At 36.0% G+C, this 230686-nt stretch carries 228 protein-coding genes, 17 tRNA genes, 1 pseudogene, 1 riboswitch and 1 other annotated feature (2 of these 248 only partly in view); of the genes and pseudogenes, 201 read left to right on the top strand and 45 right to left on the bottom strand.

The genetic code is table 11. From position 1 onward, the window contains the following. The 5 genes from guaB to B096_RS09585 all read left to right on the top strand — a co-directional run. On the top strand, positions 1-1028 hold the 3' portion of the coding sequence (gene guaB / locus B096_RS0104970) for an IMP dehydrogenase (protein WP_208853740.1). 109 nt of this gene lie to the left of the window's left edge; the window shows 1028 of its 1137 coding nt (coding positions 110-1137); its start codon lies off the left edge, out of view; the stop codon is at positions 1026-1028. Next, on the top strand, positions 1018-2550 hold the full coding sequence (guaA, locus tag B096_RS0104965) for a glutamine-hydrolyzing GMP synthase (RefSeq protein ID WP_018579656.1): 1533 nt from the start codon (positions 1018-1020) through the stop codon (positions 2548-2550). The genes guaB and guaA overlap by 11 nt, the downstream gene beginning before the upstream one ends. 220 nt (positions 2551-2770) lie before the next feature. Continuing rightward, positions 2771-3571: a class I SAM-dependent methyltransferase gene (locus B096_RS0104960; RefSeq protein ID WP_018579655.1), complete on the top strand. Its 801-nt coding sequence runs from the start codon at positions 2771-2773 to the stop codon at positions 3569-3571. A 221-nt stretch (positions 3572-3792) separates the two neighbouring features. Then, a complete protein-coding gene (locus B096_RS10065) occupies positions 3793-3987 on the top strand; it encodes an IMP dehydrogenase (RefSeq protein WP_018579654.1) in 195 nt (64 codons plus the stop codon). A 53-nt stretch (positions 3988-4040) separates the two neighbouring features. Further along, a complete protein-coding gene (locus B096_RS09585) occupies positions 4041-4610 on the top strand; it encodes a DDE-type integrase/transposase/recombinase (RefSeq protein ID WP_018579653.1) in 570 nt (189 codons plus the stop codon). 108 nt (positions 4611-4718) lie between these two features. Here B096_RS09585 and groL read toward each other — a convergent pair whose 3' ends face one another. Together groL and B096_RS0104940 are read right to left on the bottom strand one after the other, a co-directional pair. After that, positions 4719-6332, bottom strand: a complete 1614-nt coding sequence (gene groL / locus B096_RS0104945; protein WP_018579652.1) for a chaperonin GroEL — start codon at positions 6330-6332, stop codon at positions 4719-4721. Further along, positions 6332-6622, bottom strand: a complete 291-nt coding sequence (locus B096_RS0104940; RefSeq protein ID WP_018579651.1) for a co-chaperone GroES — start codon at positions 6620-6622, stop codon at positions 6332-6334. The genes groL and B096_RS0104940 overlap by 1 nt, the downstream gene beginning before the upstream one ends. Positions 6623-6846: 224 nt before the next feature. On the opposite strand from B096_RS0104940, the gene B096_RS0104935 reads away from it, so the two are divergent. The 3 genes from B096_RS0104935 to B096_RS0104925 are packed head-to-tail and all read left to right on the top strand — an operon-like array spanning position 6847 to position 9471. Next, the gene (locus B096_RS0104935) at positions 6847-7152 is read left to right on the top strand and encodes a hypothetical protein (protein WP_018579650.1); all 306 of its coding nucleotides are present in this window, start codon (positions 6847-6849) and stop codon (positions 7150-7152) included. Positions 7153-7202: 50 nt separating this feature from the next. After that, positions 7203-8801, top strand: a complete 1599-nt coding sequence (locus tag B096_RS0104930; RefSeq protein WP_018579649.1) for an FtsX-like permease family protein — start codon at positions 7203-7205, stop codon at positions 8799-8801. Next, the gene (locus tag B096_RS0104925; protein WP_018579648.1) at positions 8794-9471 is read left to right on the top strand and encodes an ABC transporter ATP-binding protein; all 678 of its coding nucleotides are present in this window, start codon (positions 8794-8796) and stop codon (positions 9469-9471) included. Before B096_RS0104930 ends, B096_RS0104925 begins: the two co-directional genes overlap by 8 nt. A 54-nt stretch (positions 9472-9525) precedes the next feature. On the opposite strand, the gene B096_RS0104920 is transcribed toward B096_RS0104925, so the two are convergent. After that, positions 9526-9951: a hypothetical protein gene (locus tag B096_RS0104920; protein WP_018579647.1), complete on the bottom strand. Its 426-nt coding sequence runs from the start codon at positions 9949-9951 to the stop codon at positions 9526-9528. A gap of 653 nt (positions 9952-10604) precedes the next feature. Here B096_RS0104920 and B096_RS0104910 point away from each other — a divergent pair. Then, on the top strand, positions 10605-11318 hold the full coding sequence (locus tag B096_RS0104910; protein ID WP_018579645.1) for a LytR/AlgR family response regulator transcription factor: 714 nt from the start codon (positions 10605-10607) through the stop codon (positions 11316-11318). A gap of 681 nt (positions 11319-11999) precedes the next feature. On the opposite strand, the gene B096_RS09945 is transcribed toward B096_RS0104910, so the two are convergent. The 5 genes from B096_RS09945 to B096_RS0104890 all read right to left on the bottom strand — a co-directional run bounded on the left by B096_RS09945 (position 12000) and on the right by B096_RS0104890 (position 15045). Then, positions 12000-12248: an ATP-binding cassette domain-containing protein gene (locus B096_RS09945; protein WP_156813110.1), complete on the bottom strand. Its 249-nt coding sequence runs from the start codon at positions 12246-12248 to the stop codon at positions 12000-12002. Continuing rightward, complete coding sequence (locus tag B096_RS09940; RefSeq protein WP_156813109.1) at positions 12245-12595, bottom strand: ATP-binding cassette domain-containing protein; 351 nt, start codon at positions 12593-12595, stop codon at positions 12245-12247. Before B096_RS09940 ends, B096_RS09945 begins: the two co-directional genes overlap by 4 nt. 743 nt (positions 12596-13338) lie before the next feature. Continuing rightward, positions 13339-13920 (bottom strand): hypothetical protein, encoded by a 582-nt coding sequence (locus tag B096_RS0104900; protein WP_018579644.1) that lies wholly within the window; start codon positions 13918-13920, stop codon positions 13339-13341. Between the two features lie 50 nt (positions 13921-13970). Further along, positions 13971-14417, bottom strand: coding sequence for a hypothetical protein (locus B096_RS0104895; protein WP_018579643.1), 447 nt, complete (start codon positions 14415-14417; stop codon positions 13971-13973). Between the two features lie 127 nt (positions 14418-14544). After that, complete coding sequence (locus B096_RS0104890; RefSeq protein WP_018579642.1) at positions 14545-15045, bottom strand: YbaK/EbsC family protein; 501 nt, start codon at positions 15043-15045, stop codon at positions 14545-14547. Positions 15046-15194: 149 nt separating this feature from the next. Between B096_RS0104890 and B096_RS0104885 the strand changes: the two genes are divergently transcribed. Continuing rightward, positions 15195-16508 (top strand): MATE family efflux transporter, encoded by a 1314-nt coding sequence (locus B096_RS0104885; protein ID WP_018579641.1) that lies wholly within the window; start codon positions 15195-15197, stop codon positions 16506-16508. A 47-nt stretch (positions 16509-16555) separates the two neighbouring features. Next, positions 16556-17047 (top strand): GNAT family N-acetyltransferase, encoded by a 492-nt coding sequence (locus tag B096_RS0104880; protein WP_018579640.1) that lies wholly within the window; start codon positions 16556-16558, stop codon positions 17045-17047. Positions 17048-17069: 22 nt separating this feature from the next. Here the strand turns inward: B096_RS0104880 and B096_RS0104875 are convergent, their stop codons facing one another. Then, on the bottom strand, positions 17070-17567 hold the full coding sequence (locus tag B096_RS0104875; RefSeq protein ID WP_018579639.1) for a YbaK/EbsC family protein: 498 nt from the start codon (positions 17565-17567) through the stop codon (positions 17070-17072). A gap of 98 nt (positions 17568-17665) precedes the next feature. Between B096_RS0104875 and B096_RS0104870 the strand changes: the two genes are divergently transcribed. Beyond that, the gene (locus B096_RS0104870; RefSeq protein ID WP_018579638.1) at positions 17666-18133 is read left to right on the top strand and encodes a hypothetical protein; all 468 of its coding nucleotides are present in this window, start codon (positions 17666-17668) and stop codon (positions 18131-18133) included. A gap of 11 nt (positions 18134-18144) precedes the next feature. On the opposite strand, the gene B096_RS09575 is transcribed toward B096_RS0104870, so the two are convergent. After that, positions 18145-20541, bottom strand: coding sequence for a glycoside hydrolase family 10-like protein (locus B096_RS09575; RefSeq protein WP_018579637.1), 2397 nt, complete (start codon positions 20539-20541; stop codon positions 18145-18147). Between the two features lie 162 nt (positions 20542-20703). Here B096_RS09575 and B096_RS0104860 point away from each other — a divergent pair, with 162 nt between their 5' ends. The 5 genes from B096_RS0104860 to B096_RS0104840 all read left to right on the top strand — a co-directional run bounded on the left by B096_RS0104860 (position 20704) and on the right by B096_RS0104840 (position 24492). Beyond that, positions 20704-21486, top strand: coding sequence for an alpha/beta hydrolase (locus B096_RS0104860; RefSeq protein ID WP_018579636.1), 783 nt, complete (start codon positions 20704-20706; stop codon positions 21484-21486). A gap of 180 nt (positions 21487-21666) precedes the next feature. Then, the gene (locus B096_RS0104855) at positions 21667-21975 is read left to right on the top strand and encodes a PTS lactose/cellobiose transporter subunit IIA (protein WP_018579635.1); all 309 of its coding nucleotides are present in this window, start codon (positions 21667-21669) and stop codon (positions 21973-21975) included. A gap of 18 nt (positions 21976-21993) precedes the next feature. After that, the gene (locus B096_RS0104850; RefSeq protein ID WP_018579634.1) at positions 21994-23286 is read left to right on the top strand and encodes a PTS sugar transporter subunit IIC; all 1293 of its coding nucleotides are present in this window, start codon (positions 21994-21996) and stop codon (positions 23284-23286) included. Between the two features lie 9 nt (positions 23287-23295). Next, entirely contained in the window at positions 23296-23610 is a 315-nt protein-coding gene (locus B096_RS0104845; RefSeq protein WP_018579633.1) for a PTS sugar transporter subunit IIB, read from the top strand. Positions 23611-23673: 63 nt separating this feature from the next. After that, positions 23674-24492, top strand: a complete 819-nt coding sequence (locus B096_RS0104840; protein WP_018579632.1) for a MurR/RpiR family transcriptional regulator — start codon at positions 23674-23676, stop codon at positions 24490-24492. Positions 24493-24524: 32 nt separating this feature from the next. Here B096_RS0104840 and B096_RS0104835 read toward each other — a convergent pair whose 3' ends face one another. Next, on the bottom strand, positions 24525-25868 hold the full coding sequence (locus B096_RS0104835; RefSeq protein WP_018579631.1) for an MATE family efflux transporter: 1344 nt from the start codon (positions 25866-25868) through the stop codon (positions 24525-24527). A 124-nt stretch (positions 25869-25992) separates the two neighbouring features. Here B096_RS0104835 and B096_RS0104830 point away from each other — a divergent pair, with 124 nt between their 5' ends. The 12 genes from B096_RS0104830 (at position 25993) to B096_RS0104770 (ending at position 35735) form a co-directional block, all read left to right on the top strand. Continuing rightward, on the top strand, positions 25993-26676 hold the full coding sequence (locus tag B096_RS0104830; protein ID WP_018579630.1) for a YjjG family noncanonical pyrimidine nucleotidase: 684 nt from the start codon (positions 25993-25995) through the stop codon (positions 26674-26676). 289 nt (positions 26677-26965) lie between these two features. After that, positions 26966-27838, top strand: coding sequence for an N-acetylneuraminate lyase (locus tag B096_RS0104825; protein ID WP_018579629.1), 873 nt, complete (start codon positions 26966-26968; stop codon positions 27836-27838). 12 nt (positions 27839-27850) lie between these two features. Further along, the gene (locus B096_RS0104820) at positions 27851-28726 is read left to right on the top strand and encodes an ROK family protein (RefSeq protein ID WP_018579628.1); all 876 of its coding nucleotides are present in this window, start codon (positions 27851-27853) and stop codon (positions 28724-28726) included. Position 28727: 1 nt separating this feature from the next. Then, complete coding sequence (locus B096_RS0104815; RefSeq protein ID WP_018579627.1) at positions 28728-29549, top strand: MurR/RpiR family transcriptional regulator; 822 nt, start codon at positions 28728-28730, stop codon at positions 29547-29549. Between the two features lie 201 nt (positions 29550-29750). Then, positions 29751-31046: an ABC transporter substrate-binding protein gene (locus tag B096_RS0104805; RefSeq protein WP_018579625.1), complete on the top strand. Its 1296-nt coding sequence runs from the start codon at positions 29751-29753 to the stop codon at positions 31044-31046. Between the two features lie 68 nt (positions 31047-31114). Then, entirely contained in the window at positions 31115-32011 is an 897-nt protein-coding gene (locus B096_RS0104800) for a carbohydrate ABC transporter permease (RefSeq protein ID WP_018579624.1), read from the top strand. Between the two features lie 13 nt (positions 32012-32024). After that, positions 32025-32858: a carbohydrate ABC transporter permease gene (locus B096_RS0104795; protein WP_018579623.1), complete on the top strand. Its 834-nt coding sequence runs from the start codon at positions 32025-32027 to the stop codon at positions 32856-32858. 4 nt (positions 32859-32862) lie between these two features. Continuing rightward, entirely contained in the window at positions 32863-33561 is a 699-nt protein-coding gene (locus B096_RS0104790; protein WP_018579622.1) for an N-acetylmannosamine-6-phosphate 2-epimerase, read from the top strand. Positions 33562-33573: 12 nt separating this feature from the next. Then, entirely contained in the window at positions 33574-33870 is a 297-nt protein-coding gene (locus tag B096_RS0104785) for a hypothetical protein (protein WP_244264571.1), read from the top strand. 183 nt (positions 33871-34053) lie between these two features. After that, on the top strand, positions 34054-34551 hold the full coding sequence (locus B096_RS0104780) for a DUF3307 domain-containing protein (RefSeq protein WP_018579620.1): 498 nt from the start codon (positions 34054-34056) through the stop codon (positions 34549-34551). 69 nt (positions 34552-34620) lie between these two features. Continuing rightward, positions 34621-35043 (top strand): GNAT family N-acetyltransferase, encoded by a 423-nt coding sequence (locus tag B096_RS0104775; protein ID WP_018579619.1) that lies wholly within the window; start codon positions 34621-34623, stop codon positions 35041-35043. Between the two features lie 74 nt (positions 35044-35117). Further along, on the top strand, positions 35118-35735 hold the full coding sequence (locus B096_RS0104770) for a VanZ family protein (protein ID WP_018579618.1): 618 nt from the start codon (positions 35118-35120) through the stop codon (positions 35733-35735). Between the two features lie 18 nt (positions 35736-35753). On the opposite strand, the gene B096_RS0104765 is transcribed toward B096_RS0104770, so the two are convergent. Together B096_RS0104765 and B096_RS0104760 are read right to left on the bottom strand one after the other, a co-directional pair. After that, positions 35754-36170: a hypothetical protein gene (locus B096_RS0104765; RefSeq protein ID WP_018579617.1), complete on the bottom strand. Its 417-nt coding sequence runs from the start codon at positions 36168-36170 to the stop codon at positions 35754-35756. Between the two features lie 86 nt (positions 36171-36256). Then, on the bottom strand, positions 36257-36781 hold the full coding sequence (locus B096_RS0104760) for a signal peptidase II (protein WP_018579616.1): 525 nt from the start codon (positions 36779-36781) through the stop codon (positions 36257-36259). 334 nt (positions 36782-37115) lie between these two features. On the opposite strand from B096_RS0104760, the gene B096_RS09935 reads away from it, so the two are divergent. Continuing rightward, positions 37116-38951: a restriction endonuclease gene (locus tag B096_RS09935; RefSeq protein WP_018579615.1), complete on the top strand. Its 1836-nt coding sequence runs from the start codon at positions 37116-37118 to the stop codon at positions 38949-38951. Positions 38952-39021: 70 nt separating this feature from the next. After that, on the top strand, positions 39022-39924 hold the full coding sequence (locus B096_RS0104745) for a hypothetical protein (RefSeq protein WP_018579614.1): 903 nt from the start codon (positions 39022-39024) through the stop codon (positions 39922-39924). 25 nt (positions 39925-39949) lie between these two features. On the opposite strand, the gene B096_RS0104740 is transcribed toward B096_RS0104745, so the two are convergent. Both B096_RS0104740 and B096_RS0104735 read right to left on the bottom strand, forming a co-directional pair. Then, entirely contained in the window at positions 39950-40159 is a 210-nt protein-coding gene (locus tag B096_RS0104740) for a hypothetical protein (RefSeq protein WP_018579613.1), read from the bottom strand. Positions 40160-40169: 10 nt separating this feature from the next. After that, positions 40170-40583 (bottom strand): hypothetical protein, encoded by a 414-nt coding sequence (locus tag B096_RS0104735; RefSeq protein WP_018579612.1) that lies wholly within the window; start codon positions 40581-40583, stop codon positions 40170-40172. A 98-nt stretch (positions 40584-40681) separates the two neighbouring features. Between B096_RS0104735 and B096_RS0104730 the strand changes: the two genes are divergently transcribed. The 4 genes from B096_RS0104730 to B096_RS0104715 all read left to right on the top strand — a co-directional run bounded on the left by B096_RS0104730 (position 40682) and on the right by B096_RS0104715 (position 46564). After that, entirely contained in the window at positions 40682-41857 is a 1176-nt protein-coding gene (locus B096_RS0104730; RefSeq protein WP_018579611.1) for a MalY/PatB family protein, read from the top strand. A 50-nt stretch (positions 41858-41907) separates the two neighbouring features. Beyond that, positions 41908-43080 carry a BaiN/RdsA family NAD(P)/FAD-dependent oxidoreductase gene (locus B096_RS0104725; RefSeq protein WP_018579610.1) on the top strand — a complete coding sequence of 391 codons (1173 nt, stop codon included), beginning with the start codon at positions 41908-41910 and terminating at the stop codon, positions 43078-43080. A 129-nt stretch (positions 43081-43209) separates the two neighbouring features. Next, positions 43210-44337: a hypothetical protein gene (locus B096_RS0104720; protein WP_018579609.1), complete on the top strand. Its 1128-nt coding sequence runs from the start codon at positions 43210-43212 to the stop codon at positions 44335-44337. A 91-nt stretch (positions 44338-44428) separates the two neighbouring features. Continuing rightward, positions 44429-46564 carry a hypothetical protein gene (locus B096_RS0104715; RefSeq protein ID WP_018579608.1) on the top strand — a complete coding sequence of 712 codons (2136 nt, stop codon included), beginning with the start codon at positions 44429-44431 and terminating at the stop codon, positions 46562-46564. A 331-nt stretch (positions 46565-46895) separates the two neighbouring features. On the opposite strand, the gene B096_RS0104710 is transcribed toward B096_RS0104715, so the two are convergent. The 4 genes from B096_RS0104710 to B096_RS0104695 form a co-directional block, all read right to left on the bottom strand. Continuing rightward, the gene (locus tag B096_RS0104710) at positions 46896-47537 is read right to left on the bottom strand and encodes an RpiB/LacA/LacB family sugar-phosphate isomerase (protein WP_018579607.1); all 642 of its coding nucleotides are present in this window, start codon (positions 47535-47537) and stop codon (positions 46896-46898) included. A gap of 77 nt (positions 47538-47614) precedes the next feature. Next, positions 47615-48409, bottom strand: a complete 795-nt coding sequence (locus B096_RS0104705) for a gluconate 5-dehydrogenase (protein ID WP_018579606.1) — start codon at positions 48407-48409, stop codon at positions 47615-47617. Between the two features lie 13 nt (positions 48410-48422). Beyond that, positions 48423-49445 (bottom strand): sugar kinase, encoded by a 1023-nt coding sequence (locus tag B096_RS0104700; protein ID WP_018579605.1) that lies wholly within the window; start codon positions 49443-49445, stop codon positions 48423-48425. A gap of 13 nt (positions 49446-49458) precedes the next feature. Continuing rightward, on the bottom strand, positions 49459-50436 hold the full coding sequence (locus B096_RS0104695) for a bifunctional 4-hydroxy-2-oxoglutarate aldolase/2-dehydro-3-deoxy-phosphogluconate aldolase (protein ID WP_018579604.1): 978 nt from the start codon (positions 50434-50436) through the stop codon (positions 49459-49461). A 272-nt stretch (positions 50437-50708) separates the two neighbouring features. Here B096_RS0104695 and B096_RS0104690 point away from each other — a divergent pair, with 272 nt between their 5' ends. The 8 genes from B096_RS0104690 to B096_RS0104655 all read left to right on the top strand — a co-directional run bounded on the left by B096_RS0104690 (position 50709) and on the right by B096_RS0104655 (position 58851). Continuing rightward, the gene (locus tag B096_RS0104690) at positions 50709-51905 is read left to right on the top strand and encodes a glycoside hydrolase family 88 protein (protein ID WP_018579603.1); all 1197 of its coding nucleotides are present in this window, start codon (positions 50709-50711) and stop codon (positions 51903-51905) included. A 14-nt stretch (positions 51906-51919) separates the two neighbouring features. Further along, positions 51920-52408, top strand: coding sequence for a PTS sugar transporter subunit IIB (locus B096_RS0104685; protein ID WP_018579602.1), 489 nt, complete (start codon positions 51920-51922; stop codon positions 52406-52408). 53 nt (positions 52409-52461) lie between these two features. Beyond that, the gene (locus B096_RS0104680; protein ID WP_018579601.1) at positions 52462-53259 is read left to right on the top strand and encodes a PTS mannose/fructose/sorbose/N-acetylgalactosamine transporter subunit IIC; all 798 of its coding nucleotides are present in this window, start codon (positions 52462-52464) and stop codon (positions 53257-53259) included. Continuing rightward, on the top strand, positions 53246-54061 hold the full coding sequence (locus tag B096_RS0104675; protein WP_018579600.1) for a PTS system mannose/fructose/sorbose family transporter subunit IID: 816 nt from the start codon (positions 53246-53248) through the stop codon (positions 54059-54061). Before B096_RS0104680 ends, B096_RS0104675 begins: the two co-directional genes overlap by 14 nt. A gap of 62 nt (positions 54062-54123) precedes the next feature. Beyond that, on the top strand, positions 54124-56040 hold the full coding sequence (locus tag B096_RS0104670; protein WP_018579599.1) for a heparinase II/III domain-containing protein: 1917 nt from the start codon (positions 54124-54126) through the stop codon (positions 56038-56040). A 95-nt stretch (positions 56041-56135) separates the two neighbouring features. Next, complete coding sequence (locus B096_RS0104665; RefSeq protein WP_018579598.1) at positions 56136-57158, top strand: LacI family DNA-binding transcriptional regulator; 1023 nt, start codon at positions 56136-56138, stop codon at positions 57156-57158. Between the two features lie 70 nt (positions 57159-57228). Next, on the top strand, positions 57229-58305 hold the full coding sequence (locus tag B096_RS0104660) for an FAD-dependent oxidoreductase (protein ID WP_018579597.1): 1077 nt from the start codon (positions 57229-57231) through the stop codon (positions 58303-58305). Between the two features lie 45 nt (positions 58306-58350). Further along, on the top strand, positions 58351-58851 hold the full coding sequence (locus B096_RS0104655) for an ECF transporter S component (protein WP_018579596.1): 501 nt from the start codon (positions 58351-58353) through the stop codon (positions 58849-58851). A 31-nt stretch (positions 58852-58882) separates the two neighbouring features. Here B096_RS0104655 and B096_RS0104650 read toward each other — a convergent pair whose 3' ends face one another. Next, positions 58883-59644 (bottom strand): putative ABC transporter permease, encoded by a 762-nt coding sequence (locus B096_RS0104650; protein ID WP_018579595.1) that lies wholly within the window; start codon positions 59642-59644, stop codon positions 58883-58885. 179 nt (positions 59645-59823) lie between these two features. Between B096_RS0104650 and B096_RS0104645 the strand changes: the two genes are divergently transcribed. Both B096_RS0104645 and B096_RS0104640 read left to right on the top strand, forming a co-directional pair. Further along, complete coding sequence (locus tag B096_RS0104645; RefSeq protein WP_018579594.1) at positions 59824-60630, top strand: alpha/beta hydrolase; 807 nt, start codon at positions 59824-59826, stop codon at positions 60628-60630. Positions 60631-60633: 3 nt separating this feature from the next. Further along, positions 60634-62358, top strand: coding sequence for a DUF885 domain-containing protein (locus B096_RS0104640; protein ID WP_018579593.1), 1725 nt, complete (start codon positions 60634-60636; stop codon positions 62356-62358). 58 nt (positions 62359-62416) lie between these two features. On the opposite strand, the gene B096_RS0104635 is transcribed toward B096_RS0104640, so the two are convergent. Together B096_RS0104635 and B096_RS0104630 are read right to left on the bottom strand one after the other, a co-directional pair. Beyond that, positions 62417-62827, bottom strand: a complete 411-nt coding sequence (locus B096_RS0104635) for a DUF2871 domain-containing protein (protein ID WP_018579592.1) — start codon at positions 62825-62827, stop codon at positions 62417-62419. Between the two features lie 12 nt (positions 62828-62839). Then, positions 62840-63403, bottom strand: a complete 564-nt coding sequence (locus tag B096_RS0104630; RefSeq protein WP_018579591.1) for a TetR/AcrR family transcriptional regulator — start codon at positions 63401-63403, stop codon at positions 62840-62842. Positions 63404-63672: 269 nt separating this feature from the next. Here B096_RS0104630 and B096_RS0104625 point away from each other — a divergent pair, with 269 nt between their 5' ends. Next, entirely contained in the window at positions 63673-66753 is a 3081-nt protein-coding gene (locus B096_RS0104625) for a polysaccharide lyase family 8 super-sandwich domain-containing protein (protein ID WP_018579590.1), read from the top strand. A 49-nt stretch (positions 66754-66802) separates the two neighbouring features. Then, positions 66803-67996, top strand: a complete 1194-nt coding sequence (locus B096_RS0104620) for a helix-turn-helix domain-containing protein (protein WP_018579589.1) — start codon at positions 66803-66805, stop codon at positions 67994-67996. 20 nt (positions 67997-68016) lie between these two features. Here B096_RS0104620 and agaF read toward each other — a convergent pair whose 3' ends face one another. Beyond that, complete coding sequence (gene agaF, locus B096_RS0104615) at positions 68017-68451, bottom strand: PTS galactosamine/N-acetylgalactosamine transporter subunit IIA (protein ID WP_018579588.1); 435 nt, start codon at positions 68449-68451, stop codon at positions 68017-68019. 199 nt (positions 68452-68650) lie between these two features. Here agaF and B096_RS0104610 point away from each other — a divergent pair, with 199 nt between their 5' ends. Beyond that, positions 68651-68980, top strand: coding sequence for a zinc ribbon domain-containing protein YjdM (locus tag B096_RS0104610; RefSeq protein WP_018579587.1), 330 nt, complete (start codon positions 68651-68653; stop codon positions 68978-68980). 48 nt (positions 68981-69028) lie between these two features. Here the strand turns inward: B096_RS0104610 and B096_RS0104605 are convergent, their stop codons facing one another. Beyond that, the gene (locus B096_RS0104605; RefSeq protein ID WP_018579586.1) at positions 69029-69751 is read right to left on the bottom strand and encodes a glucosamine-6-phosphate deaminase; all 723 of its coding nucleotides are present in this window, start codon (positions 69749-69751) and stop codon (positions 69029-69031) included. A 155-nt stretch (positions 69752-69906) separates the two neighbouring features. Between B096_RS0104605 and nagA the strand changes: the two genes are divergently transcribed. From nagA to B096_RS0104590, 3 genes are all read left to right on the top strand, one after another. Further along, on the top strand, positions 69907-71061 hold the full coding sequence (nagA, locus tag B096_RS0104600) for an N-acetylglucosamine-6-phosphate deacetylase (protein ID WP_018579585.1): 1155 nt from the start codon (positions 69907-69909) through the stop codon (positions 71059-71061). A gap of 59 nt (positions 71062-71120) precedes the next feature. Further along, complete coding sequence (locus tag B096_RS0104595) at positions 71121-71957, top strand: M15 family metallopeptidase (RefSeq protein ID WP_018579584.1); 837 nt, start codon at positions 71121-71123, stop codon at positions 71955-71957. Between the two features lie 91 nt (positions 71958-72048). Further along, entirely contained in the window at positions 72049-72468 is a 420-nt protein-coding gene (locus tag B096_RS0104590; protein ID WP_018579583.1) for a hypothetical protein, read from the top strand. A 31-nt stretch (positions 72469-72499) separates the two neighbouring features. On the opposite strand, the gene pepF is transcribed toward B096_RS0104590, so the two are convergent. The 3 genes from pepF to B096_RS0104575 form a co-directional block, all read right to left on the bottom strand. Beyond that, positions 72500-74302 (bottom strand): oligoendopeptidase F, encoded by a 1803-nt coding sequence (gene pepF / locus B096_RS0104585; RefSeq protein WP_018579582.1) that lies wholly within the window; start codon positions 74300-74302, stop codon positions 72500-72502. Between the two features lie 69 nt (positions 74303-74371). After that, positions 74372-74989: an ankyrin repeat domain-containing protein gene (locus B096_RS0104580; protein WP_018579581.1), complete on the bottom strand. Its 618-nt coding sequence runs from the start codon at positions 74987-74989 to the stop codon at positions 74372-74374. Positions 74990-75057: 68 nt separating this feature from the next. Continuing rightward, positions 75058-77376 carry an HAD-IC family P-type ATPase gene (locus B096_RS0104575; protein WP_018579580.1) on the bottom strand — a complete coding sequence of 773 codons (2319 nt, stop codon included), beginning with the start codon at positions 77374-77376 and terminating at the stop codon, positions 75058-75060. A gap of 179 nt (positions 77377-77555) precedes the next feature. On the opposite strand from B096_RS0104575, the gene B096_RS0104570 reads away from it, so the two are divergent. The 36 genes and pseudogenes from B096_RS0104570 to B096_RS0104385 all read left to right on the top strand — a co-directional run bounded on the left by B096_RS0104570 (position 77556) and on the right by B096_RS0104385 (position 123755). After that, positions 77556-78587 carry an FAD-dependent oxidoreductase gene (locus B096_RS0104570; protein ID WP_018579579.1) on the top strand — a complete coding sequence of 344 codons (1032 nt, stop codon included), beginning with the start codon at positions 77556-77558 and terminating at the stop codon, positions 78585-78587. Between the two features lie 20 nt (positions 78588-78607). Further along, positions 78608-79498 (top strand): phospholipase D-like domain-containing protein, encoded by an 891-nt coding sequence (locus B096_RS0104565; protein ID WP_018579578.1) that lies wholly within the window; start codon positions 78608-78610, stop codon positions 79496-79498. Positions 79499-79765: 267 nt separating this feature from the next. Then, the gene (gene abc-f, locus B096_RS0104560) at positions 79766-81415 is read left to right on the top strand and encodes a ribosomal protection-like ABC-F family protein (protein ID WP_018579577.1); all 1650 of its coding nucleotides are present in this window, start codon (positions 79766-79768) and stop codon (positions 81413-81415) included. A 104-nt stretch (positions 81416-81519) separates the two neighbouring features. Further along, positions 81520-82014: a PcfB family protein gene (locus B096_RS0104555; RefSeq protein WP_018579576.1), complete on the top strand. Its 495-nt coding sequence runs from the start codon at positions 81520-81522 to the stop codon at positions 82012-82014. 60 nt (positions 82015-82074) lie between these two features. Further along, positions 82075-82866 (top strand): replication initiator protein A, encoded by a 792-nt coding sequence (locus B096_RS0104550; protein WP_018579575.1) that lies wholly within the window; start codon positions 82075-82077, stop codon positions 82864-82866. Between the two features lie 14 nt (positions 82867-82880). Next, a complete protein-coding gene (locus B096_RS0104545) occupies positions 82881-83729 on the top strand; it encodes an ATP-binding protein (RefSeq protein WP_018579574.1) in 849 nt (282 codons plus the stop codon). A 10-nt stretch (positions 83730-83739) separates the two neighbouring features. After that, the gene (locus B096_RS0104540; RefSeq protein ID WP_018579573.1) at positions 83740-84462 is read left to right on the top strand and encodes a phage antirepressor KilAC domain-containing protein; all 723 of its coding nucleotides are present in this window, start codon (positions 83740-83742) and stop codon (positions 84460-84462) included. A gap of 23 nt (positions 84463-84485) precedes the next feature. Then, the gene (locus B096_RS0104535) at positions 84486-85016 is read left to right on the top strand and encodes a hypothetical protein (RefSeq protein WP_208853739.1); all 531 of its coding nucleotides are present in this window, start codon (positions 84486-84488) and stop codon (positions 85014-85016) included. Between the two features lie 57 nt (positions 85017-85073). Then, entirely contained in the window at positions 85074-86831 is a 1758-nt protein-coding gene (locus B096_RS0104530) for a VirD4-like conjugal transfer protein, CD1115 family (RefSeq protein WP_425268395.1), read from the top strand. Positions 86832-86967: 136 nt separating this feature from the next. Beyond that, a complete protein-coding gene (locus B096_RS0104525; protein ID WP_018579570.1) occupies positions 86968-87279 on the top strand; it encodes a DUF6442 family protein in 312 nt (103 codons plus the stop codon). Between the two features lie 5 nt (positions 87280-87284). Continuing rightward, complete coding sequence (locus tag B096_RS0104520) at positions 87285-87494, top strand: helix-turn-helix transcriptional regulator (RefSeq protein WP_018579569.1); 210 nt, start codon at positions 87285-87287, stop codon at positions 87492-87494. Positions 87495-87702: 208 nt separating this feature from the next. Next, positions 87703-88023 carry a hypothetical protein gene (locus B096_RS0104515; protein ID WP_018579568.1) on the top strand — a complete coding sequence of 107 codons (321 nt, stop codon included), beginning with the start codon at positions 87703-87705 and terminating at the stop codon, positions 88021-88023. A gap of 1 nt (position 88024) precedes the next feature. Then, positions 88025-88240 carry a Maff2 family mobile element protein gene (locus B096_RS0104510; RefSeq protein ID WP_018579567.1) on the top strand — a complete coding sequence of 72 codons (216 nt, stop codon included), beginning with the start codon at positions 88025-88027 and terminating at the stop codon, positions 88238-88240. 18 nt (positions 88241-88258) lie between these two features. Further along, on the top strand, positions 88259-89128 hold the full coding sequence (locus B096_RS0104505) for a VirB6/TrbL-like conjugal transfer protein, CD1112 family (protein WP_018579566.1): 870 nt from the start codon (positions 88259-88261) through the stop codon (positions 89126-89128). A 21-nt stretch (positions 89129-89149) separates the two neighbouring features. Continuing rightward, positions 89150-89554 carry a hypothetical protein gene (locus tag B096_RS0104500; RefSeq protein ID WP_018579565.1) on the top strand — a complete coding sequence of 135 codons (405 nt, stop codon included), beginning with the start codon at positions 89150-89152 and terminating at the stop codon, positions 89552-89554. Between the two features lie 31 nt (positions 89555-89585). Further along, a complete protein-coding gene (locus tag B096_RS0104495; protein ID WP_018579564.1) occupies positions 89586-90014 on the top strand; it encodes a PrgI family protein in 429 nt (142 codons plus the stop codon). Continuing rightward, on the top strand, positions 89917-92367 hold the full coding sequence (locus B096_RS0104490; protein WP_018579563.1) for a VirB4-like conjugal transfer ATPase, CD1110 family: 2451 nt from the start codon (positions 89917-89919) through the stop codon (positions 92365-92367). Before B096_RS0104495 ends, B096_RS0104490 begins: the two co-directional genes overlap by 98 nt. Position 92368: 1 nt before the next feature. Then, the gene (locus B096_RS0104485) at positions 92369-94807 is read left to right on the top strand and encodes a CD1108 family mobile element protein (RefSeq protein WP_018579562.1); all 2439 of its coding nucleotides are present in this window, start codon (positions 92369-92371) and stop codon (positions 94805-94807) included. A 19-nt stretch (positions 94808-94826) separates the two neighbouring features. Beyond that, complete coding sequence (locus B096_RS0104480; RefSeq protein WP_018579561.1) at positions 94827-95099, top strand: hypothetical protein; 273 nt, start codon at positions 94827-94829, stop codon at positions 95097-95099. Further along, positions 95086-95964 (top strand): CD1107 family mobile element protein, encoded by an 879-nt coding sequence (locus tag B096_RS09560; protein WP_018579560.1) that lies wholly within the window; start codon positions 95086-95088, stop codon positions 95962-95964. Before B096_RS0104480 ends, B096_RS09560 begins: the two co-directional genes overlap by 14 nt. After that, a complete protein-coding gene (locus B096_RS09755) occupies positions 95964-98282 on the top strand; it encodes a VWA domain-containing protein (RefSeq protein ID WP_018579559.1) in 2319 nt (772 codons plus the stop codon). The genes B096_RS09560 and B096_RS09755 overlap by 1 nt, the downstream gene beginning before the upstream one ends. A gap of 90 nt (positions 98283-98372) precedes the next feature. Beyond that, a complete protein-coding gene (locus B096_RS0104455; RefSeq protein ID WP_018579558.1) occupies positions 98373-100064 on the top strand; it encodes a DNA topoisomerase 3 in 1692 nt (563 codons plus the stop codon). A 2-nt stretch (positions 100065-100066) separates the two neighbouring features. Then, the gene (locus B096_RS0104450) at positions 100067-101062 is read left to right on the top strand and encodes a DNA cytosine methyltransferase (protein WP_018579557.1); all 996 of its coding nucleotides are present in this window, start codon (positions 100067-100069) and stop codon (positions 101060-101062) included. After that, the gene (locus B096_RS09550; RefSeq protein WP_018579556.1) at positions 101049-106274 is read left to right on the top strand and encodes an Eco57I restriction-modification methylase domain-containing protein; all 5226 of its coding nucleotides are present in this window, start codon (positions 101049-101051) and stop codon (positions 106272-106274) included. The genes B096_RS0104450 and B096_RS09550 overlap by 14 nt, the downstream gene beginning before the upstream one ends. Positions 106275-106853: 579 nt before the next feature. Next, positions 106854-108662 (top strand): reverse transcriptase/maturase family protein, encoded by a 1809-nt coding sequence (locus B096_RS0104440; protein ID WP_018579555.1) that lies wholly within the window; start codon positions 106854-106856, stop codon positions 108660-108662. Between the two features lie 111 nt (positions 108663-108773). Further along, positions 108774-111059, top strand: a pseudogene (locus tag B096_RS0104435) (helicase-related protein); the annotation flags it as partial. A 186-nt stretch (positions 111060-111245) separates the two neighbouring features. Then, positions 111246-111416 carry a hypothetical protein gene (locus B096_RS09930; RefSeq protein ID WP_018579553.1) on the top strand — a complete coding sequence of 57 codons (171 nt, stop codon included), beginning with the start codon at positions 111246-111248 and terminating at the stop codon, positions 111414-111416. Next, entirely contained in the window at positions 111406-113250 is a 1845-nt protein-coding gene (locus tag B096_RS0104425) for a JAB domain-containing protein (RefSeq protein WP_018579552.1), read from the top strand. The genes B096_RS09930 and B096_RS0104425 overlap by 11 nt, the downstream gene beginning before the upstream one ends. A 137-nt stretch (positions 113251-113387) precedes the next feature. Then, on the top strand, positions 113388-113609 hold the full coding sequence (locus tag B096_RS0104420) for a helix-turn-helix domain-containing protein (protein WP_018579551.1): 222 nt from the start codon (positions 113388-113390) through the stop codon (positions 113607-113609). 26 nt (positions 113610-113635) lie between these two features. Then, the gene (locus B096_RS0104415; RefSeq protein WP_018579550.1) at positions 113636-115228 is read left to right on the top strand and encodes a type I restriction-modification system subunit M; all 1593 of its coding nucleotides are present in this window, start codon (positions 113636-113638) and stop codon (positions 115226-115228) included. After that, complete coding sequence (locus B096_RS0104410) at positions 115218-116354, top strand: restriction endonuclease subunit S (RefSeq protein ID WP_018579549.1); 1137 nt, start codon at positions 115218-115220, stop codon at positions 116352-116354. The genes B096_RS0104415 and B096_RS0104410 overlap by 11 nt, the downstream gene beginning before the upstream one ends. Continuing rightward, on the top strand, positions 116341-119607 hold the full coding sequence (locus B096_RS0104405; protein ID WP_018579548.1) for a type I restriction endonuclease subunit R: 3267 nt from the start codon (positions 116341-116343) through the stop codon (positions 119605-119607). The genes B096_RS0104410 and B096_RS0104405 overlap by 14 nt, the downstream gene beginning before the upstream one ends. Positions 119608-119655: 48 nt before the next feature. Continuing rightward, positions 119656-120681, top strand: coding sequence for a nucleotidyltransferase domain-containing protein (locus tag B096_RS0104400; protein ID WP_018579547.1), 1026 nt, complete (start codon positions 119656-119658; stop codon positions 120679-120681). A gap of 5 nt (positions 120682-120686) precedes the next feature. Beyond that, entirely contained in the window at positions 120687-122429 is a 1743-nt protein-coding gene (locus tag B096_RS09545; RefSeq protein ID WP_018579546.1) for a ThiF family adenylyltransferase, read from the top strand. Then, positions 122429-122935: a Mov34/MPN/PAD-1 family protein gene (locus B096_RS0104390; protein ID WP_018579545.1), complete on the top strand. Its 507-nt coding sequence runs from the start codon at positions 122429-122431 to the stop codon at positions 122933-122935. Before B096_RS09545 ends, B096_RS0104390 begins: the two co-directional genes overlap by 1 nt. After that, positions 122913-123755: a hypothetical protein gene (locus B096_RS0104385; protein WP_018579544.1), complete on the top strand. Its 843-nt coding sequence runs from the start codon at positions 122913-122915 to the stop codon at positions 123753-123755. Before B096_RS0104390 ends, B096_RS0104385 begins: the two co-directional genes overlap by 23 nt. Positions 123756-123772: 17 nt before the next feature. Here B096_RS0104385 and B096_RS0104380 read toward each other — a convergent pair whose 3' ends face one another. Beyond that, positions 123773-125116: a relaxase/mobilization nuclease domain-containing protein gene (locus tag B096_RS0104380; protein ID WP_018579543.1), complete on the bottom strand. Its 1344-nt coding sequence runs from the start codon at positions 125114-125116 to the stop codon at positions 123773-123775. A gap of 1 nt (position 125117) precedes the next feature. Then, positions 125118-125471 (bottom strand): plasmid mobilization protein, encoded by a 354-nt coding sequence (locus B096_RS0104375; protein WP_018579542.1) that lies wholly within the window; start codon positions 125469-125471, stop codon positions 125118-125120. A 328-nt stretch (positions 125472-125799) separates the two neighbouring features. Between B096_RS0104375 and B096_RS0104370 the strand changes: the two genes are divergently transcribed. The 10 genes from B096_RS0104370 (at position 125800) to B096_RS09540 (ending at position 138452) form a co-directional block, all read left to right on the top strand. Further along, on the top strand, positions 125800-126105 hold the full coding sequence (locus tag B096_RS0104370; RefSeq protein ID WP_018579541.1) for a single-stranded DNA-binding protein: 306 nt from the start codon (positions 125800-125802) through the stop codon (positions 126103-126105). Between the two features lie 5 nt (positions 126106-126110). After that, positions 126111-129734 (top strand): YobI family P-loop NTPase, encoded by a 3624-nt coding sequence (locus B096_RS0104365; RefSeq protein WP_018579540.1) that lies wholly within the window; start codon positions 126111-126113, stop codon positions 129732-129734. Between the two features lie 544 nt (positions 129735-130278). Continuing rightward, positions 130279-130983 (top strand): lantibiotic protection ABC transporter ATP-binding protein, encoded by a 705-nt coding sequence (locus B096_RS0104360; protein ID WP_018579539.1) that lies wholly within the window; start codon positions 130279-130281, stop codon positions 130981-130983. Then, the gene (locus B096_RS0104355; RefSeq protein ID WP_018579538.1) at positions 130983-131708 is read left to right on the top strand and encodes a lantibiotic immunity ABC transporter MutE/EpiE family permease subunit; all 726 of its coding nucleotides are present in this window, start codon (positions 130983-130985) and stop codon (positions 131706-131708) included. Before B096_RS0104360 ends, B096_RS0104355 begins: the two co-directional genes overlap by 1 nt. Continuing rightward, positions 131709-132464: a lantibiotic immunity ABC transporter MutG family permease subunit gene (locus tag B096_RS0104350; protein WP_018579537.1), complete on the top strand. Its 756-nt coding sequence runs from the start codon at positions 131709-131711 to the stop codon at positions 132462-132464. It begins immediately after the preceding gene. A gap of 10 nt (positions 132465-132474) precedes the next feature. Further along, positions 132475-133134 carry a response regulator transcription factor gene (locus B096_RS0104345; RefSeq protein ID WP_018579536.1) on the top strand — a complete coding sequence of 220 codons (660 nt, stop codon included), beginning with the start codon at positions 132475-132477 and terminating at the stop codon, positions 133132-133134. After that, on the top strand, positions 133125-134498 hold the full coding sequence (locus B096_RS0104340; RefSeq protein WP_018579535.1) for a sensor histidine kinase: 1374 nt from the start codon (positions 133125-133127) through the stop codon (positions 134496-134498). Before B096_RS0104345 ends, B096_RS0104340 begins: the two co-directional genes overlap by 10 nt. A gap of 1103 nt (positions 134499-135601) precedes the next feature. Further along, positions 135602-137557: a tetracycline resistance ribosomal protection protein gene (gene tet, locus B096_RS0104330; RefSeq protein WP_018579533.1), complete on the top strand. Its 1956-nt coding sequence runs from the start codon at positions 135602-135604 to the stop codon at positions 137555-137557. Positions 137558-137692: 135 nt separating this feature from the next. Further along, entirely contained in the window at positions 137693-137863 is a 171-nt protein-coding gene (locus B096_RS10055; protein ID WP_341853110.1) for a DUF1697 domain-containing protein, read from the top strand. After that, positions 137835-138452 carry an MBL fold metallo-hydrolase gene (locus tag B096_RS09540; protein WP_051076755.1) on the top strand — a complete coding sequence of 206 codons (618 nt, stop codon included), beginning with the start codon at positions 137835-137837 and terminating at the stop codon, positions 138450-138452. Before B096_RS10055 ends, B096_RS09540 begins: the two co-directional genes overlap by 29 nt. Before the next feature lie 460 nt (positions 138453-138912). Here B096_RS09540 and B096_RS0104315 read toward each other — a convergent pair whose 3' ends face one another. Next, a complete protein-coding gene (locus B096_RS0104315; RefSeq protein WP_018579531.1) occupies positions 138913-139419 on the bottom strand; it encodes a hypothetical protein in 507 nt (168 codons plus the stop codon). 225 nt (positions 139420-139644) lie between these two features. Here B096_RS0104315 and lexA point away from each other — a divergent pair, with 225 nt between their 5' ends. The 9 genes from lexA (at position 139645) to B096_RS09530 (ending at position 150027) form a co-directional block, all read left to right on the top strand. Beyond that, positions 139645-140226, top strand: coding sequence for a transcriptional repressor LexA (gene lexA, locus B096_RS0104310; protein WP_244264570.1), 582 nt, complete (start codon positions 139645-139647; stop codon positions 140224-140226). A 195-nt stretch (positions 140227-140421) separates the two neighbouring features. Then, positions 140422-140643 (top strand): hypothetical protein, encoded by a 222-nt coding sequence (locus tag B096_RS0104305; protein WP_018579529.1) that lies wholly within the window; start codon positions 140422-140424, stop codon positions 140641-140643. 525 nt (positions 140644-141168) lie between these two features. Then, positions 141169-141606: a sigma-70 family RNA polymerase sigma factor gene (locus B096_RS0104300; RefSeq protein WP_018579528.1), complete on the top strand. Its 438-nt coding sequence runs from the start codon at positions 141169-141171 to the stop codon at positions 141604-141606. 438 nt (positions 141607-142044) lie between these two features. Next, positions 142045-142275 (top strand): hypothetical protein, encoded by a 231-nt coding sequence (locus tag B096_RS0104290; RefSeq protein WP_018579526.1) that lies wholly within the window; start codon positions 142045-142047, stop codon positions 142273-142275. 100 nt (positions 142276-142375) lie between these two features. Continuing rightward, on the top strand, positions 142376-144052 hold the full coding sequence (locus B096_RS0104285) for a recombinase family protein (protein ID WP_018579525.1): 1677 nt from the start codon (positions 142376-142378) through the stop codon (positions 144050-144052). After that, positions 144045-145712: a recombinase family protein gene (locus B096_RS09535; protein WP_018579524.1), complete on the top strand. Its 1668-nt coding sequence runs from the start codon at positions 144045-144047 to the stop codon at positions 145710-145712. The genes B096_RS0104285 and B096_RS09535 overlap by 8 nt, the downstream gene beginning before the upstream one ends. Next, positions 145705-147192: a recombinase family protein gene (locus B096_RS0104275; RefSeq protein ID WP_018579523.1), complete on the top strand. Its 1488-nt coding sequence runs from the start codon at positions 145705-145707 to the stop codon at positions 147190-147192. The genes B096_RS09535 and B096_RS0104275 overlap by 8 nt, the downstream gene beginning before the upstream one ends. Before the next feature lie 155 nt (positions 147193-147347). Further along, positions 147348-147869 carry a hypothetical protein gene (locus B096_RS0104270; RefSeq protein WP_018579522.1) on the top strand — a complete coding sequence of 174 codons (522 nt, stop codon included), beginning with the start codon at positions 147348-147350 and terminating at the stop codon, positions 147867-147869. A gap of 25 nt (positions 147870-147894) precedes the next feature. Then, positions 147895-150027, top strand: coding sequence for a DUF3427 domain-containing protein (locus B096_RS09530; RefSeq protein WP_244264569.1), 2133 nt, complete (start codon positions 147895-147897; stop codon positions 150025-150027). A 311-nt stretch (positions 150028-150338) separates the two neighbouring features. Here the strand turns inward: B096_RS09530 and B096_RS0104260 are convergent, their stop codons facing one another. Next, on the bottom strand, positions 150339-150677 hold the full coding sequence (locus B096_RS0104260) for a hypothetical protein (RefSeq protein ID WP_018579520.1): 339 nt from the start codon (positions 150675-150677) through the stop codon (positions 150339-150341). 219 nt (positions 150678-150896) lie between these two features. Between B096_RS0104260 and B096_RS0104255 the strand changes: the two genes are divergently transcribed. Beyond that, positions 150897-151625: a LytR/AlgR family response regulator transcription factor gene (locus tag B096_RS0104255; protein ID WP_018579519.1), complete on the top strand. Its 729-nt coding sequence runs from the start codon at positions 150897-150899 to the stop codon at positions 151623-151625. Between the two features lies 1 nt (position 151626). Continuing rightward, positions 151627-152991: a sensor histidine kinase gene (locus B096_RS0104250; RefSeq protein WP_244264568.1), complete on the top strand. Its 1365-nt coding sequence runs from the start codon at positions 151627-151629 to the stop codon at positions 152989-152991. A gap of 36 nt (positions 152992-153027) precedes the next feature. On the opposite strand, the gene dinB is transcribed toward B096_RS0104250, so the two are convergent. Then, positions 153028-154251 (bottom strand): DNA polymerase IV, encoded by a 1224-nt coding sequence (dinB, locus tag B096_RS0104245; RefSeq protein WP_018579517.1) that lies wholly within the window; start codon positions 154249-154251, stop codon positions 153028-153030. 125 nt (positions 154252-154376) lie between these two features. Here dinB and B096_RS0104240 point away from each other — a divergent pair, with 125 nt between their 5' ends. Continuing rightward, positions 154377-154964 (top strand): LexA family protein, encoded by a 588-nt coding sequence (locus B096_RS0104240; RefSeq protein WP_018579516.1) that lies wholly within the window; start codon positions 154377-154379, stop codon positions 154962-154964. Here the strand turns inward: B096_RS0104240 and B096_RS0104235 are convergent. Further along, positions 154961-155752: a CorA family divalent cation transporter gene (locus tag B096_RS0104235; RefSeq protein ID WP_018579515.1), complete on the bottom strand. Its 792-nt coding sequence runs from the start codon at positions 155750-155752 to the stop codon at positions 154961-154963. The two genes, B096_RS0104240 and B096_RS0104235, sit on opposite strands and share 4 nt — an antisense overlap. A 120-nt stretch (positions 155753-155872) precedes the next feature. Between B096_RS0104235 and B096_RS0104230 the strand changes: the two genes are divergently transcribed. The 7 genes from B096_RS0104230 to B096_RS0104195 all read left to right on the top strand — a co-directional run bounded on the left by B096_RS0104230 (position 155873) and on the right by B096_RS0104195 (position 165323). Continuing rightward, on the top strand, positions 155873-156547 hold the full coding sequence (locus B096_RS0104230; protein WP_018579514.1) for a response regulator transcription factor: 675 nt from the start codon (positions 155873-155875) through the stop codon (positions 156545-156547). Next, positions 156537-157541 (top strand): sensor histidine kinase, encoded by a 1005-nt coding sequence (locus B096_RS0104225; protein WP_018579513.1) that lies wholly within the window; start codon positions 156537-156539, stop codon positions 157539-157541. Before B096_RS0104230 ends, B096_RS0104225 begins: the two co-directional genes overlap by 11 nt. Before the next feature lie 144 nt (positions 157542-157685). Continuing rightward, entirely contained in the window at positions 157686-158453 is a 768-nt protein-coding gene (locus B096_RS0104220; protein WP_018579512.1) for an ABC transporter ATP-binding protein, read from the top strand. Next, positions 158443-160404 carry an ABC transporter permease gene (locus B096_RS0104215; RefSeq protein WP_018579511.1) on the top strand — a complete coding sequence of 654 codons (1962 nt, stop codon included), beginning with the start codon at positions 158443-158445 and terminating at the stop codon, positions 160402-160404. Before B096_RS0104220 ends, B096_RS0104215 begins: the two co-directional genes overlap by 11 nt. Before the next feature lie 381 nt (positions 160405-160785). Next, entirely contained in the window at positions 160786-162765 is a 1980-nt protein-coding gene (locus B096_RS0104205; protein ID WP_018579509.1) for an ABC transporter permease, read from the top strand. A gap of 63 nt (positions 162766-162828) precedes the next feature. Further along, the gene (locus B096_RS0104200) at positions 162829-163227 is read left to right on the top strand and encodes a GyrI-like domain-containing protein (protein ID WP_018579508.1); all 399 of its coding nucleotides are present in this window, start codon (positions 162829-162831) and stop codon (positions 163225-163227) included. An 86-nt stretch (positions 163228-163313) separates the two neighbouring features. After that, on the top strand, positions 163314-165323 hold the full coding sequence (locus tag B096_RS0104195) for an ABC transporter permease (RefSeq protein ID WP_018579507.1): 2010 nt from the start codon (positions 163314-163316) through the stop codon (positions 165321-165323). A gap of 30 nt (positions 165324-165353) precedes the next feature. On the opposite strand, the gene B096_RS0104190 is transcribed toward B096_RS0104195, so the two are convergent. From B096_RS0104190 to B096_RS0104155, 8 genes are all read right to left on the bottom strand, one after another. Then, positions 165354-166052, bottom strand: a complete 699-nt coding sequence (locus B096_RS0104190; RefSeq protein ID WP_018579506.1) for a hypothetical protein — start codon at positions 166050-166052, stop codon at positions 165354-165356. 124 nt (positions 166053-166176) lie between these two features. Beyond that, a tRNA-Gly gene (locus B096_RS0104185) sits at positions 166177-166250 on the bottom strand. Between the two features lie 3 nt (positions 166251-166253). Next, positions 166254-166329, bottom strand: a tRNA-Asp gene (locus B096_RS0104180). Positions 166330-166350: 21 nt separating this feature from the next. Then, positions 166351-166424 (bottom strand) — tRNA-Gly (locus tag B096_RS0104175). 4 nt (positions 166425-166428) lie between these two features. Then, positions 166429-166504: transfer RNA gene (locus tag B096_RS0104170), tRNA-Asp, on the bottom strand. Between the two features lie 300 nt (positions 166505-166804). Beyond that, positions 166805-166878 (bottom strand) — tRNA-Gly (locus B096_RS0104165). 7 nt (positions 166879-166885) lie between these two features. After that, positions 166886-166961, bottom strand: a tRNA-Asp gene (locus tag B096_RS0104160). A gap of 21 nt (positions 166962-166982) precedes the next feature. Continuing rightward, positions 166983-167073, bottom strand: a tRNA-Ser gene (locus tag B096_RS0104155). Positions 167074-167193: 120 nt separating this feature from the next. On the opposite strand from B096_RS0104155, the gene B096_RS0104150 reads away from it, so the two are divergent. The 40 genes from B096_RS0104150 (at position 167194) to B096_RS0103955 (ending at position 192678) form a co-directional block, all read left to right on the top strand. Further along, complete coding sequence (locus B096_RS0104150) at positions 167194-167730, top strand: thermonuclease family protein (protein WP_018579505.1); 537 nt, start codon at positions 167194-167196, stop codon at positions 167728-167730. A 40-nt stretch (positions 167731-167770) separates the two neighbouring features. After that, on the top strand, positions 167771-168871 hold the full coding sequence (ytvI, locus tag B096_RS0104145; RefSeq protein WP_018579504.1) for a sporulation integral membrane protein YtvI: 1101 nt from the start codon (positions 167771-167773) through the stop codon (positions 168869-168871). Positions 168872-169084: 213 nt separating this feature from the next. After that, positions 169085-169504, top strand: coding sequence for a 30S ribosomal protein S12 (gene rpsL, locus B096_RS0104140; protein WP_003775175.1), 420 nt, complete (start codon positions 169085-169087; stop codon positions 169502-169504). Positions 169505-169534: 30 nt separating this feature from the next. Beyond that, positions 169535-170005: a 30S ribosomal protein S7 gene (gene rpsG / locus B096_RS0104135; RefSeq protein WP_018579503.1), complete on the top strand. Its 471-nt coding sequence runs from the start codon at positions 169535-169537 to the stop codon at positions 170003-170005. A gap of 30 nt (positions 170006-170035) precedes the next feature. After that, on the top strand, positions 170036-172102 hold the full coding sequence (gene fusA, locus B096_RS0104130) for an elongation factor G (protein WP_018579502.1): 2067 nt from the start codon (positions 170036-170038) through the stop codon (positions 172100-172102). A 90-nt stretch (positions 172103-172192) separates the two neighbouring features. Beyond that, positions 172193-173377, top strand: coding sequence for an elongation factor Tu (tuf, locus tag B096_RS0104125; RefSeq protein ID WP_018579501.1), 1185 nt, complete (start codon positions 172193-172195; stop codon positions 173375-173377). A 157-nt stretch (positions 173378-173534) separates the two neighbouring features. Further along, the gene (locus B096_RS0104120; protein WP_018579500.1) at positions 173535-174065 is read left to right on the top strand and encodes an HdeD family acid-resistance protein; all 531 of its coding nucleotides are present in this window, start codon (positions 173535-173537) and stop codon (positions 174063-174065) included. A 250-nt stretch (positions 174066-174315) separates the two neighbouring features. Beyond that, a complete protein-coding gene (rpsJ, locus tag B096_RS0104115; protein ID WP_003775184.1) occupies positions 174316-174627 on the top strand; it encodes a 30S ribosomal protein S10 in 312 nt (103 codons plus the stop codon). 15 nt (positions 174628-174642) lie between these two features. Next, positions 174643-175335: a 50S ribosomal protein L3 gene (gene rplC, locus B096_RS0104110; RefSeq protein ID WP_018579499.1), complete on the top strand. Its 693-nt coding sequence runs from the start codon at positions 174643-174645 to the stop codon at positions 175333-175335. Further along, positions 175328-175957 carry a 50S ribosomal protein L4 gene (gene rplD, locus B096_RS0104105; RefSeq protein ID WP_018579498.1) on the top strand — a complete coding sequence of 210 codons (630 nt, stop codon included), beginning with the start codon at positions 175328-175330 and terminating at the stop codon, positions 175955-175957. The genes rplC and rplD overlap by 8 nt, the downstream gene beginning before the upstream one ends. Further along, positions 175957-176241 (top strand): 50S ribosomal protein L23, encoded by a 285-nt coding sequence (rplW, locus tag B096_RS0104100; protein WP_018579497.1) that lies wholly within the window; start codon positions 175957-175959, stop codon positions 176239-176241. Before rplD ends, rplW begins: the two co-directional genes overlap by 1 nt. Before the next feature lie 70 nt (positions 176242-176311). Next, positions 176312-177148 (top strand): 50S ribosomal protein L2, encoded by an 837-nt coding sequence (rplB, locus tag B096_RS0104095; RefSeq protein ID WP_018579496.1) that lies wholly within the window; start codon positions 176312-176314, stop codon positions 177146-177148. Between the two features lie 21 nt (positions 177149-177169). After that, the gene (gene rpsS, locus B096_RS0104090) at positions 177170-177445 is read left to right on the top strand and encodes a 30S ribosomal protein S19 (RefSeq protein WP_003775192.1); all 276 of its coding nucleotides are present in this window, start codon (positions 177170-177172) and stop codon (positions 177443-177445) included. A gap of 1 nt (position 177446) precedes the next feature. Then, on the top strand, positions 177447-177782 hold the full coding sequence (rplV, locus tag B096_RS0104085) for a 50S ribosomal protein L22 (protein ID WP_003775195.1): 336 nt from the start codon (positions 177447-177449) through the stop codon (positions 177780-177782). Positions 177783-177796: 14 nt separating this feature from the next. Continuing rightward, positions 177797-178573, top strand: a complete 777-nt coding sequence (gene rpsC, locus B096_RS0104080; RefSeq protein WP_018579495.1) for a 30S ribosomal protein S3 — start codon at positions 177797-177799, stop codon at positions 178571-178573. Positions 178574-178575: 2 nt separating this feature from the next. Next, on the top strand, positions 178576-178998 hold the full coding sequence (gene rplP / locus B096_RS0104075) for a 50S ribosomal protein L16 (protein ID WP_003775199.1): 423 nt from the start codon (positions 178576-178578) through the stop codon (positions 178996-178998). Continuing rightward, positions 178995-179198 (top strand): 50S ribosomal protein L29, encoded by a 204-nt coding sequence (gene rpmC, locus B096_RS0104070; protein WP_003775201.1) that lies wholly within the window; start codon positions 178995-178997, stop codon positions 179196-179198. The genes rplP and rpmC overlap by 4 nt, the downstream gene beginning before the upstream one ends. Positions 179199-179212: 14 nt before the next feature. Then, the gene (gene rpsQ / locus B096_RS0104065; RefSeq protein ID WP_003775202.1) at positions 179213-179473 is read left to right on the top strand and encodes a 30S ribosomal protein S17; all 261 of its coding nucleotides are present in this window, start codon (positions 179213-179215) and stop codon (positions 179471-179473) included. Between the two features lie 12 nt (positions 179474-179485). Further along, the gene (gene rplN, locus B096_RS0104060) at positions 179486-179854 is read left to right on the top strand and encodes a 50S ribosomal protein L14 (protein ID WP_018579494.1); all 369 of its coding nucleotides are present in this window, start codon (positions 179486-179488) and stop codon (positions 179852-179854) included. A gap of 9 nt (positions 179855-179863) precedes the next feature. Then, a complete protein-coding gene (gene rplX / locus B096_RS0104055; protein WP_018579493.1) occupies positions 179864-180172 on the top strand; it encodes a 50S ribosomal protein L24 in 309 nt (102 codons plus the stop codon). Positions 180173-180186: 14 nt separating this feature from the next. Beyond that, a complete protein-coding gene (rplE, locus tag B096_RS0104050) occupies positions 180187-180732 on the top strand; it encodes a 50S ribosomal protein L5 (protein ID WP_018579492.1) in 546 nt (181 codons plus the stop codon). Then, a complete protein-coding gene (gene rpsN / locus B096_RS0104045; protein ID WP_003775210.1) occupies positions 180732-181001 on the top strand; it encodes a 30S ribosomal protein S14 in 270 nt (89 codons plus the stop codon). The genes rplE and rpsN overlap by 1 nt, the downstream gene beginning before the upstream one ends. A gap of 21 nt (positions 181002-181022) precedes the next feature. Further along, positions 181023-181421, top strand: a complete 399-nt coding sequence (gene rpsH / locus B096_RS0104040) for a 30S ribosomal protein S8 (RefSeq protein ID WP_003775212.1) — start codon at positions 181023-181025, stop codon at positions 181419-181421. Between the two features lie 15 nt (positions 181422-181436). Further along, positions 181437-181982, top strand: coding sequence for a 50S ribosomal protein L6 (rplF, locus tag B096_RS0104035; protein WP_018579491.1), 546 nt, complete (start codon positions 181437-181439; stop codon positions 181980-181982). Between the two features lie 21 nt (positions 181983-182003). After that, a complete protein-coding gene (gene rplR / locus B096_RS0104030; protein WP_013853152.1) occupies positions 182004-182360 on the top strand; it encodes a 50S ribosomal protein L18 in 357 nt (118 codons plus the stop codon). Between the two features lie 14 nt (positions 182361-182374). After that, the gene (rpsE, locus tag B096_RS0104025) at positions 182375-182881 is read left to right on the top strand and encodes a 30S ribosomal protein S5 (protein WP_018579490.1); all 507 of its coding nucleotides are present in this window, start codon (positions 182375-182377) and stop codon (positions 182879-182881) included. Positions 182882-182893: 12 nt separating this feature from the next. Further along, positions 182894-183334 (top strand): 50S ribosomal protein L15, encoded by a 441-nt coding sequence (gene rplO / locus B096_RS0104020; RefSeq protein ID WP_018579489.1) that lies wholly within the window; start codon positions 182894-182896, stop codon positions 183332-183334. Further along, positions 183334-184632, top strand: coding sequence for a preprotein translocase subunit SecY (gene secY / locus B096_RS0104015; RefSeq protein ID WP_018579488.1), 1299 nt, complete (start codon positions 183334-183336; stop codon positions 184630-184632). Before rplO ends, secY begins: the two co-directional genes overlap by 1 nt. Positions 184633-184650: 18 nt before the next feature. Further along, positions 184651-185301, top strand: coding sequence for an adenylate kinase (locus tag B096_RS0104010; protein WP_018579487.1), 651 nt, complete (start codon positions 184651-184653; stop codon positions 185299-185301). Further along, a complete protein-coding gene (gene map, locus B096_RS0104005) occupies positions 185298-186068 on the top strand; it encodes a type I methionyl aminopeptidase (RefSeq protein WP_018579486.1) in 771 nt (256 codons plus the stop codon). The genes B096_RS0104010 and map overlap by 4 nt, the downstream gene beginning before the upstream one ends. Further along, entirely contained in the window at positions 186065-186283 is a 219-nt protein-coding gene (infA, locus tag B096_RS0104000; protein WP_003775226.1) for a translation initiation factor IF-1, read from the top strand. The genes map and infA overlap by 4 nt, the downstream gene beginning before the upstream one ends. 23 nt (positions 186284-186306) lie before the next feature. Further along, positions 186307-186420, top strand: coding sequence for a 50S ribosomal protein L36 (rpmJ, locus tag B096_RS0103995; RefSeq protein ID WP_018579485.1), 114 nt, complete (start codon positions 186307-186309; stop codon positions 186418-186420). Between the two features lie 15 nt (positions 186421-186435). After that, complete coding sequence (gene rpsM / locus B096_RS0103990) at positions 186436-186801, top strand: 30S ribosomal protein S13 (protein ID WP_003775228.1); 366 nt, start codon at positions 186436-186438, stop codon at positions 186799-186801. A gap of 28 nt (positions 186802-186829) precedes the next feature. Continuing rightward, on the top strand, positions 186830-187219 hold the full coding sequence (gene rpsK / locus B096_RS0103985; protein ID WP_003775229.1) for a 30S ribosomal protein S11: 390 nt from the start codon (positions 186830-186832) through the stop codon (positions 187217-187219). A 32-nt stretch (positions 187220-187251) separates the two neighbouring features. Beyond that, a complete protein-coding gene (locus B096_RS0103980; protein WP_003775232.1) occupies positions 187252-188211 on the top strand; it encodes a DNA-directed RNA polymerase subunit alpha in 960 nt (319 codons plus the stop codon). Positions 188212-188222: 11 nt separating this feature from the next. Further along, positions 188223-188585: a 50S ribosomal protein L17 gene (gene rplQ, locus B096_RS0103975; protein WP_018579484.1), complete on the top strand. Its 363-nt coding sequence runs from the start codon at positions 188223-188225 to the stop codon at positions 188583-188585. 471 nt (positions 188586-189056) lie between these two features. Next, a complete protein-coding gene (locus B096_RS0103970) occupies positions 189057-190337 on the top strand; it encodes a PTS sugar transporter subunit IIC (protein ID WP_018579483.1) in 1281 nt (426 codons plus the stop codon). A 71-nt stretch (positions 190338-190408) separates the two neighbouring features. Continuing rightward, positions 190409-190714 (top strand): hypothetical protein, encoded by a 306-nt coding sequence (locus tag B096_RS0103965; RefSeq protein ID WP_018579482.1) that lies wholly within the window; start codon positions 190409-190411, stop codon positions 190712-190714. A gap of 9 nt (positions 190715-190723) precedes the next feature. Then, positions 190724-191812: a DUF871 domain-containing protein gene (locus tag B096_RS0103960; RefSeq protein WP_018579481.1), complete on the top strand. Its 1089-nt coding sequence runs from the start codon at positions 190724-190726 to the stop codon at positions 191810-191812. Continuing rightward, positions 191809-192678: an N-acetylglucosamine kinase gene (locus B096_RS0103955; RefSeq protein WP_026254111.1), complete on the top strand. Its 870-nt coding sequence runs from the start codon at positions 191809-191811 to the stop codon at positions 192676-192678. The genes B096_RS0103960 and B096_RS0103955 overlap by 4 nt, the downstream gene beginning before the upstream one ends. Before the next feature lie 33 nt (positions 192679-192711). On the opposite strand, the gene B096_RS0103950 is transcribed toward B096_RS0103955, so the two are convergent. Further along, the gene (locus B096_RS0103950; RefSeq protein WP_018579479.1) at positions 192712-192918 is read right to left on the bottom strand and encodes a helix-turn-helix transcriptional regulator; all 207 of its coding nucleotides are present in this window, start codon (positions 192916-192918) and stop codon (positions 192712-192714) included. 12 nt (positions 192919-192930) lie between these two features. Next, positions 192931-193395, bottom strand: coding sequence for a hypothetical protein (locus B096_RS0103945; protein WP_018579478.1), 465 nt, complete (start codon positions 193393-193395; stop codon positions 192931-192933). 203 nt (positions 193396-193598) lie between these two features. On the opposite strand from B096_RS0103945, the gene B096_RS0103940 reads away from it, so the two are divergent. The 23 genes from B096_RS0103940 to B096_RS0103820 all read left to right on the top strand — a co-directional run bounded on the left by B096_RS0103940 (position 193599) and on the right by B096_RS0103820 (position 210861). Continuing rightward, positions 193599-195707, top strand: a complete 2109-nt coding sequence (locus B096_RS0103940) for a 5'-nucleotidase C-terminal domain-containing protein (RefSeq protein WP_018579477.1) — start codon at positions 193599-193601, stop codon at positions 195705-195707. Between the two features lie 227 nt (positions 195708-195934). Further along, the gene (locus B096_RS0103935) at positions 195935-196117 is read left to right on the top strand and encodes a hypothetical protein (RefSeq protein WP_018579476.1); all 183 of its coding nucleotides are present in this window, start codon (positions 195935-195937) and stop codon (positions 196115-196117) included. Between the two features lie 81 nt (positions 196118-196198). Next, the gene (gene pepT / locus B096_RS0103930) at positions 196199-197425 is read left to right on the top strand and encodes a peptidase T (protein ID WP_018579475.1); all 1227 of its coding nucleotides are present in this window, start codon (positions 196199-196201) and stop codon (positions 197423-197425) included. A gap of 16 nt (positions 197426-197441) precedes the next feature. Next, positions 197442-198269, top strand: coding sequence for an energy-coupling factor transporter ATPase (locus B096_RS0103925; RefSeq protein ID WP_018579474.1), 828 nt, complete (start codon positions 197442-197444; stop codon positions 198267-198269). After that, positions 198245-199090, top strand: coding sequence for an energy-coupling factor transporter ATPase (locus B096_RS0103920; RefSeq protein ID WP_018579473.1), 846 nt, complete (start codon positions 198245-198247; stop codon positions 199088-199090). The genes B096_RS0103925 and B096_RS0103920 overlap by 25 nt, the downstream gene beginning before the upstream one ends. Further along, positions 199090-199890 (top strand): energy-coupling factor transporter transmembrane component T family protein, encoded by an 801-nt coding sequence (locus B096_RS0103915; protein WP_018579472.1) that lies wholly within the window; start codon positions 199090-199092, stop codon positions 199888-199890. Before B096_RS0103920 ends, B096_RS0103915 begins: the two co-directional genes overlap by 1 nt. After that, entirely contained in the window at positions 199887-200621 is a 735-nt protein-coding gene (truA, locus tag B096_RS0103910) for a tRNA pseudouridine(38-40) synthase TruA (RefSeq protein WP_018579471.1), read from the top strand. Before B096_RS0103915 ends, truA begins: the two co-directional genes overlap by 4 nt. 104 nt (positions 200622-200725) lie before the next feature. Further along, positions 200726-201163: a 50S ribosomal protein L13 gene (rplM, locus tag B096_RS0103905; RefSeq protein ID WP_018579470.1), complete on the top strand. Its 438-nt coding sequence runs from the start codon at positions 200726-200728 to the stop codon at positions 201161-201163. 8 nt (positions 201164-201171) lie between these two features. Then, positions 201172-201579, top strand: coding sequence for a 30S ribosomal protein S9 (rpsI, locus tag B096_RS0103900; protein ID WP_018579469.1), 408 nt, complete (start codon positions 201172-201174; stop codon positions 201577-201579). Between the two features lie 189 nt (positions 201580-201768). After that, positions 201769-201845 (top strand) — tRNA-Ile (locus B096_RS0103890). A 16-nt stretch (positions 201846-201861) separates the two neighbouring features. After that, positions 201862-201937 (top strand) — tRNA-Ala (locus tag B096_RS0103885). Positions 201938-202321: 384 nt separating this feature from the next. After that, positions 202322-202397 (top strand) — tRNA-Ala (locus tag B096_RS0103880). Between the two features lie 381 nt (positions 202398-202778). Next, positions 202779-203219, top strand: coding sequence for a Dps family protein (locus B096_RS0103870; protein ID WP_018579467.1), 441 nt, complete (start codon positions 202779-202781; stop codon positions 203217-203219). A 167-nt stretch (positions 203220-203386) separates the two neighbouring features. Continuing rightward, positions 203387-203463, top strand: a tRNA-Ile gene (locus tag B096_RS0103865). A gap of 18 nt (positions 203464-203481) precedes the next feature. Next, positions 203482-203557 (top strand) — tRNA-Ala (locus B096_RS0103860). Between the two features lie 304 nt (positions 203558-203861). Continuing rightward, positions 203862-203938 (top strand) — tRNA-Ile (locus B096_RS0103855). A 22-nt stretch (positions 203939-203960) separates the two neighbouring features. Next, positions 203961-204036, top strand: a tRNA-Ala gene (locus B096_RS0103850). 135 nt (positions 204037-204171) lie between these two features. Continuing rightward, complete coding sequence (locus B096_RS0103845) at positions 204172-204606, top strand: GNAT family N-acetyltransferase (RefSeq protein WP_018579466.1); 435 nt, start codon at positions 204172-204174, stop codon at positions 204604-204606. Between the two features lie 128 nt (positions 204607-204734). Next, complete coding sequence (locus B096_RS0103840) at positions 204735-206438, top strand: Na/Pi cotransporter family protein (RefSeq protein ID WP_018579465.1); 1704 nt, start codon at positions 204735-204737, stop codon at positions 206436-206438. Between the two features lie 115 nt (positions 206439-206553). Then, the gene (locus B096_RS0103835) at positions 206554-208242 is read left to right on the top strand and encodes a Na/Pi cotransporter family protein (protein ID WP_018579464.1); all 1689 of its coding nucleotides are present in this window, start codon (positions 206554-206556) and stop codon (positions 208240-208242) included. Positions 208243-208253: 11 nt separating this feature from the next. Next, positions 208254-208736, top strand: coding sequence for a nucleoside 2-deoxyribosyltransferase (locus B096_RS0103830; RefSeq protein ID WP_026254109.1), 483 nt, complete (start codon positions 208254-208256; stop codon positions 208734-208736). Positions 208737-208853: 117 nt separating this feature from the next. Continuing rightward, on the top strand, positions 208854-210347 hold the full coding sequence (locus B096_RS0103825) for an ATP-binding cassette domain-containing protein (RefSeq protein WP_018579462.1): 1494 nt from the start codon (positions 208854-208856) through the stop codon (positions 210345-210347). Positions 210348-210444: 97 nt separating this feature from the next. Then, the gene (locus tag B096_RS0103820; RefSeq protein WP_018579461.1) at positions 210445-210861 is read left to right on the top strand and encodes a PPC domain-containing DNA-binding protein; all 417 of its coding nucleotides are present in this window, start codon (positions 210445-210447) and stop codon (positions 210859-210861) included. Between the two features lie 28 nt (positions 210862-210889). On the opposite strand, the gene B096_RS0103815 is transcribed toward B096_RS0103820, so the two are convergent. Then, positions 210890-211396, bottom strand: coding sequence for an LURP-one-related/scramblase family protein (locus B096_RS0103815; RefSeq protein ID WP_018579460.1), 507 nt, complete (start codon positions 211394-211396; stop codon positions 210890-210892). 56 nt (positions 211397-211452) lie between these two features. Between B096_RS0103815 and B096_RS0103810 the strand changes: the two genes are divergently transcribed. From B096_RS0103810 to B096_RS09525, 17 genes are all read left to right on the top strand, one after another. Further along, positions 211453-211528 (top strand) — tRNA-Thr (locus B096_RS0103810). Positions 211529-211764: 236 nt separating this feature from the next. After that, on the top strand, positions 211765-212073 hold the full coding sequence (locus tag B096_RS0103805) for a PTS lactose/cellobiose transporter subunit IIA (RefSeq protein ID WP_013853133.1): 309 nt from the start codon (positions 211765-211767) through the stop codon (positions 212071-212073). Between the two features lie 81 nt (positions 212074-212154). Then, on the top strand, positions 212155-213684 hold the full coding sequence (locus B096_RS0103800; RefSeq protein WP_018579459.1) for a helicase HerA-like domain-containing protein: 1530 nt from the start codon (positions 212155-212157) through the stop codon (positions 213682-213684). A gap of 75 nt (positions 213685-213759) precedes the next feature. Next, a complete protein-coding gene (locus B096_RS0103795) occupies positions 213760-214065 on the top strand; it encodes a PTS sugar transporter subunit IIB (RefSeq protein ID WP_018579458.1) in 306 nt (101 codons plus the stop codon). A gap of 72 nt (positions 214066-214137) precedes the next feature. Next, complete coding sequence (locus tag B096_RS0103790) at positions 214138-214560, top strand: flavodoxin domain-containing protein (RefSeq protein WP_018579457.1); 423 nt, start codon at positions 214138-214140, stop codon at positions 214558-214560. A gap of 412 nt (positions 214561-214972) precedes the next feature. After that, positions 214973-215455 carry a pantetheine-phosphate adenylyltransferase gene (gene coaD, locus B096_RS0103785; RefSeq protein ID WP_018579456.1) on the top strand — a complete coding sequence of 161 codons (483 nt, stop codon included), beginning with the start codon at positions 214973-214975 and terminating at the stop codon, positions 215453-215455. A gap of 9 nt (positions 215456-215464) precedes the next feature. Then, positions 215465-215540 (top strand) — tRNA-Arg (locus tag B096_RS0103780). A gap of 171 nt (positions 215541-215711) precedes the next feature. Next, positions 215712-217238, top strand: a complete 1527-nt coding sequence (murJ, locus tag B096_RS0103775; protein ID WP_018579455.1) for a murein biosynthesis integral membrane protein MurJ — start codon at positions 215712-215714, stop codon at positions 217236-217238. A 268-nt stretch (positions 217239-217506) separates the two neighbouring features. Beyond that, positions 217507-217741 (top strand) — a binding site (T-box leader). Between the two features lie 87 nt (positions 217742-217828). Then, positions 217829-218353, top strand: coding sequence for a tryptophan transporter (locus B096_RS0103770; protein WP_018579454.1), 525 nt, complete (start codon positions 217829-217831; stop codon positions 218351-218353). A gap of 244 nt (positions 218354-218597) precedes the next feature. Further along, a complete protein-coding gene (locus tag B096_RS0103765) occupies positions 218598-219215 on the top strand; it encodes a cyclase family protein (RefSeq protein WP_018579453.1) in 618 nt (205 codons plus the stop codon). Further along, positions 219215-219679 carry a hypothetical protein gene (locus B096_RS0103760; protein ID WP_018579452.1) on the top strand — a complete coding sequence of 155 codons (465 nt, stop codon included), beginning with the start codon at positions 219215-219217 and terminating at the stop codon, positions 219677-219679. The genes B096_RS0103765 and B096_RS0103760 overlap by 1 nt, the downstream gene beginning before the upstream one ends. A 72-nt stretch (positions 219680-219751) precedes the next feature. Then, entirely contained in the window at positions 219752-220450 is a 699-nt protein-coding gene (locus B096_RS0103755; protein WP_018579451.1) for an ABC transporter ATP-binding protein, read from the top strand. After that, positions 220440-222023, top strand: a complete 1584-nt coding sequence (locus tag B096_RS0103750) for a hypothetical protein (protein ID WP_018579450.1) — start codon at positions 220440-220442, stop codon at positions 222021-222023. The genes B096_RS0103755 and B096_RS0103750 overlap by 11 nt, the downstream gene beginning before the upstream one ends. 7 nt (positions 222024-222030) lie before the next feature. Continuing rightward, entirely contained in the window at positions 222031-222801 is a 771-nt protein-coding gene (locus B096_RS0103745) for an MBL fold metallo-hydrolase (RefSeq protein ID WP_018579449.1), read from the top strand. 137 nt (positions 222802-222938) lie between these two features. Further along, positions 222939-223097: riboswitch (M-box (ykoK) riboswitch) on the top strand. A gap of 205 nt (positions 223098-223302) precedes the next feature. Further along, complete coding sequence (mgtA, locus tag B096_RS0103740) at positions 223303-225996, top strand: magnesium-translocating P-type ATPase (RefSeq protein ID WP_018579448.1); 2694 nt, start codon at positions 223303-223305, stop codon at positions 225994-225996. Next, on the top strand, positions 225993-226148 hold the full coding sequence (locus B096_RS09920) for a hypothetical protein (RefSeq protein WP_018579447.1): 156 nt from the start codon (positions 225993-225995) through the stop codon (positions 226146-226148). The genes mgtA and B096_RS09920 overlap by 4 nt, the downstream gene beginning before the upstream one ends. A 90-nt stretch (positions 226149-226238) precedes the next feature. Further along, a complete protein-coding gene (locus B096_RS09525) occupies positions 226239-226589 on the top strand; it encodes a hypothetical protein (protein ID WP_018579446.1) in 351 nt (116 codons plus the stop codon). 191 nt (positions 226590-226780) lie between these two features. Here the strand turns inward: B096_RS09525 and B096_RS0103725 are convergent. Continuing rightward, positions 226781-226865: transfer RNA gene (locus B096_RS0103725), tRNA-Leu, on the bottom strand. 124 nt (positions 226866-226989) lie between these two features. Here B096_RS0103725 and B096_RS0103720 point away from each other — a divergent pair. The 5 genes from B096_RS0103720 to B096_RS0103700 form a co-directional block, all read left to right on the top strand. Next, entirely contained in the window at positions 226990-228330 is a 1341-nt protein-coding gene (locus tag B096_RS0103720) for an MATE family efflux transporter (RefSeq protein WP_018579445.1), read from the top strand. A 50-nt stretch (positions 228331-228380) separates the two neighbouring features. Beyond that, a complete protein-coding gene (locus B096_RS0103715) occupies positions 228381-228899 on the top strand; it encodes a cysteine hydrolase family protein (protein ID WP_018579444.1) in 519 nt (172 codons plus the stop codon). Then, complete coding sequence (locus tag B096_RS0103710) at positions 228896-229900, top strand: alpha/beta hydrolase (RefSeq protein WP_018579443.1); 1005 nt, start codon at positions 228896-228898, stop codon at positions 229898-229900. The genes B096_RS0103715 and B096_RS0103710 overlap by 4 nt, the downstream gene beginning before the upstream one ends. 93 nt (positions 229901-229993) lie before the next feature. After that, positions 229994-230455 (top strand): signal peptidase II, encoded by a 462-nt coding sequence (gene lspA, locus B096_RS0103705; protein ID WP_018579442.1) that lies wholly within the window; start codon positions 229994-229996, stop codon positions 230453-230455. Continuing rightward, positions 230448-230686, top strand: the start of a protein-coding gene (locus B096_RS0103700) for an RluA family pseudouridine synthase (protein ID WP_018579441.1). 670 nt of this gene lie beyond the right edge of the window; 239 of the gene's 909 nt are visible here — the first part of the coding sequence; the start codon lies at positions 230448-230450; its stop codon lies beyond the right edge, outside the window. Before lspA ends, B096_RS0103700 begins: the two co-directional genes overlap by 8 nt.

The following is a 230686-nucleotide window of genomic DNA, read 5'->3' as shown; positions in this document are numbered from 1 at the left end:
CAGATAAAATTACACTGAACATCCCTATTGTTTCAGCGGCAATGGATACTGTTACTGAAGATGCCATGGCAATCATGCTTGCGAAACTGGGTGGAATGGGTTTTGTTCATAAAAACATGCCAATTGAAGCACAAGCAAACATGATTAAAGCAGTTAAAGAAACTGAAGTAGAACCATCATTCGAAGATGCGAACATCGACCCACAGGGACACCTACGTGTAGGTGCTGCCGTTGGCGTTGGCGAATCATCATTGGAACGTGTACGCGCTTTAGTTGAAGCGGGTGTGGATATTGTCGCTGTTGACAGTGCTCACGGACACTCACAAGGTGTTATTGAAACCGTTCGTATGATTCGTGCTGAATTTCCCGAGTTAGATATTGTTGGTGGTAACATTGTTACTGCACAGGGAGCAACAGATCTAATCTATGCGGGTGCTAACGTAATTAAAGTCGGTGTTGGTCCAGGATCAATCTGTACAACACGCGTTGTAGCGGGCGTTGGGGTTCCTCAATTGACTGCTGTAAACGATGTTTACTCTGTAGCACGCCAATATGGTGTCGGTGTTATTGCAGACGGTGGTATTAAACTATCCGGAGATATTGCAAAGGCACTTGCAGCAGGTGGTAGTTGTGTTATGCTAGGTGGGTTACTTGCAGGTACTGAAGAAACACCTGGTGAAGTAATGGAAGTATTTGGTAAAAAAGTGAAAGGCTATGTCGGAATGGGATCTTTAAGCGCAATGCAACGCGGTTCAAGTGATCGATATTTCCAAGGTGGCGTTTCAGAATTGAAGAAGCTGGTACCAGAAGGTATTGAAGCAACGGTTCCTTATAAAGGATCAATTCGTGATGTTATTTATCAAATGCTCGGTGGATTACGTTCCGGAATGGGTTACTGTGGTTGCGGAACGATTGAAGAAATGCACCAAAAAGCGCAATTTGTGAAAATCACAGGCGCAGGACTTCGTGAAAGTCACCCTCACGATGTTGACAACGTGAAGGAGGCACCAAATTATCATGGCAAATAAGATTATCGTTTTAGACTTTGGGTCACAGTATAATCAATTAATTGTTCGTCGTATTCGTGATTTAGGCGTGTACAGTGAATTATTAGATAATGAAATTACTGCGGATGCAATTCGTGCTGATAAAGATATCGCAGGTATCGTTTTATCAGGTGGACCAAACTCAGTATATGCAGATAATGCATATCACATCGATCAAGAAATTTTCGAACTTGGTTTACCAATTCTTGGTGTATGCTACGGAATGCAACTTATGGCATATCAAAATGGCGGTAAAGTTGAATCACATTCAAAACGTGAATACGGACTTGCACCAATTGAAGTAAAACAAGACAACCCAATTACAAAAGGATTACCAGCATCATACAATGTATGGATGAGTCACGGCGATCAAGTGAAAGCAGTTCCTGCTGGATTTGACGTATATGCTTCATCAGAAAATACAGATATTGTGATGATGGGTAATGATGAAAAGAAACAATATGGAATTCAATTCCATACTGAAGTGCGCAATACTGAAAACGGTATTCAAATGTTAGAAAACTTTGTGTTTGGCGTATGTAAAGCTGAAGCAGGTTGGGATATGGAGCATTTTGTTGAAGAACAAACTGCAATCATTCGTGAAAAAGTGGGTGACGAACACGTTATCTGTGCACTATCGGGTGGCGTTGACTCAGCAGTCGTTGCAGCACTTTTACACCATGCAATTGGTGATCAACTAACATGTATCTTCGTAGACCACGGTTTGCTCCGTAAAGGTGAAGCAGACAGCGTTGTGGAAGTATTCCAAGATCACTTTAAAATGAACTTAATTAAAGTTGATGCACAACGTCGTTTCCTTGATAAACTTGCAGGCGTGGATGACCCTGAGAAAAAACGTAAGATTATCGGTAACGAATTTATCTACGTATTCGAAGATGAAACAAAAAAACTACGAGATGCGAAATGGTTAGCACAAGGTACTTTATACACTGATGTTATTGAATCAGGTACAAAGACAGCTCAAACAATTAAATCACACCATAACGTAGGTGGATTACCTGAAGATATGGACTTCAAATTGATTGAACCGCTTGATACTTTATTTAAAGATGAAGTACGTAAACTTGGACTTGTTCTTGGTTTACCAGAACATATCGTAAACCGTCAACCGTTCCCAGGACCTGGAATTGCAATCCGTATTCTTGGCGCTGTTGATGAAGAAAAAATTAAAATTGTACAAGAGAGTGATTACATTCTCCGTGAAGAAATTGCGAAAGCCGGTCTTGACCGCGAAATCTGGCAATACTTTACCGTACTTACAAACTTAAGAAGTGTTGGTGTCATGGGCGATCAACGTACCTATGATTACACACTTGCAATCCGTGCCGTAACATCAATCGATGGTATGAGTGCTGACTTTGCACGTATCCCTTGGGATATTCTCCAAAAAATCTCAGTTCGTATTGTAAATGAGGTTCAAGGAATTAACCGCATCGTCTATGATTGTACTTCAAAACCACCAGCAACAATTGAGTGGGAATAACAGTAATAAAAATGTTTCTGAAAATACACTAACTCAGCGATTTACAAAACAAAATACTTTTTGAGTGATACTATTTTGATACTAAAAAGCTGAAAAGTATGTTCAAAAGAAAGTTGTTGAATTTAGGTAAAAAGTTTAGAAAGCCTTCCATCATTTTTACGGAAGGCTTTTGTAGAAGTAGAGAGTGATAAATCAAAATTTAAGTAGGAGAAACGATGCGATGAAAAATCAGGATAGAACGGAAATTATTAAAGATTTTTACGAAAAAACAGATGAACATATGCGTTTAGAAAAAATCCGTCAAGGACAGCTTGAGTATTTTATTACAATGAATTACATTCACAAGTTTGCACAAGAAGGAGATAAAATTTTAGAAATAGGTGCTGGAACCGGTAGATATTCTATTGCATTAGCAAGAGAGGGATTTCAAGTATCAGCAATAGAGTTGGTCGAAAAGAACCTTAAGGAGTTAAGAACTAATGGGAAAGACCTACCAAACCTGGAAGCCTATCAAGGTGATGCATTGGATTTGAGTAGATTTGGTGATGATTCTTTTGATGTTACTCTTTCCTTCGGACCGATGTATCATCTTTATGATGAAAAAGATCAACACACAGCTTTGGATGAAGCAATTCGAGTCACAAAGTCGGGCGGTCTGATTTTTGTTGCATTCTTATCTGCTCATGCAATTATTTGTACGAACTATTTGTATGACTCTCTATCGACAGCAGTTGGAATACAAAATAACTTTGATAGTGATTATAAAGTTAAGCATTTTAAAGAGCAGCTTTTTACCGGATTTGATATTTGTGAGTTTGAAGAGCTTTTTTCAAAAAAAGATGTTGATTATGTAACAACTGTGGCGGTTGATAATGTCCTTGAGATTGCGGAGAGCCGACCGGATTTTGCGATGACGGATGAAGACTTTCGAGCTTTTGCTGATTATCAGTTGCATATCTGTGAAAAACGTGAAATGCTCGGTAATTCGAGCCACTTGCTGTATATCTGCAGAAAGAAATAATTAATTCGAATTCGAAATTGAAGAATTAGAGTATGTCATTGTGGAATTAACAGGAAGTTTTCCAGAATGTATTCATAACGTCTAAAAAAATATGTTGTGAAGTGTTTTTTAGAAGCATGGTTATGCTCAGTCAAAGAAACCTGACCTTGATTATTATGAAGGTGATATGGATAGCAAAGAATACAAAACGGGAATAACAAGATGTTATTGAAACCGTTCGTATGATTCGTGCTGAATTTCCCGAGTTAGATATTGTTGGTGGTAATATTGTTACCACACAGGGAGCAACAGATCTAATCTATGCGGGTGCTAACGTAATTAAAGTCGGTGTTGGTCCAGGATCAATCTGTACAACAGGCGTTGTAGCGGGCGTTGGGGTTTCTCAATTGACTGCTATAAACTATTTTACTCTGTAGCACGCCAATATGGTGTTGGTGTTATCTTGTCTAGGCGAAGAATCGGTCGAATTATGCGATTAGAAGGGCTCGTCTCAGTCTACACACTCGCACAATACAAAGTACATAGAACAAATGTTAATGAAGATGACATCTCGAATATCATAAATCGAAAACTCAATCATCACGAACGCTATGAAGTTATCGTTAGTGATCTGACTTATGTTAGAGTAGCAGTCAAATGGAATTACATTTGCACAATCTTAGATCTTCATAACAGAGAGATTATTGGCTATAGTTGTGGTATAAACAAGACTGCCGCTTTAGTGCAAAAGGAATTTTCAAAAATAGATACTGATTTATCCAACCTACGCTACTTCCATACAGATAGAGGAAATGAGTTCAAAAATAAACTAATCGATGAAATTCTTGATGTTTTTCAAATACAGCGATCACTGAGTCAAAAAAGAACACCGTATGATAATGCAGTAGCAACAGCAACATTCAAATCAATTAAGACAGAATTTGTATATCCGAATACTTTTGAATCATTGAATCAGTTGGAAGTGAAATTATCGGCATATGTTTGGTGGTTCAATAATAAGCGATTGCATTCAACACTAGGGTATGTTCCCACCGATTGAATATGGAATAAATCGTTTCTTATAAATATTGTCCACTAAAGTATTGACAGTCCAAAGATTTATGGATAAATAAAGGAAGCCTTTAATTGGCTTCCTTTATTTAATTTGTTAATACATTGGAGGCATTTCAGGTGTGATTTGTTTCTCTTCAACTGACGATGCAACTGCAGCTTCTGTTGTGAGGAAGAGTGATGCTATCGATGCAGCATTGAGTAATGCATTACGTGTAACGCGGGTTGGATCAAGAATTCCCACTTCTTGAAGGTTTTCCCATAGTCCGGATTTCGCATTAAATCCAATATTTAATTCTGATTCAAGTTGTTTTGAAACAATCTCATCACCATCAAATCCTGCATTTTCTGCAATTTGCCATAATGGTTTTAAAATTGAATCAAAGACTGTTTTGATACCTCGGTTTTCATCTTGTGATTCTGAACTGATAGAATCTTTTAAGTCAACGTAAGCTCTAGCGAGTGCATAACCACCACCGAGTACCACACCTTCTGCAACGGCAGCTTTGGTTGCATTAAGGGCATCTTCAATACGTAGTTTTTTCTCTTTCATTTCGGATTCTGTAGCTGCTCCAACTTTGATTACAGCTACTCCGTTTGTCAATTTCGCAAGACGTTCTTCAAGTTTTTTCTTATCGAAGTCACTGCTTACATTACTTATTTGTGAACGGATTTCTGCAGCACGATCATTAATTGAATCTTTTGATCCACTACCACCAATTAAGGTTGTTTCATCTTTTCGAATGACTACTTTTGAAGCAGATCCAAGTTGTTCTACGGTAGTCTCTTTGATATTCATACCAAGGTCTTTGCTGATAAATGTAGCACCTGTAGCAATTGCAATATCTTCAAGCATCATTTTTTGATTATCACCAAAACCTGGGGCTTTAGTTGCCGCTACATTGAAGGTTCCTCGAAGTTTGTTCACAACGAGTGTTGAAACAACATCGTTGTCAATATCTTCTGCGACAATGAAGAATGGTTTATTTTGTTGAACAATTTGTTCTAAGAGGGGAAGAATTTCTTGGATTGTTGAAATTTTATGATCGGTTACCAAGATGTATGGATTTTCCATCTCAATTTCCATCGTCTCACGATCTGATACCATGTAAGGTGAAATATAACCTTTGTCATATTGGAGACCTTCAACCACTTCTAATTCGGTTTCAAAGGTATTGGATTCATCAACAGTGATGACACCATCATTACCAACTTTCTTCATTGCTTCCGCGATAATAGTTCCAATTTCTTCACTACCAGCACTAATGGATGCAACATTTGCAATATCACTGCTTGTTTCAATTTTGTTACTCTTTTCTAACAGATAATCGGCAATCGCACGCGAGGCTTTTTCAATTCCCATACGCATGAGTACTGGATTAGCACCGCGGTCAACGTGGACTAAGCCCTTATGAATAATTTCTTGAGCGAGTAATGTTGCAGTAGTTGTACCATCACCCGATACATCATTTGTTTTATTGGATACTTCATAAAGTAATTTTGCACCCATGTTCTCAAATGGGTTTTTTAGTTCGATTTCTTTTGCGATGGTCACACCATCATTTGTAATGAGCGGTGAACCAAAACTGCGTTCAAGAACAACATTACGACCTTTTGGGCCCAGTGTCACACTTACAGCATTCGCAAGAGTATCCATACCTTTTAAAAGTAAATCTCTCGAATTTTGTCCGTATCGTACATCTTTAGCCATTATTTATCATCCTCCACAATTGCAAGTACATCTTTCATGTCGATAATTAAATAATCCTTATCTTGATAGGTTACATCCGTTGTTGCATATTTTTTATAGATGACACAATCCCCGACAGCTACATCCATCGGAATCACGTTTCCATCCTTATCTTTTTTTCCATTTCCTACAGCAACTACACGTGCCGTAGAAGGTTTTTCTTTGGATTCCGGCAATAAGATTCCGCTTGCAGTAGCGGAATCTGCAAGAATCTCTTCTAACAAAATGCGGTCGTACAATGGTTTAATCATGATGCGTTTCCTCCTTTTAATTTGACCTTTTGGCACTTAAAGAATGAGAGTGCCAACACCTATATTCTAGAATTGAGTTTAAATTTTGTCAATCCCTTTTCACGAATTATTCCACGTAATAACAAAGTAATCAATAAAATGAACAATGTAAACAACTTGTATGGCATTTTACGTAAATCTTAATAAAATAAAAAGGGGAAGGGGGGATATATTTGAAGCGAATAATGAAAAAAACAGGTTCGATTATTCTGCTATTTGGACTGATGATTCTTGGAACCCATGCAACCGCGTTTGCGAAAGTAGGATGGGAAAATGTTGGATGGTCGGGCGCTAATTTCTTTTCAAAAGCATGTAACTCTAGAACTACTGTATTTGACTCACCAAGTTATTCATATATTTCGGCCACAGCTGAGATCGGATCGAAAAGCAATCGTAAGCACGCTTATCATCCAAGTCCAAATACATCGGTACATGCAGTTGCTTTTTCAGGTTATAACGAAACGTGTTATACCTGGGGTTACGCAAACTAATCGAGTGAACTCCCTATAATTATAGGGAGTTGTTATATGGAGGATCATCGATGAATAAAAAAATCTTATTACCAATCTATCACGTTCTCTTATCACTGTACATGATTATTTGCACTTCATTTTTCTATAAGCAGTATTGTGAAGTTGTGAATGGAAACATTTCAAATGTTTCGAATTTAGTTTATTTCATTAGAGATAATTTGTTACTCGTGGTTTTGTTTACTCTTGTATTAATTTCAGTTTTATTTAACTTGTTTTATGTTTCGGAGTACTGGATTTTTACTTCTAAAGAAACACTAAAGATAAAACGTATTCTTGGGTATACCTATGCAGAAATTCTAAAATCATTTACATTGGAGTATATGGTACATCTCATTTCAGCATATTTATTATCAGCGATTTTATCGATACCCTTTCTAAAGTATTTTAGATTACCCATTGGTACACCGATTATCATAGCAGGTGTTAGCATGACAGGTGTCATTGGGATTATCATCATTTTACTATTTTGGAGAAACCTTAATGCATATCGAAAAAATCGTCATGTGGGTATCAACATAGCAAAAAAAATGGCTCTTACATTCCAATTTTCGCTATCGCTCATGTTACTTTTCGTATCATTAACATTATTTCAAGATTTGAACCGCCAAATATCTCCCTATAAAAACTATATGAACTTGAATTCTGCGTGGGTAATTCAAGCAGACTACCCTGGTGAAATCGAAAAGCGTATTGAGATAGAACGTAATCCTGACCAATTTCGAGGTGGTGTATTAAAAAAAATAGAATCCATCTTTACTCAATATAAACAAAACATACTTGTGTTCTTTCAAAGCCCCCACTATTCAAATACTTTGGGAAACATAGTATTCCTAGACGATAATGCTTTAAAACTTAATAATATTGATATTGAGGTTTTTAAATCGTATAAAGATATGGATGCGATACCGTTTATTACAAGTAACACACAACATTTTGAAGGTGATCGAATCGCTACAGAAGAATGTGAATATATTGTCGCTAAAGTAGTGGATAAACCATTCACCGTTCTTGGACCCAGTGACTTTACAGAACTTTCATCCAAAGAATATTATTTCGCCTATTTTGATCATTCCAACTTAAATCGATTCCTTGAATTAACCAATACGAACTTTATTGATAATCTGTATCTCATAAACATTTCCCATCACGAAATTGAAACAATAAATGATTTTATAAATGAACCAATGTTTAAATATACCACGAACTCAATTAAAGGCATTCAAACTGAATACTATAATCAAAAAATGATCACGTTAGCGAGTTACTTTGGTGTAGGAATCATTAATTTATTGTTTAGTATATTTGGTTTGATATGTGCTCTATTTGTAGACATAAACTGTCGAGCTTTGGATTTTGCACTGCACCAAGTAGTGGGATATTCCAAGCGAGAATTGATTAATGATTACCTACAGTCCTTATTGTGGATGATGTTTGTTTCGATTGGATTGACTGTCGCAATCACACACATTACTTTAGATTTAAAAATCTCTGTATTAGGAATAGGGATAATTTTGGTAGGACTTGTAGTTTTATTGTTGAAACGAATCATAACGAAAACCATAGAAGTAATTAATATTTTAAATATCATAGGAGGCGAAAATGTCTGAAATAATCTATAAGATAAATGCATTATCAAAATCATATGGAACGGGAGATGGGCTTATCCATGCATTAAAGGATGTGAATGTTGATATAAAAAGAGGTGACTTTGTAGCGGTAACGGGCTTATCGGGATCTGGGAAAACAACTTTTCTTAACATCCTTGCTGGTTTAATCGAAGATGTTAGTGGAGAAGTGTTTTTTGAAAATAATAATCTTCTTGTTTGGAAAGATACCAAACGAGCACGCTATCGTAATGAAGCAATTGGTTATATCATGCAAAATTTCGGATTAATACCTACCATGTCGGTGATTGAAAATGTTTTATTACCTGTAAAAAAGATTCGTAAAGAACACCGTAAAAAAGCATACGAACTCCTCGAACGTTTAAAGATTGAAGATAAAGCAAAAGTTTACCCGCATCAACTCTCTGGTGGTCAAAAACAACGCGCAGCAATTGCCCGTGCGCTCATCCAAAATCCAAAGGTTATTCTAGCGGATGAACCAACTGGGGCTTTAGATAGAGAAAATTCGCAAATGATACTGGATATCCTTAGGAATATTCACGAACAAGGCGTTACGGTAATACTTGTAACACACGAGCAATCTCTTGCCTTAGCGTGTCCAACCCGTCTTAAATTTCAGAATGGGTATTTAATCGATGTTAAGGAGTATTAAAAAAGCCAATTTATATTGGCTTTTTTAAAATCAAAACATACTTTTGATGGAATCCTAGGTAGCTTCTTTAACCGCGACACCCAAGAGCATTTCAAGATAACGCATTGGGTTTTTTGATGCAATAAACGCATCACACTCTAAATTAGCATAATAGTATGGAATGTCTTGATGGTAAACAACTGTGATTAAATTTGCTTTTATAAGTTGTTGGATGTACACGTCGAATTCTTGCTGACTTAGATTATAGAGTTTTGGGAGCACATGATAGCGATTGATGCATCCCTTCACGATGCTAACATAAATTGCGGATGAATTTTTAGCACGTGCTTTCGTGTAAGGTGGTCGTGCTGCGTCGGGAACCTTCCACTCTTGTGATGAAGCATCATAATAAGCACCCGGAATTAAGTTTTCCTCAATCCAATTTAATGCAGTTTGTTCTTGCTTAATATTAAAGTTTTTTCTAAATGTTGTGAGATCCATATCGTTCCCCCTATCTCTTTTCTCAAGCATATCATAATCAGGATACGAGACGAAGTATCACGAATCAATTTTCATTGAAATCACACGCTCATTGTGAAGCAGAAGATTAAGATGTGTAAACAAAGAAGAAAAGGAGATGTGCATTTGTTGCATTCTTTTTCGTTATTAACGAAGGCGGCAAGTGTAAAATTTCCGTTTGGACTTCCACTTGCGATTTTGACCGTGAAAGATTTAGAACAAATACAAGTAAGTAATCATGTAGCCTATTGATGCGCAACGCTTTCTCTATTACGCTACCCTGAAAATGATGCTGCCTATATGTACCACTAATATATTGATGAAGCTTTTGGAGATAGAACAGCTTCTGAATCTGAATGTTAAAGAACCTAATGGCATAACTATTTATAAAATAATTTGTTATATATAATTTACGCGAAAAGATCACAATTTATTGTGGTCTTTTTATTACGTTAGAGTTTTAAAAATGATGGTTATGAAGCAAAATATATTTTAATTTACCACTTGTGCATACGGACTACTCATTATTAATGATATTTCTTAATATATGAAGCGTGATGGTCAAAGAATATATCTTGTAGTTAGGGTATCTGAAATATCCTGCGTAATTAGTATTGTCATAAGGAGGTAATAGAATGTATCGCATTGCGATTGTGGATGATGACATCATATTTAGAGAACGACTTAGAACACGGATAAATTGCCTAAAGCATTCGTTAAGTTTACAGGGCGTGTACCTTTATGATGATTTAACGGTTTTTCAATTGGATGAAGCATTTATACATACAGATATTCTATTTATGAATGTTAAGATACCAAATGAGAATGATCTTCGGCATATTCGTGCAATACAAAAAATGAATCCAAAGATTCAGGTAATTGTTGTTTCAAGTTTGGATGAATTTATGAAAGGCGCTTCTGGAATAAATGTCTATGGTTATCTTTTAAAAGAGAAAATGGATAGGATGCTTGAAACAACTATACGCAGCGCCATTCAAGTAATTGAAGATTATGATAATGTGATTATAATTAAGACTCGAAACGGCAAGGTGGTTTTAAAACAAAGTAAAATCCGTTTGATTGTATATGAGGATCGACATCCTGTGGTTTATGCCGGTAAAGCACGTTATACAGTGATGAACCAAACGTTAAAGAATTTAGAAAGTAAACTCAGTAGTGCGATGTTTATCCGTGCAAATCATGGGACAATTGTGAATCTAAAATATCTTCATCAACTCAAAAATAGAGAACTGCATTTGAAAGGCTATGATGAGCCAATTGTCATTGCGCGGGGACGTTATTCACAAATTGTAGCTAAACTTATGACATATCGAGAACACATTAAATAAATTTATGATCGAACCAATATTCATATATTTCATGTAAATAATTCATAAGGTCTAATATATAGAACTAAGCATCTAGTTAGCAGAAAGAACCCCGGTTACAAGGGTTCTTTCTGCTAACTTTTCAAATAGGATCTTGTAGTAAAAACACTGACTATTTAATTTAAATATCCTCAAAAGTATAAAGTATCCATGTTGATAACACCCTACGAATCAATCGTCTATTAGAATCCGAAAAATATGGTTATGATAATTAAAAAAAACATTGTCGCAATAAATGTCGATATGACCTGAAGTTCATGCGTCATTAAATACGTAGTTATCATAACGATCATAATAAATATATGGTATCCAATTAGGATTAGAATATTTATATCAAAACTAACTTTAATAATTAGACATTGTAATAAAAACAGGAGGGAAATTATTTTAAGAAATTCCATTATCAAAATAAAAATGTATCGCTTCCCAATACGAATACGAATTACATGTGCCATTTCAATATACTGATCAACATAACAAGCTAGTGCAAGAATGTAGAGTATGGTGAATAGCGGTGATGCTAAGAGTTTAATATAAGTCGCTTTGGAGTCAGGGAAAAGACATAATATCCTAAAATATTCTAAGGGAGTCAAACTGATTGAAGTCATGAACCAAGAATAAATAATTGAAACAGTCAAGTATCTATATCGATTGAAGGGTTCCATTTATAAGTGCAAATTTCCGATCGAATTGTATCCTATCAACACCTTCATGGGCACTAATAATAACCGTTCGCTCTTTTAAATCATTGTGAATGAGTTCAATAAACTTCTGGGCAGATTCTTGATCTAAACCTCGTGTTGGTTCATCAAAAAGGATTAAATCTTGGTTTTCCATAATCGCTTGAATAATTCCAGCTTTTTGACGCATCCCAATACTGTAACTGCTCATCTTTTTTTTGAATTCAAGTCAAGTTCAAAATAATCACAATATTTTTTTATCGCATCATGGTTGAATTTATTTTTTAGGGTATATAAAAATTTTAAATTATCGAGCAATGGACGATCCTCGATAAAGGAAGGGTTCTCAATTAAAGCACCAATGTTTAAATCAGCAGTACCTTCAATCATGCCTGTATCGGGTGCCAATAACCCGGCTATGATTTTAAGCAAGGTTGATTTGCCGGATCCATTAGCACCTTTGATATAAATTGTTTCGCCAGTTTGAATGGAAAGATTCACAGAGTTAAGAATACATTGTTGTTTAAAAGATTTTGAAACATGGGTAATATTTATCATGGCGCCTCCTTCTAACGTAGAAAATAGATCATCAACAGATGACAAAAAATGGGAGAAAATAATATGCTTGATGTAAGGCAAATTATTGCGAAGCGATGGTTAAGAAAGGGGAGATATGTAGCTTGAAATGCAGTAAAGAAAAATACACATAGAGTAAAAACACAGTAAACAATTAATTTGGTATAGGAAGAAATTGCGTTCAAGAAACAGAGTATTGGTCCAATATGAACTAAAAATGTAAACATTGACCAACTTAAAAAGACCGTCAGTAAATTTATAGCCAATGATTCGAATGAAACACGAAGGGTAATTAGGGGTGAAACGTTTTTAAAATTACCACTTAATTTAAGAGTGGAAATACTGAAGAGCATCGATACACTCATCCAAAATAAATTATGACAGATTAAAATTTCTAAGGAATCGTTATTTTGGCAATAAAGCGTTATCGATACGTAAAGATAATAAATTCCCGCAAACAAATACGACCAACGATACCATCGAGGAAGCAAAATACCTAGATGCAAGTGGAAATAATTTTTAAACAATTTAAAGAACTCCTTTTTTCTTTAATCGAGTACTGATGATAAAGCTAAAGATTGTAGCGCAGCCATAAAATAAAATGGATCCAATAGCGGCAACTAATCTTGGCGTTCTCATTTGAAAGAAACCCGCTGAGAATACATTACCGATTAAAAGCGTCGAAAGAATCTCGGGAAGCAATCCCACATTTTCTAAAGTTTGCGCTACCGCGGACCAAGGACCCCGAGAACACAAATTGAACCGATAATGATGGCTGGAACACATCCCATATACAGATAACGGTGTTTTATATAACGACTAAGGCTTAGGAAGAAGATTGCAATTACAATCGACCCAAATAACCTTAATAAAGCATAGGTGATGTGGTTGGTGAGCGGATCACTTGAAAATGCTAATAGCTGTTGGAATTCGAGGGCAATGGAACGATTAAGAGGAAATAGTGATTGTTTAAAGTGATGTATTAGAAGCAATTCCGTCATCATCATAAAAATTGCAAAGATTGTGGCCTTAGAAACCACTCTGCGAATTTGACACCATAAATATCCATACCCTTTTCGTATCATTGCTAAATCCTCAAAATGGTTGTTAATCAGTGTGTAATCAAATTCAGTAGCATACAAAACAAGTACTAAAGCATAAATTGTAATATAGGTTGCATTTGGTCCATCAAAAACAAAAAAGAAACTGAGTAAGCCGTTAGGCAAGTCAAACGTTTCAGTGACGCAAATATATATAAGTTGAACAATTAAAGTAACAATAAATAACATAAAATTACGTTTTGTCATAGATTACTCCTAGTATTAATTACAAGCACAAATAAATTATGCTCGAAATATTAAGGTGAAAATTCAATGGTAGTAACATTCCAGTTTGGCTCTAAACTTTGTGTAGACATACGAGCAGATACGTAGTAACCATTCCATGAAGAATTACGAGGACTATATGAAAAATTAACAACATTTTTTGTTTTTTCTCCATACTTGTCATAATAAGGGACCGGGTGATATGTTTTGGAAGCACGATAGCCATAATGTGTTCCCCATAAATCACCGTAAGTAGTAAACCACGTTGTTTTGCTTATGAAATTAATTTGCCCGTATAAGTTATCTTTTTTTAATAGTCCATGTGTTGGGCTTGACCATCTTCCCCAAGGCGGCGTATGAACATCGAGTTTAGAACTCCAATTCGAGGCATATGTAATATATGTAACTGAAAACGAAAAAACGATAACTATAAAAACAGTAAATATGCGATTAATGGTTCTGATTGCCAGAAACTTCACCTCCTCTCATCCTTATTTAACCTTTATCAAATATCAATTTCAATCGATTTAATATTAGTTAAGAAATATTATCCGCATGTAATTATAAGCATACAAAAAGCACATGATTTTTCATGTGCTTTGGGAATTATTCTTTATCAAGGAGCGGTATATATCGAGGTGTGTACCCAAGATGATCAAGGTAGCGCTCAAGATCTTTAAACGCCATGGTATAGGTTATGGAATTATCATTAGGATGAATACCAATCGTATCGTTTCGATCAATGGCATCATCCACAATAATTGTAATTTCATGATTAGTATCTGCGATAACCGATGCGGCCGTAAGGCTACCAAACTCAACGCCAATTAAGTCACTCATCTCATCATTTGTAGGGAAGGTGAGGCGTTTAGTACCAAGCTGTGCTTGAAGGTCTTTGAGGTCGGGATGTTTTTCATCGTGTGCAAGAATTAAATAATATTCATGTTCTGTTTTCTTCGGTTTTACGAGGAGATATTTAATTTGAGGTCCTGGAAGAATTGGAATATCGCCTTCCACTGAGAAAATGGGCTCATGGTGGTCTTCACGATATTCAATATTCAGTTCATGCAATAAGTCCGTAATTTTTTGTCCGTATTGATTTTTCATTCTATTGCTCCTTTTTCTTCTATACTATTATGTTAACGTAACAATCGCGTGATTACAAGGAACGTTCTTGCGGAATATTCTGGATTGCGATGTAAAAAATATCTGCTATACTTATGCTTATGCTTAGAAAATAATAGAGGTTTAATTTTATGCGTAAAGAGTTTTATCGCAATGTACTTCCAGCGATGCTTGCATTTGCTTTTTCGGGATTATATGCCATTGTAGATGGTTGGTTTATTGGTCAAAATGTTGGGGATTTAGGGATTGCGGGAATTAATCTTGCATATCCGATTACATCGCTAATCCAAGCATTGGGAACAGGAATTGGGCTTGCAGGTGCCATCCAGATCGGTATTGCTATGGGATCGGAAAATAAACAAGAACAATCCGTCTATCTTAAAACGACCATTGGATTATTGGTGGTTGTTTCTCTTTTTTCCCTTATTGTGTTATTTGGAACATACCCTTCAATTCTAAAATTTTTTGGAGCCGAAGGACGCTTATTTGATTATGCTGCAGATTACATTCGAATTATTATTATCTTTTCAGTATTTCAAATTCTATCAACAGGACTTGTGCCCATTATTAGAAATTATGGTGGCACTGTCTTTGCCATGGTGGCAATGATTTTAGGATTTATCACCAATGTTGTCTTAGATGGCTATTTTGTTTCAATTTTAAAACTTGGAACCGCCGGGGCTGGCTATGCGACCATAATAGGTCAGGCTCTCACGATGCTTATGTGTGTTGGCTATATGTTCAAACATGTTCCGTTCGTAAAGACTTCCAAGTCCAAGCGGTTATCGCTGACTCAAGCGATCGGTCAGATTCTTAAAGTATCCATCTCTCCTTTTGGATTAATTCTATCACCAAACTTGATGATTATTGTGCTCAATAAAACAGCGATTCAATACGGCGGTGATGTTGCCGCGGCAAGTTATGGTGTTATTTGTTATGTTATCTTCAGTGTTCAATTAATCCTTCAAGGGATTGGTGATGGATGTCAACCGCTGCTCAGTCGTTACTACGGTAAAAACGATACGGGGAAGTTGAAAACGCTCATCTCCATTGCGGTACGTTTTTCATTGGGGGTTGCATCGTTTAGCATGGTTCTTTTATATCTGCTTCGGTTTAAAATCCCAGGCTTCTTTGGCGCTTCCGATGAGGTTGCCTTGATGATTGGGGAAGTCTTGCCCCTATTTTTAATAGGGCTCATACCAATTGCCTTTCTACGTGTAACTACGTCTTACGCTTATGCGACGCGCGATAACCGTCAAGCTTATTGTCTTATTTACAGTGAACCGATTATCACCACGCTTCTGTTATTATTTGTGCTGCCCCAACGCTTTGGCTTAAACGGTGTGTGGTTATCCGTACCATTAGCACAAAGTTGTGTGTTTCTTTATGCCTTGTTTGTGTATTGGAAAAAGATGCGGTGCCTGGATATAGATTTTCATGCGTAATACATGTAAATCGCAAAGTATTTGATATGATATGTACGAGGTGAATTATGAAACTCATAACAAAGCAATGTATTATTAGGCCCTTTGAAGATGATGATTTTAATTATGCGAAATCGTGGCTGCAAGATTCTGCGGTGATGAAGTATATTGAGCCAGTAATGGACGATGAAACCATCAAATCATTTCTTAATGCTTATTGTTTGATTGAAAACCCACCGCTTTTTGCGATTGAAGACCGCACTTGTGAGGAAGCAATTGGTCACGTCATTTTTCATCAATTAGAACCTGAAGATGTAGGGGATGCTCTCAAAACCTATGAAATGGGTTGGATTTTACGTCAGACCTACCAACAAAAAGGGATTGGCAAGGAAGTCAGTGAGGCTTTAATTGAATATGCATTTCGTCAATTAGAGGTGAAACGCATTGTAGCGTACACAATTCCTCATAATGCACCGTCCATTCATTTATTGACAGACTTAGGGTTTACGTTAAAAACACAAGATACGGAATTACTGGAATTTGAAATGGTATATCACTAAAAAAGGCCTTTGAAAAGGCCTTTTATTTTTGAATCAATTCAATATAGCGGGGTGTATACCCTAAATGATTGAGGTACTTCTCAACATCTTTTACCTGTAAGGTCAAGGTGATGGTATTATTATTGGCTAATAAGCCAATCGTGTCGTCCCGATCAATTGCAGTATCGAAAACCGGCGTCACTTTATGATTGGTATCTGCAATCAATGATAACATTGTGAGCGAACCAAATTCTATGCCAAGCAAGTTTTTCATTGCCTCATTTGAAGGAAAAGAAAGCCGCTTCGTACCGAGATCGTAGGCGAGCTGTTTCAAGTCGGGGTGGACTTCATCGTGAGCCACTACTAAAAAATATTCATCTGATTTTTTAGGCTGTAAAAGCAAGTACTTAACTTGAGGGCCTGGAATATCCAAGTCATCAGATTCTACCGAAAAAATGGGTTTATGGTGATCTTCACGATAGGGAATATTGAGTTCGTTCAATAAATCAAAAATTTCCTCTTGATAAGGTTGTGGTTTCATCTTTTTACCTCTCTGTTTCTTTACAATCATCATAGGCTATTTTAAAAGATGTTTCAAGAAGACTTAAAATTATGAGATAATAATACAAGAGGTGACCTATGAATTTCCCAAAAACTATTTTAAATAAACCCTTAAAAGATCAATTTAAACGGATTTCAACCCTATGCTGTTCTTGTTCGTTTATTCTTATTATCGCAATGCTTTATATTATTTTTGGTATGGTAACTGATTTTACGGAAATCAAGCCGGTACTTTATGTCAGTGGTTTAATTATGATGGGGCTCATGGCATATTTACTAATTATGCTGGCCCAGTATCACTATCGTAAATTGCGGAAGCATGATCTGCGTTTTGATGATGAACGGATAACGTTAAAACAAGGGAAACAGATAACCCACATTGAACCCAACACCATCACTTCCGTTTTTAAGGATGAACAATCCCTGACTCTTCAATGGGTTGGAAACGCGAAGGTTGAGTCACTTGTGATTACGGAGCATGAATACCCAAATGTTCTCCAAACCTTTGAGGCGTGGTATAGCCAAGCAAAAGCGGTCTTTAAGTAGACCGCTTTTTTTTAATCTTTTTTCCGTTTTAATAAGACAAGACCTGCAAATGCAAGGGGAAGACCTATCGTGGTGAGGGTTCGAGGGGATTGACCGGTTGCCGGTAGTTTTTCGGTAGTCGGTGTTTCTGGTTTATGATCCTCAGGTTTTGGTTCTGGTTTTGTTTCGGGTTTGACGGGTTCCTCAGGACGTTCAAGGATCTCCACCAAAGCAAAGTGACTGAAGTGATCGGTCTTAAATTCAATGGTGTCGTCTTTAAATTGCGTATCCATTGCTTCAACGCTGCCATCCTGTGCAAAATGATAAACCTTTATATTTTGTGCTCCTTCAAGGGATTGAGGCAGTGGCAAGGTAATTGTGAAACGTGCTTCATCGTTAGCACTTAAAGGTGTTTCATCGTCACTTAGGGGATTAATATCGATGATGGTAGCGCGTCCCATTTCAAGATGCTCAGCACGCAACATATCTTTTAGTGTATCCATGAGTTGCGTTATTAGGCTTTCGGAAAGTGAAACTTGTTTAAATTTAAAATGATAGGGCTCATTAAATGCGTTATCGCTACTATCAATATGGATATCACCAAGGAAGTCCTTGGCAATGGCGTCATCTTTTTCAATCCTTACAGGTGTTGAAGCGACGACTGGATCTGATTCCACAAACGCCTTATCCAAGACGGTGATGATGGTTTTGAGTCCTTTAGATTGTGATAGTTCAATTTCATAATCTGTTTGTTCTGGACGTACCATAGTTCGTTTTATAATATTCTCAGGGTTTGCAAGGATGGCATCGACTGAAGCATCTTGGGAACCTTGATAGATGACATAAAAACGGCCGTGTTGATTTTGACTATCGCGCCATGAAAGGGTATTACCATTGAGTGTTGCTTGATCAACGGGGTTAACGGCGGATTGAGCCAACCACGGTTTGGCGGGGGTAAGTGATCCGACTTTGAAAGAATCATTTTTAAGGATGTCGATTGCATCATTCACAGCTTGTTGGCCAGCCGGGTTTTTGGCACTTGCTACATCGCCTTTGACCATATGGGTATAACTATATAATGAGCTTCCGTGAATGTTGTCTAAGGTTTGGTTGAAGTGCATTTGGTTATTGATTTCTTCAGGATTCAACCATGTTTTATCCCAACTGGATGCATCCAAATTCTTATAGTTTGCATGCCCAACATAGACGTGTACGTTTTTACCTTCCGCAATACTGCTCCACCAACGTGCGAGTTCGCCATAAGGTGCTGCCGCGGTTGAGAAGTTCCAATAAATTTGGGGTGCGATGTAATCAATAATTTCATCTTGAACCCATTGATAGGTATCCGCAAAGACTGATTTTGAATAGGTTGCGGAAGATGAAACAGGGGTATGCGATCCGCGCGGATCATTGTCGTAATGCTCCCAAATCCCAAAAGGACTGATGCCAAGTTGGACCGAATTTCCAGTCGCTTGATTATGTTCACCAATCGTATCATGCAAGGTTTTTATTAAAGTCGTTGTATTTGCACGACGCCATGCTTCAAAGCCTTTCTCAGACTGTTCAAAGTCTTGTCCGTAGCGTTTAAATGTTTCTAAATCGGGTGCTTGTTCAAATCCACCGGCATTACCATAAGGATAAAAATAGTCGTCAAAGTGAATGGCATCCACATCATAGTTTTCAATCACTTCTTTAATGGTTTCATTCACATGGTCTACCACTTCTGGAAGTCCTGGATTCAAAATGAGTTTACCGTCAAACCGTATCACGGTTTCAGGATGTAAAACGGCAAAGTTGTTATCCGCTAAGATACCGCGTTCATGTAGAAGTTGAATGTGTTCTTTAACGCTAAAGTCTTCAACCGTTTTATCGCCGATGTCTGTAAGACGTTCAAGGCTTAAATTTGTTACTCGATAAGGATTAAACCATGCGTGGTACTCCATACCTGCTTGGTGTGTTTCTTCGATCATCCAAGCTAGCGGATCAAAACCAAAGTCCACATCAACCCCTTGTTGTCCACTTAAATATTGAGAAGTAGGATTGATTTTGGAAGGGTAGAAGGCATCCAATAAGGGACGTACTTGGAAAATCATGGCATTCATGTTCCAGTCCTTATAGTCATCCAAGCGTTTGAGATAGGCCTCTTTAAAAGCCTGACCATCCTCAACCAAAGGCATGTTTAAACTGAAGATGGTTGCAATCCAACCGGACTTGAATTGTTCTTTCTGTTGTACATATTGCGTTGGAATATGAATCGGTTCGTCGGAACCATCATAATACATCACTGGGTGATCCTCCTTATAACCATAGGAACCATCGGAAAGCTCACCGTATTCATACAGTGGCTTAGACTGTGATTCTGCGGCCACGGGTGTGACCATCGAAACACATAGAGTTGAAATACAAACGAAACGTAACATTTTTTTCATAGTGTCCTCCATGTAATCGTTTACAATTTGAGTATACTGAAACTAAAATATAATTTCAAGTTATTTTATAATAACTGTAATTATATTACAAATATAGAAGCTTTCGTTGACACATATGCAGTAGCCATGATATAAAGATTTCAAGATGAAAAGAGGGTTCTTATGAAAAAGCAAGGGGTAATGATTGATGGTACAATCTATTCACCATCATTGAAGTTTGATTGGAATTACAGTGCTTATTGTCCATATTTAGAAGCGCATGAAGCCATGGCTTCATTACCGGTGGTTTATTTATTACATGGCGCAACTGGAAATCATCGCAATTTATCGGAACGTTTTCCGCTTCCAACTTACTTGGATGAAATGATTGAGGCGGGCGAGGTTTCAAAGTGTGTTGTTATTTTTGTGGATGGATTGAATTCGTTTTATGTAGACAGTCCCAATTTTAAAATGGAGACGGCGATTATCGAAGATTTGATCCCAACGGTTGAAAAACGGATGGGATTGTCACCAAATAGAGATCGTCGTTATATAGGGGGGCTCTCGATGGGGGGATACGGTGCTAGCAATTTAGGACTTCGTTATCCAGAATTATTTTCAAAAGTAATGGCTCTGTCTCCTGCCGTTTGGCATACGATGACGCCTGAAACCGTTACGTATGATTGGCATGTATTCCGTGATGAGCATGGAAATTTCGATCATAATCGGTGGGATGCGGAACATCCAAAATCCCAGCTCACTGCCTATCAATCGAAAGACCTACCTGTATCATTTTTTGTAATGAGTGGTGAGTCGGATGAGGCAGTGCCGGTAGCGGAAGTGAAACAATTTGTTGCTGATTTGAGTGATGTTGTCGAAGTTACCGTCCATTATACTAAAGCGGGCGATCATTCATGGCCGTTTTGGGAATTGGGTACTCTGCGTGCGTTCAAAGAATTTTTCTAAATGCGTCTTTAAACAGCTGAAAAGCTGTTTTTTTATGTTATTACGGTACTAAATGTCATAAATGATAACGTTTACATCACAAAAAGACCAAATTATGAAATAAAGTACCAAGAGTATATTTAGAACTTGAAATATATTTACATATCGTGGTAGAGTATCGGAAAGAAAGGGGTTACAACTATGGATGAAATCATATTTCAAATTATCAGTCTGGGTGGAACTGCAAAAAGTCTTGCCTACGAAGCGTTGGAAGCCGCAGAATCTGGTGATTTTGACCAAGCAAAAGTGTACCTTGCGGAAGCGGATCAATATTTAAAAGCTTCGCATCAAGTTCAAGCAGAGTTGATTCAAGCCGAAACTGAAGGCAAAGGGGCTTCGGTTTCGCTCTTGATGGTACATGCGCAAGATCATTTAATGACAGCCATGGAAGCAAAGTCATTAATTGAAGCGATGATTCGAATGTTAGAACGTTTTGAAAACTGTGTTTAAAAAGGAGAACGAATAAAAATGGAAAAATTATTTACATGGATTGAAGAAAAACTTCTTCCGCCGATGTCTGCACTCGCTGAGCAACGTTATCTACGGGCAATCCGTGATGGTATTATCTCTACGATGCCTTTAATTATGATTGGTAGTTTCTTTGTTTTAATTGTAATGTTCCCAATTCCTGCATGGCGGTCATTTATTGAACCTTGGATTGGTAATATGATGTTGCCATTCCGAATTACTACCGGGTTAATGGCGCTTTATGCAGCATATGGCATGGGTTCATCTTTGGCCAAGTCTTATAAACTGGACCAAACTTCGGGTGGAGCATTATCGTTAGCGGCATTTTTAATGACCATTGTACCAACGGTTGCTCAAACGATGGATGGTGATGCACTGGGCTTTGTTTTACCGATGAACTATTTGGGTGGAAGTGGTATGTTTACAGCCATTCTATCAATGATTGTAGCTGTAGAAATTTTACGTTTCTGTCAGGAAAAGAATATTACCATTCGCATGCCAGAACAAGTTCCAGAGTCGGTTGCTCGTTCTTTTGAAGCGATTATTCCCGGCATGATTACCATTACACTTGTTTGGTTGGTAACAGTTGTTCTTGGATTTAATGTTAATGAGATGATTATGAAAGTCTTTGAACCACTGGTTAATGTTGCCGGAAATAGTTATCTTGGGGTTGTACTCCCAACATTCTTTATTTGTTTGTTGTGGGCATCAGGTGTTCATGGGGTATCTGTAATTGGATCTCTATTACGTCCTTTCTGGTTGCTGCTTTTAGATCAAAATATCGCAGCCGTTGCGGCAGGTGGCGTTGCCCAAAATATTGGGACGGAAGGATTCTTTGATCTCTTTGTTTGGATTGGCGGATCGGGAGGTACCTTGGCTTTATGTGTTTTATTTATGATGTCAAAATCCACTTATTTAAAACAAATTGGGAAACTCTCCATTATCCCAGGTATTTTTAATATCAATGAGCCGATAATCTTTGGTGCTCCAATTGTTTTAAATCCCCTCTTAGCAATTCCTTTTGTCATTGGACCAGTGATTACCTCTTCGGTGACCTACTTTGCCATGAAACTGGAATTGGTATCCAAAGTAAGTGTTGTGACACCGTTTGCGATTCCGGCACCCATTAAGGCCTTTCTTTCAACGAATGGGGATTGGCGTGCAATTATTTTGGTCTTGGTGAATATCGCAATTTCCTTTATTATTTATTATCCATTCGTTAAAGCATATGACAAAAAGATGCTTGCTGAAGAGGCAGCTACCTTAGCACAAAAAACAGCAGAAGCTGTATAGGAGGATTGTATGAGAGTACTATTTGTATGTTCGCAAGGCATGTCCAGTGCCATTGCAGTAAAAGCTTTAAAAGAAGAAGCACACCAACAGGGGATTGAGATGGAAGTTTTAGCTGTCAGCACCCAAGAATTCGAAGATGAGATAAAAAATCAATGGGATTGTGCGATGATAGCACCTCAGATCAAGCATCGCTATAAAGTACTCGCCCCTTTTGCAGAGGAAGCCGGTGTACCTGTGGGATTAATTGAACCCATGGCTTATTCTCCATTGGGTGGTCCCAAACTGCTGGCACAAGTCAAACAACTGATAAACGCAACGATTTAATTATAGTTCTTACAATTGTAAGCGATATCGAGTATAATTTGATATATGTAAGGATGGGATACTATGATCGAAGAATTTGGCGTGATTGAGACGTTAAAAAATCTAAGGGAAACCTTCACACAGACGGAAACACGTATTGTTTCATATATATTAAAACAGCCAGAAATTATACCGGGTATGACGATTCACGATTTGGCCTCGAATACGGATACCAGTTCGGCTGCGGTAAGTCGGTTGTGTAAGAAGATTGGTTGTGAGAGTTTTCAACTCTTTAAAATTAAACTGTCCAATGAATTGGGATCAGGACAACATCAAAATCCTGAGACTTTGTTGGAAGCTTCAGAACCTTTAGAAATACAACGTATCTTACTTGCATCATCACAGCACGCGATTGAAGAAACCCTAAATCATCTTGATTATAAAAATGTTGAATCAGTCGTAGCCTTGCTTAAAGATGCCAGTGTCATCTTTGTCTTTGGTCTTGGTCTTTCAGGCCTTGCCGCCGATAATATTTTTCAGAAATGGACGCGGGTGGGTAAAACGGTCCTACTCATCCAAGAGGAGAGCATGGGGAAAATGATGTTATCACAACTCCACACAAATGCCGTCTTCTGGGGGATTTCAAACTCCGGAAATTCAGAGCAAGTCATTGATATCACTAAGACCGCTCAGTCTTATGGGGTGCCAACGATTGTGATGACCCGACGTGCACCGAGTAAACTTGCGGAAATCGCGGATGTAACGTTATACACTGCTAAGGTAAGTAAAAAACCTTCCGCAATTTCAAACTCCTTGTATGCTCAATTCAGTCTCACGGATTATGTCTTTGCCGTCTATATTAAAGACCTTGAAGAGCGCGATAAACTGATTTACAGTTACTAATAAAAAAAAACGGAAACCTTAAGTTTCCGTTTTTATATAGTAGGGGCAAAATCGCCCAATCCTTTTTGATATTGTTGGTGTTCATACACGGAGACACCTAATGTTAAGAGTTCATAGGTGAGCGGTGCAAACCAAATTGCACGTGTTCCAAAGAGTTCGGGAAGCACCAAAACACATAGAGCGACCAGAATGTAACCCCGTAATAAAGAAATAAGTGTTGCCGGTTTAATTTTTTCCAAGGCGGTGAAAAATCCCGCTAACACGATATTGAGACCACAGACCAGAAATCCAAGACTAAATAACGGCAAGGCTTCCATGGCAATGGTGAATGGTGCGGTGTTGCTTGGGTTGATAAAGAGACCAATCAAGGTATGAGGGATGAGTTGACATACACTGAAGAATGCAAGGCCACAGACCACGCTGATCATCAAGGCGTCATGTAAGATAAATTTAATGATTTCTTGCTTGCCTTGGCCATTATAGTAGCTGACTAACGGTTGGATACCTTGATTGATACCAATCATCGTGACCGTCACAAGATTGTTGATGTACATCAAGATGCCAAAAGCGGCAAGTCCACTTGAACCTAAGCGCTTCGCAATCACAAGATTGAAGATGAATGTGATAAAACCAGATGATAGTTCCGTTAAAGAATCAGGAATTCCAATTTTGATTATTTTTTTCAATTGGGGTAAGTTCCATTTGATTTTTCCAAGGCGTAAAGTTGCTTTAGACGTATAGAAATAAGCTAAAAAGAAAATAAAACCAAAGACTTGGGCAATACCGGTCGCAACGGCAGCCCCTTGAATACCCCAGTGGAACTTCATCACAAAGAGATAGTCTAATACGATATTAACACCAGCACTCAAGATTATACCTAAAAGTGATAAACCAGGCGCACCATCAGATTTAACTAATACTTCGAGATAATAGGTTAACATAAAGAAAGGGCTGAAAAGAACGATAATCCCAAGATAATCTTTTACATAGTGAACCGTATCGTGTGTTGCACCTAAGCCCCAAATCAATGGATCCAATGCAAACCAAACTACCAGTGTTAATCCAAGGGATAAGAGCACCAAAAACCAAAAGCCCAACGAAAAAATATTGTTACTTGTGTCATACGCTTTATGACCAAAGTGGAAGGTAATGAGCGTAGAAGCTCCAACCGCAATAATAAGCGCTAAGGCAAAGATAATATTAATATAGGGCATAGAAAGATTGACCGCGGCGAGTGCCTCCGGCCCAACTCCTTGTCCAACGAACATCCCATCGACCATGGTATATAATGAGAAAAAGACCATTGCACCAATAGAAGGAAGAATGTATCGTGCCAATTCTGACCGTAATTCACGGCGATTTGTAATTGTTTTCATATGTCACCTCGATATGCATAATATACCTATAATAGACTATTTATATTTTTTTCTCTAGGCAAAGTGGGTGAAAATCCCATGGCATTTGAAAATATGATAAAATATAAAAGATTCGGAGGACATTATGACATATACAACGTTACTATTTGATATTGATAATACACTTTTAAATTTTAAAGCAGCAGAAACAATTGCATTGGAAAAACTCTTTGAAACGCTCAACGTTCCTTATACCAAGGAAGTGCTCGATACTTATTTTGAAGTGAATCATGCGTTATGGCAAGCACATGAACGTGGTGAAATTGATCAACAGACGATTCTTGACAATCGTTTTGGAACTGCATTAGCACCTTTCAACCTTCCTTATACGGGACGTGAAATGGATCAAATGTTCCGCACATTAATTGAAGAAAATAATATCTTTATGCCGGGAGCAATGGAACTTCTTAAAGCGGTTAAAGATGATTATCGTTTAGGTATTGTGACCAATGGAATTACCGATACACAATATAAGCGATTGGACCATGCGAATATTCGTGAGTGGTTTGATTATATTTTTATTTCACAAGAAATTGGCTTTGCGAAGCCCATGATCGAATTTTTCGATGTCGTGGCGCAAACAATACCTAATTTTGATCCTGCACAAACGATTGTCTTGGGTGACAATATAAAGGCCGATGTATACGGTGCGATGAATGCTGGACTTACAGGATGTTGGTATAATCCCGAAGGACTTCAAAACACGTCCGATATCAAGCCGGATTATGAAATTCATCATCTCATTGATTTTCTTAAAATCATCGCTTAAAGCGACACTTCGGTGTCGTTTTTTTTATTGATCCAAAAATGGTATTGCGAAAATATTTTTAATGAAAATAAATTTCGTCTGATTAAAATGACCCTAAAGATGACTTAGGGTCACTCAACAGTAGGTTTGCTTTCTATGGTAATGATTTACAAAGTAATCTATATTTTACATCGTATTGTAAGGGGTTTCTATATTGGTATTTGTTTTCAATATTTGCGCTTGATTAAAACAATTTTCGATGATATACTCCGAATGTAAGCGATACCAATAGCGATCGCAGAGGTGGAAAATGAAAAAACTATATTCAGCATTGCTTGTTGCATTTGATGAACACGGCAATCTTTCCGAACAAGGGCTTCGGGAAATTGTTCGTTATAACATCGATCATAATAAGGTCGACGGACTTTATGTCGGAGGAAGTACCGGCGAGAACTTTTTGATTTCAACGGAAGAAAAAAAACGAATCTTTGAAATTGCTTATGAAGAAACAAATGGTGCGTGTGACCTAATCGCCCAAGTCGGTTCTACCAACTTAAAAGAAGCGAAAGAACTTGCACATTTTGTAACCGAACTCGGGTATCAAACAATTTCAGCGGTAACACCGTTTTATTACAAATTTGATTTTGAGGAAGTTAAAAACTACTACAATCGCATTCTTGAAGATGTTGATACCGAGATGATTATTTATTCAATCCTTTATCTTACAGGGGTCTCTCTCTCACTGGAACAATTTGCGGAGTTATTTGAAAATAAAAAAATTAAAGGGGTTAAGTTTACCGCAGCAGATTTCTACTTGCTTGAACGCATGCGTACAACCTTCCCTGAAAAATTAATTTATGCTGGTTTTGATGAAATGCTTTTACCGGCTTGTGCTTTGGGTGTTGATGGTGCAATTGGGTCAACGTTCAATGTGAATGCTTCTAAAGCGCGTCAAACTATGGATGCGGTGGATGCAGGGGATTTACAGACAGCATTACAACTCCAAAAAGAAACGAATGATTTAATTAGTGCTGTACTCGAAAATGGACTGTACAATACATTGAAGTTAATTTTGATGGAAGAAGGGGTTCATGCCGGAATTTGTCGTGAACCGATGAAAGCGCCTAGCCCTCAACAACGTCAACGTGCCGTTGAAATCCATCAAACCTTTGTGAAAGCATAGAGGAGGGAAGGCATGAACTGTTATCGTTGCATTGATATTGGGGGAACCTCAATCAAGCACGCTTGCTTTAACGAGAATGGTGAACGGTTATCGGAGACCCAAGAAATTACAGTTCAACAGACACCGGGGAATCACGAAATTGTGGATACCCTCCACCAAATCATTCAAGCGGATCAATCCATTGATGGGATAGCGATTTCAACCGCAGGTGTGGTTGATCGAGCAAGTGGTTCAATTCAATATGCGGGATATACAATTCCCGACTATACCGGAACACCCTTAAAACAAATTGTTGAGTCAACCTACAACATTCCTTGTTTTGTTGAAAATGACGTAAACAGCGCCTGTCTGGGCGAGTATTGGAAAGGTGCTGCCAAAAATGCCTCATCAGTTGTCTGTCTTACGATTGGAACGGGTGTTGGTGGGGCCGTGATGTTTGATGGTAAATTGTGGTATGGAGCAACCGGTACTGCGGGTGAACTGGGTTATATCCCTATTCAGGGATCGTATTTTCAAGATTTAGCTTCCACAACGGCATTGGTCCAGGATGTGATGAAACATCACCCCAGTGACCAGATCTTTGATGGGAGAAAGGTATTTGCCAATGCAAAAAGAGGGGATCTTATTTGTCAACAAGCACTTACACGTTTTGTGGATCATTTAGTTCAGGGGCTGGCGAGTGTGCAGTACATGATAAACCCAGAAGTTATTGTTTTGGGTGGTGGAATCATGGCACAACGTGAACTTTTGGAACCAATGATTCGTGCTTCGCTCGAAGCAAACATGATCGCATCCTTTAACACTGCAGACATACGGTTTGCGGAACTGAAAAATGATGCGGGAATGGTAGGGGCTCTGTATCACTTTTTAGAAAGAAAGGAAGGATGACATGGATATCCTCGATGAAATACAAAAACAATATGTAAACTTTTCCCAAAAGGAAAAACAAATTGCCATGTATATCTTGCAGAAAAACAATGAGATACGAAATATCAATATTGGTAAATTGGCGGAACAAACGGGAACCTCCAGTGCAACCATCACACGCTTTTGTCGTAAGATTGGTTGCGAGAGCTTTGTTGATATGAAAATTCAAATCTCTGCGGCAGAACAGGATGGCATACCACTCGAGTCTTCAGATATTTTTGATAGTGTGTATTCGTACTATAATCGTGTGATCGACCGTACGAAGAAAAACATCGACAAAGAGGAGTTAGAACGGGTCATTACCGCATTAAAAGATGCACAGCGTATCTTCATATATGGCGTTGGGAGTTCAGGGCTCACAGCGATGGAGATGACTCAAAGACTCTTACGTATGGGATTCAATGTCTCCGGTATTACGGATTCCCATATGATGTTGATTAATTCAACCATAACCAAAGAAAAAGACCTCGTGATTGGTATCTCAACATCGGGGAAAACCAATGAAGTCCTTAATGCGGTAAAGACCGCTAAAAATAATGGTTCCAAAATTTTATCGATAACAAGTTTTTCGGAGAGTGAATTAGCACATATTAGCGATTACCAACTCTTCGTTTACAATACTTTATTTATTGATAATAAGCGATTTGTAAATTCGCAATTTGCCATAATGTATCTTGTAGATATTATCTCAATGAAATTGCTTGAAAATGATCAGTACAGCTATGTTATGAGCCAGACCGTTGATGCAATTATCAAAAAAGCGAACGAAAAATCTGAGGAATAATATCATTTTAAGCCACTTATTAGACGAAAACAATTTTAATGAGTGGCTCTAATTGTCAATGATTTCGAAAACTATTTTCACGAATTATGAAATTGTAAATAATTTTATGAAAACGCTTGCAAAGCATAAAATTGATGCTATTATGAAATTAGATACAGCATATCTCAAATGCTTAGGTATGCATGTTAGAGGAGGAAAAGCATGAAACGATTTACGAGAGGTGTTATCACAACAGCTGCGCTAGCGTTGTTGTTGACAGGATGTGGTAAAAAACAGGAAACCGAAGAAGTAACAATTAAATATTGGAACTTCCCTAACTTTACCAATGATCAAGAATTTCCGGATTCAGCTGATTATGATGCAGCATTAATTAAAGCATTCGAAGAAAAAAATCCAACCATCAAAGTTGATTATCAAAAAATCGACTTTACGGATGGACCTGCTAAGATTGAAACCGCAATTCAATCTAAAACAAATCCTGATGTTATTTATGATGCACCCGGTCGTGTCATTGACTGGGCTTCAAAAGGATACCTTAAAGATTTTGCCAATGTGGATACTAAAAAGCTTGATGAATCCGCAGTGAAGGCAAGCAGCTTTGAAGATAAACTTTATTTATATCCGCAAGGGATTGCACCATTCTTAATGGCCGTAAATACAAATGTAACGGATAAATTAGGTATTACAGATTTACTTCCATTGGATCAAGCCGACAATCCAGGTCGTAATTGGACGGTCGATGAATTTGAAACATTCTTAAGAGCTGTTAAAGAAAAAGATCCAGACATGATTCCTACATTGTTGTATGCGAAATCGGCAGCAGGCGATCAAGGTCCACGTGCCTTTGTTTCAAACCTCTATGGATCATGGATTACCGATGAAGCAATCAGTGAATACACCATCAATAATGAACAAGGGGTCAAAGGACTTGAGTGGGTTGCGAAAGCGGCACAAGAAGGACTCTTGGGAAGTGGACAAGGTCTTGAATCCAAAGATGGTCAAGAATACTTTAAATCAAATAAAACAGCCATTTCAATTCTTTCATCACCTGGGCTACGTACACAACACATGCAAGGGTCTGATATGAATGCGCGTTTCTTACCGTATCCAAATGATGCGAAAGCACCTAAGTATGAATTCTTAGTTGCGGGACCTGCAGTCTTTGATAACGGCGATGATGCGAAAGCAGCAGCAGCTCAAAAATTCGCTGACTTTATGATTAATGATGAAGTTTGGGGCAAACGAACACTTCTTGCAACCGGAAACTTCTCAGCTCAACAAGGACAAACAGGGCTTTATGATGATGCGGAATTAAAATTCGCAGAATCCTTAACACCGCACTTTGGACCTTACTACAATACCATTGAAGGTTATGCGAAAATGCGTCCTTACTGGTTCCCAATGCTTCAATCGGTTATGAGTGGTGAAGCAGAACCGAAAGCTGCCGCAGATGCATTTGTAGAAAAAGCAAATAATACAATTAAAGAAGCACAATAGGTTATCAATCATAGTTATGGGAGATGGATGTTTGTTTCATCTCCCATTTTTATTAGAAGGGGATATGTATGAAGGCATTAAAACAGAAAATTAGAAAGAAGCATATTGACACGAGTGGGTATTTATTTTTACTGCCCGCGTTATTATTCTTCGTAACATTCGTTTTATATCCCATGATCAAAGGGATTTACTTATCGTTTTTCAGATTTAGAGGACGCAATCAAGTCTTCTACGGTTTCAATCATTATACCAACTTAGTGCATGACGATATTTTCTTAAAATCCATGCGTAATACTGCAGTCATTACGTTAGTTGCGGTACCGATTGTTGTGATGTTGGCACTCTTCATTGCAATACATATCTATAATAAACACGCAGCTGTTCGTTCGTTTTTTAGAGGTGTATTCTATATTCCGGCTATTTCATCCGTTGTATCCATAACGGTAGTGTGGTTATGGATCTATAACCCGGATTTTGGAATCTTGAACTATATCTTAAAAAATGCAGGGCTTATTAATGAAAATGTACAGTGGCTCGGAAATTCTAAAACAGCGATTTACGCCATCATTGCCGTCTTAATTACGACAAGCTTGGGACAACCTATCATTCTGTATGTTGCGGCGTTAGGAAATGTTCCGGAAGAATTGCTGGAATCGGCACGTATTGATGGTGCAGGGAACTGGGTGGTATTCCGTAAAATTATTTGGCCGTTAATTAAACCTACGACGTTATACATTGTGGTTACTACAACCATTAATAGTTTCCAAATCTTTTCATTAATTCAATTAATGACGGCGGGTGGCCCAAACTATTCGACATCAACGGTAATGTATTTGGTTTATGAAACAGCGATTATTCTACAAGAATATGGAAAGGCGTCTGCGATGGGAGTGATTCTTGCAATCATTATTGCAATTATCTCTACATTACAATTTAAATTCTTATCGGATGACGTAAATTATTAGGGGGAGAATACACATGAAGTTTAAAAAATTTGGACTCTTTAATATCATTTCAATGATCTTCTTAGTAGCACTTACGATTTTCTTTATCTTTCCATTTTATTGGATTGCTTCGGGATCCTTTAAGTTGCAGGATGTGGCGATTGCCTTACCACCGGAGTGGTTTCCACTCAATCCAACATTGGATAACTATAAGTTGCTTCTGCAACCTTTAACGGCACGTTGGTTTTTCAACTCAGTTTTTGTATCCCTAACAACGACCTTACTTGTTTGTACCACGGCGTCGTTAGCTGGCTATGCATTGGCTAAGAAAAAGTTTCCAGGTGTTAAAGTTATCTTCGCAATCTTTATTGCGGCGATGGCTCTACCAAAACAAGTTATTTTGATTCCATTACTTCGTTTTATTACGGAGTTGGGATTGATGGATACCTATGCAGCATTGATCTTACCTGCAGTTGGATGGCCATTTGGGGTCTTCCTGATGAAGCAATTCTCTCATGCAGTTCCCGATTCCTTACTTGAATCTGCGGATATCGATGGTTGCAGCGAACTTAAAAAGTTTTGGCACATCGTGCTTCCAATCGTGAAACCTGGAATTGGTGCACTGGCAATCTTTACATTTATTTCTAGTTGGAATGATTACTTCTCTCAACTCGTCTTTACCAACTCCGAAGTTATGAAGACACTTCCACTAGGCCTTGCTTCCATGGCGCAGTCTGCAGAATTCTCATTAAACTACGGACTTCTAATGGCAGGGGCATTGCTTGCATCATTACCGATGATTGTTGTGTTCCTCTGTTTCCAAAGCTTCTTTACCCAAGGTGTTACAGTAGGTGCTGTGAAAGGATAGACATATGAAAAAGCATAGTATTTTTAAACAACTCGAGAAAGGTCTCGTCGTATCGTGTCAAGCACTTCCCGATGAACCACTCTATTGCGAAACTGGTGGTGTCATGATTTTGATGGCACAAGCCGCAGCGCGTGCTGGAGCGGTTGGGATTCGGGCCCAAGGGGTGACTGATATTAAACAAATCAAAGATGCCATCGATTTACCAGTGATTGGGCTCATCAAGAAACCTTATCCCAATTACGAACAATACATTACGGTTACCATGACCGAAATAGATGCCCTTATCGAAACAGGGTGTGATATCATCGCTTTGGATGCAACGCTTCGACCACGAGGCGATGGTAAGAGTATTGCGGAATTTATAGCTGAAATTAAACATAAATATCCTGATTGTATTCTCATGGGCGATATTTCGACTTTGGAAGAAGGGCTCCACTGTGAAGCAATTGGTATGGACTGTGTGGGAACAACACTGAGTGGTTATACGTGTTATTCACCACAACAAGAAGGTCCTGATTACCAGTTGATGATTGATCTCGTCGAGCAATTAACCATACCAGTTATTGCGGAAGGTAAAATTCATTCACCGGAAGCGGCACGTAAAGCAATTGAATGCGGCGTTCACTGTGTTACCGTTGGTGGAGCGATTACACGTCCGCAAGAAATAACCGATCGCTTTGTGAAAGCGATGCAAAACGCATAGAAAGGGGATTGGATGATGACACTAAGTCAACTTATTATTGGATGGTTCTACTATGGTCTAATTTATATGGGATTGTCCGTACTTGCAACATACCTTCTCAATAAAGTCATTACCAAACGATGGTTACCACCGTTAATCATTAATGCTGTAGCAATTCTACTATTACTAGGACTTGTTTCCAAAGGGCTGGTGCCTTCAAACCAACAAGCTTATGCGCTCTATTTTATTTACATGCCAGTTGTTGCTGCAAGTGCACTGTATAATGGTGCACTCAGCATCTTTGACCGGATACACATTTTCATGAAGTAATTCTCTAAAAAAGGCAACGTCACCATTTGCCTTTTTTTCTGTAAGTGCATCGATAGTCTTTTATACCATTTTTAAAATATTGCCAATACGGCCCCATTAAGACCGCTAAAATGTAATAAATACTTGATATTATTGCTCTATTTCATGTATACTCTAATGAAGTGGGAGAGATAGGAGCGTATTATGGTTAATTTATTTTTATGTTTTACCATTCTTCACATCCTTGCGGATTTTCATTTGCAACCCAATAAAATGTTTGAGAACAAGAGCTCATCATTTTCTTGGTTAGCAGGCCATATTGGAATTCACGCAATTGTGTTTGGGATTTTCGCAGTCATGTTTGATGGCGACGCTTTGATTTATGTAGAAGCAATGGTGTTTGTTCATTTTATCTTAGAGTTGATGAAGGCAATTCTAATTCAATGTGAATTAAACATCGTGCGTACACATTTGGGTCTTGTTGAAGGAATCAGTCAATTGATTCACTTAGCGATTCTCTACGGCTTTGCACAGTCCTTATTTACAAGCCAATATTTTACCGGGATTACGCAAATGCAAACTGTATTTGGCTTTGATGCAACGTTATTCTTAAGTATTGTTGTGGGAATCTTATTGCTGACACGACCAATTCAAGTATGGCTTAGAATCAAAAAAGGTTCACTTACATTTGTGAACGCATAACAGGCTTAGCCTGTTTTTTATTTATCTTTGTAGGATATTTTGATATAATCACCAAAAAGGAGTATAACCATGATACGAGCTACAACGGAACATGATTTACCAGCAATATGGAACTTAATGAATGTTTTAGAAGATGAGATTTTTCCATTTGAACCCTTTGCGTCTGCCTTTCAAGCAGTCTTGGAAAATCCTTATATGTTTGCCTTTGTTTATGAAGAACAGGGTAAGGTTGTGGGGTGTCTCAATATGCGTATTGATGTGCAATTGCATCATAGTGGTTTAATTGCGGAAATTAATGATTTGGTGGTGGACCCAGAGTGTCGATCAAAAGGGTATGGGGCTGCGCTTATTGATTTTGCAGAGGCGTTCGCAATTGATAAAGGTGCATTGCAATTTGAGCTCACAACCAATCAAAAACGTGCCCGTGCTCATGCGTTTTATCGTAGTCATGGTTTTGAAGCAACCCACTATAAATTTGTGAAACAGTTGTAATGGCACTACGGTCTTGGGCATTTGGAATGGATATGGTACAATAGCATTCAACGCAACCCGTTAAGGAGTTTTATGTGACACAACTTACGACATTTTTAAAAACATGGCTTGTTGCATTTCGCACACGCCCCGTCCAGTTAAATACCGGTATTGTTCTTTATTTTGCATTGTTTATCTTGCTTTATGTTACTTTTTTTCGTAAACAGGAACGTGCAAAGCGTGTTTTAAATATGTTGTTTTTTATCTACTTCTGTGGCGTGTTTGAGGTTGCTTTATTGCCCATTCCAATGAATGATAAACAAGTACTTGCCAATCAAGCAATGGAATTGGGATTACAATATAATACGCAACCCTTCTTTATGGATTTATTCCATTATCATTATTCAAGTTATATGGACTATTTAATTCCCAATATCATCATGTTGATTCCCTTTGGTTTTTTAATGAATTATAAATTGAAGGAACCCAGTTTTTTTAAAATAATAATGTTGAGTATGGCCTTTTCACTTTGTATAGAAATGACGCAACTCACCATGCAATTAACGCTGTTTACCCGACGGGTAGCGGATATTAATGATCTGCTTGCCAATACTTTTGGTGGCATGATCGGGTGGTCATTATACATTATATGTGCACCGCTCATTGAAAAAATCTTCGCCCTGATTCCAGAGCGAAGATCTCATAATATATAGACGCTCAGCGTCTTTTTTTTATTTCATTTGGTAAAGTTGGGACAGAATATTACGAACGCTTGTAATGAGACCATCGAGTTTACTGAGCGCTTTATTAATTTTTGTTTGAACCATGAAATCTGCAAGAAAACCATCCATAAAGTAATCTGCAAAGGTCCAAAAGCCATCAATGTCACCCAAGTCATCAAAGGTTGTGTGGATATCGCGTAATTCAGAACTAAAACGTTGCAGTAACATACGGGAATCATCCATATAGCGTTTCGCATCCTTAATACGATTATGTTTGATCATGGTTGCGAAAAAACCTCCACCCAACATATCATAGAGGCCCCAATGCGATGCCTTCTTAAGATATAAACGGGATTGTTCAAGCTGATAGAGGAGTTGTTCTCCTGCATTAATTGCTTCTTGAATTTCTTTATGTTGTTGATCCATATTGGTACCTCCATGTTTTGTAATTTGAGTATAGCTCATTTTTGCACCAATAATAAAAAAACGGTCTTAATGACCGTTTAAGCGTCCTAATTGACTGATTTCCGTAAGAATATGATTTCAGACAGACGTCCTTCATGATTAATAAGCATAGCACCAATCAGAGAAATGAGCCCAAGATCAAGAAATAAATCTTTTAAATCAAAGGCATAAATCTTTAAGGATTGGGTTGTATAGGCAATCCAATCTAAAGAACCACCCCAAAGGGTTTGGTCCAGAATTGATGCGAGGGTAGCACTTAAAATCAAGGCAAGACTGATCCGGTAGTGACTATCGAGACGACGGTTATCGATGCCGATATGATAGATTAAGTACATCACAATCATTACGAAGAGTGCACTTCGTATAAAGAGTGTCACATCATCAGAAATTGTGATGTGAAGTGTTTCTTTAAGCACGCCATTAATCCAACTCATATTTTGATTTAGATGTGGTTTAATTAATAACGAATCACCCCAAATATAAAGGGTTGCTTGATTAAAGGTTGATGCAACATAATACTTCGTTCCTTGATCAATACCCAAAAAAAGTATCACTAAAAGTATCGTTTTCATAATATCCCCCCATATAGGTTTAGTATAGAGTGTCGATGTGATAATTACGTGCAAAAAAACACTAAAGCGTAGTACTTTAGTGCCGTTTATGCGCCTTTAGTTAAATCAATATTATGTCGAAGTTTTTTTTGTTTGCCTCATCAAAAATGTTTTTATCTATATCGTTGTTTTGCACCTTGAGGTGGTTTGGTAAAGCTTTTAAAATTATGTGAACATTAAGTGAAACGACGCATAATATATTTAAATAATGCCCAATATATGACAGGTTGTTTGCGAGCTCTGACGGTATGTTTAAAAATTGATATAATAAGGAAAATATTTGTAGGGGAAGCATATGAAAAAGTTATCAAAAGTTTGGATTGGTTTCGCAATATTATGGGGTATTGGAGCATTCCAAGCCAGTGGGGAAAAGCGGCTTGAAAGTCTAGTGATGGTGTTATTGTTTAGTTCACTTTGGGTTGTGCATGAAGGGACATTTCGGCTTAAATTAGAATATGAAACACAAGATCCTTGGTATCATGAGTTACTAATGTCAGGCATCATGGTTATTATGATTTTACCGAATCGCACCATTACCACTTATTCAGAATTGGTGGGATTGATTGTATGGCTTGGGTTTCTGTGGTTTGTGTATCGCAAACTCTTTGGATACCGCATTCGTTATCGTCGAAAGCGACGGGCTGAAACGCAATCATCTCGAGAATTAAAACTGCCACGTTCACAGCATCATAAACGGTTCAAAAAAAAGAGGATTAAAACCGTAGAAACAAAACCGCAAACAGCAGTGGCAGATTTAGATCGGCTCATGCATCAGTTTGAGATGGAATACCAAGGAATGTCGGTATTTGGCCTTGCGCAAGTGGGGCACTTGTATGCCTATCATGAGAAGTTTGGCCTTGCAGAATATCCGATACACCAACTTGTTTTATCAATCTACTTTAATCAAAAGAAAACGAAGCACTTTCAGGCTTTTTATGAATCCATACGGTGGGAAGATGTTTCACGGTTTTTAAATAAAAATCTACAGCCGACGTTGAAAAAACAATTTGTCAAGGAGTACCAAGATAACCAAGAAAATTACAAATATAAACAAGCTTTTTTGACCTGTGATGAAGCCAGTATGATTTTGCTTGAGCGGACATTATATTTTAATGAAGCGAAAGGTAATCTAAAGTCTTTTTTAACGGGTCAGACACTCTCTGATAAAGTATTGATCTCAACCTTTGTTGCGTATGCGATTAATGCCGTCATTGTTTTAGATCGAATGGGAAAACGGGTATATCGATCGCATGAATTGGGAACCCTTCTTTATAATATGTGTGAACAGTTCGAAGATATCGATGACGTTTTTGAGAAGAGTAAGGAATTATTTATTGAGTTTTATCAAGAGCAATTACCAGGTGTTCGTGAGCGCCATTTTAAACTTGTGATTGCAAGTTTTTATGAGAACCAAGGCTTTTCTTTTATTGATTGGACCTATCAATCAACTGCAGACTTATCCCTCGGTTTAAATATGGAAAAAGTATTGCGTGAAAAAGCTCAGCAGGATGATTTTAAGAGTGCTTCTATCTGTTATGAATGCGGTATGATGGTTAAACAATCCCGTGATTTAAGTAAGGTGTCACCGTTAGATTTATTACGTTTTTCGGCGAGACTTACGGAGTTTGAATTATTCTATATTCAACAGTTTGACCGCAAAGAAAAAATCAAATTAAAAAACCGTTATTTGAACAATACCTTCGATGCGATTCAAAAAGAACGTGAGCAATTGCTTGATTTATCAGCATTGCAAACGGGGACAGATTTTGAACACTATCTTGAGCACTTATTTTCAATGTTTGCTTATAATGTGAAACATAGCGGAAGGTCTGGAGATCAAGGAGCAGACCTTGTTTTAACGCGGCCAGATGGTTTTAAATATACGGTACAAGCAAAATTTTATTCAAGTAAAGTTGGTAATAAAGCCATCCAAGAAGTCGTGGGATCGATTAAATACTATGGTGCTCAACAGGGTGTTGTCGTCACAAATAATATGTATACTCGCAGTGCATATAATCTTGCACGCGCGAATGGTGTCATTATCATTACAGGAAAAAAACTAAATCAATTACGTGAGCGTGCTTTGACCCATCCTGAACATGAATTTGTGGATGTCTTGGCGTCAATTTAAATTCGTGATGATTATCAAGGACGGAGGAAATGAAACTTGTTATAATGATATAAGTTAAAGGAGGACTTATATGCGACGTTTTAAATTTAAGTGGATGATTTTATTGTGTGCCATCATTCAAGCATGCTATTCATTTCTCTATAAGTCACCTGAATCCGGCCTCCCGATTGCAATCTTTACGATCTTAATTGCTTGGTTTCTTTTAGAATGCTATTTTGATATCTTAGATGTGAAACGCAAGGTGACCTTTCGATTGAGCGAACGTATTATTATCGCGAGTTCAGCGGTATTGATGCTCTTGGGGATTACAGGTGGTGATATACGCTATCTTTCACAATATCATTTGTTGATTTTTTCCACGCTGTGGGTAGGGCTACTTATTTTAAGTGCTCTATATCTTGTACATCAAGTTCCGGTAGACCCTAAAGTGCGTGTTTTAAAGCAATTTGTTGAACACATGAATCAAACCTCTGAATTTGGTCTTCAACGCATGCATACGGTTTACCAAGCGATGGTCTTAACGGCTCCATCTTTTCCTATTGATAATCTTCTACTGACGATTTATGCTGATCTGATATCAATTTCAACACTTGCGGATGCTCGTGATGAGGTGACATCGCCAAAACTGGAGCATTTTATGCGACACCATGTCGATTCGGAACTCTGTGAATCGCTCCTTCACCATCATGATCTTGAGGGGCATTTTGAAGGAATTGAAGAAATAATTTCGCAAACACTCTCCGATGTGGTTCATGACGGTACGTTTGAAGTAACCGGTTATTCTTCAATCTATATGCTGGCGGTGTTTGCATATGTCTTTAACGAAATACTCATTTTGGAACGGAATCAATTAAAAGATGTAAATTACCAAGTTGTCCGTGAAACGTATGATGAAGGTAAAAAAACGTATCACCGTTTAATCCATGGGAAAGACGCATTTGAAATCTTGCAGGCATTTCGTCAATCGCAATAAAAAACACTGTATTTTACAGTGTTTTTTATTGGCATTCGCGATAGACTAAAATAATTTCACGATCATAGTGTTTTGCTGTCCAACCCGCTAAACGCTCGCGCGAGGTCCGATTGGCATGTGAGTGGCCCAAATATTCAATCCCCTCTTGGTTCATAAATGATTCCATCTGTTTTAAAGCATCGGATGATTCATCATCAGAATTAACCTGGTCTTGAAAAACTTTAGTTTTAATCATAAAGCCTCCTTTAAGAATGATGATTAAGCGTTCTTAAAATCTTTTCAATACAACGTATCATTTCTTTGAGTGCTTCTTTTCCTTCGGCGATGTTCCCTTGCACCAGTAAGTCAAAATAAAGATTTTCAAAGAAATAACGTGAAACCAAAATAAAGGGTGTTGCATCAATGAATTGAGGTACCAAGCGCTCAAACTCATTGAGTTCACATTCAAATTGTTGCGAAAGATATTTTACATGAGCAAGATTCTCTTCGGCGGACTCAATTTTGTAGTGTTTGATATAGGTCATATAATAATTTCCACTTAATAAATCGAGCAAACCCCAGTTGTTAGCGCCATCCATGGTCGATAGTGCATTTTCAAGGGCAATCAGTAATTCATTTCCAACATCAATAATTTCATCTTTATTATGATTTTGTTGCATGATAATCACCTCTTATACTTGTATTATACCATAAGATTTTTGCTGTTATTCACACAACAATGTGAAGATGTTGTTAAAGTAGAGTGAAGGAGGGTTATATGGAACAATTTAAAACAATTCGCGATCGTTTAAACGATCGATCATACAAATGGATGGAGATGGATGCTAAGGCTCCCAATCACGGTGCAGCAGCATTTCCCTTTACAGTCGCTGATGTTGATATGCCACATCCTAAGGCGTTAACAGACGGTTTAAAGGATTATATTGACGATATGGTGTTTGGTTACACAGCACCAAGTCATGCGTACTACGAAGCTGTAATTGGGTGGTATGCACGTCGCCATCAATGGCATTTAGAAGCGGATTGGATTGTGAATGCACCCGGTGTTGTTGTTGCAATCAATAACGCTATCAAGACGTTTACGCAAGAGGGGGAAGGGATCATGATTATGACCCCGGTGTATTACCCCTTTAAGCGCAGCATTCAAAATTTAAAACGCGTTGTAGTGGAAACTTCTTTAGTCGAAGTGGATGACGCTATGGTAATTGATTTTAACGATTTTGAAACGAAAGCTGCAGATCCAAATACAAAAGTACTCTTGTTATGCAGTCCTCATAATCCTGTCGGTCGTGTTTGGAGCCGTCATGAACTTGAGCGTATTGCAGCGATTTGTAAAGCGCATGATGTGCTGGTCTTTTCAGATGAAATCCATGGTGACTTAATCATGCCAGGTTTTACCTTTATTCCGTTTGCATCACTCAGTGATCAAACCAAAGCGAATTCAATTACTTTTGCGTCAGCAAGTAAGTCATTTAATTTAGCGGGCCTACAAAATGCACACGTCATTATTCCAAACGAAGACCTTAGAATGCAATACACCGAACATGTAAGTCAAGACGGTATGTCGAATGATACAAATGTTTTGGGACTTGCGGCAACCCAAATTGCTTATACTGATTGTGAACCTTGGTTTGATGCCTTTGTTGCGCTGATTGCCGATAATCATCAATGTGTTAAAAATTTTGTTGAAGAACAAAAGTTACCCATTCGTGTTTTTCCTCTCGAAGGCACCTATTTACAATGGTTAGACTTTAATGCAATGGGTGTATCAGAAGAAACATTGATTGAATTGCTGACACATCATGATGTTTTTCTTAGTGAGGGGTCGAAATTTGGTGAAAATGGCCGTGGCTTTATGCGTATGAATTTAGCGTGTCCCCGTTCGATTCTGATCGATGGGTTGAAACGAATCCAATCTGCTATTCAAGAGTGATGATTTCATCACTCTTTTTATGTATAATAAGAGAAAGATTGGAGTAATGTATGAAAAATGTTGTTGTAATTGGAGGCGGACCATCGGGGATGATGGCTGCAATCTCTGCGAAAAAAAACCATCCCCATGCTCATGTTATTTTATTGGAACGAAATGAACGCTTGGGTAAGAAATTACGCATGACGGGCGGAGGGCGTTGTAATGTAACGGCCAATGTAAGTAATGAAGAAGTCATCAAGCATGTCCCTAAAAACGGGAAGTTTCTTTTCTCAAGTTTAACGAATTTCAATCCGCAAAACATTCAAGCATTTTTCCCGGAAAATGGTTGTCCTTTAAAAATCGAAGACCACCATCGTGTTTTTCCTGAAAGCAATAAATCACAAGATATTGTTGCAGCGTTAGACCGCAAGCTTGAAGCGTCCGGTGTGGAGGTTCACTTACATGCTTTTGTTACAGAAATTGATCCTAAAGCACAAGTTGTGGTGACGGAGACAGATCGCTTTAATTACGATCATTTGATTCTTGCTACTGGTAGTAGAACGCTACCTGGAACGGGTTCAGATGGGAATGGTTATGAATTATCTAAAACTTTGGGTCATTCCATTACAGACCTCGTACCGGCTGAGGTTCCTTTGGTTTCAAATGATGTCTTTGTTCAAGAGAAAACACTTCAGGGCTTATCATTTCACGACGTTACCATCCATGTGTATAAAGGAAAGAAAATCAAGCATAGTATTACTCATGATTTATTGTTTACGCATTTCGGTATTTCCGGACCTGCGGCATTGCGTGCTAGTTTTTATGTGATGCGTATTTTGGAAAAAGAAAGTCCTGTTCATCTAGCGATTGATTTTTTACCTAAGGTTACCTTGGAACAATTGCAAGCTTATGAAGATCTTGAGACGTCGGTCCAAGAACAAGGGATTCCCAAGCGTCTTATTGCTTATTTCAAAACGTTTTGTAAGAACGACCATGAAATGATTCAAACTTTAAAAGCATTTCCGATGACAGTTTATGCGACCCGAGGATTTGCACATGCCTTTGTTACAAATGGCGGTGTAAATCTCAAAGAAATTGATCCTAAAACAATGCGATCTAAAATTAATCCTACCATTTCATTCTGTGGTGAGTTGATGGATTATAATGCTTATACTGGAGGCTTTAACATTACTTCCGCATTTTCGACGGGTTATACTGCAGGACTTTATGCTTTAGAAGATTAGCACACTCATGTGTGCTTTTTCTTTGTCATAAGGTGTACTTATCACTGACATCAAAAGTGTTCATTTAGGACAGTATATGGGTACAATCTCAATTCATTCCATGCTATTATTAAACAAAGAGGAGGTTCTATGTCAGAAAATAAACAAAATATCCGAAAAGCTGAACACAAACCATCTAAAGTTGAGGAAACGGAGAACTATGTTCCTGATGAATCGGCTAAGAATCGGACCCGTCTAATTATTACGCTCCTAGTGATTGGTTTTATTGGGGTTGGTGGTTATTTTTTGTGGGACCATATTTATCGTGAAACGGAAATTGATCCGTTTGCGAATGTGAATGTTCGTTTTCAAGGCGAAGGGGATGGTGCCTTTGGAATGATTGAAATCAATAAAAAACTGATTGAATCGGATCCGCAATTAAACCGTGTTCATAAGGCGATTAAGTACACGTTAGAACCAAACTATAATTTAAAAAAGGGCGATCGTGTTGTTTTATCTGCAAAGGTTCCGGAATCAACGCAACGTTTTATGGAATCTAATAAATTGGTGTTTACTGAGACGAAAAAGGTTTATATTGTCCAAGAAATCCATAATGAAATTGTTTTCGATCCTTTTGATGGGATTAAGTTAATTTATAGCGGTTCTAATGGGGAAGGTGTAGCGGAAGTCGACATCACGAATGTATCAGTTCCAGATGATATCACGGCCCAACTGCTTCCAATGTTGGATTACTCCATAATAAATTCAAACGAGCTCTCCATTGGTGACTCTGTGACTGTGTCTGTTAAACCGACGTCATCTGGGAAAGCCTTTATGAATGAACATCAGATTATTTTAGCGCAAACAAGTATGGCATTTGATGTAGACGCACTTGCGAAGGTGCCTAAAGATTATGACCAGATTAATATTCTCGATAGCCTTAAAATGTCCGCTCAAAAACGTGTGGAAGATTCCTTGGCGACAGCTGTTAAGGAGATGTATGTATGTTATGGGGTTCTACCTAAAAATATAGCCAATGCCCAAGATAAAGATACGAAGCATCCATATGTTAATGGGACGTTGATGATGGTTTATCAATATCAAGTGAATCAGCGTGAATTTGCGATTGCATCAGGTTATACCAATTTAATGTTAAAGGGAAATGAAATTGATGAGGAACTCTATGTTCCGATGCAACCCGTGTCGGTGCAACAAACATTAGAACACGTCTTGCTTGAGATGCAAGATAATAATTTAACGTGTTCGCCAACACCTTAATGCCTTCGGGCATTTTTTTTTGTATAAATGGTTTTTATTTAAGATAGTTTAAAATTTTACGATGATATAATTGCCGGGAAAGGAGCAAGTAATGAAATTTAAAACGATCATATTATCGATTACGGTCATATGTGTGACTGTATTTTTACCTGTTACAGCGTCAGCCTCTTATGATGAAGAAGTGAAGGATTATCTCTTAAAGAAGTATGATATTAGTGCTTCAAGTTATCGTCCGGTGATTCAAGTGTTTGAGGATGGATCGAGATCATTTGTCTGCGATAAAATTGAGTTAGATTATTACTATACGCTGTTACAAGATGATTTGGATGAAGGCATCGACAATTATCAAAACTATGCCTACCTTATTGATACAAGTCGCGAAGAACCGGTCGTGCGAACAAACCGCTATGACATGAAAGGGGTATTGAGACCCAATAAAATTACAATGCCAATTTTGGATGTGTCTAGACCGAAACGATTCCCTTTTAAAGTTCGTAGTTTAAAGAAAAATGTGGGACTTACGCAGTGGTACATTGATGTAAATGATGATTTTAAGGGGCTTCATCCTCACGGAAAAGGAATGGTAGGTTATGATATTTATTTAAGTCCATTCCAAATGGAAAATGATGATCATAATAATTTGATTTTTAAAGAAATTGTTGATGTTGAAGTGTCCGTAATACGTCCAATAGAAGGAAAAGAACCCGAGATTAGGCGTTATTCACTTTCAAAAACAAAGCCGAAAATTCAATTTGAAGGTGGTACACTTGAAGTTACTTCGGAAGGTGATATGAAACGTATACGTCTTAAAGACGAAGGACGTTTTGGCTACGGACAATTAAAGTTTGAAGTGGAAGGTAGCAGCGCTACAATTGCGAAAGATCCAAGTAAACCTCTTAACAACCTCACCATGGGTGTGCGAGGCCGTTTTGAAATCTTTGACCAAAGGCAACCCGCGCGCTCTTTTGAGCAATTAGAAGATGTGATAATCCCTGAGATCCCAAATACAGCGATGAATACCATGATGCATCACGTGTATAGTGATGATCGTTTACCTCATTGTAGTTTGGAAAATCTTAAGAAAAAATATGATGATCGAATGATGCAGCGCATCGATACAATTATTGCGCGATTTAATCAGTTACCCAACGAAGAACGAGAAGCCTTAAGAGCGCAATATAACGTCAAAAACAAACAAGAACTGGAGGAATTGATTGATCACTATGATTTGAATATATATCCTTTTAAACAACGTGACACCATTAGTATGAATTCAACAGTTTCCAAAAGTCACAACGAACCAAAACCATCCGATAAACAAAATTTAAGTCCAGTGGTTGCAAAACAAGATAACCCAGATACCGATTCAAAAGCCAAACATACTGAACCGGTAGTGGAAGTTACCGGTGAATTGGACTCTGCGAAGGCTCGTGAGGAACAATTACAGCCCGCGATAAATGGAGTTGAAACTAAAACTGAAGTGGAAGAAAAGGTGGAAAATGCGTTGAATACACAGAAGGAGAGCGATAAGGAACAGGCTGTAAAGCAATCCCTTGATGAAACTCAACCGGATGCCTCCAAGCAATCGGTTAAAGAGGTCCTATCAAATCGTGAACAATCAAACACAAATACTACCAAGCCAGTATCAGACGAGATTGAACCGAAGGTTGTCGTTGATAAGAAAGCAGAAATACTAACTCAAAGACTACATCCAGAAAAACGTACGCCATCTGTAAAGGAAGTGTTCCAGTCCCAAGCTGCTAAACAGACGGTGCAAGAGAAACCAAACTTCAATACAAAAATAACGTCGAAGGATTTATCCTACAATACGGAATCTGTAAGATCGGTGGTGGAACGTGCTGCAGTAACACCAATATCAACTGCAAACAAGGATGGTCTTGAACAGCCAACAAACTTCGAAAATCGAGTCTATGAGACGAATGATGTTTCTGAAATACGTGCGGAGGTCTTACAAGAAGACTTGCCACGTAATCAAGGAGCGAGCCTTGATCGTCATGTGATGGCTGAAAATAAAATTACAAATCCAGTAACTGAAATGACTTTAGAGCCGATAAAACCTGAATATAGGGAGTCAGAAGGCGTAGTTACAACTCAAATAGAAACGCCAATACAGCAGGAATTACCGCATACAGGTGTAACAGAAACATCCACATGGCTCTTAGGAAGTATTCTCTGTATTTTAGGAATGGTATTACGCCGAAAATAAGAAAAAGACCCAGGAAGCAGGGTCTTTTTCTTATTTATTATATTATAGTAGTTTCAATCTAAGACGGGATATAGATGAAACCATTGCGCTTACCGATAGCAGCATAAATTAAGGAAGAGAGACGATAAACGTCGTGCTGCTATCAAATGAAGAGGACCTAATTATATCGGAGAACTAGGCCTCTTTAACCTTCTACGATTGGAAGCCAGTAGAAGGGCACTGAAATGTGATAAAGGAGAAATTACAAGTTGTAAGACACAGTTTCAGTGTGTGATTTGGAGAAAATTTGAATACGAATCGTTTGTGGAGTCTTCGTATTGTCATTATTTTATTAAGCAGCTAAAACTGATTTAAGGTATTCAGCGATTTCTGCATCTTGACAGCTTTCAAAGAATAATTCTTTGAATTCAGGGTAGTCAATTGTTTCTTTTAAGAAGTCTTGATCGATTTCTTTAAGGATTTTAATTAATGGTTGGTGTGTAACTTTTTTAACACCGTCTAAGATTTTTTTGTTGCGTTGTTCAGGGATAACGCGATCTTTAGGGTATCCACCACCGAATGGTTCTGAGAATAATTTTTCAAATGTGTAGTTAAGGTTTAATTCGCCACCCCAACCGAAGCCTTGTGCAAATGGCATTGCAATACAGTTACCATCATTTACTTGACCGAATAGGTAAGCATCTAAAGGATCTGTAACGTGTCCACAAAGTACATTTGGGAATGAGTTACATGCTAACATAGCACCTTGACCTGTTCCACAACCTGTAACAACAAAGTCTACAGCTTTTGTTGTTAATAAGATTGAAGCAAGAAGTCCATTTTTAACATATGTTAATTGGTGTTCTTGTTCTCCGTTGTACATACCGTAGTTTACAACTGTGTGTCCAGCTTTTTCAGCTTCTTGTGTTAGTGATGCTAAGATAATTCCGTTTTTAGCAGCTTGTGAGTTTTCGTTAATTAATGCAATTTTCATTGATAGTCCTCTTTCTAATAATCCACGTGGTGTGTCCACCACGTGGCGTTCGATTCATGTTGTAATAGGTTGCTTAATTATGCTGGTTGTTTACCAATATAAGCTAAGATACCACCGTCAACGTAAAGGATGTGTCCGTTTACGAAGTCTGATGCTTCAGAAGCTAAGAATACAGCAGGTCCCATTAAATCTTCAGGTTTACCCCAACGTGCAGCGGGTGTTTTTGAAATAATAAAGCTGTTGAATGGATGTCCATCAACGCGTAATGGAGCTGTTTGAGGTGTTTCAATATAACCAGGTCCAATTCCATTACATTGAATATTGTGTTCACCGTATTCTGATGCAATATTCTTAGTAAGCATTTTTAGTCCACCTTTAGCGGCAGCATAAGCACTTACAGTTTCACGTCCAAGTTCACTCATCATTGAACAAATGTTAATGATTTTACCGTGACCTTTTTCGATCATTGAAGGAAGAACAGCTTTTGACATAATGAATGGTCCGTTAAGATCGATGTCAATAACTTGACGCCAGTCTTCAACTGACATTTCGATCATTGGAACACGTTTGATGATACCAGCGTTATTTACGAGGATATCAATTGTTCCGACTTCTTCTTCAATTGTTTTAATTAATGCTGTAACTTGTTCTTCATTTGTTACATCACATACGTAACCATGAGCTTTAATACCTTCTGCTTCGTATGCTGCAAGTCCTTTGTCTACAAGTTCTTGATTAATATCGTTAAATACGATTGTTGCACCTGCTTCAGCATATCCTTGAGCTAAAGCAAATCCAATACCGTATGATGCTCCTGTTACAAGAGCGATTTTTCCGTCTAAACGGAAGTTTTCCATTTTAAAGTTACTCATATTAATTCCTTTCCTATCGTTGTACACGACCTGAACCGTCACCTTTAGCAAGTGTTTCCACTTCCTGAACTGTGACACGGTTATAGTCACCCTCAATGGAGTGTTTTAAGCAGCTAGCTGCTGTTGCGAATTCAATTGTATCTTGAGGTGCGTAGTCATTAAGCATTGAATAGATTAATCCAGCACCGAATGAGTCACCACCACCAACGCGGTCTACAATGCGAACATTATATTTTTTTGAGAAATATGCTTGATCGCCAGTATAAAGCATGGTTGACCAATTGTTATCACTTGCAGAGATGCTTTCACGTAATGTGATAGCAACCGCTTTAAAATTAAAGCGCTCGTGTAGTTGTTTTGCAACATCAATATAACCATCGTGATTGATTTCACCAGTAGTGATATCAGTATTTGAAGCTGAGATACCAAATACATCGTGTGAATCTTCTTCATTTGCGATGACAACATCAACAAATTCCATTAATTCACCCATTGTTTTGTTTGCTTGCTCATTACTCCATAATTTCTTACGGAAGTTTAAGTCGCAACTCACAGTTAAACCATGTTTTTTCGCTGCTTTTGCGGCTTCAATTGTGATTGCAGCTACGTTTTCACCTAATGCTGGTGTGATTCCTGTTGTATGGAACCAGTCATAGCCTTCAAATATTGCATCCCAGTCAAAATCTTCGGGTTTTGCTTCAGCGATTGCTGAGTGTGCGCGGTCATAGACAACTTGACTTGCACGTTGTGAAGCACCTTTTTCAAGGAAATAGATTCCGACACGATCACCACCACGTGTGATTTTGCTTGTATCAACACCGTAACGACGGAGGTCGTTTACAGCGTTTTGCCCAATCGCATGGGTAGGTAATTTTGTAACAAATGCTGCGTCCACACCAAAGTTTGCAAGTGAGACGGCAACGTTTGCTTCACCACCACCGTAAGTCGCTTGATATTTATCAGCTTGCGAGAAACGGAGGTAACCTTCTGGAGCGAGGCGAAGCATAATTTCTCCAAATGTAATTACTTTTTTCATTTATAATACCTCTCTACATCTTCACGTCAGGATTAATCAAATGAATGGCAAATCCTGCGATTTCTTTATCTAAGTATGCAAAGTTGATTTTGTTTGTTTTTTTATTACGTGTAATCGTATCTTCAATAACATGGATTCCTTTTTTCTCTAATTGATAGAGCGCACGTTCTGGGTAAGGTGTGTAAATTCCAAAGTGTCCGTGTTCGCCACGTCCTACTGTGTTGAGGAATTCAAAACCACGGCCTGCGAAATGACTCTTAGGTTTTCCATAATATTTAAATCCAAACAAATTACATATTACTTCAGCATTTTCTTTGGCTTCTTCACTAGTGTTGTTATTGAAACCAATATGAATTAATTCATATGATAACAATGCGTCTACTGCTTCACGGCTTAGGCGCTCAATAGTTTCCCAATCTTTAGCTGCAATTGCATCTGCAGGTAACATAAAGCTACCGCCGATTGCGTTAATGCAAGGTAAAGCTAAGTAATCATGCATGTTCTTAGCGTTAATACCGCCTGTTGGCATAAATGTAATGCCAGCATATGGAGCACTGAGATCTTTAATTTTCTTAGCACCACCACTTGATTCTGCAGGGAAGAACTTAACATTTGTCAATCCGTAAGAGATTGCTGTTTCAAGTTCTGATGCTGTAGAAATTCCAGGTAAGATAAGAACATCATTTTCAACACACCATTTCACAACGTCATGATTAAATCCAGGTGTCACAATGAACTGAGCCCCAGCCTTGATTGCAGTTTCGGCTTGGGAAACAGATGAGACAGTACCAGCTCCAATTAACATATCTGGTAATTCTTTAGCGATGATTTCGATACCTGGTAATGCAAATTCACTACGGAATGTGATTTCCATGCAATCGATGCCACCGTTATAAAGTGCAGTTGCCATTGGCAATGCATCTTCGATTTCAGTTATTTTAACTACGGGAACGATACCGATTTTTTCAATTCTATTTAATACTTCACTCATATAGTAGTCTCCCTTTTTTTTTGACCAATGTCCAGTCGGTCTCTAGCAAACCAGCTAACACCATAATAGGTCAGTAAACCGGTTTTGTCAACTGGTTTACTAAAAAATTCAGGTTTTGCCTATATATAAGGACTGATTTGTGAAAAAAATGGTAATTTCACATGAAAGCGGTTAGATTTATTCAAAAAAACCGTTGACACGAGAAAAATCAAGGGCTATAATGCGTATGTCCAGTAAACCAGTTTATAAACGTTTTTCAAGGAGGTACTTACATGGAAAAGCATATTAAGCAAGTGACCATTGAGCCAATCCGCGATATGGATACATTCAAGACAGCAACACTGCTTACAAAAGAAGAAGTGAAGCAAGCGATTGAAGATACCATTAAGAAGATTGATCTTAATATGGAGCACATTGGTGAGCGCTTCCCATGGTCAGCAACAAAAGATCTAAAGTATCCGATCATCGATAATATCGAGTGGACGGACGGCTTTTGGACCGGTCTATTGTGGTTGGCATATGAATACACAGGTGATGAAAAGTATCGTGAGCTCGCAGATAAAAATGTTGATTCTTTCCACCATCGTGTTGTAAATGATATCGAAATCGATCACCATGATCTTGGATTCTTATATTCATTGTCATGTGTGGCAGGTTACAAGTTAACAGGTTCTGAAAAAGCGAAAGAAGCGGCTATTCTAGCGGCTGATAAGCTCATTACCCGTTGGCAAGAAAAGGGAGAATTTATACAAGCCTGGGGCGAGTATAACAATCCTGAGCATTACCGTTTCATTATTGATTGCTTATTAAACATCCCATTATTATATTGGGCAACAGAAGTAACGGGCGATAAGAAATATGCTGATATAGCAGAACGTCATTTCTACACAAGTTGTAAATACGTAATTCGTGATGATGCAAGTGCATTCCACACATTCTACATGGATCCTGAAACAGGTGGTCCAGTACGTGGTGCAACTCGTCAAGGTTATAACGATGATTCATCCTGGGCAAGAGGCCAAGCTTGGGGAATCTATGGAATTCCATTAAACTATCGTTATACACATGAAGATGAAGTGTTCCCACTGCATGAAGGAATGACTAATTATTTCTTAAACCGTTTACCTAAAGATTACGTATGTTATTGGGATCTTATCTTCACAGATGGTGATGACCAATCACGTGATTCAAGTGCAGCAGCAATTGCTGTATGCGGTATGTTAGAAATGATTAAATATATGAAGAATGATGAACTTAAAACCGTGTATGAGGGAGCATCACACACTATCTTAAGATCATTAATCAACAACTACACAAAAACAACACATGAACCAGGAAATCCAGTGCTTTATCACGGTGTCTATTCATGGCACAGTGGCAAAGGTGTGGATGAAGGAAACATTTGGGGAGACTACTATTATTTAGAAGCCCTCATGCGCCTTTATAAAGACTGGGAATTGTATTGGTAAGAAAGAGGTAAATTATGAGTACTCCAAATATTGTAATGACACGTATCGATGAACGTCTCGTTCACGGTCAAGGTCAGCTTTGGATTAAATCACTAGGCGTTAACACCGTTATTGTGGCTAATGATGAAGCGGCACAAGATGTCATGGCTCAAACACTTATGAAAACTGTAATTCCAAAATCAGTTGCAATGCGTTTCTTCCCCGTTGACAAAGTTATCGAAGTTATTCATAAAGCGTCCCCACAACAATCAATTTTCTTAATTGTTAAGGATACAAAAGATGCTTTACGTTTAGTTGAAGGTGGTGTTCCAATCTCAGAGATCAATATTGGAAACATTCACAATTGCGAAGGCAAAGAAAAAGTTACACGTTCAATCTTCTTAGGTGAAGAGGACAAAGACTGCCTCAGAAAAATGGTAGCGAAAGACATTACTTTCAATACTCAAACAACACCTAACGGTGGAGACGGTGCAGCACCAGTTGACATCCGTAAATATATTTAAGCACTAAGGCAATAACTATTTATTTATAAAAGGAAAAGAGAGGAATTTTAATAATGAATATTACATTATTTCAAGCCATACTAATCGGTCTATGGACTGCATTCTGCTACGCAGGTATGTTATGGGGTATTTACTCAAACCGTTGCTTATTCTTAGCATTCGGTGTTGGTTTAATCTTAAACGGAAGTCACCCAGGTGCACTTCAAATTGCTTTACAAGTAGGTGCTATTTCTGAATTAGCATTTATGGGATTCGGTGTTGGAGCCGGAGGAACTGTTCCACCTAACCCAATCGGTCCTGGTATCATCGGTACATTAATGGCGATTACAAACCCATCAATTACACCTGAAAGTGCATTAGCATTATCAATTCCATTTGCTGTTGCAATTCAATTCTTACAAACATTTATCTATACAATTCGTGCTGGAGCACCTGAAAGTGCAGCGAAAGCTTTAGAAAATAAAGACTTCAAAAAATTCCGCATGTCTACAAACTTAACAGTTGTATTATTCGCAATCGTAGGATTCCTATTAGGATTCTTAGGTGCTTACAGTATGGAACTTCTAACACAACTTGTTGGATTAATTCCAGAATGGTTATTAAAAGGTCTAAACGTAGCCGGTGGAATGTTACCAGCCATTGGATTTGCAATGATCTTATCTGTAATGGTTAAGAAAGAACTTATCCCATTCGTAATCTTAGGTTACGTATGTGCAGCTTACTTCCAATTACCAGTTATCGGTATTGCATTAGTAGGTGCTATCTTTGCAGTAAAACAATACAATGATTCACAAAACACAGTAAATGTATCAGGAACAGAAGTGGAGGCAGGTAACGATGACTGGATCTAATAAATTAACGAAAAAAGATTATTTCAAAACAACAGCTCGTTCATACTTTTTACAAAATGGATTTAACTATAGTAACTACCAAGGTCTTGGTTATGCTTTAGTTCTATACCCAGCTTTACGAAAAGTACATACAAACGACGATGATTTCGCAGCAGCACTGAGTGCAAACTGTGAATTCTATAACACAAACCCTCAATTACTTCCTTTCATTACATCATTACACTTAGTAATGGCTGATGAAGGACGTCCTGAGTCAGAAATTCGTCCAATTAAGATGGCTTTAATGGGTCCTCTTGCTGGAATCGGTGATTCATTATCACAATTCGCAATCGCACCATTATTCTCAACAATCTTTGCATCACTTGCAATGGATGGTGTTACAATTGCTCCTGTATTATTCTTAATCACAATTAACGCTGTATTATTCGGTATTCGTTACGGAATGGGTGTTTATGGTTATAAAGTTGGTACAAGTATTATTGATAAATTAAGCGAAAAGATGGAACAAATTTCAACAGCAGCAAACATTGTTGGTGTTACCGTTATTTCAGGTCTTGCAGCTACATTTGTTAAGATGAAAGTTGATATTTCATTCGCAGCTGGAGAAATCCAAGAAGGTGTTAAACAATCAACAGTTAACATCCAAGGTCTTTTAGACAAAGTTGCTCCTGCGCTTCTACCAATGCTTTATACAGGTTTAATGTACTACCTAATTAAGAAAAAAGGTTGGAACACATACAAACTTGTTATTCTTACAGTAGTACTTGGTGTTGCCTTAAGCTTCTTCGGAATCTTAGCTTAGTATTTAACTTTAGAGAGCTACTTCGTTAAGTAGTTCTCTTTTTTTCATAAGGAGAACGTAAAATGGTAAAGAGTCATTTATATCAAACAATTGAACGTAAATCAAGCACACTTGATCTAAAACGCTTAAAGTCACAATATGACTTTGAAACAGGGGATGTTGTTGCATATGCAGATCAACTAATGATGAATATCTTTACATTCACTCGTGATTGGGATATGGAACCATGTAAGACTCCATACACCTTAAATCCATTTGGATGGACCACTTCACCAAATGGCGATGATGAGTGGATTTTTATGTTAAACCGGATGGATTACATACCATCCCTAGTCGAAGCAACAATTTTAACGGATGATCTCAAATATCTTAATCATGCGCAAGCATTGGTTCTAGATTGGATCCAAAAACATACACCGGTAGAAAGTGGCCCATCAACACGGACACTTGATACAGCAATGCGCATGAACAATTGGTTGGATTTACTTCCTTATCTGCATGTCTATGGACGGCTCGATGCAGATACCTTTTTGGCCATTGAAAAGAGCCTCGCAGATCAAGCTGCGTATCTACAAAATCATTACTTAACGAAATATACCCTCAGTAACTGGGGAAGCATTCAAACTTGTGTCCTTGCGAAGTATTTTGGCTGGCTTGGCGCGGATGCTGATTCAGACTTTAAACAGTGGGTTCAGGATGAAATTCAAACACAGTTTGAAATCCAAGTTTATCCCGACGGAATGCATTGGGAACAATCCACTATGTACCATGTTGAAGTGTTGAATTATGGACTAAAGGCCTTGCCCTATGTACAAAATCAAGCATGGTTTAGAAATGTCTTAGATACTATGGCTTATGCGCTGTATTATCAAGCCACGCCACAAAATGATATTATCGCTTACGGTGATACCGATCGCACCCCGCTTGCCGGCGTTATGGGATTTTGTGCTTATGCGCTCGCTAATCCGCTTTATAAATCCAAAGCAGAAACCATCCTTGAATTTGAAATTACTTATGCCTATGGGATGGAAGCTCAAGACTTTTTTGATGGATTAGAGACGGAAGTTCCATTGTCGTTAAACTATGATGGAATAGATAGCGGTATCTTTACAACACGCAGTGATTGGGGTCCTGATGCGCATTTTACGATGTATACAAATGGATCACTCGGAAGTGGACACGGTCATGCCGATAATCTACATCTTTCAACGTACTTCAAAGGTCAACCCGTTTTAGTTGACCCAGGCCGTTTAACCTATCGTGAAGATAATCCAAAGCGTATGTACTTAAAAGGCATGGAAAGTCATAATACTGTGATTTTAGATCAAAACCCTACTGCAGTACCGGATACATCATGGACGTATTCATCCTTTTATAAACCTTTAAAGAATTACGTACGTCATGTTGATGGGTGTCATTACTATGAAGGCGCCGTTGTGGCTGAAAACTACGTGCATCAGCGTAAAGTGATTGTTCTGGATGCGGGAATTTGGATGGTGGTGGATGCCATTCAAGCCAAAGGAACGCATGTTGCTACAACGAAGTTTCATCTCGATGAAACATTGATGTATCATGATGGTATAATAGAGTTCGAAGATCAAACGCACTTAAAGGTTATCAGTACACTACCGATTCAAGTAACTTCGGATGTAATTTCATATGCTTATAATTCAGAGAGCACCCATCCGGTGTTAGTTCAAACACAAACCTTTGAGGATCGCTGCGTCAATGTGACCTTATTTGTGGATCCAAAATGGGATGTACAACGAGAAACCATTTTACAAAACAATGATACGGTCTTAAGTGATGACATCGGCTGCGCGTATTCCTTTAAACAAGGTGATGATGTCGTTGAAATCTGTGTACTTCATGAAGAAATATGGCATGGTAAAAAAATCCTCTATTGTAATGGAAAACCCTTCCATGCGAAATGTGTTGTGCGCTCGAAAGATCTTGGGCAAAAGGTTCTACGCGCATAATTCACAAAGGTTACAACTTGTTAATCGGTTTACTTAGTAATATAATAAGTACGTTATGATGTAAAAAGTGAATAAGTTGATGAAAGGAATTAAAGATGACTCAAGAAAAGAAGTTAACGATTAAAGAAATCGCTTCACTCGCTGGTACTTCCAAGACCACAATTTCATTCTTCTTGAACGGAAAATTTGATAAGATGAGTTCCGAAACACGTGAACGCATCGAAAAGGTAATTCAAGAAACCAATTACAGTCCCAGTGTTGTTGCGCGTTCTTTAAACGCTAAAAGCATGAAACTCATAGGGGTAATTATTGGGGATATTACCAATGCCTTCGCGAATCAAATTGTTAAGGGAATTGATGAAGCTGCGAAAGAGGGCAAATATCAACTTATCGTAGGAAATACAAACTACGATTTTGAGAATGAGGAAAACTATGTTAATCGCATGCTTGCGATGGGAGTCGACGGGTTTATTGTTCAACCGACAACCAGTTTCCATAAACTGATTAAAAAAATACGATCACAAAATAAAGAGATTGTCTTCATTGATTCGCAAACGAATGTACAAAATAATCCCTGGGTTAAAACGAATAATTATGAAGCAGTTTTAGAGGCAACGGAAGAAATGATGAAGCTTGGCTATGAAGAATTTATTTTACTGACAGCCGATCCCAGCATTCTCTCGACACGTCAAGAACGTTCGCAAGGATTTATTGATGCCTTAGCTCTAAATGGTAAAGAATGTAACATGCAAATTGTGTCCGATAACGTGACACCAGCAGAGATTACAGAGATTATCAGTAATAATATTAAGTTAAATCGAAAGACATTGATTTTTGCGGCCAACTGTTGGTTGCTCCCAATTGTTTACATGGGTTTAAAAGAATTGCGCAATTTAATCCCAACAACAATTGGTTTATTAGGTTTTGATAATACGGAATGGACAAATGTCGCATCACCTTCAGTGACCACGATTGTTCAACCTGCTTATGACGAAGGGCGTCAAGCAGCGCGAATTCTTATTGATCGCATCGAAGGAGATTACATGGAAGCTCCGAATCAAATTCTAAAATGTAATATTAACTGGCAAGAATCAACCTGCCAAGGAGAACTCGGATAGAGTTCTTTTTTTTATAATTTTTAAGATTTGTAAGCTTTTAAAAGGTGTAAAGTATGCATGAGGTGATGCAATGACAGTACATGTTATCGGTGGTGGTATTGCCGGTTGCGAAGCTGCATATCAGCTTGCAGAACGTGGTATCTCTGTCGTTCTTTATGAAATGCGACCCAAAATGCAATACGGTGCCCATCAGAGCGGGTTGTTAGCGGAAATTGTAGCCCTTCAGGGTGGCGTGTCGTATTTTGATGATCCGTTTAATCCCTATTTACAGACACCCCTACAACGCCAACTGTCGCATGAATTGATAATGCACCAATCGAAAATGATGACATTGATTCAAACCTATCGTTTAAATGAGAATAAAGGGTTTTGTTATGATGTAAAACGTGTAACACATGCGATGCATCAAGCGATTATAACGCATCCCTGCATTACGATAAAACGTGTGCGTTTAACACAGTTACCGCCAGGACCAACAATTCTTGCGACCGGACCCAATACAGATGTATCACTTTTAGACCATGTGGGAGTTTGTTATGAAAAACAGAGTCAACCGGAAATTGTAGTAGATGTTCAGTGCGACTTCGTAGCTCTAGATGACAAACAACTTCAAAGACTGATAACTTTTTTGAGATGTGCACAATGTGTACCGAGGTTACCCCATGAAAAAGATATTGATACAACTCACACCTTAGAACACTATGCCCATCAGGGTGCTGAGTCCTTTATCGAGCACGTATTAATCAAACATAAAACTGGGTATGTGTGGCCAATTCGAAGCAATGGTGCGCTTCAAAACAGTTGCACGCGGCTTGTGTGGTCGAAACAACGTGCAATGATGAAGATCATCTTTCCAATGAAACCGGTAGTTATTCGACGTTATGGCGTGGTTCATCGCAATACATACCTATTGGAAGTAGGACCGCATTTAAACCTTCTAAATCGTGAAGACTGCTTTGCGGTAGGACAAATTGCGGGGATAGATGGTTATCTTGAAGCCATTGCTAGTGGGTTTTATGTTGGGGCAACAATGCCCGTAGCGGGTAAGGACAACCGCACAGGGCTTTATACAAATACTTTGATTGAAACATGCATCAAAAATCGTGTTGAAGCGAAGCTGGCATCGTTGCCGTATAATTGGCGCTAGCCTCGGATTACATCATGATATAATAACGTCAATGAGGAGGAAATTATGGAAAAATCGAAACCACTAAAATGGATGGTTCTTTCAGCCATGATGACGGCATTGATTACCGTCGTTACAATGATGATTAAAATTCCTTCCGCAACGGGAGGTTATCTCAATCTGGGAGATTTTGTAATTATGATTTCAGTTGCGATATTACCATTTCCATATGCACTGTTTGCAGCTGGGGTGGGAAGTGCCCTTGCAGATCTTGCGGCAGGTTATGCATTCTATGCACCGTTTACACTTTTAATAAAAGCTGGCGAAGTTGTAATTTTATATTTGCTTCGAAATACATTGGAAACCTCAAAACGATGGATTGCTTTCGGTTTGGCAGGATTATGGATGATGGTGATGTATGGATTTCTAGCTGCATGGATTGCCCAAAGTTGGGGTGCAATGCTGATTGCTTTTAAAGGCGATGTTTTTCAGGGGTTATTGGCAGCGGTTCTTGCCACAATCTATTATCCACGCATGGTTACCTTGGTTTCAAAAATTAAATCGTAAAAAAAACACCTTGGATTTCAAGGTGCTTTTTTTAATCTTTTTTATGCTTACGACGTTTTAAACGAGCCGATGCTTTCACATCATCCAAAAATTCACTGAATTGTTCAGCTTTCATTGTTGGAAAAGATCGGAGTAAGCGACGTTCTGTAAATTTATATTCTTCTTTAAGTTCCGCAATGCGAACCTTAATTTCATCTTTACGTTGATTGTTCTTCTCATTAAAGTTTTGAATGAGTTCTGCCATTTCGGTATGAAGAGATTCAAGTGATTTGAGACGTTTCTTCAAGTTCAATACAGAAGCAACGGATACAATAAAGTCAACAAGGATAATAACACCGAGAATTGCCGCAACAATCATCTGTGTTGTTGGTGTAAAACGACTGACTGTTTTGACGACAATCGGATGGATCCACTCTACAAGGACAACACATAACACACCAAACATAGTACTGTTAAGTAAGCAAACACGCCCTTTGATATTAAATTTATAATGTGAGTAATCCCACCAACGCATGCCAAAGGCTTTTTCCATAATATAACTCGTAATATACTCAAGAATGCTCGTAAGGAAGAACCCAAGAATAAATACCAGTAAGGGACTATAAAAGAAAGGCTTTAAAACGCTTAACACAAAGAGGGCACCAAAACCATAGATGGGAACGATAGGGCCATTTAAAAATCCGCGTTCCACAAATTTACCAGCGGGAACAGAGCAGTAAATGGTTTCCATAATCCATCCAATAACGCCATAGATAACCCAATATAAAAAGAAGGTTGGAATTATTTCATTCATACAATTACCTCATATTTCTAAACGATATTGAAAGTATACCATATATTCAATAAGGGTTCGTCATATCTAATCTGTTATCCACTTATATTTCATAAATCGCTTAATTTGTTCTGTTTTTCCTATACTTTTGTCATGATTTCCCATATGATTAAGATAACATAGTGAATTTGAGGTGGCTTATGCAATTATTTATTAAATCCTATGATGATGTAGCCTTAAAGGTTTCCGTTAATGATATTGGAAACCCTAAAGGAATCATTATTATCAGTCATGGATTTTTAGAACAAATTGTCTATTATAACTCGATTGCGCAGGGGTTGAACCAACGTGGTTATACGGTTGTACGGTATGATCTCCGCAGTCACGGTGGAACCCGTGCACCCCTTGGAGATCTCAAGGATTATCGTGATTTAATCTTGGACTTGGATGCAGTTGTGTCTTATTCAAAAACATTGGGTCATGATTGTCCAATAATTACGATGGGATTTAGTTTAGGTGGCTTGGTTACCGCACTTTATGGGCTTGACTATGGCCACAATATTGACGGACAAGTATTGCTAGCACCGGGATTATGCATTCAAGAAGCATGGCAGGATTTAACCCAACCCTCACTTTCAGTGATGGCGTTGTTTTCGACGTTAATTCAAGATGATATTTGGCAGCTAAGCATGATTGAACACGCTCTTTCTAAAGCGCCTTTTAAGCGTGTTACGCGCTCTTTTGTGACAGAGACACTCGTACATGCTCCGACCGTATTTCAAGCGAGAGCAGCGGCCTATGCATGTCCGTGTTTGATTTTTCACGGCGATTGCGATTCAATTGTGCCTTTAGAATCGTCAAAAACATTCTTCCAATCTACTCAAAACAGTGCAAATGCATTGAAAATTATTGAAGGGGTAGGTCATAATATATTACAAAGTCAAAAAAAGGATATGGTGATGGATGCAATCGATGTGTGGATCGACGCGTTAAATAGGGTAGGATAGTTTATGAAGAAAACACTAACAATACTAATCATACTTATCAGTTTGTTTGGATGCCAATTTTCAAAATCACCCAGTGATGATGGCTCGAACAAAGGTTTTGAGAGTGCATTAGATACCGCTTTAGTGTCATTGATTGGATCTACAGATCCATCAAGTAACTATCTGTTGGAACACCCTGAAGATTATGACGTGGATGTTGAGCACTACCAATTCCGTTTGGGTAGCGAAGAAGATTTTGAGATGTCTAAAGATTTAATTAAAGATATTGAGAAAAACATTCGCAAATTCAAAGATAGAACCTTATCAGATCAACAAATCATTGATAAGAAGGTATTATTATATGAATTAGAACGAATGACTTCCGGTTATCAACCGTTCCAGTTCCAAGTAGATCCTGAATTGGATGCCATTCCGCAATTTCTAGAAGGATATACATTTCGAACCGAGAAAGACGTTTTGGGTTATCGTTCGTTATTACAATCCATTCCGCCGTATTTTAAAGAATCCATTGCTTTTTATAATAAAACGGAAATGTTAACAGAGTATGAACATGAAAACCTCAGTGCATTTGCTGCAGTGATGATTGAACAATCTCAGTTGGAATCGTTCTTTTTAATTAAAGGTTTTGAGGATAAAATTAATGCCGCTGATTTTATTAAAGATTCAAAAAAACAATTTTATATCGAAGAGAATAAACGCTTTATACAAGAAGATTATCACGATGCCTTCATTCAGTTGGCTAAGGATTTAAAAACAGTCAAAACACGTGAAAATCGGGGACTGGCTCATGTAGACCAGGGTAAGGCGTATTATGAAACACTCATTCCATCCTTAAGTGGACGTAATTTAACCATTCCAGAATTTCAAATGTGGATCAGTAACCGTAGAATTGAAGTATATAAACGCCTTCAAGATGTGGAAAACAGCGACCAATTACAGATTTATCAAGATTATGAACGCACGCGTCAAAGCCCACAGTATGCAGATGCCTACGCTTTGATTGATGACTTATACTTGAAAAGTCAACGTGATTTCCCAGAACTGGGCACCATTCCCTATGAAGTGAATAAAATTGATGCATCGCTTACAGCCGTTTCTAATCCTGCCTTTTATTACGTGCCACCTATTGATAGTGCAGTCGATTATACGCAACGGATCTACATTAATGATGATTTTGATCCCGCAAACTTTACCACCTTTGCACATGAGTCCATTCCAGGACATATGTACCAAGCTCAATATATGCGAACCATAAAGGGAATGCATCCAATCCGACTATATATTCGTAATAATGCCATGACCGAAGGGTGGGCACAGTATGTTGAACAGCTTTCCATCCGTTATTTAGATGGACCGGATGGCTACGATGACTATATTCGAGATCTGTATGAATCGATGTATCTCATTTTTCTTGAAGTGGATATTGGGGTCCATTATAACGATTGGGACCGTGAAGCAATGGGTGCGTATTTCGACAGTGTTTATGTTCAAAACAGTGAGGAAGAACGTGATCAAATATACCGACAAATTGTCTTAGAACCCGGTAACATTTGGAGCTATTACTTTGGTGCCATGTCCATTCAAAGCATGAAAGAACGCGCTCAAACGGCCTTGGGTGATGCGTTTGATGAGAAAGCCTTCCATAAATTAATCTTGGATTTAGGCAGTGCAAGTTTAGATATTGTTGAAACGGTTTTTGCTGGATATCTCGAAGAACAAAAACAATAAAAAACCTACATTCTGTGGAACATGGCACAGGATGTAGGTTTTTTTTTGGTTGGGTTAATTATTCAGCTTCCTGACGTAAAATCGTGAAGAGGAACATGAGTCCAATCGTTAAAATAATATGACTTACTCCGGATAATCCAGAGATGGCTGCAGACATACCTGAAGATAAGGAAAGATTTAAAACTTCAGTAAGGCCGCGAACAAGCAACATAACCGTTGTAAGAATCACACCAAGATTATAAGTAAGGTAGAAACGATTCCATTTAGGATGTTTTGCTAAATCAAACTTAATAAAGAATAAAGCAATAATCAGCGATCCAAACATCCCTAATACCAATAAGTGTGGGTGAATCAAACTAAGACGGGTAAAATCAGTAAAACCTTGGAATTTGGTGAATTCACGGTAGAATACACCACCAATAAGTCCAGCAATCAAATAAGCGAATGATGTATTGATCATTTTTTTCATAGTAACCTCTTTCTACTCATATAAGAGTCGTTTCAATACTTCGGCAAGGAAGTCAATATTAGGACTTCCTTTACGTAATGAGATGAAAACATGAAGAAAGACAAAATCCATTAATCCATCACGAGTAAATGACTCTGTAAATGCATCGGGTTTAACGGTTGTATCTTGTTCAAGCACAAGCGCAAGGCCGTTGCGGATATGATCAACATATTGCATCCCAACATGATGACCTTTCATTTTATCTTCTTGATTCATAATCTCAATATGACTCATAAATAATGAATTGAAATCATCGATATGATGCCGTAATCGATCATAAATCTGTTCGATAAACGCTACAAAATGAATATTTGTGTCAACTTTACAAATATCTTCATAAAAAACTTGTTTCCAAAAATCTTCAATGACGCCAAAGACGAGATCGTTTTTGGAAGGGAAATAATTATAGACAGAGCCAATTGAAACCTGAGCTTTTTGGGCTAAATTCCGCATATTTAATTTATCCAAGCCCTCATTAAATACAATTTCCTTTGCGACTTCAAGGAGCGCATCCTTTGTAATAACTGCTTTTTTCATCGAATCACCTCATTACTGAACACTGTTCATTATACGCTTGTCCCTAAATCGTGTCAATGCAATTGATTTCTAGGATTGTATGACATGTTCTATATTACTAAGTTTATCATAATCTTCTTTACGATAAGCGTACTCGTATGAAATAAACAGATTTTCACAAAACCGGTTCACCTAATTTTACAAAAGGTGTTGACACAATGTAACCGTTAACATATAATTCCAATGTAAACCGGTTTAGAACTATTATATAAATTTGAATGGAGACGAAAATGAAGAAGAATATGAGAACAGTATTCACATTTTTAATGACGTTAATTTTATCAATCTCAATGGTTGGGGTTCGCAACGTTATGGCGGATCATGACGATATTGAAAAGGTGAAAAGTAATTATCGTGAGTACTTATTAGGTAATGAAGCTATTAATAACGATGCAATTAATCAGAAAAAAGTTAAAGCGGTCCATACGAATGGTCAAAAAGCCATGGACGCAATTCGCGCTAAAGATAATGAATATTTTGAAGGACTTATTTTAGATAATCGTAATGGTGAAGGTAAAACGGATCACGATTTATCATCAAACCTTCACAAATCCTACCAACAACTCAATGCCATTGCACTTGCATACGCAATGCCAGGTAATGAGAACACGCTTTATGAATCCCCCGAAGCGTTGAAGGCTGTATTAGAAGGTGTTAAATGGTTAGGTGATAACTATTTCAATAAGATGGATACCGGCTACTACGGTAACTGGTATAGTTGGGAAATTGGTGTTCCCCAAAGTTTATCAAATATTATGTTCCTACTCAGCAATGAAATTGAAAAAGAGTACCCAGGTTTTATTCAAGAATCAGTAACAGTTATGGATTCCTATATTCGTGGTGATGCGAAACCTGGCGATCCAACAATTGGTGATGTAAACCTTGATGCTCGCCAACATACAGGAGCAAACCTCACTGACATTACATTTAATCGCATTCTTCAAGGTGCTGTGCTTGAAGATGAAGCACGAATCAGTAAAGCAGTTGAAAACTCAATGACTGTATTCAGCACAATTGACCCAAGTAACTTGCAACACGGTGTTACCGATGGATTCTATGAAGATGGATCGTTTGTTCAACACTCAACGGTTGCTTATACAGGGTCATATGGAAAAGTATTGTTAGGACGTATTGCCCAACTTGTTACAGTATTAGATGGAACACAATGGCAAAATGATACCTTATTAGATACAGTTCAAGAATGGATTTATCGTGGTTTTGCCCCTGTAATGTTTGAAGGGTATATGATGGAAATTGTGAAGGGTCGTGCTGTGTCACGAACTGGATCGGGTTATGGTGATGCTTCAAGTGTTATCGAAGCCTTTGTACAATTATCCCAAAGTTTACCACAAGCAGAACAGCTTAAACTTCAAAGTTATATCAAATATTTGAAACAAAATATTCGTTCAACCATTAATCCTGCAAGTTTTGTATCAATTCAAAACATTGCAGCATATGAAGCAATCATCAATAACAGTGCAATTGAAGCAGTAAATCCTTTAGAAACATCAGATCACTATGCGTTCAATTTAATGGACAAAGCCATTCATACACGTGATGGTTATGCCTTTGCACTCTCAAGAAGTTCAAACCGTATTTCAAAATATGAATACATGAGTGGTGAGAACTTACGTTCTTGGTATCAAGGTGATGGCGCTTACTACTTATATCAAAGTGGTAATGATCAAACCGCAATGCACGGAATTAACTTCTTTGCGACTGTTGACCACAATAAATTACCAGGTATCACAACGGTAAATGAACAACGTCAAACCATTCCAGAACTCTATGGAAAAGACTTCTATGACCTTGCAGAAGGCTTTGAAGCAGGATCAATTACTCAAAATAAATATGTTTACTTCCCATTGGGTACAAATGATTACTCAGGTGATGTGAAGATGGGTATCTATGGCGCATCCGCAATGCAATTAGGTGATGATGAGGCATACGCTGATGCTCAAAAGGGTGAATTGCCTGAAAGCTTCGTTGTCTACAAAAATGCAGAAGCAAACAAATCATGGTTTATGTTTGATGATGAAATTATCGCATTGGGTTCAAACATTCATGATATAAAACAACGTGACCTCACAACAACTGTGGAAAATCGTATGTTTAACGAAGACGATGTAATCAACCTTAAAGGCGAAACTTCAGAAGGTGTGAAAACGCTGGAAAATGGAGTTCAAAAAGGACTTAAATGGTTAGCTATGGGTACAGATGGTGTCAATAAAGATACAGGTTATGTATTCTTAGGGGATCAAGATGTAACCGTTAATACCTCAAGTAATACCCAAAAATACTCATATGTACGCAATAAAACAACCGGTAATGCCGACAAAGAAGTTACACGCCAATTCGCAACCGTAACGTATGAGCACGATGGTAATGAAACAAGTCAATATGCTTATGCAATCTTACCAAATGCATCCGCTGCAGAAACGGAAGCATATGCGAAAGCAAATCCTGTAGAAATTCTTGCACAGGAAGATGGCGTTCATGCAGTACGTCAAAACGCTTTAGACATGGTTGGATATGCATTCTTTGATGAAACAAAACACAGCGTTGAAGATTTAAGCACAAGCAATAAGATGATTGTGATGCGTAAAGGTCTCGACTTTGCAGTTCAAGATCCAACGCATAAACAAGCTTCTGTAAGCTTTGTTTTAGACGGAACTTATAAACTTGTTGCTGGTAATGGTGAAGCCGTGATTGATAACGGAAAGACAACTATTACTGTAAATACAGCAAATACAAATGGTGTGTCACAAAATATTAGCCTTGAAACGGTGACAGTTACAGCACCGGAAGAAAAACCGACAACACCAGAAGAAAAACCTACTACACCACAAACACAAACACTTGTGGATGAAGCATCAAAAGTGGCGATTACCTATACGGAAGGTGATCTCCCAGAAAATACAACATTAAATGTAGATGTTAAGGATAACCTTAAAGTTGAAGGGTTAAAAAATACGGTAGGATATGACATTACGCTCATGCATGATGGCAAACCTGTCCAACCCAAAAATCCAGTTACGGTTTCGATTGAACCTCAGAAACCAATGGATCGCAGCATCCTTAATGTATTCCATGAAACGCAAGAAGGCTTCGAGTCACTAGCGTGGATGGCATCGGAAAATGATGTTATCTTTGAAACAGCATCCTTCTCACTGTTTGCTCTTGGGGAAAAGGATTCCAAATCACTTCCTTCAACAGGAGTCACGCCACAAAATCTCCTACCTATTGTTGGCGCCTTGCTTGTTGCAGGAGCATGCTTTGTTGCTTATGGAAAACGCAAAGAAAATAAATAATATATAGAAAAAGCACAATTGTGCTTTTTCGTCTTATCGGAGGACATTTATGTATCAGAAAACAACAGGACCGCAATTTTTAAAATACGGGCACTCTACCGATATGCGCAGTGCATATCCGGCATATACCACGATATTAAGTAATAAGAAACCGAACGCATTGGTATCAGTTTCGGAGTCTACAAATATTCGCGTACTTGAGGGGATTGCGGTTGTGCTTGTTGAAGATCAAAATGGCAATCATGAGCGATTTGTAATTCATCGAACCGTTGTTATTCACCCGCATATTCGGTATGCATTAATGCCCATTACTCAAAGTGCCATGATTGAGATTTCGTATCAAAGTCATCAAGAACCAACTATTGTGGAGACACGTTTGGATACTGACATTGAATATGTGTCGATTAAACCCCAATTTGGGGTTAGTGAAATTTATTCTTACTATTACAATGTAAAAGGTAAAAATTATCATTTTGAGGGTGAAGCCCATAAGTATTGGGAATTGACCTATGTGGATGCCGGAGTGCTTACAACTGAGATTGAAGGGACTTCCTTCACTTTAGAAAATCAAGAAATGATCCTCTATTTCCCGGGACAATTTCATACTCAATCTGTTATCGGTACGAATGCATGTTCCTACTTAACGATTATGTTTGATATGAACATGTTACCGACCTCAATTGAGCATATTCAAAACCGTGTGATGAGCTGTGGGAATGAATTATATACCTTAATGAATCATTTTATTCGTCAATCAACCATTCTTGAGCAGGATCAAAGTCCTTTTGCGAAAGATCTAATGGTATCGTACTTACAAGAAATCATGATTCTTCTTTTTCAATACGATGAACCGACAAGCAGCCACAATACATCAAATCCGATTCAGGTCAATTTTGAAAATGAATTAATGGATGAAATTTATACGTACATTCAAGCAAATATTCATCGTCCGCTTTCTGTTGAGGATATCTGTAATCAATTTGCGATTTCGCGATCGGCATTACAATTGTTGTTTAATAAATATTTTGATATGCCGCCGAAGCAATACATTAATGAACAAAAACTAGAACGTGCGAAACATATGATTCTTGAAGGTAAGTATCCAATTACGGATGTGGCTTTAAAACTTGGCTTCAGTTCCATTCACTATTTCTCAAGGAAATTTAAACAGCATTTTGGTTTTGCACCCAGCGAATATGCTCAAAAGATTTATACGCAAGAAAAAGGCCCTAGCAAACGCTAGGACCTTTTTTTCAAGATTAATTAAATTCCGTCTGAGAAATCATCACAAGCTTCTTCAGCTTCTGGCATTTCAAAGAGTTCAACTTGGGATGCACCTGTTTCAGCAAGTGATTTCGCGAAATCATAAATGAGGGGTTCGCTTAAACGCATAAGACTTGCTTCAAGTAACATAGGTAAGTTGGTACCTGCAAGAACATGAACATCAGTGTGTTGCATGGCAATCATCACAGATTCTTTAAACGGTGTACCACCTTTTAAGTCTGTGAAAACAAGAACACCATCGCCAGAATTTACTTCAGCGATTGCTTCTTTTAGGTCACTTGATAATTTTTCAGGACCTGATTCTTCTAAAAATAAAACGCTTTTATATTGAGGTTGTGCACCTGCAATAAGTTCTACGGATGAAGTTAAACCTTCAGCAAACTTTCCGTGACCTGTAACGATAATTCCGATCATAATCTAAATCTCCTTTTAAAATATACTATTCTTGAAAAGAATTCTATGTGAGGCCAATCTCATAAAATGGAGCAACTTTCCAAGGTAACAATACAGTAAAATTATAGATTATAAACCGGTTAACTTCAAGCCTAATTTGCAAGTCTTCATTTAACACGGTATACTCAGTGATAGATTAGAGGATAAAAGGAGCGAAACAATGACATTACCGAATTGCCCAAAGTGTACGTCTGAGTACACCTACGAAGATCGAGATTTATTTGTATGTCCCGAATGTGGTCATGAATGGAATGCCTTGAGCACGCAAGCAGAAGCCTTGGTTGTGAAAGATGCACACGGTACCACCCTTACGGATGGTGATGACATCATTATTACCAAAGACCTAAAAGTGAAAGGTGCCGCAGGCGCCCTCAAACAAGGTACAAAAGTTAAAAATATTAAACTTGTGGAAGGGGATCATAATATTGATTGCCGCATCGAAGGGTTTGGTGCTATGAGTTTAAAATCTGAATTTGTTAAGAAAGCCTAGGCTTTCTTTTTTTTTGAACTAATAAATAAAAAAAGACCGTTTCCGGTCTTATTGATGTTTTGAAAGATCCAATAAAGCAGCAGCTGCTTTATCTACAATCACGATAACATCATCATGATTTTGAAGTGCACTTGCAGGACATGCTTCAGTTGGTGCAACTTCCATCATATTGTATACAGCATCTTTTTTAGCGTCACCGTATGCAAATAATACAATTTTCTTTGCAGACATAATGGATTTAATACCCATTGAGTAAGCATAACGCGGAACATCTTCCTTTGTTTCGAAGAAACGTGCGTTTGCTTCAATTGTGGATTCAGTAAGCGAAACTTTTTGTGTTAATCCTTCAAAAGATGCACCCGGTTCGTTAAAACCAATGTGTCCATTGATTCCAAGTCCTAAGATTTGAACATCAATTGGGTTTGTTGCGATAATGTCATCGTAACGTTTGCATTCTTTTTCAGCATCTTCTTCTAAACCATTTGGTAAGTAGTTTTTCTTGAATGGTTTTTTACTGAAGAAATGTTTGTTCATAAAGTAGTGGTAGCTTTGATCGTGATCTGCTCCAATACCAATATATTCATCCAAGTTAATGGAAATAACATCTGAAAAGTCTAAATCACTTGCGGTAATTTTGTCATAAAATGAAATGGGTGTACTACCTGTCGCTAAACCAAATACATTTAATTTTCCCTCGTTTAATTCATTGCTAATGAGCTCGAAACCGAGCGCTGCTCCAGCATCGCTGTTTTCTACAACATATAATTTCATATTGAATACCCTCTCTTCTTTCTCTCATATATTATACGGCTTCGGTATCAGAAAGCAAATCAAAACAACAACAAAACTAATGTTTATTATAATTGTGTTAATGGACAAGAGTGCTATAATTGTAGAGTAAACAAAGGTTACAAGGAGGAATTACGATGTTAATTACAAACGGACGTATATATTTAGAAGACCGCGTAATCGATAACGGTTATGTGCTTACAGAAAATCAAACCATTAAGGCAATTGGACTTATGGAAAATGTACCAACTTATTCTGGTGAAATTGTTGATGCTAAGGGCATGAATGTTCTACCTGGATTTATCGATCAACACATTCATGGTGCCAATGGTGCTGATAATATGGATGGTACTGAAGATGCAGTTGCAACAATTGCACGTTTCTTACCAAAAGAAGGAACAACTTCATATTGTGCGACAACAATGACTCAATCTGTTGAAGCTGTTGATAAAGCACTCGGAGAAATTGTGAAGTATGCGAAGAACAATAATAAACCGGGTGAAGCAGAAATTGTAGGGATTCATTTAGAAGGACCCTTTATTTCCGCAAAACACATTGGTGCACAGAACCCAAAATTTGTGCTAAAACCTACCATCGCATCATTTGATCATTTCTGGGATGTTTCAGAAGGAATGATTAAGGTGATTACATATGCACCTGAAGAAGCGGAAATGGGCTTTACAGATCATTTACGTTCTTTAAATGTGGTACCCTCAGCAGGTCATACAGATGCTTCATGTCAACAAATTGAAGCTGAAATTGCGAATGGACTTTCAAACCTAACACACTTCCATAATGCAATGAAACCACACCATCATCGTGAACCGGGTGCAGTTACAGCTGGATTTATGAATCCAACGCTTAAAGCAGAAATGATTTGTGATGGGATTCATTTAAATCCTGATGTTGTGAAAGCAACATATCAAATTAAAGGTGCTGACAATTTTATTGCTATCACCGATTCAATGCGTGCTAAAGGTCTTCCTGACGGAAACTATGACCTTGGTGGACAAGAAGTTATTAAAAAAGGCAAAGAATGCCGCATTGCAACAGGATCGCTTGCAGGGTCTGTAGCAGAAATGGACTTTGTAGTTCGTAATATTAAGCACTTTACAGGCGCACCAATGCGTGATCTAGTGAAGATGTCATCAGAAAATGCTGCGAAACACTTAGAAATCTTTGGACGTAAAGGAAGCATTGCTATTAATAAAGATGCCGACCTCGTTATCTGTGATGATGACATTAATGTTCAAACAACTATTTGTCGTGGTGTTATTGGTTACCAAAAATAATGCTTATAGGATTCTTCGGAATCCTTTTTTTTATGGCATGAATACGATAGAATAAGAGCATGAAGAAAAACTATCGCTTACTAGTCTGTATCAGTTTTATTTTAATAACTGGTTGCAGTACTGCAGAACCTGAAATTACGCAACCTGTCCATGTTAATGACTTGAGCATTGAAGGCATTAATCTTTTGGACGATTATGCACGTGTCTTAAAGTTTTATGAACAACGGGATGTATTATCAACTCATCGGCATGCATATCTTGACTTAAAAGATACACTTGCTAGTATTCAAACAATGGAAGCACTTGAAGCATTTGAAACTGAAATCAATGCTTTTGCGGCAACGTTGGATGATGCATATCAAATGGAAGAAGGAACGCGTACGTACCGGAAAGGGTTGTTAGTTGTCGATCGCGGACATTGTTTACCAAATTCTTATTTACCAGGCGAACGTTTTGAAGCCGAAAATCAGTTTTTATATATGCAAGCAGCAGCGCGCCAAGAAGGTATTGTTCTAAATAAAATTAGTTCATATCATACTCCCACCTTACAAACGCAGTTATACGAAGGCAATCAAGACCGCTATGGTCTTGAGATGGCTCATCGTTATGGTGGCAATGATGGGTGTTCCGAACACCGCAGTGGTTATGGTTTTGATTTTGGTGGGGATGATATTAACACGTGGAACGAACTAGAGTTCAAAGATACAGAAACATACCAATGGCTTCAAGAAAACGCTTATAAATTTGGTTTTATTTTACGTTATCCTGAGGGGAAGGAAACGGAGACAGGGTATGCATTTCAACCTTGGCATTATCGCTATGTGGGTGCAATTTCCGAAAAAATCGTCGCATCAAAAATGACTTTGGATGCATACTTAAGTCAATCACCATTTTAAAATTGTACCTATGAATTCGTGAGTACCATAAAATAAACGTGAATTTACGGAAACAAACGTGATATATTTTATTAAAGGAGGTTTATTATTTATGGAACCTTGTAATAAAAAATTAGCGCACCTCATCCCTGATGAAGGGCCGGCAGATAACGTTTACGGTGAGGTATTACGACAAATACAATGCTTGCGTACCGAAGCGCAAGTTTATGCAAACAAACATTGGGACGATGAATTTGAATATTACTGCGAGCATATTAGTGAATTTTATAAAAAACAAAGTGCACTTTCAGGCACCACAGTTCATGAATGCTTGGATATTATTAAACAAATTCGTAATAGTGGGCGAACTGCCCGAAGTTTTGAGTCGGGTCAGATTTCTGAACAAGCGCTCCTTGCGGATTATGACATGGATTTAGCTTATCGTCATGATGAAGGTTATGATCGATTGTGTAATGCCTTATTGATGATTTATGAGGATAATCCCAACAGTCCTCCCTATATAAAAAGATAAAAGTAAAGCACCTCGTAAGGTGCTTTTTTATTTATTTCATTTGATGTGTAAGGTCAATGATTTCATCAATCATTGCACCAATATGTTCAATGGTATGGCTAAGTGGTTTTTCTGTTGAGAGATCCACATCAACCATTTGTGCGAGTTCCAGCGGTGTTTTGGTACCACCTGCTTTGAGTACGTCTTTCCAACGTTCGATATCTAACTCGCCGTTTAGAACTTTTTGACTGACTTCTGTTGCGATGGTTAAACCAGCACTATAAGTATAAGGGTAAAGTCCCATATAATAGTGAGGTTGACGCATCCATGTCAGTTCAACATTTGGGTTGATGGTTACGGTATCACCCCAGAATGATTCAAGGACATTGCGCTTCATGGCGTTAAGTCCTGCTGTTGATAATGGTTTACCTGCATCGACCGCACGATATACTTCACGTTGATATGCAGCTTCAAGAAGGTGTGTCACAAAGTTGTGATAATAGGTACGACTGATCATGGTTGAAAGAACCCAACGTTTAAAGCGAGGATCTTCAGATTGTGTTGTAAGATGGTTTGCCATAATCAATTCGTTCATGGTTGATGGTGCTTCAATAAAATAAAGTGAAGGACGAGTATCAAAAATATTTTGATTTTGTCCAGCAAGATAGAAATGACCTGCGTGACCAAGTTCGTGCGCTAAGACAAAGACTTCACGCATGCGTTCTGTCCAACTAATCAGTACATATGGGTGAGCGCCATAAGGACTTGAACAGAAGGCCCCGGTAGATTTTCCGATGTTTTGAGGGAAATCAATCCAACGTTCATCAAAAGCACGATTGACCATGGTAAGGTAATCATCACCTAGGATGCTAAGACCTTCCAGTAACTTCTCACGAGATGCTTCGATGGTGATGTCAGGCTCGAAACCTGGGTCTAAAGGCATTAACAGGTCAAAGAATGACATGTTCTCAAGACCATGTTCTTCTTGTAGTAACTTAGCATATTTACGCATATGAGGGGCGAGGTGTTCCGTGATTAAATCGATTTGACGATCATACATGTCACGGGATACTTCTTGCTCAAAGAGAAGATAATCAATTACAGAGTCAAAGCCTTTAAGTGTTGCGAGGGCTTTTTCTTTTAGAACTTGTGTTTGATATACTTCTGCGAAAGTATGTTGATATTCCGCAAGTTTTCCGTAAAATTCTTCAAAGGCTTTATGACGAACATCATGGTCAACTTCATATTCCCATTCGCCCTCAAAAAGCACAAAACTGTTAGGATATGTTTCGCCATTTACTTCAAAATCATCAAAACTCATATCCTGAAGTTTACCACGATTATAAATGGAGTAGGGTGCATCCAGTGCAGCATTTAGCGCAGTAACTGCTGCTTCTACTTCTGGGGAAAGCGCATGAGGCTTTTCACGAAGGACTTGCTTGAGGTAGCCTTTATTAGCATCGCTCATTTCAGATGCAGCTTCTAGGGTAGCGATATCATTACCTGAAATTTCTGAAGTAAAGAATGAGAGTTTATTGGAAATTTCGGTGGTACGAATTGCATAAAGACCATATCGTTGAATTGTTTCTTCATTTGTTTGATCAGCAGAAGCTGAAAGGCTATTAAAGGTACCTAGGTGGACCATTTTCTCATACATTGGAGCATAAACATCCAACGCCTTATTAATCATTGCAGGTGTCGTTAATTGGCCTTTAAAAGTAGATACGAATTGATCAACTTCTTTTTCAAGTGCATCAAAGGTTTCGTTGTAATCCGCTTCCGTTTTAAAAAGACTGGTTAGATCCCATGTATGTTCGGGATTCACTTCATTGCGGTGTACTAATTTTTTTGCCATAAAAAACCTCCTAATTTTTACTATTATACCAAAATAACCGGCAATAAATAAAAAAGATGAGTGAAAAACTCATCCTTTTGGTATATATTTCATCACTTTATGATTTCGATACAATTCAAGAATCGACTTACGAGTGTCGGTTGCCTCTCGAATATCAGAGCCCTTATCAATGAGTAATCCAAACACACGACGTATATCTTCTTCAAATTCAATATCTACAATTCCCAGGTCGATGTTAATCACATCTAAAACGGCGCGCATTAAAGGCGTGTTCCCAAATGTGTCTTGACCATGGACATCAGCGCCTTTATCGAGCAAGAGTTTTAGTAACTCAACATGCTTATCAAAAAGAACCCCATCATTTTTAGGGCCATCGCGCTGTGGTCGAGGATAACGAGAATGATTCAAGGCTTCACTGATGGCAATATGCAAGATGGGTTGCTGCCAATTTTTGAGTTCGCCTTGAACCATAAAGTTTACATTATCCTTTGTTTCAATAATTAACTGAGCAATTTCAAGACGACTGTTTTGAATTGCTTCTTGAAGTGGGGATTTCAAAGTGTCACCCGTTGAGTGACGTACGACGTGTGGGTCGTTGATAAGGATTGACTGAACTGAATCAATGTCATTGTGATGAATCGCGTTAAACAATTCATTCAAAATATCAATCCTTTCTATGTTAATCATAGCACACTTCTAGGTTTAAACCTAAAATACCCACTAAAAACCCTCACAATTTTGTTGTGAGGGTAGGTTTAAGCCGTTTTATTGTTGGTGTAATCAATATACATCAGTGCAAGTTTATGGATGATCACAACCATAGGAATGGCAATAATCAGAAGCACAGCGGTAAATTGTGCATGTTCAGGACTCAATGGTTGAAGTTCAAGAAGCGGCCAGAATATTTTTGTTGCTAATCCAAAGCCGATTACATTGATAATGAGTACAGCGGTACGATAAAGATTAAGAGGTTTGTAAATGCGGTAAATCATACCAATTGAAACATAACCATTGATAAAGTACATCATTGTTTGAACGACATCAGTTGTTAAACCAAAGTGTGTACCCCAAATGTTGAGGAACAACCACAGTAAGATAATCGTCATTGCATTTGGGAATGCATGACGTAATACGTGATTAAGGATTCGTTCTTTAGGTCGTTCATAACTAGGTTGGAACAGTAACATAAAAGAAGGGAAACCATCAATAAACATATTGGTTAGTGTGATTTGGAAGGGGATAAAAGGGAAGGGCACATTCATGACAACTGCTGTAATTGCGATAAAGATGGTTAGAATGGTGCGAAGGTAGTACATGGATGCAGAACGGGTAATATTATTTATTACCATGCGCCCCTCTTTAACTACATCCACAAGGGTTGATAGTTGACCATCCATAACGACAATTTGTGAGATATGAAGGGCAGCATCGCTACCTTCTCCCATAGCAATTGAGCAGTCGGAATTTTTAAGTGCAAGAACATCATTAATGCCATCTCCGGTCATCGCTACTTTTTCACCATGTTCTTGAAGAATACGTACGAAATCGAGTTTTTGATTGGGCGTTGCACGACCAATAACATTGCTGTTTAAGATTGCATCAGTAAGTTCTTCTTCAGTCTTTAATGATTGTGCATCGACAACCATTTCATAATTTTCAATACCTGCTTTACGTGCAATTGCAGCTACCGTCTCAACATTATCTCCAGAGATAACTTTTGCGGTAACGTCATTTTCACGAAAGAACTGAATTGCATCATAGGCGTCATCTCGGATGGGGTCCTCTAAGGCGATATAAGCGAGCGGAAGAATACCTTTTAGATTGCTATCTTTATGTACGGGTGATAGCGATTCACAAATTAAAAGGATGCGCGCACCATCTCGACGCAAGGATTCAATGTGCTGCGGGATGCGTGTGCCAGGCAGTAAAATATCGGGAGCACCAACGAGCACGGCATGATTGTTTGAGAAATTCATACCTGCCCACTTTCTCGCTGAAGAGAAAGAAATTTGTTCAACCGCCTGTAGCTCAGTAGGAATAACATCAAAATGTTCTTTGATTGCAAGCGAGGTTGCATTATTGTCTTGAGAGTTTTCAATATAAGAACTCATGTATTCATACAAAATATCATCGTGTACATCAACATCAATGACTTTCATCACCCCATGAGTCAAGGTTCCGGTTTTGTCTAAACAAAGCACACTTGATTGTGAGAGTGTTTCAATGGCGTATAAATCTTGAACAAGGGTTTTCTTTGATCCCAGTTTTAGGACAGCACCAATCAGCACGAGTGTAGTTAAGAGCACCAACCCTTGCGGTAACATACCAAGTAAGGCAGTCGAAGTGTTAACGATAACCGTATCTAAAGGTTGTCCTCGAGATACAAGACCTTGATAGAGCAAAATTGCCCCAATCGGAACGATAAAAAAACTCGTAATTTTAGTAACAGTTTTAAATGTTTTAAGAAGCTCAGAGGAGATAACACGATTGGTTTTAACAGCTGAGGTAATCTTGATGGCATAATTATCTTTACCAACATGAATAATCTCCGCATAACATGCACCACTCACAATAAAACTACCGGATAGAATTTCTGCATTGACCGTTTTATCGACAGGATCTACTTCACCTGTGAGCAACGATTCATTGACTTCAACCGAACCGTCAATAATTTTGGCATCAGCGCTAATTTGGTTTCCCGCTTCGTAATAAAGTAAATCACCTAATACAATTTCTTCATTATCCAACTCAAGCCGTTCGCCATTTCGAATCACAGTCGTTTTGGGGGAGATAATAATATTAAGCTTACTGATTAAATTGCGGGAGCGTATTTCCTGGAAAATAAACATAAAGGTATTGGAAATAATAACTCCCATAAAGAATAAACTCGTCCATGCTTTTACATAGACTAGCGCTGCGGCGATGATAATGTTATATAAGTTAAAAAGCGTAAATACATTACTGAAAATGATTTGCGCATTGGTTTTAATTTCAGGTTTTGGGAGTCGATTGACTTTACCTTCCTGTGTTAATTGTTTGACTTGTTGTGTCGTTAGACCTTTTTTATTTTGCATAGCGATACTCCGTAATCTATTTATAACTATAAATTTAATCGACAGAAAAATCAACACTATACTAGTGTTATAGTACAAAGTATACATTATTATTTTGAACTTGTGACGAAAGTTACAATTTTGTTACATTAGAACGATAATTTGTTACACTAGTACTAAAAGAACTAAGAGGTGTGTTGATGAAAAAAATAGCAATTATTGGTGGTGGTGTTGTAGGATCTACAGCTGCCTATTATTTAAGTAAACACGGAGAACAAGTTACCCTATATGATGATGGCAATGGGCAGGCGACTAAGGCTGCCGTAGGTATTATTTGTCCATGGGTGAGTCAACGCCGCAATAAGGAATGGTATGCGCTTGCGCGTGAAGGTGCAGCATTCTACCAAACTTTAAATAACGATCTTGAAGATACATCGTATTACCGTCAAAGTGGTGCTTTAATAGCTCATGATAAATTATTAGATAAACTCTATCATATTGCGCTCGAACGCCGTGAAGAAGCTCCTGAGATGGGTGATGTTATCATTTTAGAGGGAGATGAACTTAAAGAAAAAATACCACCGTTTATACAGTGCAATCGAGCACTTTATGTTTCAGGAGGTGCGCAAGTGGATGGTGCGAAATTAGTTCAAACCCTCCAAACAGAAGCACAAAACCTTAACGTCGTGCATAAACGCGTTCATTGGTCACGGCAAGAAGGCCAACTCATGGTTGATGGCAAAAGATATGATGCCGTGATTCTTGCGTGTGGTGCATGGTTGCAGGAGCAATTTCCCGATAAAACCGTTGATGTGAAACCACAAAAAGGTCAATTGATTGAATTTTACGATGCTTTGGATTATGCGCATACTTACCCTGTTTTTATGCCACAGGGAGAAATAGATTTTTTATATGGTAATCAAGGACAATTAGTTGTTGGAGCAACACATGAAAATGAACAAGGTTTCAATCTTGATATCGATCCGAATTCCAGTGAATATCTCATTGAAGAAGCAATAAAATATTATCCGGAACTAAAAGACATAGAAATTAACAATGTACGTGTGGGTACCCGCGCGGTTAGTTCAAACTTCAGTCCTTTTTATGGAGAAGTAGAGGGAGAACCAAATCTGTACCAAGCGAGCGGATTGGGGTCTTCGGGACTGACAACTGGGGTTATAATTGGGAAAAAGCTTTCGCAAAAACTTATTGAGAATGATAAGATAAATTAAATAACAGGGGGACAACGAATATGGAACTTACAGAATTACTAAAAGGCAGCCTCGAGACATCTTATGTAGATAATAAGCTACTGTCTAATGAAAAACTTTTGACTGATTTATTAATCAATGATTATCGCAGAGGTGAGAAGGTTCTGACGACAATTCAAAATGAGTTGCTCACCTGCGATGAATTTATGATGACAGTTGCTTTTGTCACCGAAGGTGGATTAAGTATTTTAGCAAATCAGCTATTACATTGCATTGAAAATAATATTAGAGGAAGAATAATCACATCATCTTATTTATTTTTTAATAATCCTCGGGTATTTAGAAAATTACTGACTTTTCCGAATCTCGAAGTTCGAATTCATGAGAACAAACCGCTTCATTCAAAGGGATACATTTTTCAACATCAAGGTTATAGTAATCTCATAATTGGTAGCTCTAACTTAACGCAAGGTGCACTCACTACTAATAATGAATGGAATATTAAACTAAGCTCTTTAGAAGATGGGAAAATATTAAAAGATTCTCATGATGAATTCGATTACCTTTGGAAAAATTCACAGCCTTTGACCGAAACATGGATTATTGACTACGAAAAAAAATATATTATTCAACAAGCGATTCAAGAACAAGTAGAATCATTGAATAAAACTAACGACGAAATTCGGCCGAATAAAATGCAAACCGAAGCCCTAGAAAATATCCGAAATTTGAGAGCGGAAGGCGCAAATAAAGCATTGCTTATTTCAGCTACGGGGGAGCGTGTCATAATAGTGACAGGGTGCATAAATGCTTTAAGATCAAGGGTTTCAGGAACTTTAGTTAATATGATTCATGCATTGCTTAGAGTAATTAAGTATAATTATTGTAAGCAGTGCATGAGAAGTAAAGATGTCTTAGCGTTGCAATATTAAAAATAAAATGCTATACTTGCATTAATAAGAAGTCATTAAAGTATTATATATGGAAGGAGAAATTATAGAAATAATGAACAAATAATCCATTAGCAAATAAAGAAAACGAAATATATTAGAAGTTGTTAGACTGTACCTAATATATTTATGTCTATTTTTATTCTGAGTGGATAGTTTGTTTAGATAATGCTTTATTATAAATTTTTATAGTTTATCTATGTATCTATTGTCATGCTATCCTCTCTATTTTCAAAGGAGGATTTTTTTATGTTAAAAATTAGTATGAAAAAGATAAAAAAATATTACGGAACTAGATTACTATTAGATATTGAGGACTTAAAAGTATATGAAAATGATAAAATTGGAATTGTGGGTGTAAATGGTGTAGGTAAAACAACTTTATTAGAGATTATTAATAAAAATATTGATTATGATAGTGGTGAGTTGTTTTATGATAAAAATACCGTTATTAAATATATTCCACAATTAGGCGAACCAAGAAGAAAAACAATAAGTGGGAAATATGCATCTATATTTCAAGTTGAAAATAACTGGAATAATAATATGAGTGGAGGAGAGAAAACCAGGTTTAAATTGGCAGAAGGGTTTGAGAATAGTAATAGTCTACTATTAGTAGATGAACCAACAAATAATTTAGATATTGATGGAATAGGGTTAGTTATAAAAAATTTTAAAGCATACAAAGGTCCTTTTTTAGTAGTATCCCATGATAGGAATTTCTTGGATTCAGTATGCAATAAAATATTGGAAATAGATAATGCTAGATGTAAAATTTATAATGGTAATTATAGTAAATATCTTGAATTAAAAGAAATGGAAGATACGAGGAAGGATTTTGAATACAAGGAATTCATTAAGGAGAAAAATAGACTTACTAATCTTAAAAGAGATGTAGAAAATAAATCTGCTAAGGTAAAAACCACACCTAAAAGAATGGGAAATTCAGAAGCACGACTTCATAAAATGGGGGGGCAAGCAAATAAAGCGAACTTAGATAGGTTTGCAAAATCTGTAGAAAAAAGAATAGAACACCTAGAAAATAAAGAAAAGCCTGTAGAACAAGACATAATTAAAATTAAGATATTGGAATCAAGTAAACCTTATAGCAAAATATTGATATCTGGAAAGAATCTAAATAAGAGTTATGGAGAAAATATAATATTTCATAATGCAGACTTCAATATTAATAATGGCAAAAAAACCGCTCTTTTAGGACCTAATGGTAGTGGGAAGACTACTTTAATTAACATGATATTAGATAAAGAAAAAATTAATATAAGTAAAAATGTCAGGGTAGGTTATTTTAGCCAATCTTTGAATATTTTAGATGAAGAAAAAACTATATTAGAAAATGTTATAGACAAAAGCATACATGATGAAAGAATGGCAAGATTAATTTTAGCAAGATTATTAATAAAAGGTGATAAGGTTTTTGAAAAATTAAAAGTTCTGAGTGGAGGAGAGAGAGTAAAAGTTTCCTTTGCTAAAATAATTTTAGAGGATATTAATTTTTTGATCTTAGATGAGCCAACTAACTATCTAGACATAAATAGTTTAGGGGTAATAGAGGAACTTCTAAAGAATTATGATGGTTCAATTTTATTAGTATCTCATGATATAAGATTTATTGAAAATATATGTGATGAATTATTAATAATTGAAGGCAAAAAAATAGAATCTTTTAGTGGTAATTACAAAGAATATATGAAGAACAAAAGCAAAAAAGAAATTAATACAAAAGAAAAAAACATTAAGGGAGAAATAATGATACTAGAAAACCAAATATCTTCTTTATTAGGTAAGATTTCTATTGAACAGAACGAAGATAAAAAAGCAGAATATGATAAGGAGTATACTTTAAAGTTGAAGGAGTTAGAAAAATTATATAAGAGATAAATACAATATTAAAGAGTAAAAGCATAACTTAACAAATCTTAGCGGTTCAGACCTAAAAATCTGGGCCGCTTTTTTTATTTCCCCTCAGAAAGGAGGTTGCCTAAATGGTAAATGATGAAGTTAATAATAAGGCAATAAATATTGAAATTAAGGTTGCACAGTATTCCGCAAAAGCTATCTTAAAAGCAATGAAAAAAATTATGGAAGATGCTGCTGAAAAAAGCCAGCCACTTGCAGACTATCTTAATGAAAAAAGAAAAACTAATTCAAGAAAGCTTAAGGATATGGTAAAGAAGGGTCAACTAGAAAATATTAATTTACAGAAAGGGGAGATCAAAGAACTAAAGAAGCAGCTTAATAGGTATGGTGTCAATTTTTCCGTTATGAAGAACAAGGAATCAGGACTATACTCTGTATTCTTTCAAGCCAAGGATACTAAGGTCATGGACTTAGCTTTTAAAAAAGCTATAGAGAGGTCAGAAAGGAAAGAAAATAAAAGGGATTCTACAAAAGAAATCCTGAATAAATTTAAGGAAAGGGTGAAAAATGTGGCAGTTAAAGACAAAGTTAAGGAAAAACATCATGAACATGAGAGATAGATGGACCAGGCATTTAAGAGAAATCTTAGGTGTCTTTTTTATTGAGATGAGGTGATGTGAATGGATTTTGATTACTTTTACGGAAGAGATTCTGAAAGTTTTAGATTTATCCGTTTACCTATAGTTCTTATAGAAGATGAGAAATTTAAGGGATTATCAATAGACGCAAAGGTGCTTTATTCCATGTATTTATCAAGAAGCACTTTGTCCTATAAAAACAATTGGATAGATGAAAATGGAAGAGTTTATATCTATTTTACTGTTGAAGAAACTGCCCAACAACTAGGTTGTGGTATTAAGAAGGCAGTTAAACTTATAAAGGATCTTGAAGTAATAGGTCTTATTAAAAAGAAAAGAACAGGACAGGGAAATCCTACTAAAATTTATGTTAAAGATTTTATGAGTATTTTTAGAAATGAAAACTTTAGACCTGTCAAAAGAGAAAATCAAGACTTGTCAAAAGGACAAGTCAAGAATGGCGATTTTGATAATTCAAGAATGGCTAAAAAGGAAAGTCTAGACTTATCAAAAAGACAACCTAACTATATAGAGAATAATAAGATTGATAAAAGCTATATTGATTTTAATCTAGAAGACAAAAAAGGAATCTTCCAAAATGTAATTTTATCAGATGAGGAAGAAAGTATTTTAGAAGAAAAGATACCTAACTTAAATGATTATATAGAAAGATTATCAGCCTATATGCAAAGTACAGGCAAGGAGTATAAAGACCATGCCTCAACTATTATGAGCTGGTACTTAAAGGATAAAAGAGAAGGAAAGCTTAGGAGTGAAAAAGCCTATACAGGAGATCCTTCAGATTATGAAAGTGAGTGGAACTTAAATAATTAAGAGAGGTAGAGAAAATGGAAGATAAAATAAAAACTATTGTAATTGATGGAGTAGATTTTTCTTTTAATCTAGAAATGGCATATGAAAAAGATGGCCATGTTTATTGTAGGAGATGCAAAGAAAAGATAGATTCAGATCCACTTAATTGCTTGGGGAATAAAAAAATATTATTTCGTAGGAAATGTAAATGTGATAGGGAAGAAGAAAGCCTAAGAAAGGCAAAGGAAGAAGCAGACCATATTAGAAGACTTAGGGAAGAGTGCTTTATAACAAGTAAAAATCTTATTAGTTGCACTTTTGACAAGGTCATAGCCCCTGATAGACAGGAAGTTATTATAGCCAAGAATTTTGTTAAAAATTTTAAAGAACTATCAAAGGACAATAATGGTCTTATATTTCATGGAAATGTTGGAACAGGAAAGACCTACCTAGCAGCTTGTATAGCAAACAAAATTATAGAGGATTATCAGATAAGAGTTAAGATGAGAAATATTCCACAGATAATAAATGATATTGAAAAGGGTGGCTTTGATATTGATAAAAATGATTATTACAGAAAATTATCCAGTGTATCCCTTCTTATTCTTGATGATTTTGGAATTGAAAGGAATACAGAATATGTGAATGAAATGGTCTACCAGATAATAAATACCAGATATGAATCAAAGAAACCAACTATTATCTCAACTAATATTCCCCTTGGTGTGATTATGAATGGAAGTAATGATATTGACAAGGAAAGGATATATTCAAGGCTTAGGGAGATGTGTATTCCAGTTAAGATTGCAGGAAAAGACATTAGAACAGAACTAGGAAGAAAAAAATTAAGAGAAACTAGAGACCTACTTTTAGGAGATAGATGAGGTGAAATATATGTATAAAATAAAGGTGTTTGAAAATAGAGAGTTTGGACAGATAAGGACAATGGTAATAGATGATGAGCCTTGGTTTGTTGGAAAAGATATAGCAGAAGCTCTAGGATATAAAAGACCAAGTGATGCCATAGCAAGCCATGTTTATGAAGGAGATAAGCTGAAACGGTGTTTTACAGTATCAGGTCAGGGAAGAAATATGGTAGTTATAAATGAGTCTGGTATGTATGCTCTTATATTTGGAAGTAAGCTAGACAGTGCCATAAGATTTAAGAACTGGGTAACAAGTGAGGTTTTACCTTCAATTAGGAAATATGGAGGCTATTTTACTGGCCAAGAAAAAATGAATGACCAAGAACTTCTGGCAAAAGGGTATCTAGTAGCTTTAAAGCAAATAGAAGCAAGGACAGAAGAATTAGAAGATCTTATTCCTAAGGGAGAATTCTTTGATAAGTTTATAGATCTAGGTGACTGTATCTGCCTAAGAGATACTGCAAAGGAATTAGGAGTTTCTCAAAATAGATTTATAAATATATTAATAGACAGGGGATACCTTTATAGAAACCAAAAAGGGAAACTAAGATTTTATTCAACTGCAGCTGATTACTTTAAATTAAAAGATTATATCAATAAATATAATGGGGAACCTGGAGTTTATACAGTAGTAAGACCTGAGGGAAGAGCATATTTTTTCTCCTTACTTAAGGAGATGGGAGAAATTTAAGGAAGTGGGTGATTTTGATGTTAATGTTAAATGAAAAAAGCTGTATTGATTGTGATGAGTTTGAATTTGAGAAACATAGTGAAGAGATAGAAGAACTAATGGAAAAGCTAATAAAGCTAGAAGATTATGATTGTGTAGTCCTTCATAAGTATATAGATTTGGGCCATAAGGACAAAGAAATGAAGGTTATAGATTCAAACTTATGGGACATATATGAGTTGGTCGAATATGCAGATTTTAAAAATGGTGTGGATATTCTTATTGATGATGAAAGATTTTTAAACCTATCAGTTTATGGCCAGACCTACAAAATGGATGGAAATGATTATTTTATCAATTCTATTTTTAAGATTATCCCAAGAGATAAAGACTGGAACTTTCTTGATATATCTGGTTTTTTACTGGAGGGAAAAGAAGTAAAACTTTCAGAAACTCAATTAGGTAGAAAAAAGAAATCAACAATTGAACTCCTAAATGAATATAAAGGAAAGGTAGATAAAATTAATCCTATAAATAAGGAAAAAAAGAAAAGAGATATGGGTGAGGAAAGATAAGAAACTCCCAGCTAAGGAGGTGGTAGATTGAGTGTAATAGAAGGAATAAAAAAGGATATAAAAGAATTATTTCATGTGCAAGATAAGAAGGCTTTTCTTAAGAAGAACATACCTTATCTTGCATTTTTCTATTTAGGGGATATTTTTTCTCACCATATAAATTCATATGTAGGAGGTGATTTAATAGACCGTTTATTCCAAGCGGTCTTGGAAATAGAAACAATTAGACTATATCCTAGCCTAGACCCCAAGGACTTACTTGCAGGATTTATCCTAGCTATATTGATTAAGTTTATTATCTATAACAAGGGTAAAAATGCTAAAAAATTTAGAAAAGGTGAGGAATATGGTTCAGCAAGATGGGGAAATTCAAAGGATATTGCTCCTTATATGGATGAAGATTATAGAAATAATCTCCTTCTTACAGAAACAGAAAGAATTACTATGAATAGTAGACCTAAAAATCCCAAGTATGCAAGGAATAAAAATGTTCTTGTAATTGGTGGTTCTGGTTCAGGGAAGACAAGATTCTTTGTAAAGCCTAATCTTATGCAACTCCATTCTAGCTATGTAGTAACTGATCCTAAAGGAAGTCTACTTCATGAGTGTGGCAAGATGTTAGAAATGAATGGTTACGAGATAAAAACTCTAAATACCATTAACTTTAAAAAGAGTATGAAATATAATCCCTTTGCCTATCTTAGAAGTGAAAAAGATATTTTGAAACTGGTCCAGACTATCATAGCCAATACCAAAGGAGAAGGAGAAAAGTCAGGAGAGGATTTTTGGGTGAAAGCTGAAAGGCTTTACTATACAGCCTTAATTGGCTATATCTTTTATGAAACACCAAAAGAAGAACAAAATTTTACAACCCTACTAGCCATGATAGATGCTAGTGAGGTTAGGGAGGAGGATGAGAATTTTAAAAATGCGGTAGATTATATGTTTGAAGCCTTAGAAGAAAAGAATCCAGATCATTTTGCAGTTAAGCAATATCGTAAATATAAGTTAGCAGCTGGAAAGACAGCAAAATCCATTTTAATATCCTGTGGTGCAAGGCTAGCTCCCTTTGATATTAAGGAACTTAGGGATTTAATGAGTGAGGATGAGATGGAACTAGATATTCTAGGAGACAGAAAAACTGCTCTTTTTGTAATTATTTCAGATACAGATGATACATTTAACTTTGTTGTATCACTCATGTATTCTCAGATGTTTAACCTACTCTGTGATAAGGCTGATGATGTATATGGTGGAAGGCTACCCATCCATGTTAGGTGTCTTCTAGATGAGTTTGCAAATATAGGCTTGATTCCAAAATTTGAAAAACTAATAGCTACAATAAGATCAAGGGAGATAAGTGCCTGTATCGTATTGCAGGCTCAATCCCAACTAAAGGCAATATACAAGGATAATGCAGATACCATAATAGGAAACTGTGATACAACCCTATTCTTAGGAGGCAAGGAGAATGGAACTTTAAAAGAGATTTCAGAAACATTAGGTAAGGAAACTATTGACCTATTTAATACATCGGAAACAAGGAGTAATCAAAAGTCCTTTGGTCTTAATTATCAAAAGACTGGTAAGGAGCTTATGACCAAGGATGAGCTTTTTGTAATGGATGGAAGCAAGTGTATTATGCAACTTAGAGGTGTGAGACCATTTCTATCAGAGAAGTTTGATATTACAAAACATAAGAATTATAAATTCCTAGAAGATTATGATGATAGGAACTTTTTTGATGTTGAAGAATATATGAAAAGGCAGGGTAAGGCAAGGCTAGGTAAGGAGTCTATAATAACAAGATTGTAGGTAATAATTATGAAGGTAAAAACCCAATATAGTTAATATATAAAATATATTATATAATTTATAAAAACCCTTGACAAGTTTACTTGGAAAATATACAATAAAGATGCAAAGTAAACTTGGCGAGGGAGGAAGCGAAATGGATAAAGATAGAATTTTAGAACAGGTAAGAACTGAAAATATTGATGAAGGAGTTGAACATATTAAAAATAAGGGACTAGGCATAGGTTACAAGATTTTTTTAGCACTAAGTATTATAATTATTATTTTTAATTTATTTACTGGTCAAAAAACCTATTCAGTTCAATCACTATTTTGGGGATTTATTGCTGCAGAAAACCATTCCTTATATAAATTTTCAGGAGATAAATCAAATAAATTTGGGGCTATATGTGCTGGTATTGCCTGTGTGGTATTCCTTATTAATCATATTCTTTATAGTTTGGGTTAGTAATTATGAAAAAAGAATATGAATTTAAAAATAATTTAAAAGAAATTAGGAATAAAAAAGGGCTAACCCAAACTGAATTAGCAGAAATGGTTGGAGTTTCAAGAAATACAATAAGTTCTATTGAAACAGGACAATTTAGTCCTACAGCGAGATTAGCATTAGTACTTTGTATAGCATTAGATAAAAAATTTGAAGAATTATTTTATTTTGAATAGTAATAAAGAAATCTAGTAGAAGATGATAGTCAGTAGAATCTATCATCTTTTTTCATGTCTAGAACAAGGAGATCAATATGAAAAGGATAAGAAGTCCAACTAAATAGTTTATAATAAAAATATAGAATAGATAATAGCGATTGGATAAGAAACAAGTCCAGTCGCTTTTTTTATTTCAAAAAAGAAAATAGGAGGCTAGGAATAGGATATGGCAGATTTAAAAGAAAGAGATATGAAAAATGTAACAGCTAATCTAGTGGGGGAGGTAAAAACAGCTTCCTTTGACTGGGATGGTGAAACAATAAATGTAACAAACTTTTCTCTTGTAGAAAAAAGGAATGGTAAAAGGCACTATACAAATTGTGCAGCCTATGGGGAATGGTCAGAAGTAGCAAAGAAACTAAAGCCAGGAGATCTTATCCATGTCTTTGGTTATATCAAAGAAAGAAGAAACAATGACAAGCTATATAAGAATTTTATAGTAAAGCATATGAATAAAATTGAAAAAGAAAATAAGGAGGAAAAATAATATGGCATTTTTTACAGAGGGAATAGCAGTTTTAAAGACTTTAGTTACAGCAATTGGTGCAGGTTTAGGGGCATGGGGAGTAATTAACCTTATGGAGGGTTATGGGAACGATAATCCTGGGGCAAAGTCACAAGGAATCAAGCAACTAATGGCAGGTGGAGGTATTGTTCTTATTGGAATGAAGCTTATACCATTACTTGCGAATACACTTAATTAAGAAAGAGGTAGATAAAAAATGTTTGGACTTTTCGACAAGATAACTGAATTTTTTCAGGAGATTTTTATCGGAATTATCCAAGCAAACCTTGAAGCAATGTTCTTAGATATAAATGAGAATGTAAGTCTTGTAGCTACAGAAGTCGGTAAAATACCAAGTGGTTGGAATGCAGAAGTATTTAGCTTTGTAAAGAATATTAACGACACTGTAGTTATTCCCATAGCGGGAATTATCATAACCGCCGTCTTGTGCATAGAACTCATAAACATGGTCATGGAGAAAAACAATATGCACTCTGATACAGATACATTTGATTTCTTTAAATACATTATCAAGATGTGGATAGCAGTATGGTTTGTAAGTAATGCTTTCACCTTCTCGATGGCAGTATTTGATGTATCACAGAATTTGGTAACTAAGGCGGCGGGAGTGATAAATACAAGTGCATCCCTTGATGCTCTGGATGTGGCCACAATGGTAGAACATCTAAAGGATGAGAGTTTATGGAATTTGATACTGATAGCCATGGATACTTCACTTGTGAAGCTTTCAATCCAGGTTGTATCAATCATAGTTACTGTAATAACTTACGGAAGAATGATTGAAATTTGTTTGTATAGCTCAGTATCAGCAATTCCATTTGCAACTATGGGAAATAAAGAATGGGGTCAGATTGGAACAAATTATATCAAGGGATTATTTGCACTTGGGCTTCAGGGATTGCTCTTAATGATATGCCTTGGAATATATGCGGTGCTTGTAAAGACAATTCATATAACCACAGATATTCATGCCAGCATATTCGGAGTTCTTGGATATACGGTACTTCTTGGGATTATGATGCTAAAGAGTGGAACAATTGCAAAGAGCATAATGAATGCTCATTAAAAATATAGAGGAGGAAAAGATTTGGAAATAAAAAAGGAAAAATTAATAATAGGTTTGGCACTTACAGGAATAGGTCTTCTAGTTTCTGAAATAAAAAACAGGAAGAAGTTAGGTATGCTTACTGAAAGACTTAACAATACAGAAGATTTTTTAGAAGACCTTGAGGAAAAAACATGGAGTTTAAATAGGTCTATGAAGGAAATTGCTAAGTCTCATAATAGCTTAATAAAAATGAGAATAGGGGATTATGAAGACTTTGATGAAAGATTTTACGAAATTGAAGATGAAATTGCTACTATCTACAGCCACCTTGAAGAGCTTAATAAGCTTAAGAAAAATAGAAAGGATGTGAGTAAAGATTTAGCAATACTAAATAATGACCCCAATGAATTTGGAGATAACACAGGTGAAAGTGAAGAAGAATAGAAAAGCTAAGGAAGTAGTGAGGTGATAAAGATTGGCTTATGTTCAGATACCCAAAGATTTAACCAATGTTAAAACGAAAGTAGCTTTTAATCTTACTAGAAGGCAGCTCATAGGCTTTGGAGTAGCAGGTATTATTGGTATTCCAACATATCTAAAAACAAGAAATATTCTTGGTAATGACCTAGCTGTATTTTTAATGATTATACTAACTATCCCTATTTTCTTTGTAGTTTTTTATGAGAAGGATGGGCTTACATGTGAGAAATATCTGAAATATATTTATCTCCATGAAAGGCACCAACCTAAGGTTAGGGTTAGTAAGGAGAGGTTTATAGAAATGAGGAAGGAGGAGCAAAGCATTAATGGGAAAAAATCAAATTCAGCAAAGAAATTTAGAAAAAAGAAAAAAACAGGAAGAAAAGCTTCAAAAAAAGGAAAAAGAGCTAAAAAGAGTAGCTAGGGAAACAAGAAATCTTAAGTCCAGTCATAAGAAAAGCTCTTCATTCCTTGATTTCTTAAAGAAGGACAAGAAAAGATATACCATAGAAGATACCATTCCTTATAAAAAGATGTATAGGAATGGTATTTGTTATATCGGTGAGGGAAAGTACAATAAGGTTATAAAATATGAGGATATAAATTATCAGCTTGCACTTGAGGAAGATAGGGATCTTATCTTCAATCAATTTGCAGGCTTTTTAAATTCCTTTGATTCAACAACAGAGCTTCAACTAAGCTTTGTTAACCAGGTAGGAAGAATTAAGGAAATGGAAAATGCAATTACAATACCAGATAAGGGAGATGATTTTGATGAGATAAGAAAAGAATTTAGGGGAATGCTTAAGGACCAGCTTTCAAAGGGTAATAATGGTCTTAGAAAATCAAAGTATATCGTTGTTAATACAAAATCAGAAAGCTATGACCAAGCCAAACCTGTTCTTGAGAGGATAGAGATAGATGTCCTATCAAATTTAAAAAGTATGGGTGTAAGGGCTGAAACCTTAGTAGGTCATGAAAGGCTTAAGCTACTCCATGATATGTTAAATCCTGATAATAGCTTTGATTATGATGGACAAGGACTTGAAAATAGGGACACAAGAAAGCTTATAATGCCTAGTGCATTCAAGTTCATAAGTCCTAAATATATGCAGATGGGAAATTACATCTGTGCCTTAAGTCATTTTCAGATTTTAGCAAGTGAGCTTTCAGATAGGTTTTTATCTGAAATTCTTTCTATTGAAGATAATATGTATGTAAGTCTTCATATCCATGCCATAGATCAGGTAGATGCTATTAAGATGGTAAAGAGAAAGAATACAGACCTTCAAAAGATGATGATAGAAGAACAAAAAAAGGCTGTAAGAGCTGGTTATGATATGGATATTATCCCATCAGACCTTAATGTATATGGAAGCGATATAAAAAATCTTTTGACCGACCTTCAATCTAGGGATGAGAGAATGTTTTATGTAACCTTTACTATTATGAATTTAAGCAAAAGTAAGGAAAAGCTAGATAACACTATAGCCCAAATATCTTCTATATGTAACCGTAATAACTGTGCCTTAAAAAGACTAGACCACCAACAGGAGCAAGGTTTTATGTCTGTCCTTCCTCTAGGGGTAAATGAGGTTGAAATAAAAAGGCAATTAACATCTTCGTCAACTGCTGTATTTATGCCTTTTACAACAGAAGAACTTTTTATGAGTTCAAATACAAGCTTGTATTATGGGCTTAATTCCCTTTCACATAACCTCATAATGGCAGACAGGAAGAAATTAAAAAATCCAAATGGGCTTATTCTAGGAACACCAGGGTCTGGTAAATCCTTTGCAGCCAAAAGGGAAATGGCAAATGCTATTTTAGTAACAGATGATGATGTAATAATCACAGATCCAGAGGGAGAGTATGGAAGTCTTGTAAAACAATTTAAGGGTGAGATTATTAAAATTTCAGCTAAGTCTAAGGATTATCTAAATCCCCTTGATATTAATATGAATTATGGGGATGGAGATGCACCTCTTAAAGATAAGGCGAACTTTATAATGAGTATGCTCGAACTTGTAGTAGGGGGTAGTGGTTTAACTGCTGCTGAAAAGTCTGTAATAGATAGGTGTTTGCCTAAGATATACAAGGATTATTTTGCAGACCCTAAACCTGAAAATATGCCTATACTAAGTGACCTTTATAACCTTCTCCAAGAACAGGAAGAAAGTGTAGGAAGGAAACTGGCTACAGAAATGGAAATCTATGTTACAGGTTCTTTAAATGTATTTAATAATAGAAGCAGTGTAGACCTTAATAAAAAGCTTATATGCTTTGATATAAAGGAACTGGGAAATCAACTGAAGAAAATAGGAATGTTAGTTATACAGGACCAGGTATGGAATAAGGTATCCTCAAATAGGGGGGCTAATAGGGCAACAAGATACTATATTGATGAGTTTCACTTGCTTTTAAAAGACCAACAAACTGCCCAATATTCAGTTGAAATATGGAAAAGATTTAGAAAGTGGGGTGGAGTTCCAACAGGTATAACACAAAACGTAAAAGACCTTTTAGGAAGTGCAGAAATTGAAAATATCTTTGATAATACAGACTTTGTCCTTATGCTTAACCAGGCTTCTGGAGATAGGGAAATCCTAGCTAAAAAACTTAAAATTTCTCCTTTTCAATTAAACTATGTAACAAATTCTAATGCAGGAGAGGGGCTTTTATTCTTTGGGAATACTATTGTTCCCTTTGTTGACAAGTTCCCTAAAGATACAATCTTGTATCAAAAAATGACAACAAAACCTGAGGAAGTAGATTAAAATGAAAGATAAGAAGAAGGTAAAAAGGAGAACAAATCTAGATATAGGTAAACGTGAAAAAGCAAAGGATTACAAGGATAAAAGAACCAAGGATGGTGAAAGATTTCAAGAAAGTATTGTAGAAAAGAAGTCTAAGTTAAATAATTTTGAGAAAGAAATTAAGTCCACTTATAAAAAAGGTGGGCTTTCTTTATCTCAAAAGCAAATAGAAAAACATAGGACTAAGGAAGAAAGGACTGGTGATCTAAATAATTTAGAAAAGCTTACTACTGAAAGTAGCCAAGTAAAGGAAGTCATAATAGAAGAAAAAAATCTAGATATAGGTGAAAGGGTAAAGACCAGTAATTATCTTGATAAAAGAGTTCATGAGAAGGATAGATTTGATGATTCTGTTATAAAAAAGAAAGCAAAATTAAAGCATAAGAAAATTAAGGTTACCAACAAGAAGGTCAATGAATCCGAGGACAGAAAAGGATATGATAAGGGTTCTTTAGATAATTTACAAGATAATTCAATAAATGTAGAAAAAGCAAAAAAACAGAAACAGATAAACAATTTAAAGCAGAAGATAGAAGACCCAAAATATGAAGCCTTAGATAAGGAAACAAAAAGTAATACCTTATTTAAAGATGATGCCAAGAATCTCATTATTTCTAATAAGGAAGACGATGAGGTCAAGGTAGAAGATTTTGAGGAAAGAGCCAGTGGTGTAGATAATTTCAAAGATAAGAGTAAGAAGAAAGATTATTATAAGAGAAAACTTCTATATGATAATCAGAAGAAAATAAAGAAGAAAGATGGAAAATTAACTACAGATGACGTTAAAGACCTTAAAGATGGCATGGCTCATAAGACGAGTGCAAAAGCTCCAAGTCAAGCTATAGCCCTTGATGGGAAGGTAGAAAAACAATATAGAAAAAGCGAAAGCAAACTGATTCAAAAAAGGAAAAAGGCAAGTAAGCTTTATCATAAGCCTAAGTATGACAAGACAGGCAAATTTGTAGGGGGAATTTCAGGGGCAAGCTATCTGGTTGCTGAATATATTAGGACTGGAAGTGATGAAAATGTAGCTATTGATGCAAGTGAAAAAGGTTTATACTTAAATGCAAGTATGACAAGACATGCCCAAAATAAGCTTCAAAGACAAAGAAGGAATCCTATAAAGCTTGAAAGAAAGCTAGATTTAAAGCATCAGAAGAATTTGGCAAGAGCTGAATATAAAACTGAAATTAAGGGCTTGAAGGGTGAAAAAGAATTTCAAAAAAAGACTGCCTATAAGAAATTGATTAAAAGAAGGAAGATGAAAAAGAAAATCTATGAAGAGCATAATATTGCGATTGGCTTCAAGGATAGGCTTAAAAAAGGAATGGAAAATATCTTAAAAGGAAGTTCCCAACTAATAAGAAGAAATATAAGAAAGTTCCTTATTCTTCTTGCTATAGCCATTATAGGTTTTATGACCCTGAGCCAAGTAGCAACATTTTTTCTAGCTGGAATATCATCAGTAACTAGCCAAGTTATGAGTACAACTTATTTGTCAGGCGAAGATACTCTTGCAGATATGAATAGTGAGTTTACCAAGCTAGAGTATGAACTAGCAGATGAACTTGCCAATATAGAAAGTTATTATCCAGGCTATGATGAGTATCATGTAGGAGGAAATACTGATATAGGTCATGATATTCATGAACTTTTAAGCTTTATAACTGCCAAACATGGAGAAGTAACTAATGTATCGAGCCTAAGTGGTGAATTAAAAAGCCTATTTAATAAGATGTATAAAGTTGATTATGAAACCATAGTTGAAACCAGATATAGGCAGGTGTGCTATGGAAGTGGTGAAGATAGATACTGTGAAATGGAGCCTTATGATTGGTATATCCTAAAGGTTACAGTCACTAAAAAGGAACTGGATACTGTTGCAAGAGAGGAATTTGCTGGATATGAGGAAAATCTTGCCCACTATGAAGCACTCCTTGAAACAGGTGGGAACATGGAAGAGTACTTTGGTGGGAGTGGTATAACTCCTGTTATTCCAGATAGCACAATAATAGGGGAACTGGTAAACAACCCTAACTTATCGGATAAGGAAAAGGCTCTTGTATTAGCAGCTTATAGGACACCTACAGCTGGAGGTGGCTACTGTGCAGCCTGGATAAGCAATGTTTATGTAAATGCAGGTTATCCAAGACCTGGAGGCAACGCAAATGACCAGTATTATTGGTATTGTGACAGTAGTGACCTTTCAGAGCTGAGGCCTGGAATGATGGTAGCAGTACCTACTCATAATCATACTCAGGCAGGTAAGAAATATGGCCATGTGGGTATTTATGTCGGCAATGGAATCATAAGAGAAAATATTGGTATTGTAAAGGATACCAAGCTTTCAGATTGGATTGCCTACTATGGAAGTAGTGCAAAATGGGGATTCCCCTATTAAAAGAAGGAGGTTTTAATGGATGGATAAAAAAACAGAGAACAGATATAAGAAAATAAAAAGAGATCAAAAGAAGTTGAAAGAGCAAATTAAAAAAAGTGAAGATGAACTGGAACTACTAAGATTAGAAGAAGAGGAAATAGCGGGTCAAGAAATAATGGCCATATGCTACGAACAGAAAATAAATCTTTTAGATGCAGTGAAAATTTTTACTGAAAATGAAAAGACTAGAAAAAATGAAAACAAAGTATTTAAAGAATTTGAAAAGGAGAATGTAAGCTATGGAAAAGAATAATAAGAAGAGAAAAGTTATAAAAATATTGTTGGCAATAGTTATAGTGGGAGCAATTGGAACAAGTTATATGCCTAGAGTCTTTGCAGCTGACTCTAATGGCGAACTTGAAAGGGAATTTGTAATAGATGTTACTAGTCCTGATATTACCAAGGATAGGGAGGATAATATAACTGTTGATGTTAATAGTCCTTCACTAAATCCAGCAGAAACAGGCAATGGTTTTCTAATAGATGTAAATAAGCCCAAGGAAGGATCAACTATACCAAAGGAAAATCCTTATGAGCCTACAGATCCTAGCCAGGCAAGAGGAACTATTACAGAGTCTGTTGGAGCTGATAATAGGGAATATCCAAGGAGAAGTGAGATTACAGATATTATAGAAGAAACTAGTAGTGGTCAAATGAAGGAAAGACCACAGGCTGATGCAAGAGAATTTCTTACCTTCCAAACAAAGAGTGGCAAGGTATTTCACCTTATTATTAATCATGATGAGCCAGATTCAAATGTTCAGCTTCTAACAGAAGTTTCTGAACAGGATTTACTAAATATGATTGAGCAAGATGAGGAAAGAAATGGAACAACTAAAGTTAAGGAAGAACCTAAAAAAGAAGTAGTGAAAAAAGAAGAAGCTGAACCAGAAGAACCTAAGAAGAAAGATTCTAAGGGTTCTTTTTTAATTGTCCTACTTATAGTAGCAGGAGTAGGAGGAGCTGGTTACTACTTTAAGGTTGTAAAATCCAATGATAATGGATTTGAGGATTTTGAAGATGATGAAATTCCAGATGATGATTTCTTTAGTTCAGATGATGAAGAAAGTTTCGAAGAAGATGAGGAAACAGAATACACAAAGGAGGATTTGATATAATGGGTAAAAAAACAGGGTTATTTAATAAAATCTTAGCGGGGACACTAAGCCTTATTATAATGTGTGGGCTAGTAACCCCTGTATTAGCAAATGATAAGAATGATAGATTTTCTTATGAGGTTGATATGGTGCTTGTAGTTGATATTTCAGGATCAATGAGTGGGACTAAAATGACAAAGGCTAAGAAGTCAGCTAAGGATATGGCTGAGGCTATATGGAAGGAGCAAGAGGCTCATAATATAAACACCAATATAGCACTTATTAGCTTTGCATCTGATGTGATCCATTATAAAAATGATGGAACAGATTTTTTCCAGAAAAAAGATAAGAGCAAATTATTTAATGTTATTGATGGGCTTGTTGCAAAGGATATGACCTTTACACAAGGGGGAATTCATGAAGCAAGGATGATATTTAAAAAGTCTACAGGAGATAAAAAGATTATAGTCCTTCTTTCAGATGGAGAAGCTAATCGTATTTATGAACCAAAGATTGACCTTGATGACTACATGAACAATAATAAAAAGGTTCTTGAAGGAAGTTTTTATTATGATAAGGCTGGGCAAGATACAACAGTTGCCAAGGGTAAGTTTTGTGCCTTAGCAGAAGCAAATCTTGCAAAAAGCGATAATATAGATGTCCTTGATATTTATACGGTAGCAGTCGATTGTAACGAACAGGCAAAAGAATTCCTTAAGGATGTGGCCAGTGATAAGGATAAATTTAAAGATTCAGATACAGATGATTTAGAAGATGTTTTTGATGATCTAACTAATGAAATCAAGGATAAGATAGAAAAGGAAAAATTAGAGAAGGAACTAGAAGATCTAAATAATAGGATTGATGAACTAGATAAGGAAAAGGCAGAACTTGAAAAGGAGTTTGAAAAAGAGAAGGAGCAGGCAGCCAAGGATAAGGAAGAGCTTAATAAGGAAATAAATGATTTGAAGGATAAAACTGATGAACTTGAAAAAGCCAAGGACAGGTTAGAACAAGAATTAGCAGATGAGAAGGAAAAATCAGAGGAAGATAAAAAAGCTCTTGAAAAAGAGATAGACGATTTAAAACAAAAAACTGATGACCTAAATGCAGCTAAGGAAAACCTAGAAAAAGAACTAGAGGATACAATAAATAAGATGGAGGTGGATAGAAAAGAAATTGAAAATGATATTGCAGAATTAGATAAGAATCTTGAAGATCTAAGAAAGGAAAAAGATTTAGTAGAAGAAGAACTTAATAATAAAATTAAAGAGCTTGAAGACAGGCTTGAGCAAGAAAAAGCTGAGTATGAGAAAGACAAAGAGGAGCTTGATAACAAGATTTCTGACCTTAATGATAAGCTAGACCAATTGGATAAGGAAAAGGTAGAAATTAAAGAACAACTTGAAAAGGAAATAGAAGAGTCTAGGTTAGAAAGAGATGAATTAAGAGATAGTATTGATAACCTAGATAAGAAAATTGAAGAAATGAATGAAGAAAAGGCAGAACTTGAAAAAGAACTGGCTGATGAAAAAAACAAGACCAAGGAGGAAAGAGAGAAACTTAAGGAGGAAATTGAAGAGTTAAATAAGGACTTAGATTTAATAAATAAGGAAAAAGAAAGGCTTGAGGATAATCTAAATCAAGCTATAGAGGATTTTGATAAAAAGGTGGAAGAACTAGAAGATAAAATTGAACAATTAGCTAAGGATAAGGACTTACTTGAAGTAGATTTAAGAAAAGAACTAGATGAGATGAATAAAGAAATAGAAGCCTTGAAAAAGGCAAAGGAAGAGATGGAAAAAGAGCTAGAAAATCAAAAAAACCAGTCAGGTAAGGACAAGGAAAAGCTAAATAATGAGATAAATAAACTAGATGATAAAATCTCAAACCTTAGTAAAGAGAAGGACAAACTTAAAAAGGACAATGAGAAATACAAGGGAAAATTTGAGAATCTTGAGGATGATGTAAAGGATTTGAGGGAAAGCCTTGAAAAAGAAAAGGATAAAAACAATTTAAAGGATATGAATCTTCCTGAGGGTGTCAAAGTTAATCAATGGTATCCTGAAAAACTAGTAAGCCTACCTGATAAAAATACCTATGATGATGGTGAAAGCATAGATATGACTGGAATGAAAATGAGATTTACTCGTGTAATAAAAAGCAATGGAAAATATATAAGGGAAACAGAAGATGTTGATTATAAAGACTTTAAGAGTAGTTATAGGGGATGGGAGTTTAATCTAAAGACAAAAACTGCTAAATATGATGAGAGTACCCAAGGCAAGATGAAAATTATATATACATTTACCCTTAAATACCCTAATCAGTCCTGGTAGAAAGATAAATAGATAGATGATAGCGGCTCAGATAAGTAAATATATCTGGGTCGCTATTTTTTTGTCCAAAAATAAAAGGGAGGAGATATTTTGAAATTAGTAATAGCAGAAAAGCCCAGTGTAGCAATGACTATAGCCAAAGTATTAGGTGCTAAAAGAAGAAAAGATGGATATATTGAGGGAAATAATTATATTGTAAGCTGGTGTGTAGGACATCTTATTAGAATGAGTAATCCTGAAATTTATGATGAAAAATATAGAAAATGGAATATAGAAGATCTTCCTATCTTTCCTAAAGAATATAAATATGAAGTTTCAAAGTACACTAAGAAACAATATGGTATTTTAAAAAAACTACTAACAGATAAGAATGTCAGAGAAGTAATAAATGCTTGTGATGCTGCAAGGGAAGGAGAACTTATTTTTAGATTGGTCTATAATCAGGCAGGGTGCAAAAAAACTGTTAAAAGACTTTGGATTTCATCCATGGAAGATAGGGCAATAAAAGAAGGTTTTAATAATCTTAAAGATGGAAGAGAGTATGAAACCTTATATCGGTCAGCACTAGCAAGGAGTCAAGCAGATTGGCTAGTTGGAATGAACCTTTCCAGATATTATTCTTGCCTTCATAGTAATAACTACTCAGTAGGTAGGGTACAAACGCCAACACTTGCAATGGTTGTAGATAGGGATAAGTCTATAAGAAATTTTGTGAAAGAAAAGTATTTTACAGTTCAGATAAAGGCACAAGATATTGACTTGGAGACATCAAGGATTAATGAAAAAGAAAAGGCAGAAAAACTTTTACTATCTATACCTGAATACCTTGAAATAAAGAAAATAGAGAAGAAAAGGAAAATTACTAAACCTGATAGACTTTTTGATTTAACAACACTTCAAAGAGAGTGTAATAAGTATTTTGGCTATAGTGCAAAGCAGACTTTAGACTATGCACAAAGCCTATATGAAAAGAAACTTATAACTTATCCAAGGACAGACAGTAGGTTTCTTACTGACGATATGGTCTCTAGTGTTAAAGCTTATATAGATTCTTTTGGTAATGATTTTGATGAAAAGAATTTTAAGAGTATTTTTGACTCTAAGAAGGTAGAAGATCATCATGGCATAATACCAACAAGTGGTTCTCTTAACTTTGACACTAGAAGTTTACAAGCTTCAGAGGAAAAGGTATTTGAGCTTATTAAAGCAAAGCTTCTAGCAGCAAGAGCAGGAAATTTAATTACTGAAAACACCAAGGTTATATGTGATGTAGAAGGCTATGAATTTACAAGTAGAGGAACGGTAGTAATAGATGAAGGATTTACTAAATACCTTACTTCATATACTAAGAAAAAAGAAGACAAGGTTCTTCCAAGGTTAAATAAAGGTGATAGTCTTAAGATTGAGGATAAGAAAGCAAATGAAAAATATACAAATCCACCTAAAGCTTATACAGAGGATACTCTGCTTAAGGATATGGAGCTGGCAGGTAAAGATGCAAAACAAGATACAGGTATAGAAACTAAAGGCTTAGGAACACCAGCAACTAGGGCAGGAATAATTGAAAATCTTATCCAAAAAGAGCTTATAAATAGAGAAGGCAGGAAACTTATTTCAACAGATAAGGGAGAGCAGTTAGTATCTCTTGTAGCAGACTTCCTTAAAAATCCAAATACTACAGTAGATTGGGAAGTAAAACTATATGAAATCTCAGAGGGAAAAGCTGATTTAAAGGATTTTATAGGAGATGTAGAAAAAAGAATAAGGGAAGTTATTTCATAAGGATGAAGGTTGTAGAGCTTTTTGGTGGTATAGGTGCAATAAGGAAGGCTTACATCAATAGTAAAATTCCCTTTGAGATTGTAGATTATGTTGAAATAGATAAGAATTGTGTTAAAAGCTATAATGCACTTTTTAATGAAAATTATGAGCCAAGAAGTGTATGTAATTATAGCCTTCCAGATAAAAAAATTGATTTGTTAATGCATGGTAGTCCCTGTCAGGATTTTTCCAGGATAGGGGAAAAACTTGGAGGAAAGAAAGGAAGTGGGACAAGGAGCAGTCTTCTATTTGAAACTATAAGGATAATAGAAGAAAAACAGGATAAGCCCAGATTGGTAATATGGGAAAATGTTAAGGGAGTTCTCGATAAAAATATGAGAACTTCCTTTTTTTATTACCTTAAAGAAATGAAAAGACTGGGTTATGAAACCAAGTATGAGATTCTTAATTCGATGAATTTTGGAATACCACAAAAGAGGGAAAGGATTTTTGCCATTAGTTATTTAGGTAAAAATCCTTTTAAATTTAATAATTTAAAACACAAAAGAGCCAAGCATTTATCAGATTTTCTTGAAAATGATGTAATGGAAAGGTATGGAGATATATTTTTAGTTAAACAGCCTTCAATGTTAAAAATACTCCATGATCCATCCTATAAGCCACAATTTCAAGGAAGGCTTCAAGTAATAGAAGACTTTTGTTATACCATATCCACTAAACAAGTAAGAGTACCTAATTCAGGAATACTTGCCATAGGTGGTAACAGATATAGGTATCTTACTGAAAGAGAATGTTTTAGGTTAATGGGATTTGATGATAGTGACTTTGATAAGCTTATAAAGATATTTCCAAGAAGGAAAAACTGTATGTCGAGTATTCTGTATAAACAAGCTGGTAATAGCATAGTGGTTGATGTTTTAGAAGAAATAATAAAGGAGATTCATAATTGTAGCTTATATTTTATTATGGAAGAAGGAGGAAAATATGAGGATAAATGATTTTGAGCATTTAATACAAGAAATCAAGTCAAGGGTTCTCTCTAGTAGCGATGAGTATATTTCACTTATGAGAACTATTGGAAATAATTATAAATATGATTTTACTAGCCAACTTAGTATCTATGATAAGAATGCTAGTGCAAGAGCCTGTGGGGAATTTGATTTTTGGAGAAAGAAATTTAATAGAACTGTAAAACGTGGAGAAAAAGGAATTCCTATATATAAGAATTATGGAGAATATGGTAAAGTAACCTACATCTTTGACCTTAGCCAAACAGTATCAATGTCAAGAGCAACAAATCAAGTTGAGTTATGGAAACTAAATAATGGAGAAGAAAGCCTAAAAGAAGCTTTAGGGTTTGATGGTGCTTTTAATGAAGATGAAATAGCTGATATGACAATAGATGAAATCCTTGAAAATATTGCATATACAGAAGTAATAAATAGGGGTAATTATGTCTTAAATGAACTTAAGGTAGCTCCTAGTAGTAGGAAGATATTTAATGATTTTCTTACAGAGTCTATAAAAACAGGCTATGCTAGTAGACTTGATATAAATTATGAGGTAGATAGAGGTAAAATTAATAATATTCTAAGAAGTCTTGATGAAATTTCCTTATCAATAGTAGGAAATGAGCTAAATTCAATGGTTGCAAGTATCCTCGAGAGAACAGTTACTATAGATAAAGAAATTGATAAAAATAAGGTGCTGACAAAAAGGCCAGTAGAGCGGTACAATGAAAATATAGAAGATAGAGGTAATGAAGAAAATATAGGAGGGATGGATGATGAATTTCGAGGAAATGCTGGAAACATACCAGAAGGAAGAGAAGATAGAGAACGAATATCAGATGATGTTTGGACAATGCGAAACACAGGAAGAGATAATCTTGAAGATGAAGGAAGTATCGGAAGAAGTTCTGATGAAAGATCAGACCTACCAGACCCACAGGTTCGCCAAGGCCAGACTGAACTTCATAGCAGAGGAGAAGGAGGAATTATTTCAGGAGATGTTCCTAGACAAGAGCCTAATGAATCACTTGCTAGAGGTAGAAGAGACAGCCAGGAAATTTATAGAGATGGAGAAACCGAGGATGATGGAGAGCTTTGGACTGACAGAGAAACTAAAGGCAGAGGACCAGATGAAGTGGGTAGGGTTGATGGAGAATCTAAATCATCAGCTGAGAGAACTAGCAATGAAGGAGTACGTTTACAATTAGATGAAGAAATAAGTAAAGATGGGGACCAGGAGGTAGACAATGAATCTACTTCCTTTTTTGTTTCCCAATATTATTCAAAGGTTAATCCTAAGGAACTTATGAGTGATGAAATTTTAGAACAAGTTCCTAGATTAGGAGAAACAGAAAAGGTTTCTGCAGGGGATAAAACAGTCCATGCAGCCTATATCATTCCCTTTAGAAGTAACTGGACCTGGTATTTAACAGAGTATGACCCTGAAACAGAAGATGCCTTTGGTCTTGTAATAGGTATAGAGCCAGAATGGGGTTACTTTAATATTAAGGAGCTTAGGGAAGTCGGAGCAGAAAGACTTATACTTGAAGATTTTCCTAAGACATTTAAGGAATTAAAAGATAGTGAACTTAAAAAACAGTTAAGTGAAGAAGAAATTCACAGGGTGTTTTTTGGGCAGCTTGATAGTCCCATAGAGGTTGAAATTGAAGATGAAATAGATCCAGAAATTCTTTTCATGCAAGGAGAAGAATTAAATGAAAGGCCTATTACAAGAGATAGTGTTATAAAAGTGTGGGATAATCCCTTTATTGTTAAAAGTATAAAAGAGGAACTCCTATCTATTGAAATCCTTCCCTATGAACTTAAAGATGAGTATATTCTTGATGCAAGACAGGTTAGAAGACTACAATTTGAAGATATAGATGAATTGAATGAATTTCTTTATAATGCAGAGCTTTATGATTTTGATGAAGAAAAATCCAGAGAAGTGGAACAAATGACCTTTTCTCTTGATAACTTTGAAGATGGTGAGGATAGGCAAGAAGAAATCATAGAAAGACCAAGGGCTGAAAATTTTATAATCACTGATGAAATACTAGCTGAAAGCCTTCCAACACAAGAAAGGTTAGAAAACAATATCAATGCTATAAGAATTCTTAAAATGCTAGAAGAAGAGGATAGGGGGGCTAGTAGGGAGGAACAAGAAATCTTAGCTAGGTATGTAGGCTGGGGAGGCTTATCAGAAGTATTTGATGAAAATAAAACTGGTCAATGGGAAAGAGCAAGGAACTTTCTTAAAGAAAACCTAAGCCCAAGTGAATATGAAGCTTGTGAGGAATCAACTCTTACAGCCTTCTATACTCCTAAAGTAGTAATAGATGGGATTTATCAAGGACTTGAAAACATGGGGTTTGAAAAGGGGAACATACTTGAGCCTTCATGTGGAGTTGGTAGCTTTATGGGTAGCCTTCCTAAAAGTATGAAAGAATCAAAGGTATATGGTGTAGAGCTTGATAGTATATCAGGAAATATATCAAAGAAATTATATCCAGAAAACAAGGTCCAGGTAAAAGGCTTTGAGGAAACTTCATTTTCTAATAACTTTTTTGATGTGGCAGTTGGAAATGTTCCTTTCGGAGAATTTAAGGTAAACGATAGACTATATGATAAAAATAATTTTTTAATACATGATTACTTCTTTGCAAAATCCATAGACAAGGTTAGAAGTGGTGGTGTTATTGCCTTTATTACTTCAAGTGGAACAATGGATAAAAAAGATGATTCTATTCGTAGATATATAGGTGCTAGATGTGATTTTCTGGGAGCAATAAGGCTACCCAATAATACCTTTAAAGGTATGGCAGGAACAGAAGTAACCAGTGATATTATCTTCCTTCAAAAGAAGGATTCAGTAATAGAAAAAGAAGAACCTTGGTATGAGCTAAAAACTGATAAAAGTGGTCTTAGCTACAATAGTTACTTTGTAGAAAATCCTGAAATGATACTAGGTGAAATGGTAGAGGTATCAGGAAGATTTGGTAATACCATAACTTGTAAGGCAAAAGACAATCATGACTTAAAGGTTGAACTCTTTGAATCCATTAAGAATATTAAAGGAAAAATAGAGCCTATAAAGATAGAAAGAGAAGATGGGGATAGAGAACCTGAAATTATTCCAGCTGATGATAATGTGAAGAATTTCTCCTTTACTGAAAAAGATGGAAAGATTTATATGAGAGAAGATTCCATAATGAGGGAGGTTAATAGAAACGATAATGACCTTGATAAAATCAGAGACTATATTGCTCTTGGAAATGTCCTTAGAGATGTAATTGATTCACAATTGGAAGATAGAAGTGAAGGAGAAATTAAGGAAACTCAGGAACATCTAAATAAGATTTACGATGCCTTTAGTAAAGACCATGGTTATATTAATGGAAGGATGAATACTAGGCTTTTATCTGAAGACAGTAACTTTGCCCTTATTTCAAGTATTGAAAAGTTAGAAGAAGGAAAGTTTAAGGAAAAGGGCGACATATTTACAAAACGTACAATTAAAAAGGCTATTCCTGTAAGCCATGTTGATACACCAGATGAAGCACTTATTCTTTCTATAGCAGAAAAAGGAAGAGTAGACCTTGACTATATGGAAGAGCTTACAGATATTGATGAAAAAACCTTGGTAGATAGCCTAAAGGGAAAAATCTTTCTTGATATTAAGGAGTTTGATAGAGAAAATAATGCCCTACCCTTTACAGAAAAAGAAAAGCATAATCCTATGGCATTTAACTATGTGAGTGTTGATGAATATTTAAGTGGAAACATTAGGGAAAAGATAGGTGTTTTAGATGAATATATTGAAACAATTGAAAGATCACTACGTTTTATAGATGAAAATGATGGCACAAATCTTAGAGAAGTAGAAAGCAATTTACTAAATTTAAAAGTGCAAAGAGAAAGCCTTAAAGAGGTAATGCCAAAGGAACTTACAGCGTCAGAAATTACAGTAAGACTTGGGGCTACCTGGGTACCGGCTAAGGATGTTGAAGAATTTATTTTTGCAACCCTTAAGACACCAAGATTTGCAAGATGGGATATTAATGTTAGGTATTCACCCTTTACTGCTGAATGGAGGATTGAAGGAAAAAGTAAAGATGGAGGAAATGACCTAGCAAATATGACCTATGGTACTAGTAGAGTGAATGCCTATAAAATCATAGAGGATGCTTTAAATCTTAAGGAAACTAAGGTGTGGGATAGGGTTACTAATCCAGATGGTAGTACATCCTCTATACTTAATAAAAAAGAAACAATGTTAGCAAGTCAGAAACAGGAACTTTTAAAAGAAGAGTTTAAAAACTGGATATTTAATGAGCCAGACAGAAGACACCGTTTAGAAAAAATATACAATGAAAAATTTAATTCTGTACGCAATAGGGAATATGATGGTTCTAATCTTCATTTTGAAGGAATGAATACAGGTATTATCCTTAAAGACCATCAAAAAAATGCAGTTGCCAGGACGCTTTATGGTGGCAACTCCCTTCTTGCCCATTCAGTAGGGGCAGGTAAGACCTTTGAGATGATTGCCTCAGCAATGGAATCAAAAAGACTTGGAATGAGTAGTAAAGCCTTGTTTGTAGTTCCCAATCACTTAACTGAGCAAATAGGTAGAGATTTCATGGAACTTTATCCTGGAGCTAATATTATGGTTGCTACAAAGAAAGATTTTCAACCTAATAATAGAAAGAGGTTCATAGGTAAAATAGCTACAGGGGAATATGATGCGATTATTATTGGCCATTCACAATTTGAAAAAATACCAATGAGTAAAGAATATCAAGAGAATCATATAAGAAGTGAAATAGATGGAATCCTAAATTATATTGAAGAGTATAAGTACGATAGAAGTCAGAACTTCACAGTAAAGCAGTTACAAAATACTAAAAAGAAACTTGAGGGAAGACTTAAGAAATTAAATGATGACTTCAAAAAAGATGATGTGGTAACCTTTGAAGAACTTGGTGTTGATAAGCTTTATGTAGATGAAGCCCATAATTATAAGAACCTATTTCTTTATACAAAGATGAGAAATGTAGCAGGAATAGGACAGAGTGAAGCACTTAAATCCTCTGATATGTTTATGAAATGCAGATATTTAGATGAAATGACTGGAGGTAGAGGAGTTGTATTTGCTACAGGAACCCCAATATCCAATAGTATGACGGTGCGCCCATAAGGGGCTGTAATAATTTTACCTTGAGCAAGTAATAGGTAAAGATATCAAAGTAGATGTAAAGTCTACAACCTATCATCACCCGACTTATCCGAAATGGGAAACCTGACGGGGAGTGCAGCATGTCGGAGGACACGAAATACCGAAACTTCCAAGGCGTTTGCGTGGTAGTGATGAAAAGTTATGAATAAGGATGAAAGCTAAACTGCCTAAATGATAGTCGGAGGTTGGGCAAAATGTTGCTCCATGGGTATGGAAGTTAAACTCCCATGTATTTTGGTGAATATGAGTCAGTCATGCGTATTCACAAGATATCCAAATTAAACTAGCCACAAGAAGTGGAAAACGACGAAAGTCACATCCGAAATCATAACAAGCTTATGTTATTACAGTTCTAAAAGGGGATTACCTAAGACAAAATGCCAATAAATTGGCTATAAGTGCTATGAAAAAAAGCGACTTTGAATATTTGTTAGGGTAACAGAGTCTTCGTAGTAGTCCGAGGACGGGAAAGCCGTCCACATGGCGAAGGGAGACAGTTTTTCTTCAATACAATAAAAAAGGAAAGGTGCGTGAGGCATTATGAGAAGTCCCGAAAATGTATTGAAAAGTTTAAGTGAACAAGCAACAAAAGAAAACTATAGGTTTGAAAGGTTATATCGCAACCTATATAATCCAGAATTCTATCTACTTGCATATCAAAATATTGCTATCTCACAGGGTAGTATGACAGCAGGGTCAGATGGACTTACTCTTGATGGTATGAGCATGGAGCGTATTGAAAATATTATTGCAAGATTAAAAGACCACTCATACCAACCAAACCCAGCAAGGCGTGTCTACATTGCAAAGAAAAATAGCAAGAAAAAACGACCTTTGGGTATTCCGTCAACTGATGACAAGCTAATACAAGAAGTCATCAGAATGATATTAGAAGCAATCTATGAACCAACGTTTTCTAATAACTCACATGGTTTTAGACCTAACCGAAGTTGTCATACGGCATTAAGAGAGGTTGTTACAATTTTTACTGGTGCTAAATGGATAATTGAGGGTGATATTAAGGCTTGTTTCGATAGTTTTGACCACCATGTAACCGTAAATCTTCTAAGAAGACGCATTGATGATGAGGCATTTATATCTCTAATGTGGAAATTTCTAAGAGCAGGATATATGGAGCAATGGATATACCATACGACATACTCTGGCTCTCCACAAGGGTCGGGCATGAGTCCGATAATATCAAATATATATTTACATGAGCTTGATATATTTATGGAAGAGCTGAAAAATGAATTCGATATGGGAGAAACAAGAAAGCGCAAGGTACACGAAGACCATGAGAAAGTCCGTTGGGCTTATAGAAAATCAAAGAAAAACTTAGAAAATAATCGTAATGAGGAAAATATAAAGACATTTAAAGAAGCTCGAAAAACTATGTTGTCTACTCCACATTTAGATGAAATGGATAATAGTTTTAAGCGTATACAATACAACCGTTATGCTGATGATTTTTTAATTTCCATAACAGGTTCAAAAGAAGACGCACAAAAAATAAAAGAGTTAGTAAGAGTGTTTTTACAAGATACCCTCAAGCTTACGATGTCAGAAGAAAAGACTCATATTACCCACTCCTCTAAAATGGTGCGATATCTAGGTTACGATATTAGAGTATCTAGGAGTCAAGATTTTAAACGCACCAAGAAAGGATTACAACGTGTATGGTATGGGAAGGTACAACTATATGTACCTAAAGAAAAATGGATTTCTAAGTTGCACGAATACAAGGCTTTGAAAATCAAAAAAGACGGAAATGGTAAAGAAATCTGGAAACCAATTCATAGGGGTGCATTAATGCCCTTGGATGAAGTTGCAATCATCAGTAAATATAATTCAGAAATCAGAGGACTATACAATTATTATCGCATGGCAATCAATGCTTGCAACTTAGGTAAATTTCATTCTATTATGCGTGGAAGTTGTCTAAAAACATTGGCTGCTAAATACAACTCATCTGTTATGAAAATGTATACAAAATATCGCAGTAAAAATGCAGACTTTGGTGCTAATTATAAGACAAAAAGTGGAATAAAACGCTGTGAGTTTTATAATGATGGATTTAAAAGGGATAAAAGTGATGCCCCACAATTTGCCGATATAATGCCACAATACAGAGTCCAAATAAGACCTAACAGTCTTGCTGGTAGGCTTAAAAGTGGTGTTTGTGAAGCTTGTGGAGCAAACTCTATCAAAGTATATATGCACCATGTAAAACGTATGAAAGACTTAAATGCTGATAATAAATTTGAATTGTTGATGATTGAAAAAAGACGGAAATCTTTGGCTTTATGCCCAAAATGTTATGAAGAAGTAAAGAAAAAAATCACTTAAACTATGAAAAATGGCGAGCCGTGTACGCTGAGAGGCGTAAGCACGGTTCTGAAGGGGGTTACACCAAGACCGCTGATGAAAATTAGTATGGCGTGGTGTTGCCTACCTTATGAACTTTACACCATGCAAAGATATTTGCAATTTAATGAACTTGAAAAGAATAACTTACAACACTTTGATTCATGGGCTAGTACATTTGGTGAAACTGTAACAGCAGTAGAACTTTCCCCTGAAGGAGATAAGTATAGAACTAAGACAAGATTTAGCAAGTTTTATAATCTTCCTGAACTTATGGCTATGTTTAAGGAAGTTGCAGATATTAAAACAGCAGATATGCTCGATTTAAAGGTTCCTGAAGCTGAATACGAAACAATAGTAACAATGCCTACCCAGGAGCAGAAAGAGGTCTTAAAAGGCATTTCTGAACGTGCAGATAGGGTTAGAGATAGAAGGGTTGAGCCAGAAGAGGATAATATGCTAAAAATCACAAATGATGGTAAGAAACTAGCATTAGATCAAAGGCTTATCAATCCCTTATTACCAGATGATCCAGATAGCAAGGTTAATGTATGTGTTAAAAATATTTATTCCATATGGGATAAAACAAAGGGAGAACGTTCAGCACAACTTATCTTTTCTGATATGTCTACCCCAAAAAATGATGGAACTTTTAATGTTTATGATGATATAAAGGAAAAACTTTTAGATATGGCAGTTCCTGAAAAAGAGATAGCCTTTATCCATGATGCCAATACAGAAAAACAGAAAGATGAATTATTTTCAAAAGTACGAAAAGGTAATGTTAGAATTCTTTTAGGTTCTACTCAAAAGATGGGGACAGGTACTAATGTGCAAGAAAGACTTATAGCAACTCATGATCTTGATGTACCTTGGAGGCCTGCTGACTTGGAGCAAAGGGCGGGTCGAATAGTAAGACGTGGTAATAGAAATGATAAGGTAAAAATTTTTAGGTATGTTACGGAAAACACATTTGATAGCTACCTCTGGCAGACCATAGAAAATAAGCAAAAATTTATATCTCAGATTATGACATCAAAAACTCCTGCTAGAGTGGCAGAAGATGTTGACGAGAATACCCTATCATATGCCGAAATAAAGGCTTTAGCAACAGGTAATCCCCTTATAAAAGAAAAGATGGACCTGGATATTGAAGTTACAAAATTAAAGATGATGGAAGGGAATTACAAGAGTAACCTCTATAGTCTTGAAGATAAGATTATAAAGACCTATCCTAGAGAAATTGAGAAATATGAAAAATTAATTGAGGGAGCAAAGAAGGATATTGAAAGAACTGAGCCACAGGGTACAGGAGATAATAAATTTACTTCAATTAAAATTACTGATGAAGAAATAAAGGATAGAAAAGTTGCAGGAGATAAAATCCTAGAAGCTATTAAGGGAATAAAGCTTAGAGATAAGAAGGTTATTGGAGAATATAGGGGATTTCCTATAGAAGTAACCTATAGCATTATTACCAATGAACATAACTTTAACCTAAAGGGTTCTAATAATCATTACGGGGACTTGGGGCAAAACAGAGATGGAAACATTACAAGAATGGACAATGTAATAGATAAAATTCCAGATAGTCTAAAAAGGTTTGAGGAAAGGCTTGTAGCTACTAAAGAACAATTTGAAATTGCCAAAGAAGAAGTAAAGAAACCTTTTGATAAGGCAGAAGAACTAAAAAACAAGGTAGCAAGACTAGCTGAAATCAATAAACTCCTAGATATGGGTGAAGTAGAGGAATTGGAAAACTTAAGTCCACTGATTGAAGATGTTAAAAGAGCTATAGTTGATTATTTAAATAAAGAATTTGGAGAGGATCATGCTTATGAAGACTTTAATACACTTTTCCCAGATGAAGGACATATTGGGCTTGCCTATACAACCACTGAAGATGGCAACCATGAAATACAGTATGAAATAAGCCTTAAAGATTATTCCTGGACACAATATGTAGATAATAAGGAAGTATCCAATAGGTCTTATCTTGAAGATGAAGATGGCGAGGCAGTAAATAAGGAGCAAGCCCTTGAAGGCTTTCTTTTAGACCTTAAATATGGGGAATTTGATGACTATGTAAGGGTTGATGAAAATGATTTAAGAGAAAAATTAGGACTTGAAATAGATGATGATGGAAATTATTATGATCCCCTTGAAAAGGATATGGATAATGATGGTATTCCAGATAGGTATGACAGTGATTTTAGGAGTAGTAACTATTTTGAATCTACCTATGATGTAGATGGTCTTAAAAAAGATGATAAGGAGTCTACACTTGGAAAACTTGAAAAGTATAAGACGAAGATTAGGGAGGAACTTAGTCTATCTCAGGAAGATATAGACAAGGAAAAGGATAAGGGTGCAAGATAATATAATACTTTATTTTTGGTAAATTCTACGAATTTATTAGAAATAAAGTCCACAGGGGTTATTAGGGGGTGTAGCCCCCTGATGCCCTGAAATAAACTCTGAGGAAACTCGGAGTTTTTCCTATTTTTAAAAACCATAAATGCATTGTAAAAAGAATTATAAATGAAAACCGTAAGGAGGAATATTATGTTTAATGAAAGAAATAGGCTATTGGGGTATTTTGGCCTTAATAGCTATGATGAAATAATGACCTATATTAAGGAAAATCCAGGGGATGAAAAGGTTAAGGAGATAAAGGAATTATTTAAAACCTATTCTACAGACCTTGATAGGGAGGTGGATAGGAATGAAAAATAACTTATATAGGGAATTTAATTGTAATAGCAAGGAAGAACTTTATGAAAAAATAAAAAGACAAGATAATGAGATAAAACCTCTTTTAGAATTCTTAGACTATGCCAAGTCTAATATTAAAAACAATAAAAAAGCAATAGATAGTCCTGATGTCCTAGTAGATTATGTAAAATCAACAACCTTACCTACTAAAGATACTGGGACTATTATTTTTGTAAATACAAAGAATCATCCTGTTCACTTAAAAAGAACTAGGCTAAGTTGGAAAAATAGTGTGAAGGAGGCTTTAAAGGAAGGTTTAATGGCAGGGGCTAATAGGGTATTCATGGCTTTTTCCAGTGAGACTCCCCATGAAAGAATGGAAGAAACCAAAGATTACTTTGAAAAAATAGGTATGAAAGTTATAGACACCATAAATTATGGGAAGGAAAATAATAGTTTTTTATCTAAAAAGGCAGGCAAAACCTACTATCCATCTATGTCCTATGGATTGGCTAATGATTCAGAAGTGGTTTATGGTGAAAAGGATTATAGTTTGAAAAATAAATATGAGGATTTTACAAGTTATCTAGCTAGTAATGAGTTAGTAGATTTAAATGTAGTAGAAGATATAGATGAAATAAAGGAGTTGCTAAAGATAGGCTTTCAACATCATCAACAAGAAGTCTTTGGTATGCTAATCTATGATAGTAATGAGAAAATAATTGGAGCTGAAGAGCTTTTTAAAGGGTCTACAGATGCTTCAATTGTAGACCTAAAGATTATGGCTAGAACATTGTTTAACTATCAAGATGTAAAAGGATTTGCAGTATTTCATAATCACCCTAGTGGAAATCCTACTCCTAGCAGTGAAGATGTATCCATGACTAGGAGATTAGAAAGCATGACAGAAATATTTGACTTGGAGCTTTTAGACCATTTTATAGTAGGTAAGGAGAAGACCCTATCTTTTTCACAAGAAGTAAGTGGCTTTCTAAGCAATAATTCAAGCTATCAGGATAAGATGGAAAGGTTGTCAACTGTGAAGGAGGATAGGCCTATCTATGATGGGGAAAAGGCTATTGTAGAAGTGGGAGATAAGATTAAAACTGCACTATCAGATGAAACCATTGTCTTAGATGTAGATAAGGATAATGCTATCTTATTTGATGGAAGACAATTTGTTGAAGTTTCTGGCCTACAATGTGATAATGATAAATTCTTTTGGAATCAGGGCAACTACTCTGATAGTTATCCCCAGAAGAAAGACGGTACAATAATCGATAAAATAAATAAAATGGTAGATGAAGACTATAAAGGTTTCGTTAAAGCTATGATTACTATAGAGAATGGGATAGAAGATCCAGAGCTGCTAGACGAACTTTATGACAGGTTTATGAATAACGATGGAGTAAATCTAATCAATGACTACTTTGATGAGCTTATATATGACCTAGAGTATGATATTGCAAGTGGTAGAGAAAAGGATATAAAATCAATTGACATACCAAGTAAGGAGAAAGAATTTTTTAACAAAATAGATGGCTTTGTAGATGCTTATACAGATTTATCTAATGCAATGTATGATATAGATTATGATTTTGCAGAAAATTACCCACTAGAGAAATCTTTCCACGATATTGATTTCATAAGCTGGGCTGAAGCAAGTAAGCTAAATATATCTGAAGAGAGTAAAGATAAAAACCTAGAAAAAACAAATGCTATAAAAGAAAAAAAGGATAATAAAAAAGAATCTACTATTGAAAAACTTAACAAGCTTAAAGATAAAGTTGCAAAGGATAGTGGAGATAAGCTACAGGACAAGCTAGGGGATAAGAAGAAGGATAGGGAGATATAAGTACAGTAGCATTAGCAAGACTGGATATGGGCAGGCTTCGGTCTGCCCTATTTTTTTATTTTTTCATAACCTTTGTTTATTGAATATATAAACTAAATCGTTTATAATATAAAATAAGATGATTATGGAGGTGTACTATGGATACATCAGAGCAAATAAAAGTTTTGTGTGTAAGAATGGGAATAAGTGTTTCAGAACTTGCAAGGCGGATAGGTTATTCACCTCAGAACTTTAATGCTAAATTAAAAAGAGGAACAGTTGGAGAAAAAGATCTTAAAAAAATAGCTGATATATTAGGTATAACTTATGAGCAATCATTTACTTTACCAAATGGTGATAGAATTGAATTAACTAATTAGAAAATATAAAATAAGGGAGATAGTTTATGTCTAAAAATAATAAGCAAGAGAATGGACAAACTTTAGAATCAATATTATTTAATTGTAGAAATGCACTAAGAGGTGCTGGAGGAACAGAAAAAAACAGAGATGCTGTTATAGGTCTTGTATTCATAAAATTTGCTGGAGATAAATTTGAAAAAAGACGTAAAGAACTTAAGGAAGAATATGGTGATATACCTGCTTTTCTAGAAAAGAAATCTTTTTATTTAGCTAAGAATGTTTTTTATTTACAAGAACATTGTAGGTGGTCATATATTGTAAAAGAGGCTAATAGTAACGATATTGCTGTAAAGTTAGATACAGCAATGGCTGATATTGAAAAGGACAATCCTCCATTACAGGGAGCATTGCTCTCTAATTTTTATAGTAGTTTAGGGGCGGATATTAGAACACTTAAAAACTTAATAGATGAGATTAATAAAATAAATGAAGAGAGATTTCAAGAGGAAGATTTAATTGGAAGAGTATATGAATATTTCCTACAAAGCTATGCTGTAGCAAGCACTAAAGAAGAGGGTGAGTTCTACACACCAGCTTGTCTTGTTGAATTGATTGCGGAGTTAATAGAACCATATAGTGGATCAGTTTACGACCCCTGTTGTGGCTCTGGAGGTATGTTTGTTCAATCTATGAAGTTTGTGGAAAGACATCATGGTAATAAATTAAAGGTTTCTATAGTGGGGCAGGAGAAAAATCCAGATACCAGGCGATTAGCAAAAATGAATCTAGCTATACGTGGAATTGCTTATGACTTAGGAGAAAAGGCAGTTGGTGAAAGCTCAACTTTTACAGACGATCAACATTTAAATAGAAAAGTTGACTATATAATGGCTAATCCACCATTTAATTTAAAGGATTGGCGAGGGGATAATGAACTATTAACCGATCCACGCTGGCATGGCTATGAAACACCACCAAAATCAAATGCTAACTATGCTTGGATACTTCATATGTTATCAAAATTAGATGTAACAAATGGTGTAGCTGGATTTTTGCTTGCTAACGGAGCTTTAAATTCTGATGGAGTAGAATATGAAATCAGAAAAAAACTTATAGAAAATGATAAAATAGAAGCAATTATTGTTTTGCCGAGAGATATGTTTTATACAACAGATATATCAGTGACCCTATGGATTATAAATAATAATAAAAAAGCAAGAACATTGAATAATAGGCAAGTCAAAGACAGGACAAATGAAATATTATTTGTAGATTTACGTACCTGGGATGAAAATATTGCAGAATATGATATTTCCAAAAGAAGCAAGAAAAGAAAAACGGTTTTAACAGATGAACAAATAGATAGAATAAAGAACCTTTATTTTTCATGGCAAACAAGTCAAGGATATGATGATATTCCTGAACTTTGCAAATCTGCAAGTTTAAAGGAAATCAGGGAGGCTAACTATTCTCTTGCCCCAAGTAAGTATGTAGAGTTTATAGATAGGGATTTGGATATTGATTATGAAAAAGAAATGGTGCGTATTCAAACCGAAATGAAATATATAATGAAACTTGAAAAAGAATCACAAAAAAGCCTAGAAGATGCTTTTAGGGGGATTGGATATGAAATATAGTCGGTTAAAAATAGGAGAATTTATAAAATTATGTAATTATACCAATACTGAAGATTACAATTTACCTATTTATGGCATCAATAAAAATAAGGAATTTATGCCAACAGTAGCAAATACCTCTAATGTTGACAAAAAAAAATATAAGATAATGACAAATGGTAGATTCATCTTCAGTGGTATGCAAACAGGAAGAGATCAATGCATAAGAATTGGGCTATATGAGAGAGAATCTGATGTTTTGGTTTCGCCAGCCTATACTACCTTTGAAGTAGATAAGAAAAAAATCCTACCAGAATATTTATTTATGATTTTTAAATCTTCAGAGAAAGATAGATATGGTGCATTTTTAAGTGATGGAAGCATAAGAGCAAACTTAGATTGGGAAGTGTTTTGTGGAATAGAAATAATAGTACCTTCAATTGAAATTCAAAAAAAATATGTTGCTGTATATAAATCAATGTTGAAAAATCAAGAAGTTTATGAGAAAGGCTTAGAAGATTTAAAACTGGTATGCGATACAACGATAGAAAAACTTAGAGGAGAAATGCCTAGTAAAAAAATAAAAGATTATATACAGCCTTTAGATGGTAGGAATAACAAAGAATTGTATGATATTAGTAATGTTAAAGGCCTTTCAATACAAAAGGAATTTATTGAAACCAAAGCAAATTTAAGTGGGGTATCACTAACTTCCTATAAAGTTGTAAAGCCAGAATCTTTTGCTTATGTAACTGTAACTTCTAGAAATAGTGATAGAATTACAATGGCTTATAACAGGACTGAGGACACTTATATTGTTTCTTCTTCATATATAGTTTTTAATATAGCAAAACCTGAATTATTAAATCCTGAATATCTATTTATGTTTTTTGAAAGGTCAGAGTTTGACCGCTATACGAGGTTCCATTCTTGGGGGTCAGCTCGTGAAACATTTATGTGGGATGATTTAGTAGAAGTCGAAATTCCAATACCAGATATTAAAGTTCAAAATTCCATTGTGGACATATATAATGCCTATATTACAAGGATGGAAATTAATGAACAGTTAAAAGGACAAATTAATGATATTTGCCCAGTTTTAATAAAAGGTTCACTTGAGGAGGTGGTTAAAGGTGAAACAGTTTAATGAAGAGCAACTTGAATTTGCAATAATCGATTTATTCACTAAGCAGGACTATATTCATCAAGAAGGCGAGGAGTTACATCGGAAATACGATGAAATCATACTTGAAGAGGATTTATCTAGCTTTTTATACTCAAAATATCCTGGGTTGACAGAGACAGAGTTGGAAAAGGCAATTAATAAGATTAAGCACATTTCCACATATCCTCTTTATTCTTCTAACAGGCAGGCATTCTTTTTAATAAATGAAGGTTTTGATTTAAGCCGGGACAATAACAATGAAATGCCCTTACACATTGACTTTATTGATTTTGAAGCTCCAACTAACAATATCTTTAAGGTTATAAACCAAATTACTATTTCTGGAACGAGAGACCGTAGACCAGATATGATAATCTTCATTAATGGAATTCCCGTGGTAATTTTTGAATTTAAGACAGCTATCAAAGAAGATACTACTATTTATGATGCATGGGAACAAATTCATATGCGTTATAATAGGGATATTCCTAACTTAACCAAATATTGTTTCCTATCTGTTTTATCAGATGGTGCTAATACAAAAATGGGTAGTATTTTCACTCCATATGAATACTATTACTCATGGAATAAAGCAAATGAAGATGAGAAGGTTTCAAATGGTATTTCTGCCCTGCTTACCATGATAAAGGGAGCTTTTAGTAAAGGGAGCTTAATAAGTATATTACGAGATTTTATTTATTATCCTGACGATGAAAGTAAGGAGTTGGCTATTGTTACCAGATACCCACAATATTTTGCTGCTAATAAAATGCTAGAAAACATAAAAGCACATCTAAAACCAAAGGGTGATGGTAAGGGTGGTACATACTTCGGAGCAACAGGAAGTGGGAAAACTTATGCAATGCTTTTTTTATCGAGAATGCTGGCTACTCATTATAGGGATGTTTTTGATGCTCCCACTATTATTGTTATTGTAGATAGAGATGACTTAAATAAGCAGACTAGTAAGTTATTTGAGGACTCAAAACAATTTCTAAAGGATAAAAAAGTAATGTCCATTCCAGATAGACAAGCTTTGAATGATGAACTTGCTAACAATCAAAGTGGTGGAATTTATATAACCACTATCCAAAAATTTTGTGAGACTACAGGCTTACTTTCTGAAAGAAATAATATTATTTGTATTTCAGATGAAGCTCATAGGTCACAGACCAATATTGGCTCAAAACTAAAATACACTGAAAAAGGTGTGGAAACTACCTATGGTTTTGCTAAATATTTAAGGGATAGTTTTCCTAATGCAACTTATGTTGGATTTACTGGAACACCAATAGATGAAACTATTCATGTTTTTGGTGAAATAGTTGATAGTTATACTATGAAAGAAAGTAGTGACGATGGAATTACAGTAAGAATCCAGTATGAGCCTAGATTGGCTAGAGTTATAGTATCTGAAGAGCAGGTAAGGGAAATAGATAAATACTATGAAGAGGTTATTAAGGAAGGCTCCAATCCAGAACAAGTAGAAACAAGTAAACGTGCTATGAGTAAGTTGAGCAAAATACTTGGACATCCTGATAGAATAAGTAAATTAGCCTATGATATTGTAGAACATTACACAAGACTCTGTAGTGAAAAACCAAACATTGTGCAGAAGGCAATGATTGTATGTGCTAATAGAACTCTAGCTTTTTTAGTTTATAAAAAGTTAGAAGATATTAAACCAGAATGGTTTGATGCAAAAAAGACTGAAAGAGAGGACTTAGATGATACCCAACTTGAAAAACTAAAAGAGCTTAGCAAAGTAAATTTAGTTGCAACTCAAGGGAATAATGATCCACAAGAATTATTTGATTTATGTGGCAATAAAAGTCACCGTCAAATGTTAGATGAACAATTTAAAAACAATGATTCCAATTTTAAAATTGCCATAGTAGTGGATATGTGGATTACTGGCTTTGATGTAGCTTCTCTTGCCGTTATGTATATAGACAAGCCTTTACAGAAACATACTTTAATTCAAACAATATCAAGGGTCAACAGAGTATTTGAGGGCAAGGAAACAGGTCTTGTTGTGGATTATATTGGAATAAAGGAAGAAATGCTGAAGGCGGCAAAACAATATGGAAGTCCACAAGAAAGTCCTATCGATGAATTAAGTATTTCTTTAAGTATCTTTAGAAATCATTTATCTTTAATAGAGGATATGTTTATTCAATTTGATTCATCAAAGTTTTTCAATGGTAATCCCACGGAACGACTATTATGCTTAAACTTGGGTTCTGAGTTCATACAAACTTCAAAAGAGACAGAGATGAAGTTTATGGATTTATCTAGGAAGATGAAAGCTGCCTACGAAATATCGTATCCTTCGGGACAGCTTACAGATAAGGAAACAAATCAAGCACAATTTTATTTGGCAATTCGTTCAATAATTTATAAGCAAACAAAGGGAAATGCTCCTGATGCTGAAGTTATGAATAGGGTTGTTGAAAAGATGGTATATGATGCTATAACATCTACAGGTGTTGAAGATATAGTTAATAAAGGTACTGATGAGCTATTTGGTGAAGAGTTTCAAAAACAAGTTGATGAGATAGATATGCCTATATCAAAATTTAATGCTTTATTAAAACTACTACGAAGGGCAATAAGTAAATATGGAGAAAATAATAAGGTTAAAGCTATAGAATTTTCCGAAAGGCTAAAAAGAGTGGTTGAATCCTATAACAATCGTGATTCCCAAGTTTTTGTTAGTGAAGTTGTTTATGATTTTATTAATAGTTTATCAGATGAATTGTTAGAGATATTAAAAGCTCTTCAAGAAGATAAAATATCTTTTGAAAAGATGGGTATTAGCTATGAGGAAAAAGCATTCTACGACATCTTGATAAAGGTCAGAGATGATAATGATTTTGTTTATGAAGATAGTAAGTGTCTAATCCTAGCTAAAGCTATTAAAGAATTGGTAGATGATAAATCTCAATATGCAGACTGGGCTAGTCGAGATGATATAAAAAATCAACTCAATATGGATTTGACTGTTTTATTATATAAACATGGTTACCCTCCAGAATGGGATGAAGAGATATTTGAAAAGGTGATGGAACAAGCAGAGAATTTCAAGAAAAATGTAATCGACGATAGCAATATATTATCTCTTGATAAAGAGAGTAAATTAAATAAACTAATTAAATATCCCACAAAAGATAATATACAAAGTATTAATTTAAGAGTAGCAGAAACAAATATTAATGCGAGAGAAGATGAGTAAAGGGTCAACAGTAAAGATAAAGTGACCTAAAAATTAAGGAGGAAGATTATGAGTATTCAATCAGAGTTCAAAAAATTTAATGAAAAGATAAGACTTGATTATGGAACCAATTCGGAACTTGCGGAGAAAAGGGATACTTTATTGAGGATTTTGGAAAATGATAAGGACTTACCATCGTTTAAGAAATTAGACCAAGGAAGTTATGCTATGTATACAGGAATAAAGCCAGGAGATGGTAGGGAATATGATATTGACGTAGGTTTGAGATTTAATGTTAATAAATCTGAGTATGATCCTATGGATTTAAAGGAAGATATAGAAAAACTTTTGAAAAATCATACAGAATATGGTGCAGAAATAAAGAAGCCCTGTGTGACAGTAACTTATAAAAAAGATGGAGAACCTTCCTATCATGTAGATCTAGTAGTTTATGTTTATGAAGATAAAGATAATACTGATAGTCAGATTTATATTGCAAAGGGAATTAAAGGCAATAAAGATTCTCAGAAATGGGACAAGGCTGATCCCAAGGGGTTGGTAGAGCATATAAATAATGGAGTGGAAATGGGGAAACAAAGAGATCAATTTAGGAGGATGTTAAGGTATCTTAAAAGATGGAAACATAGAAGATTTGATGCAAAAGGACACTCTGAACCATCAAGTATTGGACTTAATTTAATTGCTTTGGATAATTTTATATACTATGAAGAAGATGATTTAAGTGCTTTAATTCATATAGTAGATTCTATTGTTAATAGCTTTAGATTTGAAGGAATTGACAAAGATGGAGACTTTTTATATAGAATAAAATCACCACTACCAATAGAACTTGACTTTGAATTAAATTCAGATGTTTTTGAAAAGATGAGTGATAGACAAATGACTGATTTTAAAGAAAAGGCAGAAAAGCTACAATCTGATTTAAATGGTGTAGAGAATGAAACTGATGAACATGAAAAGTACAAAAAACTCCAAAAGATATTTGGAGACGATTTTGAGGTTCCAGAAGAAGAAAAGACAGCAAAGAAACAATATAATTATATACCAAGTTCTAGTTCTTCTGGAATGGAGTAATTTGTATGGATTTGAATTTAATAAAAAATGATTTATTGGATAAACCTTATTTATCAGGCATTAAGATAAAGAATAATGAGAGTTATAAAAATCAAAGCTATGATGTGAAGATTAAATGTGAGTTAAAGGTAGGCAGTTCGTGGTTTCCAATAATAATAGGAATTCCTAATGATTGGGGACAGAATCTTGTTGATATTTATATTGCATTGGCAGAAATACCATATATTCCTCATATTGATAATAAAGGTAAGCTTTGCTTATATGATTTAGAGGGTTCTATCATAGAGAAGGATTTGCTGGGGATCCTAAATCAATGTATTTTGCGGGCAAAATTGATAATTGAAGAAGGGATAAGTAAGGAAAATTGGAATGACTTTTTAGAAGAATTTGATTCTTATATATTATGCTTACCAGGATGGAAAATAGCTAAAGTAATTATACCAAATTTAGAATCAAGTAAAAAAATATCTTATTGTTCGATAAAGGAAATAAAAAAACAAAGAAGAAAGAATGAATCCTATTCACAATATCTAAAAAGAACTGAAGTAAATGATTATTTTGCAAGTATAGATACAAATGATTTTAAGGAATGGGGGTACAACAATTCAATTAAAAATGGATTGTATTTATATAGTGAAGCTAAGGATATTATTTATCCACCTGAAATAGACAAACCAATATCTGTAGAATATTTGAATGTAATTTTTGAAGGTGTAAAAGTTACATCAGATGTAAGAAAAATTATAAGAAAAGCTAAAGAAGAATTGTTTATTATATTTGAAGTCAAACAACCAAATGGTATTTCTAATACTTTTGGCGTTGTTATAAAAACTCCATGTTTTAATATGGATTCTACTCTTGAACTAATAGAAAAGACGGAAATAATTCCGTTATATGTAGAAAGGCTGGATGAACGTAGTCTTTTAAATAGAACTTCTTTTGACGAAAATATTTTATCTAATAAAGAGTATCTTGTAATAGGATGTGGCTCAATAGGTGGATATGTGTTTAATAACTTGATAAAATCAGGATGTAAAAATATTACATTGATAGATCATGATAAATTAGGGTCAGAAAACATTTATAGACATTTACTCGGAAGAGATTATATTGGGGTTTATAAAGTAGAAGCACTTAGAAAATTTGGAGAGAAAAGTTTACCTGGTTTACAAATTAAAACTGTTGCTGAAAAAATACAGGATGCAATTGATGATAGTGGTATAGATTTTAATGATTATGATTATGTAATTGCAGCAACAGGAAATGCGATTTTAAATATGTGGATAAATGACTATATAAATACTAATAAAATTAATACTCCTGTATTTTATATTTGGAATGAGACACTAGATATAGGTTCTCATGTAGCAGTAATCCAATTTGATAAAGCAGGTTGCTATGAATGTATTTTTAAACGAGATGAGGTATTAGGGTTATATGATTCTACTTCATACTGTAGGCCAGGACAAAATGTTACTAAAAATGTATCTGGTTGTAGTGGCACATTTATACCTTATGGCTCTCTAATATCTATTCAAAGTAGCATATTATTTATTGATCTACTTAAAACCTTTACTGAAGGAAGGATAGAAGAAAATATAATAGTTTCAGAAAAAGGTGATGATTATTATTTTAAAAAAGCAGGATTTGTTTTATCAGATAACTATAATAATCAAAAAGATAAAATTTCTATAATAAAAGGTAATGATTTTAAAAATACTTCTTGTAATGTATGTGGTGGCAAATAATGAAAATTAATTCAAATAATATAGAGATAAAGATTTGTTCTTCTGTTTTTCAAGTGATGAAAAAATATATTCAGCTAGGAGCTGGATCCTTAGAAGCAGGTGGTATTTTAATAGGTAAAGAAAATATATCAGATGATAATATTATTATTAGATATATTACTGAGCCTTATGCAAGTGATAAACGTAGATATAATAAATTTATTAGAAAAGATAAAAGACATATTGATATATTTAACGAGGTTTTTAATTCAAGCAATGAAATATATTGCTATATTGGGGAATGGCATACCCATGATGAAGATTTGCCTGATTACTCCAGATTAGACTTGAAAAACTGGAAGAAAATAATGAAAGAATCGCCAGGAAATATAGAGCATTTTCATATTATAGTTGGCAGTAAAGCAATAAGAATTTGGAAGTTTGGAAAATTATTAAAGAATCCTGATTTGATAAAAACAATATATTGGAAGGATGTGGTAGACTTTGATAAAAAGACTGACTGGTAAAGTAATAGATAATGGAAGAGCAATTCTTCAAATGTTATTGCTTGTAATTTGCTTTTGTTTCCCTAAGCTTGTAAATTTGTCGGAGATAATAAGAACATTACTTGGAGGTCAAAGTCCTGATTTTTCTACTGCTAAATATTATTACCTTATGCAATCAGGAAACTGGACAATGGGAATATTATTAGTAATAATTGTCTTGTTTAAATATATTCGTAAAAGTAATGAGGATAAAATTTTATTTAGTGGAAATATTTATCACGATTACTCATATATATGGTTTTGGTTTTGCTCTAAAATTCTTGGATATAATAGTTGCAACTTAATATTAGTTCCAATTGCAATGCAGTATAAACTTGTAATACGAGGAACATTTGAAAAATATTCAATTCCTGAGGAAAGTTTCCCAGAAAAAGATATAAATGTCGTAGTTCAGTATCACAATAAGGATGCAGAAAATGTCAACGAGGTTAATTTAATTTTAGAAGATACTTACCCTATAACCAAAAATCAAATTCCCGAATCTAAAAAGCCCTTGCGAACCATAATAATAGAGCATGATAGAAAAGATGATGTTTCTAGAGTTTATAATACTAAATTTGTGAAAGAAATATGTAAAGAAGTAAGAGCTTTACCTGAAAAAGCTATTGTTAATATTTACTCTACAACTAACCCAAGACATAATTATGAAATAGCCAAACAGGCTTTTTCTCTTGCCAATAGAGGCAATATAAAAGAGTTATATATATATCAACAAGAAAAAGAAAATACACGTAAGTTTTCTAAAAGGAAGAAAATATATAGATTTTTTGAAGAAGAATAACTAGGTTGAGATCGAGATTATCTCTCGACCCCTTTCCCCAAATAATTATCATAGTTTTTCTTATACTTATATAGCCTATCCTGCTCCTGGCGTGATTGACTGAGTTTCTCAATGAGAGACTCTTTTTTTGTATGAAGTTTTTCAAGGTCTTCATAAATTTGCTTGGTAGTGGGTAGAATATTAGAGTCTTGGAAACTTTCAGCAACTGCCTTTTTATAAAGCATAAGTTGAGGGTTATATTCATTAATGAAAGCTTTATCTTCAGGGTGTGCCTTAGCATATTTATGGATTTCTTTATATTGTTCTATAGTATAGCGGTTCTCCATAATCTTCTTTTTTACTTCTATAAGTTTTTCTATTTCTTTATTTTCTGTAAGAAGATTTTGAACTTCAGTAGCTTTTTCATGGATAGCTTTTTCTAGCTGTTCTCGTGTTTTAAAACCTTCATTTCTAACCTGGTTTATAGTATCTGCCATGGTAGACAGATTGTGCTTTGTTGCCCAATATTTATATCCAGGAGAGCTTTTAGCTTTATCATTGGCACTTATATCAATGACATTATCTAAAGGCTTAAAAGGAGCTTTAGGACGCTTGTTCTTCATATCAACTTCTTCTAGGATACGTTTTTTTAATCTTTTCTCAGTATAATCTTCCCCTATCCTCATTGCCCTTGTAAAACGCTGTTGCCCATCTATTTTTTTGAAAGCAATATGTTTTCCATGTTTAATTTCATAGCCATATTGCTCCATAAGATGGAGAAAGTCCTCCCAATCCTTAGCTTTTTTAATAGCTCTGTCTATATCGAATTGGAGTTTGCTTTTCCATGAAGCTCCCTTTTTATCTTCTTGATATTCCCTATAGGATTTACCCCTGGTCTTATATTTCTTCTTATATTTTTCGTAATATTCATCTATAACAATTAGGTTGTTTTCCTTGCATAACTTGTCGCTTTGGTATCTTATTTTATGGTAACTTCGCTTGTTAGATTGATAGCATTTTCCTGTCTTCCAATTAACATTATTAAAAATAATATGGTTGTGAATGTGGTTACGATCTACATGGGTGGCTAGTACATATTCATATTCACCATTTAAAACTTCTTTGGCTAAGGCAATCCCTATCTCATGTGCTTTATCAGGACTTACTTCTCCAGGAACAAAACTTTGTATTAAATGCCGAGCTAAAACTGTCCCTCTAGTATCATTGGTTTCCCTAGTATTCATGAACTGTAAATGGGCAGTTGCAGGAGAGCAACCATCTGAACTTATTAATATTTGTTTATCAGTTTTATCATCACTTGTAATATAATCAATAGCAAGATTAAGGGTGGATTTGATAGGGTGGATCTTTGTAATAGCCATATCAATCAGACCTATTCATATATTTCCTTGTTAGGATATTTTGAATTTTTATTATTTCTCTTGATATATCATCATTTTCTTTTTTTAGATCCTCAATATCTTCTCTATAGATTATTCCTGTACTATTTACCCTCTTTGCAATTTGATTAAGATTATTAGAGTTTTTTCCTATAAGAGTTTGTAGCCTTCTAAAAACATTCATATCAATTACAAATATAGGGGCTTCAAGAACACTTTTCCTTATAAAATGTCCCATAGATTTTGACTTGCTCATCTCAAGTTTCTTGTTAAAAAGGTCTTTCTCCTCATCAGTAACCATTACATGAATATCATTTTTTCTAAGTCTATTTGCCATACGAATTCTCCTTTTCTTTTTCATTTACAACAGGGTATTAGGGGTGACCCCTAAATCATTCCGATAGGAACAAGTAGAAAATTGGATAAAAAAGAAGCGAGCCTAGAGGGGTCCGCTTCATCAATTTTCTCGTAAGTGTGTCTACACTTACTGTGCTTGCTATTAAAGTTTTTTAAAAGCAGGCATTAAGCCAAGTATTTGATTTATATATCTATATTACCGCACTATGTGGCTAATGTCAGCGTAAAATATAAAATTATATATAAGATTCCTTAATATATACTTCTAGTTGCTACTACTTAATTACATTGTAAAAGGGAAAAAGAAAATGTATAATGATATTAACAATGTTGTCGGCAAGGTTATTATAAGAGGGGTGAGCAATATGAATGATGTTAATGAATTATTAAATGAAGCTATTAAGGAAACGGCAAATTTAAAAGAAGAAGAAATATTTTTAGTAAAAGAGTTGTTTAAAGGCTATGAGTGGAACAGAATACCACGAAGTGAAAGAATATTACTTGGAACATTATTTCTACACCATATTAATAAGGGAACTACAAGCATTAAGGCTATTCAAAAAACAACTTCTGGACAACAAAAATATCAGATAACAAAATCAAAAGGGGTTTAAATCCTATGGATAAATATAATTTTCAAAAACTTACTCCAATAAATGATGTAGAATTAAATATTTATGATCATGCCTTAGACTTTATTTTTAAAAATGATGATGTTAAAAACATTGCTATTTCGGGTGCATATAGTGCTGGAAAGAGTAGTGTTCTTGAAACATATAAAAAGAAACATAGTAATATTAAGTTTTTACATATTTCCCTTGCACATTTTAAGTCACCAATGGAAAAAGAAGATGAAGAAGCAGAAATAAAAGAATCTGTTTTAGAGGGTAAGATCCTTAATCAACTGATTCATCAAATTAATTCTGATAAAATTCCTCAAACGAATTTTAAGATTAAAAGACAACTCGACAATAAAAAAATTATTCAAAATGTAGTTCTAATAATGATTACTATTGTTATGATATTGCATCTGACAATGTTTAATTCTTGGCAAGCTTTTGTAAATAGCATTTCTATTAATTGGTTTATCTGGCTTAAAAATATACTGTTACTAACAGCCTATAGTGAAACACGAATTTTTAGCGGAACTATCCTTTTTATACTGTTTGGTGTTATTTGGGGTAAAATTATAAAAATCCAAAAAAATAAAAATATCTTAAAGAAAATCAGTCTACAAGGTAACGAAATAGAAATTTTTGAAGAAAATGAGGACTCCTATTTTGATAAATATTTAAATGAAGTCTTATATCTTTTTGAAAATTCGGATGCAGATGTCATAGTTTTTGAAGATATGGATAGATATAATGTAAACCAAATATTTCAAAGGTTGAGGGAGGTCAATACTCTTGTAAATAATCAATTAAAAAAGGAAAATAAAAATCCTCTAAGATTTTTTTATCTTTTGCGTGATGATATATTCATTTCTAAGGATAGAACGAAATTTTTTGATTATATAATGCCAGTTGTCCCTGTTATTGATAGTTCTAACTCATACGATCAGTTCATTGCACATTTTAAGGCAGGGGGGATTTTTGAATTATTTAAACAGAATTTTTTGCAAGATGTTTCTTTGTATGTTGATGATATGCGTATACTCAAAAATATTTATAACGAGTTTGTGGTCTATAATAACAGAATCAATACTACGGAACAAGATTATAATAAACTTCTGGCTCTCATAATTTATAAAAATATCTTCCCAAGAGATTTTAGTGACTTGCAATTAAATAAAGGATTTATATATACCCTTTTCGCAAAAAAAGAAGGGTTTATTAGCGATGAAAAAAATAATATAAATAAAAAGATAGATACCTTAAATGAAAAAATTGATAAAGCTCAAAAAGAAATTTTGTGTTCTGATGAAGAGCTTTCTATGGTATACAGTAAAAAGATTGAAGAACTTGGATATTATCGGCATAAAGAAAAAGAAATATTAAACGAGGAATGGGATGAACGTAAGGAAGCTGTTAAAAATAAGGAAGTAGAAAATATCGAAAGAATCAAGCAGGATATTTTTAATCTTCAGGAAGAGCTAGAGATGCTTAAAAATAAAAAGTTATGCAATATTATCTCACGAAACAACATTGATAATATTTTTAAAACTACATATATAAATGAAATAGGGGTGGAAAGAGATTTTAATGAGATAAAGGAAACCCCTTATTTTGATTTAATTAAATATCTTATCCGCAACGGTTATATTGATGAGAGTTATGCAGATTACATGACCTATTTCTATGAAAATAGCTTAAGTCGTATTGATAAAACATTTTTAAGAAGTGTTAGCGATAAAAAGGCGAAAGAATATACATATGAACTAAAAAGTCCTCGAATGGTAATTGATAGATTGAGTGATGTGAGTTTTGATGAGGAAGAAATTCTTAATTTTGATTTATTTTGTTTTCTGCTGACAACTCCTGAATATGATATGCAACTTCATAGGTTTTTGCTGCAGTTAAAGAATACGAAGAATTTCAAATTTATTCAAGGCTTTTTTATTTCCGAAAGAGAAATCCAGCAATTAGTATTTAAACTCAATAATCAATGGCAAAATTTCTTTTCTGAAATTTTAAGCAATGGTGTTTTTACTGAATCTCAAGTTAAGTTATATTCCATATATACACTTTATTACTCTCAAGATATTATAAATATGGTAAACAATGAAAAATCCCTAACCGACTATATCTCTGATAATTCTAATTACTTGGATATTGAAAATCCTAATATTGATAAACTTATAAAAGGATTTAAGCTAATTAATATATGTTTCAAATCAATTAATTATGACATAGCAAATAAAGACTTATTTATAGCAGTTTATGAAAACAGATTATACCAAATCACTTTCGGGCATATTACTTTGATGCTCAAAACCTTCTATGGTATAGAAGAAAGTGAAGATTTCAATCATAAAAACTATACATTGATTTTATCATTGCCAGAATCGCCATTGGCACAATATATTAATGGAAATATTAATTACTATATAGAAATAATAATTAATCATTGTGAAGGAAGTATTGTAGACGATGAATCGGTTGTGTTATCTATGTTAAATAATGATGAGATTACTCTTGAAAATAAACTTGAATATATTAAAGTTCTAAAAACACCAATAACTTTACTCGAAAAAGTTTCAGATAAGGATACTTGGTCATTATTACTTCAAAATAACCTAGTCGTATATTCGGAGAATAATATTCTCGAATATTTCTTTAATAGTGAAAAAAACTTAGACGACATTTTAGTTGAATTTGTAAATAGCCAAGATAATCATTTGGATTTTTCTGATTCAATCAATGATTTTGGTAAAGATGCTTCATCTAGTTTTTTCAAGGTTGCAATTGTATGTAACGATTTAAACAATGAAAAATATAGAGAAATAATGAGGTCGCTTAGGCGATATTATGATTCATTCAAAACCGAGGGGATTTCAAATGAGAAAATAGATATTCTAATTGATTTAGAAACCATAAGAATGTCACAAGACTCTTTGTTATTTATTAGGGATGAATATCCAACCAATACACTTCACTTTATAAAAAAGAATATTGATTCATATGTGAATGATGTTATCTCTGGGGAGACCTTTGATTTTAATGAAATGGTAGATGTGCTTTCTTTAGATACTAGCGATGAAAATAAAATTAATCTTCTTAAATTTACAGATGAAGCTATATCAATTATAGATACTGATTACTCTAATACGGTAAAGATTTATATACTTAACAATAATTTGGAAGAAAATGATATACCTAAACTGCTTACTGCGTATTTACATGAGAATAGTCCTATGAAAATAGAAATTGAAAATCTAACAGTTCGACAAAAACAAGTGATTTTCTCTGAATCATATCCATTTTCTATGCAGTTATTTGAAAAACTACTCGCAGATACAAGGCTTACTTATGAAGATAAAGTGGAATTTTTCATTATTATTCTTCCGACTTTTGACAAAAGACAAGCAATCATTTATCTAGATAAATTGAATTTGAAGGATTATGTAAGATTGTTTGATTTGGGTCGACCCAAATTTGTAGTTAACAATGTCAATGAACGGATATTAGAAATTTTCAAGGATAAAAATTGGATAACGAAATACGAAGTTGATAAAGATGACTCAGGGTATTATCGTGCTTTTGGTAGAAGGTTACAAGATGAACTTCCTAATGAACTTCTATAACATATATTGATTAGGTTAGAACCACATATCTACTTTAACTGCGTCCCTATTGGGACGCAGTTTTTTGATTGTATGCCCAGTATGGGCAACAACTTGGTTGTGAAAGTCCACTACGGGCTTGGTAGTAGGAACCGTTAGCTAAGAGCAAGGGTGTCCACGGCGACGTGGAATCTGAAGGAAACTGGAAGCAAAATCCCGAACCGACGAACAGAAATCACATCAGGCTGATTTAGAGTGGACGAGTTTACGATACAAAACAAAGTCCAATACTACCCGAACTATACACAGTAAATGTGACGGTTACATGGGATGAAGGTTGTTGTTCTTACCTGGGGTGTGGGAGGTCGGTAAATAAATTAATTATTTATCTCTTACCCGATTACCTAGACTTAGATCCATAAGGCTATTTATCCATCGGATTAGGATTTCCATAGCCAGACAAACTTCTAAAAAACTATTTTTATAAATCCTTATAAATTCCTTATAATTACCTTGTATACTTTAATTATAGATTAAATATAAGATTAATTTAGGAGGTAAGGGAATGTCAGATTATATTTTAGAAGTAAAGGGATTAACTAAAAAATTTAGGAGTCAAGTAGCTGTTAATAATGTTTCTATATCAATTAGGAAGAATTCTGTATATGGACTACTTGGACCAAATGGTGCTGGAAAGTCAACCATATTAAAAATGATTACAGGGATAATGAAACCATCCTCTGGAGAAATATTATTTGAAGACCATCTGTGGACAAGAAAGGACTTAAAAGATATAGGAGCATTAATTGAAGAACCAGCAATTTATCCAAATTTAACTGCAAGAGAAAACTTGAAGGCTGCCTCTACTCTTTATGGACTGCCAAAGGAGAGAGTAGAAGAAGTACTTGACATTATAGGTCTTAGGCAGGCTGAAAAAAAGAAAGTAAGGAATTTTTCCATGGGGATGAAACAAAGATTAGGACTTGGAATGGCTATTATAAATAATCCCAAACTGCTTATTCTGGATGAGCCTACTAATGGACTTGATCCAATAGGAATAGAAGAATTAAGGGAATTAATTCGTTCATTTCCTGCCATGGGAATTACAGTGATTTTATCTAGCCATATTTTATCAGAAGTAGCACAAGTGGCTGATAAGGTGGGAATCATATCCAATGGTATTATTGGCTATGACGGAGAGTTAAGCAAGGAAGATGATCTTGAATATTTGTTTAAAGAAATTATAAAAAGAAACAGGGGTGAAAATTAATGATTGATATAGTAAAATCAGAATTCTTAAAAAACAAAAGAACATCAACAAATAAATTTATCCTAATAACACCATTTTTTTCTCTTATATTATCTGCCTTATGGGGAGGAGGTCAAAATGGTGCATATAACTGGTGGTATGCTATGTTCCTTCCAGGAATGTTAGCTCTTATATCTGCCCAAACAATTACAAAGGAGAAAAACCTTTCCTATAAGGGGATGCTTTTGTATCCTCAAAGTAAAGAGAGGATATGGATAGGAAAGATACTATACATTAGTATTTTGTTAGTATTTACCAACTTGATATTTATGTTAGGAGCAGAGGTATTTGCTTTAATATGTGGCTCTACTATTCCTTTAAGAGCAAATATATTAGGAACTATTGTATTAATTTTTACATTTTTATTTAATATTCCTATCATTATGTTTTTAACTGCTAAGTTCAACATTTTCCTTGCTGTTATTTTTAATCTAGGAATGACAATTTTCGGAATTATAAGCTATGGATCTGGAATAAATTTAATTTTAAAGATCTTACCTTATGGGACATCATCCGCTCTAATGGTTCCAATTTTAGGTATTCTACCAAATGGCCTTCCAGCTCCAGAAATCAACTCAATGCCAAATAGAACTGGGGTATTAGGCAGTACTTTAATCAGTATTATTATCTTTCTGATATTGGCTATTCTTACTACAATATGGTTCGGAAAAAAAGAGGTGAATTAAATGATAGAATTTAAAAAGCTTATAAAAGCTGATATAATAAAATTTAAATCTACCCAAATTCCATGGATGCACCTGTATATCCCTATATTAGGGTTAATCATATTTTTAAGCTATTATTCTTATACACCTTGGACTAGTTTTAGCAAGATATCAGCTTATTTACAAGTTTTAAGCATAACATTTCCAATGTTAATAGGAATAATCACTTCAATAGTAGCAGAGCAAGAATATATAGCAGGGGGCTTTAAAAATATTTTAATTGCTTCAGAGACAAAGAATTTAAGTATAATGAGTAAATTTACCTTATGTTTATTATTTGGAAGTTTAAGTACTATATTGGCAGTTGTTGGTTTTTATATAGGTTATTCTTTTATAGATAGTAATATCTATCCTATTTATATAAACCTGGCTATTGTGGCAATTCTAATAGGGTCCAATATATTCTTATATATACTACATTTATTTTTAAGTTTTAGATTTTCTAAGGCAGTTTCTATTGGAGTGGGTATTGCTGAATCTCTTGTAGCAGCCTTATTTTTAACAGGAATGGGGGATGGCAGATGGCCTTTTCTTCCAAGTTCATGGAGTATTAGGTTTACTTCATCATTGCTTATGAAGTATCAAAGTGCTGAAGACATATTGCTAGACCAAGATTTAAAACTAGGAATTATTATATCTATAGTTTTAACTTTTATATCATTTGTAATTATGTTAGTATGGTTTAAAAACTGGGAAGGAAATAGAACCGAAGAGTAGGGGGTATTAAATGGCCAATATTTTAGTAGTGGATGATGATAAAGCTATTCTAGATTTGATTGAAAACATATTAAGTAAAAGCAATCATTTTATTAAAAAAATAGATAAACCCGAAAAGGTTCTTTCTGAAGATTTAAGTTTCTATCATTTAATAATTCTAGATGTAATGATGCCTGAAATTGATGGATTTAGCTTATGTTCTAAGATAAGGATACAGGTAGATTCACCTATTTTATTTCTTACAGCAAAATCAGACGAAGCAGATATAATTAGGGGGCTAGGATTAGGTGCAGATGATTACTTAACTAAACCCTTTGGAGTTCAGGAACTTCGTGCAAGGGTAGATGCCCATATTAGAAGAGAAGAAAGGGAAAAGATAAACTATATAAATATAGGTGATGTTAAATTCTTGCTATCAAGTAAAGAATGTTTCGTATTAGATAATAGGGTATCTCTAACTAAAAGTGAATATGAAATAAGTGAGTATTTAGCCCTTAATAGAGGTCAAGTTTTTTCAAGGGAACAAATTTTTGAATCCGTTTTTGGCTTTGAAAAGGAAAGCAATTTAAATGTAATAGCTGAGCATATAAAAAACATTAGAGCCAAGTTTATACAATTTAGCATAGAACCAATCAAGACAGTTTGGGGAGTAGGTTACAAATGGGATTAAGAAGAAGTAAAAGCAAAAGTCTTCGTACAATATTTATAAAATATATTTTATATCTTGGAGTATTTATTACAACCCTAATGTTAGTGAATTATTTAGTATTTGGGATAGCTTCAATTGGAGTATACCCAGCAAATTATTCTGAAAGAATAATTCAAAAAAACTATGATGAACTAAAAAATTCACCTAAGGTAAATATGGATTTATTGACACCAATGTGTAATTTTGGGGTCTATTCAGAAGCAGGAGATTTTTTATATGGTAATTTTTCTGTTAAATATATAGATGATAGTTGGGATAACTATAGGAAGGGGAAAAATACAATTGGACTATCAGACTATATTATTAGTATTGAGAGGGAAGAAGAAGTATTGATTATTAGCTATCCTTTAAGTATGCAGTTTACAAATGATGGATTGAGAAAAACTTTGCCTAATGCAGAATTAACAATTATATTTTCATTTTTGTTTCAATTATTTATATTGATTATTCTATGGTCGAATAGATTAGCTAAAAGGATAAATAGCGAGTTAAGAAATCTCTTGAATACTGTAGAGAAAATAGAAGAACATAATTTAGACTTTGATGTAGGTGTAAGTAATATAGGGGAGATAAATCTGGTTCTTCAAGGTATTGATATGATGAAGAATTCTTTAAAGACTGCTTTAGAAGAACAGTGGAATTTTGAACAGAAAAAGAAAGAACAAATATCTGCTCTCGCCCATGATGTAAGGGCGCCCCTTACTATAGTAAAGGGAAATGTAGGTTTACTAAAGGAAACTGATGTCACAGATGAACAGAAAAATTACTGTAACTATATTGAAAAAAGCAGTAATCAGATGGAAGAATATTTACAAAGATTATTATCAATAACTAAAGAAGAAATAGGCAATAGTGAGTTAGACAATATCATTAATATTAGAAAGTTTATACTTTCACTAAAAGACCAAGGGGAAGCTTTAGGAAAGATAAAAGATATTAGTATTATATGTAATATAGAGATTGATAAAGGTTTACATTTAAAGGGAAATGAAATTGAATTGGAACGTTCATTTATGAACATTATAACAAATGCAGTTAACTTTTCCCCAAACAACTCAACTATTACCATTAATGCTAATATAAAAAATCGCAATTTAATTATTGAGGTAAAGGATCAGGGAAAAGGATTTTCTGAAAAGATACTAAAGCACGGAAAAGAACAATTTTTTATGGAAGATGAAAGCAGAACAGAATCTGGGCATCATGGATTAGGTTTATATATTACAAATAATATTATTAAAAACTATAATGGGGAGCTTATATTATCCAATGACAAAAATGGAGGTGGGGTGGTTCAGGTTATAATACCACTAGTGAGAGGATAGAGTAAATAAACTAACCAGAGATTATTTTTATTCTTTACACAAATTAAACGACTACTATTAGGAAAAATTATTTCTACAGTAGTCGCTTTTTTCTGCCTAATTTTATTAAATTTCCTCAAGCTTACTTATTCGGTATCTCCATACAGGGAGTGTAATTAGTCCAAAAATCATATACTTTAAGAAAAGATTTAACATATGATTCTGTGATAGAACAACATCCCCATTAAAGGTAAAGTCAGTAATAAATATCTGAATTACAGGACTTAGTAGCCCAATGGCAAAGGGAACTGCAATAGACACACCTATAAATGCTATGAATAGATTAAGTGCATTGCTAATTATAGGGAAGGTATCGTTGATAAAAAAATTAAAAGTCCATATATAAGTATTGCAAGGATTCCAACACCTGTATTAAGAAGATATTGCAATTTACCACCAACAAGTTTTACTGATATATTGGGATGAAAAAAATATATTGAATAAAAAATACAATAAAAAAATCAACTCCAAAAGCCAAGGTCTTAAAAGAAAACAAGGTAATATTTTTATAAAGCTTTACAAAAAGAATGGATATGATTAAACATATTCCTATAAATAATCCTATAGGCATATTGACTTCCTAAAATTAATATTTATATTTTCTGTGCCATCTTACAAATAAATTATACCACTTAGCTAGGGCAGGCTGCCAGACCTAGATTTAAAATATTATTAAGTTTATTTTTCTAAAAAAGATTCTGAGTCTTACTTGACAAATAAAATAAAATTAAGTATTATAAAATGTAGTATTAATCAAAGGAGTTTTATCATATGAGGCATAATATTTTTAAATAACTATTAATAAAATAGAACAAGTACGTTTTCCATGCAAAAGGATATTTGTATGGCTTATTAATTGTACTTTTATTTAGAAATATTCTCATAACAATAAATTTATATTTTTATGTATTATATAGCATTGATTAGACTGTAGATGTAACACCTTGATGTTATATCTAATTGTGTATGTTATATTTACTTTAAGTAATTATATAAAAATAAGTTCCCCTGTGAAGAGAGTATTTTATCACAGGGGATTTTTTATATAATTATGGAGGTATAAAATGAAAATTATTAATATAGGAATATTGGCACATGTTGATGCAGGTAAAACAACTGTTACAGAAGGTTTATTATATAAAAGTGGGGCAATTAATAAAATTGGAAGGGTCGATAATGCTACAACGATAACGGATTCGATGGAACTTGAAAGAGATAGGGGGATAACTATACGGGCGTCTACAGTTTCATTTAATTATAATGATACAAAGGTGAATATCATAGATACACCTGGGCACATGGATTTCATAGCTGAAGTTGAACGAACTCTGAAAGTGTTAGATGGAGCTATTTTAGTAATTTCAGCAAAAGAAGGAATTCAAGTTCAAACTAAAGTGATTTTTAATACTTTAGTGAAATTAAATATACCAACACTTATATTTGTGAATAAAATAGATCGAAAGGGAGTATGTTTGGATGAGATATATGCCCAAATACAGGAGAAATTAACTTCTAATCTTGCAATAATGCAATCAGTTAGAATAAAAGATAAAGATGATTTTGAATTGACAAATATAAAGGATGATAAAGTAATTCAAAATCAAATATCCGAAAAATTGTTAGATATAAATAATGAGTTGGCAGAAAAATATATAAATGGAGATGTCATTACAGGAAAAGAATATAATGATGTATTTTTGGATGAGGTTAATAATTGCAATCTTTATCCTGTATTTCATGGTTCGGCTTTAAAAAATATTGGAATTGACGAGCTATTATTTGCTATTACAAACTATCTTCCTACTAATAGTTATAATACTGAAGACCTTTTATCAGCATATGTTTATAAGATTGATAGGGATGAAAAATCCCGAAAGATGACTTTTTTAAGAATATTTAGAGGTAGTATAAAAATACGTCAGGAAACTTTTATAAATGGTGGAGAAGAAGTTTTCAAGGTAAGAAACTTAGGATCAATTATAAATGGTGAAATTGTTAAGATGGATCAGGTTGGTAGTGGAGATATTGCCATCATTTTCAATGCTAATTCCTTGAAGATAGGAGATTATATTGGACATAAATATGATGAGGCGTTGGATACGGGGATAGCTCAACCATTATTAAGAGCCTCTATTAAGCCTTGTGATTTAAGTGAAAGAAGTAAACTGATAGAAGCGTTGTTTGAATTAACTGAAGAAGATCCATTTCTAGATTGTGAAATTAATGGAGATACTGGAGAAATCATATTGAAGCTATTTGGAAATATTCAAATGGAAGTAATAGAATCACTACTTAAAAGCAGATACAAAATAGATGCTAGATTTGGTGAACTGAAAACAATATATAAAGAACGACCTAAAAGAAACTCCAAAGCAGTAATCCATATAGAAGTTCCACCAAATCCTTATTGGGCATCTGTTGGATTGTCTATAGAACCACTACCAATAGGATTAGGATTATCGTATGAGACCACTGTGTCATATGGATATCTGAATAATTCATTTCAATATGCAGTAAGAGAAGCTGTAGAAAATGCTTGTAAAGAAGGACTTTATGGCTGGGAGATTACAGACTTAAAGGTAACTTTTGACTACGGATTATACTATAGTCCAGTAAGTACCCCCTCTGACTTTAGAAATTTAACACCATATGTATTTTGGGAAGCTCTTCGAAAAGCAGGAACTGAAATATTAGAACCTTATTTAAAATATACAGTTCAAGTTCCAAATGATTTCTGCGGAAGAGTTATGAGTGATCTCAGGAAGATGAGGGCTTCTATTGAAGATATAATAGGCAAGGGAGAAGAGACAACTTTAAGTGGAAGGATACCTGTTGATACATCGAAATCCTATCAGGCAGAATTACTTTCTTATTCAAATGGAAAGGGTATATTTATTACTGAGCCTTATGGGTATGATATATATAATGCTGAGCCGATAATTAATGATATTGTGAACGACAATAACGATAGTAACAAGGAAGGGTTAAGATATTTATTTCAGAAACAGGATAAAAATTGAGGCCTAGATATAAAATTTGAAATAGAATCGAGAAATCCTAGCTTAAAAATAGTTGGTGAGGATGCATACCTGTATCAATTAGAAAACTTGAATGGTAGTACATTACTAAAAAAATGAAATTGGTGATTTTCACTTCTGTATGATGGGAAAAATATAATTAAGATGACAGATTTAAAACGAGTATTTGAATCAATTGAATTTTATGAAGTAAAGACATATATTCAAAGTGGAAATGTTCTATTCAAATCAAATGAAGCGGGGGAATCCCTAAACGAAAATCATAAATCCTGTTTTATTAGTAAGTAAAAACGATGTTGTTTTAGTTGACTGTGGTTACCCTAATTTCTTATCCTTATTAGAAGATGAAATGAGATCAAAAGGAATAGACGCAGATTCATTGACAAAAGTACTGATTACACATCATGATGATGACCATATGGGGGCCATATATGAAATTAAAGAAAGACATCCACATATTAAGGTAGTTTCAAGTGAAATAGAGAGTAAGTATATTTCTGGGAAAGATAAATCTCTTAGATTGCTGCAAGCAGAGGAATTATTAAAAATAATGCCAAAAGAACAGCAACAATTTGGAATTGATTTCTGTGAAACATTAAGAAAAGTTAAACCTGTCAATGTAGATATAATAGTTAAAGATGGAGATAGTTTGGATTGGGCAGGAGGATGTCAGGTTATCTCCACTCCAGGTCATATTTCATTATTTTTAACAGAGACTAATTCCATTGTAACAGGTGATGCGGCAGTTGTAGAAAATGGTGAATTAGTAATTGCAAATCCGCAATTTGCACTTGACCTGAATATGGCTCAAGATTCGTTGAAAAAAATTATTTCAATGAATGCAGATAATTATTATTGCTTCACGGAGGAAGATTAGTTAGGTTCACAAAAGCAAGTAAATACAAATAATTTAAAGAGCATAGATGGCACAATGTCAAAGAATGCAATTACTGTAGTAACTGGAGTTACAGAATCGAGAAAGTTATCATATATGGGTATTGATTTTAGGCAAAAGTACGCAGATGGTATTTTTATTGACCTAAAAAAGATATATACAAGTGTTAGATAAACAGTTTTTAGTTATATAGGGATATTATATTAATAGTGAATTAGAAAGTCTTGATTTATAAAAGGGATTTATTAGATTTCTATAAAATGAGAATTAACCTTTTAAATAACTTTGAGTTTATTGGGGAAAGTATATAATATTATTATTAATTAAGCAATAATGAGTACCTTACAAATGTTATATAAATTGAGATAATTATAAATACTAAAATGACGAAGTTTAGGTCAAGAAAGAAGACCTTAAACTTCGTCATTTTATGTCTAATTTATTAAAGCTCTTCAAGCTTACTTATTCGGTATCTCCATACAGGGAGTGCAATTAGCCCAAAGACCATATACTTCAAGAAAAGACTTAACATATGATTCTGTGATAGAACAATATCTCCATTAAAAGTAAAACCATGAATAAATATTTGGATTACAGGACTCAGTAGTCCAATTGCAAAAGGGACGGCAACAGACACCCCTACAAATGCTATGAATAGGTTAAGAGCATTGCTAATCGTAGGGAAGGTATCGTTGATAAATAAAATTAAAAGTCCATACATAAGTATTGCAAGGATTCCAACACCTGCATTAAGAAGATATTGCAATTTACCATCAACAAGTTTTACTGATACATTGGGATGGAAGAAGTATATTGAGTAAAAAAATATAACAAAGAAATCAACTCCAAAAGCCAAGGTCTTAAAAGAAAATAAAGTAATATTTTTATAAAGTTTTACAAAGAGAATGGTTATGGTTAAACATATTCCTATAAATAATCCTATAAGCATATTGACCTCCTAAAATTGATATTTGTATTTCCTGTATCATCTTATAAATAAATTATACCACTTACTTGGGGCTGGCTGCCAGACCTAAATTTCAAATATTATAAAGTTTAATTTTTCCAAAAGAACTATTGCAATAATTTGGATTTAATATTATAATAGTAATCACCAACAAAGTGTTGGCGATTAGAAAGGGGGTAGAAAATGAGAACCAAAAGTCCCAAAAGAATGGAAGAAATAATTGACTATGTAAATCAATATACAAATCACTATAGGACTTCTCCTTCTACCAGAGAAATTGCAAAAGCTGTAAAAACTGATAATGGTACTGTATATCGTTATCTTGTGGAAATGAATGAAAAAGGTATGCTTGAATACAATGGCAAAGAAATTATTACACCAACAATTAAAAAGATGGAAACCGACATGATACAAGCGGCTGTCTTAGGATCTGTATCTTGTGGACTTCCCCTTTTGGAAGAAGAGCATATAGAAAGCTATGTATCTTTACCTGCAAAGTTTTTTGATAAGGGCGATTATTTTATCCTTAGAGCCAATGGAGATTCCATGATAGAGGCTGGGATAGAAGATGGTGACCTAGTAGTTATAAGAAAACAAGAAGAAGCTAATGAGGGTCAAATAGTTGTTGCTTTACTGGAAGATGGAACTACTACATTAAAAAGATTATATCTTGACCAAGGCAAAAAGTGTGTAAGACTTAAGCCAGAAAATAAGAATATGAAAGATATAGTGACAGCAAATTGTTCTATCCAAGGAATAGCTGTAAAAATTATGAAAGACCTAGTATAATTTCTAGGGTCAAAAATTGTTTAAAGGTTAGGGGTTGGTATTGGCCAGCCTCTAATAACAAACTTAGAAAAGAAGGATTAATGATGAGGAAAAAAATGATAGCCTTCTGTGGTACTTGGGTGTTAGATTAGTAAGTCATCTGTAGTTTTCTTTCCCCAATCCACTTAGAAGGCAATAAGAAAAGAAGGATTGCAGATGAAGAAAAAAAAGAAAAAATTTATTATAGTATGCCCATACTGTGGCAAGGAATTATGTAAAAGTGGTTTTACAAGTAGTTTTAGTGACATGGAAATCAAATGCTCTAGGTGTGGAGCAAATTTAGAAGTAGAAATTACAAATGGAATAATTACTTATCATCCAGATAAGAGATTATCCATGGTAGCTGAATGTTCAGCTGATTATGAAGATATAAAATAAGATACTTAAGTGAGTTTCTGTGCAATTTATATTTTGGCTATTGGACTAGGCTAGAACCTTTAGGAATAGGAATATAAATTAAAAATCTATAGGAGACTGAATTCGGCTAAAACCGTCAAGAGTTACATAGATAAAATATTTAATCTAGAATCAGAATCTAGATTGTAAAAAAGTTCTCCCTTAAATATTTTAGGCAAAATTGAATAGCTGAGATTTATACAGAGGTGTTGGACTGGGCTAGAACCCTTAGAAACAACAGTTATAAATCAAGAGTTTGTTGACTGGTCTGAACTGGACAAGAATCCTTAAGAGCCACGCAAAACGGAAGTTTTTATCTGAAAAGATAAATCTGTTTTGTGTGGCTCTTTTTTTGTACCCAAAATACTTTCGTTAATGCGCCGGCTCTGAAATTAAAAGAAAGAGCAGGTGCATATGAAAAGACGTTGGGAAACCTATATTGCTAGGTATCCATGATCTCCAATTTTAAAAATTCATTTTGATTTTAAAATTGGGGGGTTATGGAAAATGAAAGAAAATAAAAAAAATTATTATATATTCCTTGGAGATAGCAAGGTGGATGTATCTGAAAAAGTATATAAGGGATATTGGCAAGAAACCAATAGGGAGAATTATCTTAATAGGCTAGACAAGGAGAATAAATTAGGTTATTTCTCTGAGTTTATATCAGATAGAGCAGATAGGAGCATGGAAGAGAGGCTAATAGATAAAGCCGTTGACCTAGAGAAATTAGTAGCAGTGAAAATGCAAATAGAAGCACTTAATAAAGCCTTGGATAAATTAAGCCCAGAAGAAAGGGAAATTATTCAGGCTCTTTTTTTTGATGAGATACCCCAAAGGGAACTGGCGAAAACACTTAATATTAGCCAAGGGGCAGTCTTTAGGAGGAAAGAAAAAACCCTAGAGAAGTTAAAGGTCTTTTTAGAAGATTGGGGTGAAAAATAAAATCTTTTTTAAAAAAGCGAATCAAGAGGGTGGTTTTTTCACTGTTATATATAAGGGGCAAATACAGCCCCTTATATAAGAATAAAAAATTATATATTTTTGAACTTTGACAACTTAATAGACCAGGACAGGACATTATCCGTTTAAGGAGCCAGTATGAAACTACGTCATGACCATTCTGCTAAAGGTGACTTTGGTTTAAATGAATACCTACATAACGCTAAATGTATGGGATATAAGGATGAGAGCGAGAAATAGTTTGCTACAAAAAAGTATTGGCAAAACTTTTTGCAAAAATCTAGATGGTGATAATGATACTTCTATACGTTGTTGCTTCCCACCGAGAAAAGGGGAGAGGTGAAATTCCTATGAGCTGCCAAAGCACCTGTCAATGTCATAAAACTTAAAATAAAATATTAAGAAAGAAGAGGTAATTAAATGGAAAATATTAATAAGAAAAACCAAAACTCTTCTTCTGTTAATTATGGATATAAAGATGAACAATCAATGGGAGCGTATTTGGATCAAAAATTACAAGAGATTCCAGAAGATAAAAAGAATGTTTTTATAGAAGTAGGAAATGTTGTTGTTAATTGTTGTATAGGAAATACAAGGGTTAGCATGGATGATTTTGTATCAGATTTATGTAAGTTAGAATTAAGGATTTAAGGGCTGACAGATATATATAAGTGCGGTAAGATAAAAATATAAAGTTTCTGAAATCCTTAATAAATTGCACCCAAAATAATTTATTAAGGAGAGTGTAGAGATGAAAAAGATCGAGGCTTATATGTATCTTCGCTTATCAAGAGATGATGGAGATGAAGGAGAAAGTAATTCCATTGGTAATCAAAGGGAACTTATAAAAGGCTATGCTGATAAGGCTGGTTTTAAAATTGTCAAAGAATATATTGATGATGGATTTACAGGTTCAAACTTTGAAAGACCAAATTTTAAAAAGATGCTTAGTGACCTTGAAAAGAAAGCTAGCAAAACGATTATTGTAAAAGACCTTTCTAGATTTGGAAGAGATTATATTGAATCGGGAAAAATTCTTCAGAAGATTTTTCCACAAATGGGGGTTAGATTTATATCAGTTAATGATAACTATGATAGTGAAAATGCTGATGTAAATGACACACATCTTATTCTTCCTATAAAAAACTTTATCAATGATAGTTATTGCAGGGATATATCCATGAAAGTTAAAAGCTCTCAAAAGACTAAAAGACAGAGGGGAGAATTTATAGGGGCATTTGCTCCATATGGATATAGGAAAAGCACAAAAAAGAAAAATCATCTTATAGTTGATAGGAATGTAGCCTATGTTATTAGAAGAATTTTTGAGATGAAAGTAGAAGGATATTCTTCAAAGGCTATAGCAGATGAACTTAATAGGCTAGGTATTCAAACTCCACAAGCTTATAAGGAAAGTAATGGATCAAATTATGCTACAGGCTTTGCTAGTAATCAAAGTAAGTGGCAGGCTAAGATGATAAATAGGATTATTGAGAATAGGGTTTACCTTGGAGACTTAGAACAGGGGAAGAGAACCAAGCTTAATTATAAGTCTAATAGGGAAATAAAAGTTACCCAAGAAGAATGGGTTAGGGTTGAAGGAACTCATGAAGCTATAGTTACAGAAACAATGTTTAATGTAGCTAATAAGATGATGGGAAGAGATATTCTTAATAGGAAAACCAAACCTGATTTTTTAGCAGGGCTTCTTTATTGTGCAGATTGTGGAAATCAGCTAGTAAGAAGAAACCAAAAGACAAAAAATGGACAAACAATTTATTATATATGTGGCTTATACAATCGTGGTAAGGGTTGCTCAAGGCATAGTATTAAGGAAGAGGATATTTTATCTTCTTTGAATTACATCCTAAAACAACATATTAAATATCAAGAAGAACTATTTTTAAGAATTAGGCAAACTGATTTTAGTAAATCAGAATATGACCTTGATTTAGATGATCTACTTGCTGAAAAAAAGAAGTATGAAACCCTTAGACGTTCTCTTTATATGGACTTAGAAGATGAGCTTATAGATGAAGAGGAATTTCAATCCTTTAGGAAGAGCTACCAGTTTAAAATAAAAGAGATTGAACAGCAAATTATAAATAGAAGGAAAGCCTATAATGATTTAGAAGAGATACTTAATTCCAAAGAAAATTGGCTTACAGGCTTGGAAAAGTATAAAAATATAGAAAGTATTGATAGGCAGACACTAGCATTTTTTGTTGACCGTATATTGGTAGGGGAAAAGGATGAAGAAGGAAGACCAAGAATAACAGTATTCTTTAATGATATGGAAAAGTTAGATATATTAAAGAGAATATTAAAGAGAGCTAAGAAAACCAAGACTTCTAATCTTGCATCCTTCAATAGCATGGCTATAAAAGGACTATCCACTGAAAGGGAGGGGGTAGCTCTCTATGGCTAGAATATCAAGAAGAGATTTAATAAAAACAGAAGAAAAAGCGACTATTAATTCATCAAGAGTTGGAATCTATACAAGACTTTCGCAGGAAAGAACAGAAGAGTGGAGAAATAAATCATATTCTATAGAATCACAAGTGGAGATTTGCCAGGAGTATATTAATAAAGAAAATATGACCCTAGTTAAGGTTTATACAGATTATGAATATTCTGGAACTAATTTTGATAGGCCAGGTTATATTGAAATGATGAATGATGTTAGAAATGGCTTTATAAACTGCATTATAATTAGGGATTTATCAAGACTTGGTAGAGAACATCTTGAAATGGGAAGACTTGTAGATAAGGTATTTCCTTTCCTAGGAGTAAGATTTGTATCAGTAATAGACAAGATTGATACAGAAAAGGGAATTGATGCAAAACTATCTTTTGAAATCTTAATAAAAAACCTTATTAATGATATGTATGCCAAGGATATATCACATAAGATTAAAACCAGTAGGCAGGTTCATGCCAAACAGGGATTCTTTATAGGTTCAAATCCACCTTTTGGATATAAGGTAGTAAAAAAAGATGGAGGAAGAAAATTAGAGCCTGATGAAGTAAGCATGAAAATAGTCCAAAGAATCTTTAATATGTATGTAGATGGGGTTAATACACTTAAAATTGCTAAAGAACTTAATGAGGAAAACATCGCAACATCAAGTGCCTATAATAAAACAAGGTCTATTATACGAGAACCTGGACAACCACAATGGAGAAAAGGGACTATAGCTAATATGCTAAGACAGAGAGTCTATACAGGTTGCCTTGTTCAAGGAACTAAAGAAAATGTCCAAGGGAAAAAGTCCGGTCATTATAGGCAAAAACCTAAGGGTGAATGGATTGTTGTAGAAAATGCCCATGAAGCTATTATTTCAGAAGAAATGTTTAATATAGCCCAGGAGATACTTGATAATAATAAAGATAAATCGGAATTTAAAATAACAAGACATGATATGAAAAGAGATCCAATTAATAAATACAAAGGTGTAATTTTTGATGCAAATACGAACCTACTTTTAATTAGAAATGGAGTAAGAAGTAATAAGAAGAATGCCAACTTTTATTATTATAAGTTCACAAATGAAGAAAACAATGGTATTTTACTTGAAACTCCCTATATTTCTATAATGGAAAGTGACTTAGATAATCTAGTAATAAATAAGTTGAGAAATATACTCAGCATTGATGTAAGTGGAAAAGATTGCAGGGATAGAATTACTGATATATGCAAGATGAGAATTGAGATGGTAGAAAGAAATCGCCAGTCTATTTCTCTTAAGATTTCAAAACATAATTCAGACTTAAAAAGACTATATGAAAATTATAGTTTGGGAAAGATTGAGAAAGAAGACTATCTTGAAAAAAGAATATTAAATAGAAAAGACCTAGCCATCTATGAAAAGAGCCTAAGTGATCTTGACCTTGAAATACTTTCAATAGAAAGTCAAGCTGAGGAGGAGATAGGATTATTTGATAGCTTGTTTTCTAATAAAGATATTAAGCTAGATGAAAATATTGTTCAGAAATATATTGAACGTATTGATGTATATGATAATGAAAGTATAGAAATTAGTTTAAAAGGCTTTTTAGGTGGAAAGGAGATGAGGTCAAGTGAATAATATTGCTATTTATCTTAGAATATCCGTACTTGAAAAAGGAAATCTAGGGCATACAGAAGATACAATAAATTCTCAAAGGAATATTATTAAGAACTTTATCTTTAATGACCAAGAGCTTAAAAAGGCAAATATAGAAGAGTATATTGATGAGGGCTATAGTGGTAGCACTACTTCAAGACCTGGCTTGGATAAGCTTCTTTTAAAGGTAAAACAAGGAAAGATAAACTGTATCATTGTAAAGGATATGTCACGATTTATGAGAAATTATATAGAGATGGGAGATTATCTTGAAAATATCTTTCCTTTTATGGGGATCAGATTTATAGCAATTAATGATGGCTATGATAGTAGTAATGAAGTTCAAAATGGAACTGAATTAGATATCCAATTTAAAAATCTTCTTAATGACTATTATAGTAGGGATATTTCAGAAAAAATGACAACAGCTCTACTTGTAGCGAAAAAGCAAGGGAAGTACACATCTGGAGCTCCGCCATATGGTTATTTAAAAGATCCTGAGGATAATTATAAGCTTATAGTTGATGAAAAGGTTGCTGAGAATGTTAGATATATATTCCAACTTCTTCTTGAAGGACATAGCCTAAATGAAACAGCAAAAACTCTTAATAGTGAAGGTGTTATGACTGCAAGAGCAAGAAGGAAAGAGATTAAAGGCTATGATGCCTATGCAAATAGGTGGGAATCTACTGTGGAAGATACAATATGGTCTCACAGTATGGTTAGAAGAATAGCAAATAATGAAGCATATACGGGGACTTTTGTTTTTAATAAATCAAGAAAAAGTAAGCTTGATGGAGGTAAGGTTACTTATCATCCTAAAGAAGAATGGATAAGAGTTTATGATAATCACGAAGCCCTTATAAGCAAAGAAACCTTTGATGAAGCTAATAATATTATAAAGTCAAGAAAAAGGAATAAAATGTTTAAGTGGGGTGAACGCAAATATAAGAATAGTCCCTTAGCAACTTATGTAAGATGTAATAAATGTGGCTATAAAATCAGATTTGGCATTAGTTCTAATGGAAAAGAAATAGTAAGTATAAATCTTTATTGCTATCACTGTAGAATGCTTGAGCAGGAAGAAAAGCTACCTCATAATAAGGAATTAGAAAAAGAGGTATTTAAAATCCTTAAGGATAAGTTTCATACAGATAAGACGGAAAAGAAAAAGCTCCTTGATGAACAAAAAGAGCTTTATGACAGGAATGACCAACTATTAAAAAAGAAAAGGATAGAGTTTGAGAATTATAAGTTTGGTAAAATCTCAAGAGAAGATTTTATGGAAACAAAAAATCAGATACAAGAATCTGAGGAAGAAAATAAGGAACGTATAGGAGCAATAGACGAGGAACTTAAACAAGCAGGTAGCATAGACAGTCTAACTAAAGAAATTGTCGAGAAATATATTGATAAAATTTATATTTCAGGAAAAGGTATAGAAAGAATAGAATATCAATAGTACAATAGAAGGAGATCCATTATAGGGTCTCCTTAGTTATTGGTTTAAATAAAAAATTAGCTTAAGTGAATTTTATTAGATTAGCTAAAAGATGATTATAAAAAAGAACAGAAGTAGTGATTATAAAATCAAAATAAACAGGAGATGTAATAATCATGAGAAAAGGTTTAAAGGAAACATACGACTGGTATGAAAGTCGTGGAAAGCAGCTCATTGATAAATATACTAATGTAGGTGAGTATGTAAAAAAATATAATAAAGTAAATGGTACAAATGAAGTTTCAGGGGTTTATATGATATGTTTTAATAATCTTCCAATTGCTATAGGAGAAAGTAGCCAAATGGGTGTAAGGTTTATGGAGCATGTGAGGGCTTTAGAAGAAGATGGTAAGGAACTTTGGGGAGTAAACATAGAAGAAATTAAAGCTGGAAAAATAACCATCAAAATTGAAGTTTTAAAGACTGGTTTATTAAATGAAATAGATAGAAGAGATGCCGAGATTGGTGAGATAAATGAATATCAGCCAATTTTTCAAGTTGAATATGAAAAATATTATCCCAATGATAAAGCACAAAAGCAAAATGGAAGATGGCTATTAAGACATGAGATAAGGGAGGATCAGTATATTAAAAGAAAATATAGAAGAGAAAGAATTAAGGAGTTTTTAGATTTATAATTTACAAGTATTTTCTATCATACCCTTGACACGAGAGGGTACCGGGAAAACATATTTAGCTGCATTTGATGTGAAAGCTGCGAAACCGAAAAGAGCTCTTTTTATTATTCACAGAGAACAAGTAGCAAGAGATGCTATGAATACTTTTGAAACGATCATTAAAGATCGAACTATGGGGCTCTATACAGGTAATAATAAAGATGATACATGCGACTATTTATTTACTACAATTCAAACGATTTCAAAAGTACAAACAATGAAAGAGTTTAAAAAAGATGAATTTGATTATATTGTAATTGATGAAGCACATCGATCGGGTGCCGATACATATTTAAAAGTGATGGATTATTTCACACCTAAGTTTATGCTGGGGATGACAGCTACTCCTGAGCGAAGCGATAAATTAAATATTTTTGAATTATTTGATTATAATATTGCATATGAAATTCGATTACAAAAAGCTTTAGAAGAAAATATGCTGGTTCCTTTTCACTATTTTGGAATTACGGATTTAAAAATTGATGGAGAAATTATTAATGATCATAGTCAGTTTAATCAACTCATTTCAGACGAGCGTATAGAGCATATTTTGAAGTATACGAAATATTATGGACACTGTGGTAGCAAGCTTAAAGGACTGATGTTCTGCAGCAAAAATGATGAGGCTGCAGAGATTTCTCAAAAATTAAACCAGAAGGGACTAAGAACCATTGCGTTATCAGGACATAATACTCAAGAAGAACGAGAAAATGCCATCGAACGTTTAGTAGATGAAAACGGGGATATTGACTATATTTTGACCGTTGATATTTTTAATGAAGGAATTGATATTCCAGAAATCAATCAAATAGTCATGTTACGTTCTACAGAATCATCAATTGTATTTATACAACAACTCGGTAGAGGGTTGCGACTATCACAAAACAAAGACTATGTTGTTGTAATTGATTTCATTGGTAATTATTCAAACAACTATATGATTCCAATGGCTTTATCTGGCAATCGAAGTTTTTCTAAAGATGAGATTAAGAAATATTTGATTGAAGGGAAGAGTACGATCCCGGGTAGTTCTTCAGTTGAATTTGATAAAACAGCACTAAGTCAAATATATAAAACAATCGATAATACAAATTTCGCAGCTACAAAACATTTAAGATTAGAGTATAATAATTTGAAATATCGACTGGGAAGAATACCAACGTTGGAAGAATTTATTACCGAAAGATCAATTGATCCACAACTATTCATTAAATCCTCTAATTTTGGAAATTATCATCGGTTTTTGACAAAAATCGATCCTGATTACCGTGGAGTTTTAACAGATTATGAGAATGGAATTGTCACAATGCTTTCGAAAGAAATATCTACAGGGAAGAGGGATACTGAATTACGTGTTCTAGAAAAAATCCTCAATAGAGGATTTGTAGAGGATATGGAGATTAAAAGAATCTGTAAAAATGAAGCAGAATATCATTCGACGATCAATATGCTAGAGTTAGGTTTTGTTAAATCTGATATGTTTATTAAGTATGGCGGAAAACCAATTATTACAAAAAAAGAGAAAAGTTGGATTTTTAATGAAGAGATCGTTAATTCTTCAAATATGGGTACGGTAATGTTTCACCTAAGAGGAATTGTGGAAATGGGATTAACCAATTTCAAAGAAAAATACTCGAATCGTCAGAAAGAGTCCGGCATGGTCCTGTATGAACGTTATACAAGAAAAGACATGTGTTGGCTTTTTAATTGGGAAAAAGACTCATCTGCAGCTGTTTATGGGTATATGGTTAAGAATAATACAATTCCAATTTTTGTAACCTATCATAAAAATGAAAAAATTGAAGCTTCAATTCGATACGATGATAAGTTTATAGATGAGAATACATTTAGTTGGATGAGTAGAAATAATGTGCGAATAGATGGTTCAGAAATCGAAGCAATAAAAAACGCAAAATCTAACAATACGATAATTTCTTTATTTGTTAAAAAAGAAGATGCTGAACAAGGTCAATTTTTCTACTTAGGTGAGATGGAACCCATTGATATAAAGGAGACTACAATATTAGCAAAAAACAAAGAATTACCGATAGTTAATGTAGTCTTCAAGATGAAGAACAGCGTACGTCACGATATTTATTCATATATAACAGGATTTTGAATAAAGAGAATTATATGAACGAAATTAATGTATTGCACCCTTGGAAGTTTCAAAATAAAAGTACTTGATCGCATATTAAAACAAATCTAATTGTTCATGTAAAATAAAAAAATTAATCTTAACTCATAAGACAGGAGATATAATTAAAAAAAGATGAATGAATTACTACTTGAAAAATCACGTATTGTTGCTCTATGGAATACGGCATATTTTAGACGATGAAGATATAATAAATTAGGCAGTAATTATCATCCTTTGTGGTCGAATATAGATTTAAAGAAAAAAAGCGAGAACAGTTTGTTCCCGCTTTTTTACCTCTTATAAACCACCTTATTCTCTACTTGTATAAAGGTAGTCTCTGCAATCTCAGATTGACCATCCCATTTGACGGTAATTTTATTTTCTGTATTATTTGATGCTCTCTGAATTATGGTCCATTGTGATTCATTATCCTGATATAGGTTGATTTGTTCGTTAGAATCAATACCATAGCCGTATTCCGCAAATTTGTTGGTAATATAGGAATCTATGAAACTATGGTTGACAGCATTTTTATCGGTGATGAGTGTCGAAGCGGTATGCGCTGTTTGACACCCTACAAGGATTACGAATATTAATAATATCGTTACTATAATGGTGTGCTTTTTCATATAGTTCATCCTTTCTGTTGAAAGAATACCATATGAATATGAAAAATAAATAGCGTTGTTATGAAATGTTTGTGTTCGAAAATGTTAGGGTTTGGGAAGAAACAAAAGAGACATGAAATTTTAGAAAAACAAGTGTGAGGGGCAAATATAATTTGGTGTGAAATGTGTATCTTTTGACGCAACATGTTATAATACAGGAAGTGAATAGGGGGTTCTTTTATGATACGTATTGTCTTGTGTGACGATGATGATGTGGTCATTGAAAAATATCGATATTTAATCAAACGTTACGCAATGTCCCGAGGGTTAGAAGTTGAAATCGAAACGTTCGCGCGTGGTGAAGATTTAATATTTGAATTGACAGATCATTATGATGAACCGGATATCATTTTCCTTGATATCTTTATGGATGAATTGAATGGAGTTGAGGTTGCGAAACGAATTCGTGAAATGGGTTATACCTCACAAATTATTTTCCTAACAACATCTTCTGATTTTGTATTTGATGCTTTTGATGTGCGTTCATTTAATTATCTTATTAAACAAGATACGGATGACACACGATTTAAAGAAGTGTTAGGGCAAGCTATTACACAGATTGAAAAACGATCAGGTGATTTTTTCGATTGTACATTTGGCGCAGAATCGCGTCGAATTCCTTACAAAGATATTTCCCATTTTGAGATTTATCGCCGTGTAATGCGTGTACATTTCAATAAAGATGAATACTTTGATTTCTATGAGACGATGGATCATCTTGCGACCCGTTTATCGGATCGAAATTTTGTACGAATTCATCGTTCTTATTTAGTAAACTTGAATCACATTGTTTTATTTAAAAATCAAACTATTCGTCTGGAAAATGATGTGGAACTACCAATAGGTAAAGCATATCAAGGGGATGTGAAACGCATCTTCAATGATTTCGTGACGGATAATTGGGAGTGATATGATGACACTCTATTGGATTTTAGTATTTACATCAACTGTGACTTACTATATGTATACATATTTGTCAGTTTACTTCATGAGTGATCATGCAGTCATGCGTCCGCATGGCTATTTTTCACTCGGTGGATGTATGGTTCTAAATTCAATACTCGTTGTTGTGAGTCGGATGTATGGTTTCGAATCATATATCAGTTTTATTTTTATGTTGGTTGTGATGTTTATTAGTTTTAAGGCGATCTTTGATATGCCACTGGTTAAAGTGATGTATGCAGCCGTTCGGCATGTGTTCTATTTTTATACAGTTCGTGGCTTGGTCTTTGCGCTTTATTCAATGATTACGGATATCCCTATACGATTAATCGCATCAGGAGACATGAGTGACATCATTAGTTTCCAAATTACCGGGGTGTTAGCAATCATCCTGTTTTACATTCTAAAAAAATATCTGTTGACGAATGCGCGGATTCAATCTTTATTTCGGAATTCGGATCAAGTTGTATTTGTATCCTTTACTAAATTGTCATTGGGATTTTATTTAATGATTGTAAGTTATGGAAGTCGCTATACTGCGAATGATCGTTGGTTTACTTTGATGTACTTGTTTACCTGTTTATTTGTGATGGGATTTGCAGCAATCGTGGTTGCGAATTCAATTCGTTTCTGTGAATTATTGGAGTATGAAACTCAAACCGTTACACTACAGAAACAATTGGACATGCAAGTGAAGCACTATAAATCATATCAAAAATATACACAAGCATTTCGGGAATTTCGCCATGATTATAAGAATACGCTCTCGACCATTAACATGTTGTTACGTAAAAACGATTATAATGCTGCGATTCATATTCTCGATGATATGGGTGTTCAATTATCAGACGGTATGACGACACACCCAACCTACTCAAATGATGTCTTGTTGGATGCTGTGATGCAAGAATATGCCAATACGTGTCATACAGACCATATTGAGTTTGAATGCATGCTTTATTGGGATGAAACGATAGCCCTGAGTGAACTTGAAGTGGTACGGATCTTTACGAATATTCTTAAAAATGCTTATGAGGCGACGATGTTGCTGCCAGAGGCAGAACGTTTTGTAATCGTCAAATCAAAAGCACGGGATCATTGGATTGATGTTATCATACACAATAGTTTTGATGGTAATTTTCATGAAGATTTAGAAAGTACAAAAACAACGGATAAAGGTTCACGGGGTCTTGGTGTGAAGATTGTGCGTAAAACAGTCGAACAGCTTGGTGGTGTTGTTAATTGGACCGCTGAGAATGGGGAGTTTAAAATGATGTTGAATTTCCCGCGAGATCTTTCATTAAAGAAAACCGATGAAATGAATGATGATTAAAAAAAACACTTTCAATTTAGAAGTGTTTTTTTTTTATTATTGTGGTTGTTTTCCAAAACCTACGGCTTGATGCTTAGGATTGCGCGTATCTAAATCTTGTTGTACGAGTACGCTTGCCCGTTTAATGGCATGAAATCCAAAGCGCTCTCGTATTTGATCGAGGGTTTCATCAATGACAGGGCTAGGCGTATCAAATAAAGATAGTTGAATCGGTTGTGAACTCGAAACAAGGTCGCTTAGGGTAATAGTAATACTTCTTAAGGGTTTGCTCTGGTCCCAATATCGTTCAACCAAAAAGAGGGACTCGTTAACTAATTGATTTACTTGATTTGTTGGTTGGATTAATTTTTTCTGACGGGAGATGGTTTCAAGGGTGTGGTCGCGCATGCTAACGCGTAACACACTGCCTTTTTTCTCCATTTCGCGACATCTTGATGAGACGGACTCGGCTAGCACAAAGAGTACGCGCCGCACTTCATCAAGAGTAATTAAGTCCTGTGAGGTGGTCATGCCATTTCCAACGGATTTAGCTGGGTCACTGTAAGGATTAACCTCAGAGTCATCTTCCCCATTAGCGAAAGCCTTTAAAATAGTACCCATCTTCCCCAAGTGCGTATGTAATAACGATTCTTCGGCACAAGCGAGATCCCCAATGGTATGGATGCCAAGTTTTTGTAAACTTTTTTGGGTGCTCGGACCGACATACAAAAGGTCTTTCGCGGGGAGCGGCCATATTTGTGAACGGACATGGGATTCCATTAAAATGGTAAGGCCATCGGGTTTTTCCATATCCGACCCTAGTTTCGCAAATATCTTATTAAAACTCATGCCAACAGACACGGTCAAACCAATCTCATCTTTAACTCTACGACGAATTTCTGTAGCGATATCGCCTGGTTTTCCAAAGAGCATGGTTGAATCGGAAATATCCACCCAAGCTTCATCAATTCCAAATGATTCAACTTTATCCGTATACTCACGATAAATATCTTTGACTTGATTACTGATTGTGATGTAATCCTCGTAAGCAGGAGGCACGACAACCAATCCGGGGCATTTCCGTCGTGCCTCATTCAGGGTTTCTGCCGTCTTAACGCCTTTAGCTTTCGCAAGGGGGTTTCGTGCCAAGACAATGCCGTGTCGTTTGGTTTCATCTCCACCGACACACATTGGCACCGAAGCTAAAGCTGGTTTTTTTATAATTTCAATCTGCGCAAAGCAATAATCAATATCGCAATGTAGAATATAACGTTGTTTCATGGATTCACCTCATAATGTCAATTATAAGATACAATGTTGCGTATATCAATAGAAATACGCAACAAATGAAGCGGTTGTTGTGTGATGATTGCTTTATGAGTATAATGGTGGCAAGAGGTGATTGTATGACATTGCAAGAATTAATATCGATTTTTCGTGAACGCGAAAACTTATCCTTAGAAGAAGTCGGAGAAGCTGCAGGTGTAAGTAAATCAACCGTTTCACGTTGGGAATCCGGAATCATCAAAAAAATTTCTCTTGAGAAACAACAGCGATTGTCGCATCTTTTTGGTATTAATGTTCCGGATTATTTAGATCATCATTTCTTTAAACCGGTGATTGGGGTAGTTAAAGCGGGTTATGATTTGTTGGCGGACCAAGCCATAGACGGTTATGAAGAGGTGTCTAAGCGTGAATACGATCGCGGTGATTATTTTCTGCGTGTTACGGGAGATTCCATGACGGGATCACGAATTTATGATGGTGATTTGATTTACGTAAAAAAAACGCAAGCAGTGACTTCGGGAGATATTGCCGTTGTTTTAATCAATGGCGCGGAAGTGACCGTCAAGCGTGTAATTTTAAAAGATGATTTATTAATTCTAGAAGCAACGAATCCTGATTATCCGACGCGTTATTACAATGCAGAAGAAGTCTCAACAATTCCGATTCAAATCATTGGGAAAGTCTTAAATGTTCGGGTTGATTTTTAAAAATAGTCTTTTTTACGAAGGTAAATAACAACGCCTAAGGTTAAGAAAAAACTAATCATAAAAACAATTAATAAAGCTTGAGGGTGATCTTGAAATGGGAGATTGATATTCATCCCATAAAAACTTGTGATAAACGTAGGCACGGATAGTACAAGTGTAATCGAAGTCAAAGTTTGCATAATCTTATTGAGGCGATTTGAAAATAATGATTCGGAGACATCGACGATGGAATTAATAATCTGTTGATACATTTCAATATTTTGGACTAACTGATTGACCTCGATGCGAATATTCGTGTATTCTGAGGAAATATCGGGTTGCCAAAGTTCTGTGGGTTTCTCTTCCACAATATAATTGGTGACATCACCAATCGCGTTGATAGCCGTTTGATAGCGAATGAGTTTACGACTTAAGCCAAACAGAGCTTTAATGTTAGCTTTGGTTACCAGATTTTCCATGGTCTCTTCATAGCCTGATAGCTGGGCATTAATGTATTTAATCATGGCTTCATAATTTTTGAGGGTGTGTAACAATAAATCCGTCAATGATGCTTCTTCAATCTTACCGGTAAATGAAATGGATTCATGACAGTAGAGATTAAAGTTCGTATCAACTTGTTCAATGCACACGGGTTGAATGTTGTTGGGACTGCTGGGGTAGTTTAAAATAATGTAGAATTTTCCATTTAAACGACGAATGTGCGCAAGTTCTGCTTTATCGAGCAGTGACTGACGAATATAGTCGGGCAGATTGAGACGGTTTGCGTCTTGATATACAATAAGATTCATAGAGAACCCTCCTTAGGATCATTATATCATGAGGCCCACAGGCAGTCTTGACGAAATTAAGAAAACCTTAAACAATCAAAAATAAGTTTAGTGTATAATAGATTTAATTGGAGGAAGACTATGTATAAAATCATGATTATCGAAGATAACGATACCATTCGTAATGAACTCAGTACTTTTCTGAGAAAAAACGGTTATGAGACCTGTTTAATTACCGATTTTTCAAATGTAATGGAAACATTTAAGCAAGCAGAGGTGGATTGTGTCCTTTTAGACCTATCCCTTCCTGAAGTGGAAGGTCATTATCTTGCTAAGGAAATACGCAAAGTAAGTGCGGTGCCAATTATTGTAGTAACAAGCCGTAACAGTACCATGGACGAGTTGATGTCGATGAATCTTGGGGCGGATGATTTTATTACGAAACCTTATAATCTGCAGATTTTATTGGCGCGATTACAATCTGTTTTACGGCGTGCTTATGAAAAAAATGATGCTCAAGTTACAGTGATTCGCGGCGTTGAACTGGATATTCCCCGAGGGATGGTTCGCTACAAGGGTCAGGAGCAGGAATTGACCAAAAATGAACTGCGGATTTTATCGTATCTGATTTCAAATCGTGGCAGTATCGTATCGCGTCAAGATTTAATGCAATACCTATGGAACACCGATTGGTTTGTGGATGATAATACGCTAACCGTAAACATTAATCGTTTGCGTAAAAAACTGGAAGAAATTGGTATTGTGGATTTTATTGAAACGAAACGTGGGATGGGATATACCATTCATGAAAACTAAAGATTATTTACGCGACAAGGCTTATCTGATAATTATGATTCTTGTATTAGAATTGGTCTTAACATTTTTTCTTACTGCCGTAGGCATTCAACAGGAGATTGTTTTGATTGTAGCTTTTGTGATTGCATTAATTGGTATTGTTGTATTGAGTGTTGAGTACTCGCGTCGTAAACGTTACTATGATGAGTTAATTGCGAATATGGAAGCCTTGGACCAAAAATACTTAGTGACTGAAATGATTCCAGAAGGGGTCTTTTTAGATGCTGATATTTGGACGAATGTATTGGAAGATGTTAATAAATCGATGGCCGATCGGGTTAGTGAATATAAACGTCGTCAAGAAGACTATAAAGAATATATTGAACTGTGGATTCATGAAGTAAAAACACCACTTGCAGGGGCTAAGTTGATTGCTTCCAATCACCACAGTACGGAAATGTCCTTGATTGCGAGCGAAATGAGTCAGGTTGAAAACTATCTTGAACAGGTGCTTTTTTATGCTCGTTCCAGTTCACTCGAGAAAGACTACATTATTCAACCGTTAAATTTAAACCGTCATATCCGAAATGTTATTAAAGAACTTTCACCCATCTTTATTCAACGTAAAATTCAGCTAGAGATGGATATTACAGATGAATTGGTTTACAGTGATTCAAAATGGGTCGAATTTATGATTAAACAAATTTTGTCTAATTCTCTTAAGTATGTAGCCGAGGTCGAAGGTAAAATTACCCTCTCAACCACAGTACAAGAGCATGCGGTTACCTTAGACCTCTGTGATAATGGTCCCGGTATTGCTGCGCAGGACTTAGGCCGTGTATTTGAACGCGGATTTACAGGTCAGTTAGGCCGTCAAAATAAACAAGCAACGGGAATGGGTTTGTACTTGGTCAAAACATTGAGTGAAAAACTTAATTTAGAAATTGAGATTCAAAGTCATGAAGGAACGTGTGTAAGGCTACGTTTTCCCAAATCAAAGATGATGTTTAAATAACCTCGAACCCACGAGGTTATTTTTTACATCAAGCTTTAAATATCGTATGATAATCGTATAAGTGACAAAATTGTCATATAACTGTAATGATAATGAATGGCAGCACCATCAAGAATTCTTTAAACTAAATGTAGGAGGTTGGTTATGACAACAATACTAGATGTAAACAATATCGAAAAATATTACGGTAAAAAAGGAAATATAACAAAGGCCCTTGATGGTGTCTCATTTACGATTGAAAAAGGGGAGTTTGTTGGGATTATGGGTCCTTCAGGATCAGGGAAAACAACATTACTTAACTGTATTTCCACCATTGATTCGGTGACCAGCGGAACCATCGGTGTAAACGGACAAAATATCACTAAGCTTAAAAAAGAGCAGTTACAACGTTTTCGTCGTGAACAGCTAGGGTTTATTTTTCAGGATTTTAACTTACTTGATACGCTAACGGCATATGAAAATATTGCACTCGCACTGACAATTCAAAATATTAACCATAAAGAAATTGATCAACGAATTAATGCAGTTTCTCGACTTTTGGATATCGAAGATGTACTTCAAAAATTTCCATATCAAATGTCTGGAGGCCAACAACAACGGGTCGCATCAGCACGGGCTTTAATTACAAATCCAAGCCTGATTTTAGCGGATGAACCAACAGGTGCTCTTGATTCAAAATCAAGTCGTATGTTATTGGAAAAACTACAAGAACTGAATGAACAAGAACAATCCACTATTATGATGGTAACCCATGATGCATTCAGTGCGAGTTATGCGAAACGCATTCTCTTTATTAAAGATGGTAAAATTTTCAATGAACTCGTGCGTGGCGAAGATAGCCGAAAGGTTTTCTTTGATAAAATTATCGATGTAGTCACACTTCTTGGAGGCGACTCTGCAAATGTACTCTAAAATAGCACTTCGTAATGTGAAGAAGAGCTATCGCGATTTCTTTATCTACTTTATAACACTGACATTCTCAGTATCCCTTTTCTATGTCTTCTCATCGTTTGAAGCACAAGCTTCAATTATGAACTTAAACGCTTCACAAGGGTCGATGGTTGAGGCATTGATACATATTATGGATGCGATGTCTTATATTGTTGCGGTAGTTTTTGCCTTCCTCATTCTCTATGCAAATAATTTTCTTATTAAACGTCGTAAAAAAGAACTGGGTATGTATACCTTGCTTGGAATGCCGAAACGTTTTATCTCTCGGATTTTGATCTATGAAACGTTATATATCGGGGTGGTTTCATTAGTATCGGGACTGGCCCTAGGACTTGTTTTATCACAAGCAACGACCTTGCTGAGTGCAAATGTACTTAGCGTATCCGCAGACTATCATTTTGTTTTCTCTGCCTCTGCAACGCTGAAAACAATGGTCTGTTTTATGATTATATTTATTATTGTTATGATTTTTAATGGACTGCTTTTGAACAAATATCGATTGATTGATCTGCTTCGTGCTGAGCGTCAAAACGAGACACTTAAAATAAGAAGTACATGGCTAAGTGTTGTAATTTTTATTGTGGCATGCATCCTAATTGGTGTTGCTTATACCATTGCGCTTCGACCACTTGAACTTTTACGCCTGCTTCCAATTGTCCTCATTACGGGAGCATTGGGAACGTTTATGTTGTTTTTATCCTTTTCGGGATTTATGTTGAAGTTTATGCAAGTAAACCAAAAACATTATCAAAAAGGTCTGAATACGTTTGTATTTCGGCAGGTGAGTGCCAAAATCAACACGACGTATAAAATGATGTCAGTTATTACGTTAATGCTCTTAATTGCAATTGGAGCCTTAGCAACGGCATTTAATCTTAATTATGTTCTAGGCGAGGAGGTTGAAAAATCAACCGGCTATGATGTGAGTGTGATTGTAAACGGTGCGCAAGGTGAAGATTTCTCTGCATCGTTCAAAAATGTAGCAGGTATTCGTTATCAAAACAGTGCACAAATTTATGATATTGGGATGACCGGATTTGATGTGAGTGTCCACCATGAACTCTATGAACAACAACCGATTCTTCTAATGAGTCAAAGTGATTTTAACGGTCTTCGCAGTCATGAAGGGTATGAACCAATACACTTAGCCGACAATGAAGTCTATTTCCAAGGTCCACAGACCGCAGGAATTCGTAATGAAGATTTGGAACAATTACCGTCCATTTCTATTTTTGAACAATCATTTAAGTTAAAATCCAACCGGGATTCTAAAAGTGTGCGTCTTTCAAATGGATCAATGGTTCACGGTGCGCTTCTTGTCGTCAATGATGTCCATATCCCTACATTGCAAGCCAATATGCTCTTAGAAGAAGAATGGAACCAAAACACATTTGTTTATAATGTGGATGTTGAAGGTTCTCAGGCACAAGTTGTCGAAGCCTTTACGAAAATTACCGATGAAGTACCCATGGGAACCTACCAAAACATCATCAGTGCTGATGATGTCGCTGAATCCATGAAAGGGACGGAACTCCTATTTACTTATGTGGGACTTTATTTAGGGCTTGTGTTCTTACTCAGTAGTGTTGTCGTGCTAGCACTTCAACAATTATCGGAAGCAAACGACAATCAAGCACGCTATCGGATTATTATGAAATTGGGGGCAGACGAAATAATGGTCAAACGCTCAATTTTAAAACAGATTTCAATTTACTTTTTCTTGCCGCTTTCAGTTGCATTGATACACTCATATGTCGGAATAAAGGCAATGAATGTAAACTTAAAACTAGCTGGACTCTCACCGGATACGATGTTACCGGCCATACTTACCACCACAGCAATTATAGTTGTGTATGTAATATATTTCTTGATAACTTATTTCTCGAGCAAAAATATTACATTGGAAGCGTAAAACACACCTTCGGGTGTGTTTTTTTATTGTTAATTATAACAAAGTTGTAAGACTACTGTAAGTAAATTCGATGGCTTGTAATTTTGGGAAACCGTATACTTAATATAACAACAAAGGGAGAAAATATATGAAAACAAAAATTAAAAACTACTTTAAAAATACGACGACCCTCTTCGACTTACTGGACAACGATCCGATTCTTATTGAATCGACCTTAAATCATATGAACAGCCAACTTAGTTAAAAAGGAGATAATCATGAAAACAAAACAAAAAACAAACCGGAAATATCAGAAATGAGTGCTGAAGATCAAGCCCTCGCAAATGCACTATCGAGCTTTGTCATTGCTACAATTATTTCATTATAATAAGGAGGATTCCTATGTATTCCAAAATTGCACTTCGAAATGTCAAAAAAAGTTATAAAGATTATTTTATTTATTTTATTACGCTCACCTTCTCGGTTGCACTATTCTATATTTTTGGGTCCTTTGAGCAGCAATCTTCAATTCTAAATATGACGGCCGGTCAAGGCCAAGCGGTTCAAGCATTAGTCACGACGATGAATGTAATGTCTGCAATTATTTCAGTCGTTTTCGCATTTTTAATTCTCTACGCCAACAATTTTTTAATTCGCCGTCGTAAAAAAGAATTAGGAATCTATACGCTCTTAGGGATGCCTAAGCGAATTCTATCACGAATTTTAATCTATGAGACACTCTACATTGGAATTGTTTCACTAGTCTCTGGATTGATTCTGGGTTATATTGGGTCACAACTTACTGCCATCATGAGTGCAAAGGTTTTGGATGCATCCGTATCGTACCATTTTGTATTCTCGATGAAAGCAACGATCAAAACCGTCGTGAGTTTTGCACTTATTTTTGTTATTGTGATGTTCTTTAACGGGCGTGTCTTGAATAAAATATCGCTGATTGACCTTTTACGCGCAGAACGAAAAAACGAAACTTCTAATGCAAAGCATGCTGTGTTAATTTTTATTTCAGGGGTGATATTATTAGTAATTGCTTACCTTTGGGCTTTAAAACCTCTGCATTTGATCATTTTTATGTCATTGATTATAGCTTTAGGGTCGTTTGCGACCTTTACAATCTTTAAATCCTTTGCCGGTTTTATGCTTAAATTTACACAGGTTAATAAACGCATTTATTTTAAAAATCTTAACCTGTTTGTCTTTAGACAGGTTGCATCTAAAGTAAATACAACCTACAAAATGATGTCTGTTGTGAGCTTACTTTTGCTTTTTGGCATTGCAACCTTAGCGACGGGATTTAATTTAAATTCTGTTATGGGTGAACAAGTCAAACGGAATACCCCTTTTGACTATTCGCTTGTGGTAGCATCACAATCAACTCATCGTGATGAAGATCTCGAATTCTTCCTAGGGCAACAAGATCGTGATGCTTATGCATCCATGAATATCTACAATACGGAATTTGAATCTGATGTCATTGATTCACTATTTAAAAATCAAGAAGCGGCGTCAAACCGTTTTCATCCTCGATTGTATCTTGCGGATATTTCTGATTACAATGCGATACGGGCAATGCATCAATTGGGTTCAATTTCCCTAAACGATGATTATGTGTACATCTATGGTCAAGATCAAAAATCCGATACGATGCGCCTAAACTACAAGACGGATTTAGACTATTCGAAACAATTAAACCTCGGATCAAAAGCCTTAACCGCCGTGGATGGATCTGATGTAACGGATGTGAGTTTAAAAAATGGTGATTTCGGTGATACGGTGATTTTTATGAATACTGCAACCTTGCAGTCTGTAATACGTGAAACAAGTAATCCAGTGACAATGTCAACCATTCATAACTTTAATCAAGCTGATGCGTTAGAATTTAAAGCAAGTGTTGATCAAGAACTTATTCATCTAGGGTATGATTTAGACGATGTCATCAGTATTGCATCTCAAGAATTGTATGAATCCTTGTTAGGAATTGAACTTGTGTTTACCTATATCGGTCTTTACTTGGGCGTTGTATTCTTAATTAGCAGCGGTGTAATCCTTGCGTTACAACAACTTTCGGAAGCAAATGATAACCAACAACGTTATCGTGTTCTTTCTAAAATTGGTGCCAGCGATGTGATGATGGATCAATCCATCTTTAAACAAAATGCACTCTACTTTTTCATTCCCTTGGCGATAGCCTTAATTCATTCTTATATTGGAATACGGGCGGTTAATATTAATCTCGACTTAATGGGATTAAAAGCTACCAGTTTGATACCTACTATTTTAACGGTGTCGGGTGTATTGATCATCTACTTGATTTACTTCATTGCCACTTATAAAGGCAGTAAGTCAATTATTAAAGGAAACTAGAGATTTAATCTAGTTTTTTTTATAGAATGTTGTATTATAGTTGTAGTATAAAAGGAGTTATCCATGAATTTATTTATAAGAGAAGATATTCGTACGCATAATTTTGATGATCCAGAGCTTACAGAAAAGCTTTTAGGAATGTGGGAACGGTTTGATACTTCGTTACCGCACTATGATGCGGCAAAGTATGCAGTGTATACCGACTATAAAACGGACTATAAAGGCATGTATTCTTTAGGACTTGCGACAGAATACGAACAAACCAGTGAATTACTCGTAATTGATGAACGCAATGATTACAAAGTATTTGCCGTGGATCCATCGGATGAACACGGTGTTTTAAACACATGGAAATCAATTTGGGCCATGGAAGAATCGGGAACACTCAAACGCGCTTATACAATTGATTTTGAAAAGTATCATGAAGATGGACGCATTGAGATCTTTATCGCTGTAGAATAACATACGTGTTATTCTTTTTTTTATTACGAGATTGTAAGGTGAGGCGCGAAACAAGTATGGTAAAATAGTAAAAAGGAGATTGTGATATGGTTTTAAAAATGGCCCTGAATAATGTACGCAAAAGTTATAAAGATTATACCGTTTATTTTATAACGCTTGCTTTTTCTGTTGCTCTTTTTTATGTTTTTGGGTCGTTTGAAGACCAATCTTCAATCTTAGAACTAGGAAACCATCTTGGACGCACCTTTGAACTGGTTTCACAAGCCCTTAATGTTATCTCGGTGATTGTTGTGATTATTTTTGCGTTTCTCGTTGTTTATGCAAATAATTTTATCATTGGCCGGCGGAAACAAGAATTTGGGCTCTATATGCTTTTGGGGATGTCGCGATTTAAAATGTCCTTGGTCCTTATTCTTGAAACATTTCTCATTGGTCTTATTGCGCTTATCATGGGTTTGTTTGCGGGCTATGTTTTAACGCAAATAACGGGGGTGTTGATGGGAAGTATTTTGGCAGTCCCAATCCATTATCAATTTATCTTTTCGATGAAGGGTGCGCAACGGACCGCTGCGTGTTTTAGTGGTATCTTTATTTTGGTAATGTTTTTAAATCAACGAAAATTGCGCAAAATCACACTGAATGAATTGTTCAATGCGCATCGTACCAATGAGATGATCGAAGCTGGTCATATTGGTTGGACTGTGTTTCAACTTGTTAGTGCTATCGTGATGCTTGTTTTTGACTACTTATGGGTTTTACAAGCTGGACAGTTATTCTTTTACCTGCCAATTATTGTTGGGATTGGTATTTTCGCGACAATCCTTCTTTTTAAGTCGATGGCAGGGTTTGTGGAGTATTTTGTTCGCCTACATCCGTCACGATATTACAACAAATTGAACTTCTTTGTAACTCGGCAAGTTTCGAATAAAATCCGCTCAACATACAAAGTTATGGCTGTGGTTTCTATTACATTATTATTTGGTATTACAATTCTCACAACAGGGTTAAATCTTAATCAACGGATTTCCTATTTTGCGAAAGAGACCATCCCCTACGATTGTACCTTTAACTATATGTATGATGATCCAGGCGCGCCTAAAGAGTATCTTCATTCATTGGGCTTAGACAAGTCGTTCACTCAAGGTTTTCAGGTAAATCTTTATCGTTCAGATGCATTTCGAACCAGTATTTTAAAGCCATCATGGGTACTCAATGATTCTGAAGAACCAGCTGATGAGCCATTAGGATTAATGAGTGTGGAAGACTATAATAAAGTACGAAATATGCAGGACAAACCAGAGCTTGTATTGAATGTTGGGGAAGTCTATTTTCAACCGGATTACAATAGTTTAATCACGATTCGACCTAAAATGGTTGATGTTTTAAATTATAACAAGCCTTTAATTCTGGGATCGACTGCATATACATTACAACCTTATGACGACCAAAATTTTGTGATTTTTTCAAACCAATCAAATGGGTATCCAATCTTGGTAGCGAATCAAACAGATCTTGAGGCAATTAAAAATACATGGCCTGACGTGTTTATTAAATCGATTGTAAGTGGGGATGTCTTGGATAATTCAGAAGAAAATATTGATCGGATTATTGCTGCGATTGCCATCCAGCAAAATGAAGATAAGACTGAGTACTACAGTACTGAAACACTTACAATCTATAATGCAGGTCTAACTGGGATGGGAACAGAAATTATTATAGCGGCAATTGGACTCTATATTGGGATTGTCTTGCTGATTGTAAGTCTTGTGATTCTTGCGCTACAACAACTATCCGAAGCCAGTGATAATCAAAGTCGATATCATATACTACGAAAAATTGGTGTACCCAATAAAATGATTCATGAAGCACTCTTAAAACAAACCGCTCTTTACTTCTTTATACCGCTTGTTGTGGCGCTAATTCATACGGTAGTGGGTCTCATCGCGATTGAGCGAAATTTAAGTCTGTTGAATTTGGGACAGGCGTCTGTGACACTCACATTAACGACCGTGGCAATTATTTTTGTACTCTATTTAATTTATTTTATGACAACCTATCTCAACAGCAAGCGAATTATCAATACAAAACATGGATAAAAGAAACATTCACATCATGAATGTTTCTTTTTAAATGAGGGGGTCATGCTTATGCATGTATGGATAAAAATGTTCGAGTTGAAGTAATTCTATAAAAAGATCGACGCCAGATTCAAAGAACTCTCTAAGGACTGGGTTATTATTATTATATTTAACCATCATCAAGTCTTTTGGATTTAGGAGCTCGTCGCTAATGTCGTAGCGGAGTTGAGCAATCAGGATTGATGTGAGGGCATTGGTTTCATAACGAATCCAATCAATTTTATATGATAAATCATCTTTGACATACTCTGATAATGTAGTGTAATAACTGCTCAATAAATGACTACCAAAAATTGCTTTTTGAAGGTAAATAGTTGTTTGAACGGATTGTTCATTCCCATAAGCGGTAATGAAAGACATAACACGATTAAAGACCTCTTGACCTTCATGGGTATTGAAATAAGTACCGGGGATAGATAAATCGTAATTCAGTGCGTAGTATCCTTGTGTCAATTCTTGAAGTACAATACGGAGTTTGGTATCTTTTTCAAGTTTTTTCTCCTGATCGATTTGTTTTTTATGATTTTCTTTTATTTTCTTGAGTTCTGTTTGCGCTGATTGCTTTCGACCAAGATAAGAACTGATATAACCGAAAATAGAACTCAGCAAGACACCGGATAAACTAATGATAGCAACGACAATTTGATAACTGTCCATAATATTAAAAATATAATGATATTGAGTCATAAAAAACCTCCTTTAGATGCTATTATATCGCAATATGCGAAATATGGGGTGATGATTGTAAATATAGATTGAAAACAGATATAAAAAAACTCTATAAGTTACTTATAGAGTTAAAATTAATATTTGGAGCAGGTGAGGGGAATTGAACCCCCGCCTCAACCTTGGCAAGGTCGTGTTCTACCATTGAACTACACCTGCAAATGGCGGTCCAGACGGGAATCGAACCCGCGATCTCCTGCGTGACAGGCAGGCATGTTAACCGCTACACCACTGGACCATTTGCATTCTTTAAATTATTTGGAGCAGGTGAGGGGAATTGAACCCCCGCCTCAACCTTGGCAAGGTCGTGTTCTACCATTGAACTACACCTGCAAAATGGCGGTCCAGACGGGAATCGAACCCGCGATCTCCTGCGTGACAGGCAGGCATGTTAACCGCTACACCACTGGACCATTTGCAAATCGTTAATCTCTTAACGCTCATATATATTACCATAGATAAAATCTTATTCCAAGCCTTTTTTACAACATAAATCAGTTTTTTTTGTTTCCCCATTAAATCCGAATGGAATGACGCCTTAGAGTCAACAGAAGGGCTTAAAACAAAGTTTAAATGCCTTTTAAAATCTTAATCGAGTTATTTTGGAAGAAGGTGGACTTTGGGATTCCGATGTGCAATTTTTGAGGATATGGAATCGGAACACGACTAAAGAATCAAAAAAAAAGAACAAATTATGTTCTGTTGTAAATATTTGGAGCAGGTGAGGGGAATTGAACCCCCGCCTCAACCTTGGCAAGGTCGTGTTCTACCATTGAACTACACCTGCAAAAAAATGGCGGTCCAGACGGGAATCGAACCCGCGATCTCCTGCGTGACAGGCAGGCATGTTAACCGCTACACCACTGGACCATTTTTATTGAAACAAAATAATGGCGGAGATGGGGAGATTTGAACTCCCGCGCCAGTTACCCGACCTATACCCTTAGCAGGGGCACCTCTTCAGCCACTTGAGTACATCTCCAAGTTTGTTTCATGCGCTCTTCTTTGAGTGCTCATTCATATTATCACAACAATAGGTCTTAGGCAATAGGATTTTTGCCTTTTTTTATTTATTTGTAGTCGTTTAAGGTATAATGGGTCTATGAACAATAAAATCAAACAAAATACAAAGAATATGTTACTTAAAATCACTGTTTTAGGTATCTTAGTGCTCGGATTTATTCTTTCCGAATATGCTCTACCTCAAAATGAAACAGAAAGAGAACGTGTAACATTTAATAAGTGCATTGACGGGGATACTGCTCAGCTAAACATTAGTGGAAAAAAAGAGAAAGTAAGGTTTATAGCTGTTGATACACCGGAGTTAAGGCAAAACGACCGATACAATCCACAATTTTATGCGGAAGAAGCGCGCGAATTTACGTGTAATCATTTAAAAACAGCCGAGCGCATTGAACTTGAGTACGATCCAGAGGCGGACCAATACGATAAATATGGTCGTGTAATCGCATGGGTTTATGTAGATGATGTATTATTACAAGAATTATTAATTACTGATGGTTACGCTAAGGTTAAATATATTTATGGGGATTACCTCTATGTTGATCGTTTAAATCGCTTGCAATCAGAAGCGAAAAGGCAAAAGGTAGGGATCTGGGATGATAAGGGTAGACATTAAAGCGCTAAATCTCTAAAATAAAGTGTAGATGGAGGGAATTATGATCGAAAAACGTAAAAATTTTATAATCAATGTTTTATATTTCGCTATAAGCATTGGTCTTGCTGCACTTGTCTTTAAATTCTCAACGCAATATCTCATGCCTTTTATTATTGGGTTTGTTATTGCATTCTTATTAAAACCAGTGATTTCTAAACTTACAAAAAAAATTGGAAATCAAAAAGGATCCTCGCTTTTGGTTGTGATTCTTTTCTATATATTATTGGCGGCGGCTATATTTTGGATTCTGGTGGCGGTTATTGCAGGTATTCAGAATTTTGCTAAGGCAGTACCGAGTTTTTACCAAACAACGCTCTTACCGGCAATTGAATCAATTATTACTTGGGTAGAAGGGGCCGTTGTAAATTTAGATCCTGATGTCATTGATATTATTGAGTCGATTGGACGTTCGGTCGTACAAAGTATTGATGGGATCTTTAAGGGTATTTCAGGAGGAACCATTAACTTCATTACCAAACTAATCGCTTCAATACCAAGCGTTTTAATTTCAATCTTAATCGCAATCATTTCATCATTCTTCTTTACCTTAGATTACCATCGTATAGTAAATACAGTAATGGGCATGGTTCCGGAGAGACAAAGAACACTTATCTTGGATGTTAAAGATGGATTAATATCGGTCCTTGGTAAATATCTACGTGCTTATGCAAAACTGATGTCGTTAACCTTTGTCGAACTATCAATTGCATTCTTTATTCTTGGTATTAATAATCCGATTGGACTAGCATTCATGGTGGCCATCATCGATATTTTACCAGTGCTCGGTACAGGAACCGTGATGATTCCTTGGTTTATTATTGAACTCATCATGGGCAATACGCCGCTGGGGATTGGATTGTTAATAACTTATGTTGTTATCACAGTTATTCGTAATATTCTTGAACCGAAAATTGTGGGTGATCAAATCGGACTTCATCCGCTTGCAACACTAATCCTTATATATGTAGGATTAAAGATGTTTGGTTTTATCGGATTATTTGCTCTTCCAATTTCGGCTACAATTTTAAAAACGCTGCATGATCAAGGGAAAATAACGTTATTTAAAAGCGATGAAGAATCGATAGAATCAGAAATTGTGTAATTGATCATCGATTTTTATAAAAGGAGGTGAACGCCTCCTTTTTAAATTTTCTAAGTATTTTTGTTCAATATGTTGACAAGAGCAATTAGTGTGATAGAATGTAAAGGCTTATGAATTAATAGTGGGTTTCTCATGTGGGAAACCTAATTAATATGTGAGTCGTGGCACACATGGAACTGTGTGCACAGATTATTTTAAGAAGGGAGAAAATTAATGCCTACAATTAACCAATTGATTCAAAAAGGTCGTACAAAACGAGTTTACAAATCGAAATCACCAGCATTAGGTCGTAGTTTAAATACGATTAAACGTCAAACTACAAAAGTAAATAGTCCACAAAAACGTGGAGTATGTACACGTGTTGGTACAATGACACCTAAGAAACCTAACTCAGCATTACGTAAATATGCACGTGTTCGTTTGAGTAATGGTATGGAAGTTACGGCTTATATTCCAGGAATCGGTCACAACTTGCAAGAACATAGTGTTGTTCTTATTCGTGGTGGTCGTGTAAAAGACTTACCTGGGGTTCGTTACCACATCGTTCGTGGAACAATGGACTGTGCTGGTGTAACTGACCGTCGTCAAAGCCGTTCACTATACGGTACTAAAAAACCAAGACAAGAAGATTAATTAACATCAAAAATGAGAGGAGTGAATTAAATGCCTAGAAAAGGACATGTTCCAAAGCGCGACGTAGTTGCTGATCCAATATATAACTCAAAATTAGTAACACGCTTAATTAACAGAATCATGATTGATGGTAAAAAAGGTTTAGCACAATCAATTCTATATAACGCTTTTGCAATTATTGAAGAAAAAACAGGTCGTCAACCAATGGAAGTATTTGAGGAAGCTTTAGACAACGTATTACCAGTCTTAGAACTCAAAGCTCGCCGAGTTGGTGGATCAAACATTCAAATTCCTATTGAAGTAACTCAAGAACGTCGATTGACACTTGGACTTCGTTGGATTGTACAATATTCACGTACACGTGGAGAAAAAACAATGGAAGAACGCTTAGCTGCAGAAATCATCGATGCTTCAAACGGTGTTGGTGCATCAGTTAAGAAACGTGACGACGTGCATAAAATGGCTGAAGCCAATAAAGCATTCGCACACTACCGTTGGTAAGATTAACGTAGGAAAGGAGACTTACATCTTATGGCAAGAGAATTTTCATTAGATAAAATGCGTAATATCGGTATCATGGCTCACATCGATGCTGGTAAAACAACTACAACAGAACGTATTCTCTATTATACAGGTCGTACACATAAGATCGGGGAAACTCATGATGGTGCTGCAACGATGGACTGGATGGCGCAAGAGCAAGAACGTGGTATTACAATCACGTCCGCTGCTACTACTGCTGCTTGGAAGGGCCACCGTGTAAACATTATCGATACTCCTGGTCACGTTGACTTTACTGTTGAGGTTGAACGTTCATTACGTGTTCTTGATGGTGCGGTTACAGTACTTGATGCTAAATCAGGTGTTGAACCTCAAACAGAAACTGTTTGGCGTCAAGCAACGAAATATAACGTACCTCGTATTGTATTTGTTAATAAAATGGATGCAACCGGAGCAGATTTCTATATGTCAGCAAAAACTATTGTTGATCGTTTAGGAGCTAAATCCGCACCAATCCAAATCCCTATCGGGGTTGAAGACTATTTCGATGGTCTTATTGATATCGTTCAGCAAGAAGCACATATGTTTGCTGACGTGTCACAAAAAACAGATGATATTGTTGAAATCCCTGAAGAGTATAAAGCTCAAGTAGCTGAAGCTCGTGAAGTGTTATTTGAACAAATCTCTGACTTTGATGAAGACTTTATGATGCTTATTCTTGAAGGTGTTGAACCAACAGTTGAACAAATCAAGACTGCAATTCGTAAAGCTGTAATCAGCGGTGAATTCTTCCCAGTACTTTGTGGTGCTGCTTATAAGAATAAGGGTGTTATCGCAATGCTTGATGCTGTTATTGATTACTTACCTTCACCAGTTGACATCCCACCAGTAAATGGTACTTTACCAAATGGTGACGAAGCAGTTCGTGAAGCAAGTGATGAAGCACCATTCTCTGCTTTAGCATTTAAAGTTATGACAGACCCATTTGTAGGACGTCTTACATACTTCCGTGTGTATTCAGGTGTTGCTACTTCAGGTGGACCAGTATATAACTCAGTTAAACAAAAACGTGAACGTTTCGGTCGTATCATGCAAATGCATGCTAACCACCGTGAAGAAATCGAAAATGTTTATGCTGGAGAAATTGCTGCTGCCGTTGGTCTTAAAGTAACAGGAACCGGAGATACTCTATGTGATGAAAAGAATGAAATTGTTCTTGAATCAATGGTGTTCCCAGAACCAGTTATCAACGTTGCCGTTGAACCAAAATCAAAAGGTGACCAAGATAAGATGGGTCTAGCGCTTGCTAAATTAGCAGAAGAAGATCCAACATTTAAAACATATACTGATGATGAAACAGGTCAAACAATCATTGCAGGGATGGGTGAGTTACACTTAGACATTCTTGTTGATCGTATGAAACGTGAATTCAAAGTTGAAGCAAACGTAGGAGCTCCACAAGTTGCTTACCGCGAAACAATTCGCAGTGCAGCAGACTGTGAAGGTAAATTCGTACGTCAATCCGGTGGTCGTGGACAATACGGTCACGTTTGGATTAAATTCGAACCAAACCCAGGAAAAGGATTTGAATGGGTTGATAAAGTTGTTGGTGGAACCGTTCCTCGTGAATTTATTAAACCAGCACAAGAAGGGCTTACAGCTGCACTTCAAAATGGTCTAATTGCTGGATATCCTGCAATTGACATTAAAGCTACATTATTCGATGGATCATCACATGATGTTGACTCCTCAGAAATGGCTTATAAAATCGCTGCTAGCATGGCTTTCAAGGAAGCTGCTAAAAAATGTAATCCAGTATTGTTAGAACCAATCATGAATGTTGAAATCACAGCACCAAATGAATATTTGGGAGCAGTTATGGGAGATATCTCAGGACGTCGTGGACAAATTCGTGATCAAGAAGAACGCGGTAACGCAGTTATCGTCAAAGCTTGGGTTCCGCTTTCAAACATGTCTGGATATACAACTGACCTTCGTTCATTTACACAAGGTCGCGGTAGCTCATCAATGCAATTTGATCACTACGAAGAAGTGCCAAAGAGCATTGCAGAAACAGTTGCTAAAAAGAAAAAATAACCAGTTGATATTTACGTATTGATTTTATATCAAGATTATCTTAATATATAGTTGATAGGCAATATTTTAAACATAGGAGGAAAATTGCACATGTCAAAAGAAAAATTTGATCGTTCCAAACCCCATGTTAACGTTGGTACATTAGGACACGTTGACCATGGTAAAACTACATTAACAGCTGCTATTACAAACGTATTAGCTAAAAAAGGTGGCGGGGCTGCTCAAGCTTACGACCAAATCGATAAAGCGCCTGAAGAAAGAGAACGTGGAATCACAATCTCAACTTCACACGTTGAATATGAAACAGAAGCACGTCACTACGCACACGTTGACTGTCCAGGTCACGCTGACTACGTTAAAAACATGATCACAGGTGCTGCACAAATGGATGGTGCTATCTTAGTTGTTTCAGCTACAGATGGTCCAATGCCTCAAACTCGTGAGCACATCCTACTTGCAAAACAATTAGGTGTTCCTTACTTCGTAGTATTCTTGAACAAATGCGACATGGTTGATGACGAAGAGTTAATCGACTTAGTTGAAATGGAAGTTCGTGAATTATTATCAGAAAACGATTATGATGGCGATAACTGTCCAGTTATCCGCGGATCAGCTCTTAAAGCATTAGAAGGCGAAGCACAATGGGAAGAAAAAATTATCGAACTCATGGATGCTATCGACGCTAATGTTCCAGAACCAGTTCGTGATACAGACAAACCATTCTTGATGTCAGTAGAAGACGTATTCACAATCTCAGGTCGTGGTACAGTTGCTACAGGACGTGTTGAACGTGGAGAATTGAAACTTAACGAAGAAGTTGAAATCGTTGGTATTCACCCTACATCAAAAACTGTTGTTACAGGTATCGAAATGTTCCACAAAATGTTAGATTCAGCTATGGCTGGTGATAATGTTGGAGCACTTCTACGTGGTGTTAACCGTGAAGAAATCGAACGTGGACAAGTTCTTGCTAAACCAGGTTCAGTTACACCTCACAAAATCTTCAAAGCTCAAGTTTATATCTTAAGCAAAGAAGAAGGTGGACGTCACACTCCATTCGTTAACAACTACCGTCCTCAATTCTACTTCCGTACAACAGACGTAACCGGAACAATTCAATTACCTGAAGGTGTTGATATGGTTATGCCTGGTGATAACGTAGAAATGACTGTAGAACTTATCGCTCCAATCGCTGTAGAGCAAGGTACAACATTCTCAATTCGTGAGGGTGGACGTACTGTTGGTGCTGGTAACGTTACAGAAATCGTTAAATAATTTAACACTTAAACCTCTACATCGTAGAGGTTTTTCTTTATTGTTTTTGGACCAGAAAAAAAAGAAAGATTTTAATAACAAGAATTAGCAATCTTGTTACAACATTCTTTTTTTTATAAGTGGAAACGTATAATTTATTTATTAAGGAGGTGTAAATATGGGTAGTTGGAAAGATAGAGTATTATCTTTTGTAGTAGGAATTATTTTAGCAATTGTTGGATTCATTATTATTGCAAATCCCCAAGAAGCACTTGTATCATTAATTTTAGTAATTGGTATTTTCCTTCTTGTATCTGGATTTGTGGCTGTTATTGATTCTATTCGCATTCCGGCATTTATTCCCGGAAAATCGCTTCTAATGATCGAAGGGATTATGCAAATGATCATTGGTGGATTATTTGCTTTTGGAAATCAGTTCATTGCGAGTGCGGTATTGGGATACTTATTAGTATTCACGATGATTATTAGTTCTATCGTGCATATTTCATTTGTATCAGCAATTAGCCGTGGAGGTATGGCAATTTTTTCCATTATTTTGAATATCATTACGATTGGCTTGGGTGTGTATGTTTTATTTAACCCAATCCTTGCAAGTGGTGTTCTCATTACTGCAGTGGGATTCCAATTTATCATCGCGGGTATTGAACGTATGGTAATTACATTTATCCCCACCGATAGCATCAAATAATAGACTATATATAGTAAAACCGACGCTTAACAGTCGGTTTTTTTATTGAGTAAAGAAGTGTTTTAATTTATTTCAAAATAAAGCGTTAAAACCCCTTGAATTTACAGATAGATAGTGTATAATACTAAAGCGACTGCATAGAAGTGCAAGGTTGCCGGCACACTGAATAGCGTTGTCATGGTCAGTGAGAAGCCGGGGAATTTGTACAGAGCAGGTCTATTGGAAATAGACAGTAGAAGGAGGAATTTCCATGGCAAAGAATTTTATTCGTATTCGTTTAAAAGCTTATGAACACCGTACTATTGATAGTGCAGCTCAAAAAATTGTTCAAGCAGCAAACGATCACGGCGCTCAAAAGGTAGTAGGTCCAGTACCATTACCAACAGAAAAACAAATCGTAACAATTTTACGATCAGTACACGTTAATAAGGATTCTCGTGAACAATTTGAATCAAGAACTCACAAGAGATTGATTGAAATTGTTGGCCCAACGGCAGAAACTATCGACGCATTAAGTCGTTTAGATCTACCAAGCGGTGTTGATATCGAGATCAAACTTTAGTAGAGAGGAGTTATCATGAAAGGATTACTAGGACGTAAATTAGGAATGACACAAGTCTTCACAACTGACGGAAAATTAATTCCAGTTAGTGTTGTCGAAGTATTGCCAAACGTTGTTCTTCAAAAGAAAACAATGGAATCAGACAACTATGAAGCAGTTCAATTAGGTGCCTTCGATGTGAAGGAACAACGTGCAAACAAATCTGAGATTGCTCACGCTGCTAAAGCAAGCACTGCTCCAAAGAAATTTGTTCGTGAAATTGCTGGCTCAGAAATGATGAATTTCGAGGTTGGCTCAGAAATTAAAGCTGATTTATTCAGCGTAGGGGATTATGTTGACGTAACAGGAACATCACGTGGACATGGTTTCCAAGGTTCAATCGTTCGTGCGAACCAAAAAATCGGACCTAAAGCTCACGGTTCAGGATACCACCGTGGAGTTGGTTCACTTGCAACAGGTGGATTAAACCCTGCTGTAATTAAAAAAGGACGTATTTTACCAGGACAACATGGTGGATACACAACAACAAATCAAAAATTAGAAGTTATCAAAGTTGATACAGAAAGTAACTATCTATTAATTAAAGGAAACATTCCTGGACCTAAAAAAGGTTTCGTAATTGTTAAATCAACAGTTAAACGCGTTAAATCAAAAGATCCAGTGGAATTAGTTGACTTTGCAGTTAAGGAGGATTCCGAAAATGCCTAAGTTAGATATTTTAAACCTTGAAGGCAAGAGTCTTCGTGAACTTGAATTAAACGAAGCAGTATTTGGAATTGAACCAAATAATCAAACAATCTTTGAAGCAGTTGTTATGCAACAAGCTTCACTTCGTCAAGGAACACACAAAACTAAGAACCGTACAGAGGTTCGTGGTGGTGGACGTAAACCATGGCGTCAAAAAGGAACAGGTCGTGCTCGTCAAGGGTCAATCCGTTCTCCTCAATGGCGTGGTGGTGGAGTTGTTTTCGGACCTACTCCAAGAAGCTACAAATACAACCTTAACCGTAAGGTTCGTCGTTTAGCTTTACGTTCAGCTTTATCACAAAAAGTTATGGATTCAGAAATGTCAATCGTTGAAAACTTAACAGTTGCAAACGTTAAGACAAAAGAATTCATCACAGTGATGGATGCACTTAAATTAAACAAGAAAACTCTATTTGTTGTTTCAGCTGAAGAAAATGTTGATAATGCTTACTTATCAATGCGTAACCTATCAAACACAATGATGTTAGATGTTCAAGGTTTAAACGTTTATGATATCGTAAATTGCGATCAAATTGTATTCACTGAAAAAGCAGCTATCGAAGCTGGGGAGGTGCTTGCATAATGAAACGTAACCCTAGAGATATTATTGTTCGTCCAATTATTACTGAGAAAACAGTAGCGATGCAACAAAACGATAACAAAGTTACTTTTGAAGTAGCTAAAGGATCAAATAAAATCGAAATTCGTCAAGCTATCGAAGAAATTTTCAATGTTAAAGTTGAAAAAATCAACGTTATTAATGTTTTACCACGTAAAAAACGTGTAGGACGTTACGAAGGCAAAACAAACGCAGTTCGCAAAGCGATCGTTAAACTTGCTGAAGGCTCAAACATTGACGTACTTTAATTAATAATCAATAAACATATCGGAAGAATTACGCTATTTCCGGATAACTTGCGTAGGGAGGAATTATTACATGGCAATTAAACATTATAAGCCAACTACTCCTGGACGTCGTGGGATGACAACTTTAGCTAACGAACAGTTAACTAAAAATGTAAAACCAGAACGTTCATTAGTAGCTCCACTAAGTAAAACTGGTGGACGTGGTAATACAGGCCGTATTACAACTCGTCACATCGGTGGTGGACATAAACGTCAATACCGTATTATTGACTTTAAACGTAACAAAGATGATATTCCAGCAAAAGTTGCTACAATCGAATATGATCCAAACCGTTCAGCAAACATTGCTTTACTAAGCTATGCTGATGGTGAAAAACGTTATATTTTAGCTCCTAAAGGACTAAAAGTAGGCGACGTAATCTATAGTGGTGCAACAGCTGATATTAAAGTTGGTAACGCTAAAGAATTAGGTCAAATGCCTGAAGGTACATTAGTACATAATATCGAATTAAAACCAGGACGCGGAGCACAATTAGTGCGCTCAGCTGGAACATCAGCACAAGTTCTTGGTGTAGAAGACAAACATGTTACTGTTCAATTAGCATCAGGTGAAGTTCGTAAGATTTTATCAACATGCCGTGCAACAATCGGTGAAGTTGGAAACTCAGAACACTCACTTGTAAATATTGGTAAAGCTGGACGTAAACGTCACATGGGTGTTCGCCCAACTGTGCGTGGTTCTGCAATGAACCCTGTTGATCACCCTCATGGTGGTGGGGAAGGACGTACTCCAATCGGACGTAAGTCACCTATGACACCTTGGGGTAAAAAAGCTATGGGTGTTAAAACTCGTAGAGATAAAAAAGCATCGACTAAGTTAATTGTACGTCGACGCAATGATAAGTAGACGAAAGGAAGGAAGAAAGATATGAGTCGTAGTTTAAAAAAAGGACCATTTTGTGATCTTCATTTGATGAATAAAGTTGAAAAATTAAATGCTGAAAGCAAAAAAGAAGTTATTAAAACATGGTCACGCCGTTCAACTATTTTCCCTCAATTCGTTGAGCATACGTTTGCGGTGCATAATGGTAAAGAACACGTTCCAGTGTTTGTTACTGAAGACATGGTAGGACATAAATTAGGTGAGTTCGTACCAACACGTCGTTATACAGGTCACGCAGCTGACAAGAAGGCGGGTCGTTAATATGGAAGTAAAAGCAATAGTTAAAACAGTTCGTGTTACTCCACGTAAAGCACGTCTTGTTCTAGATGAAATTCGTGGACTTGATGTTGATCATGCAGCAGCTATCTTAAGATATACACCTAATTCTGCTTCAAAAGTAATTGCTAAAGTCTTAGATTCAGCAATTGCAAATGCAACAAACAATCATCAATTAGATGAAGAAAAACTTTACATCTCAGCATGCTATGCTGACGAAGGTGTAACAATGAAGCGTTTCAGACCTCGTGCTAAAGGTTCTGCAGCGCCAATCATGAAGCGTACAAGCCACATCACTGTTGTGGTTTCGGAACGCGCCTAAAGGGAGGACAGACAATGGGACAAAAAGTACATCCGATCGGTATGCGCGTTGGTGTCATTCGTGATTGGGAATCACGTTGGTATGCTGAAAAAGATTTTGCAAATCTATTACACGAAGATAAATTAATTCGTGACTATATTTTCAAAAATCTTAAAGATGCATATGTATCACGCGTAGAAATCGAACGATCAAAGAATCGTGTTGACATCATTATCCGTACAGCTCGCCCAGGAGTTGTTATTGGAGTTAATGGTGCAAATATTGAAAAAGTTAAAAAAGATATTGCAAAAATCTCAGAAGGCAACACAGTTAACATTAAAGTGTTAGAAGTTGCTAACCCAGATTTAGATGCTCATTTAGTTGCTCGTAATATTGCTGAACAACTAGAACAACGTGCATCATTTAGAACTGCACAAAAACGTACAATTCAACGTACAATGCGCGCAGGTGCTAAAGGAATCAAAACAGCCGTTTCAGGCCGTTTAGGTGGAGCAGATATGGCTCGTTCCGAAGGATATTCAGAGGGAATCGTTCCTCTACATACACTTCGTTCAGACATTGACTATGCACACTATGAAGCTAATACTCAATTTGGTATCTTAGGTGTTAAAGTTTGGATCTGCCGCGGTGAAGTATTACCAGGACAAAAGGTTCAAGAACCTGAAGCACCTAAGGGTGGTAAGTTTGATCGTCCACGTCGTCGTCGTAACGACCGTCGTCCAAACAACAACCCACGTAATGCTAAACCAGCAGCACCAGCTGCATCAAAAGACGAGCAAGGAGGTAACTAGTTATGTTAATGCCAAAACGTACTAAATATAGAAAACCACATCGTCTTTCATACGAGGGACGCTCAAAAGCTGGACGTACAGTTGCTTTTGGGGAATACGGTTTGGTTGCTGAATCAGGAAACTATGTAAGTAACCGTCAAATCGAATCTGCTCGTATTGCAATGACTCGTTATATGAAACGTGGTGGGAAAGTTTGGATTAAAATATTCCCTCACTTAGCAATCACTAAAAAACCATTAGAAGTTCGAATGGGTTCTGGTAAAGGTGCACCTGAAGGTTGGGTAGCCGTTGTTAAGCCAGGTCGAGTAATGTTTGAAATCGCAGGTGTTCCTGAAGAAGTAGCACGCGAAGCATTCCGCTTAGCTTCACACAAGCTAGCAGTTAAAACTCGATTTGTTAAAAAGGGAGAGGAGGAACAAGTATGACAACAGTAAAAGAAATCCGTGAAAAAAATGACGCTGATTTATTAGTTGAAATTGATGCTTTAAAGGAAGAGTTATTTGATTTACGTTTCCAACAAGCAATTGGTCAACTTGAAAATCCTGCTCGATTAAGAGAAATCCGTAAAACGATTGCTCGGATTAAGACAGTGATCACTGAGCGCGAGCTTAGTGACAATAAGTAGGAGGTCACAACGCGATGGAAAGAAACAAGCGCAAAGTTTACCGTGGTACTGTTGTATCTGATGCAATGGATAAAACGGTAGTAGTAGAAGTAAAAACGTCAAAACGTCATCCATTGTATGGAAAACGTGTAAACTATTCAAAAAAATTCAAGGCTCATGATGAAACTAATGAAATCAAAGTTGGAGATATTGTTGAAATTATGGAAACTCGTCCATTATCAGCAACTAAATTCTGCCGCGTAACTAAATTAGTTGAAAAAGCCGAAGTATTGTAGGAGGTTGTCAAGATGATACAAAATGAATCAAGATGTAAAGTCGCTGACAACACTGGTGCTAAGGAAATCTTAGTAATTCGTTGCCTAGGTGGTAGCCGTCGTCGTTCAGCAAGCATTGGAGACATTGTTGTTGGAACAGTAAAACACGCTATTCCTGGTGGAACAGTTAAAAAAGGTGATGTCGTTAAAGCGGTAGTAGTTCGTACTAAATACGGTGTACGTCGTGAAAATGGATCATACATTAGTTTCGATGACAACGCAGTTGTTATCTTAAAAGATGATATGACTCCTCGCGGAACTCGTATTTTTGGACCGGTAGCTCGCGAGCTTCGTGAACACAATTTCATGAAAATCGTATCATTAGCACCGGAAGTGTTATAGGAGGCTTTTATGAGAATCAAACGTGGAGATAATGTTCAAGTAATTACAGGCTCATACAAGGGCACCATTGGTGATGTCATCGAAGTTTCACCTAAACATGACAAAGTTAAGGTTGAAGGTGTTAATTTAATTAAAAAACACATGAAACCAAGCCAAATGAACCCAGATGGCGGTATTATTGAACAAGAAGCATGGATTCATGTTTCAAACGTAATGTTATACGATGCTAAAGCGAAAGCTCCAAGCCGTGTAGCTTACAAAGAAGAAAAAGGTAAAAAAGTTCGCGTCTATAAAAAATCAGGCGCAGCAGTAAAATAAGGAGGTATAGCTAAATGAACTTAAAAGAACAATACAAAAATGAAGTAGTTGCTAAATTAGTTGAAGAATTTAACTATACTTCAGTAATGCAAACACCTAAACTCGAAAAAATCGTAGTTAATATGGGTGTTGGAGAAGCAATCAACAACACTAAATTCTTAGATGATGCTGTTGCTGATCTAGAAATTATCACTGGACAAAAACCAGTTATCACAAGAGCAAAGAAATCTATTGCTAACTTCAAATTACGTGAAGATATGCCAATCGGATGTAAAGTTACACTACGTGGTCAAAAAATGTATGACTTCTTAGAAAAACTTATCAAAGTTGCTCTTCCTCGTGTACGTGACTTCCGTGGTATTAACGGTGGATCATTTGACGGTCGTGGTAACTTTACAATGGGTGTTAAAGAACAATTAATCTTCCCAGAAATCGATTTTGATAAAGTGAACAAAGTTCGTGGTATGGATATCACTATCGTTACTACAGCTAAAACAGATAAAGAAGGTTATGCTTTACTATCAATGTTAGGCATGCCATTTAAAAAGGAGGGTAACTAATGGCTAAGAAATCAAAAATCGCTCGTGAAAAACAACGTCAAGAGATCGTAGATCGCTACGCAGAAAAACGTGCTGAGTTAAAAGCCAAAGGTGATTACGAAGGACTTCAAAAACTTCCACGTAACGCATCACCTGTACGTCTTCACAACCGCGATATGGTTGACGGACGCCCTCACGGATACTTACGTAAATACGGTATGTCTCGTATTCGCTTCCGCGAAGCTGCTCATAAAGGGCAAATTCCAGGCGTTAAAAAGGCAAGCTGGTAGTATAAAGGAGGAGCTTTTCAGATGTATGTAACAGATCCAATCGCTGATTTACTTACACGTGTTCGTAATGCTATTCAAGCAAAACACGATGTAGTTGAAATTCCAGCAAGTAAAGAAAAAACAGAAATCGCTAGAATTTTGAAAGAAGAAGGTTTTATCCGCGACTACCTAGTTAGTGGTGAAGGAATCAAAAAGACAATTACAATTGTACTTAAATATGGTCCTAACAACGAACGAGTAATTAGCGGGTTAAAACGAATTTCAAAACCTGGTAAACGCGTATACGCGAAGACAAATGAAGTTCCACGTGTTCTTAACGGACTTGGAATTGCAATCATTTCAACTTCAGAAGGTATGCTAACAGACAAGCAAGCTCGCGCTAAACATGTTGGTGGCGAAGTCTTAGCTTACGTTTGGTAAGAGAGGAGACACTAAATGTCACGTATCGGAAATAAAACGATTACCATTCCGGCAGGCGTTGAAGTCGAATTAAAAGCTGGCAATGAGGTGACAGTAAAAGGTCCTAAGGGAACTTTAACACGTCAGTTCAGTGAGCTTTACGAAATCGAAATCAACGAAGGCGAAATCAACGTTAAACGCCCGAATGATACTAAAAAAGTAAAACAATTACATGGTACTACACGATCACTAATCGCTAACATGATTACTGGGGTAAGTGAAGGATTCACTAAATCTCTAGAATTAGTTGGTATCGGGTATCGTGCATCTAAGTCAGACAACAAGTTAGTCTTGAATGTTGGATACTCACATCCAATCGAGTTTGAACTAGAAGATGGTGTAGATATCGAAGTACCTAGCGCAACAGCAATCAACGTCAGTGGTGTTGATAAGCAACGCGTTGGAGAATGGGCAGCAAACATTCGTGCTACTCGTAAACCTGAACCATATCTCGGTAAAGGTATTAAATACAAGAATGAAGTTATCCGTCGCAAAGAGGGTAAAACAGCAGCTAAGAAATAGTGGGAAAGGAGAATTTGAACGATGGCAAAAAAATTATCAAGAAATCAAGAACGAGTTCGTCGTCATGCTCGAGTTCGTCGTAAAGTCAGTGGAACGCAAGAACGCCCACGTCTTAGCGTGTATCGATCAAATGGAAACATTTCTGCACAAGTTATTGATGATGTTACAGGTAACACATTAGTATCAGCAGGATCGGTACAAATGAAACTCGCAAATGGCGGTAATATTGAGGCAGCAGCGCAAGTTGGTAACGCTGTAGCTAAATTAGCATTAGAAAAAGGAATTAAATCTGTAGTGTTTGACCGTGGTGGTTATATTTATCATGGACGTGTTAAAGCATTAGCAGAGGCAGCTCGAGAAGCTGGACTAGAGTTTTAATAAGGAGGAACATGATGAATCGTAAACCTAGAAGAGAACAACGTGAACAAGAATTCGAAGAACGCGTTGTTGTCATCAATCGTGTAACTAAAGTTGTTAAGGGTGGTCGTCGTTTCCGCTTCGCTGCTCTAGTTGTAGTTGGTGACAAAAAAGGTCGCGTCGGTTTCGGAACAGGTAAAGCCAACGAAGTTCCAGATGCAATCCGCAAGGGTGTTGAAGCCGCAAAGAAAAACTTAATTAACGTTAAGATGATTAACGGAACATTGCCACACGCAAACACAGGTAAATATGGTGCCGGAGAAGTATTCGTACGTCCTGCAGCAGAAGGTACTGGAGTTATCGCGGGTGGAGCAATTCGTGACGTTATGGAGTTAGCAGGTGTTACTGACGTGTTAACAAAATGTATTGGTTCTCGTACACCAATCAACATGGTTCGTGCTACATTTGAAGCACTTGAATCAATGAAAACAGTTGATGAAGTAGCGAGTTTAAGAGAGATCAAAGTCGAAGACGTACGATAGTAGGAGGCCTTTATGAAATTACATGAATTAAAATACAATGAAGGTGCACGCCAAGATCGTAAACGACTTGGTCGTGGACAAGGTTCAGGAACTGGGAAAACATCAGGAAAAGGTCACAAGGGTCAAAATGCTCGTAGTGGCGGTGGTGTTGCACTAGGTTTTGAAGGTGGTCAAACACCATTGTTCAAACGTATTCCTAAACGCGGATTCAAAAACATTAACCGTGTGGATTACGCAGTTGTAAACCTAAGCTCATTAAACGTATTTGAAGACGGAGCAGAAGTTACAATTGAAGCACTTTTAGAAAAAGGAATTATTAAAAAAACACTTGACGGAGTTAAAATCTTAGGTCAAGGTGAATTAGAGAAAAAATTAGTTGTTAAAGCTAACGCATTCTCAAAATCAGCAGTAGAAAGTATTGAAAAATTAGGTGGAAAAGTAGAGGTAATCTAATGAGATTTTTTACTGATTTATTCAAAAATAAAGAAATCAGAATAAGAATCATTTTCACACTTGCAATGTTATTGATTTATCGACTAGGGACAGTTATTCCTGTTCCTAACGTCGATAGCGTTAAAGTCGCAGGATCAATGGCAAGCGAACTAAATTCAAATACATTAGTTGGAATGATGAATATTCTTGGTGGAGGGTTTATCCAATCATTTTCAATTTTCGCTCTAGGTGTAGGACCTTACATTACAGCATCAATTATAATCCAATTGTTATCAATGGATGTTATACCATATTTAACTGAGTTAACGAAATCTGGTCAAAAAGGTAAATTACAACTTGACCGTATTACACGTTATCTTGGAGTGGTGTTAGCATACGTTCAAGCGATTGGAATTATTAGCTTACTCAACAATCAACATAAGATTCTGTTGAGCAGTACTGTAGCGGACTACTTCTTTATGGGAACTGTTATGGCAGCGGGAACGATGTTCCTATTATGGCTTGGCGATCAAATCACTCAAAAGGGTGTTGGTAATGGATTGTCCATGATCATTTTCGCAGGTATCGTATCAAATTTACCAAGTCAATTTAAAGGCGCTTTTGCTGAAATGACTAAAGGTGGTACAACTATGGGCTTTGTATGGTGTGCAGTTTATGTACTCTTATACTTAGCGATTATTATTCTTGTTATCTATATGAACGGTGCTGTTCGTAAGATTTCAATTCAATATACATCAAACGTAGGTGGTACTACACGTGGTAAGAGCATGAACCATTTGCCATTAATGATTAACTCTGCATCAGTTATTCCAGTAATTTTTGCTGGAGCAATTATGCAAGCACCAGTTATTGTTATGAGTTGGATTAACCAAAATAGTGGTTTCTATAAATTTATGACAACAACGATGAGTTTACAACAACCTGTGGGATTAATTGTTTATGCATTGTTAATTATTGCATTTACATTTTTCTACACACACTTACAAGTCGATCCTGAGAAAATTGCAGAAGACTTTGGTAAGAATGGATCTTACATCCCAGGCGTTCGCCCAGGTAAAGATACCAAAAATTACATTAGTACAATCCTAAATCGTATTACGGTCTTAGGAGCGTTATTCTTAACATTTGTAGCACTACTCCCTCATGTGTTACCAATGATTACACAAGGAGCAATTCCAGCAAGTACAGCAATCGGTGGTACAGGTATCATCATCGTTGTCGGTGTTGCCCTAGAAACAGTTAAAGAACTTGAGGGTCGTATGACACAACGTTCATATAAAGGTTTATTTAACAAATAACAATTAGGAGGACAGTTTATGAATTTATTAATCATGGGTCCTGCTGGTAGTGGTAAAGGTACAATGTCAGCGCATATTGTTGAATTGTTCAATGTTGCTCACATTTCAACTGGAGATATGTTTAGAGAAGCTATCTCAAATGCTACTCCAGTTGGAATTGAAGCAAAATCTTACATTGATCAAGGAAAGCTTGTGCCTGACGAAGTAACCGACCGCATGGTAAAAGAGCGTATCTCAAAAGATGACTGCTTGAATGGTTACCTATTGGATGGATATCCACGTAACTTGCATCAAGCAGAAGCACTTGAGGTAATGTCAAATGATATTAACCGCCCTATTGATTTAGTTATCAATCTTGAGGTAGAATATGAGGAGCTTGTAAGTCGTATTACGGGCCGTCGTCTATGTAAAGATTGTGGTGCAATCTATCATATTGACAACAATCCACCTAAAGTAGAATCTAAATGTGATATTTGCGGTGGAGAACTATACCAACGAAGTGACGATAATGAAGCAAAACTTCAAGTCCGCTTTGAAGAGTATATTAACCAAACAAAACCAGTTATCGATTATTATCGTGAAAAAGGTTTAGTTCGTGACGTTAATGCATCTCAACCTGCAGAAAATGTTATGAATGAGATAAAAAACATCTTGGAGGCGGTTAAATGATATCAACCAAGTCTGAACGTGAATTAGATTTAATGCGTGAAGCCGGTAGGATTGCTTTTGAGTGCCAAGAGGCGGTCAAAGCGGCAATTAAACCTGGCGTATCAACTAAACACTTAGATGATATTGCACGTAATTATATTCTAAGTCAAGGTGCAACACCAGCGTTTCTTGGTTATGATGGATTTCCGGGTTCAATATGTGCTTCGGTAAATGAAGTTTTAGTTCATGGTATTCCTAGTTCAGAGGTAGTCCTCAAGAATGGCGACATTATCACAATTGATGTTGGCGCTATTTATAAAGGTTATTACAGCGATCATGCTTGGACATATCCTGTTGGGGAAATAAGTGATGAAGCACAAAACTTATTAAAAGTAACTGAAGAGTCGTTATTTGCAGGAATTGAAGCTGCTGTAGCGGGAAATCGTATAGGAGATATTGGTCATGCAGTAATGACAGTGGTTCAACCTCATGGTTACGGACTCCCTGTTGAATACTCAGGACACGGTGTCGGCACATCGATGCACGAAGCTCCCTACGTACCCAATGTTGGTGTTCCTCACAAAGGAGCGCTACTTCGCAAAAATATGGTCATTGCGATTGAACCGATGGTTCAAATTGGAACCAATAAAACATCTGTATTGGATGATGAGTGGACCGTTGTCTCAGAGGACAGATCCCTAACAGCTCATTTTGAACATACAGTAGTAATTCTTGAAGATAGTTATGAAATTTTAACTCGAACAAAGGAGGCTTTTAAACACTCATGAGCAAAGAAAATGTTATCGAAGTAGATGGAGTAGTTCTTGATACATTGCCAGGTGCAATGTTTAAGGTGGAACTCAGTAATGGTCATGAAATTTTAGCTCACGTATCTGGTAAAATCCGTATGCACTACATTCGCATTTTACCGGGAGATCGCGTGACTGTTGAGATTTCGCCTTACGATTTATCACGTGGGCGCATTACATTTAGACATAAATAAGATAGTTTTAGGAGGATAATACTATGAAAGTAAGACCATCTGTAAAACCAATGTGTGAAAAATGTAGAGTTATTCGACGCAAAGGTAAAGTAATGATTATTTGTGAAAATCCAAAACACAAACAAAGACAAGGATAGGAGGACGTCATATTAATGGCTCGTATAGCAGGAATTGACATTCCACGTAACAAACGTGTAGTAGTCTCATTAACATATATCTACGGTATTGGCTTAACAACATCAAAAGAAATCTTAACAAAATGCGAAATCAGTGAAGACATCCGCGTTAAAGATTTAACTGAAGAACAAGTTAATGCAATCCGTCGTGAAGTAGAATCAATCAAAGTTGAAGGGGATCTTCGTCGTGAAGTTAACCTTAACATCAAACGCTTAATGGAAATCGGTTCAAACCGAGGAATCCGTCATCGTCGTGGCTTACCAGTTCGTGGACAACGTACAAAAACAAATGCACGTACACGTAAGGGACCTCGTCGTACAGTAGCGAATAAGAAGAAATAATTAGGTTAATTAATAGGAGGAAAACGTAATGGCAAAAGCAAAAGTAGCTCGTAAACGTCGTGTCCGCAAGAATATAGCACGCGGAGTTGCACATATCCATTCGACATTTAACAATACTATTGTTACAATTTCGGATGAACAAGGAAATGTTATCGCTTGGTCAAGTGCTGGTGCTTTAGGCTTCAAGGGTTCACGTAAGTCAACACCTTATGCAGCTCAAATGGCATCAGAAGCAGCAGCTAAAGCGGCAGTTGATCATGGTATGAAAACAGTTGAAGTTAGTGTTAAAGGACCTGGACCAGGTCGTGAATCGGCAGTTCGTGCACTTCAAGTAGCAGGACTAGAAATTAGTGTAATTAATGATGTTACACCAGTTCCGCACAATGGATGCCGTCCACCAAAACGTCCACGTGGATAATAATATAAACTATAACAAGGAGGTATTCATAGATGAACAAGTTTGAACGTGCGAAATTTGAAGTAAAAGAATTTGATGAAACAGCACATTATGGTAAGTTCGTTATCGAACCACTTGAACGTGGTTTTGGTAATACTATCGGGAATGCGCTAAGACGTGTACTCCTTTCATCTTTACCAGGCGCAGCAGTGTACTCAATTAAAATTGAGGGTGTGTATCATGAATTCACATCAATTGCAGGCGTTGGAGAAGATGTTACAGGTATCGTTCTCAACGTTAAGGATCTTGTTTTAAATGTTCAAGATGAAGAAGTGTATACACTTCGAATCTCACAAAAAGGTCCTAAAGTTGTTACAGCAGCTGACATCGAATGCCCAGCAAATGTGGAGATCTTGAATAAAGATCACATTATTGCAACACTTGCAGAAGGTGCAGTGTTAGAGATGGAGCTTAAAGCTCGTAATGGTCGTGGCTATGTAAGTTCTGATGAAAACAAATTAATCTATCAAAATGCATCACAAGGAATTGGCACGATTTTTACAGATTCTATTTATACTCCAATTGAAAGAGTTAAGTATCACATCGAACCGACTCGTGTCGGTCAAGATTCTAAATACGATCGTTTAATTATGGAAGTATGGACAAATGGTTCAATTCAACCTCAAGTTGCGTTGTCATTAGGTTCAAAAATCTTAATGGATCATTTAGAACAAATTGTTGCAATCAAGGATTCAGTTTATGAAACAGAATCTGTGATTAAACCTGATGTTTCAGGCGTTGAAAATCCAATGGCAACAATGATGATCGAAGATTTAGACTTGTCAGTTCGTTCATATAACTGCTTAAAGCGCGCAGGTATTCAAACTGTTGAAGAATTAACACTTAAAACAGAAGATGAAATGATGCGCATTCGTAATCTAGGTAAGAAGTCACTTAAAGAAGTTAAAGACAAACTCCATGATCTTGGATTAGGCTTTAAATCATTTGAATAGGAGGAAATAGAATGAAAAACCGTAAATTAGGTCGTGATTCAGCTCACCGTAAAGCATTGCTACGCAATCTTTCAACAAGCTTAATTGTTCATGGTCGAATTGAAACAACAGAAAAGAAAGCAATGGAACTCCGTTCAGTTGCTGATAAACTTGTAACTCTTGCAAAACGCGGGGACTTACATGCTCGTCGTGAAGCAGCTAAAATCGTATTTAACGTTGTTGCTGACGAAAAAACAGGTCAAACAGCTCTTCAAAAACTATTTGATGAAATTGGACCTAAATATGCAGACCGTAATGGTGGTTACACACGTGTAATCAAAACAGAAATGCGTCGCGGTGATGCAGCTCCAATGGCAATTATTGAATTCGTTTAATAATTTCTAGTGGTACGAGCAGATAACTGAGTGGATGCACAGAGGATTATAGCTTCTGTCTCGAGAACTACTCAATTAAATACTCGATTTAAACCGACTTAGCTTTAGCTGAGTCGGTTTTTTATGTGTTGTCAACGATTTAAACAGTCGTAGCGGTATCAAATTCAAAATTAGGTAAACGAATATGGTGCAGCGGAAAAGACGCTTTAAAATCGAATTGTAACAAGATAATTACGGTTATATGAAATAAATGTAAATTATTTCTTTTATGAAAAGAAAGATAGATAAGATTGTTCGTATCATCAAATAAACCAGTATATAGTGGTTGCGCTTACATCATATTGTGAAACAATGTGAAGAAAGAAACAAAATTTCAGAATATTATTCTTAAATATGAAATTTTTATTTGACTTAATGCGTTAAATAAGGTAATTTAGTGTTAGAAGTACTAACGTACTAAGGAGGAGAAATATGGATGCATTTGTAAAGTTTTTGGATGAGAAATTATCTGCACCAATGGCTAAACTTGCGAACCAGCGTCATTTACGCGCAATTCGTGACGGGATTATAGCGACACTTCCACTAATCATAGTTGGATCGTTCTTTTTAATTCTAGCATCACCACCATTACCAGAAAGTTGGGGGATTTATAAATTCCTTAAAGCGAACGCAGCACAAATTCTATTGCCATTCCGATTAACAATGGCAATTATGACTTTGTATGCTACATTTGGTATTGGATCAAGTTTAGCAAAATCATACAAGCTTGATGAATTATCAGGGGGAATTCTCGCAACCGCAGCATTCTTATTAACATTTATTCCTGTAAATGTTCCAGCAGATGCTGGATTAGAAGTTTCAGGATGGGTACTACCAATGGCAAACCTTGGTGGTGGTGGTATGTTTGTGGGGATCATCACATCAATCTTAGCCGTTGAAATCTTCCGTTGGACGGATAAATCTAACTTCAAGATTTCAATGCCGCCTCAAGTGCCTACATCTGTAGCACGCTCATTTGAAGCACTTGTACCAACCGCAATTATTTTAGTATTAATGGCAACAATTACTTATTGGATTGGTTTTAACTGGCATACATTCATTGCTGGTCTTGTTGCACCGATTGTCCATGCAGCGGATACATTACCAAGTGTATTAGTAATCGTATTCCTTGTAACCTTCTTTTGGTCATTTGGAATTCATGGTGTATCAATCATTGGTACACTAGCAAGACCAATTTGGTTACAACTACTTGATACTAATGCAATTGCTTCAGCAGCAGGTCAACCATTACCAGCAATTAGTGCTGAACCTTTCTACCAATGGTTTATTTGGATTGGTGGTTCAGGTGCTACAATCGGATTAGCAATCGCAATGGCATTTTTCTCAAAATCAGCTTATGCTAAGTCATTAGGAAAAACCGCATTTATTCCAGCATGTTTCAATATTAATGAGCCAATCATCTTCGGTGCTCCAATTGTTATGAATCCAATCCTAATTATTCCATTTATCATTACACCAATGATAGGAACAATTATTGCTTGGGTAGCAACATCAGCAGGGCTTGTGAGCCGTGTTATTGTTACAGCACCTTGGACATTGCCTGGACCAATTGGTGCCTACATTGCGACAGGTGGCGATTTCAGAGCAGCAATTTTAAATATTATATTAATTATTGTGTCTGTTGTAATCTATTACCCATTCTTCAAAATGTATGACAAGAAACTTCTTGAAGAAGAACAAGCAGGGAATTAAAATTATAAAATTATAATTTAAGCGGGGGCCTTGCGAATGCAAGGTCCCTTTAAATAAAAAAGAGGTATAATATGTACAGATATGAAAAAAGTAATTCAGCACCCGTGGTTAGTTTTAAAAGTGCATTTATAATCGTTGGAAGCATCCTCGTTGGATCATTTTTCTTTCCAGCAATCTTGAATCAATTAGGATTGGATTTAAAATGGCTACGTGTAATTGTGCTCACCACACTAACTGCATTTTCTACTTGTTTCTGTTTCTTCTTTATCGAAACAGATAAAGGCTTTAGTAAAACATTTTGGCTTACATTTATTGTATTGTCATTCATAATAGGTCTCATATCTGTATTCTGGATCTATGAAATTTTATACATATAAGGAGAATTTATGAGAAAATTAGGTATATCTATATATCCTGACAAATCGTCAGTAGATGAAATGAAACGTTATATCGACGATGCTGCAGAGGCAGGATTCTCGCGAATCTTTTCGTGTCTGTTATCCGTCGACAAGCCCAAAAACGTTATCAAAGATGAATTTCTAGAAATTAATCGCTATGCACGTTCAAAAGGTTTTGAAATTATTGTGGATGTAAGTCCCCGTGTTTTTAAAGATTTAGAGATTAGTTATTCTGACCTGTCGTTTTTTGCGGAAATAGAAGCAGACGGTTTACGGTTGGATGCGGGCTTCGGTGGTAGTGAAGAAGCCATGATGACTTTTAATCCGTATGACTTAAAGATAGAAATAAATATGAGTAATGATACACACTATATTGATACCATTATGGATTATCAGCCAAATCAATATAACCTCATTGCATGTCATAATTTTTATCCTCATCCTTATTCGGGCTTAAATGAAGAATACTTCCATAAGTGTACTAAAAACTTTACAAAATACGGCTTGCGTTCGGCTGCCTTCGTGACAAGCCAAGCAGACGGTTCTTATGGACCTTGGCCTGTATCCGATGGACTCGTAACATTAGAAAAACATCGATATCTACCCCTTGATGTCCAAATAAAAGATTATGTTGCGATGAATGTGGTGGATGACATTATTATTTCAAATTGCTATCCAAGCAAAGCAGAACTTGAAGCAGTTAAAAAAATTAATTTATTAAAACTTAATCTGTCTGTCGAACTTGTTGCAGATATTCCTGAAATCGAAAAGAAAATTGTACTTGAAGAGCCTCACTTTAACCGCGGTGATCGCAACGACTATCTTATTCGTTCAACAATGTCCCGCGTGAAATATAAAGGTCATGATTTTAAAGTATTTAACACTCCTGACGTGATTCGCCGTGGAGATATCATCATTGAGAGCAGTTTATTCGGACATTATGCTGGTGAATTGCAGATTGCAATGAAAGACATGAAAAATACAGGCAAATCGAATGTCGTCGGCCATATCAAAGAACAAGAACTCATCTTGTTAGATCGTATTAAACCATGGCAAAAGTTTAGCTTTACATTATGAAATATTATTTAGGTATTGATGCTGGAGGCACTTATACACGGTTTGTGATGTTTGATGATATGGGAAATCCACTAGACTCAAGAGTCTTTGAGAGTATGCATTATATGCAGGTTGGGTTTGATGGTATTGCATCAATTCTAAACAAAGGACGAATTGTTTTTGAAAAATTAGGATATGATTTTGATATCGTCGCTGTCGCGATTGGAACTGCAGGGTATGGTAGTGATATGCATATATGCGCTCAGATTGAAACAGCAATTTGGTCTGTCTTTCCTCGAGCACTTATCATGAGTGATGCGCAGTTTGCTATGACCTCTGCTTTAAAGAATCAAGATGGCGTCTATCTTATTGCTGGCACTGGATCGATTGCAATGCGTAAGATTGGTTGCGCTATGGATCGTCGTGGTGGTTTTGGCTACTTATTAGGTGATGAAGGCAGTGCATTTTGGATTGGTCGGCAATTGTTGAGCATCTTTACACAAGAGGCAGATGGTAGGTTACCCCGAACAGCCTTTTATGACTGCATCATGAAGCACTTTGAATTAAATGCCCCTTATGATTTAGTCATATTAGCAAATAAGAATTTTAAAAACTATCGTAATTTTGTAGCTCAGATAAGTGGAATTGCTGCATCATGTGTGCATCTGGAGCATATTGCTTCTGTATATCAATCAGCAGGTTATGAACTTGCACGTTTAGCCAATAGTTTCGAACTTAATGGTAAAACACCGATTGCCTTCGGGGGTGGTGTACTTTTGAAAAATGAAACCGTTCGAGAAGAGCTTTTGAAGCATCTTGATACAGACTATTGCTTTATCGAGCAAACAAATTCTGTTGAGTATGCAGCTTATATTTTACTCAAATAAAAAAAACACCGTGTGATGAAGGATATATCTTCATTACACGGTGTTTTCTTGATATTCAAATAAATCATAGAGGGAACAATTTAAGACCTGGGCACATTTAAACGATAGCTCTAGAGAGGGGTTATACGAACCTTTCTCCAATGCAATAATGGTTTGTCGCGAAACTCCAACTTGCTCCGCAAATAGCTGTTGGGTTAAACCCTGGCATTCACGAACATCTCGAATTCGATTGATGATCATTGCTTAAACCTCCTACTGGTAGTATAAATGACGCAATTTAAAGTAATAACAGAGTTCATAGATTGTGAAAAGGAGTCCAAGTGCACCAATAATGGTGTTACTTTGGATTGAAATCGGACCCATCATCATTAGGGAAAGAAAGAGCAGTACAACCAATATCATTATATTGCCTGCAAAGCGCCGTGCAGGGGCATCAATTAGGATACTCCGTTCATCTTCATCAAGTTGATCAATTTCTTCAAATAAAAATAATCTCCACGATGTTCCACTTTTTTTCTTATAGACCAACAGTACGGTGAGTGCAAATGTGATAAATACCACGACCCAAATAATCGATATTTTAAATTGAGACGCAACGGGTGAAATTCCAGCATCAACAGCAATGAGTCGTTTTATTTTATCGAATTGGAGCATGGTTCCTAAGAACCCCCAAACAAGAAGTGTGACATAAATCACACGATTACGTATATTTTTCATAAAAACCTCCTGTAAACCTAACTTTACATTAAGAGGATATTGTTGTCAAGTTAACTTTACTATGACTGATTTTGTATAACGCAATATATGATCAACATTTGTTTTAACTTGCGGAAATGCACAAAAGGGTAATTATTCATCGAAACGTGCTTGAACTTGGCACGTAATATACATATTCTTAATAATGTAGGAGGATTGATACAATGAAAAAATCCAAAATTATGGTTTTAGTTTTTTCGCTTTTAATGCTTGTTTCTCCCGGACATTTAGTCCAGTCGACGTATGCAAACGAATCTGATGTTCAAAAGAACACAGTAACGATAATGCATACAAATGACATGCATGGCCGATTTGGTACAAAGGCACTCGGTCTTGCTCATATTAAAACACTTAAAAATCAGATAAACCCCTTACTCATGGTTGATGGCGGTGATGCATTTCAAGGATTACCGATTTCAAATGTTGATAAGGGAGCAGGTATGGCCCATATTATGAATGCCGTGGGTTATGACGCCATGGTTGTTGGTAATCATGAATTTGACTTTGGAACCGCAGTTGCTTTGGGAAAAGAAGAAGGATTTGGCCAAATTTTAGATTTCCCCCTATTATCTGTGAATACAATCTATACAGAAGACCAAAAACAAGTTTTTAAAGCTTCTGAAATGATTGAAAAACCTAATAGTCATTCAACCCTCATTGAGAAACAGGGATATAAAATTGCTGTTATGGGTGCGACCACGCCAGAAACTCAGACAAAAACCCATCCTAAAAATATCGAAGGAATCTCGTGGAAAGACCCAATTCCGATGGTTATCGAAGAAATGACAAAGGATTCTTATAAAGATGCAGATATCTTTGTTGTTTTGACACACTTGGGTATTGATAATGAAACTAAAGTAGCATGGCGTTCGGATACGCTTGCAAAGACACTCTCTGAAAATGCTCAAACGAAGGACAAAAAAATTCTGATTGTCGATGGTCATTCACATACACCGATTGAAGAAGGCATCCATGTTGGGGATAATGTCGTGCTCGTTCAGACCGGAGAGCACCTGAATAATGTAGGGGTTGTAACGCTAAATCTGGATGATTTTAAATCCAGTACTGCTGAACTTATTTCCCTTAAGGAAACGGATATAGAACCTGATCCTGACATTCTAGATCTCATTAAAGCATCAGATGCTTCTTATGCAGAAACCACTTCGGCAATTGTTGTTGAGAATAATCCAATAAACTTTAACGGTCAACGCGATTTTGTACGTGTTCAAGAAACCAACCTCGGTAATATTATCACCGATGCGATGGTTGCATATGGCAAAGAAGGATTTAAAAACCCAACGGATTTTGCAGTTGTAAACGGTGGTGGAATTCGTGCAGATTTAAAAGCCGGTCCGCTCACATTAGGAGATGTAATTAGTGTGTTACCGTTTGGAAACGTAATGTCGCAAATATCCGTTAGTGGACAGCAGGTTTGGGACATGTTTGAATTCTCATTGCGTACGGATGTTCAAGAAGCACTCGATCATAACGGACTTCCAAAATTGGGTTCAAATGGGGGCTTCTTACATGTTTCGGACACAATCCGCATTCATTTTGACCCAACCAAGGAAGCATTCAACCGCGTTCTTGGAATTGATATTTATGACGCCACTCAAGATACATATCTGCCAGTCGATCTGACAAAAACATATCACATGGCAACTAACGACTTCCTTGCGGCTGGTGGGGACGGATACACAATGTTAGGGGGGCCACGAGAAGAGGGTCCATCCTTAGACACTGTATTTGCGGAATTCCTTGAAAACAATCCTGCGATAGATTGGAATGTTTATAACGAGACTTTGAATCCACAACGCATTCTTGCCATGCTTGAGAAAGATTACGTTATTCCACAAGAACCAATCTTAGTTACGGAGAATCTCGTAAAGGCAATGGAAAAAGCAAAAGAGATTGATCCAACAGTATATACAGAAGAAAGTTATCAAACCTTATCAGATGCAATTGAAAAGGCAGAATCGTTATTGTCACAGTTAAGTAAGCGTGTGGTACATCCTGTGACGCAAGACGATATCGATTCCGCAGTTCAGGCAATTGATAGTGCGTTGGCTAACTTAAAACCAAAAGATGTCGTGGTAATCGAAAAACCAAGTGTTTCACCGAAACAACCGGTTGATAATGTCAAAACCAATGTATCTAAAACGAATACAGCAACGCTACCAAAGACTGGAATCGTTTCAAATTCCTTTTATGGATTTGGGGCAACGCTATCGACGATGGGATGGATGCTTCTTAAACGTAATCATCGAAAATAATAAATTGGAGAAGGCTTAGAAATCTAAGTCTTCTTTTATAAAATAATAAAATTTTTAAAAGAGTGTCATTCATACTCCACCCTCAAATAAAATTTAATGGGTGAAAAATATTTTGATATTGCGTCTTTCATTCACACGAATTTTACACAATCTTCCATGGTTTATAACTTTAAATTCGCTTCGTATCTGTGTTAGAATAGTATTACAAAAGAAAGGGAGGGTCATGTATGAAAAAAATCTTTCCATTAGCAATCATTGGTGCCGCAATTGGAGCTGCCGGTTATTATATGAACCAAAATAATAAAAAACATGTTGAGAAAACGATTGAAACTCTCGATGATATAAGCCGATCTGCAGAAGATACGGTATCCGAACTTGCACAAGAAATTGATGAATCGGAAGAAGCTTAGTAAAACTAAGCTTTTTTTAGTTTTAATGGCACAAATATGATAAAATATCATAAGTAAATATAATAAAAGGTGAGGTACACTATGAAAGATACACTAATTGAACGACTAGTTCGTTATACAAAAATTAATACACGTTCGGATGCTTCTTCAAATACGATTCCATCATCAAAAATTCAATTTGATCTTGCGGAAGTTCTTTATAATGAATGCATTCGAATTGGCTTGGATAAGGTCTCAGTTGACGAACATGGTATTGTGACAGCACTTTGTCCTTCTAATATTGATTATGATGTTCCAACTATCGGCTTTATCGCTCATATGGATACGGCAGATTATAATTCGGAAAATGTACAGCCACGCGTTATTGAAAATTACGATGGCAACGATATTATACTTAATGAAGATTTGGGTATCGTATCAACAGTTTCCATGTTTCCTAGTTTAAAAGATTATGTGGGCAAAACATTGATTGTAACAGATGGTACAACATTACTGGGTGCGGATAATAAAGCTGGAATTACTGAAATTATGACAGCTATGGAATACCTCATTGAACATCCTGAAATTAAACATGGTGATATTCGTGTTGCCTTTACCATTGATGAGGAAATTGGCACGGGTGCTGAAAGTTTCAACGTTGAGGCTTTTGGGGCTGATTTTGCCTATACAGTTGATGGTGGTGCGCTGGGTGAAATGGAATATGAGACATTCAATGCGGCGGAGTCTGTAGTAACGATTAAAGGTGTTTCCGTTCATCCTGGCTCTGCGAAGGATACAATGGTTAACGCATCAGTTGTTGCACATGAATTCTTTGCAGCGATACCATCTTTAGAAAGACCGGAACATACGGAAGGTTATGAAGGGTTCTACTTGCTTACAGAAATGTCATCGAACATTGAAGATGCAAAAATGACTTTCATCATTCGTGATCATGATATGGATCAATTTGAAGCGCGTAAGGCGTGCTTAAATAAGATTGCGTCAGAACTAAATCAAAAATATGGTTATGAAGCAGTTAATGTTCATACAACAGATACGTATTACAATATGAAAAATATCATAGAGAAAGATATGAGCATTGTTGAACTTGCCAAAAATGCCATGCAATCAGTAGATGTAGAACCGATTATTGCCCCAGTGCGTGGTGGTACGGACGGTTCACGGTTATCTTATATGGGTTTACCTACGCCAAATCTCTTTACAGGTGGCGAGAATTTCCATGGTAAACATGAATTTGCAGTTGTAGAAACAATGGCTAAAGCAACTGAGGTTATTATTGCAATTTCAGAATTAAATGCGAAGCGTTAGTTTGGAGTGATTAGAATTGAAACAATTAGCAGTTAAAGATTTGACGTTCTCATACGATGGCACGCGCAATGCTGTTGATAACGTCTCATTCAATGTAAAAAAAGGTGATTATGTAACCGTAATTGGACACAACGGAAGTGGTAAATCAACGCTTGCTAAATTGATTATCGGGTTACTTGAAGCAAATAAGGGTCAAATCGAAATTGATGCGTTAACCCTTAATTCCGATAATGTGTATGATATCCGTGAAAAAATTGCGATTGTCTTTCAAAATCCGGATAATCAATTCATTGGTTCTACTGTACGCGATGATATTGCGTTTGGTCTTGAGAATCGAATGATTGATCCAACGGAGATGGATGCCCTTATTGAAACTTACTCGAAGCGAGTAGGGATGGAAGATTTTTTAAATCATGAGCCCACCAAATTAAGTGGAGGACAGAAACAACGTGTTGCTATTGCCGGGGTTTTGGCAATGCAACCCGAACTCTTAGTTTTAGATGAAGCAACCAGTATGCTCGATCCAAAAGGGAAAAAAGAAGTTAATGATTTAGTTCACGAGTTGCATACAGAAAATAAAATGAGCATTCTCTCAATTACTCACGATATTGAAGAAGTGACGATGAGCGATTATGTCATTGTTATGAACGAAGGCAAGATTGCCATGCAGGGGACACCTGAAGAAATTCTTGTTCAAGCAAACAAACTTATTAAACTTTCTTTAGACATTCCTTTTAGTCTAAAATTCTATCTTGCAATGAAAAAAAACGGTATTGTTTTAACAACACCGTATGATTTAGAAGGGATGGTGGATGAGTTATGTCAATTACGTTTGAAGAAGTAAGTTATGTGTATTCACCCAACTCACCGTTTTCGCACCATGCCTTAACGGATATCAATACTTCTATTGAAACCGGAAAAATCACAGCGATTATTGGTGCTACTGGTAGTGGGAAATCAACCTTGGTACAACATTTAAATGGCTTGATACAACCTACGAAAGGAACGGTAACAATCGGGGATCATAAGATCGTAGCGAATGAAAAAACGAAAAATTTAAAAATGTTACGTTCAAAAGTAGGTCTTGTTTTCCAATTTCCTGAAATGCAGTTATTTGAAGAAACCATATATAAAGATGTGGCATTTGGGCCGAAAAATTTTGGGTTTGATGAAAATCAAATCCATGAATATGTTATCCAAGCATTGACACTTGTCGGAATTAAACCTGAATTATGGGAACGATCACCCTTAGACTTATCGGGAGGGCAAAAACGTCGTGTGGCGATTGCAGGTGTCTTAGCTACAAATCCGGATGTTATTGTTTTGGATGAGCCTACCGCAGGACTTGATCCTCAAGGAAGTAAAGATATGATGGATTTATTCGTACGTCTCAATACAGAAATGAAAAAGACCGTTATCATGGTTACGCACGATATGGATCATGTGTTGCGTTATGCGGATAATGTGCTCGTGTTAGACCATGGTTCCGTATATTACGATGGTCCGGTACGAACTTTCTTTGACGAACCACAAAAACTGGAAGCTCTAGGATTTGTGGCCCCTAAGGTTCTTCAACTAAAACAACGGTTAATGTCTTGTGGCTTTGATACTAAGGAATCATTGGATCTTCAAGAAATTGCTAAGATGATTAAGGGGGACTTATAATGAACGATATTGCACTCGGACGTTACGTACCTTTAGATTCTAAAGTTCATCGTTTGGATCCGCGGATCAAAATAATTGCAATGTTGGTCCTTATGGTGTCGATTTTCATGGTCAAAAATGTATGGGCCAATTTATTTTTGTTTTTCTTTTTTGTATGTGCAATTTTAAGTTCGAAATTAACTTTTCGATTTATTGTTAAATCGTTAAAACCAATGGTATTTATGTTGTTTTTCTTATTCATCATGAATATGTTTTTAATTCGTGAAGGTGAGTTACTGATTCAATTAGGTTTTATTAAGATTTATAGTGGTGCCCTTTACCAAACCGCATTTATTGTGACACGATTAGTGCTTATGATCATGGTCACAACGCTGCTTACAGCAACAACGGCACCACTCGATTTAACGTTGGGGATTGAAGACTTATTAAATCCGCTAAAAAAAATTGGTGTACCATCGCATGAAATTGCTATGATGATTTCGATAGCACTACGATTTATTCCAACGTTAATTGAGGATACGCAACGAATCATGGATGCACAGGCAAGCCGTGGTGTGGACTTAAAAGAAGGATCGTTTAAGGAAAAAATAAATGGAACGATTTCAATGCTAATTCCACTCTTTGTGTCAATTTATCATCGTGCGGAAGATCTTGCGGATGCAATGGAGGCACGTGGTTATTATCCTGGTAAAACCAGAACGCGTTACAAACAATTACGTATTAAATTTTCAGATTGGTTTATATTGTTTCTCTGTGTTGCGGTACTTGTAACTGTTATTGCCCTTGGTCGTGTTTTATGAGATTCAAGGCAACCGTACAGTATGATGGTTCAACGTTTCATGGTTGGCAAAAACAACCACAAAAACGGTGTGTTCAATCGGAACTTGAATCCGTACTCGCAAAGATTAATAAGCAAGCTATTCCCATAAGCGGCTCAGGGCGTACCGATGCTGGGGTCCACGCTTATGGTCAAACGTTTCATTTTGATAACCTAGTCCAAATGAACGAGGAACAGCTGTGGCGAGCTCTTAATGCGCTCTCACCGGAGGATATCAACATTCTTCGTGTTGAAAAGGTCGAACCTGATTTTCACGCGCGTTTTGATGTGATTTCGAAGACGTATGAGTATCGCCTCAACACAGGCCCGTATAATCTTTTTGAACGCAATTATGTGTATCAATATAATAAACCTTTAGACCTTAAGGCGGTTCGAACGGCGATGTTTGAATTTGTAGGGACTCATGATTTTACTTCGTTTAATGCTACAGGGCTTGATGAGATTGCGAATCAAGTTCGAACGATTACAAACTTTGAGTTGTATGAATCAGAAGATTGCTTACGTTTCGTAATTTCAGGGGATGGCTTCTTACGGTATATGGTGCGAATGATTGTTGCGACTTGTGTTGCTTGCGGGAGCGGAAAATGTCAACCACAAGATATTTCTAAGATGCTTAAAGCACGAGATAAAAACAGTGTTTCATACAATATCGATGCATGTGGTTTGTACTTGATGAAAGTTCAATATAAATAAAGTATGTTTTCTTGACATGGGGCGTTAAAAAGCATACAATAGTAATCGGCACTTTATGCCAATAGTAGCCCCGGAAACTACTTTTGGTTTAGGAGGAAATTATTATGCGTCAAACAACTATGACGAAACCAGCAGAGGTTGTACGCCAATGGTACATCGTCGACGGAACGAACATGACACTAGGTCGTCTTGCAAGTGAAGTTGCACATGTATTACGTGGTAAACACAAACCTACATATACACCGAACGTTGATGGTGGAGATTACGTTATCGTAATCAACGCTGACAAAATTAAAGTCAGTGGAGATCAAGAATATAAGAAAATGTACTACAATCACTCACACTACCCAGGTGGTATGAGAGAACGTTCAACACGTACAATGCGCGAAACATACACAATCGAATGGGTTGAAAGAGCTATTCACGGTATGTTACCACACACACGTTTAGGCGATAAACAACGTACACACTTATTTGTATACAAGGGCGAAAACCACCCTCACGCAGCTCAAAAGCCTGTGGAAATGGTTATTAAGGGATAGGAGAACATATGACAACAAAAAACAAAAACGCTGTACAATACCTAGGTACAGGACGTCGTAAGACATCTGTTGCTCGTGTTTATTTAACTCCTGGAACAGGTGTGATTACAATTAATCACAAACCAATTGAAGAACATTTACCTTCAGAATTGTTACGTATGACAGTTCGCTCACCATTTGAAGTTACTTCAACACAAGATACATTTGACGTAAACGTTAATGTAAAAGGTGGCGGATTAACAGGACAAGCCGGAGCAATCCGTCATGGTATCACTCGTGCTTTAATGGAAGCATCAGCAGATTACCGTCCATTGTTAAAAGCAGCTGGATTCGTTACACGTGATCCACGTGCTAAAGAACGTAAAAAACCAGGTCTACGCGGCGCTCGTCGTGCACCTCAATTCTCAAAACGTTAATCATTCGATTTATGTTTGGAAAGCTCTCGCTTATGCGGGAGTTTTTTTTATGGAGCCCCCATTAGTTAAGGGGGAAAAGAACATTAAAAATCACCTTACAAGCACTTTTGAAAGGAAATATGACAAATTTCAAGATATCAATTGACACCCTTATTTTTAGATGTTATATTGTTATGGCAGTTAAGAAATGGGCCTGTAGCTCAGTTGGTTAGAGCGCACCCCTGATAAGGGTGAGGTCGCTGGTTCGAATCCATTCAGGCCCACCATTTCTTTAAAAATTTTGGGGTTTTAGCTCAGCTGGGAGAGCGCCTGCCTTGCACGCAGGAGGTCAACGGTTCGATCCCGTTAAGCTCCACCAATTTTAAATTCACAACCATCTTCGGATGGTTTTTTTTGTATAAATTATCAGATGATAATAGTTATTAGAACACATAATTATTAACTGAATATTCTATCGATAGGATGATGGCTTATGAAAACACTAGAATATAACTACAAGCAGGTAAACGAAGCTGAGCAGTAAATATCACAATATGGATTTGGCGCGAATCATAATCTAAAATTGAGCATTCTTTTGGGGTGAAGTAGTTTCGAAAAGTGCTGTGTTAAAATACAAGATGATTAAGGGTCGTTCAGAGGTCGTTCCAACGAAGAAATAAAATCAGTTATTTTATCTAATATCTTGTTTATAAAGTATTGTTTTTACGATTAAGTTATGATATTATAAATACATGAAATACATGGGGTTTTAGCTCAGCTGGGAGAGCGCCTGCCTTGCACGCAGGAGGTCAACGGTTCGATCCCGTTAAGCTCCACCAAATTTCAATTCATTAACGACACTTTGTGTCGTTTTTTTAATATATTTGTGGTGTGTTAGCGTAATGTCTTTGTTGCTTGGATATCCAAACTTTAGTTGTGCTTGATATAATGGATTTAAGTGCAGATTAATCATAAAGCTTCATCTATATAATTGTTCGGTACAAAATGAAATGTTTATTGCCTTGTATGTGCGCACACACTCGTTTTAAGGGTCATATGACTTCGCCAAGCGTAGTAGGGTTAAATATATCTGTATTGTCTCTTTCGGGCTAACAATGTGTCTTAAAGCATGGATTAAAGACTCGCGTTTTTAAACATGGGCATTTCATTCTACATATCCTTAACTAAGCGCTATACTATTTATATAGGAGGAATGTAGTATGAATAATTTATATGAAGAAATGAATTTGTTTTTAGCAGATCAAATTGTTTTAGGGATGAAAATTCATAATATCCATTGGTTCCTTAAAGGTGAAGGATTTTTCCCCGTTCATGAACAAATGGATACGTATTATGAAGAAGCAGAAGAACGCATCGATGAGGTAGCGGAACGTTTGCTTACAATAGGGGCAAAACCTGTTGGAAATCTTGAAACAGTTCTTAAAATGACATCAATTAAAGAATTAGATCAAGCGTGGAAAACAGCTAAAGAAGGTTTTGAACACTTAATTGTGGACTTCGAGCATATGAATCGTTCGGCATTACGACTTGTTGAACTTGCGGAAGCTGCAAATGATCCAGGAACTGCTGATTATTTCACGGCGGTATCTCAGGATCTTGGGAAAAACTTATGGATGTTTAATGCTTATATCCGTGACTAAATTTCAGTTTAAAAAGTGCGTTAACTGACGCACTTTTTTTTATATTTATCGGTGAGTGCAACCTAAAAATCACGTTTCTTGAGTTTCTTTTTTATTTGTGAGTTTTATCGAAAAACTTGTTGACACGACTAGGTGGGAATGGTATATTAATAAGGCAGTTAAGAAATGGGCCTGTAGCTCAGTTGGTTAGAGCGCACCCCTGATAAGGGTGAGGTCGCTGGTTCGAATCCATTCAGGCCCACCATTTCTTTAAATAAATTTTGGGGTTTTAGCTCAGCTGGGAGAGCGCCTGCCTTGCACGCAGGAGGTCAACGGTTCGATCCCGTTAAGCTCCACCAATTTACTTATAAACAAACGTCTGTAACGAGTATTGATTACTTATTACTGGCGTTTTTTTTATTTTGAATGCAGAATGAAACAGTTAAGGCAAAGTTCAAGAGTTCGCTCAATCGTGGGTATTTGTTCTGAAATAGAAATAAGCACATCCGACATAACTTGCTTGCCCTTTATGTTTACCCAAAAGCCAGTTTAAGTTGATTTTGGTGATGTAAAAGAACGCACTTACAAAAAGTGATAATTGTTTGAAAATCTTATTGACACACTATGTTTTGGGTGGTATATTATTAAGGCAGTCAAGGAAATGGGCCTGTAGCTCAGTTGGTTAGAGCGCACCCCTGATAAGGGTGAGGTCGCTGGTTCGAATCCATTCAGGCCCACCATTTTAACTTGACAATATGATTTGGGGTTTTAGCTCAGCTGGGAGAGCGCCTGCCTTGCACGCAGGAGGTCAACGGTTCGATCCCGTTAAGCTCCACCATATATAAATTAACACATGACTTCGGTCATGTTTTTTTTCTTTAATGGGAACTTTTATTAGGAATACATTGAACAGTCCGTGAAATGTCCGTTATTTTTAAAATTAACCGTTATAATGAAAGATAGAGGTGGAACTATGATTAAAACAATTGATGTACATAATTATGATGTAATGAGACTTGTGGATGTATGGGAACAGTCGGTACGCGATACCCATGATTTTGTCACAGAAGAAATGATTGATGCTATGCGTCCGGAAGTGCATACTGCTTTTGCTTCAATGGATGCGGTAGTCGTTTACGAAGAACATAATACCGTTTCTGGATTTATGGGTGTATTAGATCAAAAAATTGAGATGCTTTTCCTTGATGGCGTCGCACGTGGTCAAGGGATTGGTGCGAGCCTCATTCAATATGCCATAAAGACATTAAACGCTGATCGCGTTGATGTGAATGAACAAAACTACCAAGCTCGAGGATTTTACGAACATTTGGGCTTTGAGGTGTTCGATCGATCAGAATATGATGGGGCAGGTCGTCCCCTCCCTATTTTACATATGAGACTTGCTTAACCATTCTTTTTAGGATGGTTTTTGTATGATTGGCGTCAGAGCAGGAGAAATGTTAATTTTATTTCATATTCACCGTTTTTTCACGTGGTATTATGAGGATGGTCGAATTTTATAAATGGAGGCATACTATGCAATTATTGGCTGCACAATCACAGTCTATTATGGATTTAGGAATCCACGTAATCTTAGGTGGATTCGGTTTATTTATGTTAGGAATTAATCTATTAGGAGATGGCTTTAAAAAAGTAGCGGGAAATCGTATGCGGGATTATATTGATAAATATACGAGCAATCTTTTTTCTGCAATTTTAGTTGGGGCCTTGATTACGGGAATTATGCAATCAAGTTCTGCTGCAACGGTGATTTCAATCTCGCTTGTTCGTGCTGGTTTAATGCGTTTAGATCAAGCTATTGGGATTTCCTTGGGAGCGAATATTGGTACTACGGTAACGGCGATTATTGTCGGTCTCAACATTGATGAGATGGGTTACTTTTTCTTATTTGTAGGGGCGATGATGGTACTATTCTCATCACGTCGTGATATAAAAAATTACGGTCAAGTCGTACTTGCGTTCGGATTGACTTTTGTAGGGTTGCAAATTATGAGTGAGAAACTCATGTTGATTCAGCAAATGCCATTCTTTGAGGCTTTGATGGTTCAATTGTCGGATCATCCTTGGCTTGCGATGTTAGGTGGTACGGTGTTAACGGGTATTATTAATTCATCCTCAGCTACCATAGCGGTCGTTCAAAAAATCTATGGAAACGGCGGCATGTCAATTGTGGCCGCCACAGCTTTTGTTTTCGGATCAAATATTGGTACCACGGTAACCGCACTCTTTGCGTCAATGGGTGGATCCATCGCGACGCGTCGTGCTGGACTTTTCCATACCATGTTTAATGTTATTGGTGCTGTAACGATGATGCTCTTTGTAACGCCTTATTCACAATTTATTCTAAAGTTAAATGGTATGATGGGCGGAACGGATGCAATGGCTGTTGGGATTGCGCACTTTGTCTTTAATCTCTTCTTTGCTATTCTTGTTATTCCGTTTGTACCTGCATTCATTCGTCTTCTCAAGATTTTAATTCCGGGCGAAGATAAAATTCGCAGTCGCGAAAAATTAAAACCTTTGGATCGTGATATTATTCATACATATCCAGAAGGTGCACTTCAACTTGCGAAAGCACGCACAACAAAAATGGGTGATTTGGTTCTTGAAGCGGTTGATGCGTCCCATGCATATTTGCACTCTAAGGATGACGAGGATTATGAAGTGGTGATGCAACTTGAAGGAATGGTTAATCAACTTGATACGGAACTGACTGAGTATTTACTTGAAATCATGAAACACAGTAATTCGGACTCGCATATTGCGGATACCTACACGAAGTATCTTGAAGTCATTAAGAATTACGAACGTATGAGTGACCTTTCGACAAATCTTGTGGAGTTTTATCGTATGGTATTTGAAAATCGCGAAGATTTTTCGAGCGATGCGCTGCATGATTTGGATACAATGTATAAATTATTGATGGATATGATGAAACGTTCGTTAAAAATCTTTGATACCGAGGATTTATCGCGATTTGAGGCGTTGATTCGTGATGAAGAGTATTTAGACCTTATTGAAGACAAATACCGCGAGAAACACTTCCAACGCATGGCTGAAGGTATTTGTGATGAAAAAGTTGCGAGTTCAATCTTTATTGATGTTCTTGGAATACTCGAACGTATTGGTGATCATGGCGTTAATGTAGCGCGTTATGTGAATTCTGCAGTGGGTGTGCACGAGATGCATGAAGAAATTTCATTAAAAGCAAATAATTAACTTTAAAGACTGAAACGTAGGTGTTCAGTCTTTTTCTTTTAATAAAAAATATTTACCATGCTTGATAGATATTGTGATATTATGTTAATGGTCTAAATTTTTTATGGAGGAAAGAATGAATAGTTTATTCTTGGCAACTCAAAATCCATCGTTTTCGGATTTGGGTATTAATGTCATTCTAGGTGGATTCGGCCTTTTTATTCTTGGAATTAAATTTCTTGGCGAAGGATTAAAAGAAGCTGCAGGACCTAAAATACGAGATTATATTGAAAAATACACAAGCAATACCGTTATGGCCATTTTAGTTGGGATTGCCATTACGGCAATCATGCAATCGAGTACTGCCGCAACGGTTATTTCGATTAGTTTGGTTCGAGCTGGTTTAATGCGCTTGGATCAAGCAATTGGTATTTCAATCGGTGCGAATGTCGGAACAACCGTTACAGCGCTTATGATTGGATTGAATGTTGATGAATTAGGATTTTACTTTTTATTTGTCGGTGCTATGATCATGGCTTTTTCGAAACGTAAAAAGTATAAAAATATTGGGCAAATTTTATTTGGGTTTGGAATTACATTTGTGGGGTTAAAACTCATGAGTGATAAATTAATTCTTATTCAAGAATACCCATTCTTTGAAGCATTTATGCTTAAGATGTCACAAAATCCATGGCTTGCATTGATGGCTGGGACTGTGGCGACGGCGGTGATTAATTCTTCAATGGCCGTTATTGCATTGGTTCAAAAGATCTATGCCAATGGGGGCATGTCGATGGTAGCTGCATCGGCGTTCGTGTTCGGTTCAAATATCGGAACGACCCTTACAGCGGTACTTGCCTCGATAGGTGGATCAGTTTCTACACGTCGAGCAGGTTGGTTCCATGTTATCTTTAACTTTATGGGTGCGATGATTGTAATGATTCTTATTGAACCCTACTCGGCCTTTATCATTCGTGTTAATGATTTGATTGGTGGTTCGCCTGCTTTTGCGGTTGGACTTAATCACTTCTTTTTTAACCTGATATTTGCGATCGTGATTATACCGTTCGTACCGGCGTTTATTCGACTCATGGAATTCTTAATTCCTGGAGAAGATAAAATTAAAGAACGTGAAAAAATTAAGCCTTTGGATTATGGCTTAATTGAAACCTTCCCGGAAGGTGCTTTGCAGTTAGCACGTAACACAACCGTTAAAATGGCTGACTTAGTGCTTGAATCTGTAGAAACCTCAAACCAGTTCTTGCATTCACGCGATATGGAAGATTATGACGTTGTCATGCAACTTGAGGAAATGGTTAACGGTCTTGATACAGACTTAACAAAATATTTACTTGAGATAGCAAAACAAACGGATGTATCTGGACATATAACCGAAGAATATACTAAAAACTTAGAAATTATTAAAAACTATGAGCGTATGAGTGATCTCTCGACAAATCTTGTTGAATTTTATAAAATGAGTTTTGAGAATCGTGAATCGTTTTCAGAAGATGCACTCCGTGACTTGGATACAATGTACCAACTTTTAATGGATATGCTGCGACGTTCTACAAAGATTTTTGAACGTGAAGATTTATCAGGCTTTGATTCACTTTGTCGTGACGAAGAGTATATGGATCTAATCGAAGAAAAATATCGTGAAAAGCATTTCCAACGTATGGCAGAAGGAATCTGTGACGCTAAAGTTACAAGTTCGATCTATATTGATATTTTAGGAATCTTGGAACGCATTGGAGATCATGGGGTCAATATTGCTCGTAATATGTTTTCAGCAGTAAAATTGCACACTTCTGACGAACACTAAAGGGGGTAATGATGAAGAAAATTTATTTTGCAAGTCCACTTTTTACACATATGGAGTTTCGTTATAATGCGGAGGTTGTGGCACAAATTCGTGCTGCTTATCCTTCAGTTGAAATCTATCTACCTCAGGAACAGATGGAGATTAATGATAAAAATAGTTACGCTAATTCAATGATGATTGCAAAAGCGGACACGGATGCATTATTAAAATCGGATTTAGTGATTGCAGTCTTGGATGGTCAAACCATTGATGCGGGTGTGGCGTCGGAAGTCGGCGTTGCCTATCAAGCCAATATTCCAATGATTGGACTTTATACTGACAGTCGCCAACAAGGTGCTCAAAATCTTGAAAAAATCCATGCATTGCGTGAAGTTGGTGAATCACAATTTTCTTACGTAAACCTTTACACTGTTGGATTGATTAAACTCCAAGGTACAGTTGTAACAGACGAACAAACACTGATTGAATTAATTGGTGAAATATTGGGCCTTTAAGTCCCAAAGTTGACATCGCTGATATTATTTTGTACAGTAACATTAACAAAAGGCGGTGGGAACATGAACAGAACTTCTTTCTAAATCATTAATCATAAAATAGGAGGAAGTTTTGTCATGTTTAATTTTAGTCTTAATATTAAGACGGAAACAGGACGCGAACTGATCGCGTCTTTTTCTATGTCTGTAAATCAAAAAGATCGTATTGCATTAATTGGGGAAGAAGGGAATGGGAAAAGCCTCACCCTCAAAGCGCTCGCAGGTCGCGATGAATTTCAAAACCTACAGGTCACGAAAACAATGAGTAAGCCATCCTTGGTTTTTGGATCTTTAAATCAAGAGTTGAATCAAAATGAATTAGAAACGGATGCGTTATCCTATATCATTTCGGATCAATGGGATCTTTACGGGTCTTTAGGGCGAATCATTAAGGAGGTATTGCCAACCTTAGGGATTGAAGACCTGGATCGACCACTTCATTCCTTTAGTGGTGGTGAACGAGTTCGCTTACAAATCATGCGTTTGATGTTGCATCCTTGTGATTGTTATCTCTTAGATGAACCCAGCAACGATTTAGATCTTGAAACATTGGAGTGGCTTGAATCTTGGATGCTTTCCCAAACAACGCCCATTATGTTTGTATCCCATGATCCAGTACTCCTTCGTAGGTGTGCTACCCGGATTGTTCATCTAGAACAAACACACCGTAAAACCCGTTCCACTGTCACCGTATTCGAAGGTACCTATGACGCTTATACTAATCTCTATTTGCATCACCATGACACACACAACCATGCTGTTAAGATGCAACAACAGGAAAAACAAAAGCAAGAAGATCGGTGGCGTCAACTCTACCAAAAAGTTGAACATCGACAACGAACACAGACTCGCCAAGATCCAGCCAAAGGGCGACTTTTAAAAAAGAAAATGCATAATATAAAATCTATGGAACGACGCTTTAATCGCGAAGTCATTCCTGAAAAATTGGATTCAGAATCTGCAATAAAACTAACATTTCCAACGCAGAGCCAAGTTCATCGAAAAAAAATACTGAAATTCGAATGTGAAACATTACAAATTGAGCAGCGAATTCTTGTCCGCGGAATTCATTTGGAAGTCTATAGTACCGATCGTATTGCTATTGTGGGTCGAAATGGAGTTGGGAAAACAACGTTGATTCACAAATTAATTCATGCGCTGGAAGGAGAGGTAGGTGTGATGCACCAGTCCTATGAGAAAAACATTTGTTTTGATCTCACACCGATTGAAAATTGTGTTCAGCAGGGTTCAAGAGAAGAACGGGGCCTCATTACCAATCACCTTGGTAGTTTGAAATTTACCGAGACAGAGATGAATACACCGATGCATTTATTATCTGGAGGTCAAAAGGCGAAAGTATCACTCTTAAAACTCGTCCTTCAAAATCCAAAGGTCTTAATTTTAGATGAGCCTACTCGTAATTTAAGTCCAATGAGTGTTGCTGCGGTATATGAGCTTTTGAATCAATTTGAGGGAGCCATTATCGCGGTTACACACGATCGAATGTTATTGGAGGCAGTCTTCGAAACGATTTACGAATTAACGGAAACTGGCTTAACTGAAATGCGGTAATATTTCCCGGGTGAACTTTTTGTGAAGAATATGGGTAGAAATATATTTGAGACTTATCGTGAAACCAAGTAGAATAAGTAATAAGGACGGTGGGAATATGAAAGAACATGTAATTCGATTAATGCCAGGAGATGATCTTTTACAAGGCATCGACGCCTATTGTAAGAAGTTCCAAATTACTTCCGGATATATTGGGACGTGTGTTGGGAGTTTGTCCCGTATCGTTTTTCGTAAAGGACATAATAAGAAAGAAATCCAATTAAACGGACCTTATGAAATTGTTTCATGTGTTGGTACGGTTTCAAAAGGTGGACATCATATCCATGCTTCAGTCAGTGATCTTGAATTTAAGGTGCTTGGAGGCCATGTTTCGTTAGGATGCATTGTAAAATCAACGGCGGAGATTGTGATTATAGAATTGGAACATTATCAGTTAACTCGCACTAAAGGAGAACTCTCTGGGTATAAAGAACTGGAGATTGAAGCTACGGGTAATGTTTGTAAAGAATCCTAAAAAAAGAACGGTTAAGAACCGTTCTTTTTTATTGATTGTTATTTTGCACGTTATTTTGTTGATTGTTTCGTGAGGACGCAAGTTCTGCGTCAACCGCAATCGCAATGCAAAGACACATTAACGTATCCGTATCATTATGAATATCCAATTCATAACTATCACCCCAACTAAACCATTTTTTTGAGAGTGTCATGATACGGCCGTGGGAACGTGAATCAACGGTGTAATTATGACCCGTTATGTTACCATTCAATTGCCAGTCGAGGTTATGAAGTGTGAACTTCATTTTAAAGAAAGTGAATTTTTGATTGAGTGCAGCTTGATGGTCAGGTGTTTCAAGAATATATTTAGATAAAAAGCGAAAGGGCTTTTGTTTGACTCTTGCAACGGGATGGTTTGAAACATCGTAGATTGTGAATTTACGACCAATACTCAAAAGGGATCCTTGCACCTGAAATTGAGTAGTACCATGCTGATCCTTGACATCAAAACGGTCTCGAAATGAAAAGACGCGTTGTTTTATATATAATTTCATAAAAAATCCTCCTTAGGTCTTGATTTGCTCGTGAATGAGTTGTACAATTTAAACACGCCGGCTTAGCTCAATTGGTAGAGCAACTGAATCGTAATCAGTAGGTTGGGGGTTCAAGTCCTCTAGCCGGCACCATAATCTTAACACCAGAAGGTGTTTTTTTTATATATACACAGTTTATCACATTCTATGTCAAGGGTCTATTTGTAACTTTCTGAAATATATAGAAATAAGATTTCATCTCATTGATTAACTGTAAGGGGTTTATATCCTTTGTTTAAGCGAAATGAATGAAATTTTATTTCAGAGAATTAGGCTACCAATTTGAAAATAGATTTGATATAATGACAATGTACATAAAGGAGAATATCATGGAAGGTTTAGAATTACTTAGTTTTCAAATGATTTCGTTTAATGGATCCGCTCGTTCATGCTTTGTGGAAGCGATTCAAGCCGCTAAAGAAGGCGACTTTGAAAGAGCAGAACAACTTATGGCTGAAGGTGAAGAACAATTTGTCGAAGGACATCGCGTTCATGCACAATTAATCCAACAAGAAGCTCAAAACGGTGCTACTCAAGTTAACTTATTGTTAATTCATGCAGAAGACCAAATGATGAGCGCAGAAGTATTAAAAATTATGGCTACAGAGCTTATTGACATTCATAAGAAAATTCAATAAGAGCTGTGGCTCTTTTTTTATTTAGGGCCTCATGGTACAATGCAATTAGTTAATCAAATACATAAAAATGAGGAGAATGTCATGTTAAAAGATAATAAAATTTGGATTGCACAAGGGGAACAGCCGGTGTATATTTTACCGCAAATGTTAAATCGTCATGGACTCATTACGGGTGCTACAGGGACAGGGAAAACGGTTACCTTGAAAGTATTAACGGAAGCATTAAGTGACTTGGGCGTGCCAACGTTTTTAGCCGATATCAAAGGGGATGTTTCAGGTCTTGCTGCTGCAGGGGTTGATAACTCTAATGTATCGAGTCGTGTTGAAAAATTTGGTGTTACTGATTTCGAATATAAAGGGTTTCCAGTTACTTTTTGGGATATTTACGGTAAAGGTGGCATTCCTGTTCGTACCACGATTTCGGAAATGGGTCCGGTAATGCTAGCAAAACTTATGGATCTCAATGAAACGCAAGCAAGTGTTCTGTCACTTGTGTTTAAAATCGCCGATGCTCAAGGTTTGTTATTGTTAGATATTAAAGATTTAAAATCGATGCTTGATTTTGTTTATCAAAATAATAAAGACTTGGCTGCACAATATGGGCTCATGTCAACACAGTCAATCGGGGCAGTGATTCGCAAAGTGGTATTCTTAGAAGAACAAGGTGCAGCTATTTTCTTTGGTGAACCAGCTTTAGATATTCAAGATTGGATTCGAACGGATGGCGATGGTAAGGGAATCATCAATGTTCTTCATAGTGTTGAATTATTCCATCAACCCACTCTGTATGCGACCTTCCTTTTATGGATGCTTTCAGAACTATTCGAAACATTACCAGAGGTTGGAGATCTTGATAAGCCAAAGATGGTTTTCTTCTTTGATGAAGCACACTTATTATTTAAAGATGTGCCCAAAGCATTGGTAGATCGGATCGAACTTGTTGTGAAGTTGATTCGTTCAAAAGGCGTGGGCGTTTACTTTATATCGCAAAGTCCCTCGGATATCCCGGATCGTGTGTTAAGTCAATTAGGTAATCGTATTCAACATGCCTTACGTGCCTATACTCCTGGGGAACAAAAACAAGTAAAAGCTGCTGCGCAAAGTTTTAGAACAAATCCTAGCTTTGATACGGAGAAAGCAATCCTTGAGTTAGGAACCGGTGAAGCAATTATATCGACATTGGATGAAAAAGGGACACCTCAAGTTGCGGAGCGTGCATTTGTGCTTCCACCACAAAGTCTTATGGCTGAGGTTGATTTGGGGTTGCGCAATATGTTAATCCAAGGGAGTCCATACAATCAAAAATATCGTGAACCAATTGATCGTTTTTCAGCTTATGAGTCGTTAGCGGAAAAAATGGCCCAAGCTGCAGTGGACCAAGCGAAGGAAGAAGCAACGCAAGCACTTGAAAAAGAGCGACTTGCTTTTGAAAAAGAAAAGATGAAATTAGAAAAAGAAAAAGAAAAACTACAAAATCGTAAGAAAACAAGCACACGTCATCGTCAAACACCTCTTGAAAAGGGAATGAACCGTACGATGAGCACAATCGGGAATGAATTAGGTAAAGCGATTACAAGAAATATTATGGGGATCCTTACTGGGAAGAAATGATAGCAATTGTTAACGCTTTCTTATGGACACTATTTCTGTTTGTTGTTATAATAGTTTCATATCAAGGAGGATATTATGAGAAAAATTATTTTATTGTGTTCAGCAGGTATGTCAACAAGTATCCTTGTTACAAAGATGCAAGAAGCAGCTGCTGCTCAAGGATATGATGTAGAAATTTCAGCTCACGCTGTTAGTGAAGCCGCACGCGTTGGCGCTGATGCAGACATCGTTTTATTAGGACCACAAGTTCGATTTAATTTAAGTACTGTTCAAAAACAATTACCTGAAAAACCAATCGAAGTTATCGATATGCGTGCATACGGTACCATGAATGGTGAAGCCGTTATCGCTGAAGTTAAAAAAGTTCTAGGTGACGCGTAAATTTTATAAAAATGTTAGTGAAAACTAACATTTTTTATTTTATAATGAATAGAGATTACGATGGAGGTTCAGATGAAAATAAATATCGTTTACTATACAGGATCAGGGAATACACAAATGATAGCCGATTCAATTTTTGAGGCAGTGGAGGATTTAGGCATTGAAGGCAGTAATGAGTTTGTAAGCAATGTGACAGCAAATGCGGTGATTGATGCGGATATATTATTTTTAGGTTCACCTGCAATGAATGACGAAAATGTTGAAGAATATGAATTCCGTCCATTTTTCGATGATTTACTCCCAATGCTTGAAGGAAAACGCGTCGTACTGTTTGGTTCCTATGATTGGGGCGAAGGTGTGTGGATTGAGAATTGGGAACGCGAAATTATTGATGCTGGCGGTATTGTTGAGCGGAAATTCGCATATCAATGGGAACCTACGGAAGAGCAATTAAAAGAAGCATATGAGGAAACGAAGATATTATTGACAATGTAAAAACTTTCATAGAATGTATAATTTACATTATTTGTGTAAAAATAGTTGACATTTTACATTTAAGCAGTATAATAAGTTCATAGATAGTTCAACTATCTAAAAAAACTTGTCCTTTAGACCATCGCTCATAGATAATCTATTTCCTCAAAATTATATAAATTAAGTATTCCTCCAATAATACTGACGATGGATCTTTTAAAAAAACACATCACTCCCAGATGTGTTTTTTTTGTTTGTTGTGAATGAACTAAAATCGGTTCATTCAGACCGAAATAATGGCTTGTTCCACCTTTTTTAAGGGGTTTAGAACACTTTACTGACGAATTTATGATGAAAACAATCTCGAATGACGAATTTTTGGCTTTTTTAAAATGAAGGAATACGGTATAATATTAACAAGTGAGGTAAGTCTATGAGAGTAATGTATCCTGGATCCTTTGATCCGATCACAACAGGCCACATCGATTTAATTGAGCGCTGTTCAAAGATGTTTGATCATGTTGTTGTTGCAATTATGCTTAACGAAAAAAAATCAGGAACGTTCACGATGGAAGAACGTTTAGAGATGGCACGTGAGTGCTTGGTTCACCTTGATAATGTGGAAATTGTTATCGGTGAAGGACTTACCATCGACTTTGCCCGTCATCAATCTTGTTCAATTTTAGTGCGAGGAATTCGCGCAGTCATGGACTATGAGAATGAGTTGCAATTGGCAACATCAAATCGGGTTCTTAATGAATCAATTGAAACGCTATTTTTAGTAGCTTCACCTAAGTATTCCTATATATCTTCAAGTGTTGCGCGTGAAATTGCGCATTATGGTGGTGATCTCAAAGGATTCGTACCTGAGAGTGTTGCTAAACGACTTTATCAAAAATATGACATTCAGGTTTAGATGCACCATGCGGCTTTAGCTCAGTGGATAGAGCAAGTGCCTCCTAAGCGCTGTGTCACAAGTTCGATTCTTGTAAGTCGCACCAATTATTTGTACTCTTGAATTAAGGTCAAGAGTTTTTTTATTGTTATCATTGTTTGCAATGGCGCATAGGTGTATTCAAATGAATTTATGATATAATGTCTATTGCAAATATAAATTTATACAAATGTGAATCAAAAGACTCATCCGATGAGTTCAAGAGAGGATTATATTTATGAAAAAAAATGCAATAGTTTTAATATTGCTTATGGTATTTAATAAATTCTTCGGTATATTCCGTGAATTATTATTGGCGAAATATTATGGGGCAACTGCTATTACGGATGCCTACATTACTGCATCAGCAATTCCTAACTCCTTGTTTAGTTTTATTGCGACAGGGATCACGACATCTTTTATTCCCATCTTTAGTAAGATTCATAAAAAAGAAGGTGAAGCAAAGGCCGATGCATTTACAAGCAATATTATTAATATACTGTTGATTGTCTTTATGGGTGTAATTATCCTAGCTGAAATCTTTACTGAGCCCCTGGTCCGTGTTTTTGCTTCGGGGTTTAATGCTGAAACTATGGCGTTAGCGGTTTCCTTTACGCGCATAACGTTGCTTGCAGTTTTTTTCCAGGCGATTCTCGCCGTGTTACAAGGTTACCTGCAAATTAAGGAACGTTTTGCGGCACATGGTATCAGTTTTGTTATTTTAAATATTGTTATTGTTATTAGTATTATACTATCCAAAGGAAGTTCTGTTTACTTGCTTGCTTATGGAATTACGCTTTCTATTGTGTGTCAGTCTTTATTTATCATTCTTGTTGCGAAACGATCGGGATATAAGCATCAATTTAAAGTTAAAGTCAGAGACGAACACATAAAAGTTATGCTTGTGATGGCGGTTCCTATTATTATCGGATCATCCATTGATCAAGTGAATGCGATATTTGATAAAACGATTGCATCCGGTATTATTGAAGGCGGTATTTCAATTGTAAACTACTCAAATAAAATCAGTGATTCGATAATTGGATTATTTGTTAGTTCCATTATTACGGTGCTCTTTCCAGCTATGGCAAAATTTGCTGCCAACAATGATCATGAGGGCTTAAAGAATTCAATCTCTAATACATTGGTTGCGGTTAATATGATTGTTGTTCCTGCAACCTTGGGGATGATGGTCTTATCACAGCCTCTCGTTCAACTTTTCTTTGGCCGTGGGGCATTTACACCTGAAGCTGTAGCCTTAACGTCAAACGTTCTTGTAGCGTCCTGCTTGGGTCTTGTAGTCAATGCGAATGCAATGATACTACTACGTGTTTTCTACTCGATGGGCGATACTCGAAGACCGGTTGTTTACGGTGCGATTTCCGTTGCATCAAATATTGTCGCAAGTCTAATTTTTGTTCAATTTATGGGTCTGCCGGGTCTTACATTAGGGACTAGTGTTTCCAAACTGGTTTACTTTATCTTGATTTACTACTTCTTGTATAAGATGATTGGTGATTTTAATAATAAATATATTTTTAAAACCGTGGGCAAATTAATCGTTGCAGGTTCTATTATGGCGGTATGTGTTTATTTCGCATATCCAATGATCAGTCCTAATTTCAGTCTAGTGATCAGTTTAGTACTGGTTGTAATGCTGGGAATACTTGTATACTTTATTGTTGTTAAGTTTATGAAAATTGATGAATTTGACCATGCAGTTGAAAGTGTTAAAACAAAAATGATGAGTATTATCAAACACTAAAAGTTCTCTTTGGAGAACTTTTTTGCTTTATACTAGCGATAATATCTATTTTTTTAGACGTGTAAGATCAATTGGATGGTATCAATAGAAAATTTGACATGTATTTTAAATTAATATATTTAAGGTGTTGTTTTGCTCTGTCTATTAATCATACAAATATTACCCAAATTATCGAGCAATAAAGCAATGAAAAGCCTATTATAGAGATTTGATTATAATTCAAAATTTACTTGACACTGGGATGATACATGGTATTATTTCTTTAATAACAAACTTAAAGATTGAGACGAGTAGTCTTCAAGAAGCGAATTCAGAGAGTCTGTGGTTGGTGTGAACAGATTTTGTTTCGAAGATGAATGGCCTCATAAAAGGCGGAATGAACACTTCGGTAAGTAGTTTACGACGGATGTCCCCGTTAACAGGACAGGAATATGATTGTATTCTTTTTGAGTTACGTGTAAACGTATATTTTCAGGTGGTACCGCGAAGACTTCGCCCTGTATGGGTGAGGTCTTTTTTGTTTCTAGGAGGTGATGACTGTGGTATGAAGTGATTGGATTTTAATAAATTATAAAAAGGAGAAACTTAAAATGAAAATTAAAAATTTAACAATATCAACATTATTCTTAACCTTTGGATTAGTTCTTCATATCATGGTTCCTGGTACGCTCGGTCTAATGAAACCGGATTTTATGCTGGCTATGTTTTTCTTTTCCTTGTTTCATCTTGAAACAATAAAAGAAGTATTAGTCGTCAGTGTTGTCTGTGGATTTTTAACCGCTCTAACAACATCGCTTCCTGGAGGGGAGTTTGCGAATATCATTGATAAACTCGTTTCGGGACCAATTGTTTTTTATGGATTTAAAATCTGTCAGCGCTACCTAAATGAATCGCGTGCCTTTCAAGTAATGACAATTCTTGGCACACTCCTTTCAGGGACACTGTTTTTGATGGTTTTACGCTTCATCGGGGGAATTCAACTACCGATCAGTTACCTTATGGTGGGGGTTGTGCTGCCGGCAATTGTAGGGAATACATTCTTAATCATGCTAGTGAGAAAAATATATAATCGGATTAATCGTAAAAATACGACAAATCTCCAACATAAGTTCTGAGATGGTTTCGTTTCACTTGGTGATTGCATTCAGATGTATAATTTGGGCTCCGCTTTAATGTGTGAGTCTAAAAGGCCATAGTGAGTGGGTTGTTTATCCGTGGAACAAAAGTGTATCAAGATTGAATTTGAGATTGAAAAGTCTTAATAGTGTGAAAATATGATATTTGAGGGTAGAAATTCCGATAATTTCACACTAGCATTCACCTGAATTTTGGTTATAATAAGGTCGAGGGATAAAATATATGAAACTAATCGATTTAACACAAACATTTAATGAAGCAACTGGGGTATACCCAGGTGATAGCAAAACAAAATTTGATTTAGACGCGTGTTTTGAAGATGATGGCTATACAGGTTATACAGTAACCTCATCATTACATACAGGAACACATGTTGAAGTGCCGATGCATCTATCGAGCGATGAGCGATATATTAGTAATTTTCCAATTGATCGTTTTATTGGACGTGGCGTCATGATTGATGTGCGCAACCAAAAAGAAATTGGTTATAAACCTGATTACGAATTGATTGTAAATCGAGGAGATGTCGTGGTTTTTTATACAGGCTTTGATGAACGGCGCGGAGAACAAGCTTATTTTGACGAGCATCCAGTATTTACTGAGGAATTAGCACTGTTTCTCGTTGAAAAACAAATCAAAATGGTAGGCATGGACATGCCTTCACCAGATGTAGAACCTTACTATGTACACAATATTTTGATGGATGCAGATATTATGATTCTTGAAAACTTAAATAATTTGGATTCATTACGATATCATAAAGATTTTATTATATCGGCGGTACCTTTAAAAATTGAAGCCGAGGCTAGTCCAGTACGCGCCTATGCCGTGTTGAAATAGTGCATCGAAATATAAAAATTATTTTGAGTGTCTTTCTGTTACTGTTGACCGGTTGTCAATCTCATAAGCAATTAGTGTGTGAGAAAGACTATGTTATTGATGGAGCACTCATTCATGAGACATATCGAGATATGATATCCAATGGGGTTTCTGAAGAACGTCTGCATACGTTTCAAGTCACTGAATTACAAAGTGATTTAGAAGCGTGGTTTCTGACACAGGTGCCTCAAAAAGAAATCGTTATGTTTAAAGAAGTTTTGAATCAAGAAAATTTTCGTTATGCAATGATGAGTACCGATCAAGACGTTAGAACGGGAACCTTTCTAATATCACACCGTTATTTATTTAGTCTGATGAGTCGGGACGAACTCAAAAAAGTATCTATGACCTTAGGTCAAGAGGTATTATCGCTGGATGAACTGATTTCTACACGAACCCAACAAAATTTTAAGTGTACGCAATAGCGTACACTTTTTTCTTGCTCGATTTATCTGATTGTGATATTGTATTGGTATAACGACACAGAGGAGCAAAGCATGAAACTAGAAATTAGCAATCTATCGAAGTCTTTTGATCATCAAGTAGTTTTGAAGGATATTAATCTTACACTTGAGAAAGGGAAAATATATGCACTCTTAGGGCGAAATGGTGCGGGGAAAACAACTTTTTTTAACTGTATTAGTAAAGAAATTACATCAGATAGTGGCACTGCCTTTTTTGATGATGGGCGTGAACTGATGCACCAAGACGTGGGATTTGTCTATACGAAACCAATGTTACCTGAATTCATGACTGGATTTGAGTTTTTAACGTTTTTTATGGATATTCATCAAAATCGTGGTTTTGAGCGTCATGACATCCACCATTATTTTGATGCGATACAATTTAATCAAGAAGATCGCTATAAGCTAATCAAAGATTATTCCCATGGGATGCAGAATAAACTGCAAATGCTTTGTATTATGATGTTGAAACCCAAAGTGTTATTTCTAGATGAACCCCTGACATCATTTGATGTTGTTGCGTCGATTGAGATGAAGCGTCAATTGGTTGCTCTCAAAGAAGATTGTATCATGGTGCTCTCGACACATATGATGCAAATTGCTAAAGATATTTGTGATGAAGTTATTATTCTTCACCATGGCGAAGCTTCACTTTTGGATTCGAAACGTCTCCAAGACCCATCGTTTGAACAAGATATTATTGATATCTTAAGTGACCATCATGAATCATAAAGTATTGAATGAGATTGCGGTGGTAAACCGTACAAACCAATTAATTTATTATTTACGTGCAATAAAACCTTTACGGCGCATACTTCCTGCTAACCTTTATGAAAAAACGGATACGAAGAAACATTTGGGTCGTGTTGTTTCTGTATTTCGATTTTTACGTACTTTCTTGGGGAAATTGCTTTACATATTTATAATTTTCGGACTCATAGGCTCAATGTTTCCAACTGTTCCCATAGAGTTTATCTGGCTATTTTTTCTTGTGTTAGGTGGTTGTATCGCCCCGATTTCTTCGGATGCGACGACCGAAAAGTGGACACTAATTCGTTCATTTAAATTGGATTATAAGTCATATTATGACTATAAATTTCGTCAAACAATGCTTGAACGGATTCTCTATTCAGTGACGCTTTTGTTATCCATTTTCATCTTTGATGTAAATGTTGTGACTGCGGTTATCATGGTATTAATGGCATTTGGGATAACCATGATTTCCGAAGGAGCGGATTTGATTCATTTTAGACGTTATCATACTAAAATAAAGGTGTTACATAAAGTTCTCTTGCTATCATGCTTACTTGTTTTAGGCTTAGGTCTCTATGCTACACAACAATTAACACAAGCGTTGTTTATTTTTCTGGGGATAATTCTTTTTATTGGGGGAATTAGAATGATTGTAATCAGTCCTTTTAAAAGTGAAACGCTTCATGAGGCATATGGTCTGTATACATTGCACCACGCAAATCCGGAAGAGACGCTTGAATCGGTGAATCTCAAAACGACTCAAGAAGCCTTGCGGCTTGATGATGACATACGTCTTGAAGAATCCAATCAGGTTGTGGAATGTAATACTGGCTATAACTTATTGAATCGCCTTTTTTTGGAACGGCATCGGCGCCTATGGTTTAAACCGCTTCGAATCCGCTTCCTTATTGTTTCGGGTGTGGTTTCACTAGCTGTCGTTGTTTTGTTGGTTATGAAATTATTTGTTCCAGATCTTTTTATCGACGTATCTAGTGTTCTTGCTACTGAAATCTTTCGATCGGTAGGGCCTTATATTTTTATTGTTTATTTACTTAATATCGGTGAATCCATGACACGTGCGTATTACTTAAATTGCGATTCTAAACTGCTGAATTATGCCTTTTATCGTCGACCTGAAATCATTTGGAAGCAGTTTGTAGGACGTCTTAAATCATTATCGTTCTTGAACTTAATTCCCTTAATTCCGGTTGTTATTGGGGCGTTTATTTTAGTGTATGGGAACCTAATAAGCGTGGTTCATCGTGAAATGTGGATGTTTATCGGAACTTTGGTCTTGTTGAGTATTTTCTTTAGTGTTCATAATTTATTAATGTACTATACGCTTCAACCTTATAATGAATCGATGCAAGAAAAAGGTGTTCTTTATAACCTTATGAAAGTTGTTGTCGTTATGGTTGCTTATAATGGTAACAAGCTCAGTGATGTACCGAACCTTAATGCTTGGTTATCGATTATTACAGCGGTGTATTTTGTGATTGGTGTTATCTGCGTTCGTTTATTTTCTGAAAAAACATTTAAAATTAGAAAGTAGGATAGCGATGTCAACGTCTTGGTTTACCATAACAGCACTTGATGAAAAAACTTACGCCCTTAGTGAATCGGGACATTGGGAGCACGTTCACTCTTTTTTACTGATTGGAGACACAAAAGCAATTTTAATTGATACAGGTCTTGGCATTGCTTCGATTCGCGCTGTTGTCAGGTCGTTGACTGATCTTCCAATTACTGTCATTACAACGCATGTTCATACGGATCATATTGGTGGTCACCATGAGTTTTCATCCATTTATGTTCATCAAGCTGATGCGAAGTGGTTAGTCAACGGTATTGAGGGAAGAACACTTGATGCTGTCCGCAAAGATTTGGTTCGTGATGTAACCCAACCGTTACCGACTGATTTTGATATCGATACGTATACGGTTTATACAGGGAAACCAACACGCCTGTTGCATGACCAAGATTGCATTGATTTAGATGGTCGAATGCTGCGAATTCACCACACGCCAGGTCATAGCCCGGGTCATATATGCATCCATGATACAAGTACGGGTTATCTTTTTACGGGTGATTTAATATATTTTGATGCACCCATCTACGCATTTTATCCATCTACGAATCCAATTGATCTTGTTTGTTCGCTCGAAAAAATGAGTGAGCTGAAAGGTGTCACGAAAATATACGGATCACATCACCAATTGGGGATTGATGCTTCTTTTTTAGAGACATTAAATAGGATCGTTGCGGATTTAAAGGCGACAAATTATGCACGTGGCATTCATGAATACGGCCGTTTTAGTGTTTATTTTTAAAAATCACTTAATTAATTTTCAAAGGGTTTTAAAGGGACGAGAGGATAATAATCGAACAAATTATAATTTAAAAGTGTGATTTAAAGTTGACATGTTTTAGGGTGAGTGTTATGTTTGTTAAGGAAATAATTGAAAACAAAATAAATCGGTAGGTGAGGCTACTTTAGGGATACGGATTGCTGCCGCAAAATAATGGAGACATTATGAGCAGGTCTGAACAGACAATGTCACGAAGGCATTGTATAACGCAATTTCATTGCCCTATTGAGTTAAAGCTTGGACGAAACATCATAAAATATTAATTTTAACCATGTTATTGTTCATCTTTGGCATGGTTTTTTGTTTGAATTTATGAAAGGAGTGGTTGAGTTTGAGTCAGAGTCACAGTTTGAAATATAGAGGTCGTAAGACTGAAAAACCTAAGAGGCGCAGCTCAACCAGCTCCGCTAAAAGAAATATGAATTCTTACGAACCTCTCTAGCAATAGAGGAGGAAAGTATAATGACAAATAAAAAAGTAATTGATTACGAAGTAATGACATCGCAAGAGCGATTGAAATATGCTGCGCAAACGGAAGGTGAAACACTCACCAAAGCAATGAGCAGTACACCTCAAGGCCTACAAATGATGAGGGTCGATAAGAACCGGAGTTTGTATGGGGAAAATATTATTGAAACAGGCAGAGAAGATACCGTATTCAAACGACTCTTTGATGCTTTTATTAATCCATTTACACTCATCTTATTGGTACTTGCATTAGTATCATTTTGGACTGATGTTATGATGGCAGAACCGGGTGAAGGTGACCCCATTACGGTAATCATCATTACCATAATGGTTTTAATTAGTGGATTTCTAAGATTTATTCAAGAAACTCGATCGGGTAATGCCGCTAAAAAACTTAATGAAATGGTTGAGGTTACGTCGCTTGTAAAGCGTCGTGGTGAAGATCCTCATGAAATTCCTGTTGATGAAATAGTTGTTGGTGATGTTATCTTTCTATCAGCTGGTGATATGATTCCTGCTGATATCCGACTTTTGGAATCGAAGGATTTATTTATATCCCAAGCTGCATTAACCGGTGAAAGTGAACATGTTGAGAAGGTTGCGGGGATGCTCGATGATGTTGATGAACATATTACATCTACAGCCAATCTTGCTTTTATGGGTAGTGATGTAATTAGCGGATCTGCGAAAGCTATTGTTGTAAATGTTGGGATGAGTACGCTATTTGGCTCCATCTCAAAAAGTTTAAATGATAAAGTAGAGCCAACGACATTTGAAAAGGGTGTTAGTGATGTAAGCTGGTTGCTCATTCGTTTCATGTTAGTTATGGTTCCAATTGTTTTATTCATTAATGGATTTACAAAAGGAGATTGGTGGGAAGCATTGCTTTTCTCAATTTCAGTTGCCGTTGGACTAACTCCAGAAATGCTGCCAATGATTGTTACTACTACACTTGCGAAAGGTGCTGTAGCGATGAGTAAAGAAAAGACCATCGTTAAGAGCTTGAATTCAATTCAAAACCTCGGTTCAATGGATGTGTTATGTACGGATAAAACCGGAACGTTAACTCAAGACCGCGTTGTATTGGAATATCATTTGGATGTTATGGGAAATGAAGACCAACGTGTTCTACGTCATGCATTTTTAAATAGTCACTATCAAAGTGGGTTAAAGAATTTAATGGATAAATCGATCGTGGAACGTACCAAAGAATTATCAGTTACGCATCCAGAATTACAAAACCTCGAACACGACTATATTAAGGTGGATGAAGTGCCATTTGATTTCTCACGCCGTCGTATGAGCGTGGTGGTTTCAGATCATCAAAATAAACGCCAAATGATTACCAAAGGTGCTGTTGAAGAAATGCTTACCGTTTGTGATTTTGTAGAATACCAAGGTGAAGTCGTACCTTTGACGGAAGCACGAAATGAAGAAATTTTAAGAACGGTTGAAGGTTTAAACCGTCGTGGGATGCGTGTTCTTGCAATTGCGCAAAAAACGAATCCAGCACCTGTGGGCGAGTTTTCGAAGAAAGATGAACGCGAAATGGTTCTCATGGGTTATCTTGCATTCCTCGATCCACCAAAAGAAAGTGCTAAAGCAGCGATTGAAAAACTCGCTAATTATGGCGTAACGACAAAAGTATTAACGGGTGACAATGATCATGTTACACGTGCAGTTTGTGACATGATTGATATCAATACGGACCGTATTGTTCTTGGCTCTGAAATTGAACAAATGGATGATACTGCGCTTGGTGGTGTTGTGGAAGAAGTAAATATTTTTGCGAAACTTTCACCATCACAAAAAAGCCGTGTTGTGCGTATGTTGCGAGAAAATGGTCACACTGTAGGATTTATGGGGGATGGTATTAATGATGCGCCTGCTATGAAAGTGTCCGATATTGGAATTTCGGTCGATACGGGCGTTGATATTGCGAAAGAATCGGCTCAAGTAATCTTACTTGAAAAAGATTTAGAAGTTTTGGAAAAAGGGATCATTGAAGGTCGTAAAACGTATGCGAACATGATTAAGTATATTAAAATGACCGCAAGTTCTAACTTTGGTAATGTATTCTCAGTATTAGTAGCGAGTGCATTTTTACCCTTCTTACCAATGGAAGCTCTACACTTAGTGTTGTTGAATCTTATCTACGATATTTCATGTGTTGCAATTCCATGGGACAATGTAGATGAATCTTACATTAAAAAACCACGTAAGTGGGATGCTTCTTCAATTCGTAATTTTATGTTAATTATTGGACCAACAAGTTCTGTCTTTGATATCACAACATACTTCTTAATGTTTTATGTAATCTGTCCACAAGTTACAGGTATGCAATTCAGTCAAATCACAGATCCATCAATGAAAGCATTATTTATTGCGATTTTCCAAGCTGGTTGGTTCGTCGAGTCCATGTGGTCACAAACCCTTGTAATTCATATGATTCGTACGGAAAAAATTCCATTTATTCAAAGTCGTGCATCAATGCCACTCACATTGCTTACCTTTACAGGTATCTTTGCATTGACAGCGATTCCATTCACATCATTTGGTCATCAAATCGGTCTTGCAAGTCTGCCTTTGAATTTCTTTGGTTGGCTCGCAATTACAATCCTAGCGTACATGGTTCTTGCAACCATTGCTAAGAAGTTCTTTATTCGACGTTATGGTGAATTACTATGACCTATATTTTGTTGATTATTTATTGTATTGCTTATTGTGCAGTTGATCTTAAAATTAAACAACTTCATAATGCGCAAAGCGATGAAGAAGAATATATAAAACAGAGCCAATGGCTCTGTTTTATTTTGGGTATGGGACTTGAACCTGAGTGATATCTTCTTTATAATGAAGAAAATGCAGGGGAGTTAGATTAATGAAAAGAAGAAAAGGATATTTGATGGTAATGACAGCGGTGTTTTTTTTTGGCCGCGCTTTCACACCTTGTTTTCCCAAGTTATATGATTGAAAATTCAATATGGGGATTTGATTTTGGTTGGCAACGTGAGTTGGGTGCCATCTATTTAGGACTAACTCTCGTGAACGCGTATGCTTTGTATACAAATAATAGTGAGCAACAGCGTATTTTGGCTCTACTTGCTATGACGGTCTGTCTTGGAGTAGGATTCAATAATCTTGGGGCGTGGTTGGCATCGCCGATGACTAATAATTATGTTCATATTCTCGGTGTCATCAATTTCTTGTTCATTGGTGGATTTGGAGGCTTTTATCAAGGTTATCGTGTTTTAACTCAGGCTGCAGAACGTCGACAATAAAAACAGAGAATCCAGGAGGTGTATGCTGGGTTCTTTTTTTTTCGCATAAGAAAACTTAGGGTGCACACTCGGTAGGTGTCTCGCATGGTCATCATGGTGAAGATCAAACAAGTGATTTTCGTCGTGTTGTTTGGATAAATATGAACTGTAGCATAAAAAAAACCAACCGAAGTTGGTGTGTTTTAATTTAATGGTGCACCAGATAAGATTTGAACTTACACGACTTGCGTCACACGCCCCTCAAGCGTGCGCGTCTACCGATTCCGCCACTGGTGCATTGCTTTAACTGCTTTTGTATTATAGCATCGGTTTCGGTAATGTGCAAGATTAAAAGTGCCAAATTTTAATGATTTACATAAAATATCGTGTATAATAATTATGGTTAAGAAGGATGGTTACAATGAAAGTACATAAAAAGACGTCAATGACAGAAGGCGTCATTTGGAAAGAAATGCTTTTATTTTCTATACCGCTGCTTATAGGGAACCTATTTCAACAATTATATAATACGGTGGATTCCTTTGTGGTTGGAAATTATGTAGGGGAAGAGGCGCTTGCGGCTGTCGGTGCAAGTACACCTCTAAGTCATGTTATTATTGGATTATTTATGGGGATTTCAACGGGTGCTGGAATCTTAATTTCACGTTATTTTGGTGCAAAAAAAGATGAAGAATTGCATGATTCAATTCATACCTTTATTGCGTTTTCCTTAATTGTTAGCGTGTTTCTTACAATATTTGGATCGATTATGTCACCCATATTTTTGGGGTGGTTGAAAACACCGGCAAATATTATGGAACCAGCGACACTTTACCTGCGGGTTTATTTCTTTGGTGTAACTGGGTTGGTTATTTATAATTCAGGTGCGGGGATTTTACGTGCGATTGGAGACTCCCGTCATCCACTAATTTATTTATGTGTATCAAGTCTTATCAACGTTACCCTTGATCTTTTATTTGTGATTGTATTTGATATGGGGATTTTAGGGGTTGCCGTTGCGACTTTGATTGCACAGATGACGTCAGCTGTTTTAGTATGGATTCACTTGCTGCGTGTTAATGATAATTATCAGTTGAAGATGGGTGATATTCGTATACATCGTGATAAGTTGTATGAGATTATTCGCTTAGGAATTCCAACTGGAATCCAACAAACTGTGGTCTCATTTTCCAATGTATTGGTACAATCGTATATCAATGGCTTCGGATCTGCTGCGGTTGCGGGATTCAGTGCCGCGGATAAGTTTAATGCTTTCTTGTCGATGCCAACTCAAAGTTTTTCGTTAACAATTACGACGTTCACTGGACAAAACTTGGGAGCGGGCCGTAAAGAACGCATTATGGAAGGGGTACGTACCGCTTTGGTTTTAGCTGTCGGTATCGTTATTATTATTGGTATTCCTACCTTTATTTATGCAGATAAACTGATTGGGTTCTTTTCACCCGAACCGATGGTTATTATGTATGGAGCGCGTATGTTACGTATTATGGTTCCGTTCTATTTTGCACTAAGCACCACGAGCATTCTCAGTGGAGCATTACGCGGCGCCGGATTAACGATGGTTCCGATGTTCATTATGATTTCATGCTTTACGGTGTTAAGACAGATTTTCTTGTTCATCATGATGCGTATTAATCCAACAATTGATTGGGTATACTGGAGTTATTCTGTAACATGGATTAGTTCCATGATATTAACGATTATTTATTCAAAAGCCTCACATTGGCTCGAAAAAGCATAGTCCTCCTACGAGGACTTTTTTATGTTACAATAAAATAAAAGGGTGGGCGTATGAAAAAATTATATATTATTGTAGATGTTCAGAATGACTTTGTATCTGGATCCCTTGGATTTGAAGGCGCTGATCAGGTTGTACTTAACATTATAGAAAAACTGAAAAAAGATGAAAGCGCTGATAGAGTTTTTACTCGAGATACACATGGCTCAAATTACCTAGAAACGCAAGAAGGACGGCGATTGCCGGTGGAACATTGTATTTTAGGTTCTGAGGGTTGGGAACTCGACCGCCGCTTACAACCATTTATAAAAGCGGATTCGATTATTTTTAATAAGCCAACATTTGCTTCCTTAAAACTCGGGAATTATTTGGATCATACCGATTATGATGAAATAGAAGTGATGGGTTTGGTTTCTAATATTTGTGTTGTCAGTACATGTGTGATGGTGAAGGCTGCTTGCCCTGAGACCCGTATTGTCGTGGATACGCACTGTACAGATAGTTTTGACCAAGCACTTCACCTGAAAAGTTTGGATATTCTTGAGGGCTTGCAGGTGGACGTTATCCGATGAATCGTTCAAGTTTAAAACGTGGTTTATTAGCCGTGGTGAGCCTTGTTCTCCTTATTGTTGGCGGTGTTGGCGTTTATTTCGTTGTAGATCCGGCACCATCTGCATATCTGGTACGTAAGGTATTTGAGGGTGGCATGGCCATTAAACCTCAGGACTATGATGTTGTGGAAGCGCAAGTTGACGTATATACCGATCTTACTTACGCATCAACCGCGGGCCGAAATACATTTGATCTATTTGGACCTAAAACCCATCAAGTGCTTCCAACAATTGTTTGGGTTCACGGTGGCGCTTTTGTGGGTGGAGATAAGCACGATAATTATGAATATGCCGTTCAACTTGCGCAACGAGGGTATCGCGTGGTGAATTTAAATTATGATCTTGCCCCTGAGGCGGTTTATCCATCGCCAATAGTTCAAGTAGGTGAAGCATTACAGTACCTTGAGCAACACGCAGCGATATTTGGTTTGGATATGAGCAATTTAATTTTAGCCGGAGATTCGGCTGGGGCGCATATTATGGCGCAATATATGATGGTGCAACTGGACCCTGCTTATGCAGCCATGTTGGGACAATCTGCAACCATAAAATCAGATATTGTGAAGGGGATTGCCTTGTTTTGCGGTCCATATGATCTGAATGGTCTTTTAAATATGCAATCATCTTCGGGTGTACTCGATTTCTTTATGAGCCGTCTTGCGTGGGCTTATATGGGTGAGAAGGCATGGATGAATGCAGATTATGTGGAGTCACTCTCAATTATTAATTACTTAAATAAATCATTTCCTGCGACATTTATTACGGATGGAAATCAAATGAGTTTTATGGAGGATGGATTGAAAATGAAGGCGAAACTTGAGTCACTTAACGTTCCTGTTACTTCTGTATTTTATGAAGGGGTGGCAGATCCTTTAGGTCACGAGTACCAATTCCAAATGAACAATCCCTATTCAATCCATACATTTGAAGAATTTATCAAATTTATTGAAAATAATACTTAAAAGGTGTGAAGACTCACATCTTTTTTTGATAGGGTTTTATATATGCAATGAGTATGCGATAATGTTATAATAAACACATGAAATGAGGAAGTTATGAAGAAACGTTTAGGATTGTTAAGTGTCGTGATTATCGCAATTGATTTGCTTTCTAAGGCATGGATAGATAAAACGATTCCTTTATGGGAGTCTATACAAGTTATACCCGGATTTTTCTCACTTCGGTATGTACGTAATACAGGTGCAGCATGGAGTTTGCTCGATGGCCAAAAATGGCTTTTTATCGTGCTCTCTTCAGCAGTGTGCATTGTGCTCGCTTATTATTATGTAAAAGAAGATAAACCTGTCGTTTTGACAGCGATTGCCTTAATGTTTGCAGGTGCTTTTGGGAATTTGTTTGACCGCGCAGTTTATGGCTATGTACGTGATATGTTTGCGTTCAATATCTTTGGATATCAGTTTCCTGTATTTAACGTAGCAGATATGAGTTTAGTTGTAGGAGTATTCCTCCTTGCGCTGCTGCTCTATCTCGATGAAAGAGGTCAAAAAAATGAATAAATTAATAGTAGAAGCAATGTTTGATAATATGAGGATCGATCAATATATGGCACTTGCCATAACTGATTATTCTCGAAGTGTAATTCAAACATGGATTAAAGATGGAAAAATTTTGGTGAATGGAAATACGGTTAAGCCGAACCTTCGCCTTAAAGAAGATGATGTTATTGAATATGAAATTACGGAAGAACAAACGACGATTGTGCCCGTACCGATGGATTTGGATATCGT

This window comes from Erysipelothrix tonsillarum DSM 14972 (assembly GCF_000373785.1).
Taxonomy (GTDB): domain Bacteria; phylum Bacillota_I; class Bacilli_A; order Erysipelotrichales; family Erysipelotrichaceae; genus Erysipelothrix; species Erysipelothrix tonsillarum.
The sequence above is the reverse complement of the archived record's forward strand: the minus strand, read 5'-3'. Positions and strand labels throughout refer to the sequence as shown.

Coding starts and splice junctions, on each gene's coding strand:
- B096_RS0104805 (WP_018579625.1), top strand. CDS start 29,751: ATGAAACGATTTACGAGAGGTGTTATCACAACAGCTGCGCTAGCGTTG.
- rplQ (WP_018579484.1), top strand. CDS start 188,223: ATGAAAAACCGTAAATTAGGTCGTGATTCAGCTCACCGTAAAGCATTG.
- B096_RS0104480 (WP_018579561.1), top strand. CDS start 94,827: ATGGATAAAAAAACAGAGAACAGATATAAGAAAATAAAAAGAGATCAA.
- B096_RS0104935 (WP_018579650.1), top strand. CDS start 6,847: ATGAAAAAAACAGGTTCGATTATTCTGCTATTTGGACTGATGATTCTT.
- B096_RS0104900 (WP_018579644.1), bottom strand. CDS start 13,920: ATGACAAAACGTAATTTTATGTTATTTATTGTTACTTTAATTGTTCAA.
- B096_RS0103960 (WP_018579481.1), top strand. CDS start 190,724: ATGAGAAAATTAGGTATATCTATATATCCTGACAAATCGTCAGTAGAT.
- B096_RS0103755 (WP_018579451.1), top strand. CDS start 219,752: ATGAAACTAGAAATTAGCAATCTATCGAAGTCTTTTGATCATCAAGTA.
- rplD (WP_018579498.1), top strand. CDS start 175,328: ATGCCTAAGTTAGATATTTTAAACCTTGAAGGCAAGAGTCTTCGTGAA.
- B096_RS0104150 (WP_018579505.1), top strand. CDS start 167,194: ATGAACAATAAAATCAAACAAAATACAAAGAATATGTTACTTAAAATC.
- B096_RS10065 (WP_018579654.1), top strand. CDS start 3,793: ATGATTCGTGCTGAATTTCCCGAGTTAGATATTGTTGGTGGTAATATT.
- secY (WP_018579488.1), top strand. CDS start 183,334: ATGAGATTTTTTACTGATTTATTCAAAAATAAAGAAATCAGAATAAGA.
- B096_RS0104710 (WP_018579607.1), bottom strand. CDS start 47,537: ATGAAAATTGCATTAATTAACGAAAACTCACAAGCTGCTAAAAACGGA.
- B096_RS0104680 (WP_018579601.1), top strand. CDS start 52,462: ATGAATATTACATTATTTCAAGCCATACTAATCGGTCTATGGACTGCA.
- rpsH (WP_003775212.1), top strand. CDS start 181,023: ATGTATGTAACAGATCCAATCGCTGATTTACTTACACGTGTTCGTAAT.
- rplO (WP_018579489.1), top strand. CDS start 182,894: ATGAAATTACATGAATTAAAATACAATGAAGGTGCACGCCAAGATCGT.
- B096_RS0104200 (WP_018579508.1), top strand. CDS start 162,829: ATGAATTTATTTATAAGAGAAGATATTCGTACGCATAATTTTGATGAT.
- B096_RS0104930 (WP_018579649.1), top strand. CDS start 7,203: ATGAATAAAAAAATCTTATTACCAATCTATCACGTTCTCTTATCACTG.
- B096_RS0104285 (WP_018579525.1), top strand. CDS start 142,376: ATGAAAAAGATCGAGGCTTATATGTATCTTCGCTTATCAAGAGATGAT.
- B096_RS0104545 (WP_018579574.1), top strand. CDS start 82,881: ATGGAAGATAAAATAAAAACTATTGTAATTGATGGAGTAGATTTTTCT.
- B096_RS0104565 (WP_018579578.1), top strand. CDS start 78,608: ATGGAACTTACAGAATTACTAAAAGGCAGCCTCGAGACATCTTATGTA.
- B096_RS0103805 (WP_013853133.1), top strand. CDS start 211,765: ATGGAAGGTTTAGAATTACTTAGTTTTCAAATGATTTCGTTTAATGGA.
- B096_RS0104195 (WP_018579507.1), top strand. CDS start 163,314: ATGGTTTTAAAAATGGCCCTGAATAATGTACGCAAAAGTTATAAAGAT.
- B096_RS0104505 (WP_018579566.1), top strand. CDS start 88,259: ATGTTTGGACTTTTCGACAAGATAACTGAATTTTTTCAGGAGATTTTT.
- rplW (WP_018579497.1), top strand. CDS start 175,957: ATGAAACGTAACCCTAGAGATATTATTGTTCGTCCAATTATTACTGAG.
- B096_RS0104370 (WP_018579541.1), top strand. CDS start 125,800: ATGTATAATGATATTAACAATGTTGTCGGCAAGGTTATTATAAGAGGG.
- dinB (WP_018579517.1), bottom strand. CDS start 154,251: ATGAAACAACGTTATATTCTACATTGCGATATTGATTATTGCTTTGCG.
- B096_RS0103980 (WP_003775232.1), top strand. CDS start 187,252: ATGAACAAGTTTGAACGTGCGAAATTTGAAGTAAAAGAATTTGATGAA.
- B096_RS0104800 (WP_018579624.1), top strand. CDS start 31,115: ATGAAGGCATTAAAACAGAAAATTAGAAAGAAGCATATTGACACGAGT.
- B096_RS0104355 (WP_018579538.1), top strand. CDS start 130,983: ATGATTGATATAGTAAAATCAGAATTCTTAAAAAACAAAAGAACATCA.
- rpsJ (WP_003775184.1), top strand. CDS start 174,316: ATGGCAAAGAATTTTATTCGTATTCGTTTAAAAGCTTATGAACACCGT.
- B096_RS0104425 (WP_018579552.1), top strand. CDS start 111,406: ATGAAAAATAACTTATATAGGGAATTTAATTGTAATAGCAAGGAAGAA.
- infA (WP_003775226.1), top strand. CDS start 186,065: ATGAGCAAAGAAAATGTTATCGAAGTAGATGGAGTAGTTCTTGATACA.
- B096_RS0104250 (WP_244264568.1), top strand. CDS start 151,627: ATGATGACACTCTATTGGATTTTAGTATTTACATCAACTGTGACTTAC.
- lspA (WP_018579442.1), top strand. CDS start 229,994: ATGAAGAAACGTTTAGGATTGTTAAGTGTCGTGATTATCGCAATTGAT.
- B096_RS0104520 (WP_018579569.1), top strand. CDS start 87,285: ATGAAAAAAGAATATGAATTTAAAAATAATTTAAAAGAAATTAGGAAT.
- B096_RS0103720 (WP_018579445.1), top strand. CDS start 226,990: ATGAAAGTACATAAAAAGACGTCAATGACAGAAGGCGTCATTTGGAAA.
- abc-f (WP_018579577.1), top strand. CDS start 79,766: ATGTTAAAAATTAGTATGAAAAAGATAAAAAAATATTACGGAACTAGA.
- B096_RS0103920 (WP_018579473.1), top strand. CDS start 198,245: ATGTCAATTACGTTTGAAGAAGTAAGTTATGTGTATTCACCCAACTCA.
- B096_RS0104230 (WP_018579514.1), top strand. CDS start 155,873: ATGTATAAAATCATGATTATCGAAGATAACGATACCATTCGTAATGAA.
- rplP (WP_003775199.1), top strand. CDS start 178,576: ATGTTAATGCCAAAACGTACTAAATATAGAAAACCACATCGTCTTTCA.
- rplX (WP_018579493.1), top strand. CDS start 179,864: ATGAGAATCAAACGTGGAGATAATGTTCAAGTAATTACAGGCTCATAC.
- B096_RS09585 (WP_018579653.1), top strand. CDS start 4,041: ATGCGATTAGAAGGGCTCGTCTCAGTCTACACACTCGCACAATACAAA.
- B096_RS0104240 (WP_018579516.1), top strand. CDS start 154,377: ATGACATTGCAAGAATTAATATCGATTTTTCGTGAACGCGAAAACTTA.
- tet (WP_018579533.1), top strand. CDS start 135,602: ATGAAAATTATTAATATAGGAATATTGGCACATGTTGATGCAGGTAAA.
- B096_RS0103795 (WP_018579458.1), top strand. CDS start 213,760: ATGAGAAAAATTATTTTATTGTGTTCAGCAGGTATGTCAACAAGTATC.
- B096_RS0104575 (WP_018579580.1), bottom strand. CDS start 77,376: ATGCAAAATAAAAAAGGTCTAACGACACAACAAGTCAAACAATTAACA.
- B096_RS0104540 (WP_018579573.1), top strand. CDS start 83,740: ATGTATAAAATAAAGGTGTTTGAAAATAGAGAGTTTGGACAGATAAGG.
- tuf (WP_018579501.1), top strand. CDS start 172,193: ATGTCAAAAGAAAAATTTGATCGTTCCAAACCCCATGTTAACGTTGGT.
- B096_RS0104225 (WP_018579513.1), top strand. CDS start 156,537: ATGAAAACTAAAGATTATTTACGCGACAAGGCTTATCTGATAATTATG.
- B096_RS0104780 (WP_018579620.1), top strand. CDS start 34,054: ATGGTTAATTTATTTTTATGTTTTACCATTCTTCACATCCTTGCGGAT.
- B096_RS0104535 (WP_208853739.1), top strand. CDS start 84,486: ATGTTAAATGAAAAAAGCTGTATTGATTGTGATGAGTTTGAATTTGAG.
- B096_RS0104665 (WP_018579598.1), top strand. CDS start 56,136: ATGACTCAAGAAAAGAAGTTAACGATTAAAGAAATCGCTTCACTCGCT.
- B096_RS0104650 (WP_018579595.1), bottom strand. CDS start 59,644: ATGAATGAAATAATTCCAACCTTCTTTTTATATTGGGTTATCTATGGC.
- B096_RS0103710 (WP_018579443.1), top strand. CDS start 228,896: ATGAATCGTTCAAGTTTAAAACGTGGTTTATTAGCCGTGGTGAGCCTT.
- B096_RS0104670 (WP_018579599.1), top strand. CDS start 54,124: ATGGTAAAGAGTCATTTATATCAAACAATTGAACGTAAATCAAGCACA.
- B096_RS0104870 (WP_018579638.1), top strand. CDS start 17,666: ATGAATTTCCCAAAAACTATTTTAAATAAACCCTTAAAAGATCAATTT.
- B096_RS0104785 (WP_244264571.1), top strand. CDS start 33,574: ATGATGACACTAAGTCAACTTATTATTGGATGGTTCTACTATGGTCTA.
- B096_RS0103945 (WP_018579478.1), bottom strand. CDS start 193,395: ATGAAAAATATACGTAATCGTGTGATTTATGTCACACTTCTTGTTTGG.
- B096_RS0104845 (WP_018579633.1), top strand. CDS start 23,296: ATGAGAGTACTATTTGTATGTTCGCAAGGCATGTCCAGTGCCATTGCA.
- rpsN (WP_003775210.1), top strand. CDS start 180,732: ATGGCTAAGAAATCAAAAATCGCTCGTGAAAAACAACGTCAAGAGATC.
- B096_RS09575 (WP_018579637.1), bottom strand. CDS start 20,541: ATGAAAAAAATGTTACGTTTCGTTTGTATTTCAACTCTATGTGTTTCG.
- B096_RS0104525 (WP_018579570.1), top strand. CDS start 86,968: ATGGATAAAGATAGAATTTTAGAACAGGTAAGAACTGAAAATATTGAT.
- B096_RS0104740 (WP_018579613.1), bottom strand. CDS start 40,159: ATGATTAAAACTAAAGTTTTTCAAGACCAGGTTAATTCTGATGATGAA.
- B096_RS0104550 (WP_018579575.1), top strand. CDS start 82,075: ATGGATTTTGATTACTTTTACGGAAGAGATTCTGAAAGTTTTAGATTT.
- B096_RS0104440 (WP_018579555.1), top strand. CDS start 106,854: ATGAGAAGTCCCGAAAATGTATTGAAAAGTTTAAGTGAACAAGCAACA.
- B096_RS0104925 (WP_018579648.1), top strand. CDS start 8,794: ATGTCTGAAATAATCTATAAGATAAATGCATTATCAAAATCATATGGA.
- nagA (WP_018579585.1), top strand. CDS start 69,907: ATGTTAATTACAAACGGACGTATATATTTAGAAGACCGCGTAATCGAT.
- pepT (WP_018579475.1), top strand. CDS start 196,199: ATGAAAGATACACTAATTGAACGACTAGTTCGTTATACAAAAATTAAT.
- B096_RS0104655 (WP_018579596.1), top strand. CDS start 58,351: ATGGAAAAATCGAAACCACTAAAATGGATGGTTCTTTCAGCCATGATG.
- B096_RS0104735 (WP_018579612.1), bottom strand. CDS start 40,583: ATGCAACAAAATCATAATAAAGATGAAATTATTGATGTTGGAAATGAA.
- B096_RS0104420 (WP_018579551.1), top strand. CDS start 113,388: ATGGATACATCAGAGCAAATAAAAGTTTTGTGTGTAAGAATGGGAATA.
- B096_RS0104595 (WP_018579584.1), top strand. CDS start 71,121: ATGAAGAAAAACTATCGCTTACTAGTCTGTATCAGTTTTATTTTAATA.
- B096_RS0104640 (WP_018579593.1), top strand. CDS start 60,634: ATGAAGAAAACACTAACAATACTAATCATACTTATCAGTTTGTTTGGA.
- B096_RS0104940 (WP_018579651.1), bottom strand. CDS start 6,622: ATGATTAAACCATTGTACGACCGCATTTTGTTAGAAGAGATTCTTGCA.
- B096_RS0104515 (WP_018579568.1), top strand. CDS start 87,703: ATGGCAGATTTAAAAGAAAGAGATATGAAAAATGTAACAGCTAATCTA.
- B096_RS0103825 (WP_018579462.1), top strand. CDS start 208,854: ATGTTTAATTTTAGTCTTAATATTAAGACGGAAACAGGACGCGAACTG.
- B096_RS0104795 (WP_018579623.1), top strand. CDS start 32,025: ATGAAGTTTAAAAAATTTGGACTCTTTAATATCATTTCAATGATCTTC.
- ytvI (WP_018579504.1), top strand. CDS start 167,771: ATGATCGAAAAACGTAAAAATTTTATAATCAATGTTTTATATTTCGCT.
- B096_RS0104645 (WP_018579594.1), top strand. CDS start 59,824: ATGCAATTATTTATTAAATCCTATGATGATGTAGCCTTAAAGGTTTCC.
- B096_RS0103750 (WP_018579450.1), top strand. CDS start 220,440: ATGAATCATAAAGTATTGAATGAGATTGCGGTGGTAAACCGTACAAAC.
- B096_RS09550 (WP_018579556.1), top strand. CDS start 101,049: ATGAGGATAAATGATTTTGAGCATTTAATACAAGAAATCAAGTCAAGG.
- B096_RS0104815 (WP_018579627.1), top strand. CDS start 28,728: ATGGATATCCTCGATGAAATACAAAAACAATATGTAAACTTTTCCCAA.
- rplR (WP_013853152.1), top strand. CDS start 182,004: ATGGCAAAAAAATTATCAAGAAATCAAGAACGAGTTCGTCGTCATGCT.
- B096_RS09940 (WP_156813109.1), bottom strand. CDS start 12,595: ATGATAAATATTACCCATGTTTCAAAATCTTTTAAACAACAATGTATT.
- B096_RS0104290 (WP_018579526.1), top strand. CDS start 142,045: ATGGAAAATATTAATAAGAAAAACCAAAACTCTTCTTCTGTTAATTAT.
- B096_RS0104860 (WP_018579636.1), top strand. CDS start 20,704: ATGAAAAAGCAAGGGGTAATGATTGATGGTACAATCTATTCACCATCA.
- B096_RS0104825 (WP_018579629.1), top strand. CDS start 26,966: ATGAAAAAACTATATTCAGCATTGCTTGTTGCATTTGATGAACACGGC.
- B096_RS0104255 (WP_018579519.1), top strand. CDS start 150,897: ATGATACGTATTGTCTTGTGTGACGATGATGATGTGGTCATTGAAAAA.
- agaF (WP_018579588.1), bottom strand. CDS start 68,451: ATGATCGGAATTATCGTTACAGGTCACGGAAAGTTTGCTGAAGGTTTA.
- B096_RS0104300 (WP_018579528.1), top strand. CDS start 141,169: ATGAAAGAAAATAAAAAAAATTATTATATATTCCTTGGAGATAGCAAG.
- B096_RS0104390 (WP_018579545.1), top strand. CDS start 122,429: ATGAAAATTAATTCAAATAATATAGAGATAAAGATTTGTTCTTCTGTT.
- B096_RS0103835 (WP_018579464.1), top strand. CDS start 206,554: ATGAATAGTTTATTCTTGGCAACTCAAAATCCATCGTTTTCGGATTTG.
- B096_RS0104730 (WP_018579611.1), top strand. CDS start 40,682: ATGGAACAATTTAAAACAATTCGCGATCGTTTAAACGATCGATCATAC.
- B096_RS0104790 (WP_018579622.1), top strand. CDS start 32,863: ATGAAAAAGCATAGTATTTTTAAACAACTCGAGAAAGGTCTCGTCGTA.
- B096_RS0104260 (WP_018579520.1), bottom strand. CDS start 150,677: ATGAAAAAGCACACCATTATAGTAACGATATTATTAATATTCGTAATC.
- B096_RS0103935 (WP_018579476.1), top strand. CDS start 195,935: ATGAAAAAAATCTTTCCATTAGCAATCATTGGTGCCGCAATTGGAGCT.
- B096_RS0104960 (WP_018579655.1), top strand. CDS start 2,771: ATGAAAAATCAGGATAGAACGGAAATTATTAAAGATTTTTACGAAAAA.
- coaD (WP_018579456.1), top strand. CDS start 214,973: ATGAGAGTAATGTATCCTGGATCCTTTGATCCGATCACAACAGGCCAC.
- B096_RS0104715 (WP_018579608.1), top strand. CDS start 44,429: ATGAAATTTAAAACGATCATATTATCGATTACGGTCATATGTGTGACT.
- B096_RS0104380 (WP_018579543.1), bottom strand. CDS start 125,116: ATGGCTATTACAAAGATCCACCCTATCAAATCCACCCTTAATCTTGCT.
- fusA (WP_018579502.1), top strand. CDS start 170,036: ATGGCAAGAGAATTTTCATTAGATAAAATGCGTAATATCGGTATCATG.
- B096_RS0103770 (WP_018579454.1), top strand. CDS start 217,829: ATGAAAATTAAAAATTTAACAATATCAACATTATTCTTAACCTTTGGA.
- B096_RS0104345 (WP_018579536.1), top strand. CDS start 132,475: ATGGCCAATATTTTAGTAGTGGATGATGATAAAGCTATTCTAGATTTG.
- B096_RS0104450 (WP_018579557.1), top strand. CDS start 100,067: ATGAAGGTTGTAGAGCTTTTTGGTGGTATAGGTGCAATAAGGAAGGCT.
- B096_RS0103940 (WP_018579477.1), top strand. CDS start 193,599: ATGAAAAAATCCAAAATTATGGTTTTAGTTTTTTCGCTTTTAATGCTT.
- B096_RS0104415 (WP_018579550.1), top strand. CDS start 113,636: ATGTCTAAAAATAATAAGCAAGAGAATGGACAAACTTTAGAATCAATA.
- mgtA (WP_018579448.1), top strand. CDS start 223,303: ATGACAAATAAAAAAGTAATTGATTACGAAGTAATGACATCGCAAGAG.
- B096_RS0104620 (WP_018579589.1), top strand. CDS start 66,803: ATGTATCAGAAAACAACAGGACCGCAATTTTTAAAATACGGGCACTCT.
- B096_RS0104485 (WP_018579562.1), top strand. CDS start 92,369: ATGAAAGATAAGAAGAAGGTAAAAAGGAGAACAAATCTAGATATAGGT.
- B096_RS0103715 (WP_018579444.1), top strand. CDS start 228,381: ATGAAAAAATTATATATTATTGTAGATGTTCAGAATGACTTTGTATCT.
- B096_RS0104705 (WP_018579606.1), bottom strand. CDS start 48,409: ATGAGTAACTTTAAAATGGAAAACTTCCGTTTAGACGGAAAAATCGCT.
- pepF (WP_018579582.1), bottom strand. CDS start 74,302: ATGGCAAAAAAATTAGTACACCGCAATGAAGTGAATCCCGAACATACA.
- B096_RS0104690 (WP_018579603.1), top strand. CDS start 50,709: ATGGAAAAGCATATTAAGCAAGTGACCATTGAGCCAATCCGCGATATG.
- B096_RS0103745 (WP_018579449.1), top strand. CDS start 222,031: ATGTCAACGTCTTGGTTTACCATAACAGCACTTGATGAAAAAACTTAC.
- rpsS (WP_003775192.1), top strand. CDS start 177,170: ATGAGTCGTAGTTTAAAAAAAGGACCATTTTGTGATCTTCATTTGATG.
- B096_RS0104490 (WP_018579563.1), top strand. CDS start 89,917: ATGGGAAAAAATCAAATTCAGCAAAGAAATTTAGAAAAAAGAAAAAAA.
- B096_RS0104235 (WP_018579515.1), bottom strand. CDS start 155,752: ATGAATCTTATTGTATATCAAGACGCAAACCGTCTCAATCTGCCCGAC.
- B096_RS0104885 (WP_018579641.1), top strand. CDS start 15,195: ATGCGTAAAGAGTTTTATCGCAATGTACTTCCAGCGATGCTTGCATTT.
- rpsG (WP_018579503.1), top strand. CDS start 169,535: ATGCCTAGAAAAGGACATGTTCCAAAGCGCGACGTAGTTGCTGATCCA.
- B096_RS0104305 (WP_018579529.1), top strand. CDS start 140,422: ATGAAGAAAAAAAAGAAAAAATTTATTATAGTATGCCCATACTGTGGC.
- B096_RS0103915 (WP_018579472.1), top strand. CDS start 199,090: ATGAACGATATTGCACTCGGACGTTACGTACCTTTAGATTCTAAAGTT.
- rpmJ (WP_018579485.1), top strand. CDS start 186,307: ATGAAAGTAAGACCATCTGTAAAACCAATGTGTGAAAAATGTAGAGTT.
- B096_RS0103800 (WP_018579459.1), top strand. CDS start 212,155: ATGTTAAAAGATAATAAAATTTGGATTGCACAAGGGGAACAGCCGGTG.
- rpsE (WP_018579490.1), top strand. CDS start 182,375: ATGAATCGTAAACCTAGAAGAGAACAACGTGAACAAGAATTCGAAGAA.
- B096_RS0103820 (WP_018579461.1), top strand. CDS start 210,445: ATGAAAGAACATGTAATTCGATTAATGCCAGGAGATGATCTTTTACAA.
- B096_RS0104835 (WP_018579631.1), bottom strand. CDS start 25,868: ATGAAAACAATTACAAATCGCCGTGAATTACGGTCAGAATTGGCACGA.
- B096_RS0104410 (WP_018579549.1), top strand. CDS start 115,218: ATGAAATATAGTCGGTTAAAAATAGGAGAATTTATAAAATTATGTAAT.
- B096_RS0104720 (WP_018579609.1), top strand. CDS start 43,210: ATGTCAGAAAATAAACAAAATATCCGAAAAGCTGAACACAAACCATCT.
- lexA (WP_244264570.1), top strand. CDS start 139,645: ATGGAAGAAATAATTGACTATGTAAATCAATATACAAATCACTATAGG.
- B096_RS09755 (WP_018579559.1), top strand. CDS start 95,964: ATGGGTAAAAAAACAGGGTTATTTAATAAAATCTTAGCGGGGACACTA.
- B096_RS0103815 (WP_018579460.1), bottom strand. CDS start 211,396: ATGAAATTATATATAAAACAACGCGTCTTTTCATTTCGAGACCGTTTT.
- B096_RS0104605 (WP_018579586.1), bottom strand. CDS start 69,751: ATGAAATTATATGTTGTAGAAAACAGCGATGCTGGAGCAGCGCTCGGT.
- B096_RS09545 (WP_018579546.1), top strand. CDS start 120,687: ATGGATTTGAATTTAATAAAAAATGATTTATTGGATAAACCTTATTTA.
- B096_RS0104215 (WP_018579511.1), top strand. CDS start 158,443: ATGTACTCTAAAATAGCACTTCGTAATGTGAAGAAGAGCTATCGCGAT.
- truA (WP_018579471.1), top strand. CDS start 199,887: ATGAGATTCAAGGCAACCGTACAGTATGATGGTTCAACGTTTCATGGT.
- B096_RS0104910 (WP_018579645.1), top strand. CDS start 10,605: ATGTATCGCATTGCGATTGTGGATGATGACATCATATTTAGAGAACGA.
- rplV (WP_003775195.1), top strand. CDS start 177,447: ATGGAAGTAAAAGCAATAGTTAAAACAGTTCGTGTTACTCCACGTAAA.
- B096_RS0104920 (WP_018579647.1), bottom strand. CDS start 9,951: ATGGATCTCACAACATTTAGAAAAAACTTTAATATTAAGCAAGAACAA.
- B096_RS0104855 (WP_018579635.1), top strand. CDS start 21,667: ATGGATGAAATCATATTTCAAATTATCAGTCTGGGTGGAACTGCAAAA.
- B096_RS0104820 (WP_018579628.1), top strand. CDS start 27,851: ATGAACTGTTATCGTTGCATTGATATTGGGGGAACCTCAATCAAGCAC.
- B096_RS0104675 (WP_018579600.1), top strand. CDS start 53,246: ATGACTGGATCTAATAAATTAACGAAAAAAGATTATTTCAAAACAACA.
- B096_RS0104590 (WP_018579583.1), top strand. CDS start 72,049: ATGGAACCTTGTAATAAAAAATTAGCGCACCTCATCCCTGATGAAGGG.
- rpsC (WP_018579495.1), top strand. CDS start 177,797: ATGGGACAAAAAGTACATCCGATCGGTATGCGCGTTGGTGTCATTCGT.
- B096_RS0103840 (WP_018579465.1), top strand. CDS start 204,735: ATGCAATTATTGGCTGCACAATCACAGTCTATTATGGATTTAGGAATC.
- B096_RS09920 (WP_018579447.1), top strand. CDS start 225,993: ATGACCTATATTTTGTTGATTATTTATTGTATTGCTTATTGTGCAGTT.
- map (WP_018579486.1), top strand. CDS start 185,298: ATGATATCAACCAAGTCTGAACGTGAATTAGATTTAATGCGTGAAGCC.
- B096_RS0104725 (WP_018579610.1), top strand. CDS start 41,908: ATGAAAAATGTTGTTGTAATTGGAGGCGGACCATCGGGGATGATGGCT.
- B096_RS0104890 (WP_018579642.1), bottom strand. CDS start 15,045: ATGAAAAATCAATACGGACAAAAAATTACGGACTTATTGCATGAACTG.
- B096_RS0103790 (WP_018579457.1), top strand. CDS start 214,138: ATGAAAATAAATATCGTTTACTATACAGGATCAGGGAATACACAAATG.
- B096_RS0103955 (WP_026254111.1), top strand. CDS start 191,809: ATGAAATATTATTTAGGTATTGATGCTGGAGGCACTTATACACGGTTT.
- B096_RS0104220 (WP_018579512.1), top strand. CDS start 157,686: ATGACAACAATACTAGATGTAAACAATATCGAAAAATATTACGGTAAA.
- B096_RS0104400 (WP_018579547.1), top strand. CDS start 119,656: ATGAGTATTCAATCAGAGTTCAAAAAATTTAATGAAAAGATAAGACTT.
- rplE (WP_018579492.1), top strand. CDS start 180,187: ATGAACTTAAAAGAACAATACAAAAATGAAGTAGTTGCTAAATTAGTT.
- rpmC (WP_003775201.1), top strand. CDS start 178,995: ATGACAACAGTAAAAGAAATCCGTGAAAAAAATGACGCTGATTTATTA.
- B096_RS0103970 (WP_018579483.1), top strand. CDS start 189,057: ATGGATGCATTTGTAAAGTTTTTGGATGAGAAATTATCTGCACCAATG.
- B096_RS0103845 (WP_018579466.1), top strand. CDS start 204,172: ATGATTAAAACAATTGATGTACATAATTATGATGTAATGAGACTTGTG.
- rplM (WP_018579470.1), top strand. CDS start 200,726: ATGCGTCAAACAACTATGACGAAACCAGCAGAGGTTGTACGCCAATGG.
- B096_RS0104635 (WP_018579592.1), bottom strand. CDS start 62,827: ATGAAAAAAATGATCAATACATCATTCGCTTATTTGATTGCTGGACTT.
- murJ (WP_018579455.1), top strand. CDS start 215,712: ATGAAAAAAAATGCAATAGTTTTAATATTGCTTATGGTATTTAATAAA.
- B096_RS09560 (WP_018579560.1), top strand. CDS start 95,086: ATGGAAAAGAATAATAAGAAGAGAAAAGTTATAAAAATATTGTTGGCA.
- rplF (WP_018579491.1), top strand. CDS start 181,437: ATGTCACGTATCGGAAATAAAACGATTACCATTCCGGCAGGCGTTGAA.
- B096_RS0104340 (WP_018579535.1), top strand. CDS start 133,125: ATGGGATTAAGAAGAAGTAAAAGCAAAAGTCTTCGTACAATATTTATA.
- B096_RS0104830 (WP_018579630.1), top strand. CDS start 25,993: ATGACATATACAACGTTACTATTTGATATTGATAATACACTTTTAAAT.
- B096_RS0104205 (WP_018579509.1), top strand. CDS start 160,786: ATGTATTCCAAAATTGCACTTCGAAATGTCAAAAAAAGTTATAAAGAT.
- rpsM (WP_003775228.1), top strand. CDS start 186,436: ATGGCTCGTATAGCAGGAATTGACATTCCACGTAACAAACGTGTAGTA.
- B096_RS0104745 (WP_018579614.1), top strand. CDS start 39,022: ATGCGACGTTTTAAATTTAAGTGGATGATTTTATTGTGTGCCATCATT.
- B096_RS09945 (WP_156813110.1), bottom strand. CDS start 12,248: ATGAGCAGTTACAGTATTGGGATGCGTCAAAAAGCTGGAATTATTCAA.
- B096_RS0104695 (WP_018579604.1), bottom strand. CDS start 50,436: ATGAGTGAAGTATTAAATAGAATTGAAAAAATCGGTATCGTTCCCGTA.
- B096_RS0104580 (WP_018579581.1), bottom strand. CDS start 74,989: ATGATTAACATAGAAAGGATTGATATTTTGAATGAATTGTTTAACGCG.
- rplC (WP_018579499.1), top strand. CDS start 174,643: ATGAAAGGATTACTAGGACGTAAATTAGGAATGACACAAGTCTTCACA.
- B096_RS0103765 (WP_018579453.1), top strand. CDS start 218,598: ATGAAACTAATCGATTTAACACAAACATTTAATGAAGCAACTGGGGTA.
- B096_RS0104630 (WP_018579591.1), bottom strand. CDS start 63,403: ATGAAAAAAGCAGTTATTACAAAGGATGCGCTCCTTGAAGTCGCAAAG.
- rplN (WP_018579494.1), top strand. CDS start 179,486: ATGATACAAAATGAATCAAGATGTAAAGTCGCTGACAACACTGGTGCT.
- B096_RS0104510 (WP_018579567.1), top strand. CDS start 88,025: ATGGCATTTTTTACAGAGGGAATAGCAGTTTTAAAGACTTTAGTTACA.
- B096_RS0104760 (WP_018579616.1), bottom strand. CDS start 36,781: ATGAAAACGATACTTTTAGTGATACTTTTTTTGGGTATTGATCAAGGA.
- B096_RS0104625 (WP_018579590.1), top strand. CDS start 63,673: ATGAAGAAGAATATGAGAACAGTATTCACATTTTTAATGACGTTAATT.
- B096_RS0104010 (WP_018579487.1), top strand. CDS start 184,651: ATGAATTTATTAATCATGGGTCCTGCTGGTAGTGGTAAAGGTACAATG.
- guaA (WP_018579656.1), top strand. CDS start 1,018: ATGGCAAATAAGATTATCGTTTTAGACTTTGGGTCACAGTATAATCAA.
- B096_RS0104850 (WP_018579634.1), top strand. CDS start 21,994: ATGGAAAAATTATTTACATGGATTGAAGAAAAACTTCTTCCGCCGATG.
- B096_RS0104365 (WP_018579540.1), top strand. CDS start 126,111: ATGGATAAATATAATTTTCAAAAACTTACTCCAATAAATGATGTAGAA.
- B096_RS0104270 (WP_018579522.1), top strand. CDS start 147,348: ATGAGAAAAGGTTTAAAGGAAACATACGACTGGTATGAAAGTCGTGGA.
- rplB (WP_018579496.1), top strand. CDS start 176,312: ATGGCAATTAAACATTATAAGCCAACTACTCCTGGACGTCGTGGGATG.
- B096_RS0104120 (WP_018579500.1), top strand. CDS start 173,535: ATGGGTAGTTGGAAAGATAGAGTATTATCTTTTGTAGTAGGAATTATT.
- B096_RS0104765 (WP_018579617.1), bottom strand. CDS start 36,170: ATGGATCAACAACATAAAGAAATTCAAGAAGCAATTAATGCAGGAGAA.
- B096_RS0104875 (WP_018579639.1), bottom strand. CDS start 17,567: ATGAAACCACAACCTTATCAAGAGGAAATTTTTGATTTATTGAACGAA.
- groL (WP_018579652.1), bottom strand. CDS start 6,332: ATGGCTAAAGATGTACGATACGGACAAAATTCGAGAGATTTACTTTTA.
- B096_RS0103830 (WP_026254109.1), top strand. CDS start 208,254: ATGAAGAAAATTTATTTTGCAAGTCCACTTTTTACACATATGGAGTTT.
- rpsI (WP_018579469.1), top strand. CDS start 201,172: ATGACAACAAAAAACAAAAACGCTGTACAATACCTAGGTACAGGACGT.
- B096_RS0103870 (WP_018579467.1), top strand. CDS start 202,779: ATGAATAATTTATATGAAGAAATGAATTTGTTTTTAGCAGATCAAATT.
- B096_RS0103950 (WP_018579479.1), bottom strand. CDS start 192,918: ATGATCATCAATCGAATTCGAGATGTTCGTGAATGCCAGGGTTTAACC.
- B096_RS0104610 (WP_018579587.1), top strand. CDS start 68,651: ATGACATTACCGAATTGCCCAAAGTGTACGTCTGAGTACACCTACGAA.
- B096_RS0104555 (WP_018579576.1), top strand. CDS start 81,520: ATGGTAAATGATGAAGTTAATAATAAGGCAATAAATATTGAAATTAAG.
- B096_RS09930 (WP_018579553.1), top strand. CDS start 111,246: ATGTTTAATGAAAGAAATAGGCTATTGGGGTATTTTGGCCTTAATAGC.
- B096_RS09535 (WP_018579524.1), top strand. CDS start 144,045: ATGGCTAGAATATCAAGAAGAGATTTAATAAAAACAGAAGAAAAAGCG.
- B096_RS0104315 (WP_018579531.1), bottom strand. CDS start 139,419: ATGCTTATAGGATTATTTATAGGAATATGTTTAACCATAACCATTCTC.
- B096_RS0104570 (WP_018579579.1), top strand. CDS start 77,556: ATGAAAAAAATAGCAATTATTGGTGGTGGTGTTGTAGGATCTACAGCT.
- B096_RS09935 (WP_018579615.1), top strand. CDS start 37,116: ATGAAAAAGTTATCAAAAGTTTGGATTGGTTTCGCAATATTATGGGGT.
- B096_RS0104360 (WP_018579539.1), top strand. CDS start 130,279: ATGTCAGATTATATTTTAGAAGTAAAGGGATTAACTAAAAAATTTAGG.
- B096_RS0104350 (WP_018579537.1), top strand. CDS start 131,709: ATGATAGAATTTAAAAAGCTTATAAAAGCTGATATAATAAAATTTAAA.
- B096_RS0104840 (WP_018579632.1), top strand. CDS start 23,674: ATGATCGAAGAATTTGGCGTGATTGAGACGTTAAAAAATCTAAGGGAA.
- B096_RS0104190 (WP_018579506.1), bottom strand. CDS start 166,052: ATGACTCAATATCATTATATTTTTAATATTATGGACAGTTATCAAATT.
- B096_RS0104660 (WP_018579597.1), top strand. CDS start 57,229: ATGACAGTACATGTTATCGGTGGTGGTATTGCCGGTTGCGAAGCTGCA.
- rpsQ (WP_003775202.1), top strand. CDS start 179,213: ATGGAAAGAAACAAGCGCAAAGTTTACCGTGGTACTGTTGTATCTGAT.
- B096_RS0103965 (WP_018579482.1), top strand. CDS start 190,409: ATGTACAGATATGAAAAAAGTAATTCAGCACCCGTGGTTAGTTTTAAA.
- B096_RS0104880 (WP_018579640.1), top strand. CDS start 16,556: ATGAAACTCATAACAAAGCAATGTATTATTAGGCCCTTTGAAGATGAT.
- B096_RS0104375 (WP_018579542.1), bottom strand. CDS start 125,471: ATGGCAAATAGACTTAGAAAAAATGATATTCATGTAATGGTTACTGAT.
- B096_RS0104700 (WP_018579605.1), bottom strand. CDS start 49,445: ATGAAAAAAGTAATTACATTTGGAGAAATTATGCTTCGCCTCGCTCCA.
- rpsL (WP_003775175.1), top strand. CDS start 169,085: ATGCCTACAATTAACCAATTGATTCAAAAAGGTCGTACAAAACGAGTT.
- rpsK (WP_003775229.1), top strand. CDS start 186,830: ATGGCAAAAGCAAAAGTAGCTCGTAAACGTCGTGTCCGCAAGAATATA.
- B096_RS0104775 (WP_018579619.1), top strand. CDS start 34,621: ATGATACGAGCTACAACGGAACATGATTTACCAGCAATATGGAACTTA.
- B096_RS0104685 (WP_018579602.1), top strand. CDS start 51,920: ATGAGTACTCCAAATATTGTAATGACACGTATCGATGAACGTCTCGTT.